At 34.4% G+C, this 230,686-nt stretch carries 177 protein-coding genes, 1 tRNA gene, 1 pseudogene and 1 riboswitch (2 of these 180 only partly in view); of the genes and pseudogenes, 40 read left to right on the top strand and 139 right to left on the bottom strand.

The features are described 5' to 3' along the window. The 3 genes from ACFVR2_RS09205 to ACFVR2_RS09195 all read right to left on the bottom strand — a co-directional run. Nucleotides 1-313 carry the beginning of a sodium:solute symporter family protein gene (locus tag ACFVR2_RS09205; protein ID WP_387360995.1) on the bottom strand. 1,178 nt of this gene lie to the left of the window's left edge, so 313 of the gene's 1,491 nt are visible here — the first part of the coding sequence; it begins with the start codon at nucleotides 311-313; its stop codon lies beyond the left edge, outside the window. After that, nucleotides 313-504: a DUF3311 domain-containing protein gene (locus ACFVR2_RS09200; protein ID WP_387360993.1), complete on the bottom strand. Its 192-nt coding sequence runs from the start codon at nucleotides 502-504 to the stop codon at nucleotides 313-315. Before ACFVR2_RS09200 ends, ACFVR2_RS09205 begins: the two co-directional genes overlap by 1 nt. 170 nt (nucleotides 505-674) lie before the next feature. Then, nucleotides 675-1,706 (bottom strand): aromatic ring-hydroxylating oxygenase subunit alpha, encoded by a 1,032-nt coding sequence (locus tag ACFVR2_RS09195; RefSeq protein WP_387360991.1) that lies wholly within the window; start codon nucleotides 1,704-1,706, stop codon nucleotides 675-677. Between the two features lie 231 nt (nucleotides 1,707-1,937). Here ACFVR2_RS09195 and ACFVR2_RS09190 point away from each other — a divergent pair, with 231 nt between their 5' ends. Further along, nucleotides 1,938-3,320, top strand: a complete 1,383-nt coding sequence (locus ACFVR2_RS09190; protein WP_387360989.1) for a sigma-54 interaction domain-containing protein — start codon at nucleotides 1,938-1,940, stop codon at nucleotides 3,318-3,320. A 529-nt stretch (nucleotides 3,321-3,849) separates the two neighbouring features. Here the strand turns inward: ACFVR2_RS09190 and ACFVR2_RS09185 are convergent. From ACFVR2_RS09185 to ACFVR2_RS09090, 20 genes are all read right to left on the bottom strand, one after another. Then, nucleotides 3,850-5,292 (bottom strand): aldehyde dehydrogenase family protein, encoded by a 1,443-nt coding sequence (locus ACFVR2_RS09185; RefSeq protein WP_387360987.1) that lies wholly within the window; start codon nucleotides 5,290-5,292, stop codon nucleotides 3,850-3,852. 48 nt (nucleotides 5,293-5,340) lie between these two features. Continuing rightward, nucleotides 5,341-6,999, bottom strand: coding sequence for a thiamine pyrophosphate-dependent enzyme (locus tag ACFVR2_RS09180; protein WP_387360985.1), 1,659 nt, complete (start codon nucleotides 6,997-6,999; stop codon nucleotides 5,341-5,343). Nucleotides 7,000-7,074: 75 nt separating this feature from the next. After that, entirely contained in the window at nucleotides 7,075-8,292 is a 1,218-nt protein-coding gene (locus ACFVR2_RS09175) for an acyl-CoA dehydrogenase family protein (protein WP_387360983.1), read from the bottom strand. Nucleotides 8,293-8,304: 12 nt separating this feature from the next. Beyond that, nucleotides 8,305-9,489, bottom strand: coding sequence for a CaiB/BaiF CoA transferase family protein (locus ACFVR2_RS09170; RefSeq protein ID WP_387360981.1), 1,185 nt, complete (start codon nucleotides 9,487-9,489; stop codon nucleotides 8,305-8,307). A 390-nt stretch (nucleotides 9,490-9,879) separates the two neighbouring features. After that, nucleotides 9,880-11,025: a Glu/Leu/Phe/Val family dehydrogenase gene (locus tag ACFVR2_RS09165; protein ID WP_387360979.1), complete on the bottom strand. Its 1,146-nt coding sequence runs from the start codon at nucleotides 11,023-11,025 to the stop codon at nucleotides 9,880-9,882. A gap of 76 nt (nucleotides 11,026-11,101) precedes the next feature. Beyond that, nucleotides 11,102-12,529, bottom strand: coding sequence for an amino acid permease (locus ACFVR2_RS09160; RefSeq protein WP_387360977.1), 1,428 nt, complete (start codon nucleotides 12,527-12,529; stop codon nucleotides 11,102-11,104). A 646-nt stretch (nucleotides 12,530-13,175) separates the two neighbouring features. Beyond that, nucleotides 13,176-13,883, bottom strand: a complete 708-nt coding sequence (locus ACFVR2_RS09155; RefSeq protein WP_387360975.1) for a hypothetical protein — start codon at nucleotides 13,881-13,883, stop codon at nucleotides 13,176-13,178. Nucleotides 13,884-14,217: 334 nt separating this feature from the next. Beyond that, on the bottom strand, nucleotides 14,218-14,499 hold the full coding sequence (locus ACFVR2_RS09150; protein ID WP_387360973.1) for a hypothetical protein: 282 nt from the start codon (nucleotides 14,497-14,499) through the stop codon (nucleotides 14,218-14,220). 367 nt (nucleotides 14,500-14,866) lie between these two features. Beyond that, nucleotides 14,867-15,142, bottom strand: coding sequence for a helix-turn-helix domain-containing protein (locus ACFVR2_RS09145; RefSeq protein ID WP_387360971.1), 276 nt, complete (start codon nucleotides 15,140-15,142; stop codon nucleotides 14,867-14,869). Beyond that, on the bottom strand, nucleotides 15,139-15,462 hold the full coding sequence (locus ACFVR2_RS09140) for an HTH domain-containing protein (protein ID WP_387360969.1): 324 nt from the start codon (nucleotides 15,460-15,462) through the stop codon (nucleotides 15,139-15,141). The genes ACFVR2_RS09145 and ACFVR2_RS09140 overlap by 4 nt, the downstream gene beginning before the upstream one ends. A gap of 428 nt (nucleotides 15,463-15,890) precedes the next feature. Beyond that, the gene (locus ACFVR2_RS09135) at nucleotides 15,891-16,880 is read right to left on the bottom strand and encodes an aldo/keto reductase (protein ID WP_387360967.1); all 990 of its coding nucleotides are present in this window, start codon (nucleotides 16,878-16,880) and stop codon (nucleotides 15,891-15,893) included. Nucleotides 16,881-16,928: 48 nt separating this feature from the next. Beyond that, the gene (locus tag ACFVR2_RS09130) at nucleotides 16,929-17,513 is read right to left on the bottom strand and encodes a histidine phosphatase family protein (RefSeq protein ID WP_387360965.1); all 585 of its coding nucleotides are present in this window, start codon (nucleotides 17,511-17,513) and stop codon (nucleotides 16,929-16,931) included. Between the two features lie 263 nt (nucleotides 17,514-17,776). After that, nucleotides 17,777-18,733, bottom strand: a complete 957-nt coding sequence (locus ACFVR2_RS09125) for an ATP-grasp domain-containing protein (RefSeq protein ID WP_387360963.1) — start codon at nucleotides 18,731-18,733, stop codon at nucleotides 17,777-17,779. A 15-nt stretch (nucleotides 18,734-18,748) separates the two neighbouring features. After that, a complete protein-coding gene (locus ACFVR2_RS09120) occupies nucleotides 18,749-19,798 on the bottom strand; it encodes an LLM class flavin-dependent oxidoreductase (RefSeq protein ID WP_387360961.1) in 1,050 nt (349 codons plus the stop codon). Nucleotides 19,799-19,973: 175 nt separating this feature from the next. After that, nucleotides 19,974-20,080: riboswitch (SAM riboswitch) on the bottom strand. 155 nt (nucleotides 20,081-20,235) lie between these two features. Next, a complete protein-coding gene (locus tag ACFVR2_RS09115) occupies nucleotides 20,236-21,327 on the bottom strand; it encodes a Ger(x)C family spore germination protein (RefSeq protein ID WP_387360959.1) in 1,092 nt (363 codons plus the stop codon). Beyond that, the gene (locus ACFVR2_RS09110) at nucleotides 21,324-22,415 is read right to left on the bottom strand and encodes a GerAB/ArcD/ProY family transporter (RefSeq protein ID WP_387360957.1); all 1,092 of its coding nucleotides are present in this window, start codon (nucleotides 22,413-22,415) and stop codon (nucleotides 21,324-21,326) included. The genes ACFVR2_RS09115 and ACFVR2_RS09110 overlap by 4 nt, the downstream gene beginning before the upstream one ends. Continuing rightward, nucleotides 22,416-23,780 (bottom strand): spore germination protein, encoded by a 1,365-nt coding sequence (locus tag ACFVR2_RS09105; RefSeq protein WP_387360955.1) that lies wholly within the window; start codon nucleotides 23,778-23,780, stop codon nucleotides 22,416-22,418. A gap of 182 nt (nucleotides 23,781-23,962) precedes the next feature. Then, entirely contained in the window at nucleotides 23,963-25,369 is a 1,407-nt protein-coding gene (locus tag ACFVR2_RS09100) for a flavin monoamine oxidase family protein (RefSeq protein WP_387361734.1), read from the bottom strand. Between the two features lie 338 nt (nucleotides 25,370-25,707). Then, nucleotides 25,708-26,475, bottom strand: coding sequence for an SDR family NAD(P)-dependent oxidoreductase (locus ACFVR2_RS09095; protein WP_387360953.1), 768 nt, complete (start codon nucleotides 26,473-26,475; stop codon nucleotides 25,708-25,710). Between the two features lie 51 nt (nucleotides 26,476-26,526). Continuing rightward, nucleotides 26,527-27,276 carry an SDR family NAD(P)-dependent oxidoreductase gene (locus ACFVR2_RS09090; RefSeq protein WP_387360951.1) on the bottom strand — a complete coding sequence of 250 codons (750 nt, stop codon included), beginning with the start codon at nucleotides 27,274-27,276 and terminating at the stop codon, nucleotides 26,527-26,529. Between the two features lie 111 nt (nucleotides 27,277-27,387). Here ACFVR2_RS09090 and ACFVR2_RS09085 point away from each other — a divergent pair, with 111 nt between their 5' ends. Next, nucleotides 27,388-28,296, top strand: a complete 909-nt coding sequence (locus ACFVR2_RS09085) for a LysR family transcriptional regulator (RefSeq protein ID WP_387360949.1) — start codon at nucleotides 27,388-27,390, stop codon at nucleotides 28,294-28,296. 197 nt (nucleotides 28,297-28,493) lie between these two features. Here the strand turns inward: ACFVR2_RS09085 and ACFVR2_RS09080 are convergent, their stop codons facing one another. The 5 genes from ACFVR2_RS09080 to ACFVR2_RS09060 form a co-directional block, all read right to left on the bottom strand. Further along, a complete protein-coding gene (locus ACFVR2_RS09080; protein WP_387360947.1) occupies nucleotides 28,494-29,090 on the bottom strand; it encodes a hypothetical protein in 597 nt (198 codons plus the stop codon). Between the two features lie 43 nt (nucleotides 29,091-29,133). After that, the gene (locus ACFVR2_RS09075) at nucleotides 29,134-29,493 is read right to left on the bottom strand and encodes an acetate--CoA ligase family protein (protein ID WP_387360945.1); all 360 of its coding nucleotides are present in this window, start codon (nucleotides 29,491-29,493) and stop codon (nucleotides 29,134-29,136) included. A 178-nt stretch (nucleotides 29,494-29,671) separates the two neighbouring features. Next, entirely contained in the window at nucleotides 29,672-30,811 is a 1,140-nt protein-coding gene (locus ACFVR2_RS09070) for an acyl-CoA dehydrogenase family protein (RefSeq protein ID WP_387361732.1), read from the bottom strand. An 8-nt stretch (nucleotides 30,812-30,819) separates the two neighbouring features. Beyond that, nucleotides 30,820-31,683 carry a 3-hydroxyacyl-CoA dehydrogenase family protein gene (locus ACFVR2_RS09065; RefSeq protein ID WP_387360943.1) on the bottom strand — a complete coding sequence of 288 codons (864 nt, stop codon included), beginning with the start codon at nucleotides 31,681-31,683 and terminating at the stop codon, nucleotides 30,820-30,822. Continuing rightward, entirely contained in the window at nucleotides 31,655-32,830 is a 1,176-nt protein-coding gene (locus tag ACFVR2_RS09060; protein WP_387360941.1) for a thiolase family protein, read from the bottom strand. Before ACFVR2_RS09060 ends, ACFVR2_RS09065 begins: the two co-directional genes overlap by 29 nt. Before the next feature lie 173 nt (nucleotides 32,831-33,003). On the opposite strand from ACFVR2_RS09060, the gene ACFVR2_RS09055 reads away from it, so the two are divergent. Then, nucleotides 33,004-33,789: an alpha/beta fold hydrolase gene (locus ACFVR2_RS09055; RefSeq protein WP_387360939.1), complete on the top strand. Its 786-nt coding sequence runs from the start codon at nucleotides 33,004-33,006 to the stop codon at nucleotides 33,787-33,789. A 47-nt stretch (nucleotides 33,790-33,836) separates the two neighbouring features. Here the strand turns inward: ACFVR2_RS09055 and ACFVR2_RS09050 are convergent, their stop codons facing one another. The 12 genes from ACFVR2_RS09050 to ACFVR2_RS08995 all read right to left on the bottom strand — a co-directional run bounded on the left by ACFVR2_RS09050 (nucleotide 33,837) and on the right by ACFVR2_RS08995 (nucleotide 46,788). Continuing rightward, nucleotides 33,837-34,895 (bottom strand): alpha/beta fold hydrolase, encoded by a 1,059-nt coding sequence (locus ACFVR2_RS09050; RefSeq protein ID WP_387360937.1) that lies wholly within the window; start codon nucleotides 34,893-34,895, stop codon nucleotides 33,837-33,839. A 23-nt stretch (nucleotides 34,896-34,918) separates the two neighbouring features. Next, nucleotides 34,919-35,497: a polyhydroxyalkanoate biosynthesis repressor PhaR gene (locus tag ACFVR2_RS09045; RefSeq protein ID WP_387360935.1), complete on the bottom strand. Its 579-nt coding sequence runs from the start codon at nucleotides 35,495-35,497 to the stop codon at nucleotides 34,919-34,921. Continuing rightward, on the bottom strand, nucleotides 35,494-36,087 hold the full coding sequence (locus ACFVR2_RS09040) for a hypothetical protein (RefSeq protein ID WP_387360933.1): 594 nt from the start codon (nucleotides 36,085-36,087) through the stop codon (nucleotides 35,494-35,496). Before ACFVR2_RS09040 ends, ACFVR2_RS09045 begins: the two co-directional genes overlap by 4 nt. Before the next feature lie 87 nt (nucleotides 36,088-36,174). Then, nucleotides 36,175-36,954 carry an SDR family oxidoreductase gene (locus ACFVR2_RS09035; RefSeq protein WP_387360931.1) on the bottom strand — a complete coding sequence of 260 codons (780 nt, stop codon included), beginning with the start codon at nucleotides 36,952-36,954 and terminating at the stop codon, nucleotides 36,175-36,177. Between the two features lie 95 nt (nucleotides 36,955-37,049). Continuing rightward, nucleotides 37,050-37,814, bottom strand: coding sequence for an SDR family NAD(P)-dependent oxidoreductase (locus ACFVR2_RS09030; protein ID WP_387360929.1), 765 nt, complete (start codon nucleotides 37,812-37,814; stop codon nucleotides 37,050-37,052). Nucleotides 37,815-37,884: 70 nt separating this feature from the next. Continuing rightward, complete coding sequence (locus tag ACFVR2_RS09025) at nucleotides 37,885-39,417, bottom strand: class I adenylate-forming enzyme family protein (RefSeq protein WP_387360927.1); 1,533 nt, start codon at nucleotides 39,415-39,417, stop codon at nucleotides 37,885-37,887. A gap of 182 nt (nucleotides 39,418-39,599) precedes the next feature. Beyond that, a complete protein-coding gene (locus tag ACFVR2_RS09020) occupies nucleotides 39,600-41,201 on the bottom strand; it encodes a long-chain-fatty-acid--CoA ligase (RefSeq protein ID WP_387360925.1) in 1,602 nt (533 codons plus the stop codon). A gap of 146 nt (nucleotides 41,202-41,347) precedes the next feature. After that, entirely contained in the window at nucleotides 41,348-42,136 is a 789-nt protein-coding gene (locus ACFVR2_RS09015; RefSeq protein ID WP_387360923.1) for an enoyl-CoA hydratase/isomerase family protein, read from the bottom strand. A gap of 53 nt (nucleotides 42,137-42,189) precedes the next feature. Next, nucleotides 42,190-43,386, bottom strand: coding sequence for an acyl-CoA dehydrogenase family protein (locus ACFVR2_RS09010; RefSeq protein WP_387360921.1), 1,197 nt, complete (start codon nucleotides 43,384-43,386; stop codon nucleotides 42,190-42,192). Nucleotides 43,387-43,495: 109 nt separating this feature from the next. Next, entirely contained in the window at nucleotides 43,496-44,674 is a 1,179-nt protein-coding gene (locus tag ACFVR2_RS09005; protein WP_387360919.1) for a lipid-transfer protein, read from the bottom strand. A gap of 89 nt (nucleotides 44,675-44,763) precedes the next feature. Continuing rightward, nucleotides 44,764-45,945, bottom strand: coding sequence for a CaiB/BaiF CoA transferase family protein (locus ACFVR2_RS09000; protein WP_387360917.1), 1,182 nt, complete (start codon nucleotides 45,943-45,945; stop codon nucleotides 44,764-44,766). A gap of 72 nt (nucleotides 45,946-46,017) precedes the next feature. Continuing rightward, complete coding sequence (locus ACFVR2_RS08995) at nucleotides 46,018-46,788, bottom strand: 3-hydroxyacyl-CoA dehydrogenase (protein WP_387360915.1); 771 nt, start codon at nucleotides 46,786-46,788, stop codon at nucleotides 46,018-46,020. A gap of 341 nt (nucleotides 46,789-47,129) precedes the next feature. Here ACFVR2_RS08995 and ACFVR2_RS08990 point away from each other — a divergent pair, with 341 nt between their 5' ends. After that, a complete protein-coding gene (locus ACFVR2_RS08990; RefSeq protein WP_387360913.1) occupies nucleotides 47,130-48,080 on the top strand; it encodes a LysR family transcriptional regulator in 951 nt (316 codons plus the stop codon). A 119-nt stretch (nucleotides 48,081-48,199) separates the two neighbouring features. After that, nucleotides 48,200-49,084 (top strand): spore germination protein, encoded by an 885-nt coding sequence (locus ACFVR2_RS08985; protein ID WP_387360911.1) that lies wholly within the window; start codon nucleotides 48,200-48,202, stop codon nucleotides 49,082-49,084. Between the two features lie 240 nt (nucleotides 49,085-49,324). Here ACFVR2_RS08985 and ACFVR2_RS08980 read toward each other — a convergent pair whose 3' ends face one another. From ACFVR2_RS08980 to ACFVR2_RS08960, 5 genes are all read right to left on the bottom strand, one after another. Then, nucleotides 49,325-50,089 (bottom strand): ABC transporter permease, encoded by a 765-nt coding sequence (locus ACFVR2_RS08980; protein ID WP_387360909.1) that lies wholly within the window; start codon nucleotides 50,087-50,089, stop codon nucleotides 49,325-49,327. Between the two features lie 2 nt (nucleotides 50,090-50,091). Further along, on the bottom strand, nucleotides 50,092-50,850 hold the full coding sequence (locus tag ACFVR2_RS08975; protein WP_387360907.1) for an ABC transporter ATP-binding protein: 759 nt from the start codon (nucleotides 50,848-50,850) through the stop codon (nucleotides 50,092-50,094). An 81-nt stretch (nucleotides 50,851-50,931) separates the two neighbouring features. Beyond that, nucleotides 50,932-51,276, bottom strand: coding sequence for a DUF1048 domain-containing protein (locus ACFVR2_RS08970; protein ID WP_387360905.1), 345 nt, complete (start codon nucleotides 51,274-51,276; stop codon nucleotides 50,932-50,934). A gap of 18 nt (nucleotides 51,277-51,294) precedes the next feature. Continuing rightward, nucleotides 51,295-51,672: a DUF1048 domain-containing protein gene (locus ACFVR2_RS08965; protein WP_387360903.1), complete on the bottom strand. Its 378-nt coding sequence runs from the start codon at nucleotides 51,670-51,672 to the stop codon at nucleotides 51,295-51,297. 1 nt (nucleotide 51,673) lies between these two features. Continuing rightward, nucleotides 51,674-51,997: a PadR family transcriptional regulator gene (locus ACFVR2_RS08960; protein ID WP_387360901.1), complete on the bottom strand. Its 324-nt coding sequence runs from the start codon at nucleotides 51,995-51,997 to the stop codon at nucleotides 51,674-51,676. Nucleotides 51,998-52,618: 621 nt separating this feature from the next. Between ACFVR2_RS08960 and ACFVR2_RS08955 the strand changes: the two genes are divergently transcribed. The 3 genes from ACFVR2_RS08955 (at nucleotide 52,619) to ACFVR2_RS08945 (ending at nucleotide 54,311) form a co-directional block, all read left to right on the top strand. Next, nucleotides 52,619-52,777: a hypothetical protein gene (locus tag ACFVR2_RS08955; protein ID WP_156339709.1), complete on the top strand. Its 159-nt coding sequence runs from the start codon at nucleotides 52,619-52,621 to the stop codon at nucleotides 52,775-52,777. Between the two features lie 295 nt (nucleotides 52,778-53,072). After that, a complete protein-coding gene (locus ACFVR2_RS08950) occupies nucleotides 53,073-53,336 on the top strand; it encodes an ArsR/SmtB family transcription factor (protein WP_335473489.1) in 264 nt (87 codons plus the stop codon). A 21-nt stretch (nucleotides 53,337-53,357) separates the two neighbouring features. Further along, a complete protein-coding gene (locus ACFVR2_RS08945) occupies nucleotides 53,358-54,311 on the top strand; it encodes a cation diffusion facilitator family transporter (protein WP_387360898.1) in 954 nt (317 codons plus the stop codon). 544 nt (nucleotides 54,312-54,855) lie between these two features. On the opposite strand, the gene ACFVR2_RS08940 is transcribed toward ACFVR2_RS08945, so the two are convergent. Beyond that, entirely contained in the window at nucleotides 54,856-55,692 is an 837-nt protein-coding gene (locus tag ACFVR2_RS08940) for an alpha/beta fold hydrolase (RefSeq protein WP_387360896.1), read from the bottom strand. 278 nt (nucleotides 55,693-55,970) lie between these two features. Here ACFVR2_RS08940 and ACFVR2_RS08935 point away from each other — a divergent pair, with 278 nt between their 5' ends. Both ACFVR2_RS08935 and ycaC read left to right on the top strand, forming a co-directional pair. Next, complete coding sequence (locus ACFVR2_RS08935; RefSeq protein WP_387360894.1) at nucleotides 55,971-56,528, top strand: NADPH-dependent FMN reductase; 558 nt, start codon at nucleotides 55,971-55,973, stop codon at nucleotides 56,526-56,528. Nucleotides 56,529-56,635: 107 nt separating this feature from the next. Further along, nucleotides 56,636-57,280: an isochorismate family cysteine hydrolase YcaC gene (gene ycaC / locus ACFVR2_RS08930; protein ID WP_387360892.1), complete on the top strand. Its 645-nt coding sequence runs from the start codon at nucleotides 56,636-56,638 to the stop codon at nucleotides 57,278-57,280. Between the two features lie 326 nt (nucleotides 57,281-57,606). Here ycaC and ACFVR2_RS08925 read toward each other — a convergent pair whose 3' ends face one another. The 12 genes from ACFVR2_RS08925 to ACFVR2_RS08870 all read right to left on the bottom strand — a co-directional run bounded on the left by ACFVR2_RS08925 (nucleotide 57,607) and on the right by ACFVR2_RS08870 (nucleotide 75,244). Beyond that, a complete protein-coding gene (locus tag ACFVR2_RS08925) occupies nucleotides 57,607-58,314 on the bottom strand; it encodes a response regulator (protein WP_387360890.1) in 708 nt (235 codons plus the stop codon). After that, nucleotides 58,311-59,912, bottom strand: a complete 1,602-nt coding sequence (gene dcuS, locus ACFVR2_RS08920; RefSeq protein WP_387360888.1) for a DcuS/MalK family sensor histidine kinase — start codon at nucleotides 59,910-59,912, stop codon at nucleotides 58,311-58,313. The genes ACFVR2_RS08925 and dcuS overlap by 4 nt, the downstream gene beginning before the upstream one ends. Before the next feature lie 276 nt (nucleotides 59,913-60,188). After that, nucleotides 60,189-61,886, bottom strand: coding sequence for an NAD-dependent malic enzyme (locus ACFVR2_RS08915; RefSeq protein WP_387360886.1), 1,698 nt, complete (start codon nucleotides 61,884-61,886; stop codon nucleotides 60,189-60,191). 221 nt (nucleotides 61,887-62,107) lie between these two features. Further along, on the bottom strand, nucleotides 62,108-63,076 hold the full coding sequence (locus ACFVR2_RS08910) for a 2-keto-3-deoxygluconate permease (RefSeq protein WP_387360884.1): 969 nt from the start codon (nucleotides 63,074-63,076) through the stop codon (nucleotides 62,108-62,110). Nucleotides 63,077-64,368: 1,292 nt separating this feature from the next. Next, nucleotides 64,369-65,529 carry a hypothetical protein gene (locus ACFVR2_RS08905; RefSeq protein ID WP_387360882.1) on the bottom strand — a complete coding sequence of 387 codons (1,161 nt, stop codon included), beginning with the start codon at nucleotides 65,527-65,529 and terminating at the stop codon, nucleotides 64,369-64,371. A 679-nt stretch (nucleotides 65,530-66,208) separates the two neighbouring features. After that, nucleotides 66,209-66,751 (bottom strand): helix-turn-helix domain-containing protein, encoded by a 543-nt coding sequence (locus ACFVR2_RS08900; RefSeq protein ID WP_387360880.1) that lies wholly within the window; start codon nucleotides 66,749-66,751, stop codon nucleotides 66,209-66,211. Nucleotides 66,752-66,966: 215 nt separating this feature from the next. Further along, nucleotides 66,967-68,322, bottom strand: a complete 1,356-nt coding sequence (locus ACFVR2_RS08895) for an MFS transporter (protein ID WP_387360878.1) — start codon at nucleotides 68,320-68,322, stop codon at nucleotides 66,967-66,969. Nucleotides 68,323-68,470: 148 nt separating this feature from the next. Then, nucleotides 68,471-69,247 carry an aspartate/glutamate racemase family protein gene (locus ACFVR2_RS08890; protein ID WP_387360876.1) on the bottom strand — a complete coding sequence of 259 codons (777 nt, stop codon included), beginning with the start codon at nucleotides 69,245-69,247 and terminating at the stop codon, nucleotides 68,471-68,473. Between the two features lie 44 nt (nucleotides 69,248-69,291). After that, nucleotides 69,292-69,612, bottom strand: coding sequence for a cupin domain-containing protein (locus ACFVR2_RS08885; protein WP_387360874.1), 321 nt, complete (start codon nucleotides 69,610-69,612; stop codon nucleotides 69,292-69,294). Continuing rightward, complete coding sequence (locus ACFVR2_RS08880) at nucleotides 69,612-71,375, bottom strand: hydantoinase B/oxoprolinase family protein (RefSeq protein WP_387360872.1); 1,764 nt, start codon at nucleotides 71,373-71,375, stop codon at nucleotides 69,612-69,614. Before ACFVR2_RS08880 ends, ACFVR2_RS08885 begins: the two co-directional genes overlap by 1 nt. Next, nucleotides 71,372-73,414, bottom strand: coding sequence for a hydantoinase/oxoprolinase family protein (locus tag ACFVR2_RS08875; protein WP_387360870.1), 2,043 nt, complete (start codon nucleotides 73,412-73,414; stop codon nucleotides 71,372-71,374). The genes ACFVR2_RS08880 and ACFVR2_RS08875 overlap by 4 nt, the downstream gene beginning before the upstream one ends. A gap of 264 nt (nucleotides 73,415-73,678) precedes the next feature. After that, nucleotides 73,679-75,244 carry a sigma-54 interaction domain-containing protein gene (locus ACFVR2_RS08870; protein ID WP_387360868.1) on the bottom strand — a complete coding sequence of 522 codons (1,566 nt, stop codon included), beginning with the start codon at nucleotides 75,242-75,244 and terminating at the stop codon, nucleotides 73,679-73,681. A 175-nt stretch (nucleotides 75,245-75,419) separates the two neighbouring features. On the opposite strand from ACFVR2_RS08870, the gene ACFVR2_RS08865 reads away from it, so the two are divergent. The 3 genes and pseudogenes from ACFVR2_RS08865 (at nucleotide 75,420) to ACFVR2_RS08855 (ending at nucleotide 76,943) form a co-directional block, all read left to right on the top strand. Next, nucleotides 75,420-75,737, top strand: a complete 318-nt coding sequence (locus ACFVR2_RS08865) for an aldehyde dehydrogenase family protein (protein WP_387360866.1) — start codon at nucleotides 75,420-75,422, stop codon at nucleotides 75,735-75,737. Then, a pseudogene (locus ACFVR2_RS08860) lies at nucleotides 75,713-75,982 on the top strand (aldehyde dehydrogenase family protein); the annotation flags it as partial. The gene ACFVR2_RS08865 and the pseudogene ACFVR2_RS08860, both read left to right, overlap by 25 nt. A gap of 46 nt (nucleotides 75,983-76,028) precedes the next feature. Beyond that, a complete protein-coding gene (locus ACFVR2_RS08855; protein WP_387360864.1) occupies nucleotides 76,029-76,943 on the top strand; it encodes a proline dehydrogenase family protein in 915 nt (304 codons plus the stop codon). 505 nt (nucleotides 76,944-77,448) lie between these two features. On the opposite strand, the gene ACFVR2_RS08850 is transcribed toward ACFVR2_RS08855, so the two are convergent. Both ACFVR2_RS08850 and ACFVR2_RS08845 read right to left on the bottom strand, forming a co-directional pair. Next, a complete protein-coding gene (locus ACFVR2_RS08850) occupies nucleotides 77,449-81,627 on the bottom strand; it encodes a S8 family serine peptidase (RefSeq protein ID WP_387360862.1) in 4,179 nt (1,392 codons plus the stop codon). Nucleotides 81,628-81,932: 305 nt separating this feature from the next. Beyond that, the gene (locus ACFVR2_RS08845; protein WP_387360860.1) at nucleotides 81,933-83,183 is read right to left on the bottom strand and encodes a helix-turn-helix domain-containing protein; all 1,251 of its coding nucleotides are present in this window, start codon (nucleotides 83,181-83,183) and stop codon (nucleotides 81,933-81,935) included. Between the two features lie 299 nt (nucleotides 83,184-83,482). On the opposite strand from ACFVR2_RS08845, the gene ACFVR2_RS08840 reads away from it, so the two are divergent. Beyond that, complete coding sequence (locus tag ACFVR2_RS08840) at nucleotides 83,483-84,382, top strand: LysR family transcriptional regulator (RefSeq protein WP_387360858.1); 900 nt, start codon at nucleotides 83,483-83,485, stop codon at nucleotides 84,380-84,382. Between the two features lie 407 nt (nucleotides 84,383-84,789). On the opposite strand, the gene ACFVR2_RS08835 is transcribed toward ACFVR2_RS08840, so the two are convergent. The 20 genes from ACFVR2_RS08835 to ACFVR2_RS08740 all read right to left on the bottom strand — a co-directional run bounded on the left by ACFVR2_RS08835 (nucleotide 84,790) and on the right by ACFVR2_RS08740 (nucleotide 113,868). Further along, a complete protein-coding gene (locus ACFVR2_RS08835; protein WP_387360856.1) occupies nucleotides 84,790-84,960 on the bottom strand; it encodes a Spo0E family sporulation regulatory protein-aspartic acid phosphatase in 171 nt (56 codons plus the stop codon). A gap of 823 nt (nucleotides 84,961-85,783) precedes the next feature. Beyond that, nucleotides 85,784-88,162, bottom strand: coding sequence for a YhgE/Pip family protein (locus ACFVR2_RS08830; protein WP_387360854.1), 2,379 nt, complete (start codon nucleotides 88,160-88,162; stop codon nucleotides 85,784-85,786). Between the two features lie 77 nt (nucleotides 88,163-88,239). Next, entirely contained in the window at nucleotides 88,240-88,812 is a 573-nt protein-coding gene (locus ACFVR2_RS08825) for a TetR/AcrR family transcriptional regulator (RefSeq protein WP_387360852.1), read from the bottom strand. Between the two features lie 572 nt (nucleotides 88,813-89,384). After that, nucleotides 89,385-90,431: an FUSC family protein gene (locus ACFVR2_RS08820; RefSeq protein WP_387360850.1), complete on the bottom strand. Its 1,047-nt coding sequence runs from the start codon at nucleotides 90,429-90,431 to the stop codon at nucleotides 89,385-89,387. A gap of 363 nt (nucleotides 90,432-90,794) precedes the next feature. Next, nucleotides 90,795-90,965 carry a hypothetical protein gene (locus ACFVR2_RS08815; protein WP_387360848.1) on the bottom strand — a complete coding sequence of 57 codons (171 nt, stop codon included), beginning with the start codon at nucleotides 90,963-90,965 and terminating at the stop codon, nucleotides 90,795-90,797. A gap of 269 nt (nucleotides 90,966-91,234) precedes the next feature. Then, nucleotides 91,235-92,029, bottom strand: coding sequence for an arsenite methyltransferase (locus ACFVR2_RS08810; protein WP_387360846.1), 795 nt, complete (start codon nucleotides 92,027-92,029; stop codon nucleotides 91,235-91,237). A gap of 85 nt (nucleotides 92,030-92,114) precedes the next feature. Continuing rightward, nucleotides 92,115-92,663, bottom strand: a complete 549-nt coding sequence (gene sigZ, locus ACFVR2_RS08805; protein WP_387360844.1) for an RNA polymerase sigma factor SigZ — start codon at nucleotides 92,661-92,663, stop codon at nucleotides 92,115-92,117. A 110-nt stretch (nucleotides 92,664-92,773) separates the two neighbouring features. Further along, nucleotides 92,774-93,199, bottom strand: coding sequence for a protein-tyrosine phosphatase family protein (locus tag ACFVR2_RS08800; RefSeq protein WP_387360842.1), 426 nt, complete (start codon nucleotides 93,197-93,199; stop codon nucleotides 92,774-92,776). A gap of 42 nt (nucleotides 93,200-93,241) precedes the next feature. Further along, entirely contained in the window at nucleotides 93,242-93,523 is a 282-nt protein-coding gene (locus ACFVR2_RS08795; protein ID WP_387360840.1) for an adhesin, read from the bottom strand. Nucleotides 93,524-93,544: 21 nt separating this feature from the next. Beyond that, nucleotides 93,545-95,311: an arsenical pump-driving ATPase gene (gene arsA, locus ACFVR2_RS08790; protein WP_387360838.1), complete on the bottom strand. Its 1,767-nt coding sequence runs from the start codon at nucleotides 95,309-95,311 to the stop codon at nucleotides 93,545-93,547. A 19-nt stretch (nucleotides 95,312-95,330) separates the two neighbouring features. Beyond that, entirely contained in the window at nucleotides 95,331-95,687 is a 357-nt protein-coding gene (gene arsD, locus ACFVR2_RS08785; protein ID WP_387360836.1) for an arsenite efflux transporter metallochaperone ArsD, read from the bottom strand. A 59-nt stretch (nucleotides 95,688-95,746) separates the two neighbouring features. Next, nucleotides 95,747-96,154, bottom strand: coding sequence for an arsenate reductase (thioredoxin) (gene arsC, locus ACFVR2_RS08780; RefSeq protein WP_387360834.1), 408 nt, complete (start codon nucleotides 96,152-96,154; stop codon nucleotides 95,747-95,749). A 24-nt stretch (nucleotides 96,155-96,178) separates the two neighbouring features. Further along, complete coding sequence (gene arsB, locus ACFVR2_RS08775; RefSeq protein WP_387360832.1) at nucleotides 96,179-97,237, bottom strand: ACR3 family arsenite efflux transporter; 1,059 nt, start codon at nucleotides 97,235-97,237, stop codon at nucleotides 96,179-96,181. A gap of 12 nt (nucleotides 97,238-97,249) precedes the next feature. Beyond that, nucleotides 97,250-97,600 (bottom strand): ArsR/SmtB family transcription factor, encoded by a 351-nt coding sequence (locus ACFVR2_RS08770; protein WP_387360830.1) that lies wholly within the window; start codon nucleotides 97,598-97,600, stop codon nucleotides 97,250-97,252. A gap of 249 nt (nucleotides 97,601-97,849) precedes the next feature. Further along, nucleotides 97,850-98,740, bottom strand: coding sequence for a LysR family transcriptional regulator (locus ACFVR2_RS08765; RefSeq protein WP_387360828.1), 891 nt, complete (start codon nucleotides 98,738-98,740; stop codon nucleotides 97,850-97,852). A 340-nt stretch (nucleotides 98,741-99,080) separates the two neighbouring features. Continuing rightward, nucleotides 99,081-103,235 carry a S8 family serine peptidase gene (locus ACFVR2_RS08760; RefSeq protein ID WP_387360826.1) on the bottom strand — a complete coding sequence of 1,385 codons (4,155 nt, stop codon included), beginning with the start codon at nucleotides 103,233-103,235 and terminating at the stop codon, nucleotides 99,081-99,083. A gap of 412 nt (nucleotides 103,236-103,647) precedes the next feature. After that, on the bottom strand, nucleotides 103,648-107,835 hold the full coding sequence (locus tag ACFVR2_RS08755; protein ID WP_387360824.1) for a S8 family serine peptidase: 4,188 nt from the start codon (nucleotides 107,833-107,835) through the stop codon (nucleotides 103,648-103,650). Nucleotides 107,836-108,739: 904 nt separating this feature from the next. Further along, nucleotides 108,740-108,958, bottom strand: coding sequence for a hypothetical protein (locus ACFVR2_RS08750; protein WP_387360822.1), 219 nt, complete (start codon nucleotides 108,956-108,958; stop codon nucleotides 108,740-108,742). A gap of 266 nt (nucleotides 108,959-109,224) precedes the next feature. Beyond that, a complete protein-coding gene (locus ACFVR2_RS08745) occupies nucleotides 109,225-109,491 on the bottom strand; it encodes a helix-turn-helix domain-containing protein (protein ID WP_387360820.1) in 267 nt (88 codons plus the stop codon). 150 nt (nucleotides 109,492-109,641) lie between these two features. Next, nucleotides 109,642-113,868, bottom strand: a complete 4,227-nt coding sequence (locus ACFVR2_RS08740) for a S8 family serine peptidase (protein ID WP_387360818.1) — start codon at nucleotides 113,866-113,868, stop codon at nucleotides 109,642-109,644. 209 nt (nucleotides 113,869-114,077) lie between these two features. Here ACFVR2_RS08740 and ACFVR2_RS08735 point away from each other — a divergent pair, with 209 nt between their 5' ends. After that, nucleotides 114,078-114,965 carry a LysR family transcriptional regulator gene (locus ACFVR2_RS08735; RefSeq protein ID WP_387360816.1) on the top strand — a complete coding sequence of 296 codons (888 nt, stop codon included), beginning with the start codon at nucleotides 114,078-114,080 and terminating at the stop codon, nucleotides 114,963-114,965. A 119-nt stretch (nucleotides 114,966-115,084) separates the two neighbouring features. On the opposite strand, the gene ACFVR2_RS08730 is transcribed toward ACFVR2_RS08735, so the two are convergent. The 9 genes from ACFVR2_RS08730 to ACFVR2_RS08690 all read right to left on the bottom strand — a co-directional run bounded on the left by ACFVR2_RS08730 (nucleotide 115,085) and on the right by ACFVR2_RS08690 (nucleotide 125,103). After that, nucleotides 115,085-115,864: an enoyl-CoA hydratase/isomerase family protein gene (locus ACFVR2_RS08730; protein ID WP_387360814.1), complete on the bottom strand. Its 780-nt coding sequence runs from the start codon at nucleotides 115,862-115,864 to the stop codon at nucleotides 115,085-115,087. Nucleotides 115,865-115,974: 110 nt separating this feature from the next. Continuing rightward, on the bottom strand, nucleotides 115,975-116,994 hold the full coding sequence (locus ACFVR2_RS08725) for a 2,3-butanediol dehydrogenase (RefSeq protein ID WP_387360812.1): 1,020 nt from the start codon (nucleotides 116,992-116,994) through the stop codon (nucleotides 115,975-115,977). Nucleotides 116,995-117,148: 154 nt separating this feature from the next. Then, complete coding sequence (locus tag ACFVR2_RS08720; protein WP_387360810.1) at nucleotides 117,149-118,333, bottom strand: thiolase family protein; 1,185 nt, start codon at nucleotides 118,331-118,333, stop codon at nucleotides 117,149-117,151. 13 nt (nucleotides 118,334-118,346) lie between these two features. Continuing rightward, nucleotides 118,347-119,498: an acyl-CoA dehydrogenase family protein gene (locus ACFVR2_RS08715; protein WP_387360808.1), complete on the bottom strand. Its 1,152-nt coding sequence runs from the start codon at nucleotides 119,496-119,498 to the stop codon at nucleotides 118,347-118,349. A 61-nt stretch (nucleotides 119,499-119,559) separates the two neighbouring features. Continuing rightward, on the bottom strand, nucleotides 119,560-120,414 hold the full coding sequence (locus ACFVR2_RS08710) for a 3-hydroxyacyl-CoA dehydrogenase family protein (protein ID WP_387360806.1): 855 nt from the start codon (nucleotides 120,412-120,414) through the stop codon (nucleotides 119,560-119,562). A gap of 30 nt (nucleotides 120,415-120,444) precedes the next feature. Next, nucleotides 120,445-121,311 (bottom strand): 3-hydroxyacyl-CoA dehydrogenase family protein, encoded by an 867-nt coding sequence (locus ACFVR2_RS08705; protein ID WP_387360804.1) that lies wholly within the window; start codon nucleotides 121,309-121,311, stop codon nucleotides 120,445-120,447. A gap of 6 nt (nucleotides 121,312-121,317) precedes the next feature. Further along, the gene (locus tag ACFVR2_RS08700; protein WP_387360802.1) at nucleotides 121,318-122,934 is read right to left on the bottom strand and encodes a long-chain-fatty-acid--CoA ligase; all 1,617 of its coding nucleotides are present in this window, start codon (nucleotides 122,932-122,934) and stop codon (nucleotides 121,318-121,320) included. A 95-nt stretch (nucleotides 122,935-123,029) separates the two neighbouring features. Continuing rightward, the gene (locus tag ACFVR2_RS08695; RefSeq protein WP_387360800.1) at nucleotides 123,030-124,178 is read right to left on the bottom strand and encodes an acyl-CoA dehydrogenase family protein; all 1,149 of its coding nucleotides are present in this window, start codon (nucleotides 124,176-124,178) and stop codon (nucleotides 123,030-123,032) included. Between the two features lie 169 nt (nucleotides 124,179-124,347). Beyond that, the gene (locus ACFVR2_RS08690) at nucleotides 124,348-125,103 is read right to left on the bottom strand and encodes an SDR family NAD(P)-dependent oxidoreductase (protein ID WP_387360798.1); all 756 of its coding nucleotides are present in this window, start codon (nucleotides 125,101-125,103) and stop codon (nucleotides 124,348-124,350) included. Between the two features lie 252 nt (nucleotides 125,104-125,355). Between ACFVR2_RS08690 and ACFVR2_RS08685 the strand changes: the two genes are divergently transcribed. The 4 genes from ACFVR2_RS08685 to ACFVR2_RS08670 all read left to right on the top strand — a co-directional run bounded on the left by ACFVR2_RS08685 (nucleotide 125,356) and on the right by ACFVR2_RS08670 (nucleotide 129,511). Then, nucleotides 125,356-126,264: a LysR family transcriptional regulator gene (locus ACFVR2_RS08685; protein ID WP_387360796.1), complete on the top strand. Its 909-nt coding sequence runs from the start codon at nucleotides 125,356-125,358 to the stop codon at nucleotides 126,262-126,264. Between the two features lie 218 nt (nucleotides 126,265-126,482). Next, nucleotides 126,483-126,950, top strand: a complete 468-nt coding sequence (locus ACFVR2_RS08680; RefSeq protein ID WP_387360794.1) for a 2,4'-dihydroxyacetophenone dioxygenase family protein — start codon at nucleotides 126,483-126,485, stop codon at nucleotides 126,948-126,950. 48 nt (nucleotides 126,951-126,998) lie between these two features. Beyond that, nucleotides 126,999-128,012: a TauD/TfdA family dioxygenase gene (locus tag ACFVR2_RS08675; protein WP_387360792.1), complete on the top strand. Its 1,014-nt coding sequence runs from the start codon at nucleotides 126,999-127,001 to the stop codon at nucleotides 128,010-128,012. A gap of 167 nt (nucleotides 128,013-128,179) precedes the next feature. After that, complete coding sequence (locus ACFVR2_RS08670) at nucleotides 128,180-129,511, top strand: MFS transporter (protein ID WP_387360790.1); 1,332 nt, start codon at nucleotides 128,180-128,182, stop codon at nucleotides 129,509-129,511. A gap of 229 nt (nucleotides 129,512-129,740) precedes the next feature. Here ACFVR2_RS08670 and ACFVR2_RS08665 read toward each other — a convergent pair whose 3' ends face one another. After that, nucleotides 129,741-133,874, bottom strand: coding sequence for a S8 family serine peptidase (locus tag ACFVR2_RS08665; RefSeq protein ID WP_387360788.1), 4,134 nt, complete (start codon nucleotides 133,872-133,874; stop codon nucleotides 129,741-129,743). A 509-nt stretch (nucleotides 133,875-134,383) separates the two neighbouring features. Between ACFVR2_RS08665 and ACFVR2_RS08660 the strand changes: the two genes are divergently transcribed. The 4 genes from ACFVR2_RS08660 (at nucleotide 134,384) to ACFVR2_RS08645 (ending at nucleotide 140,157) form a co-directional block, all read left to right on the top strand. After that, nucleotides 134,384-137,920, top strand: coding sequence for a S8 family serine peptidase (locus tag ACFVR2_RS08660; protein ID WP_387360786.1), 3,537 nt, complete (start codon nucleotides 134,384-134,386; stop codon nucleotides 137,918-137,920). Nucleotides 137,921-138,016: 96 nt separating this feature from the next. Next, nucleotides 138,017-138,559, top strand: a complete 543-nt coding sequence (locus ACFVR2_RS08655) for a signal peptidase I (RefSeq protein WP_387360784.1) — start codon at nucleotides 138,017-138,019, stop codon at nucleotides 138,557-138,559. Between the two features lie 71 nt (nucleotides 138,560-138,630). Further along, on the top strand, nucleotides 138,631-139,245 hold the full coding sequence (locus ACFVR2_RS08650; protein WP_387360782.1) for a hypothetical protein: 615 nt from the start codon (nucleotides 138,631-138,633) through the stop codon (nucleotides 139,243-139,245). Between the two features lie 240 nt (nucleotides 139,246-139,485). Continuing rightward, nucleotides 139,486-140,157, top strand: coding sequence for a response regulator transcription factor (locus tag ACFVR2_RS08645; RefSeq protein ID WP_387360780.1), 672 nt, complete (start codon nucleotides 139,486-139,488; stop codon nucleotides 140,155-140,157). 175 nt (nucleotides 140,158-140,332) lie between these two features. Here the strand turns inward: ACFVR2_RS08645 and ACFVR2_RS08640 are convergent, their stop codons facing one another. The 17 genes from ACFVR2_RS08640 to ACFVR2_RS08560 all read right to left on the bottom strand — a co-directional run bounded on the left by ACFVR2_RS08640 (nucleotide 140,333) and on the right by ACFVR2_RS08560 (nucleotide 166,364). Next, nucleotides 140,333-143,782: a S8 family peptidase gene (locus tag ACFVR2_RS08640; protein ID WP_387360778.1), complete on the bottom strand. Its 3,450-nt coding sequence runs from the start codon at nucleotides 143,780-143,782 to the stop codon at nucleotides 140,333-140,335. Nucleotides 143,783-144,143: 361 nt separating this feature from the next. Further along, nucleotides 144,144-144,425, bottom strand: a complete 282-nt coding sequence (locus ACFVR2_RS08635) for a hypothetical protein (protein WP_387360776.1) — start codon at nucleotides 144,423-144,425, stop codon at nucleotides 144,144-144,146. A gap of 363 nt (nucleotides 144,426-144,788) precedes the next feature. Then, the gene (locus ACFVR2_RS08630) at nucleotides 144,789-146,237 is read right to left on the bottom strand and encodes a spore germination protein (protein WP_387360774.1); all 1,449 of its coding nucleotides are present in this window, start codon (nucleotides 146,235-146,237) and stop codon (nucleotides 144,789-144,791) included. Between the two features lie 781 nt (nucleotides 146,238-147,018). Then, on the bottom strand, nucleotides 147,019-147,201 hold the full coding sequence (locus tag ACFVR2_RS08625; RefSeq protein ID WP_387360772.1) for a Spo0E family sporulation regulatory protein-aspartic acid phosphatase: 183 nt from the start codon (nucleotides 147,199-147,201) through the stop codon (nucleotides 147,019-147,021). Between the two features lie 401 nt (nucleotides 147,202-147,602). After that, the gene (galT, locus tag ACFVR2_RS08620; RefSeq protein WP_387360770.1) at nucleotides 147,603-149,090 is read right to left on the bottom strand and encodes a UDP-glucose--hexose-1-phosphate uridylyltransferase; all 1,488 of its coding nucleotides are present in this window, start codon (nucleotides 149,088-149,090) and stop codon (nucleotides 147,603-147,605) included. Further along, nucleotides 149,087-150,091 (bottom strand): UDP-glucose 4-epimerase GalE, encoded by a 1,005-nt coding sequence (gene galE / locus ACFVR2_RS08615; protein ID WP_387360768.1) that lies wholly within the window; start codon nucleotides 150,089-150,091, stop codon nucleotides 149,087-149,089. Before galE ends, galT begins: the two co-directional genes overlap by 4 nt. 427 nt (nucleotides 150,092-150,518) lie before the next feature. Next, nucleotides 150,519-154,907 carry an endo-alpha-N-acetylgalactosaminidase family protein gene (locus tag ACFVR2_RS08610; protein ID WP_387360766.1) on the bottom strand — a complete coding sequence of 1,463 codons (4,389 nt, stop codon included), beginning with the start codon at nucleotides 154,905-154,907 and terminating at the stop codon, nucleotides 150,519-150,521. 399 nt (nucleotides 154,908-155,306) lie between these two features. Next, entirely contained in the window at nucleotides 155,307-156,293 is a 987-nt protein-coding gene (lacD, locus tag ACFVR2_RS08605) for a tagatose-bisphosphate aldolase (RefSeq protein WP_387360764.1), read from the bottom strand. Between the two features lie 15 nt (nucleotides 156,294-156,308). Then, nucleotides 156,309-157,244: a tagatose-6-phosphate kinase gene (lacC, locus tag ACFVR2_RS08600; protein WP_387361729.1), complete on the bottom strand. Its 936-nt coding sequence runs from the start codon at nucleotides 157,242-157,244 to the stop codon at nucleotides 156,309-156,311. A gap of 26 nt (nucleotides 157,245-157,270) precedes the next feature. After that, complete coding sequence (nagA, locus tag ACFVR2_RS08595; protein WP_387360762.1) at nucleotides 157,271-158,419, bottom strand: N-acetylglucosamine-6-phosphate deacetylase; 1,149 nt, start codon at nucleotides 158,417-158,419, stop codon at nucleotides 157,271-157,273. Nucleotides 158,420-158,439: 20 nt separating this feature from the next. Next, complete coding sequence (locus ACFVR2_RS08590) at nucleotides 158,440-159,606, bottom strand: SIS domain-containing protein (protein WP_387360760.1); 1,167 nt, start codon at nucleotides 159,604-159,606, stop codon at nucleotides 158,440-158,442. A 29-nt stretch (nucleotides 159,607-159,635) separates the two neighbouring features. Then, on the bottom strand, nucleotides 159,636-160,556 hold the full coding sequence (locus ACFVR2_RS08585; RefSeq protein ID WP_387360758.1) for an ROK family protein: 921 nt from the start codon (nucleotides 160,554-160,556) through the stop codon (nucleotides 159,636-159,638). Nucleotides 160,557-160,654: 98 nt separating this feature from the next. Further along, on the bottom strand, nucleotides 160,655-160,822 hold the full coding sequence (locus tag ACFVR2_RS08580; protein ID WP_387360756.1) for a DUF6903 family protein: 168 nt from the start codon (nucleotides 160,820-160,822) through the stop codon (nucleotides 160,655-160,657). After that, nucleotides 160,812-162,983, bottom strand: a complete 2,172-nt coding sequence (gene gnpA, locus ACFVR2_RS08575) for a 1,3-beta-galactosyl-N-acetylhexosamine phosphorylase (protein WP_387360754.1) — start codon at nucleotides 162,981-162,983, stop codon at nucleotides 160,812-160,814. The genes ACFVR2_RS08580 and gnpA overlap by 11 nt, the downstream gene beginning before the upstream one ends. A 12-nt stretch (nucleotides 162,984-162,995) precedes the next feature. Then, on the bottom strand, nucleotides 162,996-164,039 hold the full coding sequence (locus ACFVR2_RS08570) for a carbohydrate ABC transporter permease (RefSeq protein WP_387360752.1): 1,044 nt from the start codon (nucleotides 164,037-164,039) through the stop codon (nucleotides 162,996-162,998). A 15-nt stretch (nucleotides 164,040-164,054) separates the two neighbouring features. After that, nucleotides 164,055-164,945 carry a carbohydrate ABC transporter permease gene (locus ACFVR2_RS08565; protein ID WP_387360750.1) on the bottom strand — a complete coding sequence of 297 codons (891 nt, stop codon included), beginning with the start codon at nucleotides 164,943-164,945 and terminating at the stop codon, nucleotides 164,055-164,057. Between the two features lie 72 nt (nucleotides 164,946-165,017). Beyond that, nucleotides 165,018-166,364, bottom strand: coding sequence for a carbohydrate ABC transporter substrate-binding protein (locus tag ACFVR2_RS08560; RefSeq protein ID WP_387360748.1), 1,347 nt, complete (start codon nucleotides 166,362-166,364; stop codon nucleotides 165,018-165,020). Nucleotides 166,365-166,531: 167 nt separating this feature from the next. Here ACFVR2_RS08560 and ACFVR2_RS08555 point away from each other — a divergent pair, with 167 nt between their 5' ends. Together ACFVR2_RS08555 and ACFVR2_RS08550 are read left to right on the top strand one after the other, a co-directional pair. Further along, nucleotides 166,532-167,413 carry a helix-turn-helix domain-containing protein gene (locus ACFVR2_RS08555; protein ID WP_387360746.1) on the top strand — a complete coding sequence of 294 codons (882 nt, stop codon included), beginning with the start codon at nucleotides 166,532-166,534 and terminating at the stop codon, nucleotides 167,411-167,413. 43 nt (nucleotides 167,414-167,456) lie between these two features. After that, nucleotides 167,457-167,603, top strand: a complete 147-nt coding sequence (locus ACFVR2_RS08550; protein ID WP_387360744.1) for a hypothetical protein — start codon at nucleotides 167,457-167,459, stop codon at nucleotides 167,601-167,603. Between the two features lie 825 nt (nucleotides 167,604-168,428). Here ACFVR2_RS08550 and ACFVR2_RS08545 read toward each other — a convergent pair. Beyond that, nucleotides 168,429-171,935 (bottom strand): endo-alpha-N-acetylgalactosaminidase family protein, encoded by a 3,507-nt coding sequence (locus tag ACFVR2_RS08545; RefSeq protein WP_387360742.1) that lies wholly within the window; start codon nucleotides 171,933-171,935, stop codon nucleotides 168,429-168,431. Nucleotides 171,936-172,440: 505 nt separating this feature from the next. Here ACFVR2_RS08545 and ACFVR2_RS08540 point away from each other — a divergent pair. Then, nucleotides 172,441-172,674 (top strand): site-specific integrase, encoded by a 234-nt coding sequence (locus ACFVR2_RS08540; RefSeq protein ID WP_387360740.1) that lies wholly within the window; start codon nucleotides 172,441-172,443, stop codon nucleotides 172,672-172,674. Between the two features lie 407 nt (nucleotides 172,675-173,081). On the opposite strand, the gene ACFVR2_RS08535 is transcribed toward ACFVR2_RS08540, so the two are convergent. The 4 genes from ACFVR2_RS08535 to ACFVR2_RS08520 all read right to left on the bottom strand — a co-directional run bounded on the left by ACFVR2_RS08535 (nucleotide 173,082) and on the right by ACFVR2_RS08520 (nucleotide 183,744). Beyond that, nucleotides 173,082-173,378 carry a LysR family transcriptional regulator gene (locus tag ACFVR2_RS08535; protein WP_387360738.1) on the bottom strand — a complete coding sequence of 99 codons (297 nt, stop codon included), beginning with the start codon at nucleotides 173,376-173,378 and terminating at the stop codon, nucleotides 173,082-173,084. Between the two features lie 124 nt (nucleotides 173,379-173,502). Next, nucleotides 173,503-177,651: a S8 family serine peptidase gene (locus ACFVR2_RS08530; RefSeq protein ID WP_387360736.1), complete on the bottom strand. Its 4,149-nt coding sequence runs from the start codon at nucleotides 177,649-177,651 to the stop codon at nucleotides 173,503-173,505. 145 nt (nucleotides 177,652-177,796) lie between these two features. After that, the gene (locus ACFVR2_RS08525) at nucleotides 177,797-181,954 is read right to left on the bottom strand and encodes a S8 family serine peptidase (RefSeq protein ID WP_387360734.1); all 4,158 of its coding nucleotides are present in this window, start codon (nucleotides 181,952-181,954) and stop codon (nucleotides 177,797-177,799) included. A gap of 527 nt (nucleotides 181,955-182,481) precedes the next feature. Then, the gene (locus tag ACFVR2_RS08520) at nucleotides 182,482-183,744 is read right to left on the bottom strand and encodes a helix-turn-helix domain-containing protein (protein WP_387360732.1); all 1,263 of its coding nucleotides are present in this window, start codon (nucleotides 183,742-183,744) and stop codon (nucleotides 182,482-182,484) included. A gap of 723 nt (nucleotides 183,745-184,467) precedes the next feature. Here ACFVR2_RS08520 and ACFVR2_RS08515 point away from each other — a divergent pair. Then, nucleotides 184,468-185,373, top strand: a complete 906-nt coding sequence (locus ACFVR2_RS08515) for a LysR family transcriptional regulator (protein WP_387360730.1) — start codon at nucleotides 184,468-184,470, stop codon at nucleotides 185,371-185,373. Nucleotides 185,374-185,585: 212 nt separating this feature from the next. Here the strand turns inward: ACFVR2_RS08515 and ACFVR2_RS08510 are convergent, their stop codons facing one another. The 11 genes from ACFVR2_RS08510 to ACFVR2_RS08460 all read right to left on the bottom strand — a co-directional run bounded on the left by ACFVR2_RS08510 (nucleotide 185,586) and on the right by ACFVR2_RS08460 (nucleotide 203,031). Then, on the bottom strand, nucleotides 185,586-185,813 hold the full coding sequence (locus ACFVR2_RS08510; protein WP_387360728.1) for a hypothetical protein: 228 nt from the start codon (nucleotides 185,811-185,813) through the stop codon (nucleotides 185,586-185,588). Between the two features lie 150 nt (nucleotides 185,814-185,963). Further along, complete coding sequence (locus ACFVR2_RS08505; RefSeq protein WP_387360726.1) at nucleotides 185,964-190,103, bottom strand: S8 family serine peptidase; 4,140 nt, start codon at nucleotides 190,101-190,103, stop codon at nucleotides 185,964-185,966. Between the two features lie 692 nt (nucleotides 190,104-190,795). Beyond that, the gene (locus ACFVR2_RS08500) at nucleotides 190,796-194,332 is read right to left on the bottom strand and encodes a S8 family serine peptidase (protein ID WP_387360724.1); all 3,537 of its coding nucleotides are present in this window, start codon (nucleotides 194,330-194,332) and stop codon (nucleotides 190,796-190,798) included. 761 nt (nucleotides 194,333-195,093) lie between these two features. Continuing rightward, nucleotides 195,094-197,175, bottom strand: a complete 2,082-nt coding sequence (locus ACFVR2_RS08495) for a transglycosylase domain-containing protein (RefSeq protein ID WP_387360722.1) — start codon at nucleotides 197,173-197,175, stop codon at nucleotides 195,094-195,096. A gap of 299 nt (nucleotides 197,176-197,474) precedes the next feature. After that, nucleotides 197,475-197,636, bottom strand: coding sequence for a hypothetical protein (locus ACFVR2_RS08490; protein ID WP_387360720.1), 162 nt, complete (start codon nucleotides 197,634-197,636; stop codon nucleotides 197,475-197,477). Nucleotides 197,637-198,008: 372 nt separating this feature from the next. Beyond that, nucleotides 198,009-198,081: transfer RNA gene (locus ACFVR2_RS08485), tRNA-Val, on the bottom strand. 134 nt (nucleotides 198,082-198,215) lie between these two features. After that, nucleotides 198,216-198,410: a hypothetical protein gene (locus ACFVR2_RS08480; protein ID WP_387360718.1), complete on the bottom strand. Its 195-nt coding sequence runs from the start codon at nucleotides 198,408-198,410 to the stop codon at nucleotides 198,216-198,218. A gap of 290 nt (nucleotides 198,411-198,700) precedes the next feature. Beyond that, entirely contained in the window at nucleotides 198,701-199,867 is a 1,167-nt protein-coding gene (locus tag ACFVR2_RS08475) for a DUF6944 family repetitive protein (RefSeq protein ID WP_387360716.1), read from the bottom strand. Between the two features lie 99 nt (nucleotides 199,868-199,966). Next, a complete protein-coding gene (locus ACFVR2_RS08470; RefSeq protein ID WP_387360714.1) occupies nucleotides 199,967-200,623 on the bottom strand; it encodes a potassium channel family protein in 657 nt (218 codons plus the stop codon). A 12-nt stretch (nucleotides 200,624-200,635) separates the two neighbouring features. Continuing rightward, a complete protein-coding gene (locus tag ACFVR2_RS08465) occupies nucleotides 200,636-201,952 on the bottom strand; it encodes a TrkH family potassium uptake protein (protein WP_387360712.1) in 1,317 nt (438 codons plus the stop codon). Between the two features lie 164 nt (nucleotides 201,953-202,116). Beyond that, complete coding sequence (locus ACFVR2_RS08460; protein ID WP_387360710.1) at nucleotides 202,117-203,031, bottom strand: DMT family transporter; 915 nt, start codon at nucleotides 203,029-203,031, stop codon at nucleotides 202,117-202,119. A gap of 116 nt (nucleotides 203,032-203,147) precedes the next feature. On the opposite strand from ACFVR2_RS08460, the gene ACFVR2_RS08455 reads away from it, so the two are divergent. From ACFVR2_RS08455 to ACFVR2_RS08440, 4 genes are all read left to right on the top strand, one after another. Continuing rightward, on the top strand, nucleotides 203,148-203,876 hold the full coding sequence (locus ACFVR2_RS08455; RefSeq protein WP_387360708.1) for an alpha/beta hydrolase: 729 nt from the start codon (nucleotides 203,148-203,150) through the stop codon (nucleotides 203,874-203,876). Between the two features lie 113 nt (nucleotides 203,877-203,989). Then, complete coding sequence (locus ACFVR2_RS08450; RefSeq protein WP_098859394.1) at nucleotides 203,990-204,505, top strand: YjcG family protein; 516 nt, start codon at nucleotides 203,990-203,992, stop codon at nucleotides 204,503-204,505. Beyond that, a complete protein-coding gene (locus ACFVR2_RS08445) occupies nucleotides 204,502-204,933 on the top strand; it encodes a GNAT family N-acetyltransferase (protein ID WP_387360706.1) in 432 nt (143 codons plus the stop codon). Before ACFVR2_RS08450 ends, ACFVR2_RS08445 begins: the two co-directional genes overlap by 4 nt. A gap of 211 nt (nucleotides 204,934-205,144) precedes the next feature. Next, nucleotides 205,145-207,439 (top strand): ATP-dependent helicase, encoded by a 2,295-nt coding sequence (locus tag ACFVR2_RS08440; protein WP_387360704.1) that lies wholly within the window; start codon nucleotides 205,145-205,147, stop codon nucleotides 207,437-207,439. A gap of 71 nt (nucleotides 207,440-207,510) precedes the next feature. On the opposite strand, the gene ACFVR2_RS08435 is transcribed toward ACFVR2_RS08440, so the two are convergent. Both ACFVR2_RS08435 and ACFVR2_RS08430 read right to left on the bottom strand, forming a co-directional pair. Next, on the bottom strand, nucleotides 207,511-207,708 hold the full coding sequence (locus tag ACFVR2_RS08435) for a hypothetical protein (protein WP_387360702.1): 198 nt from the start codon (nucleotides 207,706-207,708) through the stop codon (nucleotides 207,511-207,513). Nucleotides 207,709-207,776: 68 nt separating this feature from the next. Further along, nucleotides 207,777-208,127: a DUF1360 domain-containing protein gene (locus ACFVR2_RS08430; RefSeq protein ID WP_387360700.1), complete on the bottom strand. Its 351-nt coding sequence runs from the start codon at nucleotides 208,125-208,127 to the stop codon at nucleotides 207,777-207,779. 290 nt (nucleotides 208,128-208,417) lie between these two features. Between ACFVR2_RS08430 and ACFVR2_RS08425 the strand changes: the two genes are divergently transcribed. Then, on the top strand, nucleotides 208,418-208,957 hold the full coding sequence (locus tag ACFVR2_RS08425; protein ID WP_387360698.1) for a CotY/CotZ family spore coat protein: 540 nt from the start codon (nucleotides 208,418-208,420) through the stop codon (nucleotides 208,955-208,957). A 61-nt stretch (nucleotides 208,958-209,018) separates the two neighbouring features. Here the strand turns inward: ACFVR2_RS08425 and ACFVR2_RS08420 are convergent, their stop codons facing one another. Continuing rightward, nucleotides 209,019-209,549 (bottom strand): CotO family spore coat protein, encoded by a 531-nt coding sequence (locus ACFVR2_RS08420; protein WP_387360696.1) that lies wholly within the window; start codon nucleotides 209,547-209,549, stop codon nucleotides 209,019-209,021. 242 nt (nucleotides 209,550-209,791) lie between these two features. On the opposite strand from ACFVR2_RS08420, the gene ACFVR2_RS08415 reads away from it, so the two are divergent. Beyond that, entirely contained in the window at nucleotides 209,792-210,265 is a 474-nt protein-coding gene (locus ACFVR2_RS08415; RefSeq protein WP_387360694.1) for a spore coat protein, read from the top strand. Nucleotides 210,266-210,645: 380 nt separating this feature from the next. Then, the gene (locus ACFVR2_RS08410) at nucleotides 210,646-211,311 is read left to right on the top strand and encodes a DUF2642 domain-containing protein (RefSeq protein ID WP_387360692.1); all 666 of its coding nucleotides are present in this window, start codon (nucleotides 210,646-210,648) and stop codon (nucleotides 211,309-211,311) included. A 365-nt stretch (nucleotides 211,312-211,676) separates the two neighbouring features. On the opposite strand, the gene fabI is transcribed toward ACFVR2_RS08410, so the two are convergent. Further along, nucleotides 211,677-212,447 (bottom strand): enoyl-ACP reductase FabI, encoded by a 771-nt coding sequence (gene fabI, locus ACFVR2_RS08405; protein WP_387360690.1) that lies wholly within the window; start codon nucleotides 212,445-212,447, stop codon nucleotides 211,677-211,679. Nucleotides 212,448-212,827: 380 nt separating this feature from the next. Here fabI and ACFVR2_RS08400 point away from each other — a divergent pair, with 380 nt between their 5' ends. Both ACFVR2_RS08400 and prpE read left to right on the top strand, forming a co-directional pair. Then, a complete protein-coding gene (locus tag ACFVR2_RS08400; protein WP_387360688.1) occupies nucleotides 212,828-213,991 on the top strand; it encodes an FtsW/RodA/SpoVE family cell cycle protein in 1,164 nt (387 codons plus the stop codon). Between the two features lie 166 nt (nucleotides 213,992-214,157). Then, entirely contained in the window at nucleotides 214,158-214,916 is a 759-nt protein-coding gene (gene prpE / locus ACFVR2_RS08395; protein WP_387360686.1) for a bis(5'-nucleosyl)-tetraphosphatase PrpE, read from the top strand. 228 nt (nucleotides 214,917-215,144) lie between these two features. Here the strand turns inward: prpE and ACFVR2_RS08390 are convergent, their stop codons facing one another. Genes ACFVR2_RS08390 through ACFVR2_RS08375 form a run of 4 tightly spaced genes read right to left on the bottom strand, consistent with a single transcriptional unit; the run spans nucleotide 215,145 to nucleotide 217,873 of the window. Next, on the bottom strand, nucleotides 215,145-216,032 hold the full coding sequence (locus tag ACFVR2_RS08390) for an RluA family pseudouridine synthase (RefSeq protein ID WP_387360684.1): 888 nt from the start codon (nucleotides 216,030-216,032) through the stop codon (nucleotides 215,145-215,147). Between the two features lie 14 nt (nucleotides 216,033-216,046). Then, entirely contained in the window at nucleotides 216,047-216,838 is a 792-nt protein-coding gene (locus ACFVR2_RS08385; RefSeq protein ID WP_387360682.1) for an NAD kinase, read from the bottom strand. A gap of 15 nt (nucleotides 216,839-216,853) precedes the next feature. Further along, entirely contained in the window at nucleotides 216,854-217,477 is a 624-nt protein-coding gene (yjbM, locus tag ACFVR2_RS08380) for a GTP diphosphokinase (protein WP_387360680.1), read from the bottom strand. A 15-nt stretch (nucleotides 217,478-217,492) separates the two neighbouring features. Then, the gene (locus ACFVR2_RS08375; protein WP_387360678.1) at nucleotides 217,493-217,873 is read right to left on the bottom strand and encodes a UPF0738 family protein; all 381 of its coding nucleotides are present in this window, start codon (nucleotides 217,871-217,873) and stop codon (nucleotides 217,493-217,495) included. Nucleotides 217,874-218,009: 136 nt separating this feature from the next. Here ACFVR2_RS08375 and ACFVR2_RS08370 point away from each other — a divergent pair, with 136 nt between their 5' ends. Then, nucleotides 218,010-218,600, top strand: a complete 591-nt coding sequence (locus ACFVR2_RS08370) for a CYTH domain-containing protein (protein WP_387360676.1) — start codon at nucleotides 218,010-218,012, stop codon at nucleotides 218,598-218,600. Nucleotides 218,601-219,029: 429 nt separating this feature from the next. Next, nucleotides 219,030-219,902, top strand: coding sequence for a DsbA family protein (locus tag ACFVR2_RS08365; protein ID WP_387360674.1), 873 nt, complete (start codon nucleotides 219,030-219,032; stop codon nucleotides 219,900-219,902). A gap of 280 nt (nucleotides 219,903-220,182) precedes the next feature. Here the strand turns inward: ACFVR2_RS08365 and pepF are convergent, their stop codons facing one another. From pepF to mecA, 4 genes are all read right to left on the bottom strand, one after another. After that, the gene (pepF, locus tag ACFVR2_RS08360) at nucleotides 220,183-222,003 is read right to left on the bottom strand and encodes an oligoendopeptidase F (protein WP_387360672.1); all 1,821 of its coding nucleotides are present in this window, start codon (nucleotides 222,001-222,003) and stop codon (nucleotides 220,183-220,185) included. 53 nt (nucleotides 222,004-222,056) lie between these two features. Further along, nucleotides 222,057-223,262, bottom strand: a complete 1,206-nt coding sequence (locus tag ACFVR2_RS08355) for a competence protein CoiA (protein WP_387360670.1) — start codon at nucleotides 223,260-223,262, stop codon at nucleotides 222,057-222,059. Nucleotides 223,263-223,439: 177 nt separating this feature from the next. Beyond that, nucleotides 223,440-224,987 (bottom strand): cardiolipin synthase, encoded by a 1,548-nt coding sequence (gene cls / locus ACFVR2_RS08350; RefSeq protein WP_387360668.1) that lies wholly within the window; start codon nucleotides 224,985-224,987, stop codon nucleotides 223,440-223,442. Nucleotides 224,988-225,037: 50 nt separating this feature from the next. Next, entirely contained in the window at nucleotides 225,038-225,709 is a 672-nt protein-coding gene (mecA, locus tag ACFVR2_RS08345) for an adaptor protein MecA (protein ID WP_335407592.1), read from the bottom strand. 319 nt (nucleotides 225,710-226,028) lie between these two features. On the opposite strand from mecA, the gene ACFVR2_RS08340 reads away from it, so the two are divergent. Then, nucleotides 226,029-226,700 (top strand): TerC family protein, encoded by a 672-nt coding sequence (locus ACFVR2_RS08340; RefSeq protein WP_387361727.1) that lies wholly within the window; start codon nucleotides 226,029-226,031, stop codon nucleotides 226,698-226,700. A 135-nt stretch (nucleotides 226,701-226,835) separates the two neighbouring features. Here ACFVR2_RS08340 and spxA read toward each other — a convergent pair whose 3' ends face one another. Next, on the bottom strand, nucleotides 226,836-227,234 hold the full coding sequence (spxA, locus tag ACFVR2_RS08335; protein WP_056473638.1) for a transcriptional regulator SpxA: 399 nt from the start codon (nucleotides 227,232-227,234) through the stop codon (nucleotides 226,836-226,838). Between the two features lie 519 nt (nucleotides 227,235-227,753). Between spxA and ACFVR2_RS08330 the strand changes: the two genes are divergently transcribed. Continuing rightward, on the top strand, nucleotides 227,754-227,957 hold the full coding sequence (locus ACFVR2_RS08330; protein ID WP_069032985.1) for a hypothetical protein: 204 nt from the start codon (nucleotides 227,754-227,756) through the stop codon (nucleotides 227,955-227,957). A gap of 635 nt (nucleotides 227,958-228,592) precedes the next feature. Here ACFVR2_RS08330 and ACFVR2_RS08325 read toward each other — a convergent pair. The 3 genes in view from ACFVR2_RS08325 to opp3C are tightly spaced (at most 21 nt apart) and all read right to left on the bottom strand, a layout consistent with a single transcriptional unit that may run on beyond the window. Continuing rightward, on the bottom strand, nucleotides 228,593-229,528 hold the full coding sequence (locus tag ACFVR2_RS08325; protein ID WP_387360666.1) for an ABC transporter ATP-binding protein: 936 nt from the start codon (nucleotides 229,526-229,528) through the stop codon (nucleotides 228,593-228,595). Continuing rightward, nucleotides 229,518-230,567: an ABC transporter ATP-binding protein gene (locus ACFVR2_RS08320; protein WP_387360664.1), complete on the bottom strand. Its 1,050-nt coding sequence runs from the start codon at nucleotides 230,565-230,567 to the stop codon at nucleotides 229,518-229,520. Before ACFVR2_RS08320 ends, ACFVR2_RS08325 begins: the two co-directional genes overlap by 11 nt. Nucleotides 230,568-230,588: 21 nt before the next feature. Continuing rightward, nucleotides 230,589-230,686: the final stretch of an oligopeptide ABC transporter permease gene (gene opp3C / locus ACFVR2_RS08315; protein ID WP_387360662.1), read on the bottom strand. 922 nt of this gene lie beyond the right edge of the window; only the last 98 of its 1,020 coding nucleotides appear in the window; the start codon falls outside the window, past its right edge; the stop codon is at nucleotides 230,589-230,591.

The raw sequence follows: 230,686 nt of genomic DNA, 5'->3' as shown, positions 1-230,686 counted from the left end.
CCTGTGACACAACGTTATTTTCTTTTGCATACTTCCAAACAGGAGGTAACAACCAATAAGCTATAATAAAATAGAATGCATTAAATGCATATACTGCCGGCATTCCAAAAGAGTAGGCACTTCCCGATGCCCCCATAAAAGTAAATGTCGTAAACATTTCTCCTGCTAGCAATAGAAAAACAAAAAGAGAACCAAAACCTCGTCCACCAATTGCCCACTGCTCAAAAGTCATCTCTTTCCCTTTACGTGCTTGTAAGCCTAACCAAATTGATAAAGCTAGAAAGCCAAGAATTACGATTAAGGCTGAATTCACTATTGATCGCCCCCTTTATTAGCGGGATCAAGTTTATTCACAATTAATAAAAATATAGCTGTAAGAAAAACCCATAATATCGTCCAAAATAATACAAATGGCATTCCAAGTACAAATGGCTCAACCTTATTAATAACTGAGAGTGAACCAATAGCTGGGATCGCACTTAATCCATACAGTAATTTTTTCATTTGATTCCCTCCTTATTTTGTCCGACTAGATAAATCATAAAATTAAAACGTTTTCAAAATAGAAAATAAAAAAGAAAAGCTAAGTATTTACTATCTAATTTTTTGATTATGAATTCAAATACTTAGCTTATTAACTCATAGTCTTTTTCTACCATTCTCAATTAACTAGATTATAAGTCGATCACTTCCTTAATCATTTCGTGGAAGTGTTGCATTGCGTTCTCAGTTGGAGAAAAAATACCATTTTCAAATGCTTTTGAATGTAAACCAGATTGCAATAATTCCACTAAATCAAAATCCTCTTCTCGCACTTGATCAACAAATTTAATCATTTCCTCTTCTTCTTTCGAGATTTCTTCATTAAAAAAGAAATAACGATAGACTGCTAGTGTTTGGTTTGCATCAATCGGAATCAGTTGTGTTGTCGTCATATTTCCGCCCCCAGGAAATACACTCATCATCATATTTGGCCAAATCCAGTAGAAACGTGTTAAGCTATCATCTTGATTTTTAACATTTGAACACTGGTAAGAGAATTTATCACAAGGAACAATACTGTAATTCGATAAATCAAATGTTTTCGAGAATGATGGATGCGCAACTGGACAATGATCGCACTCTAAGAAATTATCAACTACAGCTTTCCAATTTGCTTTAATTAAACGACGGTTTTCTTTTACTAATTGTAATGAATCAAGGAAAGAATAACGGTTTAATTCGTTTAACAACTCCCCATATTCAACAGAAAAAGCCGTAGCTTCTCGATCCAAGTTTACAAAAATCATAGAGCGCTGTATTTCTAATTGGACCGACTTTAAGCAGTTATATTCTCCTAAATCAATATTTTTAAAGTTTGGTGCTCGATTTACATGTCCATCCAAATTAAAAGTCCAACCATGATAAATACATTGTAAGATTTTTTTATTTCCTGTTTCACTTTGCTCCACTTTTGTACCACGATGAGGGCAAATATTATAAAACGCGCGGATTTTACCATCATTAGCATGCGTAACTAAAATAGACTCACCAGCAACTTCAAAAGTGAAAAAGTCACCGACTTTTTTAACCTGACTAGTATGACCTACGAAAATCCAATTTTTACTAAAAATCTTTTTTCTTTCTGTATCGAATATCTCTTGGCTGACATATGTTTTATACGGCAATGAAGTTTGTAAAGGTTGTGCTGTTTCCTTTGTAGACATAATAATGATTCCTCCTTTTATTTGGATTTCATTTAAAACGAAATTCCATCCTTTATTTATTAACTTATGCAAGATTTATGCCAATTTTAGATTTCGCTTTACCGTAAGGAGATAACACTTTTTATCTATTTCCAAATCAAAGTAATTGTCTTATAATTTACTCAATTCAGTCAATTTTAACTCAACTTACTATTTTGCGAGATTAAAAATGTTTTAAGAGGAGGTTATGTTTTGCCAAATACAACAAATGACAAACTAAAACTTGAGTTCAGTAATGAAATCCTACAAAAAATATTGGACAATTCTCCTAATGAATTTTATGTACTTGATAAAGATGCCCGTATCGTGTATATAAACAAGGCTTGTGAAAGACATTATGGTATCAAACTCAAAGATGTCGTAGGAAAATTAAACGATGAATTAATTTCAAAAGAATATTGGAAGCCTCTTATTCTTCCACGTTTATTTAAAGAAAAGAAAACGGTCATCATGAAACAAGTAAGTTATGTTGGGAAGGAAATCATCACAACAGCCATTCCTTTATTAAATGATCAGCAGGAAATTGAGCTGATCATCACCACTTCACAAGATGCAAGCTATAAAGACTTATACATACCCGATGAGCAAGAAATAAATGAAGCGGATCAAGCTGCAATTTATAAAAATAATATCATTACAAATAACAAGGAAATGAGTAATATTGTTAAGATTTGTGAAAAGGTTGCTAAAGTAGATGCAACGGTATTAATTCAAGGAGAATCCGGCACAGGAAAAGGAGTAATTGCAAAATATATCCATCAGAAAAGCAGCCGAAATAAAGCTCCTTTTTTATCTTTAAACTGTGCAACGATTCCGGAAGAACTACTAGAATCAGAACTTTTCGGATACAAAGATGGAGCATTTACTGGAGCAACAAAAGGTGGCAAACAAGGACTTTTAGAGCTTGCAGACGGAGGAACGGTATTTTTAGATGAGATTGGAGATATATCACCTAAGGTTCAAGCAAAACTTCTAAAAGTTATTCAAGAATTTGAATTTATGCCTGTTGGAGGCAAACAACCAAAAAAAGTAAATATCCGTATCCTTTCCGCTACTAATCGAAACCTATATGAAATGGTACAGAATAAGGAATTTAGAGAAGACTTATATTACCGCCTACATGTAGTTAATTTAAAAATACCACCACTACGAGAAAGAAAAGAAGATATCATTCCACTAACCTACCATTTTCTTTCTGAGTTTAATAGAAAACACCAAATGAATACGATCATATCTGAAGAAGCTTTGAATACTTTTTATAACTATTCATGGCCTGGGAATATTCGACAGTTAGAAAATATGCTTGAAAGCCTCGTCGTAACAAGTGATGGCATAATAAAAATACAAGACTTGACTGATTTATTAATTGAAAATAAAAAAGAGAGTCCGATCAATGAAGAAATAAGTGATTGCTCGCTTCTAGCTTCACTTGAAGAAGTAGAGAAAAACATAGTAATAAATTCCTATACAAAATTTAGAAATACAAGAAAAGTAGCAGATGATTTAGAAATCAGCCAGTCAAAAGCGGCTAGACTAGTTCGTAAGTATTGTAGTGAATTAGACTTCTATAAGTAAACAATAAGAAGGGGGTTTCCACGAAGTCTAACTTTTAGGGGAATCCTCTTTTTTATAATGACAAATTAAGTCTGAGCTACAAATACGTCTTATAGAAACGCAATTAAGGAGGCCAACTGTGCAAATAAATGATGAAAAATCGCAATTGAACAGTATACTGCAAATAAAATTTGAAAATCGCAATTAAAATGGCCAAAACTGCAATTAAATTCCAAAGAATCGCAATTAAAATTAAAAATTACCCATACCAGTTAAGGTATTTCGACCTAAATTTTGTACAATAGTAGATCCTTTCAAATAGAAAACATGCGAATAGGCCCTAATTCTTACTAAAACGAATTAAATTTGATAAAAATTCGCTAATTTTTTATGGAAATAATTGATCATCTAATTGCTGTTGAGATCCCTCCAAATCAACTAATGCTCCTGAAGAATTCGTATATTATTTTTACAAAATACAAAAAAAGGCGCCCATACGTCAGTTACCCTGACATATAAGGCTGCCCCTTTTATTTTCAAACCGATAAGATTACATTTGATCCATATAAACTGTTTTAACTTGTGTATAAAAGTCTATTGCCGTCTTTCCTTGTTCGCGGGATCCAGTGCTTGAATTTTTGCAGCCGCCAAAAGGTACTTGTGGCTCTGATCCTGCTGTTTCATTGTTTACATGTACTAGACCAACTTCAATGTCTTCAACAAAACGCTGTGCGATTGTAAAATTGTTAGTACAAATTGCTGCACTTAACCCATATTCAGTATCATTAGCCATCGCTACTGCTTCCTCATAGTTTTTCACTTTAAAAAGCGCTATTACAGGTCCGAATATTTCTTCTCGCGCAATACGAGCATCCGGGGAGACATTTTCAAAGATTGTAGGTTGTACATAGAAACCATTTTTTAGTTCTTCATCGGCAGGAACTTCTCCACCGTATAATAGAGTTGCCTCGTCCTTTCCAGCTTCAATCATGGCAAGTACACCGTCGAGTTGTGATTGAGAAACAGCTGGACCAACAAATGTATCGTCATGAAGTGGATTTCCGACTTTTAGTGTTTTTGTCCGTTCTACGAGTCGGTCACGAAATGCTTCATAAATCGATTCTTCCACAATTACCCTACTCGTTGCTGTACACTTTTGACCAGTAGATCTGAAAGCACCGCTCACGGCAATTTCAATTGCTTTTTCTATATCTGCATCAGCAAGTACGATGAGTGGATTCTTCCCACCTAATTCCATTTGTACTTTCTTACCTTTTGCTGTCGCCTTCTGCTGAATCTGATTTCCAACCTGATTAGATCCTGTAAATGAAATAGCTTTAATATAAGGATGTTCCACTAATTCTGTTCCAACAACAGATCCTCTACCAAATACACAGTTTACAACCCCTGCTGGAATACCAGCCTCATCAAGCGCTTTTATAACATGATAAACACATTTTGGCGTCAGATCCGCTGGTTTAATCACTACCGTATTTCCGTAAACAAGTGCAGGAGCCAGTTTCCATACAGGAATTGCAATTGGAAAATTCCAAGGCGTAATTAATCCAATTGGCCCGATTGGCGTTCGAGTTGTATATAAGAATGTATTTGTATTACCAGAAGGAATTACTTCTCCAACTGGCTGTCTCGCCTCTCCAGCAAAATATTCAAGGATGCTAATCGCACGCTGTGTTTCTCCAATCCCCTCAGCAAGTGTTTTCCCTTCTTCTAGTGTTAAATCACGTCCTACTTCATGGACTTTTGCTTTTAATAAATCCGCTGCTTTTTGAAGGTATGAAGCTCGTTGTTGGTATGAAAGCTTCTTCCATGATAAAAAGGCCGTTTTCGCTGCAAGAATGGCTTGTCGTGCATCCTCTTCTGTACTTGAAGGAAATTCTCCTAATGACTCTCCATTATGTGGACTGTAATTTTCCCGATATTCACCTAATGTAGGTTGTTTCCATTGTCCATTAATATAATTTGCATAACGCATATCGTTTCCCCCAATTAGATTTTTTTCACTAATTAAATAAAGAGATTATTATTTGCTATAAAGTAAATTCATTTTAGACTTATCTTGACTAGCAGATAAAATACTCGGATTTGTTACAACTTCGATCACAGCAGGACGACCTGATGATAATGCTCTCTTAAGTGCCGGAGCAAAATCAGTATTTTTTTCGACCTTCTGACCGTATGCACCAAATAAGCTCGCTAGCTCAGCAAAGTTTGGATTAGACAGCTCCGTACCGATTACTCGATCTGGAAAATGCTTTTCTTGATGTGTTCGAATTGTTCCATACATATTGTTGTTTACTACAATTGAAATGATAGGAATGTTGTATCGTACGGCTGTTTCGATTTCCTGAAGTGTCATCATAAAGCCCCCATCACCTGAGAAGGAAACAACTGTTTTATGTGGCTGAGCGAGCCTTGCACCAATAGCAGCTGGCAGCCCATACCCCATCGCTCCAGATGTTGGTCCGACATATGTATTTTCATGCTCAAAGCGATAATATCGAGAAAGCCAGCCAAAGAAGTTCCCTGCATCATTCGTAATAATCGTATCTTTTGGTAGATGCGATACGATATCATACATAAAACCATCCATGTCTACAAATTCATCCGTGTAATCTTCCTTCACCTTTGAAAAGCTCATGTATTCGTTATGAAGTTTTTCTACACGTAGTTCATTTGAATTTAATGGTGTAGATAAAGCAATTGATAATGCTTCCGCTAAAAAGGATTTCACATCAGCTGTAACTGCCAAAGAAGGCGCATAAACTTTTCCGAATACTTCCTCTGAAATATCAATGTGAATTAGTTTACCTTTTCCTGAAAGCAATGAATAATCTTGCGTTCCTACTTGGGAAAATCTTGTACCTAGTGCGATCACTAAGTCTGCATTGTCTATCGCTTCAAGTAAATGCTTTGGTGTTCCAAAGCCAAGCCAGCCTGCATAACAAGGATGTGAATTTGGAAACGCATCGAAACGACGGAATGCAGTAACGACAGGTATTTGAACTGTTTCAGCAAATTTAACTAATAAAGGAACAGCTTGTGATCGAATGACTCCCCCACCAGCTATAAGAATCGGCCGTTTTGCATTTTGAATCATTTCTACTACTTGCTGAACGCTCTCTTTATGTGGACGAGCCGGCTGAGTCTGATAGACCGGGATGTCTACCATTTCGGCTGTATCTTCTAGCATGTCATGAGGTAATGCAACTAACACAGGACCAGGACGGCCTGATCGGGCAATATGAAATGCACGATGTAAAAGCTCTGGAATTCGTTCTACCCGGTCAATCTCCACTGTCCATTTGCACAAATGACTAAACATCCCAACAAGATTGACCTCTTGAAATGCTTCCTTTTCTTTAAAAGGACGCTCCACTTGTCCAATAAGTGCTACTAGTGGGGTGGAATCTTGGCTGGCAGTATGAATGCCAATCGCCAAGTTTGAAGCTCCAACACCACGAGTTGCCATACATACACCTACTTCACCCGATGCTTTTGCATACCCTTCCGCCATAAATGAAGCTCCACCTTCATGTCGGGCTGAAATCAAGCTAATTTCTGGATGTTCATATAACGCATCCATAACACCTAGATAACTCTCACCGGGTACACAAAAAACTTTATTTACCCCTTCTTTTGCCATAACATTAACTACTGCTTTTCCACCGCTAATTTTCATTACGAAACACTCCCTTCTCCTAAGCAATTACATCGAAACACTAACTAGCAATCTATTTTCTACCCAATTTTTTTATTAAGATTTAACAGTTTCTACGTTAACCTCTTCGAACGGCCAAGCTGGAAGCATTTTTCTTAAAACTTTATCTTCCCTATAACCTAGGTCATATTCAGCCTGCATAATTGTATGAACCTCTCTCGTTCCTTCATAAATGACTGGTGCTTTTGAGTTTCTTAAATAACGCTCTACTGGGAACTCATTTGAAAATCCATATGCACCATGAATTTGTACAGCATCATTAGCTGCCTCGTTTGCTGCATTACAAGAAATCCATTTTGCTAATGACGTTTCTCTAGTGTTACGTTTTCCACTATTTTTTAACCATCCAGCTTTATAGACTAGTAGACGGGAGATTTCAAGATTTGAAGACATTTTAGCGATCATTTGCTGTACTAATTGATGTTTTCCGATTTCTTTACCAAATGTTTTTCGCTCATGACAATATTTTACGCTTGCTTCAAGTGATGCCTGAATTAATCCACAAGCACCAGCTGCAACTGTAAATCGTCCATTATCAAGCGCAGACATCGCAATTTTAAAACCTTCACCTTCAAAGCCTAATAAGTTTTCTGCTGGTACTCTTACATCATCTAAAAATACTTCACCAGTGTTTCCAGCTCTAATTCCCATTTTTCCTTTAATTGCTTTTGTAGAAACTCCTTCAAAAGTACGATCTACGATAAAGCAAGAAATTCCGTGGTGTTTTAAGTCATGATTTGTTTTTGCAAAAATTAAGAAATGATCAGCGACATCACATAGAGAAATCCACGTTTTTGAACCGTTTAAGATATAACTATCACCATCTTTTACAGCTGTTGTCGCCATTGCAACTACATCAGATCCTGCATTAGGCTCAGTTAACCCGAATGCACCAATTTTCTTCCCTCGCGCTTGAGGAACAAGATACTTTTTCTTTTGTTCTTCAGTTCCCCATTGTAGTAATGTCATACTATTTAATCCCGTATGTACTGAAACAGCCGTACGGAAAGCTGTATCTCCGCGCTCTAGTTCCTCACACACGATTGCTAAAGTATTATAGTCCATTCCAACTCCACCATATTGTTCCGGAATACATACACCCATTAGTTCCAACTCAGAAAGTCGTTTTAGAATATTTACTTCAAAATGTCCTTTTTCATCCCATTCCTTAATAAATGGAATAATTTCACGATCTACAAATGATCTAACTACCTTTCTTACACTTTTTTGCTCTTCTGTTAATGAAAAATTCATTTTAATTCCTCCTCAAATTGTATTATTTCGTCTCATTTCTTCTATTTCTAATTGAGAATAACCAAGTTTGCTCATTACTTCCTCAGTATGTTCTCCATGTAATGGAGGATGTCTTACTACTTCAACTGGTGTTTTTGATAATTTTAATGGTGAACCAACTAACTTTAGATCATTTATAAATGGATGATTTACTTCTAGAACCATATCCCTTGATTTAGCTTGTTCAGACTGCAAGGCTTCACTTACGTTATAAATCGGTCCATTTGGAATACCAATTTTATCTAAGAGAACTTTCCACTCATTTTTACTTTTTGTTTTTATTTTATTTGAGATTATTTCCTCAATTTCTTTTCTATACTGCAATCGACCAGCATTTGTTCTATATAATTCATCTAATAAAATCGGTTCTTCAATAAGTAACGCAAATCGATTAAACTGATGATCATTACCAACGGCGATCACCATCTCACCATCACTAGCTGAAAAAACTTGATACGGAACAATATTAGGGTGATAATTTCCTAATCGCTCCGGAATAACACCACTACATAAATAATTGCTAGCCACATTTACTAAAGCAGCTAATTGAGAGTCAAATAGCGAGATGTCAATTTCTTGTCCTTCCCCTGTACGATTTCGATGCTGTAAGGAAGCAAGAATCCCAATACATGTAAATAACCCCGTTAATACGTCTGAAATAGCTACTCCCACTTTTGTTGGATCGCCATCTTTCTCTCCAGTAATGCTCATTAAACCAGACATCGCCTGAATGATATAATCATATCCAGGAAGTGAAGAGTTAGGTCCCTTGCTTCCAAATCCACTAATTGATGCAAGAATAATATCTTCTTTCATCGCTTTCATTTCTTCATAGGAAAAACCTAGTTTTGATAAAGTTCCAGGTTTAAAGTTTTGGACAACAACATCCGCTTCTGATATAAGTTTTTTTAAAATCTCTTTACCTTTATCATCCTTCAAATTCAAAGTAATCCCTTGCTTATTTCGATTAGCACATAAATAATATGCACTTTCTCCTTCTACAAAAGGAGGTCCCCAACCCCTTGTCTCATCCCCACCGCTAATACTTTCAATTTTGATTACCTCAGCCCCAAGATCCCCAAGGATCATCGTACAAAAGGGGCCGGCTAGCACTCTAGTTAAATCAATCATTTTGATACCATGTAATGCCCCTGGCAATTTGATCACCTCTTCATCTGCTTTTCTTTCGCTAATTTACTAGTTTCCATTAGGCAATTAAAATGGTTATCACTGTGCTTTTGCATGTATTTAGAAAACTCAAGGTATATTAACCTTCATTTCCGTTATACTCTTTATAATGCAAAACTCATGCCAACTTCGAAATTCCTATTATTATTAAATGTTTACTATATTTACGGATCTAATTAGTGAAAAATAAAATTAAAACCCACTCAAAACCGTCATTTTTAACTCATTAAAACATTTGCTACATGTGAATCTATTAATTTAGTTCATAAATAAAAAGGGCTATCGAAATAGCCTATAAATGTTAAAAACCCACAAAGAAATTTATTTTCTTTGTGGGTTTTAAGTATTATTTAACTTCTTTTAACACTCTATCAAATCTCTAACTGTGGGCTCAAACAGTTCACAAGCAATATCTCTTTGATAACGTTTTTGCTTTTTAGCTTCTGTAAATAAATTAAAGGTATTCTTTCTGCTTAATCTTTCAATATCATCTATAACTGCCTGAGGTTCAGGTTTCACTAATCCAAAAATAACTGCATCATAAAATCTAATTGCTCCTAAGTTCGCCACAAAATCATTTACCACATCAATCCCTCTTTGTTTAATGATCTCATCACCCTCCGCAGAGATTGGTATATTTGCAGCCTCTACAATTAAACTACCCTTTACTTGATTAGCGTTTGATACATTAATAACATCCTCTAAAGCTGCCGGAATCAAGATGTCACAATCTACATCAAGCCATTCAGTGTTGCTTCTTACCACATAGTTCGGTTCAAAAAACTCCCGATTCATTTCTCCATGTAAATTTTTGTGGTCAATTAATTTCTGAACATCTAACCCCTCTTCACACGTAACTAGTAGATTTGCATCCGAAATGCCAACGATTTTATAGCCTAACTGTGATAATTTCAACGCACAACTTGCTCCTACACAGCCAAATCCTTGGATAACTACTTTAGCTACTTTATTTTCACCTTTAAACTTCCATGCTTCATCTGCGCAAAATGCAACACCATAGCCTGTTACAGCATCATTTAGAAGGAAACAATCTATTTTTGTAGCTAGCAGATTATTAAAATCTTTTATTCCATTTTGAACACTTACATCTTCCTTCATCGATTTTGTTAAAGGTATTCCTACATTGAATTCATCAAATACTCTTAATACATCCTCATACTTCGTACCTAAATCACTTCCTAAAGATACTCCTGCTTCTACATATGGCATCATCGCAATCAAAAACCTTCTTAATACGTCATACGCATCTGGTGCTTTATAATCATAAGCAATACCAGCTTTACACCCACCTGTAGTGACACTTTCTGACGCCATATATTTATAAGCCATTGCCTCTGCCAAACGTTCAACTTCTTCCCTTGTCACTGTTGGATGCATTCTTGTCCCACCACCAGCATACCCTTTAACAAAGTTATGTACTACTAACCACCCTTTTGCATCTGTTTCACTATCATTCCACTCTACAACTAGGTACGGTTTTTTCATTCTTAATAGCCTCCTTTTTAGAACATCTCTTGTAATGGATTACTTATGTTAGAATCTAAAAGTTGTTTTTTACTGATCAAATACTCTGTTGAGTCGGTATTTCTCCGTGTTTTTTCTTCATGCCAATCTTACCTTTATTTTTTCCATGACGTAAAAAGTAATAAAGATAACATACACCCATAAATCCTAAACCACCAATTAGGGAAGAACGTTGTGTAGGATCAAAAGCCATAAATACAATGGAAATTCCACATAAAACTAGACAAAGAATAGGGATTAATGGGAATAGTGGAACTTTGTACTTTAATTCCTTAACATTTCCACCATTTTTAATAAATTGTCTTCTAAAGTTGTATTGCGACAAGGCAATTGCCATCCAACTGAATGTACCAGCTAGTCCAGTTACAGACAGCAGAACGACAAAAACTGTTTCTGCAGATATTACACTTGTAAATAATGATACTAATGCAAAAAGAAGACTAAACAATACTGCATTAAACGGGACACCTCGAGAATTAACTTTACCTAAAGCTTTAGGTGCCATTCCGCTATTGGAAAGTGACCAAAGCATGCGAGAACATACATATAATCCTGAATTACCTACAGATAGTAAAGCAGTTAAAATAACTAGATTCATAATATCAGCTGCATATGGAATACCTACACTATCAAAGACTGCAACAAATGGACTTTCTACTACTCCTGCATGTCTCCATGGAATCAAAGCCGCTAATACTAAAATGGCTAACACATAAAAAATCAGGACGCGAAAAATGATACTACGAATTGCTTTAGGAAGAGTCTTTTCTGGTGTTTCACTTTCACCAGCTGCAATTCCAACAACTTCTGCACCCTGAAATGCAAATACTACTGCCATCATAGTTGAAAATATAGCTGAAAATCCATGTGGGAAAAGCCCACCATCTTTTGTAAAATTAGTAAACAAAGGTGCTGAACTCCCTTTATGACCAAACCCAAATATGGTTGCTGCTCCAATCAATATAAAAGCTATAACTGCAAATACTTTAATTCCCGCAAACCAAAACTCTGCCTCTGCATAGCCTTTTACACTAAGAATGTTTAAACCTAACAAAAGAACTATAAACACAAGACACCAGATCCAAACAGGTACATGTGGAAACCATCTTTGCATCAATATTCCAGCCGCAGTGAATTCTAATCCAACTGTTGTTGCCCAACTAAGCCAATACATCCAGCCAATCGTAAATCCGGTACCTGGACCAATGTACTTCGTAGCATAAGTCTTAAATGAACCTGTAACTGGCATTGCAATTGATAGTTCACCTAAACAAACCATTACAAGGTACATTACCAATCCACCGAACAAATAGGCAACAACCGCTCCCCCTGGACCAGCTTGATTAATCGTAAGTCCTGAACCTAAAAATAAACCTGTACCGATTACTCCTCCGAGTGAAATCATAAACAAATGCCGACTTTTCATGGAACGTTGTAACTGACCTTTTTCATTAGTAGAATCCATAAATGCCCCACCCTTATTTTAGAATATTCAGAAAAAACAAAGCAAAATAATTGAAAAAATTGATCTACTAAAATAGCATAAACTTTTAAAAACAATTACAATTTCTGATAATCTCTAAAAAAACACTATAGAAACTTTGTGCCTACTCAACAGCACACTTTCTTAAAAAAACACCTCCTATTTCTGTCCATCTAAAATCGGAAATAACTACTTCCTCTTCTAACTATTCACTAAGCAAAATTCATGCCAACAAAAAAACATGAATAAACCAAGCTGTAAGCCATCCCTTAAATCTAAAAACAACTGATTTATTTTAAAATCTACTCAATTCATTTATTTTAGACTCAATTACTATTTTTAAAAAGAGGCTTTTTTCATTGAGATTATTTTATTTCCTTCCATTATGAATTCTAAATTTGTGCAGTTGTTTCAGTTTAATATTACTTTTTTGTTTCAAAGGAAATAAAACAGATATAAAATACTAAGACATTGGAATTTAATTACAAGATGTATCGACCAGCTATACGAATGAAAAAAGCCGATACATCATTACTCATGTATCGACCTTTAAGTACTTATTAATGTAAGCATTTTCAAAAGTTTTTAATTTTTAAAAGATTAGCATAAAAAGACTTTAATTGGCCCCTTATTTTCTAAATAATGAGAAAAGCCATCCCCATTTATCTTTAGGTTTTTGTATCACAATTTCTAAACGTTTATTAAAATCATCTTGTGAACGCCATTCTTTTTTCTGTTCTTCTCGAATGTTTTGTATTTCTTCTTGAAAAAAATCAATTTTATCTTTTTCTTGCTCCAATAATGTTTCGAATTGAATCTTTTGTTGTTCGGCTAATTTTTCAATTTTTATATAAGTCTTTTGGGATGAATTTCCGATATTTGCACTTATATCATGATGATCTTGTTGGAGTCTAGAAACTGCAGTTTTAAGTTCTGACATATCATTTTTTAGTTGAACATTCATTTCACGTGCAGCTGCGAGTTCACTGACTAAAAACCTTAAAAACTCTTTTAATTGATTTGGGTCATGTGGTAAATTTTCATATGTATCGGATATTGCAATCTGTGTTTGATCGAAACCCTCTAATCTTTCTTTTTGTTGAAATACGAGGTCTTTTGCAGTATCTTCCAGGGGCTTATCTGTATCGCGTAACGCTATAAGCACTCTAATGTCGGATTGAACAAATATACGCCGATCGCCATCTTTCAAGAACTCATATCCATTGCGCTCTAAGATTAGGCCATACTTTCGAACAGTAGTTGTTGCAATACCCAGTTCTTCTGCTACTTCCTTGGAAGAAAAAGCTCTTTCATTCTGTTGTATATCACTTCGCATAACGGACCTCCTTTTTAACAAATATGAAGGATTTTTCGGCATATTGCAACATATATCACTCTGCAATACAAAGAAACAAGTAAGTATTTCCGATTTTAATAGTTTTGAGTGTAGCGCTCTTTTCGAAGTATTTTCCAGTTAAAAAATTACGATTTGAACATTTGCTCCATGAATTGTTCTACAAGTAAATCTTAGAAAAAGCAATATGAACGACATATGAGCAACTCATTGCAGAATATAAAAATATTTACTTTTGTTCTGATTCTTTACAAAAGAATGACCCCTAACTTTAATAAGGTAGAGGCCTACTAATTTAGTATTAACATAACGCGATCTATATCGTTTTAAAAGCTTGTTTATAACCCTCAATTCCTCCATAATCTATTAGACCGATATTACCGCAATTTAAACATTTAAACGGGATCGTTCCTCCAAGTCCCATTGTTTGTGATAAATAAGGTTTATCTCTTACAGCTTCATATGATTTAATTTTATCCGCTAACTCGCCGACACCATTTGGATAATACTTACCATAAGACTGACTGGCTCCTTTATTTCCACAAACAAGACAAATTACATTCTCCTTGATCGTGTATAATTCAATAGACTTTTTCAAATCCAGTCTCTCCTTTTTGTATAAAGTGGTCTTTTTAATTTTAACTGAATAAAGTCTTTACCTACATAGATTATTAAATATATATACTAATTAATACTTAATAATCTAGAGCTAATAAATTGGTAGTGAAATTTTATAGCATAAAATACAAAAAAGCATCCTTTCTACTAGGGATGCCCATTAATCACTTTTGATAAAAATCAATAAAATAACCGATTCAAAATTTGCATGTCGTGCTTTCAGATCATCATGTGTTTTGTTAAACGCTGCGATCCATTCCAAAACAATCGCATCATACAATAGAAAACTAATCTGTTCAAATGTCGATCCCATTGGTTGAATGGAAGACTGATTTTGAATTTCTTTATTAGCAGCATTGATGAGCTCTCAGTAATTTATATTCCTGCTTATTTTCAATGGAAGAATCAACAATGATTTGATACCAACCACTCTTAGGTGTTACAAACGATAAGAAGTGAATTAACGCTCGTCTTATATCATTTTCATCACCCTTAATTTGATAACCTTGGTAACGTCCAGGCTCGATGCTTAGTTGAAGATCGCTTGCTTCATCTTTTAGTTTTTTTATATCTTCTAGGATTGTATTTCTACTTACCTGAAACAGCTCAATAAAATCATTCAAAAAAGTGGTCTCTCTTGAACTGCTATAAAGATAAAAATCCAAGCTCTTCTTTCATTAGGCGAATTTTCATAGTAAGGATAATCGCTTACAATTAATTGGGTTCTCAATTTCCCCTTTAAATTTTCATCAAGATAGAGTCCTTGTCCACGTACTTGACTCAACTTCGGATAACCACTCTCCTTTAACCAATCGTTAATCTTGGCTATATCATTGTAAATTTTACGATTTGAAACATTAAATGTTAGTGCAAGTTCTTGAACTGTTATATAAGAATCTCTTAGAACAAGCTGATTTAAAACCGCCAAACTTTTTCGATCCATTTTTTTGCCACCTCAAACATAAGTCTTAAAGCTAATTGATTATGTCTTACTTTAATTATAAGAAAACAGATTTAAAAAATAAGACCAAATGAGTCACTAAGTAATTTGCATAATTGTACTTTAGTAAATTAGTTACAAAAGTTCCTATCTATAATTTTGACTAGTGTAGAGTTTGTCATACTTTTTTTACTTTCTTCACTTAGGGAAAATGAAAGTTAAAACTACCAAAAACACTAGAATTACTGTAAATACAAAAAAGCCCAAACCTCTTTATACTTAGGTTTGAGCGTTCTCATCTTTACAATTCCATCTTACTTAGCTTAATAAAAGTTCACAAAGCTTAACATGAATACAATGTCTTTTTATCGTTTTTAATATATAAGTCTATTCAACGTCTATATTTACTAAAAATACACTTTTCACACTTATTAATTTGAACTTAAAGCACCAACTACCGAATGTGGAACATAAGGCTCTTCCAAATACGCAACTTCTTCAGCCGTTAAATTAACTGACAAAGCTCCAACAGAATCCTCAAGATGTGAAATTTTAGTAGCCCCAATAATTGGCGCTGATACTGGTTCTTTCTGCAGTAACCAAGCAAGTGCAATGTTTGATTTAGTTACTCCATGTTTTTCAGCAATCTCTGCAACACGTTCCACAACAAGTCGATCCGTATTTTCAGTTGCACCGTATTTAGATTTTTGAGTTTCATCCGTTTCAGATCTTAGCGTCGTATTTGACCAGTCACGTGTCAATCTTCCTGATGCAAGTGGGCTATATGGAATTACACCAATTTTTTCTTCTTTACATAGGGGTAACATCTCTCTTTCCTCTTCACGGTATATGAGGTTGAGATGATTTTGCATTGAGACAAATTTGGTCCAGCCATTTTTCTCTGCAACATGTAAAGCCTTTAAAAACTGCCATGCATACATAGCAGAAGCACCGATATATCTTACCTTTCCTGCCTTCACTAAATCATGAAGTGCCTCCATTGTTTCTTCGATTGGTGTGTTATAATCCCAGCGATGTATTTGGTATAAGTCCACATAATCTGTTCCAAGGCGTTTAAGACTTTTATCAATTTCGCTCATAATATGTTTTCGGGAAAGTCCTGAACCGTTGGGACCTTTATGCATAGGGAAATAAACCTTCGTAGCAAGAACAATTTCATCTCGATTGGCATAATCTTTTAAAGCTCTACCAACAAATTCTTCACTAGTACCATCTGAATAGACATTCGCCGTATCAAAAAAATTGATACCTAAGTCTAGTGCTTTTTTAATAATTGTACGGCTACTTTCCTCATCGATTACCCATGGATGGATCCAACGTTTTGCATCTCCAAATCCCATACAACCAAGGCAAAGTCTAGATATTTCTAATCCTGTATTCCCAAGCTTTGTGTATTCCATTTTACTTTCCTCACTTTCAATAATATGTAATCTATTAACCTAAAAAAACTATAGTTGGACTACTTCACTAAAATTATGGTTAATAATCTCAACTAATTTAAATTCCCTGTTCTCATATTCAAACTTCAAAATGCAACAATTTCCAATTCGATCTTGTTGTGTAACAGAGCTAGTATGTTCCCAGCACCTCATAAAATTTCTCAATGCAGCCCCATGAGAAACAGCTAATACTACTTCATTATCTTCATCCATTATTTTTTGACATGTAGTAGCAATTCGTTGTTGCAATTCTTTTTGGTCTTCTCCGCCAAACTTAACAAAGAAATCACCATACGGCAGTAGTGGATTTAAATCTTCACTTTCACCTTCAAACGTTCCAAAATTCCATTCTTTTAATCCTTTTAATCTTGTATACGGCAATTCTGTCACGATCTCCAACGTATCACTCGCTCTTTCTGATGTGGAACAATAGGCATGGTCAAAAATAATATTTTGTTCTTTAAAGTATTTCGCAGCAGCCTCTGCCTGTTTAATTCCTAATTCTGTTAGTGGTGAATCACACCACCCTTGAATCTTCCTTCTTTTATTAAATAATGTTTGCCCATGTCTCATTAAATAAAAAGTCTTTTTCATTTGTATCCCCCTTTTTGATCTTAAAAGTACATTTTAAAAATCAAGTAGTACGAATTCATTTGACCTTTTTTAGCCTCAAAATTTAATAACAACTTACAATCTAATATTATCAATATATTATTTTTAATCGTTAGCATATTCCTCTCAAATAATTGCCTATTACTCTTAGTTCAAGAAAAAATTTAACAAACTGAACAAAAAAAAACCCAAACCTTTGTTACGTGTAGGTCTGAGCTTTTTACCGTCATTCTAAATAGATTTTCTTAAGACGTTGCTGTTGTAGTGTATTTTTCTTCCAAAGTCTTCTTTAAAAATGAAGCTAATTCGAGCATTCCGAATTTTCCAGCTTTTTCTTCTGCATCTGAGTTATAGTTGGTATTTGTATTGATATCATAAGTAAAAATTGTACCATCAGCATTTCTGATAAATTCGATTCCGGCAACTTGAACATTATTTTTAGCTAGAACCTCTTTATATTTATTTATAATTTCGTCCTCAAAGCCTTCAATGATTTGGAATTTAGGCTTCTCTTCTACTTCTTCTCCAACTGGGCAGAACAAATCACCAATTTGGCACGCATCAGCTGGGCAAAGTTCAAAGCCTTCTGAAGTATCAACTTTAACTGCATAAACAAAGTTTCCACCTACAAATTCACAACGAGTGATGTAGCTTTCAGGTGATTGGATGTATTCTTGAATCAGTGTAATACCATCGACTGGTTCCTCAAAAGTCGGTCCTTCCACATAAGCTGTTAAAGCATCGATACTATGGAATAGTTGAACCCCTAAGCCTTTACCAGCACGATTATGCTTCGTAATAAATGATTGTCCAGCAAAGCTATTAGCTGCCTTAATAATGTTTTGCTTTCCAACTGCTGCGATCGTTTTAGGAGTCTTCACACCATACTTGTTTAGCTCTAAATATTGTAAAACTTTACTAACTTCTAGCTTTAAGGCATTTGTTCCATTTAACACTGTACGACCATGTGCTTCAAGCCAAGCTAATACTTGCCCCGTAAATTCAGCTGCAAAACGATGATCACGAGTATGAGACGAAGCACTCATTCGGCTATAAAAGATCCCTTCTGGTGGTGCTGTTGATAAATCTACCGTACCTTCGTCTAAATGCCATTCCTCATAAGGAACGCCAAGCTCCTCTAATCTTTTTGTTAAATGCACAGTCCACTCACTATTTTCATGAATTACGTATACTTTGCTCATCTTTAAATCCCCTTTCTAGTTCTTTATTAAACTACGTTTTTGTTCTACTAATGGCATAACTTGCTGTGAAAAGCGTTCCATTTCCTCAAGTTGAGGTGAAAATTGTAATAATAATAAGTCTAAGCCAGCTTCTTCATATTGTAAAATTCGGTCTGCAATTTGCTCTGGTGTTCCTACTAGATTTGGTCTAAGACCACGATTTGAAACTGAGTAATCTTGTAATTGGATTTGTTGCTCTAATTGTGATTTTGTAGTGAAGTCTTTAAAGCCTGCATAACCGCTTGAATCTTTCACAGTCGTAATTTTTTCTAGCTCAGCCAAAGCCTCTTCTTCTGTATCTCTACAAATAACATAAGCAGCCATACCAAAAGACCTTAATGGTGCATTGCCAGTTTGTTCACGGCGTACCTTCATATCTGTTACTTTCTGATTAATTTCTTCAACTGTTCCACCGTGCATAACATATGCATCGCACTTTTCTACAATGGTTTGCTTTCCTTTTTCACTTTCTCCACCTGCATAAAGAATCGGATTTGGTCTCTGAACAGGTTTTGGAGCAAGCTTCGTATCCTGTAAGTCGTAAAATTTACCTGAATAATTGAATGTTTCTTCTGTCCATAAGCCTTTAAGGACATCAATAAACTCCTCTGTACGAGCATAACGCTCATCATGTTCAGTAAAAATACCGCCATATTGACGAGCTTCTTCTGCCCACCATGCAGAAACGACGTTTAGCGTAAAACGACCGTTACTGATTTGATCAATATTCGCAGCCATTTTTGCTGTTACTGCAGGATTATGAAAACCTGGACGGATCGCAGTCATAATTTCGATTTTTTCCGTTACTGCAGCAAGCGCCGCTGCTGTTGACCAAGCTTCAAGTGAATCATGCTCCGGCCCTTTAATGTCGTTTAAATATAATTCAGCTATTAAAGTAGTCGAGTATCCCCATTTTTCAGCTGATTGAATGACCTCTTTAGCATATTCAAATGTTGGTGGCATGCTTTCGTCATCCACATTACGTAACCATCCTCCAAAAATCGGTAACCAAAAACCATATTTCATTTCTATTCTCCCCTTTATGATTAAAATTGTCTAGTTTTCGCATTGGTTAAGTTGGGTTTATTATTAATAAAATGCATCTCAAAACCAAAGTACTAAGGTTATGTTAACCTCCTATGTAAATAAATAAGAAAAAGCCTCTTTCATTCAGAAAGAGGCATCGGAAACAATTGTTTTCGACTTATCTATCAGAATGATTTCATTCTGCAGGAAGTGGCACCGTTCCTTCATAAGGAGGTTGCCGGACGTCATAGGGCCTGATCCCTCGGTCACTCTCGATAAGTTTGTGTTATGTAATTTCATTAACTGAATCATAAATCCTAGTAAACAGATTGTCAATAAAGGAATTTAAACATTTTTATCAAAAAAGCGCTTTTACCCTAGTATTTATTTGAAAAAATAAAATTTTAAAATTATTTATTTAACATAGATCTAAAAATTTAATACATGGTACCAGTACCCTTTAGATTAACTTCAGATTTTACTCGAAATTCAAGTTTCGGATAAATTTCTTTCCACTTATTTATTTCTTTTTTTGTCATTCCGTATTTTGCTTGAAAGTTTAACCCAAGTCCAAGTGGATCAACATTTAATTCCTGTAGACGCTCTAGAAATTTTTTTGTTCTTGAGCTCATAATGATTGATGCTTTTTTCTCATACTCTTTCAATTCTCTATCTTGATGTAGTGTCTTATTAGATTCCTCAATAAATCCTTTTACCTTTATATGAACGTCTAGATATGGCTTTTTATTTTTAGGCATAACAATTTTCATGTCAGTTTTCGTATTTTCAGCACTTATGTAAAATTGATTTTTTCCTTTTCCAACATTAATTAATGTTGTTACTTTGGGATTTAAGAGCACATTAAGCATCCTTGTTTCATCACGATTTAATACTGCTTTAAATTTTGTTCCTTTAAAAACTGCGGAAGTATTAATTTTAAAGGAACTATCGAACGGTTCAATAATAGGTAAATATGGATCTATACCGTTTTCTATCAATCGCATATAATAATCATTAAGTATCTCTGACATTACATATGGTGACCTATTTGATTCTTCATTAAAAGCTAACACAACAGCGTTACCCGCTAATCTCTCTGATTTAACCCTCCATGATAAAGCTTCTTTTGCAGAAGGTTCTCCTACAGCTACATAAGCAACACCTTGAATATCTGGCCGTTTAATAAACCACTTCATCAAATCAATTTGGTTTTCAACTAGTAGCTCTTTATCGATAACGATTACCCTACATTGAGCAAAATCTAATTTTTTATCTACTAAAGATTGGATTATTCTAATGGCCTCAGAAACTGAAGTTGATTTTTGAGAAATAATTTGAAAATTAGACTTTCCCGCTCCAATTTGTGCTGATGGGATGGCTAATTTCACTGACACAAGGTAGACGCCATTTTCATCTGTATGATCGATTCCTATCGCTACGACAAAAAAACGTTTATCAACATCGAGTAATTGGCAACCAGACATAAAACTTAATTCCATAATTAACAACAACGTTAAAATACGGTTCATGCTCTTTGCCTCCGTGATAAGAAAAAAATTGACACTACTAACATGCCTTCAGCAGGAAAACGGATATTTTGCCATATTTTAATCAGATCAAATAATTCTCTTTCGTTCGTAAATGTCTGCAGTGTCATCGTAACGGCTCCAAAAAATAGAAAGATCATATATCCATAAAATTTCCTTTTTTTAGCAGGTTTCAAATTATAATAAAAAAACATTCCTTCAAATAGTTTTAAACCAACATGCCATGTTAATATGCTAAATAATAGTGACAACAAAAGGAATATATAAAGCATCAAATATAGCACTCTTTCGATAAACCCATATTCCATTCTTAGAGAATCAGTTATGAAGACCCAAGGAAACACTACATCATTAATCCCTTTCACACCTAAAAAAGCAATTGGGACGAAAAATGTAAAACTAATTACAACGAATCCGATTAAAGGTAAAATCCACAGAAATTTAACAACCTTTTTCGTTTCAAGATAACGATTGATGATCGCTAGATTTATATAGCCTGTAAAAAAATAAGTAGCAGCTGAAATAGAACTATAGTTAGGCATTTGCCAAAAATAATGGAGTATTCTTTTAATATGGACGAAATAAAAATAATTGCTTGCCAAAGCTTTATAAACGATAAAAAAAACAACTGGAGTAGCTACAAGTACCATTATTTCAATAACGTTGAGGATTGATTTTGTATAACAATTTGCGCCATAAATAACAATAACTAGAAAAAAAGCTAAAACATATCCCATATTTAACTCAGTATTTAAATACAGTACAGTAATATATGTGAAAGAAATTAAAACAAATGCCCCTGCAGCCAACCACATTACGCCTAAAAATGCTAAGTAAATGTTTTTAACAAGTTTAGGTAGTCTATTGTTAAAAATTTCGGGCAATCCTTTATTAGGAAATTTACTTATTCCAATCGTAAACAAATAAATAAATATTCCACCAATCAAAACACTTAACACCATAGATATAATTGACCCATTAAAACGCTCGCCAATTAAAATCATTGGTACATTGATAATGATATTCAACATCATTGTTAGCAGTACAGTATAGTAAAAGTGACGGGTCAACTAGCTTTGCCCCCCCTTTGGGTTCTCAGTTATCGTTTCAATTTTATCGGAAGATCCCCATTCAATCGCTAAAAAAGGAGTCCCAAAGCTTCGCTTATTAGCAAAATAACAGATAAGTACAAGCATACCTCCAACTAATCCGACCAACCCAAATAGAGTTGCTAATATAATCAGTGGGTATCTAATACATCGAATTGAGAAACTCATTGCACTGATTGGGACCGTAAAATTAGAAATGGCAACAAATGCAGTAATAATAATCATGATGGAACTTACAAGTTGTGCTTGTTGTGCAGCTTGACCAAGTATAAGTCCACCAACAGTCGTAGCAGTTGGGCCAATTACTCGTGGTAGTCTAATACTAGCTTCAACTAACATTTCAACAGCTAACATCATAAAAAGCACTTCAAAAAATGATGGATAAGGAACTCCTGCCCTACTACCTGCAATCGTCAAAGTAAGTTGGGACCTTAATATTTCCGGGTTATACGAGGTAATTGCAATATAAAAAGCAGGTAACACCAATGTTATAATAAGGGCAATATATCTTATTGATTGCAAAAGTTTTTTTATCCAGAAAGAATGATATAAGTCATCCATTGAAGCTATAAAATCAAAAAATACAGTAGGCGTAATCAAAGTAAATGGCGTTCCATCCATAACAATAATAACCTTACCTTGGGCAAGATTTAAAACAGTTCGATCAGGTCTTTCTGTTATCATCATGGTAGGAAATAAATGAATCTTTTTATCAGAAAGTTTCCTTTCTAATTGACCAGCTGCTTGTATTACATCCACCTTTACCCTCTTAAGACGACTTTTTAATTCATCAATTACCTTTTTATCTGCATAATTAGAATCATAAAGTATTGCTATATTTGTTTTTGTGATTGTTCCAACTGTTTGATACTCAATGCTTAATTTATTGGAAGGATATCTTTTACGAATTATCGCTATATTTGTACTGAGGTCATGTGAAAAAGCTTTTTGTGGTCCTTGAACTGATGTTTCTACTGAAGCTTCTTCAGATTGAGTATTCATAGCACGAATTGCATTAAAAGAATAGATCCCATTCGATATGAAAATTAACACGTTACCAGAAATTATATATTCCCCTAAATACCTTTTGTTTTGAATCGACTCACAATTAGATAGGGAGAGTATGTGTAACAGAAATTTACTTTCTTTATCACAAAGCATAAGTGGTTGGATGATATCAGTTTTTATTTTATCCGCGTCACATAGATCTTGAAGATAGATCAAACAAATTTGTTGTTCATAATATTCAAATGAATGGACAATTAAATCTTTTGCTCCCTCAAATTCTTGCTTAAGCGCATTTATTACTGCAAGTTGACTTCTCATCTTATGCTTCCCTCCTTTTATTTCTTTTCATATTTTTTTAGTATGTCAAATTAATGTATATCCATTCTATTCAAATTCCTGTTTTTCCCTTTTCGAGATATCAGATTCATACTTTTTTACTTTTTCATGAACTCTACATAAACACTAAATAACCCAACGAGTCGTTGGGTTAGATAAAATCCTTATAAATTATTAATTTCATTAGCAGTCCGAACTCCTGCTTCAATTGCCCCTTGCATCCACCCAGGAGTAGATGATGCATGTGAACCCCCAAAATGAATTCTTCCTTCTGGTGAACTAATATAGGGACCGAGCTCTTTTTGTTGATTCGGTTTATACATAACAAATGCACCACCGGAAAATGAAAATTGTGTCCAACTCTGCGAATAACCTACTAAAAATTCTTTATAAACCACATCACCAAAAATGATTGAAAGATTAGCTAATGCTTTATCAATGCGAGTATTATTTTTCATATTATCCCAAATTGCTGCATCGTCCCCCCAAGTGTAACTGGCGATAATTACGCCTGTTTCTTTTCCAAAATCATGACTAGGGAAATAGGAAGACTTAATAGGTAAATCAGTAACTAATTTCCCCCAAAAGATACCAAGCTTTTCCCAAAACCTCGTTTTAAACTGTATAGCAATCTTGGTTGAATCCGCGTAATGTAGTTCTCTTATAACCTTCCATTTTTTATATGAAATAGACTCATAAGGAAGAATTTCTACAAAGTTTAATAAAGAATAAGGAATTGTTGAAATAACATAATCACATTCATGTTGACTTTGCCTATTAAGAACTTCATTTTCTGAATAAAGGATTACCTTTGTATCTTCTTGTATAATTTTACTTACTCTTTCATTAAGCATAATATTGTCCTTTAATTGAGGTAAAAATGCTCTTATAAGGAAGTCAGTTCCACCTGTAACTTCATATAATTTTAAGTTTGGTGTTATAAGTATAAGTACTTCTCTTAGTATTGCAGTAAATGATAGTTCTGGAAAACCTTCTATACCGATCATTGAATTAATCATATCAATTGCCCCTGAAGATAGAGAATTTCCGAAAGGATTAAATCTTAAAAAGTTTTCCATAGAGTAGTGATCAAACTTATCAATAACAATATCCCAATTTTTTGTTGGATCCTGTCTTATAAACTCTACCAAAGGACCAATTGCAGATTCGAGTAATTCTATAGCGCTTTTTCCTTTTTCATTTGGTGCGACAGGATAGTTTAATATATCCGGATCCATCTCGTAACTTTTTACATTTGTTAATATATTATTGACGTAAATTAAATCATTTGGCGTACTATTGATAAATTCATTTACTTTTAAATTAAATTTATTTATATATGCAAATGTTAAATGGTGAAATGATGGGATAGCACCAAGTTCAGTATACTGGTAGTCAAGAAAGGGTTCTCTTTTTGTATAAATCCGTCCACCAATTCTTTTATTTGCCTCGATAATCGTAACTTGGTGCCCTGCTTCTTTCAAAAGTGATGCACTAACTAAACCAGATATACCTCCACCAATAATGGTTACTCTCTTTGGTGAATTTGTTTTAGCTAATCCATTTTGGATTAGCTAAAGCATTTCCTCCATTGAAAGGACTTCTCGAACCAAAGGATACCATCTCATTTTGAAAAAAAGATTATCTTATAAACACTATTCGATTTCAAGTGAATGTAGAATTTAAACATGTATTTTGTGTAGATCTAAATAAAGCTAACCTTAGCTTCGTAATGAATGATTACTTGAAGAACTATAACGAGTATATAAAGAAAAAGATGTACTAGAATGATCCGTACATAACTAAAGAAAGTACACTTAAACACAACTGATCACAGTTATATCTAAAGTGTACTTTCAATTCGAATGGACATTTTTATAGATGGTCTAAATAATTAACTGAATATTAATTAGTATTCAGCATGTGCTTTAAAACCAGTAAGACCATCATCTAACATAACAGTACTTCCATTTACAACATTTGCTTCTTCCATTGCTAATAAACAAACCATCCCTGCTATATCATCTGGTTCAATAAACTCTTTTCTCATTTGGAAATTTTTATATAAATCTTCTACACCTTTTTCTTTTAATACATGAGTGATTGGTGTTCTAACAAAACCAGGAGCTACACAAACAACGCGGATTCCATATGGAGCAAGGTCAAGAGCTGAAGTTTTTGTCATCATCACAACCGCCCCTTTAGAAGCATTGTAAGCTAGTGCTCCTCTATTTGCTAGATAGCCATAAACTGAGCCATTATTAATGATGACACCTTTTACACCAAGCTCAATCATTTTTTTACTAGCAAATGCGATACCGTAAGCCACTCCATGTTGATTTACAGCAATAACTTTTTGGTAAGTTTCTTCATCAAATTCATTTATTAGATTCGTTGCACCAATACCAGCATTATTAAACATTACGTTGATTGTTCCATAAGTTTTAACTGTAAAATCTACTAAAGACTCTACTTCAGCAAATTTAGTAGTGTCTACCTTGAATGCAATAGCTTCTCCACCCAATACTTTAATTTGTTCTACTGTTTCAATTGCTCCAGCTTCGTTAAAGTCAGCTACGACAACCTTTGCACCTTCTTTTGCATATTTCAATGCAGTTGCTTTTCCAATTCCAGAAGCTCCACCTGTAATAACTGCAACTTTATCTTTTAATAACATATATTTCCCCCCCCCCATTTAACATAGTCTATATTTGTAAAATGAAATGCTTTAAGCTGTCATTCCACCGTCAGCGACCATTTCTGTTCCAGTAATAAAGCTAGACTCATCAGATGCAAGGAATAGTACTAAGTTTGCGATTTCCTCAGGAGTACCTAGTCGTTTTAAAGGAATTGTTTTTGCTAATTGTTCATTAGATGCGTTAAGACTAGATGCTAGATCTGATCCCATAGCTGTTTCAATTACACCTGGGTGAATCGAGTTTACACGAATTTGATCAGCAGCAACTTCTTTAGCCAAATCTTTTGTCATTATACGTACAGCGCCTTTACTTGCACCATATAAAGTTGCATTAGCAGTACCTTTTAATCCGGCAATTGAAGAAGTATTAATGATTGATCCACCTTTTTGTTCACGCATAAATGGTACAGTGTGCTTCATACCTAAGAAAACACCTGTTACATTTATACCAAGTAAGCGATTCCATTCTTCTGTTTCATATTCAGTAACAGGTTTTGAACTAAAAATACCTGCATTATTGAATAAAATATCAATTGAACCGAAATTTTTCTTTGTTTCATTTACAACATTAATCCAATCCGTTTCTAGCTGTACATTATGTTTAATGAAAACGACATAATCAGAAATCTTCTTCATTTCGTCTAATGTTCTATTACCTGCTTCTTCATTAATATCTGTAAATACAACTTTAGCGCCTTGTTCTAAAAACTTTTGAACAGTCGCTTTTCCAATCCCGTTAGCTCCACCTGTTACGATTGCTGTTTTATTCAATAATCTCAATCAAAACATCCCCTTTATATGATTTCGTTTTTATTTTAGCAGTATTTTTTGTTAAGATATATTTAAACATTTTTATATATCCATTAGCTGAACTAATGGAAAGGAGAAATAATGAATATAGATCAAATACAATATGTAGTAGAAGTAGCTAAAACGAAATCAATCACAACAGCTTCAAATAATCTACATGTTACTCAATCTGCAATTAGCCAATCGATTTCTAACTTAGAAACCGAATTAGGTATTAAATTATTTACAAGATCTAGAAACGGTGCCGTACCAACACCAGAAGGGAAAAATATAATTTTAAAAATGTTAGACGTCATTTCGTCACTAGAGGAAATTAAAGAAGAAGCCAACAATCAAAATGGAATCACTGTTGGAGAACTTAGAATCGCAGCAATCCCTATTGGAATGGAAATTTTAATTAATACAATCTCAAATTTTAAAAAGGATTATCCGAATGTTCAAATCCAAATTTCCGAAAAAGGATCCGGCGATATATTAAATGATCTTCATCAGAATAAGGTGGATATTGGATTGATTGGATTAAATGAAAATATGGATAAAAAAAATGCAGGACTAATCTTCACAAAAATTTGGGAGGGTCATATTGTCGTTTTTGTTGGTAAGAACTCTCCATTATCTTCATTTAAAAAGGTTCCTGCCAAGGAGTTGTTAAAGTATCCATTCGTACTATATAACGAGGAATATGTAAACGAATTTGTAGATCATTTCAATCAATCAATCGGTAAAATTGATGTATGGTTTAAAACCAATAATACTAGTGCATTAACAAGAGCATTAAAAGATAATTTAGCAATTTCAGCAGGCTATGACCTTTCATTCATAGGACTTCCCAATAATGAAAAGCATGAACTATCCCTTCTTGAAATTGAAGATTTTGTTCAAGATTCAAAATCTGTCGGTTGGATTCAAAAAGAAACGAAAAGCAATTCTCTTATTTCAAAAGAATTTATCAATCGGTATATTACTGAATTTCAGAAAAGAAATTTTTAGCTTCAATAAACGTTACTCTCACTTCTTTTTTGCTGTTAAAAACCATAAAAAAAGACCCAAACCTATATTGGTTTAGGTCTTCTCATTCTTGAAATCTAGTTTGTAAAATTAAAGAACAATTGACTAACATAACGGTTTAGTAGGGTTCCATTTATTAGCCTAACTCTCTTCAACTAAATTATAATCAATTTATCTGATCAAGAATTAGTTTGATTATTAATGCGATAAATATTATTTACTTGTGTGATTAACAAACGAACACGATCTTCCATACGATGATTGATCTTTTGATGACTAAATCTAAATTTGTTTAAATAATTATCTGTAACAACAGACCATTCATTACTTCTTTCAATTACATAATCAATGTACGATTCACTATTTTCTTTCAAATTCTTTTCTACTTTATCAATCAAATCAAATGATGAATTTAATGGAGTTAACATCATTTTTTCTAATTTACGATTTGTTCCATCAGCTGGTTGCTCGATCATTTCTGTATCAGATGATTCATTTGTTTTTTCAATCTTGTTTTTGAATCGTTTCACGATAGAACGATTATTCATATTACTGACATCAATTAAAAAAGCTTTTAATGTTTCACGATATTCTTCATTAAACTTTGTTGTTTTGTCTAATGTATCTACAATCCCTCTTAATCTTTGCTCACGACGTCTTCTTGAAATTGATAAAGAGTTTTCATATTGATCCCACAATGTTTCAAAAAATGGATCTAAAAAATATTGTTCCTCTGTTTTTTTGTTTTCCTTTGGTTTATTTACTTTTTGACTCATTTTTTCTCCTCCTTTATTCTTTGAACTGCCAGTGTAATTTTGATCATTTCGACAAGAAATTCTGCCTACTGTATAATTTTTTTATCAGTACTCCATCAATACTAACTTTAGGAAATCTTTCTATTACTTCTTTCATCATTTCACTATAATTTTTTCTAAGTTCGTTTTCATTTTGAATATTGGATTTTACGATTCCATCAGCTAAATCCAAATGAAATTCCTTTGTTAACATTTTCATCACCACAGGATATCCTATCTGTTTCGCTGCTTGACAGGCCTCATCTTCAAATTCGATTCGAAATTCATCATCAAACTGCCCATTACAAATCTGTAACTCCTTCTTCCTTTTCAAATTTATTTTTTCAAGGAAATTCTCATTATTTGGTCGTTCTATATTCTTCATGTTAGCTTTATTCTCCTACCTAATCTAATTTGGAATTATTTATTTGTTTTATTAAATAAATCCTAAAATTAATAAAACTTCATTAGGAATACAATTTACGGACTATAAGATTAACAACTTATCCGTTCACTGAGGAGTAAAACTTTAACAACCTCTAAAGGTATTACCAACTTTAATGTTAGTCCCGTAAAATGTGATTACCGATAATCATACGCTGTATTTGGTTTGTCCCCTCATAAATTTGGGTAATTTTTGCATCTCGCATCATTCTCTCTACTGGATAATCCTTTATATATCCATATCCTCCTAATAACTGAACGGCATCAGTAGTAACCTTCATTGCTACATCTGACGCGAAACATTTTGCCATTGAGGAATAAGGTGCTATATTGTTTTCATTTCGATCGATCATACTAGCAGCCTTATAAACAAGTAATCTGGCAGCTTCAATTTGCATTTTCATGTCTGCTAGCATCGATTGGACCATTTGAAAACTAGCGATCGATTTTCCAAATTGTTTTCGTTCTTTCACATAATTAACAGAGTAATCAAATGCACCTTTTGCAATCCCAACTGCTTGCGCTCCTACAACTGGTCTAGTTTCGTTAAACACATTCATAAGAATCTTAAATCCTTCACCTTCATGACCTAGTATGTTATGTCTTGAAACCTTTACATCCTCTAAAAATACTTCTCTTGTCGTAGATCCTCTAATGCCCATTTTGTCTTCTTTTTTCCCAAACCTTAAGCCAGGTGAATCTTTTTCTACAACAAATAAGGTAATTCCATTTGTTCGATCTTGTGATGTACGCGTGACAAACACATAAATTTCAGAGTCACCTGCGTTCGTAATAAAAACTTTTTGTCCATTTAAAATATACTCGTCTCCATATCTTTTAGCAGTTGTTGTAGCACTTGCTACATCAGAGCCTGCACCAGGTTCAGTAATACCAAAGGATCCGAGTATTTCACCTTTGGCAAGCGGAGTGACATATTGCTTCTTTTGTTCATTTGTCCCTGCAATTAAAAAAGGTGCAATCGTTAACGCCTGTGTAGATAAAGCAACGGATGTAGATGCGCAAGCAGCTGCTACCTCTTCAATCGTCGCAACATGACTTAGCATATCCCCTCCGGAACCACCAAACATTTCAGGTACATTTACACCAAATAATCCATTCTGTGCTAACATTCTGATGTTGTCCCATGGTGTTTCGCCTAAACGGTCTACTTCAGCAGCCTTTGGTTCAAAGTGAGTTTTCGCTATTTTTCGAGCTACTTCTTGTATCATTTGTTGCTCTACTCCAAGAATCAACCGGATCCCTCCCTTTAATATTTATAAAACCCTTTACCGCTTTTTTTACCTAAGTGTCCCGCCTCTACCATTCGTTTTAATAATGGACACGGTCTATATTTTGAATCATTAAAACCTTCATACAAACTTTCTAGTGTAAATAGTAAAACATCAATGCCTACATAGTCTGATAATCTTAATGGACCGACTGGATGATTAGCACCTAACAACATCCCCTTATCGATCTCTTCTACTTCATTTCCTTCCATGACTAAAAAAGCTGCTTCGTTTAACATTGGAACTAATACACGATTTACAGTAAATCCAGGATAATCGTTTGCAATGATGATCTGCTTCTGTAATCTTTCTCCAATTTCGCGAATTACTTGTAGCGTTTCATCACTTGTATTGACAGAACGAACAATCTCCACTAATTTCATTTTAGGAACTGGGCTAAAAAAGTGCATTCCTACAACTTTGTCAGGACGAGACGTAACAGATCCTATTGCAGCAATAGAAAGTGAAGAAGTATTACTTGCTAGAATGGCACTTTCTGGCATTAACCTATCTAATTCCTTAAAAATTTGTTGCTTTATTTCTAATTTTTCTGGGACTGCTTCGATAGCAAAATCGCAATATTTGGAATCTTTTAATTCTGTCGTTGTATAAATGTTTTCTAGCGTTCGTTTCATTTGTGATTCATTAATTTTCTCCGATTGAAATAACTTAAGGAGATTTGTTCGAATTTGATGCATTGCTCTCTCTAAATCTACTACAGTTCGATCAACTAACGTCACCTGGAAACCATTTTGTGCAGCAACTTGCGCAATGCCTGTACCCATTAAGCCACTTCCAACTACTACTACTCGATTAAACGGCTTCAATAATAATTGAGACACCTTGTCCCCCTCCTACACATAAGGATGCCAAACCGATTTGTTTCCTTTGACGTCTTAATTCGTGAACTAAGGTAACCAAAATACGTGCACCTGAGCAACCAACAGGATGTCCTAATGCAATCGCTCCACCGTTTACATTTATTTTTTCTTCAGATAATCCTAATTCTCTTTGCACAGCTAATACTTGCACAGCAAATGCTTCATTCAATTCTGCTAGATCAATATCATTTATTGTAAGACCTGCATTAATCAGTGCTTTCTTAGTTGCTGGTACTGGCCCAATCCCCATAATTTCTGGTGAAACAGCAGCACTTGCAACTGAACGAATTTTAGCAAGTGGTTTTAAGTTGAATTCCCTTACTGCTTGTTCGGAAGCAACAATCAGAGCAGCCGCACCATCATTTATACCTGAAGAATTACCTGCCGTTACTGTTCCGTTTTGTTTAAAAGCTGGTTTAAGATTTTGTAATTTTTGTAGAGTAGTATCCCTTATATATTCGTCCTCATTAAATAAAGATGTACCTTGCTTTCCTTTAAGTTCTATAGGGACAATCTCTTCCTGAAATTTACCTAGCGATCTAGCAAGTAACGCTTTTTTCTGACTTTCTAAAGCAAAAGCATCCTGCTCTTCACGAGAAATGTTATAGCGTTCTACTAAATTTTCTGCTGTAATTCCCATATGATATCCTTCTATTGCACAGTGTAGCCCATCATGAAAAAGTGCATCAATTGTATTAAAATTTCCCATCTTTTTACCCCACCTTGAATCAAATAACAAATGAGGCACATTGCTCATACTTTCTGTTCCACCTGCTATAACGATATTTGAGTCACCGGATACTATTTGATGGTATGCTAATGTAACAGCTCGAAGCCCTGAAGCACATTGTTTGTCAATTGTTATAGCTGGTAAAGACACTGGTAGACCCGCATTGATTGCAGCTTGCCTGGCTGGATTACCTTTAAGTCCCGCCTTGAAAACATTTCCAAGAACTACTTCATCTATGCATTCTGCAGGAAGATTAGAACGTTTCCAAGCCTCCTTTATCACAGCACTTGCGAGTTGTACTGCTCCTACATCTTTAAGTGAACCTCCAAAATTCCCAATTGGAGTTCTAACTGCTTCTACTAAGTATACAGTTCTCATTTACTTACCCCATTTCATCAAATAATTGTCATCCTAAGTACAATACTCATACTTGTAATTTACATATATGTGTCATATTTCAAAAAAAAAGGAAATAATTAATAATAGATAGAATTTATTAATCAAATATAGTTAATAGAATTACAAATAACTATAAATGGGTGGTGGTTTGCATGTATGAAGCCGTAGTTGATCAAAGTAAAATGCCATATTTACGAATGGGCAAAGGAGAACCTTTAGTTCTACTTCATGGATTATCTTCGTGTAAAGAAAGCTGGTTTAAACAATTTGAGTTAGCTAGTGAATATGACCTTATTATTCCGGATTTTAGAGGCCATGGTGATAACCAAACATTAGAAGGAATTACGATCGAAAACTTTGCGAAAGACGTTATTTGTTTGCTTAAGCAACTACAAATTGAAAACGCACACATTTGTGGCTTGTCAATGGGTGGTATTGTTGCTCAGGAAATCTATCGTCAGGCTCCTGAAATGTGTAAATCTTTAATTCTTACGTGTACTACTTATTCCGCCTTTAAGCCTTATAGCAGCCCACTTTTCAAGTACGTAAAAACTCGTTCGCAATATTTACCGACTAGTCTAAGAAAAAAGATTACAGCTAGGAGTTGTTTCTATTCTTGGAATAAGGAAAATATGGATGCAATTGATTATTTTTATAGACCAAGAGAAGGTGTCCCTTTTGCAATGGATTCCATAAAAAATATAGAATACCGTTCACTTTTACCAACGATTAATGTACCAACACTAATCATTGGAGCGCAATATGATACATTACTCCCCGTTTGGATCCAAATATGCATGCACGAATTGATTCCAAATTCCGAATTAGTTATCCTTAGAAATACAGGTCATGCTGCTAAAATAGAATCAGCAAAAGAATATAATGAATCGATAAAAGCTTTTTTAAGTAAACATCCACTTACTAATAAGGCGGGTTAGAAGTAGAGGGGAAAACACCCCTCTTATTTTTATTATTCCCTTTCCTCTTATGAACGTGTTTTTAACCATTGATCTGCTATCCCAGCAAGTTTACCTGTAAGCGCCAAATTTATGTGTCCAGCTTCTACTGTTTGAAAGGTCTTGTCTTCACTAGAAACTAAATCCATAATTGGTCGACTTTGTTCTTCCAGGACAAGATTGTCGTTTTTAGACGAGATTGCTAATAAATTGGACTTAATATTTTTTAAGTTTACCTTTTTACCTCTTACCGAAAATTCTCCTTTTATTACTTTATTTTCGATAATAATATCATTCATTATTTGTCGGAATGTTTCTCCTGCAAATGGAACCTGGTCTTTCATCCAATTGTTAATACGACTCCAGCTTTTAACAAACCGTTTATCATCCGCTCGGGCAATTAGATTAACGTATGGGCTATTGTTAATTGGAGAATTGAAAGCTTGAAACAATCCGTAAACTAGCCACGCTGGAAGTATACCGTAAACATCGATCCAGCGATCCATATTTAATGTCCCTTGTTTTAATCCTTCTAGCCATTTGTCTGGAAGAGTATTCACACTCCAATCAATAGGAACAGTAGCCACAATTAGATTTTTTATTGGCTCCTCTGCGATTGCAGCATAAATTGAAGCAAGTACACCACCTAAACAATAACCAAGTAACGTGATTTCATTTGCTGACGAATGTCGTAATGCACGTTGGACTCCTTTTTTAATAAAGTCGTCAATATAATCTTCTAGATTCATCTCTTTATCTTCGTAGCCTTGAATTCCCCAATCTAATAAATACACTTCATATCCAAGTTTTACTAAGCCTTCTACAACACTTGCACCTGGAGCAAAATCTAAAATATAAGGTCGATTAAGTAAAGAGAAAATTAAAAAGATCGGAACTTCATACTTTTTTTCATCAGGTGGATAATAATATAAGGTTGCCTTATTTTTTTTCCATACTTTTTGTTTAGGAGTAGGATAAATTTTTGGCTTAGGTTTATTAATAATATTCATAACCTCATTCCATCTATTTAACTCTTTTTCAAAATCAAGAGGTGGAATGTTAGTTTTATTTTCGGTAGTAGTTACCAAAATTGCTCCCCCTTTTTGTAAAATTATTTAGAATTTGAATATGTTAGTTCAAGCTCTTGTTCTAGAGGTTTCTCTTTATTTCTTTCATTCATAAACATTAATAGAATTGAAATTTCCTCCTTTAAGCCATAGAAATTAGATAATTCATTCTTAATGTCTTGTATTTCTGAACGTAATTCTTTTAACTCAATTAGTTCTTGCTTTGTTTTTATCAATTCAGTTTTATGTTGTTTCATCAGTTTGATCGTTTCATTCGTTACCTTTACTAAATTTTGAATATCTCTATTTGAAGAACTCACTGTATTTTGTAGTTCCCAAATTTGTTCTTCCAATGAATCTAGTTTTTCTTCAGATTGAATCGTTAATTTAGCTAAGTTTGCAATATCAACTTTAGTCGGTAAATTTAAATGATTTGCTAATAGCTCTTGCGTTTTATTTAACCTTTCTTGGTAACGTGTATTTGTATCTGAAGTTACTCCTGCTAACTTAACAAATTCTTTATTATTAGTGGAAAGACTAATAAGATCATTCACTTGCGTTTCCCATTGACCATATAATCTGCTAAACATACCGTATGGATTTATCGTTTTCTCACTTTTCATGTCTGATCCTCCTTGCATTTATACGAGTATGAGCGTTCCATATAACTATTAAATGGGAAAAGTAGATTTTTTAAATGTGTCGTTAATTGATGAATAAACGGATACTGGTTAGGTTGGAATATCGTTGATGTTTCCTTCAAATATTCCATAAATTGATTTCTATTATTCCGCTTAAATTCAATATATTTTTCTAGGTCGCAAATATATTTTTCTACTAATTTATCATTTGTAAGATGATCAATTGTCGTAAAAAAAGCCTCATAAGTTTGGTTTTTATATTTGTCAAATCGATTGTTAATTTCCTCAAACGATCTAAAAGGAAAAATTCTTTGTATGACAGCTGTCGACATTAATATTTCTTCTCTTGACGCTCTTTCTAATTCATACAGCTCATTCGAAATATGTTTTGAAAAATCATTTATATTAGTTTTTGACTGCTTCAAGTTGTCTGCTAAGAACCTTATCGTTTGAAGAAGAACAGATTCGCGATGTGTCTCTCCATTTGCCCACATATCAACGAATTGAAATGCTTGACGCCAAAGTAGTTCTAAACTTGAGCTATTTTTTTCAATTTCTATTGTTCCTGGCATGTCATTCCCTCCACTAAACTAACTGAACACATATTTTATAGATAAAATTAACATAATTTTCAAAAATTTAACCTTCTATTTTTATCTTTACAAGACTTGAGCAACTACCCCACCATCAACAACTAATATGTGCCCAAATACATAGTCAGATGCTTTAGAAGCCAAAAACAAAGCTGGCCCTTTCATATCATTGTTTGAACCAAAACGGTTAGCTGGAGTTCTTGCTAGAATTTTTTCGCCAATATTATCTAAATGTCCATTTGTCATTTTTGTCGGAAAAAAACCTGGCGCAATTGCGTTTACATGGATATTATATGGTGCAAGTTTCACTGCTAAATCCTTTGTAAAATTAATAACCGCGCCTTTACTTGTAGCATATCCAATACCATTCGTAACTTCAGGATCTTGTCCACCAAAACCAGTAATAGATGCAATATTAATAATTTTACCTGAACCTTGTTGAACCATTACCTTACCTACTGCTTGTGAAAATAGAAAAACAGCTTTTAAGTTAATGTCCATAATCCGATCCCATTTATCAGATTCCATATCTAAAGCTGGTGCAATCCACGTAGCTCCACTATTGTTAACCAATATATCGATTGTTCCAAACTCCTCAAGGGTTTTTTGAATAACATGATCGATATTTTCATGATTAACGACATCACATTGTAGGGCTAGTGAACGTACGCCTAATTTTTTTAATTTCTCACTTACTTCTTGACATGCGTCTACTTTTCGTGAGCAAACAACAACATTAGCTCCAGCTTCTGCTAATGAGATAGCTATTTGTTCCCCAAGCCCACGTCCTCCACCTGTAACAATGGCTGTTTTTCCCTTTAAATCAAATAATTCATTGACGTTCATTTTCTCTCTCCCCTTGTTTAACTAATGTTGATCGTTCACCTATTACCATGTCTAAAAGCGAAATATATTTCCACCTATACAGCAATCACTTTCTATTAAACTGTAGTTCTACCAGCTACATATAATATTTGGCCGGTAATATAAGATGCGTCATCTGAACTTAAAAATGCTGCAGCACTTGCAATATCTTCAGGCTGACCAACTCTTTTTATAGAAAGATCTTTTAGTAATAGATTCGTAAATTCTTCTAACGTCATGCCCATTCTTTCAGCAGTCGCCATTGTCATTTCAGTTTCAATAAATCCCGGTGCAATCGCATTTACATTTATTCCGAACGGTCCAAGCTCAATAGCCATCGTTCTTGTCATACCTTGCAAACCAGCTTTTGCAGATGAATAATTTACTTGACCTCGATTTCCAAGAGCAGATATTGAAGATATGTTAATGATATTCCCACTTTTTTGTGAAACCATATATTTTTGAGCTTCTCGTGAACATAAAAATGCTCCTTTTAAATGGACATCAATCACAGTATCCCAATCATCCTCAGACATTTTAAATAATAAATTGTCACGAATAACGCCTGCATTATTTACAAGGATATCTAGTTTTCCAAACTGTTCAATGACTTCATGGAAAGCTGATTCCACTTCAAGAGGATTTGAGACATCGCATTTTAAGGCAATGACGGATCCTTTAATCCGGTTGATTTGATTTGCTAATTCTTCAGCACCTGCTAGATTGACATCTAGAATAGCAACCTTCGCTCCTTCACTTACAAATCTTTTTACAATTGCTGCTCCGATTCCACGTGCTGCTCCTGTTACTATTGCTACTTTATTTTTAAATATTCCCATCATGTCTCCCCCTAGCCATACTGTGCTTTCTCGTTTTTGTTGAAAAAGAAATTTTTGATAGATATTAAAGCTATTAATCTCTTATCGTCGAAGTTTTAAGTTCGTCTCTTAGCTTATATTTCAACACTTTACCCGATGCATTTCTTGGTATTTCATTGTATTCAAAAATTAGTCGTGGAACTTTATATCCTGCTAGTTCATTACGACAAAATGCAATGATTTCATTATGATCTAGTTTTTGACCAGCCTTTGCAACTACAACAGCTGCGACTGTTTCTCCCCAAACTTCATCAGGTACCCCTACTACAGCCGCCTCAAGAATATTTGGATGTTTATATAGAATTTGCTCAACTTCTGATGAATAAATATTTTCGCCGCCACTAATAATCATGTCTTTCTTTCGGTCAACAAGATTGATATACCCATCTTCATCAATTGTTGCAAGATCACCTGTATATAACCAGCCATTACGAAGCACTTTATGTGTCTCTTCTGGCTTTTTATAATATTCTTTCATCACTGATTCACAACGAAGAATTAACTCTCCAATTTCACCTGGATTAATTTGTTCACCAAAATCATTCACAACTTTAGCTTCATCATTAAATTGAGCTTTTCCACAAGTTCCAAGCTTATCCTTATGTTCGGAAGGTAACAAAGCAATACCACCTGGACCACCTTCCGTTAAACCACATAAATTAATAAACTGGTCTGTTTCAAACATTTTCATTGATTTTTTTATAAGCTCTGTAGGCATAGGAGCTGCCCCATATGTACACCGTGTTACTGAAGATAAATCATATTTATCTCGATCCTTAACCTGAAGAAGGAAGTTATACATCGTAGGAACTCCAAAATAAAGAGTAATCTTATACTGATCGATTGCTTTGAGTACTTCTTCTGGATCGAACGTTTCATGAATCACTTGAGTACACCCTAAAAAATTACTAGTAATCATAAATACATTTAACTGTGCAGCATGAAAAAGAGGTGCAATGTGAAGGATTCGATCAGAGGAATCCATTTTTTGAATCATTGCATTCCTTAAAGATGCATGAAGAACACGATGATGATCTAATAGGACACCTTTAGGAAGCCCTGTTGTACCAGATGTATATAAAATTTGAGCATCATCCCATTCCTCAACTTGAATAATAGGATTGGAATCATTGTTGGTTATTACTTCGTCTAAAACCTTTTGCTCTGGTGCTGTACGAATACCTACTGAGATGACTAATTTTATTTTTTCGTTTCCCCCCGTTGATTTATAAATTGCTTCACAGTATTCATCATCAAAAAATACGATGGATGAATCAGAATCATTTAATATATAAGTGATTTCTCTTGTAGTAAGTCGGAAATTGACGGGAACGGCAACAGCGCCAACCTTCATAATGGCATAATAGACGAACATAAACATGTCTGAATTTTTCATCATTAGGGCAATCTTGTCACCTTTTCTCACACCTTCAGCTATCAAACCATTTGCTATTCGATTTACTTCTCGATTAAAACGATCATAGGAATAGCTTTTATTCCTAAAATAAATTGCAATCTTTTCAGGAATACTGCGTGCATGTCTTTCTATTGTCGATCCAACATTCATACTTGTATATTCCTCCTTAAAAATCACGTTACGATCAGGAAATTCCTTTAAAATTAATTAAAGAGTTAATAATTAAATGGAAGGAATTTTTGTAAAAATAGCTCGAAGTAAGTTTCACTCCGAACTATTTTGAATTTTCAGATTTAAAACGTTGTTACTTTACTAAAAGATGACTTAAATTATTAAAGACCCAACATTTCCTTCTTTTGAAGATCTTCATTCTTTAATTGTAGGCGCAATATTTTTCCTACAGGTGTTTTCGGAAGTGATTCTTTAAATTCAATAATTCGTGGGACTTTATAATTCGTTAACCTCTCTTTACACCACTCTCGAATTTCTTCTGATGTAAGTGTATATCCTTTTTTTAGAACGATCGCCAATTTGACTGTTTCGATTCGATAAGGATCAGGGATACCGTAAACACAAGCCTCCAATACTGCAGGATGTTTGTAAATGACCTCTTCCACTTCAGCTGGATACACATTAAAGCCACCAGTAATAATCATTTCCTTCTTTCTACCAACGATATAGAAATACCCTTCATTATCCATCGTTGCCATATCTCCTGTGCGTAGCCAGCCATCACGGAGAGCATGATCTGATTCGGCTTGATTCTTCCAATATCCTTTCATGACTTGTGGACCTTTTACAATTAACTCCCCCGGTTCACCAACTTGCATCTCCTTTGTACCCGTTGCGATATCAACAATTTTTACGTCCGTATTTGGCAATGGGATACCGATACTACCAACTTTTCTTTTTCCATTTACAGGATTACGAGTAACACCAATTGTTGCTTCTGATAAACCATACCCTTCAATAATTGGTACTCCTGTTTTTTCTTCAAATTTATTCAATATTTCAACTGGAACAGGAGCAGCACCGCAAACACATAATTTAAAGCATGATAAGTCATTTTCCAACAAATCAGGATGATTGAGCAATGCTATATACATCGTAGGAGAACCCATAAAAATCGTAGGTCGATATGTACGAATTAACGTTAATATATAGTCTAAGTCAAAGTTTTTAACCATTACAAAGCTTGCACTTATAAAAATCGATTGAACTAAAGTGAATAGCCCAAGCCCATGATATAATGGAGCAATACCCATTTGGCAATGTCCCTCTTCATTTAAAATAGGCTTGCTACATTCACTTCCTTGATAAAGCGCTGCTGCCATATTGGAATGTGTAATCATTACCCCCTTCGGAAAACCAGTCGTTCCACCTGTATATAGGATAATTGCTACATCATTTGGTTGCAGATCCATACTAGGTAGTTCAGTCGTCTCATTATCAATCCAAAGGTGTATATTATTCTCTTCTTTAACCACTTCATCTGCCGTAATAAACTTTACTTTGTCAAACATTCCAATTTTGTCCAGTTTTTCCTTTACTTCTCGAAAAGCAATCAATCCTACAGCTTCCGAATTATTTAATAGATGTTTCAATTCTTCTGGTTTAAAATATGGATTGATTTGAACAACCACACCACCTAAACGTTGTACCCCGAAAAATGCAATTGCATATTCAAGGCAATTTGGTAACATGATCGCAATCCGGTCTCCTTTGCGAAAACCGCTTTTATATAGACCGTACGCCACACGTTCACAAGCTTCTTTCAATTGTAAATAGGTGATTTTCCGATCACCATCAATAATGCCAATTTTAGAAGGGATTTTTTTCGCTGATTGATCAAGAACTTCTAATATTGTTAGTGATGGAATGTCAATTTTATAAGAAACTTCTTCAGGATAATTTGCTAGCCAAGGTTTATTCAAGTTCCCCTCTCCACTTCTTTGAATTTAATGATTCTTAGTTCTTTCAAAACTTTTACTAATCAATTTTCTATTCAATTTCTACCAAATCGGAGTTTTACAAGTGACTAACTGTATTAACTAGAATAATTTTTATATAGTTTAGGCTATTATTGGTTGCTAATTGATTTTGAAAAATTCGGTCGTCTTTTCTCTAAAAATGCTTGTACTCCTTCTTTTACATCATCTTTAAGGAAGAGTTCTTGAAACAATTCTGCCTCTCTTTCAAGTGCTAAATGAATAGATAATTCTAGCCCTTCATCTACTGCTTTTTTTATATTTCTTAATGCAGCAGGTGAGTTATTACATATTTTAGCTCCTAGTTTCATAGCTGCTTCCATACCTTCTCCAGATGGAACTACCTGATTAACTAAGCCAATTCGAAGCGCTTCCTCAGCAGAAATATGATCACCTGTAAATAATAGTTCCTTTGCCTTTGCCTCTCCTACAAGTCTTGGTAGCCTTTGTGTTCCACCAGCACCAGGTAATAACCCTAACTTAACTTCTGGAACACCAATGAGAGCATGTTCTTCGGCGATTCTAAGATCACAGGTTAATGCAAGTTCACACCCTCCACCAAGTGCAAACCCGTTAATAACAGCAATCGTTGGTTTAGGAGAAAAGTCAATACAATTAAAGAACTCATGATTATCCATAAATTCTGGCATTAGGCTTGGATTACCAATTTTATCTGGTAACTCTCTTATGTCTGCACCTGCCATAAAAGCCCTTTGGCCAGCGCCTGTTAAGATGATCGCCAACACATTGTCATCAGAATTAAGCTCATTGAATGTCTTACTTAATTCACCTTTTACTGCTGTACTAAATGTATTCATAGGCGGATTATCAATTGTAACAACAGCTATCTGTCCTTTTCTTTCAACTGTAACTAAACTCATTCATTTCACCTCATTAAACGATTATTTTTCAAAAATACCAATTTAATTGAATACTATAATCCTAGGTTTTTTGCGATAATATTTTTCATAATTTCATTTGTACCTGCATAAATCGGCATAACTGCAACATCTCTATATTGACGAGCTATATCATATTCTTCCATATATCCATAACCACCATGAAGCTGTAGACAACGAGCAGACATCTTTCTAGCTTTATCTGTCATCCACCATTTCGCCATTGAAGCTTGGGTTGTTATATCTTCTCCATTCATATGCCTTACTGCCAGGTCGTCAATGAATGCTCCTGCGATCGATAATTCCGTTGCCATTTCAGCAATTTCAAATTGTGTATTTTGAAAAGAGCTAATTGGTACACCAAACGCATGTCTTTCTTTAACATATCTAATCGTAGACTCTAACATTTCTTGTCCAAGTGCGAATGCAGAGCTAGCGCAAATAATTCTCTCTTGTTGCAATTTATCCATTAAAATATAGAAACCTTCTCCTTCCTTTCCAAGGAGATTAGAAACTGGAACTCGAGCATCCTCAAAAATTAGTTCAACTGTATCTTGTGAATGGCCGCCCATTTTTTTCAACTTACGTCCACAAATAAATCCAGGCGTATCTTTTTCAACCATAATGATACTAATACCCTTGCGTGCTGGAACTGCTTTAGGGTCTGTTTTCACAACTACGAAAATTAAATCTGCATTCAAACCATTTGTAATAAAAGTTTTTTGGCCGTTAATGACATAGTAATCTCCATCTCGTACAGCAGTTGTATTAACACTTGCTAAGTCTGAGCCCGTACCTGGTTCAGTCATTGCAACTGCTGTGAAAATATCTCCAGTCACACAGCCATTCAAATATTTTAGCTTTTGTTCTTCTGTAGCATATTTTTCGATATATGGTACTGTAATTGAACTATGAAGGCTTGCTCCACCGATGCCTCCACCAATGCGAGAAGTTTCTTCTGCAAGAACTAAATTAAATCCAAAATCTAATCCTAATCCGCCGTAAGCTGGATCCACTTGAGGACTAAGAAATCCATGCTCACCCATTTTTTTGTAAAGTTCCCTAGGCGTGTAACCATTTTCTTCCCATTCATGAAGATATGGTTTTACTTCTTTTTCAATGAATTTTTGTAATGATGTACGGTACATCTCATGTTCATCAGTAGAATATGCTCTTTTTGTAGAAAACAAATCAAAAGTAGGTGCTTTTGTTGTAGAACTTGTTTTAGACATCATTATTCCTCCAATTTTTAAATGGTTAATAAATTACGAAATTCATAGTTATATACTTTGTGAAAACCAAATTAAATGAAGCTAAGTGTCGATTCTAATCTTGTTTTTATTAGTTGATCTTATACATTGAAACGACAACAGCTCCACCTAGACCTAAGTTATGTTGTAATGCAATTCTTGCATTTTCAACTTGTCTTTTTTCTGCTTGACCGCGTAATTGCCAAACAAGTTCTGTGCATTGTGCTAATCCAGTAGCTCCAAGCGGATGACCTTTTGACATTAAACCACCTGAAGGGTTAACAACATATTTACCGCCATACGTATTATCGCCATTATTAATAAAAGTCTCTGCTTCTCCTTCACCGCATAAACCAAGTCCTTCGTATGTAATGACCTCGTTTGGTGTAAAGCAGTCATGTAATTCAACAACATCCACATCCTCAGGCCCAATCCCTGCTTTTTCGTATAATTCTTTTGCGGCTCTTTGAGTCATTTCAGCACCAACTACATTCAATACATTTTCATATGTTGCCTCTGTATCTGTCGCCAACACTTGTGAAACAATCTCTACCGCATTTTTAATTCCATGTTTTTTGGCAAATTCATCAGTGCAAACAATTGCAGCTGCAGCACCACATGACGGTGGGCATGCCATGAATCTCGTTAAATAAGGTGGACAAATAACTTGTGAGTTTAAAACTTCCTCTACAGTTAAAGGCTTATCGAAAATTGAATAAGGGTTATTAATTGCATGATTACGAGTTTTTACAGCAACTTTTGCAAAAATATCAGGATTTGCACCATATTTTTCAATATAAGCAGTAGCTGCCTCTCCAAAAAACTTAATTGCCCCATTTGGAACACTACTATTTGTTAGCTCATCTAAACGGTCATTAAATGTTTTCAGAGGAGAAGTACGATCATCCCATTTCTCTGATAAGGCACCTGGTTGCATCTCTTCAAAACCAAATGCAAGTGCACAGTCAATTGCACCTGATTCTACAGCTTGTCGAGCTAGATAGAGTGCAGTCGAACCAGACGAACAGTTATTGTTTACATTGATGACAGGAATTCCTGTCATTCCAACTTTATAAAGCGCTGCTTGGCCGCACGTACTGTCTCCATATACATAACCAGCAAATGCTTGTTTAATTTCTCTAAAATCAATACCAGCATCTTGAATCGCATTTCGGATTGCTTTAGAAGCCATCATTTCATAAGGTTCATTTTTTCCTGGCTTCATAAACTTAACCATTCCTACACCGATAATTTTCGCGTTTTTGCTCATGTTTACTTCATTCCCCTTTCATTTAAATGCCTTTTTCAAACTAGGAAACGCTTTCATTTATTTTTAATTGACTATTGAACAATTTTAATTTACCTAATTACTCTTTGATTTCTTAACTCTTCAATTTTCTCTGATGAATACCCATGTTCTGCTAAAATGCAATTTGTATGTTGGCCAGATTTTGGTGCAAGTTCACGAATAGTTCCAGGCGTTTCTGACATTTTAATAGGTGGCGAGATAAGCTTTACTTCACCTAACTCTGGATCATTGAATGTTTGAAACAATTCTCTTTCAATAATTTGCGGATCACTTTCTAAATCTTCAAATGAATTCAAGGGTGAAACGCAAGCTTCAACATTTGAAAACACTTCGACCCATTCTTTTTGAGTCTTGGTTGAGATAATTGCTTGAATCTCAACTTTCATTTGATCCTGAATTTGAATAGGAGCATACTGTTTTTGTATCAAATCTTCTCTTTCAATCACTCTACAAAATTCTTTCCAAAACTTAGGTTCAACCGCTCCAACGGAAAGAAAACGCCCATCTTTTGTTTCATATACTTCGTAAAATGCATTTTTACCAGATAACTGAAGCTCACCACGTTTTGATGGAATATTTGCGGTTAAATAATCTGGCAGATTAAGTTGTAACCATGAAAGAGCACCATCCATCATTGAGATGTCAATAAATTGGCCTTTTCCAGATCGTTCTCTCTCAAAAAGAGCCATTAATATCCCAACAGTAGCTAATAATGCGCCGCCTCCAAGATCAGCAATTGGAACGGGTGGAACAGTCGGTTTTCTATTTCGTTCACCAAAAAGCTCAAGTAATCCCGCGTAACTAATATAGTTCAAATCATGACCTGGCTGCTTAGCATATGGACCAGTTTGACCATACCCTGTTACTGCACAATAAATAAGTGATGGGTTAATTTTCTTTAATTCTTCATAACCAACCCCAAGCTTATCCATTACCCCTGGTCGAAATGATTCTACAACAACGTCTACTTTTTCAACCAATTTCAAAAATATAGCCTTACCTTGTTCACTTTTTAAATCTAAACAAATACTTTTTTTGTTACGATTAAGTGAATGAAAAAACGCGCTATCCTCACCTACTTTAGGTTCACCCGCTCTTGCATAATCACCTAAATTTGTATCTTCTATTTTTATTACTTCAGCCCCATAGTCAGCTAAAAGCATCGTGCAATATGGACCAGGCAATAAACGCGTTAAGTCTAATACTCGTAGAGAATTTAATGCTGAAGACATTTTATTTCCTCCGACTTTGCAAATTATTGAATCTACAACATGAGACCTTTATCTATCTAACTATTAAAAAATTTATTTAGGTTGCATACGGATAGCACCGTCTAGACGAATTACTTCACCATTTAACATAGGGTTTTCAATGATAGACTGAGTTAATTTTGCAAATTCGCTTGGTTGACCTAGTCGTTTGGGGAATGGAACCATTTCTCCGAGTGCAATTCTTACATGTTCAGGAGCTGTTTCAAGAAGTGGTGTATCAAACAATCCAGGAGCAATTGTCATCACACGAATTCCGTGATTAGCTAAATCTCTTGCAATTGGTAGAGTCATTCCAGCGATCGCGGCTTTAGAAGCACTATATGCTGCCTGGCCCATTTGACCTTCAAAAGCTGCAACCGAAGCTGTATTGATAATGACGCCTCTTTCTCCATCCTTATTCATTTCGTTTTGTGCCATTTTTTCAGCAGCTAAACGAATTACATTAAACGTACCAATTAAATTAACCTGAATAACCTTTGTAAAAGCTGCTAATGGAAACGGACCATATTTACTTATTGTTTTAATGGCATTACCTATTCCTGCGCAGTTTACCAAAGCGTTAACTTTACCAAATTGTTCAACAGATTTATTTAAAGCCTCTTGAACTTCTGACTCATCCGTTACATTTGTCTTAACAAAAAGTACATTTTCTTCTCCAAGTGATTGAACAAGCTTATTACCTAACTCATCATTAAGATCAATGATGACAGCTTTCCCACCATTTTCGATTACATTTTTTACAGTAGCCTCTCCAAGTCCAGATGCTCCACCGGTAACAACCACAACACTGTTCTTTAAATCCATTTTTCATCTCTCCTTCACTAATCAATGTAAAAATGTTTATAGGATAAAGCACTAATAAAAGTGTACTTACCTACTAATTAAATGGTAAATTTAAATATAGATACTATTCAAAAATCGTATTCTATTAAATAATAGTAAGTGATTGGTAGAATAAACGAATTCACTCAATCAGTCTCTCGAATAATTATCAGAATACTTTTAATTATCGTAACTTTAAGTTATTCTATAGTAAATTAATGGTTTTGAATGGTACTTTAAGCTAGAGTTAATTCACGAAAATATCCGGTATTTTTATAGCTGAAATGGACATTTCTACATAAATTTCTACTAGAGGTGAAACCATGCGGATCGAACAACTACAATATATTGTCGAAATAGCAAAAACTGGCTCAATCACAAATACTTCTGAACAACTACATCTATCAGCCCCAGGTATAAGTCAATCAATTAAAGGATTAGAAGAAGAACTTGGTGTAAAAGTATTTGATCGTTCCAGAACTGGATTACTTCCAACTGAAATAGGAAAAGAAATTATTACATTGGCACAAGAAGTATTAAACAAAATGGAGGAAATGAAAGAAGTTGCCAATCATCATATCTCCTCTATAGAAGGCAATCTTTCTATTGCAGTAATTAATACACTATGTAGAAGCATAGTTCCACAGACGCTTGCTAGTTTCAAAAATAAGTATCCTGGAATAAGTGTGAAAATAAATGAGTTTTCTGCGAACAGTCTCGCAAAGAAAAGCGTTTTAAATGGAGATGCAGATATTGCCTTACTAGCTCTTCCCCCAAAATTTAATGAAGAAAATAAACTATTAATTACCAATCATGTTCTAGATAGCCAGTTGCAAGTTTGTTTTAGTAAAAATTCCGAGCTTGCAAAACGAACAACCGTCAATATTAAAGACATTGTCCATTTACCAATCGCTGCATATAGTAATAATTCAGAAACAATTGATTACTTTAATTCATTTTCAAAGTTTGGAAAACTTAATATTTTGTTCCATTCAAATAGTCCTGAAACAAGAAATTATTTTATATCACAGGGCCTAGCAATTGGTTTTGATTGTGCATTAGCTACTAAATTTGATCATAGTGTTAAAAATGGTAATATTTTAGCAGTCCCTTTAGTTGGACTAGAGTCGAATGTATCAAAGCTTTCCTTTTTTTGTATTCACTTAAAAAGTCAACACCTCTCTTTTGCAGCAAAAGAGTTTTTAAAGGAAGTCCAAAATCAATCAAACAATCTTGAAGAAGATTCGATCAATAAAAGCCTAATCAAAAATTAATTTTTGATCAGGCTTTTATTTTATTTTTTGAGGTTTTCAATCCAATTAGTTTGTTTATTTTTATGTGGTTAGGTAATAACTGTTTTTATACTTTTTTATGGGGAATTAGGAGAGATTATATGGACCAACTTCAGTCATCAACTTTATCGATTAGCTTACATAAAAATATCAAGCTGATTAAAGATAGTTTTCATCAAACATCTGATCTAAAAATCCGTCCATTTACAATGAATGATGAAGTTTTAAGAAACGCTGCGATACTGTATATTGACGGATTTACAGACACGAAAAACTTGCAAGAATATATACTAACTCCACTGTTGAATATTCATCACATAGAAAGTATTGAAGCAGTCGTTACACGTAATATATCTATTATCGATGTAACCGTTGCGACTAACTGTGATGAAATCAAAGTGGGTCTATCAAAGGGTAAAGCTCTTGTTTTAATGGATGGCTTTTCGGAAGGAATTTTAGCGGATTCAGCCGATTGGAAAATGCGATCACTAACTGAACCCGATACTCAACGATCATCTCTTGGACCGTTAGTTGGATTTAACGAACAACTAACCGTAAATGTGAATCTTCTTCGGAATATCGTACAAACTCCTGATTTTACTGTAGAAACTTTTACAATTGGAAATAAGTCGAAAACGAATGTTTCAATTATGTATATAGATGAATTTGTTGATCAGAATGTTCTTGAAGAAACCCGAAAAAAAGTAACTTCTATTAATGTTACCTATCTACTAGAAGCCCGTGTAATAGAAGATGCGCTTGAAGAAAAGAAAGTTCTTTTTCCTCTTGTATTTACATCTGAGAGACCTGATAGTACAGTTTTTGCTTTTTTAAAGGCTGGTGATGTGATTGTTACCCACGATGGTGTGAAACACTGGCATGGTGCTGCAAAGGATAGTTGGTTTGAACATATTGCAATAACTGCAGGTACACCAGAGTGGTTGGAATCTGTTTCAGACGAGGAATATGAAACTTTAACTAAGTAAATTTTATAAACTAGCGCAAAAAATAACCTGTATTACAGAAGGATTTTTAAAAATAGTCTATCGTCTAAATACTTTTTCTTCAATTTTAATATATTGTAATATGCATTTATTTTTTTACCAAATTTTACCTTTTCGAAAGAGAAACTAAGGTTTCTCTTTTTTTTATTTAATCTCTTTGAAAAATAATAACCAAGAAAAAAGTACAGACTGAAAGATTTCCCCAACCTGTACTTCGTCAATTTATTTCATTCGTTTTTTATATACCTTCATCGAAATCACATAAAACAATATCCCAATTCCCACTAACCATAGCACTGCTGTTACAATCGCACCATAATCCGGCTGCCCAGCTAAAAGGGAACGCACACTTTCGGCGATTGGTGTCATTGGTTGGTTTTCTGCAAAAGCTCGAAGCTTGCTACCCATATTATTCGTAGGGACAAATGCAGAACTTACAAACATTAAGCCCATTAGCAGATAAGAGAACACGCTCGCACCTTCATACGATTTTGACATTAGTCCGCATGCTACTGCAATCCAAGTGAAAGAAAGTACGGTAAGCAGGATCATACCAGCTGCTAATAGCCACTCCACAAAATTAGCGTGAGGACGGAATCCCATGATAAAAGAAATGAGAATCACTGCAGCAACTGATAATAAATTTAATAGTAAAGTTGAGATGACATGCCCTCCCAATATCGAGGATTTGGCGATTGGCATGGAATGGAATCGATCAAAAATCCCTCTAGTCATGTCTGTGTTCACTCGAACGGCTGTATAGGAAATCCCCATTCCAATACACATAAGCAACACACCTGGAACGATAAAATTCACATAATCTACTTTATCCATTGTCATGGCACTACCAAAAATATAGACAAAAGCAAGCATAAGCATAATCGGCATGAGAATCGTTGTAATAATTGTGTCAATACTTCGTAGTGAATGCTTCATCACCCGACTGCTCATTGTAATGGTATCGCTGAAAAAATGGTTTCCACTCATTACTATTCTCCTTTCTTTCCCGTAACAGCGAGGAAAATTTCCTCAAGGTTCGGCTGTTTTTCCACGTATTCCACTTTTTTAGGTGGCAGAATTGCTTTTAATTCGGTCATTGTTCCTTGTACGAGAATTTTTCCTTCATGTAAAATCGCAATGCGATCAGCTAGTTGTTCGGCTTCTTCTAAATATTGGGTAGTGAGAAAAACGGTAATACCAGTTTTCGCCATATCACGAATCACTTCCCACAAAGCTAAGCGTGCTTCAGGGTCAAGTCCAACAGAAGGTTCATCAAGAAAAACCAGTTCCGGTGAACCAAGTACAGTCATTGCTAAATCCAATCGACGTTTCATACCGCCTGAATAAGTAGCAAGAGCTCGATCACCAGCTTCGACTAAATCAAAACGGCGTAGACTTTCTTCAACAGCTTCTTTCCGATTAGGCAAATGGCGAAGTTTTGCTACTAGATCGAGATTTTCACGCCCTGTCAAAATATCATCTACTGCAACGTTTTGTCCGGTTAGACTGATTTTCTCACGTACTTGTTGTGGGTTTGTTTGAAGGTTGACATTACAAACTTCAATTTCCCCCTTATCTGCTTGCAATAGTGTAGTCAAAATTTTAATAATAGTTGTTTTACCGGCACCATTTGACCCAAGTAAAGCGAAGACACTGCCTTTTTTAACTTCAAAATCTACACCTTTGAGAACTTCAATTTCTTTGAAGGATTTTTTCAGCCCTTTCACTGAAATTGCTGTATTGCTCATAATCATTTCCCTCCCATATATAAAGTTGAAGGCGCGTTTCACTGCGTCGTAGCGCCTGCAACTTTTTTGTATATATCACGCTTATTTTTTCTTACCCACACGATCTAAAATGCTTTTGTTCAAATTATTGCGTAACTTATCATCCCATCTTTTCGCTTGATCGGTAAGTCCATTAGCGAATGCTGTCAAGTCTTCACCTGTCACTTCCAATACGTCTTTGCCATCTGCCGCACCTTCTTCAAACAAATCAATGAGATCATATTGGATTCTCAGCATATCCATGCCACTTCCAGAGGCGAACCTCCACATATTGTTGCAGATTGTTTTGTAGGCCTCTGAGTAGTTTTTTGGCAAAGCTTCCACACGCGCCATCATTTCTTTGTATTCTTTTTTGTCATCAAGTATCTTTTTGATAAAATTTATCATGATATTTAGCCCCCTACGTTATTTTTTATTCGTCCATATTTTTACTTGCTGTTCAACTCTACTCTCAATGTCTTTTTTCAAATCTACTTGCCCTCCAAATATACTCGTTGATTCTCCATCTAGTTTTGAGAGAGCCATCAATTCGTCAGCAAATGCCGCCACGTCTTCACCAGTAACATCTAGCACATGCTTGCCTTCTGCTGAACTAGCTTCAAACAGTTCATATAAATTGATGATTTCTTCACCAAACCCATAACCGAAATTCCACATGTATTTTTGTATCTTTTTAAACACAAAAGCGTAATCGTTTGGTAGAGAATTTACTTTTTTCATAAATACTTTATATTCTTTCTTGCTTTCTAAATCGCCAATGATTAACTCTATAAATTTCTTCATATTACTTCTCCCCTTTTAGACTATTTATTTTTGATGAAACAAAATCCCATTTTTTCCAAAATTGCTGTAATTCCTCAAGTCCAGCTTCAGTTAATGAATAAAACTTTCGAGGTGGACCCATTTCAGATCGTTTTTTCTCAATATTTACTAATTCTTTCTTTTCGAGCCTTATCAAAATTGTGTAGACAGTACCTTCGACAACCTCTGTAAAACCTAGATCATTAAGGAGACGAGTAATCTCATAGCCGTAAGTATCACCTCGACTAATGATTTCTAGCACACAACCTTCTAACGAACCTTTGAGCATTTCTGTTAAATTTTCCATAACTTACACCTCCTCTATTCGTTGGTTAAATTAGTTATCGGTCTATATTGAATAGATAAAACCGTTTTTCAAGCTATTTAGTAATACATATATTCAGTATCACTTAGTACTGGTAAAAAAAATATCCAAATAGCCAATAGATCAAGGATTTCATATGATAATTTTTTCATGAACTCTTTTCAGCTATCTAGCGTGACTGATATTCAGTGTTACTTAGTAATAGTATATTGTATTACTAAGTAGAGAAAATGTGAACCGTTTTATAAAAAAAATTTTATAACATTTTCAACTATTTAGTATTACAGATATTCAGTATCACTTAGTACCATTACATAGTAACACTAAGTAGTGCTAATTATCAAGTTGTTAACAAAAAAATTAAAGTTGTTTTGTTTTACCAATTAAAGTGAATGGTAATGTAAACGAATCAACGAGGTATTTATTAACTAACTCCTTACATGGCGTATATCGAAATGTTTGCAACTTCTTACATATTATTGAAGATAGGGCTTTGCAAAAGTAATCCACCGTTTGAATACAGGCTCAATGAGAGGGCATTCTAACTATTGTTGAAATTTAAGTATTAAAATTTCAATAACACATAATAGGAGGAAAATACTTATGACACAACATCAGCATTCCCATAAAACAGGTGAACCAGTTATGGAAACAGGTCATTATATTGACGCAGATGGCGAACATATTGAATTAAAAGCAGGACAAACATTCCCAAATTGTCCTTCATCTGGGCATCCAACAAGTTGGAAACACGAGCAATAATATATTATAAAAAGATAGCATTAATTTGCTATCTTTTTTATCTGGACAGAAATAATCAACTGTACTTTTGATATAAAGGATTATTCTTCTTGGTATAAAATTTTGTGGAGATCACAAAAATAGAATTGGAAAAACAATTGACTTATATGAATATATGTTCATATAATAATGTTATATATATGAATAGATACTCATATATACATGTGTATAATTTGACAGAAAAATGGAGGAACTCTCTTTGACGAATGAAAATACTCAACCATGCGAACAACTTCTAGATGAAGAAACAGTGTTCATGGTATCTCAAACATTTAAAGCTTTAAGTGACCCAACTAGAATACGGATCTTAAATTTATTATGTACGAAAGAACATTCCGTAAATGAGATAGCAGACATTTTAGATTTGGGTCAATCAACAGTTTCACATCAATTGAGATTTTTAAAAAATTTACGATTAGTCAAGTTTAGACGTGAAGGTACTACACTCTTTTATTCACATGACGATGACCACATTATGAATTTATTAAAACAGTCAATTGAGCATGCTACACATACTTAATGTCATTTTTAAATAGGGGGAATGAAAGTGGGACATAATCATGATCATACTCACACCCATAGTACAAATAAAAAAGTATTACTAATTTCATTTATCATTATTACAGGGTATATGATTATTGAAGCAATTGGCGGTTATATAACGAATAGTCTTGCACTAATATCGGATGCTGGTCATATGTTAAGTGATTCAATCTCACTAGCAATCGCTTTAGTCGCATTTAAATTAGGTGAAAAAGCCGCAAGCAAAAGTAAAACATTTGGTTATAAGCGATTCGAAATACTTGCAGCTGTATTAAATGGTGTCACGTTAATTTTGATTGCACTCTATATTTTTTATGAGTCGATTAAGCGATTCACAAATCCACCTGAAATAGCGTCAACTGATATGCTAATAATCAGTGTAATTGGTTTATTAGTCAATATTCTGGTGGCTTGGATTATGATGCGTGGTGCAGACACCAAAAAAAATATAAATATGCGTGGTGCTTATTTACATGTCTTAAGTGATATGCTTGGTTCAGTTGGTGCGATTATTGCTGCACTACTAATGATTTTCTTTGGTTGGGGCTGGGCAGATCCGTTGGCGAGCGTGATTGTTGCTACTTTAGTATTGAGAAGTGGCTATTATGTCACAAAAGCTTCTATTCATGTGTTGATGGAAGGAACACCAAAAGAAGTCAATCTAAACGAAGTAATTCAACTAATAGAAAAAACAGATGGGATTGAAAGTGTACATGATTTACATCTTTGGACGATTACAAGTGGTTTAAATGCCCTTTCTTGTCACGCTGTGGTGGATGACCAATTAACAATTGAAGAAAGCGAAATTATTTTACGTAAAATTGAACATGACCTTGAACATAAAGGCATTATGCATGTCACAATTCAATTAGAAACTGCTGCTCATAAACACGATAATTCAATCCTTTGTCAAATAAAGAATGAACCATCTGCTCATCACCATCATCATTAATCCATTTTTGCATTAGGAGTCATCGTTCATGATAATACTTATATTAAATAGTCCATCGAATCATTTAGATTCTCTGGACTATTTTTATTATTAATCAGATAATGTTGTACAATAAAAAACATCTTGATTTAGGGGGTTAAATGTCGAGGACATAAAATCACCCGAATAATAGCCCCTTATTTTAAGTGTCTATTATTCGGGTAACATTTCACTATAGAGTAGACTTTTTTTAAGTGTCTATTCTATAGGGTACATTTTAAATTTTAACAGTCCTTTAACGATTTTATTGAACTAAAGCATGCGTTAACATGATAAAGAATTACTTATTTAAAGCACTATTCGTTTTTTATGTTTATGTATTTTTTACTATCCTATCAACCGTTTTTTCAACCTACCCATGGCCTGTATCATTATTTTGGTTGGGCACGCCAAGTTCATTCGTTCAAATCCATTGCCTTCTTTTCCAAATTCATAAACTTCGTCAAAGAATAATTCAGATTCAATCAAAAACCTGCTTGTTTTCGTTTATATAAAACTATTCCAATTAGTCTTTTAAAAATGTTAGTAACGCTTCATTAAATTCTTTTGGATGAGTTGCGTTTAATCCATGCGGACCACCCTTTATTAGAGCGAGCTTACTACCAGGAATGGAATTATATGTACGTTTTCCACTTAACTCAAAAGGTACGATTGCATCAGAGTCACCGTGAATAATAAGAGTAGGTATATTGAACTTTTCCAAGTCCTTTCTAAAATCAGTCTTACTAAAGGCCGTTATACAATCGAGCGTTCCCTTAGGTGAGGCACTAGCCGCAATATCCCGATTATATAAACGGAATGGCTCACTAACTAAGTCTGTTTGATTACCCGCCGCGAAAAATCCCTTCGTAAATTTGTCAAGAAATGTAAGACGGTCATTTATCACGCCACTTTTGAATTCTTCAATTGTTGAATCATCTAATGCTCCTTCAGGATGATCCTCTGATTTGTATAAATAAGGAGGAACTGCTCCAGCAAAAACAGCCTTTTCAACACGATTTGTTCCATACGTACTAATATATCGAGCTACCTCACCTCCACCCATAGAAAAACCTACAAGTGTAACATTTTGAAGATCTAAATGTTCTAACAGTTTATGTAAATCAGAAGCAAATGTATCATATTCATATCCTTTCCACGGCTGAGATGATTTTCCAAAGCCTCGACGATCATATGTTATGACTCTGTAACCTGCTTCAATAAGAGCTGGCACCTGATATTCCCAAGAGCGTCCACTTAAAGGCCAACCATGTATTAAGACGACAGGTTTCCCTGAACCATGGTCCTCATAATAAAGTTCAATTGGAGCATGATTTTCATTACCTACAGTAAATTTTGCCATATAAATTTCCTCCCATGAATTTTCATTATTAAACCTATATTCTTGCTGCCCTGATCAAAAAAACTCTTTACTCCGAAACATTTAAAATATTTTTTTGCAAAATGTTTATAGGAATATTATATTCTCTACTATTAAAATTGTAAAATTATTCCAAAACTTTAAATCAACTAATTTATTAGATTGCCATTTAAATAGTCTGAATATTAGGTATAAAGCCACTTTTTCCATTTTGGAATATTATGGTAAAATTGGGATAATTTTAATAAGGGAGGGTATATATGACTAAGACAATCGGTCTTATTTGTGGTAGTTTACGAAAAAACTCTTATAATCGAATCATTGCTCAATCATTAACAGAGATGGCTGATTCCCATCAATTTCGTTGGATCGAGATTAATGAGCTACCTTTATTCAATGAAGACTTAGAAACAAGTGTTCCAGAAGCAGTGACAGCATTTAAATCTGCTATCCAGGACGTTGACGGTATCATTATTGTAAGTCCAGAGTACAATTCTGGAATTCCAGGCGTACTAAAGAATGCATTGGACTGGGCATCAAGACCTCGGGAATCCGCTGTTCTTAGTAGAAAACCGGTTGGTTTAATTGGTGCAACTCCTGGGGGATTAGGTACTGTTTATGCTCAAATACAAATCAGAGAAATACTAGAGGCTATGCAAGCTCATGTTCTTCCATTTCAAAAAATGCTGATTTCACAAGTACATGAAAAGATTGATTCTGATCATAAAGTGCTTACTGACGAAAAAACAAAACGTTATCTTCATCGTTATTTACAACAATTTATAAATTGGATAGATAAAACGCCTGTTTTTGATTAATTAACCTTATTTCTTTCTGATTTTTGAGAAACTGATTGTAACAAACGAAGAAGTTTATAATAACATTCCAATTTCTTCGATTACTTAATTTTTAGGAGGAATACATAATGTCTGATCTCTATTCTCGTATTAATAAAGATGATGCTGTCGTTCTTTTAGTGGATCATCAAACTGGTCTTATGGCTGGACTAGTTCGTGATTATAGTGTTGATGAATTCAAAAACAATGTTTTGGCTCTTGCACACACGGCTAAGTTTTTTGATTTACCAGTTATTTTAACAACAAGCTTTGAAACCGGACCTAATGGACCATTAATGCAAGAATTAGTTGATCTTTTTCCTAATGCGCCAAAAATAGCTCGTCCTGGACAAATTAACGCATGGGATAATGATGATTTTGTAAAAGCAATCGAAGAAACTGGAAAAAAACAACTTATTATCGCGGGCGTAGTGACTGATGTTTGCGTTGCTTTCCCAGCACTTTCCGCTATAAAAGCTGGGTATGAAGTATTTGCTGTTACTGATGCTTCAGGAACTTTTAGCAAACAAGTTGCAGATGCCGCAAATACGCGTATGGCACATAGTGGCGTGCAACTGTTGAACTGGTTTAGCGTAGCGTGCGAATTACAACGCGATTGGCGCAACGATGTCGAAGGTTTTGGCAATTTGCTTGCTAGTAATCTTCCAGGCTATCAAAATATAATTGGAAGCTATATGGCAGCTCAGCGAAATCTGAGTAAACAAAACGCATGAATTTAGCGCTGATTTAATCAGCGCTCTTTTTAAATTAGAAGTAAAGCTCATCTGACGTTTGCATTCCAAAACAATGTATTGGAATCTATAAAAACCATCTTTAACGAAGAAAACTCCCTTCTAGTAAAAAGAGATTGTCCAAAAAGTAGGCTAGTTCACGGATGAGACAACTCTCTCGTAGCTAAAATCACGGTTAATCTGTAAAATGGTAGCGTAGGCATAAGCACCCACGCTACTATTTTCTATTTAATCTATTTGCTATTTCTTAAGCAATTTATTAATAAGTGAGAACCACCGGCTTCTAAACTCACTTTTGGTTAAACCACTTACAGAAAATTTTTTATTAAGTACTCTTTAATTTGGTTATATTCATGCTGGTAAACAGGTCTTCCGATGGTCCCATATATAACTTTGACATCAAGGATTCCTAAATCCTTTAAGAAGTTCAGATACTTTCTCGCTGAGACCCTTGAAATGCCCACAACATTTGCCACTTCTTCGGTGGAAAATGGCACCTCCTTCAATTCCTGAATTGCTTCCCATACTTGCTTTAAGGTATCTTTAGTCAACCCTTTTGGGAGCTCTTCAACTATTGCAGCTTCATCTCTGTGAAAAAGATAATTATCAAGTTCTTGTTGGCTGACTGCTTCCAGTTTATCGGTAAACCGTGTCTTTTGCTGGTAGCTGACAAGAGCAGCATTGAACCTTTCAAATTCAAAAGGCTTTATTAAATAATCCACAACGCCGTACCTTAATGCCTTTTTGATTCGCTCTAGATCCGATGCTGCCGAAATAATGATTACATCAACTTCAAGTTCATTTTTCCGGAGGTACGTCAATAGATCTAACCCCTGTTTGCCCGGCATAAAAATATCCAGAAGTATAAGCTGTATATCTTCCTTTCCAAGCAAAAGGATAGCATCATCAACTGAATTGGCTACTGTAGTCAAACGGAAACCACCAATCTTAGAAAGGTATCGTTTATTGATTTCCGCCACCATAGGGTCATCTTCAACAATCATTACATTGATCATGCCTTTTCATCCTCTGCTTTATAAGGTATATACACCGCAAAATTCGTTCCCTTTCCCGGCTTAGAAGAAATAATTAGGTCCCCTTCTAGTCTTTCAATACTCTGAGCTAAAAGATATAGTCCGACCCCGCGGTTATCTCCTTTCGTCGAGAAGCCTTTATCGAATATTTTATTTTGCATTGCATTCGTCATTCCCATACCTGTATCCTTCACTTCGATTGTTAAAATATCTTCTGCGTAATCAAGCTTTAAGTCAACTTTTTTGACAGGACTGTTCGCTATCGCTTCCATTGCATTATCGACGAGATTTCCAATAATCGTTATCAGTTCTTGGCTGATTTCCGGGTTCACAGGCTGGGGAATCTTATTGGAGCAATCAAATGATAGTGATGCACCTGATTCTCTTGCAAAGCTTAGCTTGCCAATCAAAAATCCAGCTAGAACCGGATCCTGGACATTCTTGGTTACAAAACCCATTTCCATTTCCCGGTGGTTAACCGTTTCACTCACATAGTTCGCAAGTGTATCGTATTGTTCGGTACGGACAAGGCCAAGAATAACATGCATCTTATTCATGAATTCATGGGCATGGGCACGGAGGGCATCCGCATAATTGCGCACACCTGTGAGCTGTTCGGCCAATAACTGAACTTCCGTTTTATCACGGAATGTAGCAATTGCTCCAACTGGTTGATTATCCACCACTACCGGTACCCTGTTTACCAAAATAGTAACCCCATGCAAATCCTGTTCCTGATCAACCTCAGTTTCTCCAGACTGCAAAATTCGGGTTAAGCGGGTCTCAGGCAAATAATCTTCTATTTTGAGTCCCTTTGGATTTCCTTCTAGGCCGGCTTTTTTAAAAAGCTTTTGGGCAGCCCTGTTTACAAGGGTAATTTTTCCTTCTTGGTCAATGGCTATAATTCCCTCACGCACCGACTGAAGCATGGAACTCCGCTCTTCAAGCAGCTTGGCAATAGCGAACGGCTCAAGGCCCAATAGGATTTTTTTGATAAACCTGGCCAAGCCCACCGCACCGGTTACCCCGATTAATATTCCGATTATTGTTCCAATCAGCATCCCCATCCGGCCTTTATGTACAGCCTTCGTTACGTTTTCCAAAGAAATCCCTACAGCAACAGCGCCGATTTGTTTTCCTTTTGAATTCTTTATTGGTGTAAAAGCCCGCATGGAAGGGCCGAGAATCCCCTTTGAGATAGATACATACTCTTTCCCTCGAAGGACTGGCCCTTCATCTCCTCCCCTGAATCTCTTTCCCACTTCACTTGGATCCGGATGGGAAAGCCGGATTCCTTTCATATCCATGACGACAACGAAGTTAACATGCGTTAAATCTTTTATTTGATTAGCAAAAACTTCTACTTCTGTCGAATTTGTCTTACCCTCAAGAGACCCAATTACTTGCGGGCTAAGAGAAACTATCTTTGCAATATTGAGTACCTTTTCTTTCTGTGTCTCTTCCACACTGGAGGTAATTCTCTTACTGATTAGCAAATCGGTTATACCTAGTGACAAAGCAACAACAAGGCATACAAAAATAATAATGATGGCTTGTAAACTAAATCTGCCCTTTTTCATAATCTCCTCCAGGTTATCTGCTTAATTATAGTATGAATAAGGTTTATCCATTACATACTAAGAGACCGCATAGCTCTCTTAAAAGAGCTTTGCAGTCTCTATATTGAATCAACTTATTAGTAAAATTTCACCTGCCACGATTTGGTTAAGCAAGGTATGGTAAAGAAATAAAGATGGAGTCAACATAAAACTATTGCTCCATCTTTATTTTTCATCCAATATTTAGGCTCTGTTTTATTATGAAGGACTAACTGTTATTAGCTTTCTCCGTGACTTCTATACTTCTAAAGCTACACTCTTAATTTCTTTATACTCAGGTTTCCACATAGCATCATCAATCGCATTTTCAACATCTTGAATATCTATTTTTGCAATTCCTTCGTGTATTGCAGCATAGGCTACTTCAATGGCTACGTATTTTGAGACTTCATGTAGCTTTTCAATGGATGGCAGAAGGGATGCCCCAGCTTTGCTGGTGTCAGTCATACTTGCAACAGCATAGGCAGCTGCTGCAAACATCCCTTTTGAGATCACTTCAGCTTTTGCAACAATCGCTCCCAATCCTAGGCCTGGGAAGACAAATGCGTTATTTGACTGTCCAATTTCATAGGAAACACCTTTGTATTCTACATTGGCAAACGGGCTGCCTGTTGCAATTAGAGCCCTGCCATCGGTCCACTTAATCAGATTTTCCGGCACTGCTTCAGTCAATACAGTAGGGTTGGACATAGGCAAAATGATGGGGCGCTCAACGTGCTTGGCCATTTCTTTAATAATTTCTTCAGTGAACGCGCCGGCTTGTCCAGAAGTACCAATCAGGATTGTTGGCTTCACCCTTTGAACTACTTCCATTAATGAAATGATCCCTTCCTCGTCCTTATCCCAGACCTTAACTTCATCAACCTTTCTCGCATAAGGCTTCTGGAAGTGCAGAACATCTAGTGTTTCATCTGTTAGTAGACCTCGATAGTCTACAGCCCAGAAACGATCAAAGGCTTCTTCTCTTGTTGATCCTTCTAGAACCATGGCATCTGCCATTTGGTCTGCGTTACCGATGCCGGCAGCCCCTGGTCCAAAGACAACAATGCGCTGGTCCTTCAGGGATTCTCCTTTTACTTTCAAAGCAGACATAATAGCAGCAAGAGTAACAGCACCTGTCCCCTGGATGTCATCATTGAAGGTAAGGATTTTGTCACCATATTTGTCCAAGATTTTTCGCGCATTTACGTTGCCAAGGTCCTCCCAGTGAATAAGAACCTCTGGAAAGAACTTTCTTGCAGTTTGAACGAATAAATCAATGAATTGATCATAACGATCACCTCGGACACGTGCGAATTTGTTGCCGATATACATAGGATCTGCAATCAAAGCCTGATTGTTCGTGCCAACATCCAACACGATTGGTAGAACACGGTTTGGATCAATACCAGCTGCAGCCGTGTACACGGCAAGTTTGCCAATCGCAATATTAATACCGCCTACCCCTTGGTCCCCAATACCAAGAATGCTTTCAGAGTCGGTCACGACGATTAAATCAATACCATTTTTTGGCTTTCCAAGATTATAAAATGCCTTTTCAATACCCTCAGGATTATCAATGGAAAGATATAAGCCATCTGGACGACGGTATCTATGGGAGTATGACTGGATTGCATCGCCGACAGTAGGAGTGTAGATGATTGGGAGCATTTCTGCCAGATGTTCTTTCAAAAGACGGTAAAACAAGACAACATTACGGTTATATAAATCATAAAGCAGCCCGTTTTTGAACAGATTGGTCGTCCGCATCGAATATTGTTCATAGACCCTATTAACTTGTTCAGCAAGGGTGATTACTTTTGGCGGTAACAGACCTTCAAGTCCAAGTTCTTCTCTTTCCTCTTTCGTAAAAGCTGTTCCTTTATTCAAAAAAGGATTGGAGAGAACTTCTTTTCCTTTTATTGTAGTTATAATAATATTCTCAGGTACATTCATGGTGTTTCCTTCCTTCTATCTTAAAATGGCTATTCCTACGGCAACCATGTTAATAAAATTTTCCTTATCCGACTATTTTTTTAACTTAATAACCCTTTTTTGTAACTAAAAAAAGCAGTAAGTGAAACCGCTGACTGCTTTATCTTTAATTCATTTTTCAAATTGGCTTCAAGGCTTCGGAAGCATGTTGGCCAGGATAACAGTAGATTTTTACTTTATTGTCAAGATGCCCTTGCAATTGATTTATTAGCTTTTTTCTTTTCGGACATTTTAAATACGTAATTAACAATAATAGGACAGACTATTGCAGATATTACACATGCTGCTGCAACTTGCGCAGTAGCTCCTGGTGCTATTGCAGCCAAGGTTGGATCTGCTGCTGCAACAACAGCTGGTGTAGCTACAGCATTCCCTGCAGTTGACCCTGTTGCTAAACCAACGATAGGATTTTCTTTAAATAACTTTAAAAGTACGTAAGCTCCTATTCCAGTGAATGCTGCTATTAATCCTAGTAATATGCCAGGACCTCCCGCTTTTATAATAGTTGAAAAATTCATTCCAGCACCTAATGGGAATGAGAAGAATGGGATTAATAATAATTTACTGCTTCCAAGGAACTTTCTCATATCAGAATCAATATTTCCTAAAATCATTCCTATTACGATTGGAATTAATACTCCTATAAGTGTTTGAAAAGGAATTGAGGCAAGGCCAGATGCACCTAATGCAACTAATGTGAAAAATGGACCATCTTTTAAAGAAAATAAAGCATATGCGCCTACATCGGTTTCGTCACCATATGATGAAGCAAGAGATGCATATAATCCACCATTTGCATTTAATAACGCTGCTAGGATCGCTAATGGTGATAATCCTAATATTCCGGCAGGTCCAAAAATCATTGCTACAGTTAAACCTATACCTGCACCCACTATAAATTTTCCTGTTAATAATATTGCACCTTTTTTTAATGCTTTTGGTGCTAATTTGAAATTAATTTGTGAACCAATTAAAAACATAAAACATGCCAAAATGGTAGATGATGCTTCTTTACTAAATAATGCTGTTGTAAAACTTCCAATTTGTAAAAATTGCGGGAAAAAGGTATTCGTTAATACTCCTAAAAAAAGTGGAACAACCATCATACCACCTGGAATTTTATCAAGCGTTTTCTTAATTGGAATTTGCATTTTTAACCCTCCTAAAATAGTTTTATAATCTTGAATGAATCTATTATTTTACCAATTGTTCAAACAATTGCAGAAAGCGGTTCCATTTTTCTTGCATGATGTTCTATGTTTTAATCTCCCTTTGTTTGTTACCTGTCTATCATATTCGGATGAAAACTGTTTTCATAGTTTATGAAAGTTTAATAATCCTTTTTGTAAATAAAAAAAGTAAGCAGTTTCGATAACTGCTTACAAAAAGTTTTTTATTAGGTGTTCATTGGACCATAAGAATAATTCCCCACACTTGGTATATAACCTCAACCAAATGAAGAAATGCAGAAATAAGCCTTATCGAATGATGAGAAATTTCTAGATTAATATGTATGAGAAGTTTCTGTGAAGTCTTTTTGTAAAGAGTATTATTCATTATAAAAAATGGAATAGATGAAAACAAAAAAGCCCAAACCCTGGTTAAACTTAGGTTTGAGACTTTTCATTCGTATGATCGCAACCGGAAGCCAACCAACCAACCGTAGCCTGTCAATTACAGAGTGCGGGTATTATATCGTGAAGGATGCACAAAAAATAGTTGGAATTATGCAAAATTATGAAACTATTAATTTACGATTTAATAAAAGGATTGAAAGATATCCAAAATATCATTAAAGAACGAGGATTAGGATCAAAAGAATTATTCATAACCTGCTGATTATTGTTGTTTCTTTCTACTCCTCGCTTGTGTTAAGAAGGTTTTTAAACTTATTATTTGTTACTTAATTTGCCATTTTTCCTAACAAAAGTTAAAGAGTTGGGTTTGGTGGTTATTATTATAAGTGTGAAATTAAAGTATAAATATTTCTTGGCGCTATCAGTATAAACATATGAAAAAGAGCCTAATCCCAGCGGGTAAGCTCTTTTTCAAGAAATTAATTAAACATAAGGTGTTTCCAGACTTTATAATTAAGATAACATAAATTAGTTTAGTTTGTGTCTCAAAACTAAACTAATGAAGAATAATTTAGAAACTATAAGTTACTGTATATTAAGTTATAATTAAAGTCATCATCTAGTAGAGAAAGTACTATATTTTTCATGGGATGGAGGCAATAGTATGAGGCTCTTTGTAAAATTTCTTTTAGGAATATTTTTTACTTTTTTTATATTTCAACAACAAAATATAAAACTATACATAATAAAAAATACTGAACTATTAACTTTTTTAATGTGGATAAACATGATAATGTTAACTATGTTTTTAACCCATTTAATTGATAAAAAAAAGAAAATTACTAAGAAATAGGTTTCTTTTTTTATTACCTTTTTGTACTCGTAGTTAATGCATTTTTGGAAACCATTTTTGTCATATTCTTATCTGTATATACATGAGTTACTACTTTGTAATAATTATTTGCATAATCTCTATCAGTATATAAAATTGATTTATAATAATAGAGCTTAGGGGTAGAATATAGCCCTATAAATGCTGCTAATCCACCAGCGAATGCCTGTTGCGGTTTAGTTGGTAGTAGTGCAGCTCCAAAACCAAGTAATATCTGCACAGTAGGTTTTAGTCTTTTTTCTAAATTAGTATTTGAATATTTAGTATTTACATAATCCCAAGAATACCCTCCAGTATTTATCACTGCTCTGGATGTTGGTTCATCCTCTTTGATTTCTGAAACAACTTCGATAGAATAATTTCCTTTCTCACTACCGTCCTCATTATAGAATACAGTTTCTGTTGAAACTAAATTTACACCATCTTCGAGTTCTACTGAATCGGTTAATAGTGTATTATTTTCCTGCAAACCATTTTCTAGATATATATTAATATCTGTTTGGAGGTCATCAAAAAATTTCGTTGCTTTTTCTGATTGAATTAATTCAATCGTTGTAGAATTCGAATATGAAATTGGATTAGCACCATCTTCATACACGGCAGTTACTCGAACGTAATATTCATTACTATTGGAATAGTTAAGTCCGCCATTTACTTCAAAAGCTTTACTATAAAGTTTAGATGGATCAGTAGCAAAGTCCGTTCCACTACCATTTCGAATAAAATTTACTTGTCCATTTTCTATTTGCTCATTTGTTGGAAACATACCTTTACCTTTAGTTGTCCACGTTGTTTGGTCTGCTGGAACATCCCAGTAACTATGAATAGATCCATTAAATAATATTACTTGATATTTTGTTACTCCATCGACTGGTTCCCAAGATACATTTAAATATCCTGTCCCATCTTCATTAGAGACACCTTCAACTAATGGTATAGACATTTGTGAATACTTAGTATTTACAGCTCTACCTTGAATAATAGGCGGTGCTGGTAAACTAGTTCTGTCTTGTTTGATAGTAGTTTCAGTAATGGAGGCAGAACTCACTTCTGCATGGGATTTAATAGGAATAATGGCACATAATATTGCTACAGCTATTGTTGTAACAGTTGCCTTTTTAATTAATTTAATCATAACACCCTCCTAGTAATATACTATTTTGGATAATTTATCCACCTAGAATATACCATGAAGTGTAATTTTTTAGAGTTCCTATTTTGCGCTATTTAATTTCTAATTAGATATGTATCTCTAATTATTTTATATGTACAATAGATACAAGATTTAGGATTGAATTTTGAATACTTCCATCCATTATTTGTAATTATTGAATCAAAAAAATACTAGATTTGTATTCATTGATTTAGGTTCCAGCCAATTTGGATAAATTCATCTTTTCTGCCCCAACCAAACTGTTTTAATTAGATTAGTCTACAGTTATAGAATAAAAAAGCCCTTGATTTCCAAGGACTTTGCGTATGATCCCAACTGGACTTGAACCAGCGACCCCTACCCTGTCAATTACAGGATGCGCGGATTATTCAGTATTACTGAATATTTTAGTTCAGTTAAGTCCAGTAAATCAAGCGGTCGATGAAATTTTATTCATTGTATTCTTTTATTTCTATTGTTTCTAAAAAGTCTGTGCAATTTTTGTGCAATCGAAAAAAGTAATAGTTTATTGTGAGGTAGGGTGCGCTTAGAAAAATTGATTTTTAAAAATAAATTCAGCTGTTTTAACATTAGGATTGAAAAAAAAGACTAACGTTTCTGCTAGTCTTTTTACGTTGTACAATGACATCCATAAAATTCATTAAAAAATAACAGGAGTCAGGACACTTAACAGTTTGGATGGTTGGTTAAGAGGATTGGACCAATAGTGTGGAAGTGTAGAAGGAAAATGAATTGATTCTCCGGATTTCACTAGATATTCCTCACCATCGATATTAAAAATGACAACACCTTCGAGTACATAGTAAAGCTCCTCACCTTGATGTGTATGAACTATATCCTTCTCAACATTTGGATCTATTGTAATGATTATGGATTCTAGCATGCGACCTGGAAACTCACCACTTATTCTTACATATTCACTATTTGAAGTCTCAATCCTAAATGATTTTTGCTCTTCAACCTTTACCCTATAATTATGCGAAACGGATTCTTCAAAAAAGGAAGTTATCGGTAATTCAAAAGCATCTGCAATCTTTTTTAATGAAGTAATGGCCAGCGAAGTTGCACCACGCTCAATTTGTGAAAGAAAGCTTACTGATAATCCTGTCTTTTCACTTAAATCCTTTAAAGTGTAATCCTTTTGCTTCCGAAGTTCTTTAATTCGTTTATAAATTTCATCCATTTTATATACACCCATTCATTCATTAATTAACATATTATGTTAATTACAGTATAACTCAAATAATTTTAACAATGCTATATTCGGTTTAAATTAACATTGGTTTTTCAAAATAATTACACAAACACTTCAACTTTTCAAAATTACCATAGAAATAAACAAAGGTAAGGAAATTCCTCCTCACCTTTGTTTCAAATAATGTTTTAAAATAAATTCTATTAGTTTAATGTTTGCCCCTCTGTTTCATGTAAAAACAAAGTTGCAATTGCTGTAATGACTAAGAAACTCGCAATAATACCGTTCGTTACGAAAAAGCTGGTTTTAAGTGCTAGTAATGCTCCAATTGCCGTTGGAGCAATCCAGTTAGCAACACGTTGTGCGCTAGCTCCTAAACTGTAGCTTATTCCACGAATATTTGTAGGATATAATTCACCCATCCATACATCCCAAACTCCCCACGAACCTAAGCTAAAGAAAGATAAAATGGCTAGATAAATAAGAAGCTCTGTAACAGTACTTGACAAGGCAAATCCAAAACCACCTATGGCTGCCAAAGTAACAAATACAGACATAACCTTTTTGCGTCCAAACTTCCCAGTTAAGTAAGATGCAGCGATATATCCCGGAAATTGTACGAGCGCAGAGACTAGCACAAAACCTAAACTAGATACAAATGAAAATCCTTTACTTTCAGCTAGCATATATGGCATCCAAGAAAACAACGCCCAATATCCCCACGAGAAACAAAAATTTATAACAACTTGAAGGACTGTCGTCTTCAATAGTTTCCCTTTAAAAATATCTAAAACGGATCCTCGAGTCACTTGTGAGATGATTATTTTTTTATCATTAATAAATGGCTCTAATTTGTTTTCTGATAGTTTTAGAATTACTTCCTTAGCGTCATCTGTTCTATTCTTTTCCGCCAACCAATATGGTGACTCTGGAACAAGCTTTTTTACTACAAGAAACCATAATCCTCCTAATGAACTTATCGCTAAGATCCAATGCCAACTTAAATGGTTAAACAGTAAAGTTATTCCTAATGCAATGAGTGTTCCAATCGGCCAACCAGAAGCTAAATACACCGCTACTGTTCCTCTTGATTTAGATGGTAGTAATTCTGAAAAGTATGGAAATGTAGCGACTAATACTCCCGAAAATACTGCTCCAGATAAAAATCGTGTTATATAAAGCATTTCAAAACTAGTAGAAAATGCACTAATTAAGGACAAAATACCATATAATATAAGACTTGTTATAATAGATTGTTTTCTACCATATTTATCAACTAACTTACCCCAAACTAAAGTCCCAGGAATCATTCCTAAAAATATACTTCCTATTATTTCTCCTGTTTCTACATTGTTTAAACCAAAGTCTGCCGCTATCATACTACTAATAAATACCATAATCATCATTTCCCATGCTTCAATAACAAATGTAAAAAATAGTGCAAAACCGGCTTTCCAGTGTTGAGAAGTTAACGGCATTCTTTCAAATACATGACCAATTTCAATTGAGGATAAATCTTGATCAGAACTGCTTAAACGGTAATCTTTCTGTGTTTCCAATGCAATACCTCCTTAAATTTATTTTTAATAATAAACGGTTATAATAGTCTAAATAGTCAGTTATTTCATTTTAAAAAAATGCCTCTAACATCGTTTAGTAGAGGCATTTTTTTAGAAGTAATTATAACTAAGTCAAAGGTTAAAGTTTTTATTTTATAAAAATCTCTTGGTCAAATATTCTACATTCATTGACTTCATCCTCAGGAGGAGATTGGTAACCCATAATTTTGCTATGCCTCCAATTAAACCTTTGATTTAATTCCACTAGAAATTCCGCATATTTAAATGGAGCAACACTAGCATCAATAACTGGTACCCCTAATTCCTCTTGAATTTTTTTATAAAAACCAAATTCTAGCGTACATCCTAAAACAATGACATCAGCATGATCTCTTGTGATTGCTTCTCTTGCTGCTTCTAAAATTCGATTGGCAGTTACATTGTGATCCTTTTGGAAATCATGAACACCTAATTCTACGGATTGAAATGAGGCTAGTTTATGCCCAAATCCGTACTTAAAAACATTTTCCTTCATTTCTGGAATCCATTTTTTTCTTCCAACTATAATAGAAATACTTTCGCCCAAAGTCGCTGCAATATGGAGACTAGCTTCTGCTGGAGCAGTTACTACCATTTTTTTTGCTACTTCACGTGCAGCCCTTAGAGCTGGATCATAGAAACAGCCAATTACAGCAGCATCGTATCCATCTTGTTCTGCTTTCATTACTGCATTAACAATATTTGGTATCATCATCGCTTCATAACAATTATATTCTAAATGCGTAGGACCATTTGGAGCCTCGAAAGATATGACATCTACAATGGTGTTTTTATCTTTTATACTTTCAAGTTCATCTTTAAATATCTGATCATAAATATTTGTAGCAACTGGATTTATCCATAAAATACGTTTTGTAATTGGCACTTTTAATCACCCTTATAAATATTTTTTACTCAGTAACTAACAAGTCATTTTACTAAAACATAAATAATTTCACATTCATCTGGACTGTCATTAATAGCCCAATGTTCTTCTCCAGAAGGAATATAAGTTGCCTGACCAGCTGTAACGCGATGTGATTTACCACCGCTCTCTACTAATACTGAACCTCTAATGATAAAAGAATACTCATGTTCCATATGATTGGATAAACCTTTTAGTGGTACTCGCTGATTAGGTGGAATAACCACTGTTCCCATTGTCACTTTTTCTGCTTTTCTGTTTTCTTCAAAAACTGTTTTTAATCCATTACAATCGACATCAATTTTCTCAATCGTTAATAGTTCCATTAACGCAACTCCTCTCTTTCTAATCTTTTAGCAGTTTTTCCTACTACAGTTAATGTTTCTTCATTAATAACTACACCAAAGATTTCTTCAGCTTGTGCAATGGTATAGTAACCATTCTTCACGTCAATGGCCACTTTTTCCGATGAACGATCAAGTGGGTTACCATATCCTCCACCTGTACCTGTCATTAATTTAACTACATCACCTTTATTTAATTGATATCTGGCATAGAATCCATAAGGTCCATCTACTTCCCCATTTGCTTTCTCTACATAGAATTCATTAGAAGATCCTTCAAGGCCACCATTAATTCCCCAAGGTTTAAATTTATTTCGTCCAAAAGTGACCGTTGCTGCTTGCCCATCAGTTAATGCTTTATACGATCTGATTACTCCTGAGCCACCAATAAATTCACCAGCACCTGCTCCATCGGTTCTTAAGTTATACTCATCAACTAGAATTCCATATCTTGTCTCTGCAACCTCAACAGGAATATTGTAAGTTTCACCATTCGCCATACAAAATTGTCCTCTTACACCGTCGTGCCCCATTGCACCACCCCATCCTCCTAGTGAAGGCTCCACAATAAGAAAAGGTTCTGATGTATCCGGATGTAACCCTGTTAATGTAACAGCACATACTGAAAGATAATGTCCCGCTGGTAACCTATTTGGAAGATGGGGTGCAAGAGCTTTCCAGATTAAATCTAAACTACCTAATAAAGTTTCAAAATAATTTGATACAGGAGCAGGTCTTTCTGCCGACATAATCGACTTTGGATCAACAATAATTTTTAACGGACGAAAAACACCATCATTTACATCTTGAGATGGGTTGGTGATACCAAGGAAAATGGCACGAACTGCCGAAGCAAGACCTGTAAATGAGCAGTTTACTGTACCTGGAACTTGTGGATGACTTCCTCTAAAATCACAAATGAATTCATCATCTGTAATTGTTACTTTTACTTTAATTTTGAAAGGTCCATTTCCAATTCCATCGGTGTCGATGTAGTCTTCTGCTTCAAATGTACCCTTTGGTAATTTTGCCAATTCCTTTCTAGATAGCTGCTCACCATGATCAAGTAAATAATCAATTGAAGACAAAATGACATCTTTTCCATATTTCTCGCAAATTTCTCTTAAACGCTTGTCACCTGTTTTTAAAGCAGCAACTTGTGCCCACATATCTCCCAATGAAAGATCTGGGAAACGAACATTCGATTCAATAATATCGACTAGAGCTTGATTTAATTTCCCTTCATCAAAAAGTTTCACACAAGGAAATTGTAAACCTTCTTGGAAAATTTCTGTTGCATCATTTGTAAATGAACCAGGATCTTTTCCGCCAACTTCTGTCCAATGTGCTTTATTGGCAGAAAAGGCAATCAATTCGTCTTTATAAAATATAGGCATCACCAATCCAACATCGGATAAATGAGATCCGCCACCTCCGTATGGATCATTAATAATAATGATGTCCCCAGGTTTTAAATCTCCTTTTTTCCCGTATTTTTCAATGGTATGCTTCACCATAAAACTTAACATTCCAATGAATCCTGTAACCCCATTCCCTTGAGTCAAAAGCTGTCCCTTTGCATCCGTTAACCCACTGGCATAATCAAGAACCTCATATACAATTGGACTCATAGAAGTTCTAGCAAGTGCATAAAACATCTCATCCCCTATAGCAAGTAAAGAATCCTTCACAATTTCTAGCGTAAATGGATTAATTTTAGAAGCTGTGTTTGACACCATAATCATTCAACCCCCGTATCAATAATAAGATTTCCGTATACATCAACATAAAGTGATTGTCCTTCATAAAGAACTGTAACAGCAGCCTTTTCTTCTATGATTGCCGGGCCTTGTACAATTTTATTGGTTGGAAGCTCGTTACGTGAATAAACATTAGAGCTAATCCAGCCTTTTTCTTCGAAGTAAACATTTCTTTCTTCGATTAATGCCTCATTCAATTCTCCTGACTTTTCCACTTTTTTCAATGTAGGCTTTTGTACTTTTCCGAAAGCGATAACATGTAGGTTAACGATTTCTGTGTTCGCATCCACTAATTTAAAAGTATAATTTTTCTCATGTAATTCATGGAATTTTTCGACAATTCCACTTACTAGTTGGTCGTTCCATGTATCAGTTGGTACGGGAACTTTTACAGTATGCTCTTGACCTAAATAACGCATATCTATATATCGAACAAATGATGTATCTTTTTGCTCAATACCTTCACTTGTATATTGTTCAGTAGCTTCCGTTTCAATCGAGCTCCATTGGTTGTTTATATCAATAAAATCAATTTCATTTATGCGTTTAATATAAGTTTTAATGAAATCATGTCTAAGATCTGTCATTAACATACCCCAAGCAGAGAAAACTGGCGAAGCTAAAGGCACAATTACTTTCTTAACGCCAAGTTCTTTTGCCAAGGCAGTTGCATGCATAGAACCACCACCGCCAAACGCGACTAAAGAAAAATCACGCGGGTTATGACCTTTTCTAATAGAAATTAACTTTAAAGCATTTAACATATTAGAATTTGCAATCCTAATGATCCCAAGCGCAGCTTCTTCAGTTGTTACATTAAAGTGTGTGGCAATCTTTTCTTGGACTGTTTCCCTAACATGAGTTAAATCTACGTTATAATCGAAATTTTCGGGAGATAATCTTCCAGTAACTAAATTTGCATCAGTTGTTGTTGGTTCAGTACCTCCTAAACCATATGCCACTGGACCAGGTAATGCACCTGCAGATTGAGGGCCAACTTTCAAAGAGCCAGCATCATCAATCCAAGCAATAGAACCTCCGCCATTACCTATTTCAACAATATCTACTACAGGTACCTTAATTGGATAACCTGAACTTCTCATACTTTTTTCAATACTGTAATCCGTTGAAACTTTTACTTCTCCGTCTTCAATAAGTGAACACTTTGCTGTAGTACCACCGATATCAAAAGCTATTATATTCTTTTCTCCAATTAATTCACCAAGTACAGCAGCCCCGTATATTCCTGCAACTGGACCAGATTCTACCATATTAATTGGGATTCTTTTAGCTTGCTCAAATGTGGTAGTTCCCCCATTAGATTGCATAATATAATTTTGACTAGTTGTTTCATTTGCATGTAGTTTCGTATTAAGGTTGTCGATATATGTTGAAGCAATAGGCTGAACATAAGCATTTAAAATCGTCGTATTTGTTCTTTCATACTCTCGCCATTCTTTTGTTACCTCATGGGATGCCGTAACTTCTACTTCAGGCCATATCTCGTTAATCATTTTTACCGTTTCAATTTCGTGTAACGGATTTGCATAAGAGTGTAAATATGACACCGCAATCGCTTCTACATTTTCATTTCTAAATGATTCAATTATACTTTTCAATTGTAGTTTGTTTAAAGGAACTAAAACCTCTCCTTTATAGTTCAATCTTTCTTCGACTTCATGACGTAAATATCGTTCGACAAATGGTTCTGGTTTCTCGTATTGTGCATTAAAAAGATCAGGACGATTTCCTCTAGCAATTTCTAAAACATCACGAAACCCCTTTGTTGTGATTAATCCTGTTTTCACGCCTTTTCTTTCCGTTAAAGCATTGATAATAACCGTTGTTCCATGAATAAACGTATTAATAGATTTTTGATCAATCTCGCTTTTTTCAATAACATTAATAACACCTTGTTCAAATTTCGGGGGTGTCGTAGAACTCTTTGCTATTCCAAAATTACCTGCATCATCAACATAAACTAGATCAGTAAATGTGCCACCAATATCCGTCGCTACACGCATGATTTAATTCCACCTCTTCTTTTAAAATAAAACCTTAATAGATTTTAGATAACGTTTTCATAATTTCAAGTTATTTTAGGTTAACCAAGTGCGCGCAATTACAATATATTGAAATTATTATAGTTTTTTTCCACTTATACTGTAATTAATTTTAATATTATCATATTTTTATTTAATTTCAATATTTTTTGAATATTTATTTTATTCGAACTTAAATATTTATTTGTGAATAAAAAAAATGCCAAAACGGCATCCAGTTAAGTTCTATATCCCATACTTTTTCATTTTGTTATATAGTGTAACACGTGATATACCTAGTAATTTTGCAGCAGCTGATTTATTTGTGTAAGTTTTTTGTAGTGCATCAACGATTTTCAACTTCTCATCTATTATAGCTTCTTCCTCCATATCTTTAACAAAATGGATATTAACACGTTGCCTGCGATTCAATAATTCATTTGGTACTTGTTCGATGCTAATAAAATTATCATCTGCTAAAATTGTCATTCTTTCCACTGTGTTTTTTAGCTGACGGATATTCCCATTCCAAGGGGAGTGCATGAAGGTTACCAGAACTTCTGGATCCAACTCAGGAATTGGCTTTTTATATTGAATGGAAAATTCTTTTAGAAACATTTGAACAAGCTCGGGCAGATCTTCCATTCTATTTCGCAAAGGCGGAATGGGAATCGACACAACATTCAAACGATAATAAAGGTCTTCACGAAATAACCCTTCTTCTATCATTTTCTCTAATTCACGGTTTGTTGCCGATATAATTCTAACGTCAATCGGAATAGGAGTGCTACTGCCAATGCGATAGTATTGTTTTTCCTGCAATACACGAAGTAGCTTTACCTGTAGTTCAAGTGGAAGTTCACCTATTTCATCTAAAAATAGCGTACCGTTTTTTGCTGCAGTAATTTTCCCACTTTTACCTTCTTTAATAGCCCCTGTAAATGCACCTTTTTCATAGCCAAATAATTCACTTTCGAACAAGGATGCTGGAATAGCTCCACAGTTAAGGCCGACAAATGGTCCATTCGCTCTGTCGCTCGCCTTATGAATTGCCTGAGCAAATAATTCTTTTCCAACTCCACTTTCCCCAGTAATCATAACGGTTGCATCGGTTTTTGAAACTTTTTTGGCTAATAGAATAGAAGAGTGTAACGCTTGACTTCTTCCTTTAATTTTATGAAAAGGATCATCATTATGTGGCAGGTGCATTTTACTTTCTAAATCCCGAATATAAGCAGAAGTGGTTGTTAGTTCGTCATTAAGTTTTACGATTTCAGTAATATCTCTTTCAACGGAGATCCCGCCCATGACTTTTCCGTCTATCACCACCGGTAATGTGTTTATAAGAACATGGACCCCCTGCTTAGGTTGATTGTACTTCCGTATCACACCTTTACCATCATTTAAGGTCGACATTAAGATTACTGATTCCTGTTGAAAGTAATCTGTAATTTGAGAACCGATGATATTTTCAGCTGAAGTATTGTACAATTCTTCAGCTTTTGGGTTCCAAGAAATCACTTTTCCATTACGATCAACTATAGTAATGGCATCATCTACAGCATGTAATAAAGTTGGATAAATTTTTGCATAACTTTTCCATTCGTGAAAAATAGCATTTATTAAGTTATTAAAAGGAATAATCCGTTTTGGATTTCCACTTTCGTCCAATAAGAGAATATCCTGTTGTGGTTTTAGATCAGTTACATCCGTAAGCATGCTATCTATGGTGTATGTCTTCATGTTTTCAAGTTTGGTTCCCTTATCAATCTCTTTGGAAAGGGAAAGTAAACTAAGCCTATCATTTAGCATATTAATCTCCTTTACTATTAATTGGTTTACAAAAGTGTTTAACATTTACAGTTAGTTTACACTTTTGTAAATGCAATTTACACCAAAACTTTAATAAATCTTTGATTTTTCAGAATTTTCATTTTGGCACAATACTTGCTTATTAATTGGTATCAAATAATGAGGAGGAAATAAATTGTTATCTTATAAACACGAACCTTTTACTGATTTTTCAAAAGAGGAAAATAAAAACGCCTTTAAACAAGCTTTAGACTTTGTTAATTCTCAACTTGAGCAAGAATTTCCAATAACGATTGGAAGTGAAAAGATTACAACTGATCAAAAAATTGTTTCCTATAATCCTGCAAAGAAGGAGGAAGTCGTTGGTATAGTTTCAAAAGCAAATAAAGAATTAGCGGAAAAAGCCATGCAAGAAGCACTAAAGGCCTTTAATTTTTGGAAGGAAATTACTCCATCAAACCGAGCTAAGCAGATGATTTTGAACATATGTTGAAAATCGCTAATAATACCGAGTACGGTCTAACAGGAGCTCTTATTTCTAACACCCGCGATCATATTGAAAGAGCAAGAAAAGAGTTCCATATAGGAAACTTATATATTAATAGAGGCTGTACTGGGGCAATAGTTGGTTATCAACCGTTTGGTGGATTTAATATGTCAGGTACAGATTCTAAGGCTGGTGGTCCTGATTACTTAACTCTACATATGCAGGCAAAGACAACATCTGAATTATTTTAATTAGTAAATAGCTTCTCATAAAATAAAAGGGATAGGGGTGCTACAAGTGATCGAAGTAATTTCAAAAAAATTCTTTCTTCGAATTTCACAAAGTAAAAAGCTGAATAAGGCAGCACGTAAATGGGGATTAAAATTTGGAGCGGGACAGGTTGTTGCAGGAGAAACAATAGACACTGCTATCGCTAAAGTGAAAGAATTAAATCTAAAAGGACTTTGCTGTACATTAGACCATCTTGGTGAATTTGTTTCAAGTAAAGATGAAGCGAAGGTGGCTACCGACTATTGCATTCAAACACTAAATGCGATTAAGAAGTCAAATGTAAACTGTAATCTTTCTTTAAAATTAACACAACTAGGGCTTGATATTGATTTTGATTTTTGCTTGGAAAATATGAAAATAATTGTATCTAAAGCTAAACAATACGATATCTTTGTCCGTATTGATATGGAGAACTCATCACGCAATCAAATTACACTTGATCTATTAAAAGAATTGCGAAAGGAATATGAGAATGTTGGCACTGTTATCCAAGCATACCTTTTCCGTTCAGAACAAGATGTCAAAGAACTGAGTGGGATTCCACTACGCCTTGTAAAAGGAGCTTACAAAGAACCTGTCCATTTAGCTATTCAAGATATATCGGAAATAGATGAAAATTACTTAAATATTATCAAAATACATTTACTAAGCGGAACCTATACTGCCATCGCCAGTCATGATCATGTAATCATTAATAAAATAAAGGAATTCATTAAACAAGAAAACATTCCAAAAAGTCAATTTGAATTTCAAATGCTTTATGGATTCCGTAATGAACTTCAACTTAGCTTAGTTAGTGAAGGTTATAAAGTGCGAGTATACGTACCTTACGGCGATGACTGGTTTGGTTACTTCATGCGGCGCCTTGCAGAAAGGCCACAAAATGTTTCCTTTGCTTTAAAAGGTTTCTTTTCAAAATAATATTTTATTAAATAGGATGGTGATTTATACCATCCTTTCGATTGTTGAAAAATTCTCACTGAGACAAAAAGAATCGTAATGAATAATAAACATTAAAAAATGAAACTAACAGAAAATAAAAAAGTTCAAACCCTAGATACACTTAGGTTTGAGCCTTCTAAATCATATGATCCCAAACTGGTTCTAACCGTTGACTTCTCCCCTGTCAATTACAGCATACGAGGAATATTCAGTATTACTGAATATTTTAGGTCAATAGAGTCTAGTAAATCAAGCGGTCAATGAAATTTTATGCACAGCATGTCTGTTATTTCTATTGTTACTATTAAGTTTGTGCAATATTGTTCGGGAGGTAGGGTGTTTAATTTCGGTTCAAAGAAATAATATGAAGATAAAAATAGAACAAATATGTGTACTCAATTAATATCAATATTTAAAATAAATATTTCCTCTTAATAATAAGGAGCAACTACTAATCCAGTAGTTGCTCCCCTTATTTGAAGTATTATAACCCTAATGCACTTTTGACACTTTCTAATGTTTGATTCTTGTATTTCTTTTTCGCTGTCGGCGCGTCTTTTACCGTTGGGTTTTGCATCAAGTAATGCTCTTCAACGAAAGCCAGATCCTTTGCATCAACATTTCCATCAAAGTTGATATCCGCTGCACGTTTATTTGTTCCCCAATACGTTTGAATGTAGATTGCATCTAATACATCAATCACATCATCTTTATTTACATCTCCTGCAATCGCTGGATTATTTCGTAAAAATAAATTTTGATTAATTACTTTTCCATCATCATGGAAACCAACTGTGAAGTTCTTGTGAACTGTAAAATGACCTGGTACATCATATTGTAGTTCATATACATCATCGTTTAATGGAATATTCGGAATTTTATAAGTTACAGTACTTGCTTGAGAATCAATTGTACCATTATAAACTTTTCCATCTGGGCCTATTGCTTTGACGTTAATTCCCATTTTTGAATAAGGGAAAGAACCATTTGGTTGTTGATTACTAGGATCCCCCAAATATAGTTCGAAGGCTTCAGCATCCAATCCTCCTCGTACTAGTGAATAGGTTGGATTCATGTACATTGATGGATTACTACTAAATACAGTTTTTGTTGAACTATTCATATCAATATACGTTACGTTTGTTAAGTAGTTCTGCCAGATAGCAGCTTGTGCTGTGTACGTATTACTAAATGTTGAAGCTACATCGACTAAAGATAGATTACCAGATAAAGGGGCAGATCCATCTTTTAAAGTAACAGTTACTGTTGCCTGATACGTATTCCCGCCAAGAAAAGCATCTTCAAGTTTTACATCAACTTTATCCGCAACACTAGGATGCGGTTTTACATTAAGCGTTGCAACATCATTTAAATGATAAAACTTAAACACAGCTTGCTTTACATTACTTACTTTATTTAAGCTTAAAGTCGAATGAACAGTTTCCCCCATATTCCCAATTCGTTTTTCAGGTTGTAAAAACGAATAAGCCACGTTATTTGGAACGAAGTAAATATCCCTTCCTTCTTTAAATGTTTTATTAGATGCCGCGTCAAGTGCATAAAATGATAGTAGCATTGGTCTTGTTGCATTAGTTGGTATATTAATTGAGAATGTACCATCTGCATTTAAAGGTATTTGTTTTGCAGCTCCTCCGAACTGATCTTGATAAAAGAGTCTAGTACTTGCTTGTGTGAAAGGAAGTCCAAGGTTTTTCATCACTTCTGTATCCTTATCAAAAACTGAACCCGTTACATTCACACTGCTTTGACCTGGAGTGTATTCAACAACATCAGGGCTATTAATCGTCATTTTAGGAGCAATATTATCAAAATAGAAAGGTGCTTCTTGAATAAATGTACTTCCAGCATCATTAGTAGCAACAAATTTCAGTTTATAATAACCTGGTTTTGCTAAATCTTTATCATAAGCAAATGGATGGTCTTCATCGCCTGTAGACGCATAATAAAATCCACTAAATACTTTAGAGACTGCTAGATTCACATTTTCATTCATTCGTAGACCATCTAAAGTTCCTACAAATCCCAATTCTTTATTTGTTATTCCATCTTCAAGAATGACATCGATTGTACGCATATGAGACTTTAAGCTAAATCTTGCTGTTGTATAAACTAATTGACCAGCATAAGAAGAATCGAATACTTGAGTGAATGCTTGTGGCGATAGTGTTACAGGATTCATACCTTCTTCGACTGTTTTAATGGCAAATGGTACTTGATATGTTTCATTTGGATTATCATGATTTGTATACGTGACAAATCCTTCATACGTTCCAAGTGCTGCTGATTTTGGAATGGTGATTGCAACAGTTGATTTCTTTTTCGAATTTGCTCCAACTTTAATTGATTTATCTGTAACAATCATTACGCCGTTTGCATCTGCATCTAATGAACCCTGACGACCTGTTTGGAACGAAACCGTCACATCAAATGTTTTTGCTTTTTTATCATTGTTATAGAGATTTAGTGAACGCTGATCACTTATATTCGTACCTGCTGGTGCTTGTACTCCAAATGCTAACGCACCTGTTAAATCTTTCACTGATTTTAGATTACCTTTTTTATCTAGCGTTCCTTCTGTTTCGTCAACAACTTCAATTCTTGATTGAGCATGAATCGCTTCATATGGATCAACTTGTCCAGCACCTGATTCAAATACACTGTAGTTTCCATTTAATGGGTCCGCAGTGTTCATTAATGTTTCTTTAATTTGGGCTGGCATAAGGTTTGGATTTGCTTGTAATAATAAAGCTGCAACCCCAGCTACGTTTGGAGTAGCCATTGATGTACCTGATAAATTATCATATGCATATTGATAGTTTCCAATTTGATCTGCCCCATGCATGTAAGAAGGAACTGTTGAGAATACTGCAACACCAGGTGCCGTTACTTCCGGTTTAATATCATATGTGATTCGAGCTGGACCACGAGAACTAAAGCTTGCCAATTTACTTCCTTGGTCAGTCACTTGTCCCACTTCGTCAAATGAGAATGTTGAAGTTCCTGTAGTATTTGATTGCATCACTGTCCCTTGTTCATTTGAAACGGAAAATGCTGGAATCATTCCATATCCATTTCCTAAATAAGTAGGAATAAAACCTTCTCCAACATTACTATTTATAATGATTACCGCTTTTGCACCATGTTGTGCACCTACTTTTATCTTATCAACAAGTGCCGTAGTACCTCGATTTACTAAAACGATTTTACCATTAACATCTTTACCATTATAGTTAGCGTCTGCACCTGTACCCGGAATAAATACCATTGGTAGGTTTAGTCCTTTTAGCGTATCGATCTTGTCACTGAAACCTTTACCTAATAATTTTAAATCAGCTGGAACTTCAGTTGTTCCATGCAAAGTTGCTTTAGAAGTAGCGATTTCAGTTTTTGTATCGTTTGCTCCAACTGTAATGGCTAATGCTGCTGCTCCTGGCTCACCTAAAGTATAATTCCCACCATCACCAGCATTACCGGCAGCGACAACAGCTGTTACTCCGGATAATACAGCATTATTCACGGCAATACTTTCAACATCAGTCGGATCATTGTAATTTGCACCTAGTGATAAGTTAATAACATCCATGCCATCTGCTACTGATTTATCGATTCCACCTAAAACATTTTCAGTCGTTCCAGAGCCATACTTTCCTAATACACGATACACATATAGATCAGCATCTGGTGCCACACCAGTTACTGCATAGTCTGTGTTATTTTTACCACGACCTGCAATGATGCCAGATACATGTGTTCCATGCTCTGTATAATAGGTTGAGCCACTTAATGAATCTACTTCTGCAAGACCTGATTTTTTCCAATCATCATATGTAGTCTCCATTGGATCAGCATCATTATCGACAAAATCCCAACCTTTCACCGAGCTCGGACTAATCGATTTTGGATCAACGCCCGTTTGTGCACGATATCCTTTATACGCATCTGTTAAATCTGGATGATTGTAGTCAATTCCTGTATCGATGACCCCAACTTTAATTCCTTTACCAGTAATACCTTCATCATGTAATTTATTGACACCTGGAAAGACTTCAGTCGCTATTTTTTTCGAATCGCTAGTTCCTTTTGTAATTGTTGATGGCTCAACCTTAATAACTTTATTTGGCCAAACAGCTTTAACCTCTTTTGATTGTAATAATGATTTTACTTTATTTGCTGGCAATTCAATTGAAACACCATTAAGTGAGCTTTTATACGTGCGTTTAATCTTGAATAATTTTTTATTCTCTTTTAAATCATCTTTGAATATTGTTTGTAAATCACTTTTAAATGTTTCTTGTGCTTCATTTGCTTGTTGCTCTGCATCTGATAATGATAAATCATTTCCGTTTATTGCTTCTTCTAAAACTGCTACTTTCGCTGGTTTTTCTTTTAATTCAACGATTACTGATAGATTTTTAGAACTCTCTAAATCTACCGAAGATGGTAACTGTAGACCTTCTTCGCTACTCGCTTGTAATTGATTTAGTGCCTGGCGTTGCTCAGGTGTAAGTTTTGCGAGCACCTGCTCAATAGAATCTGCTGAGGTTGCTTTTGCTACTTGGTTGTAATGATTAATTGGAAATGAACTTAATAGTACACCCGTACTTAGTGTGAAAATGGCAGTACCTTTAATTAATCGATTCATCTTTCTCCCCCTACTTTCTCTATTCTCTTTCAAATATTATTATAATGAGGGTTGCCATAATTCTACATTTTCTGAAATTCAGCATTTTCTAAACATTTTTTCGACATTTTACGACATTTATCAATACTATAAACCCATTATCTAACGTATCTACCCAGGAATTATGTCAAACGCCTTTTCTCTTGAACTAACTACTTTTCAATCTTCCTCTATATCTAAATTCCTTTTGTTTGCAATTTAAGTACATTAACCAACAAAAAAGGAACTTATTTTCAATAAGCTCCTAAGTAATTCAACTGATTTTGTTAATGATCGATTACGCTTAACAATTTAATATATCTTTGTTCGAGTTCAGGTGTCATATAATTTCTATATTTCCATATTGCAATAAGGCATTGTTTAAACTTTTCAAAAATACCTAAATTTTTTACACTCTCAGCCACATTAATTAGTTCGTTTAATCCATCTGTATATTCTTTGCTTTCACATTTATATAGAGAAAAAGCATAACAGTAATCTAAATATAAATGTTGTTTATTCAACTGTGAACTCAGTTTTAATTTAGTCATTTCATTTTCATAATGATAGATAATATCTGAAGCATCTTCCAATCGACCCAACTTTACATACGTTTCTAATATTCTTGGTATCCCTACGAATTGATCCGTACGATTTCTTAACCAACTACGGTATTCGTCAACATAGTTTAATTCTCCAAAATCAATCAAAGCAACAAAACGGTTTCCAATTGCAATATCCGAATAATATTCGTTTATGATTTCGTATTGATCAATCAGTGTCATTACCTCGTTTAATGATTCTCCTAATCTAGTTAATGCAAAACACTGATACATCAAAGCTCGCCCATAATGCTCCTCATTCTGTGCTATTTTTTCTAATTGTTTTGCATAATGAAAAACCTTATCCCATTGTTTAAGCGTGTAATAAGTAGCTGTAATCCATAAATATGTTAGTTCTTGAAACTCCATTGGCATATAGCTTATATACTCTAAAAGATGAACTAACGTAGCCTGTCCTTCCTCGGTCAATCGAATGATATAAAACTTTCTATAGTAACTAATTGCTTTTTCTTCAGAAGAATTGTCTGGCATAAGTTCAATGAAGAGTTCATATAAAGGTAAAGCTTCTTTTTCATTTCCTTCTAAAAAAAACTTTTCTGCAACTAGAAAGAGGATGTGATAATTTTTAATTCTTATTGTTTTTGAATTCTCTTCCAAAATTAAATTAATCATATAATTAAGTTCTTTTTGAAACCCATATAAAGCACACTTATATATGTAAGCCATACTTCTTCGTTTATCTAGATAACCATTTTGATTAAAACACAATTGTATATATTTGTCATAAAAGGACCCAACTGGCAATCCAAAAGCCTGAGTTATAGCTTCCAAACAATGGAAAGATAGCATTTTTTTATTGTTAAATATTCTAATGATATCGCTATAATTTATCCCCGATTTTGTTGCTAAATCCTTCTTAGTCCACTTGTTCTTATCCAATAAGGGGATAAACTCATAAAGAAGTTCTTGATTCATCCACTTCCACTTCCTCATCTTTACATTTAAATAAGTTTTTGTCCTTCTTTCAAATAAATAGGTTATTAACTTTTAGTTATTTTGAATGATCTTTTTTATTGGATTTAAAATTGGTATAATGCATGCTTATTAAGGAAATACAATCAATAATTATTAACTTTCTAATTCACATTGCTGCTTTTATCAGAAATAAAAAATCCAACAACTTAATTATAAAATTCAGTATTAATAATGTATAATACATGTTATACAATCAATTCATTCTTTCAAACCTATTAATAAAGAAAGGAATTGCCACATTGGAAATTCTTCAATTGAAATACTTTCAAAAAGTTGCAAAACTAGAACATATTACAAAAGCGGCTGAAGAGCTTAAAATTGCTCAACCTTCTTTGAGCAATACAATAGCAAGATTAGAAAATGATTTAGGTGTACCGTTGTTTGATCGTCAGGGACGACAAATAAAACTTAATCGATTTGGGAAAATATTTTTAGAACGGGTAAATAAATCGTTATTGGAATTGGAAGAAGGGCAAAGAGCTGTTCAAGATCTAGCTGGTTTAAGTAAGGGTAGTATTACATTCTCTTCATCAATTTCAAAAATATTGCCTGAATTAATTGGGGAGTTTTTAGCAAAATATCCTGATGTACAATTTCGCCAAGTAATCGAACCAATATCATCGATGAAGAAAAGTTTAGAAAGTGGAGAAATCGACTTATGTATGGCATCATTACCTTTTGAAGATAGCGAAATAGACTGGAAAACTCTTTTAACAGAAGAAATTTTTTTAATTGTTCCTAAAAATCATAAATTCGCAGGGCGCAAAACAGTTCAGTTATGTGAATTACATTCAGAGACATTCATCAATTTGAATGCAGGTTTTGGATACCGAAAAATTACGGATAAATTTTGCAGAGATGCTGGTTTTATTCAGAATGTATCCTTTGAGGTAGGCGAACCTTATGCTATTGTTCGATTAGTAGAGCAAGGTGTTGGTGTTGCTTTTATTCCTGCTTTAGATTGGCTAAATCCTACTGAAGAAATTACTCACCGTATCCAAATTGTTGAACCAACATGTCAATTGACGATTGGACTTGCTTGGTCAAAAAACAGATATTTATCTTTAGCTGCACTGGAGTTCAAGAAATTTATTATCGACTATTTCCAAAAGATTTCTTCTGACATAAAGAGTATTTGACTTGTTTATAACTAATTATTCCATGTGCCAGTTATTCCGTTTCATAATTTGCGCCACACTTATGTGACAATTTTAATGATAATGGGTGAGAATCAGAAAATTGTTATCAGAGATTAGGCCATTCAAGAGTTGAAACAACCCTTGATATTTACTAACATTCAAATGAAGAAATGCAGAAGAATACATCTAATCGATTTGATGAAAAGTTTGGTTTATATTAATATGCTCCTGAAGTTTATGTGCAGTATTTGTGCAATAAATAAAATTCATTACAAAAAATAAAAATAACTAAAAAACAAAGAAAAAGCTCAAATCCTTGGTATACTTTAGGTTTGAGCCTTTTCGCTTTTATGAGCCCAACTGGACTTGAACCAGCGACCCTTCCCCTCCTCTACTCAAACCCAAACTTACCTTGCTTTGAATAACTGAAATAATAACTCGTCTAACTCTTGGCTACATTGAATAGTTTTGGAATGAAGAAGCCCATACTGCCTATAGATATCATATAATTCATATCTCATTACCTCTATCTCAGTTGTTACTTGTTTAAAAAAAGTAGCTATTCTATAGCCCTCCATTTAAATAACTCTCCAAGAAGAATTTTATCTTTCTATGGCTGACAAAATTTGTTGCACCATTTGCACCTGTTACAGAATAATCAGCAACAAAGTAAACACCTTTGATTTTTTAATTAATTTTATTGATCAATTGAAAGTCGTGCCTCATTATGTCACTTCGCTTGATTAAGTCGGCACTCAAATCCAAAGTACTATGTACACTCACTTTTCTATCTTTATTCCTACAGAAATGAGATATAAAGAGCAAAAAAAAACGGCACCGTCATAATGAAGCGTCACCGATTCTTGGTTATCATGTAAATTATCTAGGAACAATTTATAATTTGCACAGTAAGAAGCTATAGCGTATGAGTTACTTTTCTTTTTATGTTTTTGGTTCTATACCAATCAAACGAAGTAAGTACTCTAGAATTTTTTCAATCTCTTACTGTTTGACCGTATTGTTCAGCTTTACTTTAGTAAACTATAACACTCTTTGTGTAACTCTACTGTCCTGTGTACCCATTATACTTTCGTCCAATCTTCAAGCGTCATCTGTTATGATCGTTACATTACTCGTATAAAGCACCATCGTCTTTTTGTTTAGCCTTAACAGATAGCTTAGCAGAGTACGTTACACCTTGATAAACATTATCTAGAAACAAAAATCTAAATAATATAATGAAAATAACTAAAACTGCATTTAGAAAAGGTAATTAGAACCTTTTACATTCAATTAAATAAAAATAAAGGCCGTTTTCGTAAACATTGTTGCCATAGAACAATGTTTACCTCAACTACGTAAAAAACGACACATAGCAAATGCTACATGTCGTTTGATTAATTACGCTTCTACAGTATGTTGATCCATTCCACTTCCGTATTGCTTTTTGAAAGCTACCGCAAAGTATGCTAAAGATAATACACTAAATAAGACAATAAAGCCTAATAAGATTATTACATTATGCCACATTAAGCTATAGTCTCCAGTGGAAATAACTACCTTAAATGCTTGAACAGTATATGTCATTGGTAAAATCGCATTAAAGTGTTGTAAGAATTTCGGTACTAGTTCTAATGGGAATGTACCAGCACTTGTTGTTAGCTGTAAAATTAACGCAATAATAGCAAGGAATCTTCCTGGTTCTCCAAAAACAGTTACTAAAAATTGAATTAACGCTAAAAACGCGAAACTCGAAACAAGACTAATTAATAAATAGTAGGGTAAAGATTTAACTTCTAGACCTAATATACTAATTAATGCCACACTTGCAATAACTGATTGGATGATTCCTACCACTATTAAAATACCTGTTTTTCCAGTAAACCAAGCAAAAGCATTTTTAGGACGTGATGCAGCAGCTCTCAATGGGTAAACAACCGACATCAATAGACCACCTACATATAATCCCATTGAAAGGAAGTATGGTGTAAAACCTGTTCCATAGTTAGGAACATTATTTATACTTTCTTTTTTCAATTTAACTGGATTTGAATACATATCTAATTGTTTATTATTTACACCAACATCTTTTGTTTGCTCTTTCGCATCACCTAATTTTGTTGATAACTCATGTGATCCATCCTTAATTTTACCTAATCCGCTGTTCAGTTGATTTGATCCATCTGCCAGTTGATTCACACCATTTTCTAACGCTGGTGTATTATCACTTATTTGACCTATTCCACCTGCAATTTGACTCATACCATCTACTAATTTTGGTGAATTACTACTTAATTTATTTGCTCCAGCATTTAGTTGATTAATACCAGACAGTAATACTGGTGAGCTTTCCGACAGTTTATTTGTTCCATTTGCTAAAGCTTGAGTTCCTGTAGCAAGCTGTTTTCCACCGTTATTTGCTTCTCCGAGTTTTTCACCAAATTGAGTTAATCCATTTGTCAATTTTGTTTGACCAGCAGCTAATTTACCTACACCTGCTTCAAGTTCATTACTTTTTTCATTTAAAGTAGTTGCTCCTGCTGCTATTTGCTTACCACCTTGGCCTAGTTGCCCTGATGCAGATGATAACTCACCTACGCCATTTGCAACTTGCTTACTACCTGAAACTAACGCTTCGATTTTTGCATTATAAGCATCTTGTTGTTCCTTAGGTAATGAAGATAATAATGGTGCTACTTCTTTCTGTAATTGAGATAGCCCGTCAGCTACTTGGCTAGCTCCTATTTTCGCTTCATTCGCCTTATTTTGCCATGTAGTTAAATTAGTTGATAATGAATTTGCACCATCTGCTAATTGCTGAGTACCGGCTTTTAGTTGAGGAAGATTTCCGTTTAATAAATTTAACCCGCCTAACACTTGTTTTGAGCCGTCAAGTAGTTCACCGTTTGCTGAATATAATTGATCTAGACCATTTGACAGAGAATTCATACCAGTATTTAACTTAGTCGCTCCAGCGTTTAAATCACTTACACCTTTTGAAAGAGGTCCTACACCATTATGAAGTTGGTTAATCCCTTTAGATAATTGTCCTACTCCATTTGTGTATGCTACTAATCCATTTTTCTCTTTTTGAGAACCGTCATTTAATTTACTAACACCTTCTTTTAATTCAACTGATTTACCTGCTAATAATTTAAGTCCATTTGCAAGCTTCTCTGAACCATCCTTAGCAGTTCCAACACCTTTATCTAATTTTGATGACCCATCACTAGCTTGAGCAATTCCACCAGTTAATTCGCCAATACTATCGTAAATCGTTTCTACATAATTTCGAGTTATTGTATTAGAAATTTTTTCTTTTACTTTTTCGGATGCAGAATTTCCAATTTGTGCTGATAGAAAATTGAATCCTTCATTTGGAATATATTCCATTGTTAAATGTTTTGGATTTTTTTCAGAAACAGAAGCAGCGTTTTTTGAAAAGTTTTCAGGAATACGAACTGCCATATAATATTCTTGATTTTTCAAACCTTTCATAGCCTTTTCATTACTAACAAACTTCCACTTGAAATTGTGATCTTTTTTAAGATTCTTAACAAAATCTTTTCCTATGTTTAAAGACTTTCCGTCAACTATTGTTCCTTCATCTAAATTTACAACTGCTACTGGTAATTTCTTTAAACTTCCGTACGGATTCCAAAAAGCCCATAAAAACATTCCACTATATAATAATGGCACTAACAATACTGCAATCACTGGAATTAAAAGCTTTTTGTTTCGTACAATATGACTTAATTCTTTTCCAAATTGTGAAAACACGTCTCTCTCTCCTTCTTCAATTGAACAATTGACCATATTGTTCAAATGGTCAATTTTATTTATTTAAAAATGGATTATCATTTTGACAATCCATTTAAAATATAGAAATTAAATAGTTCTGTAATACGTTGCTTATCTAGAGGCTCGTGATCTCTGCTCCATTCAATTGTTAGTGTTGTATACAACCTATATAAGACTACAGCAGTGATTTCTGCATCACATTGAACGATTTCATTTCGATTATTCGCTTCTTCAATCTTACGCTTAAGATATTGAATAATCACATTGTTAATTCTCTTAATTGCGTCATGGACCTCAATTGTTCCAATTTCGCGTTGTTCTTGAAGAAGTTTAATCGTTAAATTATGTTCTTTTTGAAATTCCGTAATTGTTTCGATTCCTTTATGAACTTGGGTAATAAAAGAATCAGAATCACAAATGGCATTTTCCGCTACACTTTTCATATCTAAAATTAGATTATCGATGATTTCATCAAATAATTCCTCTTTATTTTTGAAAAAAGTGTAGATCGTTCCTTTTCCAACATTTGCTTGCTTTGCAATTTGACTCATTGTTGTAGCTTTATAACCAAATGTTCCAAAAGATCTTGTCGCTGCCTCTAAGATACCTTTCTTTTTACTTGTACTCAACGTATTACGCTCCTTTTTGACTAACTGACCAAAAGTGTTTTTTGGTCAAACTGATGTTCTTAATTTAACATACCTTTTTCATCTTTTCAACTTTGATTTTAAAAAAATAGACTTTTTTTGTAATCTTTTTAGTTTTTTAAGAATGTGATTAGTTGATTACAGCTCCATGTTAATAATATTTGCACCATTTAACATGAGAATACGATACTCATGTGACAATAAGAACAAAGGAGTTGCTTCTGAAACAAGACTATTAGTAGTGAATGTATTAAATAACTCTGGATTAGGACAAGACTTTTGTATAATTGACAGTGTGGAATGGGCTACTATTTACTATTATTTTTAGGGTTATCCTTTCTAATCTAACTTGTTTAGAAAGGATAACTTTTTTTATTTAAAGGTATTACAATATCTTATACTGATGGGCATGTATAGTAACCTTTAAAAGGTACAAAATCTTCTTTTTGGAGGACGGCAAATTAATTGAATCATTGTATACCTTTTAGGGGGGATTTTTTTCAACTAGAAAAGATGTCCGAAATCTTAAGGCATCTTTGGCTAGATAACTACCTTTACACTGTTTTCGCCATTGATCTACTGAATATCAAGTTCACTACAATCACGAGGACTGCACCGATAATGGTTGCAAATACACGGTCGAACAGAATGATAAAATTGAACGGCTTGCCGGCTTCCATGATCAAAATAATGAGTGGAATCATGGATGCAGAGTATACCAGATAATTTCGAACCTTTAGAAGAGGTCGAACACCTGCAAATAGCCCGATACTTATAACTAACCCCCAAATGGGTAGCCTAGTTGCGAGAAGCAAGCTCGCAACGATCACGCCGATTACTGTACCAAGCACTCGTTGTGTTGTTTTGATTGGAAAGAGTTCGATTTTCCGCTGAGTAAGGATCACTACCGTAATTGCAATCCAATAGAAGTGGTGCTCGGGCCAAAGTATTCGCAATCCCTCAGCTATACCTAGACATAATGCTAGCCTGATTGGGAATTGCCAACCGGATAGGTGTTCAATAGAATTCCGCCATAGAATGATTTTTTTCGATGTTGACCCTTTCACAGCTCCATCTAGCGATGATTTAAAACAACGGTGTACCCAGATGCCTAGCACCAAGCTGATACTGACGGTCCAAATCGCCCCTGCTATGATTGAAAAAATTAGTTCCATCCGGTACTCCGTCTGGTCGACCATGTTGAGGATGATGATTAGGAATACTACAAAGCGTGTTGTTGCCGCCGCGAAGGCACGACTATATCCACCAATTAACGCAGCAAGGCTTACCTGCAGAATCAAGACTCCAAATGTCAGATAGCCATGTCCGAAAGAGAGAACAGCAGCAATCGCAGCGAGCACTACTGATATCAGCGCTGATGCCAACATTTTCCCGTGATTTATAAAACTCGAACCAACTTTCACGCTACTGACTGCCAAACTGCCGACCGATGCAGCAAAACCAAGGGCGGGATAGCCTAAAACTGTGGCGAATACAACAGGTCCGGCCATACCTAAGCCGGCGGAAATGAGTTCTACTATTTCTACCTTGTCCTCCTTAGACCAAGAAAACACTAGCGCCCTATATGTCTTTACATTCATCTATTGCACCTCTTCCGACCCAAAGAGTAGGGTACAGTTTAATAATAGGCTCTTTCTTTAATCCATGGACATTTGGTGATACCTATGTCCATCAGGCTAATATTTTAAAGTATCCCCAAAATGAAAATTTTATCTTTCCAGAGTTATTTATAATAATTCAACTCATTTTTTCGATATGGGGAAATGCAATTTCTTAAGTTGATATCAATGTGTCAGTTTCCATATTCAAATAACGTATGCGTCAGCCAACCAGGAATCCTCAGATTCACCACAGTGAATGGAAGTTTATATCGTACTTCCATAGTAGTTGAAAAGGTTTTATCATTTTTACATACATATAGATATTTTTATGGAACTATTTTATTACTTAAAAGTTGCCCCACTCACTTTACGAACAAATATCTCTTGTTTTAATACAATTGTCTTACCCCATAAGCCATCCATCGGTAATTTCACTTTCCCTTTATAAACACCTTTTGAGACTTCCTTTAATTTTCCATCTGCAGTGCAGTTTGGAATTATCTTTTCAAACACTACTAGTTATCAGAAATAAAATAAAAAGCCCAAACCCTCGTTACACTTAGGTTTGAGCCTTCTCATCTGTATGATCCCAACTAGACTTGAACCAGCGACTCCTACCCTGTCAAGGTAGAAAAGTAAATCTGATTATAACAATTTAAATATGAAAATCTTGATTAAACAGGGTAGAATTTTAGCTAATTAGGATAAATGCAGATAGGAATGGTGGCAATGTGATTTGTTTTGCCACCAGTTCAATGTCTTATAGTATATTTCATAATTTTTTATTTTATTGCTTCAATCACAGCTGAAACAATATATTCTTGAACATTATGACCTGGTGCCCAATCTCGAATAAACTCAATTGATTCATCTTTTGGAACAATGCTAATTTTATTAAATCCTGCCAATTGAAGGTACTGCTCTAAATCTTTAATATAAGAAGATCCTGAAATACACCCTGAATAGAAGCTCAAGTCATTTCGAATATCATCAGGTAAATCAGCTGTTAGAACAATATCAGAAATGGCTAAGCGTCCACCTTTTTTCAATACGCGATATGCTTCTTGAAAAACACGACTTTTATCTGGTGATAAATTAATTACACAGTTCGAAATAATAACATCAACCGTCTCATTAGCTACTGGCAGGTTTTCTATTTCACCTAAACGGAATTCAACATTTTCAAAAGAATTTCTCTCTGCATTTGATCTTGCTTTACTAATCATTTCAGGTGTCATATCAACTCCTATTACTCTTCCACTTTCACCAACTTTGCGTACGGCTAGAAAGCAATCAAATCCTCCACCGCTACCTAAATCAAGTACTGTTTCTCCAGGTTTAATGTTTGCAATAGCTTGTGGATTACCGCATCCTAACCCCATATTTGAGCCCTTAGGTACCGATTGTAGCTCTTCATTTGAGTATCCTAATTTATTTGTATAGTTACTTAACGTATTATCAGTGGAAGAGCAACAGCTAGTAGTTCCACAGCAGTCTTTTTCCACTACATTTAAAGCAACCTTTTTATAATTATCACGCACTGTTTGGCGGATACTATCTTTTTCTAATTCTTTCATAACGATTACCTTCTTCCATTTATAATGTCTTTCACTAAGTAAGACGAAACAAACAAAAAAAGGTCGCAGAAATTAACAACTTTTTTTAATTATCACAACAAATATTTTTTTGCTGATAATCCAGGATATTACCATATTTATCAATTTGAAACTTACAACATTCTTCAAGCAATAATTTAAGCTGATTTCTCCCACGTTGAACTCTGGATTTTGAAGCAGAAACTGATAGTTCTAATCTCTCAGCAATTTCTTTATGCTTCAACTCTTCAAACTCATAAAGTCGAATTGTTTCTCGATATTTTTCAGGTAGGAGATTAATAAAATCATCAATACAACAAGTAATCTCTCCATTAAAATTATCTTCGCCACTTTCAATTACTTTTTCTAACTCTTCTTTAAACTCTTCTGTTACCTTTGATGAACGATAATAATCTATGATTGAGTTTCTAGCGATTGAGAAGATCCATGATTTCAGATTTTTTTCTTCCTTTAACTCGCCTAAGTTTTGATGAATTTTCAAAAACACATTTTGAAGAATATCATCGGCATCTGCTTTATTACTAATTTTACCTTTAATAAAGAATAACAGTCGCTCATTAAATTCATTCCAAAGCGCTTCAGTCTGAATGGTCACGATTTATCCTCTCCTTAAAAAACTTACTATGTTTAAGATCATTTGAAAAAAGGTATTCATTAAAAATATGAATACCTTTTAGACCTTAAATTTAAATTCAACGATTTAGTTTATGCATTTGGAAATAATCTTTTTAAAGCTTCCTTCATTTCAGGTTTTACATTAATCTTAGGTCTTGCTGTTTTAGCAATTTGTTCTGCTTCTTCAATTGTAGATGCTTTACCTAACGTTAATAATGTACCTACTGCAACAGTTCCAGTTCGGTTACTACCGCCTTGGCAGTGGAAATATAAATTCTTCCCTTCGTTATATGCGCTAATTACATGATCAATTGACTTCTTAATGGATTCATCTTGATTCTCTGCATCATCAACAATTGGACTATGCACACGATTATATTTTGATTCTAATTCTGGAGCTTCTGCTCTTAAATCATAGACAACGTCAATTTCTTCATTCTTTAATAAATCTTCTACATCGTCTGCTCCACCAATATAAATGCGTTCTTTTAATAATTCGTGATAATTTTTAGACATAATTAATCCTCCAAATAAAATCTAACTCTAAATATTGCTTTCTTAGCAACAACTACTTCCACCTTGAATCACTAATCCTGCATCTTCACCCTCACCTTGTAAATCAAGGGTTACATTACTTACTGTTTCAATAATAGACGGTGCAATTGCAACATTTAGTCCATTAATATTTTGTACTACATCATCTGATTCAGCAGGCGCAAGTTCTACACCCCAACTTGGTCCGCAACAACCTTCTCCATTAGATGCAAAACGTAATGTATCTACATTATTCTGTTTCATAACATTTTCAATAAACATTTTTGCTTTATCTGTAATAATCATTATTTTCTCCCTCGTTTTCACTTATTTTATTGTTAATTTTTGAAGCTCTTCATACCCTTTGATTTCATGTTTTTGCCATGGGACAATCACACAATTATTAGTAGAATATTTTTGAACCTCTTTGATCCATTGGGCTTCTGAAGATGCTCTACCACTTAAGATTGGATCAATTGTTTTAGTTGCATATAGACTCTGATTGATTACCCACCATTTTGGTTGAATACCAGCACGTAATAAATCTTGTTTTAATCGATTCGCTTCAAAAACAGGGGTTGCTTCTGCTAATGTCACTATAACTACTGTTGTTTCTTTTGGATTTCTCAATCTAGGTAATAAATTTTTAACAGATTCAGGTACGTCTCCTTGAGATCTTTGGATTTCTTGATGGTAAGTTTGAGTAGCATCTAATAATAAAAGTGTATGTCCAGTCGGAGCTGTATCAATCACTATTATTTCATCATTAGCTTTTTCAACAATCTCTGCAAATTTTCGGAAGACTGCGATTTCCACAGTACACGGAGAACGTAAATCTTCTTCTAAATAAGCTAATCCTTCCTCGTCTAACATCTCCATAGAGGATGACAAAACTTCTTGTTTATAATTCTGAATTTCAAGTTTTGGATCAATTTTACTTACAGTAAGATTCGAATGTTGTTCATTTTCTTTCATGACATATTCTAAATGAGCTGCTGGATCTGTGGTTGTTAAATGGACTTTTTTTCCACGTTCTGCTAAAGCCACTGCAATGGCAGCTGCGATCGTTGTTTTTCCAACGCCACCTTTACCCATAGTAAACACAACACGTTGACCTTGTTGAATCAGATCATCAATTAATGTATTAAAAACTTCATAAGAAATGTCCATATCATCCACTGGTTTCACTAAAGTGAGTTGATTGTAATGGAACATTTTACGAAGATTCTCTATTCCAGTAACATTAAATGGCATTAATGGAATTTTATATAGAGGTAATTCTTTTAATTCATTCGGTATTTTTAGTAATGCTAATTGTTGTCGTTCATAAAAAGCGATTGAAATCTCGTCGTCTATAATTTTGTCAGATAGTAAACCATTTATCACTAGCAATTGATTTGAAATACCCAATTCGTTTAATTCTAATGAAGCTCTAGCTGCCTCATTAAGAGGTGATTCATCTGGTCTTGTAACAAGAATTAGTAGTGTTTGTTTTATATCAGATAAAGCTTGAACTGTTGCTTCATAAGATTTTTTCTTATCTGCAAGTCCAGCTAAAGGTCCTAAACACGACGCTCCATGAGTACTTTCTTCTAAAAATCCATTCCAAGCAGTTGGCAATTGAAGTAAACGAAGTGTATGACCTGTTGGTGCTGTATCAAAGATAATATGATCATATTGATCGATTAAATTTTTATTTGTTAGGAGCGAAGTGAATTCATCAAATGCAGCTATTTCAACTGTACATGCTCCTGAAAGCTGTTCTTCCATTTGATTTACTAAAGCTTCGGGTAGTTTATCACGATACGGTCCAATGATTTTCTCTTTGTATTCAAGAGCTGCCGTTTCGGGGTCTAAATTTGCTACAAAAAGATTACTTACAGAAGGTACTTGTTTCGGCTGATTTGTTAATGTTATCCCAAAAACATCTTGTAAATTGGATGCAGGGTCTGTACTAACAAGTAATATTTTTTCCCCTTGGTCAGCTAAAGTAATAGCAGTTGCACAAGCAGTTGACGTTTTTCCTACTCCGCCTTTTCCAGTAAAGAATAAAAATGGTGTTAAGTTTAGTTCAGCTAAATTAAACTGTTTCATTTCTGTCACTTCTTCCTAATTACTTTACGTTTAAATTTAAGCGTACTACTTTTTTCTTTCCTAAATCTTCTAGTGAAATGCCAGTCAGTTCAGCAAATTCTTCGTTACTTGGATAAACACTTTCTTTAAAAACTTTACCTTCAACAAGTACCAATGGTAATACATCTGCACCTTTTAATTGAAGTAATTCGTTTACCAGTTTATTTTCTGTAAACATCCCAGGCTCTGAAGCTAAGTTATAGCGTTTGATGTCCACTCCATTTTGTTGAAGGTTATGAACTGCCAAACTCATTCTAATTAAATCTGGATCGACACTTGGACCGCACACACCTGTTGAACAACACATTGCTGGGTCAAATATTTCTATTTTTTCCATTTAAGAAATCCTCCTATAAAAAATAGCCGAGTATATTCCTCGGCTATTTAGTTCAATAATTACTCACCAGTTTCAGCGAACTTTTTAATGCGATCACCAATTTGGTCCCGTACGTTTTGGAAAACTGCCCATTCTTGCCCTGCTGGGTCATCAAATCCCCAGTGCTCGCGTTTTACATGTGGAGGTGTTACTGGACATACATCGTTTGCATGACCGCAAAGTGTAACAACTAAATCTGCATTATTTAATATTTCGTTATCAATAACGTCTGAAGTTTGGTTACGAATATCAAGTCCTACTTCGTCCAGTGCTTTAATTGCATTCGGATTTACACCATGCGCTTCAATTCCTGCCGATAAAACATTCCATTCGTTTCCTAAATATTTTTTACCCCACGCTTCAGCCATTTGGCTACGGCAAGAGTTACCAGTACATAAAAAGTAGATTGTTTTTTTGTTATTTGACATGATTTATACCACCTTTAATGAAAGTTAAATTGAAGTTTCTTTTGTAAAATATTTTCTTCTCATCCATAATGCTGCGTTAACTAACGCAATCATTACTGGTACTTCAACTAATGGACCAATTACAGCTGCAAATGCTGCACCAGAATTTATTCCGAATACACCAACTGCTACTGCGATTGCTAATTCAAAATTATTACTTCCAGCCGTAAAAGCTAAAGTAGTTGATACACCATAACTTGCTCCAGATTTCTTTCCTAAGAAGAACGAAATGAAGAACATGATTAAAAAGTAAATTAATAATGGAATTGCGATACGAACTACATCTAATGGAAGTTCTACAATTACTTCACCTTTTAATGAGAACATCACAATAATCGTAAATAATAATGCGATTAACGTAATAGGACTAATTTTGGGTATAAATTCTTTTTCGTACCACTCTCTACCCTTTGCTTTCACAAGAATTAACCTTGTAAATAATCCAGCTAAGAATGGAATTCCTAAATAGATAAACACTGATTTTGCGACTTCTGGCATTGTAATATCGATTGACATACCTTCTAAACCAAATACCTTTGGTAATACAGTTACAAAGAAGTACGCGTATACAGAGAAAAAGATCATTTGGAAAATGGAGTTAAAGGCTACTAATCCGGCCGCATATTCACGATCACCATCGGCTAAATCATTCCATACAATTACCATTGCGATACATCTTGCTAATCCAATCATAATTAAACCAACCATGTATTCTGGATAATCTCTTAAAAAGATGATTGCTAATAAAAACATTAAAACTGGACCGATTAACCAGTTTTGAATTAGTGATAAAAATAATACTTTTACATCTTTAAATACTCTTCCGATTTCCTCGTAACGGACCTTTGCTAGTGGTGGATACATCATAAGGATCAATCCAATTGCTAAAGGAATTGAAGTAGTTCCAACTTGTAATTTGTTTAGACTATCTACTACACCAGGAGTTGAAACACCTAGTATAATACCAATCCCCATCGCAAGAAATATCCATAAAGTGAGATATCGATCTAGGAATCCTAAGCGTTTTTTCGAAGCTGTTGTCACGTAATTTCCCCCTTACTCACAACATTTTTGTCTAACAGGACTGTTTTTGATTAATTTTTCGATTAAATCCGTTTGTGCAGGTATATGTTCTAAAATATTATGAATCATTGGATAGAACTCTGATTCTTTGTTTAATGAATAGTAAACCCACTGACCTTTTTTTGTTTCATTTAGAATTCCACCAACTTTTAGTTTACGTAAATGCTGACTTATCGCTGGTTGACTCATCTCAAATGTTTCAGTAAATTCACATACACAGCATTCTTGTTGATCTAAAATAGCAACCATTGTTAAACGTGTTTTATCACTAAGTAATTTTAGTAAGTCTGATACATCTTCAATCGAAATTAATTTCGTTTCCAAATCTCTTCCTCCCAATATACATAAGTAAATGCTTATATAAGTATACACTTATATTAACTATAAAAAAAATTAATAGCAACCATTTCGTATTTAATTTACACAAAATTTACGTGTAGTATAAAATAGCTTTGTTCTACAACACCGCATGCTTTAGTTGCGTAAGAACAGTCAAAAATGTTAGTTGTTACAATATGCTTCACAAATAAAAAAAGCGGCTGAATTTTTTCAACCACAAAACTTCAAATAATATTAATTTTTCAATTCATTTTTTAACAACCTAATATACTCTTTTTTATTACTAGAAGTATGCTTTTTACTCGAAGTAATCCATACATATTCATTATTTAAACCATCATAATCACAAATATCAATTAATTTTACACTATCGTCAAAATGATAAGTACTTTTATGAAAAAATGGCACAAAGCTTACGCTTAAATTATCAGCGACTCCATTTTTAAGCGTATCAATATTTGTAGTAGCAAATATTACATTCATAATTCCAAAATCTTTAAAAAACTGGTCTTTGAACTCATTGATATATTGACCATTATATAAAATAAGTGATTCAGATAATATTTGTTGAGGTGTGACTGAATTTAATTGAGCTAAATGTGAATTCGCACTAACTAATAATTTCATTTTTAAATCAACAAGCTTTTTATAGATAATTCGATCATCGTGTTCCACAATTTGCTTAGGTACGATTCCGATATCTACTCTATTTTCTATTATATCTAAGACAGTATCATTTCCTGGTTTTTGAAATATTTCAATTGTAATATTAGGAAAACTTTCTTTAAATGTAGGTATTGGCTTTAACAAAAGTGAGGTAAATCCAGGTACTGTTGAAATCTTTAATTTTCCTGTTTTACTTTCACTGAATGAATTTGCTTTGTCTAGTAGTTCTTGGAACTTCATAAACATTTCATTTGCGATTGAAATAATTTGCAGTCCCTCATCAGTTGGAATCGCACTATTACCTCTAGAGCGTTCAAATAATTTGACGTCTAATTTTTTTTCCAAATTGACGATCGACTGACTAATGGCTGATTGACTAACAAATAAATTTTGAGATGCGATTGAAAATGAACCAGTTTTAGCTACTTCAACAAGATATTCTAGTTTTTCAATATTCACTTTGTTTTCTCCTTTCAGTAGCTTCTGATAAATTTATAAAATTCAAACAATTTATTATACAAAATAATTAAAGCATTATATTAACAGCGAAACTTTCTTAACTATGTACGATTCGTTCTATTATAAAAACTAATTATACGAAGCAAAGATCAAATTCCCTATTTTTAATCCTGTTAATATTTATTATACAATTTTTAATTTTCTATTATATCTCTATAACTATTTTACTAGAAAAACAGTCAATATGTAACTAAAATTAATCAAATCGAAAAAAAACCTGTTTCCTATCCAACTGAAAACAGGTTTTAATAAAATTTACTTATTAATAGGTGACTTTATTTTACAGACCTAATTCACTCTTAATCGTATCTAATGTTTCACCTTTATACTTTTTAGCTGGTTTTGGTGGTGCTGGTACCCAAGGATTTTGCATTAAGTAGTTTTTCTCTACGAATGCAAAGTCTTTTGCATCAACAGTTCCATCGAAGTTAATATCTGCGCTACGTTTATTTGTGCCCCAATATGTTTGGATTGCTAACGCATCTTGAATATCGATGACATTATCTTTATTTACGTCGCCTGCTGTTGCAGTATTTGCAGTTTCCCTTCCTACCCTATAATAGATACCGTAAGCTTTTCCTTCAAATTGGTAATATGCTTTAAACTTTTTATACGTAGTAAAATGACCAGGAATGTCTTGAATAAGCGTATAATCTCCATTAGAAGGTGCAATTCCTGAAATGTCGAATTGACCTGATTTATCTAAAGCAGAAGTTTTCACTTCTCTTCCTTCACTGTCCACAACCGTTAATGATGGTAATAACTTTGGATAATCTTTTGAATAATCAAACTGGCCTTTAGAATCCAATAATCCTTCAGCATGAATATAACCAACAAATTCAGATTGGTCTAGTAAAAGACCAATTGGTGCTAAATTCGTAAATGGTTTAGTTGAAACATTATCTACATTAGTAAATGTTGACGAAACTGAGCTAAAAGCATAAGCATTACTTGGTGATAGATTTTTTGGCACTTGGATCGTTAAATCAACCATTGGAATATCACCTGATACTCCTGTAGACCCATCAAAGCTAACTGTTACATCTGATGTTGTATTCGCTCCTGAAGGTGTTTGCTTAACATCTAGCGTTCCTCCAAGCTTTTTAGCCTCAGCGGTTAATGAAATATTTGTAATTTTAGTTCCTGTATCGTCAGTGAATTTGTAGTTTGCTTTCATAATTTTATTTACATTATTAGCAGTTAATGTGTACGTAAATGTGTCACCTGCTTTAGCCCATACACGATTATGTTTTGTTGGGACATTTGGTTGACCATATACATATGGTGTTTTTTCATTTACGAAATAATACTGACTTTGCATATAGCCGTTTGTCGCTTCATCCATCCCTTCAAACTTAACATTTAATACTTGTAAATCAGGCTTCATAGCAATTTCATCTACTGCATTACCATCTTTATCAAGTGTTAATTTTCCATTTGGGAAGAAATCATTATACGTATAATAGATTTCATTTTGTGTTTGATCCGCTTGGATACCTGCAGCACGTTTAACGTCCACATTATCATCTGAAATATGAGCAGTCATTCCAACTGTTTGTTGACCGTCTTTATATTCAATGATTTGCTTACCTGGTATTTCACCATCGATATGCATATCCCATCTAGGTTTTGTACCGTCTACAAATAAATCATCTGATACTGTATAAACTTTCCCATTATCATCTTGGCCAATTAACTTAATTTTGTATTGCCCTGCTTTTGGTACAACTGCGTTTTCAATATTAAAATCGATTGGATTGTCTGGATCATTTGTAAACGGAGCGTAGTATCCTTGATAGAACTGACCTACAGAATAATTAACTCCTTCGTCCATTACAATACCGTTAAAAGTACCGATATAGCCAAGATCTTTCCCTGTTTTCGAATCAGAAATGATTACATCAATCGTTTTTAAATGAGATTTTAAGCTTACAAATGCTCCGACCCATCGATCCCATTTTTGACTTGTTTGAGTTAATCCTTCTGGAGTAGAGTGCTTACTAAGTGTAAATGAATCAAAGCCTTGTTCTACAAAGTGTACACCAAATGGTACTTTATACGATTCTGATGGATTATCTTTATTCGTATAAATAACATATCCTTCATAAATGCCTTTTTCAGCTGTCTTTGGAATGTTTAATGTAATATTTGTTTTCTTTTGGCTAATTCCTTTTAATGTAACTGAAGATGGAGTTTGAACTGTTACACCATTTGCTGCTGCATCCTTTGAACCACGTAAGTTTGATTGGAAATTAACTTTCACATCAAATGTTTTCGTCTTTTCTCCCCTGTTCATCAAAGTGATTGTGCGGCTATCTGAATAGTCATTTCCATTAAAGGATACATTTCCGAAGCTAAGTGCTCCTGTTTCTTCATTAATTTGTTTTTCTCTTCCGTTAACGATCATTGGTGTTTTTTCTTGGACTTTAATTTCAATCGTTGAATGGATTGCATTATATGGATCAATACGACCTGCTCCTTGTTCAAATACACTGTATGGCTTACTTAAAGAATCTGCAGTATTCATTAAAATCGCTTTTATATCTTCTGGCTGTAAATTATGGTTAGCTTGTTTTAATAGTGCTGCAACTCCCGTTGTAAACGGTGTAGCCATTGATGTACCTGACATACGCTGATATGCATTTTTATAATCTGACGGATTATCTGGGTTGTTAATAAATCCTGGTACTGTTGATAATACACTAACACCTGGTGCAGTAATTTCTGGTTTAATATCATATGTTAATCTTGCAGGTCCTCTTGAACTGAAGTCTGCTAATGTATCTCCCTGAGTTTTCGCTTCACCTATATCAGTGAATGTAAAGTTAACAGAACCTGATTGTAGCTTTTGCTTCAAAGCAAGTCCATCTGCGTTAGATAATGAGAACGTTGGGATGAAATTTACACCATCTCCTAAGAAGGTTGGGATTTGTCCTTCAGTTGGATTGTCATTATACATAAGAACTGCTGCAGCGCCTTGTGATTTAGCAACCGCAATTTTAGAATCTAATGTATACGTTCCACGACTCATTAGAACAATTTTACCTTTTACATCTTTACCAGAATATGCTTCTCCTAGATTTACATCTACAACCGAATTCGTTACACCTTTTAATTTTGAAACATCGTCCCCAGCACCTTTTGCCATTAAAAGTAAAGATGCAGATACATTCTCGATCGATCCTTTTCCTCCAAGTGTCGTAATTGGAACACTGCTAGCACCTACTGTTAACGCTAATGCTGCCGTTCCTGGAGATCCTAATGTATACATCTTATTTCCTGCGTTTCCAGCAGCAACAACTGCAGTTACACCATTTAGGACCGCATTATTAATTGCAATACTTTCAGGAATTAATGGATCATTATAATTTGCACCTAATGAAAGATTCATAACGTCCATTCCATCTGCAACTGCTTGATCAATACCAGCGATGATATTATCAGTCGTACCACTTCCACCTGGTCCTAATACACGGTATACATATAGATCAGCATCTGGTGCAATACCAGTTGTTGCGTCTTCGCTTTCATTTTTTCCTTGCCCTACAATTGTGCCTGATACGTGAGTTCCATGCTCCGTAACATAATTTCCAGCTCCTGAAGTTCCACCTGGCTTACCAGCTTTTACCCAATCAGCATAAGTTGTTTCCATCGGATCGTTGTCATTATTTACGAAATCGTATCCACCCTTAAATGCTCCTTTAATATCAGGATGATTGTAATCTACACCTGTATCTAGAACAGCAACCTTAACTCCTTTACCTGTATAACCTTCTTGGTGTAATTTATCAATTTGTAGGTAAGAACGCTCATCTGCCATTCCTTTACCTGTTGTATTTGTAGTAGAATCCTTACCTTCGACTGGAAGATCTGATTTCACTGATACATCACTATAAATAGCTTGTACCGCACTTGACTTCACTAATTCATTTAGTTTATTTGCTGGTACTTCTATAGCAACACCGTTAAATGCATGTTTATATTCTCGTTTTATTTTATAAGTACCTTCAGATTTTGTTTTAAATAATGAACCTAAATCTGATTTAAACTTCGTATGATCCGCATAAGCATCGCTAGCTGCCTTTGAATCTGATAAAGCTTGTCCTTTTAAAGCAGCTTCTAATACAGCAATTTTCTGTGGCTTTTGTTTAAATGAGACAATTACTGAAACAGTTTCTGAACTATTTAAGTTCACGCTTGAATCCAGAAAAAGCCCTGATTGATCATTTAATTTAATTTGCGTTAACGCTTGTCTTTGTGCAGGTGTTAATTTAGCTAAAATATCTTCTGCTTTTGTTGGTGTAGCAGTAGCAGCTCTTACTTTTGATGGTAAGTTAAAATATGAAGCTGAAAAACTACTTGAAATTAAACCGACACCTAATGTTACAGCTGTCGCATTTTTAATAAATTTCTTTTTTGTTGACTTCTTACTCATTACCCCACTCCTCCGGCATACATTAATATAATTTTTGATAGATTCGGTTCCATTTACATTACGAGATCTTCTCTAAATGCTCATTCTTGAACTGTCTATCTTACTAGTAATAAACTAGTTAATTTACTGCTTTTCACCCCCACTACCTTGCTGAATTAATTATACGAAAGGGGGTTTTTTTCATAAAATTAGAAATCGTAATAACAAAATAAGAAGTTCTTATATAGAAATTCAAAAGGTGTTAGAATATACTTATTTTTCTGATACTTTATTAAAAAACAATTCATTTGTTCTATAGACACCAATCCATTTTGTCGAATTTTTAGTTAAATAGATAGAGAGTTTTTCAGAACATTAGTTTAATATAAATAAAAAAACTGCCTTCTCAAATGAGAAGACAGCTACTATAGGCTTAATTTAGACCTAATTCATTTTTAATACCTTCAATTGTTTTACCTTTGTATTTCTTAACAGGTTTTGGAGCAGCCGGAATATCAGGATTTTGCATTAAATAGTTCTTTTCAACAAATGCAAAGTCTTTCGCATCTACAGTTCCATCAAAGTTAATGTCAGCCTCACGTTTGTTTGTATTCCAATACGTTTGAATATAGATCGCATCGTTAATATCGATTACATTATCTTTATTCACATCCCCACCGATTGCACGATCATTAGTTTCTACTCCTAATCGGTTATTAACTCCGTATAGTTGACCGTCAAGTTCACCATATCGTCTAAATTTGCCATAAGTTTTAAAATGTCCTGGAATATCTTGAACGAATGTATAATCATCTTTTGATACATCCACGCCTTTAATATCAAATTGAGCATTTTTGTCTAAAGTCGTTGTTTTATACTCTTTCCCTTTGCTATCGATAATTGTATACGTACCACCAAATTTTGAATAATCTTTATAAATGTATTGATTATTCGCATCATAGAATCCCTGTGCTTGAGCATATCCGAAAAACTCAGATTTATCAGACAGACTTCCAATTGGCGCGATATACGTAAATGGATTTATTACACTTCCATCTACTGAAGTTAGTTTCGTACTCACACTATAAAAACTAGATGGTAAATTCGGAGCTACAGTATCTGCAATTTTTAAAGTAACATCAACCATAGGAATGTCACCAGTCACAACTTTACTTCCACCAAATGAAACATTAACATCAGATGTGAAGTTTGGAGCTGTACCTGTCGTATTCGCAGTAAGTGTTCCACCTAATTTTTGTGCTTCCGGATTTAATGATATATTTGTTACAATTGTATCGTTCGCATTTGTTCGGAAATTATAGTTTGCCTTCATTATATTGCTTACATTATTAGCCGTTAATGTTACTTTAAACGTATCACCAGGCTTTACGATCGCTCTGTTCAATTTCATCGGAACATTTGGTTGACCATATACATAAGGAGTTTTTTCATTCACGAATATATATTGTTTTTGTAAATATCCATTTGTTGCTTCATCAATTCCCTCAAATTTTACACCTAGAATATCTTGTGAAGGTAACATTGCAATCTGATCAACTGCATTGCCGTCTTTATCAACATGCAAGTAACCATTTACATACGGTCCATTATAAGAATAGTAAAGTTGGTTTTGTGATTGATCTGCATTAAGACCCGCTGCTTTTTCAACATCAACTAGATTATCAGATATATGTGCCGTCAAATTTAGTAAATTTTGGCCATCTTTGTATTCTACGAATGGATTGCCATCTTTTTCACCTTCAACATGCATGTCCCATTTCGGGCTTGTGCCATCAGCGAAGAAATCTTTTTTAATTGTATACATTTTTCCATCTTCATCTGTTCCAATTATTTTTAATTTATAATGTCCCTCTTTTGGAACTACAGTGTGTGCTGTATCAACCATATCGTTAACGATTGGGTAGTAAAATCCTCCATATCCAATACTAAGATCTACACCTTCATTTAATGTATAACCATCAGCATAACCAATATAACCGATATCATTTCCATCTGCATCTTCCACTACCAAATCTATATATTTCATATGTGATTTCAACTGGAACGTTCCAAACATTCTGCGATCCCATAATTGACTAGTTTGTATTGTAGATGCTGGTGTTGCATTTTTAGGCAGATTAAACGAAGCAAACCCTGGTTCTACATAATGCACTCCAAATGGAATACGGTAGTTTTCTGCTGGATTATCTTTATTTGTAATCACAACATAACCTTCATAAAGCCCTTTATCAGCAGCTTTTGGGATATTTAGCGTTACATTAACTTTCTTTTGACTAATACCTTTCATTGTTACTGTATCAACTGTATTAATCGTTACGCCATTCGCTGCTGCATCCCTTGAGCCACGTAGGTTTGGTTGGAATACAGTTTTGATTGTAAATGTTTTTGACTTCTCAGTTTTGTTTAGCAAAGTCACTTGACGTGTATTTGAAATATCACTACCATTACTTGCAATATTACCAAAGCTAATTGCTCCCGTATTATCTTTTATCATTTTCTCTTTATTGTTAATGACTGTAGGAGACTGTTCAGCTACTTTTGCTTCAAACGAAGAATGAATCGCATTATACGGATCAATTCGTCCTGCACCTACTTCAAAAACACTATATGATTTCGTAAGTGGATCAGCTGTATTCATTAGAATCGCTTTTACATCTTCAGGTTGTAAGTCTGGTTTAGCTTGTAATAAAAGTGCTGCAACACCTGCTGTAAATGGAGTTGCCATAGACGTACCTGAAAGACGCTCATAAGCATATTTAAAATCATTTGGGTTGTCATGATTATGAACAAATCCTGGAACTGTTGATAGTACACTTACACCAGGAGCAACAATTTCCGGTTTAATTCCGTAAGTGATACGTGATGGTCCACGTGAGCTAAAGTCAGCTAAATTGTCACCAGACATTGTTAATTTGCCCAAAGTACTAAAGCTAATCGTTGGATTTGTTGTTGCTTTAATCTTTGCAGCTAATGCTACGCCATCTGCATTTGTTAAAGAGAATGATGGTACAAAATCAGTTCCTTCCCCTAAGTTAAACGGAAGATGTCCTTCATCTGGGTTATTGTTATAAATTATAACAGCAACAGCTCCACGATTTTTCGCTTGAAGAATTTTATCGTTAATCGTGTTTGATCCACGTTGGATTAAAACAATTTTCCCATCTACTCGTGCATTGGCACCGAAATATTCAGCTGATTGTCCTGTACCAACGCTTACGATTGGCAATGGACTTTGCATTAAACTCGTAATGTCGTCTGAAAATCCTTTTGCCATTAAGCGTAAATCTACATTTGTACCATCAAGCGATCCTTTCATTGTCGCAACTTCACTCGGTACATCACTTGCACCAACTGTTAAAGCAAGTGGTGAATTTCCTGGTGTACCTAGTGTATACATACCATTTCCAGAATTACCTGCTGCAACAACAGCTGTTACACCGCTTAACACTGCATTATTAATTGCGATTGCAGTTGGATATAGTGGATTATTATAATTTGCACCAAGTGACAGGTTAATGACATCCATACCATCTGTTACTGATTTCTCGATTCCTGCGATAATGCCGTCCGATGAACCGCTACCACCAGGGCCAAGTACGCGATATACATAAAGGTCAGCGTCTGGAGCTACCCCATTTGTTGCATAAGGGCTATCGTTTTCACCTTGTCCAGCAATTGTTCCAGATACGTGAGTACCATGTTCCGTATAATATGCAGAAGGATCTGATACAGGTTTACCTGCTTTTACCCAATCCGCATACGTTGTTTCCATAGGATCTGCATCATTATCAACAAAATCCCAGCCTTTTACTGAACTTGGATTAATCGTTTTTGGGTCAACCCCAGCTTGTGCACGGTAGCCTTTGTATACATGCGTTAAATCTGGATGGTTGTAATCAATACCTGTATCGATTACCCCTACTTTAATCCCTTTACCAGTGAAACCTTCGTCGTGTAATTTATTAATATTTAAATAAGTATTTTCAGCAGCCATCCCTTGACCACTTGCTTCTTTTGAAGGAGCTGCTTCTGCTGCTGGTTCTTCGACTTTAACAGCTTCATTACTATAAATCGCTTTTACTGCTTTTGATTTTAATAGAGTTTGTATTTTATTAGCAGGTAATGTTAATGAAACCCCATTAAATGTATTTTTATATTCTCTGTTAATTTTGTATTGTTTTCCATCTTTATTTGAAAGATCCTTCAAATCCTGATCAAACGTATCATGATCTGAGTTTACTAGATTTTTAGCATCACTATCTGATAGATCCTTACCTTGTAAAGTTGCTTCTAAAACTGCAACTTTATGCGGTTTTTGATTAAATAGCACAATGATTGAAGTTTGCTCAGAACTATCTAAATTTACCTTTGAATCTACCAAAAGACCAGTTTGGTCATTTGTTTTTAGCTGTGTTAAAGCTTGTCTTTGTTCAGGCGTTAAACTAGCTAAAATTGACTCTGCCTTTGTTAAAGGCGCCGCATTTACTTTAGATGGTGAATTAAAATATGAAGCTGCATAGCTACTAGAAATTAAACCAACACCTAAAGAAAGAGCTGTAGCATTTTTAATAAACTTCCTTTTCGTGAACTTCTTGTTCATTTCCCCATTCCTCCAGCAATTATTAAATTAACATTACGAGATAAAGTCCTAAATACATTACGAGATCATTTCTCTAAAATGGAATTTAGAAAACTACTATCTTTTTCTCTCTAGATAATCTAGCAACCTTCACCCTGTGTGTTAATTGAGTTTAGTATACGAAACCTAAGATTCTCTATAAAATTAGAAATTGTAATTAAGAAATAAGTTTTTCTTATATCCTTTTCAATTTTTTGCCAATTTTGTCGTTTATTGTAGTGAATAATTAAGTAATGATAAAAAAAATATACGAAATTTCAATAAACTCTGAATTATTTTTAATATTTTTGTCGAAAACACTCGATAAGAATTTGTAGAATTTCAATTGATAATATCTAAATTTAGCAAAAAAATAGATTCTCCCTCGGGCTACAAGAAGAATCTAGCAAATGTTTATTTTATATGATTACACTATTCCAAGCTCTCTCTTAAGTTTCCAAAGTTTCACCTTTTATTCTTTCTTTCGTGTTAGTGCGTTTGTAACCGTAAGATTTTGCATTAAATAGTTCATTTCAACGAATTCCAAATCATTAAATTTTGAGCGAACAAATCTTGATATATTTTCTTAAAATATAAATTTCAGAATAAAAAAACAGAAAAATCTTCTTACAGATTTTTCTGTTTCTATTGTTGCCCCGTTAAATGATGCTCTTTATTCTTCATTATAGTTGGAATTTTGTTTAAATTTCCTACCCCAAAAAAGTACTAAAGAAGCAAGTATAGCAATGATCAATCATATTCTCCTTCCTGTGCATTTTAATCATCTGAATACTTAGCAAATCAACGATCTAGCTACTGAGACTAACTAACCTATAATTTTAAAATGGAAAAAACATTTACAAATTAAGTAATTGTTCTATCAAAATCAAATTATTGTTATATCATACATATAATTATAATAAATATTTGATAGCTGTTTTTCTTCACTAACTTCGTTTAAATTAATTTTCTTTAGGTCTTTTCTGTTTTTATGGTGCCTTTTTAAATCTCTATTTTTCAGATCACTATAAATGATTTCTGCCAACCTAATTGTAGACAGTTCATCATTTTCAAAGTTGCCGTCAGATTTATATTGTTTCACCATGCCTACCTCCTATATTCCCTTTAGTCTGCAAATCCACTCTATCCGTAAAGTTTAATTGAGTTTAGTATACAAAACTTGAGTTTCTCCATAAAATTAGAAATCGTAATTAATATATAAGTATTCCTTATATCTATTTCAATTTTGTAGGTGATAATCATGATGTCCTTCTTATGTCAAAAATTAGAGCAACTACAAATTAAGTAGTTGCTCTAGAAAAATTTTAATGTAATCTCACTCCATCAATATTATTGAAATCAAAATATGAATTATTTTTTTATTTCTTCAATTATTTCACCTAACTCTTCATATTCCAATACTACTTCCTTTACAAATGAAATAATCTTAGATCCTTCGAACGTAAGTATAACTTTAGAATCACTCAAACATTCAATTAATTTACATCCCATTTCATTTTCTAATTTAAAGATCGATTGTATAATGACAGATTCACTAACATGGTACTTTTGAGCAACACTCAAAAAAGATTCGCTAGTGACTACATCTATCAAATAGTTTAATTGTTTAATATTCATGAAGTCCTCCTAAACTAAAGACAAATACTTTTATGGAAGAATTACAATTACTTTTTTATATAATTGAAACTATATTTAATTAGTTCAGATATTGATAAACCTGTCTCCAATTTTGAAGACAGGTCCTTAATCAATTATTTAAATTTATTACTATTTAATACCTAATTCGTTTTTAATATCATCAATCGTTTTACCTTTATATTTCTTCAAAGGTTTTGGTGCATTTGAATTTTCATTTTGTAATAAATAATTCATTTCAACAAACTCAAAATCTTTTGCATCTACTGTTCCATCAAAATTAATATCTGCGCTACGTTTATTTGTTCCCCAATATGTTTGAATAGCGATTGCATCCATGATATCAATCACGTTATCTTGATTTACATCTCCACCGATTGCTGTATCAACTGTCTCAGTTCCTAATTGATCTCTTTTTCCATAAACCAAACCATTAGATAAGTCGTTAAATAAAGTAAACTTTCCTTTAGTTGTAAAATGACCTGGAATTTCTTGAATAATCGTAAATTCATCTTTCGTAACTGGTAGTCCAGTAATATAAAATACTCCGCTCTTATCTATTGCCGAATTAACTGTTTTTCCGTTAGCGTCGACAAATGTTACTGCTGGCGTTGAATATGTTTTTCCTTTAGAGTCGACAATCGTTACTTTTGTACCACTATTAATTAGATTAGCATTATCATAAGTAAGACCTTCAGCATGGAAGTATCCAAAAGCTTCTGAATGACTTGGTGCTATACCGATTGGAGTAATAATTGTTGTCGGTTTCGTTACGACATTATCGATACTTGTAAAAGTTGATGTGACTCTACTAAAACTTGACCCATAAACAAAACCCTTAGGTATATCTTGGATATTTACTGTCACGTCAACCATTGGGATATCACCAGATACTTCATGACTTCCATCGAATGTTACATCTACACTTGATTTCACAATTGTTGGACTTAAGTCTGTTTTTGTCCAAGTTAAAGTAGCGCCAAGCTCTTTAGCTTCCTTCGTTAATTCGACATTATTAACAATTGTATCAGTTTTAGTTGTATTAAAAGTATAGTTCACTTTTTGTACTTTGCTAGCATTATTCGCTGTAAGTGTAATTTTAACATCGTCGCCTGGTTTAGAAATAACATTGTTTAAGTAAGTTGGTGCATTCGCTTTTCCGAATACATACGGAGTTCCTTCTTTTGTAAAATAATACATCTTTTGACCACCGTTATTTGTCGCTTGGTCTACACCCTCAAACATAACCGTAAAGAAACTCGCACTAGGCATTGTTGCTATTGCATCTTTTTTGTTTCCATTTTCATCAATCGCATCACCATCTTTATCAAGTGTCAGTTTTCCATTTGAAAACGGAGAATTGTAGTACGTATAAATATTGTTCTGAGATTGATCTGCTTTTAGACCAGCTGCTTTTCTTACATCAACGTTTTTATCGAAAATATTACCTGTGAAACCAATAGTGCTTTGGTTAGGGTTATACTCAATAATCGGATTATTAGGTGTTTCTCCATCAACGTGAATATCAAATTTTGGCTTTTCATTTTCAATGAAAAAATCTTGAGTGACTGTAAATGATTTACCTGAATCAGTATGACCGATCAATTTCATTTTATATTGCCCTTCTTTTAGAGCAGTCGGTTTCAAAATGATTGAATCATTGATCGAATCATAAGGAAAATAGTATCCTGGATACATTACACTTTCTTCTACACCTTCATCATAATTTACCCCATCAGCTTGAGCGAAAATACCAATATCTTCACCTGTCTTTGCATCCGATATAATAAAATCAATCGATCTCATATGAGATTTAAGTGTGAAATAAAGAGCGTTTCTTGGATCGGAAAAATTTGCTACTTGTCTAACAGAGATACCGGATTGTCTTGCAAGTCTAAAGCTATCGAATCCTTCTTCTACATAGTGTACACCGAAAGGCACTCGATAAGTTTCTGAAGGATTATCTTTATTTGTGTACACAATATAGCCTTCGTAAATTCCTTTTTCTGCAGTTTTTGGTATATTTAATGTTACATTTGCTTTCTTTTGACTAATACCCTTAAGCGTTATAGATGAAACTGTATTAATCGTTACTCCATTAGCCACAGCATCTTTTGATCCTCTAAGGTTACTTTGGAATGTAGCGCTTACATTAAATGTTTTTGCTTTTTCACTTCTATTTAAAAAAGTTACTGCTCTTGTATCTGCTATATCTTTTCCACTATCTACTATGTTACCGTAGCTAATAGCACCAGTATTTTCTTTAATCATTTTCTCTTTATTATTTATAATTGTTGGAGTCGTTTCTTGTACTTTAATCTCCGTGCTAGAGTGAATTGCCTTATATGGATCTACTCGTCCAGCACCAACTTCAAATACACTGTACGGTTTACTTAATGGATCAGCCGTATTCATTAAGATAGATTTAATATCTTCTGGTTGTAAATCTGGTCGTGCCTGTTTTAATAAAGCTGCAACTCCAGTTGTAAATGGTGTCGCCATTGATGTACCCGACATTTGTTCATATGCATACTGATAATTATTTGGATTATTATGGTCATTAACAAATCCAGGAACAGTTGATAATACATTTACACCTGGTGCAGTTACTTCTGGTTTAATATCATATGTTACACGAGCAGGTCCACGAGAACTAAAATCCGCAAGGGTGTCACCTTGAGTTGTAATTTGACCTAGCTGATTAAAAGTAAATTGTTTATTCCCTTGTTTTACTAATTGTTGTAACGTAAGTCCTTCTGTATTCGTTAATGAAAACGTTGGAATAAAGCTAGTTCCTTCACCTAAGTAAAATGGTAAATGGCCTTCAGTTGGATTATTATTGAAAATAAGTACTGCTTTAGCACCCTTTAGTTTTGCTTGGAGTATTTTGTCATTAATCGTACTTGTCCCACGCTGAACTAGTACAACTTTATTTGTATATGATTGAGTTGATGAATAGTTGAATGATTGTCCAAGTCCTACGTCAACAATATCAAAAGACTGATTTTGCAAGTCTGTTAAACTATCACTAAATCCTTTTGCCATTAAATGTAAATCAGTTGTTACATTATCAGTTTTACCTTTCATCGTTGAAATCTGATTCGGTACATCGCTTGCTCCGACTGTTAGTGCTAATGCAGCACCTCCAGGTGAACCTAACGTATACATTCCATTACCCGCATTACCAGCAGCAATGACTGCAGTTACTCCACTTAATACAGCATTATTAATGGCAATACTTGTTGGAAACAACGGATCATTATAGTTAGCGCCTAATGATAAACTGATAATATCCATACCGTCATTAACAGCTTTTTCAATCCCTGCCATGATTCCATCCATTGAACCGCTACCACCAGGTCCTAAAACACGATAAACGTATAGGTCTGCATCCGGTGCTACACCGTTTGTTGCATATTCACTACCGTTCGTTCCTTGGCCAACAATCGTTCCTGAAACATGCGTCCCGTGCTCTGTATAATAGTCTGCTCCATCACTTGTTCCTGGTTTACCTGCTTTAACCCATTCAGCATAAGTAGTTTCCATCGGGTCTGCATCATTACCTACAAAATCCCAGCCTTTAACTGAGTTAATATTGATCGATTTTGGATCCACACCTGGTTGTGCACGATAACCTTTATAGGCTTTTGATAAGTCTGGATGATTATAATCGATTCCAGTATCAAGTACCCCAACTTTTACTCCTTTTCCTGTATATCCTTCATCATGTAATTTATTAATATTTAAATATTCATTTTCTGCTGCCATTCCTTTGCCGCGTGCTTCAGTTGAAGGTGAAGCTTCGTCTTTAACAGGATCCACACTTACTTTAACATCACTATAAATGGCCTTTACAGCTTTCGACTTTAAAAGTGTTTTAACCTGGTTTGCTGGAATTTCCATTGATAAGCCATTAAATGAATTTTTATACTCTCTCTTAATTTTATATTTTTCATTTTTTAATAGACTAGTAAGATCATCTTTAAAGGTTGAATGATCATCATCTACTAAAGTTTTGGCTTCACTATCAGAAAGATCCTTTCCATCCAATGCGGCTTCCATTACAGCCACTTTATGTGGTTTTTCATTAAATTCGACAATTACTGAAACATTTTCTGAACTGTCTAAATTAACATCTTTACTTAAAAATAACCCTGATTGATCGTTACTTGCATTTTTAGAGAGAGCCTCTCTTTGAACTGGTGTTAAATTTGCAAGTATTTCTTCTGTTTTTGAAAGTGAATCTGCCTTTGTTACATGGGTAACATGACCTAACGGCGAAAGGATAAAACTAGTAGTCATTGCACAAACAGCCATACTTCTTACAATTCTAGATGTGTTTTTTCTAGATTTTTTCACTAAACTTCCCCCTAAACCAATTTTTTATATACTAAACTAATAAAAAAGCACTACTATTTTCGAACCAACCCTCTATGTATCTAGTTCAAATTTACCTTTAGCGATTTATTTTTTTAGTATTATCACCATTTTAAATATTCTGAATTAAGTTGTACAATATTCATTAATTAACTATCGTTAAGTCAGACTTAACTCAAAGGTGGAACATTATGCATATTGAACAATTTGAATATATTGTCGAAATCGCAAAACAAAAATCAATCAAAAGAGCTGCTGAAAAACTTCACGTATCTTCACCGGCTTTAAGTCAATCGATCACAAATCTAGAAAAGGAAATGAATATAAAAATTTTCCACCGATCTAAATCTGGTATGGTTCCATCTAAAGAAGGAAAAGTTTTAATCAAAAAAGCTATTGAAATTATGAACAATATACAAGAATTTAAAGATTACTCTAAGATTTATAGAAAAGATGATACAGTCGTCTTAAAAATTTCTTATGCACCTGCTTTCGGACATGCCGTTTTGGATTCGTTAATGAAATTTCAAGAAGTATACCCTGATGTGCAAGTGGAAATACATGAAAAAGGGCCAACAGAAGTATTAAATGATGTTAGATTAGGGATTGTAGATATTGGTCTCTTACCTGAGTTTAAATCAACATTTGAAGACTTAGTTCAGATTGGTTATGAAGAAATTTGTAAAGGAAAACGAATTATTTGTGTCGGTAAAAAATCAAAGTTTAAAAAATATCAATTCGTAACCCCAGAAGATATATCAGAAGAATGTTTTGCCATTTACAGCGGAGAGTTTGTCAACAAATTTATTAATCTATTTTTCTCCCAAAATAAGCTATTATTTCGAACATCCAACGTGGAAATGATTAGAAATGTAGTCATTCGAGATCAAGCGATAACATTTGCATTTGATAAAACTTTGAAAAATGATGAAGATGTAAACAAAGGAAGAATCTTTCCTATTCCATTAGTAATTGATGGAAAAAACGAAATACCATTTTGGTATATTTATTCATTAGAAAGGCAATCTCCTAAAATCTCAAAAGAATTTATTAAATTTTTACACGAGTATTTGAACTAGTTTTTCTCTGCTTGAGGACATTATTAAACAAAAATAGAACAAAGGATAGTTACCAGAAACATAATTATCCTTGTTCTATTATTAAAATATTAATGAAAGATTAAACTATCATTTAATTGTTATTTACCAATAAATTGTGGTACTCTCTTTTCTAAAAAAGCTGTTGTACCTTCCAATTTATCTGCTGACTCAAATAATATAGCTTGTGAAAGCTTTTCAATTAACAGTCCCGTTTTCAAATCAGTATCTGCTCCTAAATTAACTGCCATTTTAGCTAATTTAACAGCTAGTGGACCTTTTGACAGGATCTGTTTAGCAATAGAAATTACGGATTGTTTTAAATTATCTTGCCCTACAACTTCTGACACGAGTCCAATTCGATAAGCTTCCTTGGCATCGATGATTTTCCCTATTAAAATCATTTCAAGTGCCTTTCCTTTTCCTATAATCCTTGTTAAACGCTGTGTACCTCCAGCGCCTGGAATAATTGATAGATTCAGTTCTGGTAGTCCGATTTTCGCATTTGAAGAGCAAATACGTAGATCACAAGCCAAAGCTAATTCACATCCACCTCCAAGTGCGTATCCATTAATCATAGCTATAGTAGGTTTCTCAAATTCTTCAATTAAATTATAGACTTGTTGCATTCCACCTGCTAATGCATCAAGCATTGTTCTATGTTTTAGTTGGCTTATATCCGCTCCAGCTGCGAAGGACTTATCACCTTTTCCTGTAAAGACGATACAGCCTATTGATTCATCATACCTCAGCTCAAATAAAGCCTTCGTAATTTCTTCCAATGTTTCTTTGTTTAATGCGTTTCTAAGTTCAGGTCGATTAATCGTAATGAAAGCTATCCTTTCATTTTTCAAAACTTCTATATATGTGAACTGACTCAATCTGATCACTCCCAAATAGAGGTAGGATGTTGGTCCTACCTCTTACTTTTTTATAACTGTGTTGTCAAAAATAATGTAAAAATTAATCTTTACAAAGAATTAATTATTGATTAAATATCCATTTCCACAAGTATTTTGCATTGATTATGGTCTTTCATTAACACTTCAAAGCCTTCTTCTACAATTCTATCAAGAGGAATAACACTCGTAATGATTGCATTCCCGTCGATTATGCCACATGCAAGTAAACGAATAACTTCAGGAAATAAATTACGATAAGCATAAGAACCACTCACACTTATTTCTGCTGTCACAATGGCATTAGGTTGGAAAGTAACTGGATTCTCCCATAAACTAACTATTTTATATTCTCCACCCGATTGGACAGTGGTAACTCCATTTAGGAATGTCTCTTGGACCCCCGCTACATCAAACGCAACATTTACACCACCGTTTGTTTTTGAATGTATAAATGTCTTAATATTACACTCTAAAGGATTGAGTACAAAAGTAGCTCCGAGCTCAAGTGCTTTTTGTCTCCGTTCTTCCGATACTTCCACAACAAAAATCATACTTGCTCCTGCTGCCTTAACCGATTGAAGTAGCAATAAACCAATAGGTCCAGCACCATATATAGCAGCAGTATCACCAAGTTTTAATTGACTCTCTCTTACAGCATGTACGGCTACAGCTGTCGGTTCAACTAATGCACCGAGCTCGAGACTCATCTCGTCCGGTAATTTGAATACATTTTCTTGTTTAACTACTGCATATTGAGCAAAGCCTCCAGATTCTGTATAGCCGTACCCTTGTCGTGCTTTACAAAGATTTACATAGCCTTTTTTACAATTTATACATTGGCCACATGCAATAATAGGTTCAACCGCAACTCGATCACCCGCTTTGACAGTTGTTACGCCTTCTCCAATTTCGGTAACTATTCCAGAAAATTCATGTCCCATTACGGAATGTGTACGAATTGAAAATGGACCTTCACTATATTCATGTAAATCACTTCCACAAATACCAGCGAATTCAACTTTAACAACTACCATACCTTTTGACAGTTCTGGTATAGCTACTTCTTCTACACGAATATCTCGTTTACCGTAAATTTTTGCTGCCTTCAAAATCTTTCACCCCTTTTTTTTTAGGCTTTAAATCAGATTCTAAAGGAATGATCAGGAACTTTCTTCTAGTCAAAGAGTCTTATAGATTCAATCTTTTAATCATTTTGTTTACTACTCTTTTTTCCATTAAGTCTTACCATTCCAAATGATACAATTAAAGTTTTTCCAGCATGATTGCCATACCTTGTCCCCCACCAACACAAAGTGTAGCAATTCCTAAATGAGTATCTCTGCGAATCAATTCATGTATTAACGTTGTAACGATTCTGGCTCCAGTTGCGCCAAGTGGATGTCCTAATGCAATCGCACCGCCATTTACGTTAACTTTATTAATGTCTAAATTTAGTTCACGTATTACCGCTAATGACTGAGAAGCAAATGCTTCGTTTAACTCAAAAAGGTTTATTTCTTCTACAGTTTTCCCTGTTTTTTCTAGCAGTTTCCTCACTGCAGTAATCGGGCCAACTCCCATAATTTCAGGCGAAATCCCTGTTGTAGCCCAGTCGACGATTCTTGCAAGAGGTTTAATATTTAAACTTTCTGCTTTACTTGCTTTCATTAAAACAAGTGCACAAGCTCCATCATTACGACCACAAGCATTCCCTGCTGTAACTGTTCCATTTTCCTTAAATGCTGGCTTTAGAGTTGAAAGTTTCTCGTTAGTTGTGTCAGGGCGTGGAAATTCATCTGTATCAAACAAAATTGTTTTTCTTTTGTCTTTAACTTCAATTGGAACGATTTCATCTTTAAATTTTCCTTCTGAAATCGCTTTTGCAGCTCTTCTTTGACTTTCTACCGCAAAAGCATCTTGATCAATTCTTGATATCTCAAATCTTTCCGCGACGTTTTCCGCAGTCATCCCCATCCCTAAATTTCTTCCAAATAGCTCTTGAGGTTGTTGTCCATTTTCTAAATTTGAATCAATTAATGATGTTCTATCTCCGCCAAATCGAGCACCTCTTAAATAAAGCGGCGCCCTACTCATATTTTCTGTTCCTCCAGCTACAACAATTTCTGCTTGATTAAAGGAAATTTGCTGGACAGCTGATGTAATGGCTTGCATTCCAGAGGCACAAAGACGGTTTACTGTAAATGCTGGTGCAGACTCCGTGATCCCTGCTCGTAATGAAGCGACCCTTGCTACATTAGAAGATTCGGTAGTTTGTCTAACTTCTCCTAAAATAACTTCATCAACCTGTTCTGCTGATAGATTTGCTCTTTTAACAGCTTCCTTAATTACGATACTAGCTAAATCCCCTGAACTAACGTCTTTTAATGCGCCTCCATACTTTCCAATTGCCGTTCTGACAGCACTTACAATCACAATTTCCTCATTCATACTACGAATCTCCTTATCTGCTATACTCTTTTATTAATTGACCAGAAATAATATTTTTTTGTATTTCAGATGTCCCTTCATAAATTCTTGTAATTCTAGCGTCACGATAAAAACGCTCGATCGGAAAATCAGAAATATAACCAATACCTCCATGTACTTGTAAAGCTTTATCTGCTACCCGGTTATATACTTCGGAACCAAATAACTTTAGCATTGCTGCTTCTTTGATTACATTCACTTTCTCATCTACCATCCATGCTACTCGATAGGTAAACGATCGAAGTGCTTCAATATCAAGTGCCATCTCGGCAATCATATGTGCAATTGCTTGATGTTCAATAATAGGTACCCCAAATTGAATACGCTCTTTTGCATAGGACATCGTAAGATCTAGAAGCTTTTGACAAGAGCCTAGATTTCTCGCAGCCAAACCAGCCCGACCATTTGCTAATATTTTTAAAGCATTTACGTAACCACTTCCTACTTCACCTAATACGTTTTGTATAGGGACTTCACAATCTTCCATAATTACTTCTGCTGAATGTGAGCCACGAAGTCCCATCTTCTTCTCAACTGCCCCAATCTGAAAACCTGGAAAGTCCTTTTCAATAATAAAGGAGGTAATTCCTTTTGCACCTTTACTTGGATCTGTCACAGCCATTACTGTAAATACATCTGCTTCAGTAGCATTTGTAATATAGTGTTTAGTTCCATTAAGTATGTACTTATCTCCTTTTTTTACAGCTGTTGATTTTAAATTTGTAGCATTCGATCCGGCACTCGGCTCAGTTAAAGCAAATGCGCCGATTTTTTCACCAGTTGCCATCGCAAGTAAATACTTTCTTTTTTGTTCTTCATTCCCCATTTCAACAATCCCAACTGTTCCGATTCCAGTGTGAGCACCGATTAAAGTTGTATAGCCATTATGAGTTGCTCCAATTTCTTCATAAAGTGCACATTTTCCAACCATCCCGATTCCTAGTCCGCCAAACTCTTCCGGAATACTTAATCCAAATAAGCCAAGCTCCTTTGACATATTGATGATGCGCTCTGGTATTTCATTCTCCTCTTCAATTTGCATCGCTACAGCTTCTACTTCTGTCTGAACAAAATCGCGCACATTTTCTTTTAAAAATTGAATATCTTCACTCAATCGAAAGTCCATTATAATCACCTATCCTATTTTCTAATTATTAAGATTTTATTTTTCAGAAATGTAAATCTGTTTAAATTTCATATGGATATTCATAAAAACCTTTTCCACTTTTCTTACCTAATCTTCCTGCTTTTACATACTTTGTAAGAATTGGACATGGTCGATATTTTTCACCAAGAGTTTGATAGAGATATTCCATATTGCGAAGTCTTGTATCTAGACCTACTAAATCGGCTAACTCTATAGGTCCCATTGGATGATTTAGTCCCAATTTAATTGCCTTATCAATGTCAGCTACTGTACCAACACCTTCCATTACCATGTTCATTGCTTCATTTCCAATTAAACAGTTCATCCGACTGACCGCAAAACCAGGGAATTCATTTATTTTTACGCATTCTTTTCCAATTCTTTTTCCGAAACTGAAACAAGCCTCAACTGTTTCCTCGGATGTTTCTAATCCACAAATTACTTCTATTAGTTTCATTTTCGGTACTGGATTAAAGAAATGTAATGCAATACATTTTTCCGGTCTATTAGTCTGTGCTCCAATTTCAGTTGGGCTCATCGTAGAGGTGTTTGTAGCTAAAATTGCATGTTTAGGAGCAAACTCATCCACCTGTTTGAATATTCTGATTTTCAAATCCATCATTTCTAATACAGCTTCAATTACAAGGTCTGCTTGTTTAACAGCATTTTCTAAGCTATTTGTATAAAGAATATTTTCTTTGTACTCACTAGCTTGTCTACGCGTTAATTGACCTTTTTCAACTGCTACATCAAACTGTCTTTCTACATATTTTTTACATGACTCTAGATTATTTATATCAATGTCTTGTACTGCGACTTTTAGTCCTGAAGCCGCACAATTATAAGCAATCCCACGTCCCATCGTTCCCGCACCAATGATACTTATTGTTTTCATGCTTTTAGCCCCTCCTTTGTAGAAATTTTTTTAGTTTATATACGAATAAAAGCCTTTACCAGTTTTTCTCCCAAGTTCCCCTTTTTCAACTTTTTCTTTAACAATATTTGAAGGTAAATCCGTACTTTCACCGCTTTCTTTATACCTTTGCATACGAACTAAATAATTCACATCTAAACCTGTTAAATCCATGATCGAAAAAGGTCCAATTGGATGATTTAAAGCTTTTTTACAAACAAGATCAATATCTTCATGGGATGCTATGCCTTCTTCTAGTAAATAAATTGCTTCATCAATGATTTTTCCTAAAATTCGATTCGCAATGAACCCAAAGATTTCTTTTTTCAATAAAACGGGAACTTTTCGAATTTGTTTAATGACATCAACTGCAATATCAGCTGTTTCTTCAGAAGTATGCGGTCCTCGAACGACCTCAACTAATTCCATTGAAAGTGCAGGATTAAAAAAGTGGATGTTACAAACTTTTTCTGGTCTATTCGTTACATCAGCAAGTTTTGAACTTACAATAGTGGAGCTATTAGTTGCCAATATTGCATGCTTCGGCGTTACTTCATCTAACTTTAAAAATAGCTCACGCTTTACATCAATATTTTCAATAATTGCTTCAATTACGAAATCTACATCTTCTAACTTTCCAAAGTCAGATGAAAACATAATGTTTGTAAACGCATTATTTACTTCATTTTGTGAATAGGTCCCTTTTTGAATTCTTCTTTCCATCTGAGCAACTAATTTTTCCTTTGCTGTTTCTAAATTCTCATCACTAATATCGTGCAAAACCACAGTATATCCACCTAATGCACAAACCATTGCTATTTGTGAACCCATTGCTCCAGAGCCTATCACTGCTATCTTCTTTACATCTTCAAATCTCATATTCTGCTAGATCTCCTTTTTCTTATCAATTTCCTCTTGAACTAGAATTCTTTTTAATAATTTTCCGACTGTATTTCGCGGTAACGAGTCTCTTATTTCAAATACTTTTGGTACTTTATAACGCGTCAATTTTGCATAACAATAATTTTTAATTTCCTCTATATTTATAAAGTCACTATCATTTGGAACAATATATGCTTTAACAAGTTCAGTGTCTTCATAATCAGGAATACCGATCACCGCTGCTTCTTTAATGTCTGGATGCTCATAAAGAATATTTTCTATTTCCTGAGGATAAATTTTAAATCCCCCAACGATAATCATTTCTTTCTTACGTCCAATGATAAAGAAATACCCCTCATCATCCATCATTGCTAAATCACCTGTATGTAGCCAACCGTCTTGTAAAGTACAGTTTGTTTCTTGTTCATTGTTCCAATACCCCTTCATTACTTGTGGACCTTTTATCAGCAGCTCACCAACTTGACCGATTTCCACTTCATTTTCCATTTCATCAACAATCATTGCATCGGTACCCGGTAGTGGGATTCCAATACTTCCAATCTTTCTTTCCCTAGTTGGAGGATTTCGATGAGTTGTAGGCGATGTTTCAGATAGTCCATACCCTTCGCCGATACTGACTCCGGTTAGTTTTTCAAAACGAGTAATGACATCAATTGGAAGTGGCGCAGATCCTGATGAACATATTTTCAAACAATTCAACCCAAATTCTTCTACCTCTGGAAAATTAACCAATGTGTTATACATTTTCGGAACACCTGGGAAAAATGTTGGCTTGTATTTTTTTATATGATCGAGTACATTTTCAACATTAAATTTTTTAAATAATAGAATTGTTGCTCCCAAATAGATGCCTAAATTCATCGCACTTGTCATTGCATAAACATGATAGAGTGGTGTAACAGTTAAAATAACTTCTTGTCCAGGAACCATATTCTTGCCATACATCGAACAACTTTGAATAACATTTGCGATTAAATTATAATGTGTCAACATGGCTCCTTTCATCTTCCCGGACGTTCCACCTGTATACTGAATTACCGCAACATCATCTTTAGCTGATATAGACTCATTATTTACGAACGAATTAGGGTATCTCTTTAAAACTTCTAAACTAACATGTTTTCGATCTTGACGGACTTTATTCTCTTGTAATGTAAAGATAATTTTAAAGTCGTAGTTCAATTCGACCTCATCAATTACACTTAAAGCGCTTTCATCTGTAACAATATAAGATACTTCTGAATCACTCACTATATGTAATAGTTCCCGTGAAGTATACATTGGATTAATTTGCACAATCGTCAAACCTATTGTAAGAGCAGCAAAATAAGAAATAATATAGTCTGGACTATTTCCGATCATCAATCCAATTCGTTCATTTTTTTTCAATCCTAATCTTTGCCATGCTGAGGCTAGACGATCAACTTGATCATTTAGCTCAAAATAGGTCATTTCTTTCTGTTCAAAAATAATGGCTGTTTTACTTCCATATTTTTTGGTCGTCTCTTTAAGAATGGAAGTCAAGGGAACTTCAGGAATCATAACCTCCATATCCTCACTATACAATTTACTCCACGGCCTATTCACTAACTGTTTCAAAGTAGTCCTCCTTTTAGGGGAATTCATCCCTACTTGGAATAGATGACTGGTATTAATTTATATAAGTAGCTGAACATAAAAATTAATCTACTTTTTTAACACTCATCCAATACCCTTCTAGCTATAATTAGTCGTTGAATTTCATTTGTTCCTTCATATATTTGTGTAATTCGGGCATCACGATAAAAACGCTCAATCGGGTAATCAGAAACGTACCCCATACCTCCATGAATTTGAACTGCCTTATCTGCTACACGATTATAAACATCTGAAGCAAATAGTTTTGCCATCGAAGCTTCCTTAATGACTACTTCTCCATGATCAATCATTTGTGCTACCTTCATCGTTAATGCTCTTGCAGCTTCAGTTTCAGTTGCCATATCAGCTAACATCCACTGAATGGCTTGGTTTTCAGCAATTGGCTTTTTAAATTGAATTCTTTCTTTCGCATAACTTCCAGATAATTCAATTAATTTATCACATGATCCAATTGCTCTAGCGGCTAACCCAACACGCCCTTCTGCTAAAATCTTTAGAGCATTCATATATCCTAATCCTATTTGACCAATAACATTTTCCTCAGGAACAATGCAGTCTTCAAATATGATTTGAGAAGTATATGAACCTCTTAATCCCATTTTCTTATCCTTTTTCCCAATAATTAATCCTGGAAAGTCTTTTTCAACTAAAAACGCAGTAATCCCGCCTTTAGCCCCTTTTTCTTTATCTGTTAAAGCAAACACCGTAAAGACATCTGCAATTGGACCATTCGTTATAAAATGCTTCGTTCCATTTAATACCCAGTGATTCCCTATTTTTTCTGCTCTAGTTGATATGTTAGTTGCATCCGATCCAGCTCCAGGTTCTGATAATGCAAATGCACCAATCTTTTTCCCTGATGCCATATCTGGTAAATATTTATTTTTTAAGTAATCGGATGCAAGCTTTACAATTCCTGTACTTCCAATCCCTGTGTGAGCACTTATTAGAGATACGAAACCGTTATGTGTTCTTCCTAATTGCTCTAAAACAATTGCTTTTTCTACTGTATTTAACCCGATACCACCGTATTGTTCAGGTATACTCATTCCGAAAAGGCCAAGTTCCTTCGACTGTTCAATTAAGTGTTGAGGAATTGCATCTTCTTCTTCAATTTGCTGAGCATATGGCTCTACTTCCTTATCAATAAAGTTTTTGATCATTCTTTTCATCTGTAGAATTTCTTCAGTTAACGTTACAGTCATATCATTTGGCTCCATTCATTAAATTTTTAAACTATGACACTACTAACATCAGTCTGGTGAGCAAATGGCCCTATTTCTTCCTTAATCAATTTTTATTTAAATTCTGGAATTGTAAAACTTCTTTAGCCATTTCCTTAGTCAAATTATTCAGCTCCATTTCGAGTTTTTATTAAGCTAAAGCTCCACCATCAATATAAATCGTTTGCCCAGTTATATAATTGGACGCTTTAGATGCTAGTAAAATAAGAGCCCCAGTTAAGTCCTCAATCTCACCTAAACGTTTTAAAGGTGTTTGCGAAAGAATATTGTTTAAAAACTGTTCATTTGAAAGTATTGCTTCATTTAAAGATGTTTTTATATAGCTTGGAGCAATTGAGTTGACATAAATATTATGTGAAGACCATTCTTTTGCAAGTGTTCGTGTTAGACTGATGACCCCTGCTTTGCTCGCACAATAAGAAGCAAGCATATTCTGACCGATCGTGCCAGCAACTGATGAAATATTGATAATTTTTCCGTAATTTTGTTCTTTCATTACTTTTGCTACTGCTTGAGAACAGAAAAACAAACCTTTTAAATTTGTATTTAAAACATGTTCCCAATCCTCTTCTGTAATAGATAAAGCAGGTTTAGCCGACCCAACACCAGCATTATTAACAAGAATATCAATACGTCCAAATTCTCTTTGTACAGTTTCAACCATTTGATTTATTGATTTAACATTTTGAACATCAACTGCAACTGCAATGGATTTACGACCCATTTCACGAATTTCTTTAGAAATCAATTCACCTTCAGAGGCATTACGACTTGCTACGACTATATCAGCTCCATATCGTGCTAATGCTAGGGCCATTCCTGCACCAAGTCCTTTACTTCCTCCAGTTACAATAGCTACGCGACCTGTTAAATTAAAATTTTCCAAGTAAGCATCCTCCTATTTTCAATTTTTAAATAATTTAAAAAAGTGTATGAAACTACCTTTTATTTGTTTTAGTATACAGATAGTTTTTGATAATATAAAATTATGAATTATTATTAGTACATAATTTTTTCTTATATGATAAAATTAAAATGGCTTAAGAGATTTTATCTTTAACTACTAAACTACTATTTTCTTAGAAAATACTTAAATTAAATACTAGTATCAACACTATAGTTAAGTGAGGCGTACATTATGAATATCGTACAATTAGAATATATTGTAGAAGTCGCAAAAACTGGATCTATTTCGATCGCAGCTCATAATCTAAATGTTACCCAACCTGGAGTCAGTCAAGCGATTACCAATATGGAAAAAGAATTAGGTTTCAAAATTTTTGATCGTCTTAGGGGACATGGTGCTGTACCAACTAACGAGGGGAAACAAATTATTAAACTTTCTAATGAAATTCTTTTTAAATTTCAAGAGTTAAAAGAACAGTCGCAGAAGTTTTCTTCACTTGATACTGGTAAATTAAAAATAGGTACCGTTTCTGGTTTTATGCCTAATATATTAAACGCACTTTCAACTTATAAAAATATTTTTCCAAAAGTTGAAGTTGAACTATTAGAAAAAGATGCTTCTGAAATTTTAGATTTAGTTCAGCAAAAAAAGTTAGATTTAGGTCTGGTTGCATTTCCCAGTAATTTAGTAAATTCAAGAGAAAATTTAAAAATTGATATATTACTCCAAAGTAAAATGAAAGTATACGTTAGCAAGAACTCTCCTCTTGCATTTAATAAAACTGTTTCTCCTGCAGAATTATTAAAACAAAATTTTGTCATTCATGATTCGTATTTTATGAGGGATTTTATTCAAAGTAATTTTCACCAATATGACCCAATTCACATTTTGTTTGCATCGAATAATACTGAAATCATTAATCAATCTGTAAGGCAAAATTTAGCAATCAGCTTTGCTCCTGAATTTTCTAGAAAAAATAATCCTCTAGTTTTAAATAAGGAAATTATTCCGATTGAGTTAATTAATTTTGGACCGATTGATGTTTCACTTGGTTGGGCAAGATTAGAGAATAAAGAAACTACCTTATTTGCTAAGAAATTTATAAACTTGGTTAATTTAGAGTTTCAGCAAAATTATTAACTAAATAAGATTTTTTTAGAGCCATTCCTTTTATAAAAGGTATTGGCTCTTTTTTATTAGCTCCCCCTATTCTCCTTCCACATAACAAATAGTTATGTGCATAGAAGAAATTATAATTTTATTTAATTTTATATCGTTTATATAATTGTGATAATTCAAATAATTTTTATGTTATTGAATCTGAAAGCGTTATCAAAAAAATAAATGGAGGTTCAAACATGAGTCAAATCACAAAAGTACTTGATGCCAATTATGTAAATACTGAACAATTACCCTGGATTCCGACAGGTTTAGGATCCATGGAAATGAAATTATGCAAAGTTAATTTAGTGACAGGTCAATATGTTTTATTAGTGAAAGATCCAATTGACTTTAAAGAAGTCCCTGCTCACCATCACCACGGTACAGTTATTGTTTATACAATTAAAGGACAGTGGAAATATGAAAACGATGATTGGATTGCTGGCCCTGGAGACGTTATATATGAACCAGCCGGATCTACTCATAAACCGATTCATGTTTCGAAGGATGAAGAAGTAATTACATGTACGATTATTGAAGGGTGTCTTGAAATTGTAGACGAAAAGGGCAATATAATTGCAATCTTAAATGCACACAAAACATTAGATATGTACTTGTATTACTGTAAAGAACATGGAATTGAACCAATCGATGTAACGATTTAATTCAATTTGCAAAACCTTCTATTCTAAATTTGAGAGGAGTATTTATTCATGAATTCAATTGTTAATGAAAAAATTAATCATCCAAGCGCTTGGAAAGGCATTGATATTCTTAAAGATGATACTTGGATCTATCGTTTAACAAATGACGAAATTGAAGAAATTGAAATGGCATTAAGACATGTTCAGATAAAAGGTTTCACTTTGACTGATACTACTTGTGATTTCACAAAGGAAGATTTCGTACTACCGAAGTTCTCTATTAAATTAAATGATTTTGTACAGGAAATTGCAGAAGGACGTGGCTTCGTTCTAATAAAAGGACTTCCAGTTCATAAATATACAGAAGTAGAATCTAGTATTATTTTCTATGCACTTGGTTTACATATGGGTACTACTGTATCACAAAATGCCGGGGGTCATCTACTTGGTCATGTTAAAAGCCAGGGACTTAGTTTAAAAGATACGAATGTTAGGGGATACCAAACTACTTCTCATTTACCTTTCCATACTGACAATGGTGATACAGTTGGTCTTTTATGTCTCAATAAAGCAAAATCAGGTGGTCATAGTACAATTGTTAGTGCACTAGCAATTTATAATGTGATGCTAGAAAAATATCCTACTTATCTTGGTCTCCTATGTCAGGATTTCTTTATTGATCGACGTGGTGAAGAGCTACCTGGAGAATCACCTTTATTCAGATACCCTATTTTCAGTAGTCAAGATGGTTTAGTAACTTGTAAGTATGTACGAGGATATATCGAAAGCGCTCAATTAAAGACGCAAGCTCGCTTACCACAAACAGTCATTGAAGCTTTGGATATTTTTGATTCACTTCAGCGCCGAGAAGATTTAAGAATTGATATGGACCTTGAACCTGGTGATATGCAATTCGTAAGTAATTACACTGTTTTACATTCTCGTACAGAGTACGAAGACTATGAAGATTCTCAAAAATGGCGTCACTTACTTAGATTATGGTTAAATCTCCCGATAGAGAGACCATTAACTGAGAGTGTAAAGGAACGCCGTTCAGGTATACCAACTAAGGCAGCAGTTTAATAACCTATTATTCATAAAAGGGGGCATTATTGCCCCCCTCTTTCTACCATTTATTCGGCTTCCTATCATATGAAACAATTAATCTTTACTAAATTCAAATTTTATTTCGCTTCCTCAAATATTAAAGGAATTACTTTCTAAAATTTAAAATACAGGAGGAATTTGGATTGAAAAAATCTCAATCACAATCATTTTCACCATTAAATAATCAAGAAATCGGTAATTCAAAGTATATTTGGATTATGCTACTCTTCTTGTTTACTAACGCACTAATAAATAACATAGATAAAGCAGTTATAGGATTTGCGTCTGTTCCTATTATGAAAGAGCTCCATTTAACTCCTACTCAATGGGGAATAGTAGGGAGCTCTTTTTATTGGTTATTTGCTATTTCTTCATTAGTAATAGGCGGGATGGCCGATCGAAAAAGTTCAAAGAAAATCATTTCATGGATGTCATTTGTGTGGGCTGGTGTTCAATTTGCAACACTTTTTGTTATTGGATTACCTTCATTAATTCTGACAAGGATTATTTTAGGCGTTGGTGAAGGACCTGGTTCTGCTGTAGGGGCAGTTGTAATCGGAAAATGGCTTCCTAAAAATAAATACGCACTAGGGTTTGCATGTATTTTTATTGGTACAGCCCTAGGTCCAGCAATTGGATCGCCTATCCTAATGTCTTTAATCGAATCACATGGCTGGAAAAGTGCCTTTCTTGCAACTGGAATCATTGGTGTTTTATGGACTGTATTATGGCTATTATTTGCAAAGGAAAGTCCACAGGATATAGGCTTACAGTCGCCAGATTCACATATTTCTAAATCAACTAAAGTTACCTCAACTTGGCGAGAATTTTTAAAAGAGGTATCTTTTAAAAACTTTTTATTTATCATCTTAGCTGGAATGGCAGCATATTGGCTACTTGCTTTAAAGCTTGTTTGGTTCCCAAACTATTTTCAAAATGTACGGCACCTTAGTGGTTCACAACTAAATCTAGCAGTCTCTTTACCTTTTATCTTCTCAGCAGTCGCTCAAGTAGTCGTTGCTTTACTTTCAGACCGTTTTTATCGTAAAACAGCAGATATTCGAAAGTCTCGAGTAATAATAGCTGGATCATTAATGGTATTATCATCATTCGGAATCTATTTAGCAACAGTTGTAAGTTCAAATTTACTTTCCATGTTATTATTTTCAATTGCTCCAGGATTGACAACAGTCTCTTTAATTCTTTTACCAGCTATCTTAATTGAAACAGCTTCACAAAAAAATATTGGTAAAGCCCAAGGAGTCTTTGCAGCTTTTTCAACTGTATCAAGTATGATCGCACCGATCGTTTTTGGTGCAATCATCGAACGCTCTAGTAATGAAAATATTGGTTTTAATCATGCTTTCCAAGTTTCTTCCTTTATTATTCTTGTTATCGGAATTTTATTTTGGATAGGTGTAAACCCTATGCGACAGAAGAAAATTGAAATTCAGGCGGAAGAAAAAACTGTTTAATTTAAGTTGTCATTTTAGGTTGGGGGTCATTATGATCCTCCTTTTTTTATGAAACAAGTTAATTACTAGTAAAATGCTTGTGCAAACTTTCATTTTAAATTTTAATTTTCAAACCCTCTGAATCTACTCAAATTGTTCAGATAAGTAGTTTTAATAACAATGCAATAATTTATTATATAAAAAATCGCCTTCTTCTCAACCGAAAAGAGGGCGATTTTTTTGAATGCTCTTATAATCCAAGGTCAGCTAATACATCTTCTAACGTCTTATTTTTATATTTCTTTTTAGGATCTGGACTATCTTGAATCGAAGGATTTTTCATCAAATAATTGTTTTTAACAAACGCCATATCCTTAGCATCTACAGTTCCATCCGCATTAATATCTGCTTCTCGCTTGTTCGTATTCCAATAAGTCTGGATATACAATGCGTCCATTATATCTATCACATTATCTCCATTTACATCTCCAGCTTTAGATACTGCAAATAAATCTTTTAGTTGCCCGTCGATCGTTTCCCCATCAATTGTTCCAACGTAAAAAGGCTTACGAACTTCAAAATGGCCTGGAACTTTTAAACTTAATGTGAAACGTTCTGAACTTAATGGTAATTTAGAAACTGAGAATTGTCCGTTTGGCAAAATTGTACCTGGATATTCTATATTTTTGCTATCAATTGCCTTAAGTTGTATACCAAGTTTGCTATAATCCCTGGCTGTATCAATTTTTCCATTTTTAAGAAGCCCTTCAATGTAAGAGTGTAAATTAACCTCAGAATATGGCTGTTTAATAATAAATGCCTTTCCTACTGAATTAGCTAAAGCTACTTTTTTACCATCAGCTTGAATATATGACGGGTAAACAAAATTCGGATAACTAAAGTTCACAAAACTAGACTTCGCTGTGAAATGATTATCTTTTATATTCGCTGTGATATTCACAAGTGGAACATCACCATTTAAGCCTTGAGCAATATTCCCGTCTACTTCTACATGGATCTTATACGCCATGTTAGTTGTGTTATTTGTTACCAAAGTTGATGTAATGTTTACATTTCCTAACGCTTTTAATGCCTCAGTAGGTTGTACATCTACCATTTCAACATTGTTCTTTTCAAAGTTTATCGTAAACTCTCCACCTTTTACATTCGATACATTTTTCCATATAACAGGGAAAGTTACCTTATCACCAGGTGTTACTTCTTTCGTTATTTCTTTCGTATTAGACATACTAATATAAGGCGTGCCTTTTTGGATTAAAATAAATGGCGATGCATTTGCTTTTTTATATTGCCCCATCGTTGAAAAACTTGTTGGATAAAAAGAGAAACTTTGAATTCCAACTGACTTGATTGGAAAATCGTATTCAAAATCTCCGTTTTCAGAAAGTGGAATTTTTTCCATTAAATTTCCGTAATTCGAGTAAAGTGAATTATCAGACTGCTTAACATCCAAACCTTTTGCTTGTAAAGTAGCAATGTCTTCATCATAAATATTCCCTCTTACCTTGAACGATGTTTCCCCTTTTTCATACTCATAAATACCTGGTTGAGTATTTAATGTGAGTTTTGGAGGCGTATTGTCAACAAAAACATTGGTTTCAGCTGTATATGTTTTATCTAAATCACTAGTAGCAATCATCTTAATCTTATAAAGCCCTTGCTTTACATCTTGTAAGTCATCACTGATTGGTCGATTTACGTCACCTGTAAATGGGAAATAGTATCCATCGAATAAACTTAATGATTGATCCACATTATCGCTTAATGTTAATCCATCTAATCCACCCAGATATCCAAGTTCTTTCCCTGACTCGTCAGCAAGCACAAAATCCACTGTTTTCATTGGTGACTTTAGATTATATAACATACTCAACGCAGTACGTTTTAAGGTTGAGTTTGTAGGTAAATCACTTGTATCAGTTCTAACTCCAAGATAGTCTGTTTTAAACGAAGCGATACCATCCTCAACAGTACGAACCCCAAAAGGAATATGATACACTTCTTTTGAATTCTCATGGTTTGTATAAGTTACATATCCTTCATATATTCCTTTTTCAGCGTTCTTAGGAATACTCAAGAAAACAGAGGTTGCTATTTTTTTATTTGCTCCTACTTTAATTGATGAATTTGTAAGAATTTTAACTCCGTTTGCTTCTGCATCCTTAGAACCTCGAACATTTGAATTATATGTTACATTTACGTCAAAAGTTTTTGCTTTACTACTATTATTACGAATTGTCACATTCTTTAGCCCTTGGAAATCTTTATCCTCCATTGCTTGTAGTCCAAAGCTTAATGAACCAGTATTTTCACGAATCAAGCGTTCTTTTCCTCTTTGAATCATAGTAGTTTTATCTTTTACTTCAAAACTAACGTCAGCATGCACTGCATCATATGGATTTACTCGCCCTGCCCCTACTTCATAAACACTGTACTGATTCTTTAACGAAACGGCCGTATTCATTAAAGCTTCTTTCACATCTGCAGGTGTATAATCAGGGTGTGCCTGCAGAATTAAAGCTGCAATACCGGCAACATGCGGAGTCGCCATTGAAGTACCTGAATAACGACTGTAAGCATAAGTGTAATCCGATTGGTTCTGTGGATTCGTCATATATGATGGTACTGTTGATAACACACTCACTCCTGGTGCCGTCACTTCTGGTTTTATATCAAATGTAATACGCGCTGGACCACGTGAGCTAAAGCTAGCCAATGTATCGCCTTGAAGTTCCGTTTTTCCTATAGTATTAAATGTAAACGTAGAACCCGAATAGTTATAATTTGTATTAGGTATTATAAGCTTTTGTGCCAATGATGCCCCTTGTGCATACGATAAAGAATAGGTTGGGATATAGTCTTGTGACTCACCAATATAAGCAGGAATTACTCCTCCTTGAGGGTCATTGTTATAAAGTAAAACTGCTTTTGCTCCTTTTTGTTTCGCCATTTTTATTTGATCTATAGGCGAAATGTTGTTACTAAGTCCGATTAGCACAACCTTGCCAGTTGCATCCAGTTTAGAATAATAATAGTCAGAATCTTTCCCATAAAAAGCATATGCAAATTGAGTGTTTTGGTTTAATAAATCTTCATCATGATCATTAAATCCTCTTGCTATTAATTGCCCACTAATCGGAATTTGTTCTCCCTGGACTGTTGCCTTCCCCTCTATAGTCGATACTGGTATCGGTGTAGTGCTTGCACCGACCGTTATCGCAAGTGCTGCTGCTCCAGGTGAACCCAACGTATACATCTGATTACCTGAATTACCTGCTGCAACAACTGGGACAACTCCTGCTAACGCTGCATTATCTAAAGCAATACTCGTTACTGCTATTGGACTATTATAATTTTCTCCTAATGATAGACTAATAATATCCATACCATCTTGCACAGCTTTATCTACTGCAGCAATTACATTTTCATCCGATCCGGATCCATATGGTCCTAACGCACGATACATATATAAATCGGCGTCCGGTGCAACTCCGGTAACCGAATATTCCGAGTTATTTTTAGCTTGTCCAACAATCGTGCCTGACACATGCGTTCCATGTGATGTATAATACGTAGATCCATTAGATTCTGGCTTACCAGACTTCTTCCAGTCAGCATAAGTCGTTTCCATCGGATCCGAATCATTATCTACAAAGTCATATCCACCTTTATAAGCATCTTTTAAATCTGGATGATTATAGTCAATACCTGTATCAATGACACCAACTTTAACACCTTTTCCAGTAAATCCTTCTGCATGTAATTTATCGATACCAAGAAATGGAATACTTTCCGGATTTAGTGGTTTTGCCTCATTTGTATTCTGATTTTCAACTTCTTCTGGTGGCAATGAAACAGTCTCATTGCTATATACTGCTTGTACAACGTTCGAAGATAATAATGATTTGACTTGATTTGCAGGAAGTGTAATTGCTACTCCATTTAATGCCTTCTTATACGTACGAACTACTTTAGCTTTAATATTCTTATCATTAATATCTTTTTGAAATTCGTCATGCGATTGTTCAACTTCTTCAGTAGCTTCCTTTTGTGAAACCGTCTTACCTTCCAACGCTTCTAATGCAACCTCTGTCTTAGCAGGCTTTTGTTTAAATTCTACAATTACAGAAACATTATCTTCACTGTTTAGATCAACTGATTTATCCAGAATTAATCCAGACTGCTCATCCGTTTTAAGTTTATGGAGCGCTTGACGTTGAGCATCTGTTAGTGAAGCGAGTACATTTTCTGCTGTTTGCGGAGTTTGTGCATTCGCTACAAAATATGGAACACCGACTGAACTAAGTAATAATCCCGTAGAAAATACTGTTACAGTCAATGCTTTTATATTTCTTCTTTTCATTCTTCTACCTTCTCTCTATATTTTTCGTCTCGAAATATCTTCTTCTCTTTTTCTATGAATCTAATATGTTTTACCCCCGCTAATAAATGCACCCCTCGTTTTTTTGATAAATTACAAATCGTTTAAGAGAATTAGTGAATCGATTCCATCACACTCCTTTCATATAAAAAATGTTGAATCTTGTAAAAATTTTAAATCTTATGACTTTAATTGTACAATTCGCATTAATTAACTTTTGTTAACTTCCAATTAATCTTTAAGCAATTTTCGACAAAGATAAAACTACTAATTTCTTTAAAATAATTAACATGGGCCTTGCTACGTAATGTTTTCTCACCAATTCAAACTTTTAGAAATAAGTCCAGCTTAACTTCTATTAATTATCATCTAATTTACTTTTAATTAATTTAATATTTAAAATTAATTGAATATTTAGTTCACCAGAATATCTAAAGTTTAATTTTTTGGTATTTAATTATTCATATTTTAAAAGAATGGGAGATTATAGAATGGCGAAACAAACAGGCTTTCCGTACAAAGTATTATCAGCCGTAGCATTATCAACCTTGTTGTTAAGTACAACAAATGCTTTTGCAGTAGAATCACAAAATGATTCTACTGCTACCCCAACTATTTCAGACATTATAAAAAAGGGCTTTCAGTCAGAACAAACAGCCACAACACAAGACAAGTTTCATTATGGTGATCAAAGCGCAAACGGATTAAATGAGATGTTTGATCCAAACGAAAAAGTAAGGGTAATTGTCGAAGTTGAAGAGCCTTCATCAACTTCAACTTCCACAAAAAAAGAGCAATTTACACAAAAGCAAGATCGAGTTATTTCTGAATTTAAGAAAAAGAAATTGGTCTCTCCTAAAATCAGACATCGCTATTATCAAGGCTTTAACGGATTTAGTATGGAAACCGAATATAAGAGTTTAAAAGACATTGAGTCTTTACCTGGTGTAACGAACGTACATATCGCAAGAACGTTCCAACCTTCAATGGCTACTAGTAAAGAACTTGTTCAAGCTCAAAAAGTATGGGAGTCATATGGATATCAAGGTGAAGGTTTAGTAGTTGGTGTCGTTGATTCTGGTATTGATTGGACTCACAAAGATCTAACAATTACTGAAAAAGGAAAACAACAAGAAAAATGGACAAACACGAGCATTCAAGGGAAATTAGCAGAAACAGCTGTAAACGATGTGTGGTATAGCGATAAAGTACCAACTGGATATGACTGGGCAGATAATGATACGGACGTAATTCCTCACGGCGCTAATGGAAATCCTCATGGTACACATGTATCCGGTACGATTGGAGCGAATGGTGATGAATCAAATGATGGTGTATTAGGTATTGCCCCAGGAGTTCAGTTGTTGGCAGAGAAAGTATTCTCTGATAACGGTGGTGGTGCGTATGAAGATGATATTATCGCAGGTATCAATCATGCTGTAGAGATGGGTGCTGATGTCATTAATATGAGCTTAGGCAGTGATGCGGGATGGGTCGGAGAAGATGATGATCCAGTTCAAAAAGCGATTCGTGAAGCAACAGAACATGGGACTTTAGTAGTTGTTGCTGGAGGGAACGCTGCGTATAGTACTGAAAATAATTTTATTCCAAGATCATTAAAACCATATGCTGAAAATCCAGATATCGGCACAGTAGGTCAACCGGGAACAAGCCCTTATGCTTTATCGGTAGCATCTTATGAAAATACGAAAATTCATATGAATTCTTTGAAAACTTCAGATGGATATACCCTTCCATATAAAGACCAAACACAATATAATTTAAAACTTTCGAACTCGTTAACGCCAGATCAGAGCTATGACCTTGTTTATGTAGGTGAAGGTAAAACTGCAGATTTCAACGGAAAAGATGTTAACGGAAAAATTGTTGTTGCAAAACCTATTCCAGCAAATGGATATGGTACGTATACGTATATACAAACAGAAGCAAAGAAACGCGGTGCAAAAGCAATTATTTTAGTACCACCTTCAGGTTTAGGTGATTATCCATACTTAACGGTTAGTCCGTATTATACACCAATCGCATCAACAGGTCAGGCAGTAGGTGCTGACTTAATTTCGAAGCTAACTAGTGGACAAAATGTAAAAATGCAACTGTCTAAAGGCGTCTTGGTAGACAATCCAGCTAAGGACACAATGTCATATTTCTCTTCATATGGTGCTCCTTATACTTTAGACTTTAAGCCAGAAATTTCAGCACCAGGTGGAAACATCTATTCGACAATACCTGGCAATCAATATGATGTGTATAGTGGAACTTCAATGGCTACTCCACATGTGGCTGGTGGTTCTGCGCTAGTATTGCAATCCTTATATAATAAAGGTTTTACACATTCTGAGGAAACAGCTTTAAAAACTAAAATTGCTTTAATGAATACATCCAAAATTGTAATGGACCCTAGAACAAATAACGAAGTACCTTATTCACCACGTATTCAAGGTTCCGGTTTAATGCAAATTCAAAATGCAATTAAAACCCCTGCAATCATAACTAACAAGAAAGCGCCATTAGAACAAGCTGGATCTGTAGCTTTAAAAGAAATTAAGAGCGACAGTGTTTCATTCAATTTGAATTTAGAAGCATTTGAGGGTAAAAATGCAAAGGATTTAGAGTATATCGCTTATGTTGATTTGTTAACCGATAATACTGAAAATAAATCATTTGATTATGACAATGATGGCAAAACAGATTTTTCAAAAGAATATTTAAGTTTAACAAGTAAGCGTGTTCAAGGTGCTGTCACATTTATAAATGGTAAACCGGTAAGTAACACAACTGGTGCGACAATTAAAATCAAACCTGGACAACAAAAAAATCTTGAAGTAACAATTCTTCTTCCAAAAAATTTAAAGAAAGAAATGTTCTTAGAAGGATTTGTTCGTCTTGTACCATCTGGTGAAAATAAAGACTCAGCTGTGCCATTAAATGTTCCTTACATGGGATTTTACGGTGATTGGGACAAACCTCAAAATATTGATCCAGCTGCATACAGTGACGATGCATTCTTAGGCTACACAACGCTTTGGGATGATATGACTGACTATCCAATCGGTTACAATCGACAAACAGGTGAAATTGAGACTGAACATATTGCTGTTTCGCCAAATTCTATTGTTCCTGGAATCTTCCCTTCATTCACTGCTTTCCGAAATTTAAAGAAGGTAGAAATGTATGTAGAAAATGAGAATGGTAAACTGGTTGATTACTTCGGGGATTTTAGTGAGTTTACAGGTGATGGAACACCAATGAAATTTAGAAAGAACAGCATGGGATCGGGTAACTATTTCTATAAATTTGATAATATAGCAGCATTTGGTCATTATTTCTTTGACGAAAGAGATGCAAATGGAAACCTACTACCAGACGGAACCTATAATTATGTCATAAAAACAACACTGGATTATAAAAATGCAAAGCCACAATCTATGAAGCTTCCGATTAAAGTTGACTCTGTAGCTCCAAAAGCTACTGATATTCAAGTCACACCAAAAGATGGAAAATATGAAATTTCATTTAAAGCATCAGATGGTATTAATGGAAGTGGATACAAAGGTGCAATTGTTTTTGTTAACGGAAATTATTATGAAACAGAAATCGGTGCTACTTCAATACTCGTTAAAGAACAACCAAAAAGCATTGTAGTTGTAGGTGTTGACTATGCATACAATCAAGGCTATACAGTTTGGGGAGATCCTTCTTATATTGACGAAAGTATGGTTGTTTCCTACTTCTCTGTTATGAATGCAACAGATGTTAATAAAGATAAGCCGGCTAAAATTACTGCTTTTGCTAATAACCGAGTGAATTGGACATTTAACTTAAAAGATGCGAATGGTAAAGTACTAGATTCTTTCAAAGTAAATAATGAACATTCATTATACGGAATCCAATGGATACCGGATGAAGACCTTCCAAACGGTACGTACTATATTTCAGCAGATGTAGTAACAAAAGACGGATTTAAAGTGACAACTACGCCTAAAAAGGTAACGGTATTACAAAAATAATGATGTAAAAATTCCATTAGTAGGATGAGATAAAATCGCCTACTAGTGGACCATATTACTGTTCTTTCGAAAGAATTATAGATTGGTAGTGAAAGCATGAAAAAATTATTGAAATTAATTACATCCTTACTAGTATTAATACTCACAGTAACAGCTGTAACTGTCATTTACTATGTCATTCAATCAAAAGGTAACATTGAAAAAATGCCAACTTTTTTCGGTTACAGACCATTAACCGTACTTTCAAACAGTATGAAACCAGAATTTAGTGCCGGCGACATCATATTTATAAACGAAAAGAGGGACCCAAAAATTCATGATGTGGTCACCTTTAAACGTCCTGACGAATTATTAGTAACACATAGAATCACGAAAATTATAAAGAAAAATGGAACCGAATTCTTCATTACGAAAGGTGATCTCAACAATACCGAAGACGAGGTCCCTATCGTAAAAGGAAGTATTTTAGGTGTAGAGGCTTTTCACATCCCAAGAGTTGGATATATTGCTAAGTTTCTAGTTGGGCCAACCGGTTTCTTCCTATTAATTGTCTTACCTCTCTTAGCAGTTGTGATTTTAGAGATATTCCAACGTCTTGGACTAATTGAGAATAAAAAGAAACTAGACATGCAGAGTTAAGTAACTCCCCATCAAAATGGATCGATGACTAATAAAAAAATTTAAAAATAAACGAAGGGTTGGTAAAAGAAATGAATATGTTAAAAAAAGGATTAATTGGAACAGCATTAGCAGGATCTTTAGTAGTAAGCGCTGGATATGGGACGTACTCATGGTTTACAGCACAAGTAGAGGCAAGTGGGACAATCCAAAATTCTACATTAGAATTAAATAATGGACAAACAGAAGCTGCTATCAAGTTTTCTCCGGAGAAGCTAGCTCCTTCTCGTATAACAACAATTGCTCCAATTATCATTGAAAATACTGGGGAAGAACCAATGTTTGTTCGTGGAAAAGTAAATTTCACGCTTGAAAATAACCCAAATAACATCAAACCTAATAAATTCTTAAGAGCATATGAAGTACAACCTACTGTTCTATATAATGGTCAAGAAATTGCTGATTTAGGCTGGTTGGATATTGCCGACTTACAACCATTACTAGACAAATGGCTACCAAGTAAAGACGGATCTGGAAGCACTCCGAACGATCCTGGTCAATTCAATGCAGGAGATAAAATTCAAATTAAATTACAATTAAGATTGAAAGAAAACGCTGGAAATGAATTCCAAGGAGCTAGTTTAAAAGTTGACTTCGCATTTGAAGGCAAGCAAATTGATGAGAATGCTGCATTTGCTAAGAACTGATTACTAGTTAATTTCAAGATTTTCTATACTTGAAAATCAAGATGATCCGGATCGTTAGTAAGGTGGATGGCATAAATAATTATTAATTGAAAAAAGCAACTACGATTGGTAGTTGCTCTTTTCATTTTTTAATAATCTTAATCTAAATAGTCTACACTGGTTGAAATCATATATAGAAAGTGGCAATTGACCATAATTCAATAGAATACACAATAGATTTTATTTACTGGGAGGGTATCAATGATTCAAGTTTTAGTTGTTGATGATAACCCAAATATTAGGGAATTACTCAGCTTTCATTTACAGCAAAATGGATTTTCTGTTCTTAAAGCTGGAGATGGTCTAGAAGCTTTACAGACACTTGAAAAGGAACAAGTTCATTTGGCCGTTATTGATATAATGATGCCTAACAAAGATGGCTACGAATTGTGCAGAGATATTCGAAGCTATTACGATATTCCAATTCTTATTCTTACAGCTAAAGCTCAACTAATCTATAAAGAAAAAGGATTTCTGTACGGCACTGACGATTACATGGTAAAGCCATTTGAACCTAAAGAATTAATATTCCGATTGAAAGCATTGCTTAGGCGCTTCAATAAGATCAATTTGGATTGCATTCAACTGAATCAAACTTTAATTAATCGGAGAAGTTATGAAATTCATAGTGATGGCAAAACCATGATCCTGCCATTAAAGGAGTTCGAACTTTTAGCTCAACTAGCAAGTTTTCCAAATCGTGTATTCACACGTGGTGACCTTATTCAATTAATTTGGGGTGTAGATTTTGATGGTGATATGCGAACAGTAGATGTTCATATTAAGCGATTGAGAGAAAGATTTTCTAATAGGAAAAATGATTTTATTATTAAAACGGTTCGCGGAATAGGATACAAATTGGAAGTTATGTAGTGACATCACCTTATGTTGATTTAATCTCGATAATTTTTTTTAGTGGGATTCCTACTTTTTTATTTTGTTTTAGCATGCTCTTATTCTTTTAAATAAGTAAAATAGCCTAAATCGGTTAGATTACCGGGATAGGCTATTTTACTAAATATTATTTTATTAATTAATAGTGGTTCAATTATTCCGCGAAACGATAAGCCCGAATGATCGTTTGAGAAACTTTGTTCCCTGATTTATCTTCTGCCTTCAGACGAAGCGAAACGAAACCGCTGCCTTTTGGATGATTCATTAACAAAATCCCTTTATCACTTGTGTAGTTTACAGGTTGCTCTTTCCAGGTAGCACCATCATCATACGAAATCTCAGCTGTAAGTTTGTTTAGCTTCACCTTACTCCCATCTTCATGGTCGACAGAAAGATTTAGTAAAAATAGTTTACCAGCTGGTGCAACCTGTGTGTAATCTTGGAAATTTCCATCCATGTGAATTAATAAAAGTGGTAACGTTACTGTTTCACCTTCTGCAGGACGTTTAGAATGAAATGTCCAACTCAACTCTGTTTTCGTACCTAAATCTGTCCAAGGAACTGAACGAGACGCAGTCGTAGTAACAGTATACTCTGAATCTTCAGCCGGGCCGATGAAAGTTACCCCGTTAGGATTATCCACTGTTCCTGATAACCCTCCAGTACGTGAAACTGTCGTTGTACCTTTAAACGTCGTCCCTCCTGCCCCTAAGTGACTTGTCAACTCATGCCCTTCTTCCCCGAATGAGAATGGTCTATGTTGGACGACAACTGTGTCACCTGTCCTTCTTGATAATGAAGGGTCCCCTAATTGCCAAACTTTGGATAAGTTAACTGGCGCTCGGTTCCATTCCACTTCATATTTGCCTTTTTTATTAAACTTAGTAGCACTAAAACCTACTCCCTGGCTAGTTTGGCTTCCAGTGCCCACGTCAAGTACAATTTGATCTAAATAAGTGATATCATCACCTGGAGTGTAATACTCAACACGGTCCATGACTGGTGCATTATCAACAAATTGCTGTTTATTACCAAGACCTCCACCTCTAAAAGCTAAAACACTTTGACTCGTGCGGAAGAATCTCCTCACTTTCCCTTGATCGTGGTACTTAGTGTGAACTTGGGCAAGATCTTTATCATGCACCTCATATTCAAGGTTTGCTGGAATACTGCCCTCATTGTGGAAAAGTAAATCATAAAAATAACCAGGTGCTGTTTGCGGACTTTTTCCAATAGCACTTTTCGCCACTAACGTTGGTCTGAATGCATATTGATAAAAATGGTGCTCGGGATCGGCTACTTTTGCAGTTGGTGTAGCGAACAATTCAGTATCAGCACCAGATGACACAACATATGCTTGACCAACAGCTGAAACTTGAGAGTTTGGATCTTTTATATCATTAAAGAGTGCAGATTTTTGGAATAATTCTGCGTGAACACGTGCTGCGTCTTCTTTATCCACAGTCACATTAATTGGCTTCGCTTTACGAGCATCTAGCGTTAGAATACGAGGACTATCCTTAGACACAATTACATCTGGCTGCGAAGCAAGTGTAGCTTGAGCATGCTTAGTCTTACTGTCAACTTGTTCTATATAGGTATCAATATCGTACCGACCAGGAGCCAAATGTTGAGTTGCTGTACCACCAGGAACAAAGCTCAGAGAAATGATTTCACCAGTCTCAGTATTGTATGCCATGCCGCGAACGGATGTTGGAGCATTCCCGTCACGTCCTATCGTTTGCACAGTCAGATCGTAACCTTCTGGCTCAAAATATGCTCCTATAGCTGTTGAAATTGAAATATCGCCCGAAATTGCAATTAGATGTCCAGAATATGCACCTTGTTTACGTTGTTTATCCAATTTTGCAGGATCAATTGTTACTTCCATCGATGCTGTTCCGTTTGCTGGTACTGTTAATTCATTCTTGCTAAAAGTGAATAGCCCTTCAGGCGGTGTATTTCCATCTGGACTGACAACAGTTGGCTTCAATGTTAGTGTCACATCAGTGCTACTATCGTTACGGTATGTTACAGTTCTCGTTACTTTTTGAGGTGAGTAAGGGAATGTGTAACCCGCACTTACGCTGCCGGTTGTTGAGTAGATCGTTGTTTTCGTAGCGTGAGCTAAATCTAGACGACCAGCCCCTTGTTCGTATACCGATAATCCAGTTAATGGCTTAGCACTACTCATCAATACTGATTTAAATTGACTTGCCGTCCAGTCAGGATGTTCTTGCGATAGAATCGCTACAGCACCTGCTACATGAGGTGCAGCCATCGAAGTACCATTTAAGCTTGTATAATTGCTGTCAATTGGGCTTCCTGCTGAAGTACCTGCAGCACGTGGAGCAATAATGGCACTTCCTGGTGCGATAATGTCCGGTTTAACTGCAAAATCTCCGACCCTTGGACCCCTACTTGAAAAACTGGACAATGCATCAGCTTTAGTAGAGCTGGCAACGGTCAAAGCAGCATCCGCATCACCAGGATTGGCAACAGTAAACGGTGCTCCTGAGTTACCTGCCGAAATAACGAACAGAGTTCCAGTCTCCTTCGTTAGTTTATTTACTACTTGCGATATCGGGCTTGTCCCATCGGTCGGAGATCCACCAAGACTCATATTGATTGCCGCAGGATGCTTACTTGCAGCCCATTCCATACCACCAACAATTGCACTTTCTTCACAGCCAGAAGGAGTACAAACTTTGCCGATTAACAAGTTTGTATCTGGTGCAACACCACGGTATTTACCGTCTGAAGCAGCACCGGTTCCTGCGATGATGCCAGCAACATGCGTACCGTGGCCAACGTCATCTTTTACTTCAGTTGAAGTCCCAGTGAAATCTTTCTTTTCAATGATTCGATCAGCTAAGTCAGGATGGTTTGAATCTATACCTGTGTCGAGAACTGCAATCGTAGCACCTTTACCAGTGTACCCTGCCTCCCAAGCGGCTGGTGCACCTATTGTATTATCGCTCTCTAGGTCCTGGACTTTCACCTTACCGTCCAGCCAGACCTTACTGATCCCGTCGTCAAGTGTTTTATCTCCTGGACCATCCGTGAGCTGTTTCCATAATTTTGCAGTATCATCATGGTCTACAGTTGCGGAAAAACCATGCAAGCTAGGTAGTTGCCGAGAAACATCCAGCTCATTTGGTGCATCCGCTTTAAGAGCCGAAGCTTCATCGTTGTAACTGACAATTAAAGGAAGAGTGTCGGACTTATCGTTACTATATCCACTCTTTAGGAGCAGATCGATATCAAATAACCTCTCATCAAGAACATTCGAATCTACTAAAGGAGCTGCATCCATTGGGAGTACAGTAGCATTTTCTTCTCCATCTTTACCTTCTGTAACAGATTCATAAAAACCGATCCCCTCACGACCTGGAGCAGGTTGAATATTGAGAGACATTTTGCCATCTGGAGCAGTAGAAACCTCTACTTTATCTCCAGTAATCAGCGATACAGTACGAATTGTACTACTTGTTTCAACCTTAGCAGGTCGAATATCACTAATGTCTGATTGCTGTGTTGTTTGAGCAAAAGCAATGGTAGGCAGTAGTGCTAATACGGATGTAAAAGCAATTGACTTTTTCATAAACCTTCTTCCTTTCTAAAATTTATTTTCAAAAGAAATGAACAATTAAAGGAATGGATTATAGAGAGTAATGGAATGATATATTTATGGATTAAAAGATTATTGCATCGATATGTATAGAAAAAATAAAATGACTTCTTTAAATTTTAATAATCACTTTTCCAATCACTACTATAAACGCTTCTCCCGTTTGTTCTACAAGTAAATCTTAGAAAAGCAATATGAACGGCATATGAACAACTCATTGCAGAAAATTTACAAAATTAAAAAATGCATACTTATGTTCTACCCTTTAAATAAAAATGGCCCCTGACTTTTATAAGAAAGGAGCCATTCTAATTCAGCGTTAACATCATGCAATCTATATCGTTTTAAAAGCTTGTTTATAACCCTCAATTCCACCGTAATCTATTAAACCTACATTTCCGCAATTTAAACATTTAAACGGGATCGTTCCACCAAGTCCTATTGTTTGTGATAAATAAGGTTTATCTCTTACAACTTCATATGATTTAATTTTATCCGCTAATTCACCGACACCATTTGGATAATACTTTCCATAAGACTGAACAGCGCCTTTATTACCACAATTAAGACAAATGACATTTTCCCGTACAGTGTATAACTCAATTGACTTTTTCAATCCTGTCTCTCCTTTTTTGTGTAAAATGGTTCTGAATGTTAATTTAAACTAAAAGCCTCTATACCTTACATAGACTATTAAAAATAGAAGCAAATTAATACAAAACTTTAATATTCAATTGAAATTAAGTTATTGTAATAGATTATGTATATACTAGACTATGCTTAATACATATATTTCCCCAATCTTTAAGGGCTTAATAGATTTCCTCCAAATTTAACAATTAATATTCCTTTTATCAGACACGAAAATATACATATCTAGAGTTTTTTTATAAAAAAACCATCAGTAATAACTCGGTACTGATGGTAGCAACATTATTTTTATTTATGAAACATATTCTGACCATTTTGTAATCTAAATTTACTCTTTCACTTTATGAGGATAAGTATGCTTACTATTAATCAAATTCTGCAAGTTCCCTCTATATAAACTATCTTTCATTTCTTTAAACCTGAATGGAAAAAAAGGTGCCAAATATGGTACACCAAGGGATTTTAAAGATGCCATATAGACAGTGACAATAATGAAGCCAATAATCATACCTGTTACACCAAAAAAATAACCAAGTAAAAGAAAAAAGATTCTCAGTGTTCTCATTGCTCCAAATAATCCACCAGACGCGATGTTTATGCTTGTCAAATAATTAATTCCAACCACTACTAAAGTCAAAGGGTGAATCAATTTGGTTTCAACAGAAGTTTGTCCAACCACAATCGCACCAATAAGAGATAGAAGAATAATCGTTGCCTTGGGAATCCGTAACGAAGCCTCTGTAAGTAATTCAAACAAAAATAACAAAAACATAATTTCCAAAAGTATTGGAAAAAGAGTATCGGATTGAGTTAACAATTTATCATCAAATGGGTGTCTTATCCAATGAGGATGAAATCGAACTAATGTAATATAGAATCCAAGGGAAAAAATCGAAACAAACCAACATACAAATCGTAATAATCTTTTTGAGAAACGACCTGATTTTGTATTATATTCATCAGGTTGATGAAAATAATGAAGAAAAAGCGTCGGAACAATGAGTGCATATGGAACACCATTTATTAAAATCACGACCCTACCTTCAAACAATGCAGAAACCGAGACATCAGCACGTTCACAAGTAAAAACTAGTGGAAATAATTTTGGTTTCTTTTCAATCGCATCTTCAATTACACGGGCCTCTAATAAATAAGTCACATCAATTTCACTTATTATTCTTCGAGTTTCTTCTAGTATAGATTGATCTACAAATTCATCAATATAAATAATTGCTACATCTGTTTTTGACTTACTACCTACCTTTCTAGTTTCCACTTTTAAATTTGGCATTTGAATCATGTTGCGTAAGAGATTAATATTTACATTCAATTGTTCATTAAATCCAATCATAGACCCTTTTGCACTTCTTTGTGTATCTGGTTCAGTGACAGCTCTCATTTGCCAATCAGTGGAATTAGCTAGAATTGCTTGATCAAATCCTTCAATTATTACTATTGTTTTCCCTTCTGATAATCCAGTTGAAATTTCATCATATGAAGTTACACTGCTCACATCCATTAAAGAAAGATGACAAGAAATAACGTCTTCTATATTATCGATTTTCCCAACCTTTAATAAAGGTGTAAGTAGATGTTCCTGTATATTTTTTGTATCGGTAATGGCATCAAAATAAAGGATTGCTCCATCCCGCACTATGTTATCTTTTATTTTAAACGATCGTACTTTTAAGTCAGATGATAAATGAAAAAGTTCTTGGATATAGACAAGATTTTTGTGTAAACTAACCGACAATTTTGAAGTCTCTGCTTTATTCATATCTCTCTCCTTGATCCTTTTTCTTAGTATGCCATTTTTTCTCATTTCCATTAATTGCTAGGATTAAAAAGTAAATATAAAGCACTATTAGTGAATGCTAAATACTTTTATCCATTCAGGTTGGATTGATTGGTTATCTGGTGTTTTGATTATCTATCGAGGCTTTGGCACTTGGAACCTTAACTAATTAGTTAATTTTATATTTTTTTGAAGTACTATATTTTGTTCCTGTTATTTCCTTATTCATTTAGAAAAGAAGAAGTAAAATGAAATTGAATTAAAATCCACTTATAAAATTTGAAAACAATAAAAAGCCCAAACCATAGATACACTTAGGTTTGAGCCTTCTCATTTGTATGATCCCAACTGGAAGCCAACCAGCGACCCCTACCCTGTCAATTACAGAGTACGAGTATTTATACAGTAATTATGAATATTTTAGTTCAATTAATTCCATTAAATCAAGCGGGTCGATAAATTTTTATGCATTGTAATTTTATTATTTCTATTGTTTCTAATAAGTCCGTGCAATTTTTGTGCAATGATTAAGTGACTAATTGATCAGGAGGTAGGGTGTTTCCTGATAAAATCAACTGATTTAAAATGTTTTATGTTTACTTTATTTAGAATGGATACACAACATAAATTCAATCTTTATAAAATTAATAGAAAAATAAATTTTTTTCATTTAAGAACATTTTATGATTTTTCCAAAATAATAAGCAATGGACCTAATTATATGAATTCAACTTAATAATATTTGTAATGCTAACATCAATTATTATTTGGCCGAAAATTTTAAAGAAAAGATTGAGCTAACAACCTGATTTAATAACTTGTCTAACTCTTGACTACATTGAATGGTTTTGTAATGAAGAAACCCATACCGTTTATAAATATCACTTAATTCATTTCTCTTTTCTTCTATTTCTAGTATTACTTGTTCTTGTAATATAGTAACCATTCATATGTCCCCCCATTCGAATAACTCTCCCGTAAGAATTCTATCTTGATGTGAATGCTAAAATTAGCTGCCCTGTTGCTATCTTTTGCACCTGTTTCGGTAAAAAGTGAACATTCTAGATTTTTAATGAAATTTTATTAAGTAATTGAATGACGCGCTTGATTTTGTCAACGCTCAAATCCAAAGCACCATCTACAACCTCTTTTCTTTATACTTACAGGATAGAGATATAAAGCTTAAAAAAACCGGTAACGTCATAATGAAGCGTCACCGATTCTTGTTATCAATTAAAACATCTAGGACCATTTATAATTTGCACATGTAATATCATTCCTACCAGTTGCTTTACCTGTTCCAGTTATGGTGCTGATTTCTCCATACTCCTATCCTTCTGTCCATTTCTAAGTTAAAGTCCGAATAAATCGTTTAAACGCACCTACTCCTTCTTCGTCCCGTTTAAAAACACCAGCATTTTCAAGCATTTGTAAAAATTTCTGTCCAACTTCTTCTCTTACAATATCCTGTACATTTTGTTTATTTACCCGATTGTCATACTGGGCTTTTAATTGTTTTGCCCACGGTATATGATATGTTCGTATATCACTTGGCATATTAAGCAAGAACTTTTCTACTTCCTGAAGCTCTGTTTTTAAACGAGCAGGTAGTACAGCTAATCCCATTACCTCTATCAATCCCATATTTTCCTTCTTAATATGATGTACATTCTCATGAGGGTGGAAAATACCCAATGGATGCTCTTCACTTGTACGATTATTTCGCAATACAAGATCCATTTCGAATACCCCATTCCGATGGCGTGCAATCGGCGTAATTGTATTGTGTGGGGTTCCATTTGTAAAAGCACATATATTAATAGAAGAATCACTATATCCCTTCCACTTCTCTAATATGTACTCAGCTGCATTTACTAATCTTTCTATGTTCCTACTTCTTAATCGAATAACTGACATTGGCCATTTAATAATAGAGCATTGGATTTTTGGAAAGTCAGTTAGTTCAATGATAAAGTCGTTTTGTGCTTTTGCCATAGCAAATTCAAAGTTTCCGCCTTGATAGTGGTCATGAGTTAAAATAGATCCTCCAACAATTGGCAAATCTGCATTGGAACCAAGGAAATAATGTGGAAATCTTTCTACAAATTTTAATAAACGCAAAAATGTTTGGCGGTCTATTTTCATATCTTGGTGTTCTGCGGATAATACAATACAGTGTTCATTGTAGTATATATACGGTGAATACTGTAGAAACCATTTTTCATCTGTAAGATTCAAATGGATCATACGGTGGTTCGAGCGAGCAGGATGTCCAATTCTACCTGCATATCCCTCATTTTCAATACAGAGTAGACATTTTGGATAATTCGTACTTTTCAACGCTTTTTCTCTCGCAATTTGTTTTGGGTCTTTTTCGGGCTTCGATAAGTTAATCGTTATATCGATGGCACCATATTCCGTATTTACTATATAATTTATGTTTTTGGTAATTTGCCTCATTTGGATATAGTTACTGTTCTTACTTAATTTATAGAAGTAATCTGTCGCATTCTTTGGATTTTGTTCGTATTTTTCATAAAATAACGCATTAACAGCGGAAGGCCTGATGATAAAGACATCCATAATTTTGCTTGCTAAAATCTCCTTTTCATCCAGTACATTCTCAATAACTCCATGTGTACAAGCATATTCAACTAATTCTTCCAATAATTCAGGAATTTCTTTCGTAAAAAGCTCTGACTCTTCCACTACAAAGTCATCTAAGCGAAGCAAAGAAAGAATTTTATTCCTTACATATACTACATCTTCTTGTTCAACCAATCGAGCTCCAATAGCACAATCAATTAACTGTTGGATAGATTGATAAATCGTCATCGTTTTCCTCCTCGGCCCTCATAGCCGTGTGGATTGTTGCGATGCCAGTTCCAGGCATCTTTTATAATTTTATGTATAGATGTACGGGTTGGCCGCCATCCTAATGTACGCTTTGCTTTCTCCGAAGAAGCTATTAACATGCTTGGGTCGCCTGCTCGTCTTTCACCAATCTTTACGGGAAGCGATTGATTGGTAACTTCCCTGGCCGTATCTACGATTTCTATTACCGAGAAGCCTTGGTTACTCCCGAGGTTGAAAATCTCACTGTTTCCCCCATCCATTAAAAAACGAAGTGCTAAAATATGCGCATCAATTAAATCTTCTACATGGATATAATCACGAATACAAGTGCCGTCTGGCGTATCGTAATCATCACCAAAAATCGTAATTTGTTCTCTATGCCCTAAGGCTGTTTGAAGTACTATCGGAATTAAATGTGTTTCAGGGGAATGATCCTCACCGATTTCGCCACTTTCTCTTGCCCCTGCAACGTTGAAGTAGCGGAGAGAGACAGATTTAATTCCATAAGCAACATCGCACCATTTCATCATTTTCTCCATTATCAATTTCGTTTCTCCGTACGTGCTAGTCACATTATTTTGCATATCTTCTGTTATCGGAACTTGACCCGGCTCACCATATGTAGCCGCAGTGGAAGAAAATACTATTTGCTTGACTTGAAATTCATTCATTATTTCTAATAAAACCTGAGTACCATACACGTTATTATCAAAGTATTCAATCGGCTTCGTCATAGATTCGCCTACCAAGGAATTTGCGGCAAAATGCAACACAGCATCAATATTCTCCGCTCGGAACACATCTCGCAAAAACCCTTTATTCCGAATATCACCTTTATAAAATTTTGCTTTTGGATGAACAGCTTGTTCGTGACCTGTTTGCAAATTATCCACAACTACTACATCATATTTCTTATCAATTAGTTGATAAACTGCGTGAGATCCGATGTAGCCGGCACCGCCTAACACTAAAATGCTCATTATACTACCTCCCCCGTAAATTCTCTTGCTCTATCCTCACTAAATTTAGCTGGTTCACTTTCTCTTCTGAATTCACTAATACATAGAATTGGATAGCTCTCTTCTTTTATTAGTGTTCGTAATAAAGATTTTATTGCCGTACACACCTAAGTTGGGCGTTCGTTTTTAAGTCTTTTGTTAAAGTATACGAATGTAAAAATACATCCACAATAAACATCTTGTCGTGTTTTTTAGATATCTTGCTTTTCACTTGTAAAAACTCACTAAAAAGCTACAAAGAGAAAGTGATTTTCTAGGAGAGATTTACGACGATTCAATAAACACAATAAAGCCTACCTCTATAGAGATAGGCCATAATTCATGTTATTGTTATGACTCTAAATACCAAACAATCTTCATTTTTAATGTAGTTCTACACTTCTAGCACTCAATGCGTCATTCCCCCTGGAGCCAACCTTTCAATACGTAGATTATCTAAAATAAACGTACCTGCTCCAGTGTCCTCATTTATACTAGTTCCATCACTGAAAATTCCAACGTAAGTTTGACCGTTCTCAGAACCTGTTACAGTAAACTTAGCTGTTTTTGTGTCGATAGATGAAGTAAGAGTTTTATTCACACTCAATCCCTTCGCATTAGCAATGTCTTCAACATCAATTTCTTGATTGCCTGAAATAAAACGATAGGAATTGACAGTAGTTTGATAGTCAAAGGATACTTTATAGGATACGCCTGGTTCAAAGTGAAAGTGTTGCGGAATAGTCCGATATACTAAGCCTTTGTCTCCAGTATTAACTTTAACGGACCAATTTCCTTTAATGACATCATCTACTAATTTTTTATCCGCCCATCCTTTTTGTGTATACGGAGCATGTAATTCAGATAAATGAATTCTATTGTCTTCTACACCTTCCGTATTACCTATTACAAATGGGTAAATTCCTTGTACAACCGATTCAAAATCTTGTTCAAATACATTTGATGATATTTCATTTTTTAAGGATTTTTGTACGACTCGGATATCATCAAACTTGGTAGTTCCTTTTCCGGCCTCACGACTAAGAATTAATTTAGCCTTTTTAGATGTAGCAGTAAAACTTACTTGCATTCTTTGCATTTTACTATCGTATCCATCATTAGAAGCATGTGAGTCTGCTTTTACATAGTTCCTTTGCAGGCTTCGTAGGGTGTAATTGCTTACATCTTTTACTCCGCCCGTTACTTTAATTCCGGCTTTTACATCACTATTGTTTTCCACATAGACCTCGGCTACATAATCTTTACCCGGTTCCAAATCAGTAAGTGTACGAGAAACTGTTGTTTCTTTTGACGGACTATCAATATTCAAGTAGTAATCTCCACTGCTTAAATTGCGGTCGCTTCCAGTTTGATTCGTTCTGACGACGCTTACAGCTTTGTTATCACCATGAACAGTTGTATGTGCATTTACTGTTCCTGAATTGAATCCAGTGTCATATACATGAGAACCCTTGCTCCAGTCATGGATTTGTAAAGCATTATCTTTTCTTGGTACAACAACATAAGGAGTTGCTGCATCTGCTTTCAAAGTTACTTTATTATTTACGACCTTGACTTCCTTCATATCTTTTCTACCGCTATCTGTCAATTTGTATACATAAACTCTAGATACACCATTATATTCATCTGGAAGTGTCCAAGTAGTTGTACCGCCTTCCAAATTCCAGTGGAACAGTTTTTCAGAATCCGGAGTTGGATTTTTAAAGTCTTGCTCAACCCAAGGAATTAAATAAGCATGTTCATCAAGGACGACATTTCCATTAAGCGTAATAATTCGTTCTCTTGAGTTGTTTTTTCTAGTTACAACGACAACATCGCCGTTGCTTGGATCTTTCAATTTAATTTCTTTTTCCAGGTTGGTCTTTTGCTTATCGCCATCTACATCTGTCCAATCGTTGACATAATACTTTTGTAAAAATTTAGTTGGTAGATTTGTATCAAATGTCATCCGGATAAAATGGTCAAAGTTCTTATCAGATTGCCATCCCTCAAAACCGGCTAATTCAAATCCGCCAAGTAATGGATGATCAGCCGTTCCGCCTCCTTCTGGCCAATTCAACACCCAAGAATCTTTTTGGTGATTGCTTATAAAGCGAAGTACTTCGGAGTTTATTCCCTTGTGGTCTGCTCCGCCGTAGTTCTTATCCGTCGCCCAGTGCTGCCAGGTTGAATAATTTGCAATGGATGTACCAAACTCTGTTGCTACCCTCCAGCCTCGATCATGAAATTGCTCTGCAATTCGATCAGATTCCCATTGGTCTTGAAACCATACATCTAAGTAAACGAAGTCAAGACCTGGTGCAGCTGCTTTTAATTCGTCCAGCCTTTTCGCACGTGTTCCCGAGTACAAATCCTTTAATTTATTGATCGTATAAGATTGATCTAACCAGCCCCAACCTCTTGAATTAGGACCGTCAATAAAATCTTCATTGAAAGCTTTAGCTTCAGGATATGTTTCCTGAGCATTGATGTGGACACCAAAATCAGAATTGTACTTATGCCCTTCACGAATAAGTGTTTTTAAATCGTCAGCACCGCCAATTCGTTCACCGACATTGCCATAATCCGGGTGCGCACTGTCATGACCTTCATTTCCATATCCTTTTAACAGGACAGACTGCCCCAATCCATCTGTAGCGAGAGCCACCTTCTTAACATTATCCAATGTTTTTAAGAATGGCTGTTGTGCTTGTGAGCCAAAATTCATGTCAATTCGTTGGCCTACCAGATTGTTTACATCGTTCGAACCCGGAATGTCCTGCATGATCTCACGGTAAGCAATCGCACCGTCCTGCCAGTCAATTTCATTATCCTGATTTAAATCATCCGCTATTGCAATTTTCACGGTAGGTTTTTTTGTTTGTGGTTTCGGCATAAATTCTCTTTGATAATAAAGCAAACTAGAACCGATACCGATAGCTTTCGTGCCATCTTTACTTTGATAACGATTTGCAACTAGATTACGGTAGCCATCGACTTCTGAACTGGACCATACACCTGCACTCAATTTGTCAGTTGACAGGAAAGCAGTATAATATTTTTCTGAAGTTCCAATGCCTCCTAAAGTTGAATCGACAGGAACATCGACATCCCCAGGTTTGGTCACATCACCGCTAAGGTTTGTTAATTTGGCTTTAGCATTTGTTTGAGCTGAATTAACTGAGATAAAGTTCAGATCGGCCAATTCAACCGTTTCAATTTTTGCACTGCCGGCATTGGTGATATCTTCAAAGGTATAGATCACTTTATTTTTTTTGACTTTTAAAGAAACTTTAAATACAGCATCAAGTTTTTCAAATTCATCTTTTACCTTTAAGGTATATAGTGCCTCACTTTCGCTTAGCTTTTCAAAGCTTACTTCAGGATAGTACAGAGTGCCATTCACTTTTAATCCGTAAACAGGAGTTTTTTGTCCATCCATTACCTTGTCTGCAACCCGGTATTCAATGACACGCGGGAAAACTTGGTCAATCACGACATCCATATAGTCTGAGGTTAGGTTATCCTCTACTGGCGGTGTATTTGGTGCTTTAGGAGGAACATTTTCTTTGATTTTGATGTTTGAAATCGTAATGTCAGCAGCACCACGGCTTTTTTCAAATCCAAGTAAGCCTGCTTGATCAACACCACCTGACAATGTAAAGGTATTCACCTTTTTATCATTAATATATAAAGTAGCTAAATCATCCGTAAATTTTATACGTAGATGATAGGTTTTATTTGCTTCTAATGGCATATCTGAGGTCATCGACGTCCAACTGTTAGCAGGGCCAAAGATCTCGCCAAAATAAAGATTGTTCTGATCTCCCGTTCCCACATACGTATAGGCAGATGGATTCTGAACACGATAGATGAGGCCAAAACGGTTCATGGCGCTAGTTCCTGGCGTAATATCAGCTTCAAAAATACCATTCTTAATTGGTTTCATTTTATTGTAGACAATTCGATTCTTTTGGGTAGATGTAACATGAAAAGTTGCTGAACCATCTTGATTATATGTAACTTTTCCGTCGCCTGAGATAATTTTAAAGTCGCCATCTTCTAGTTGGTTATCCGAAATGTCGACAAGTTCTTGATCTCCGGGCTCTGTTCCTCCGTTACCTGGATCTGTACCTCCATCCCCAGGAGCATCACCTAGTTCAATGAGTACTTGGCTGTTTTTGCCGCCAAATGCCCCTAGTTTAACCGCTTCCTTACCTGAAAGAAGATTATTCACTTCATTTGATAAAGTAACCGATCCAAATAAATCTTTTCCATCTAATGTAACCTTAAAAGTGATTCCGTTATAATCAATTTTAATGGAATGTGCGGTCCCTACCTCTGGAAGTGGTACATTAGGTCTACTTTTTAACCAGTCACCTTTTCCCTGATATTTGTATTCATAGAACCATCCGAGTGAGTCATAGCCTACAAAAACAAAGTTATTATAATCAATATAATGAGGATAGAAACCAAATCTAGTATCTTCTCCCTTTGTTTCTGGAATAAAGTTATATTCCATCACTCCGGATTCTTTAGCGACTTTATTTTGTTCTTGAAAAATTGCAGCACTTGCCCCATTATCGTTACCAGAACCTGCTCCAAGTCTTGCATAGGATTTCCCATTTTGTTCTACTAGTTCATTGATTTCGTTTCCTCCAGATGAAAATGTTACCCATGGATTAGACACATTTGCTCCTACACGTATTGTCGGAATCATGTTCACTAAAAATGTTGGTAAAATCAGCATAAGTGCAAGAATGGTATTAAAAGTTTTCTTGAAATGCTTACGTTCCAATTCGTTTCCCCCTTTGAAATCAAAATTTTGGATAAAGTCGATACCAACACCTCATATACAAAAACTTGAATGGCACCGTCTTCACTTAATGTTAAGGATATTTTTTTTGAAGCGCTTACACAATAAAGATATTGTTTCATTTTTTAGGTATATTGTCTTTTTTTAGAATTTTATAACAATTTAATAAATTCAATAAGTCAGGGCAATTATTACTTAACAATTCCTTCAGATATAAAATCACCATGCAAAGCTATAGTTACTGTAGATTTGCAAAATAAAGATTGATCAAAAACACCTTACAATTTCAAATTTTACGATAAATAAAAAGAATCCATTTTGGAAAAAGATTGATCAAAATGGATTCTTTTCTAGCAAATTTAAATTTATTAGTATTGATATTTATTCCACTTTAGCGAACCATGAGTTGGCAGTCTCTTTCAACACGAAGCTCAGTTCTTCAGTATTCCTTTTACCAGTTTCTTTTAACCAATCACGGCCTGCTTGTTCCCCGTTTATAGCAAAAGGTGCTACACCGTCTTTCCAGGTTGCCCGACCACATAACACTCCGTTAAAGGTAGAACCTGCGTCTTTTGCAAATTTTAATGTTTCTTGGAATAGTTTTGCGCTTACTCCCGCACTCAGGAAGATAAATGGAAGATGAGTTGCTTCACTTTGTTCTTTGAAAAAGAAAGCTGCTTCTTCTTTACTGTAAACGAATTCGCCTTCCGAATACCCATCCACAAAGTTCATATCTACCGGAACTTCTACTTTTAAAACATCTACTTTGTATTGGGGTTTCGAGAACTCCTTCATAGCCTCAATTACTTTGTGAGGTTTTATTTTTGCGTACGCTTTACTTTTCACATCAACATTTTCAACATCATATGTAACAATCTCCAAGAAAAATGGAAGGTCTTCAGCTGCACACTCGGATCCGACACGTTCCATATAGACATGTTTATAGCTATTAATTTTTTCATCTTCATCACAATCATAGTAGAGTAAGAATTTAATAGCATCGGCACCTGTTTCCTTTAATCGTTTCACTGACCATTCCGTTAATAAATCAGGTAAGCGACCTACTTCTGAAGCATCGTACCCGGTTTTTTCATACGCTACTATTAAACCGGAGTCTTTATCGCGGACCCTTGCTGCTGGTAGACCATATTCCGGGTCCAAAAGAATCGCTGTTGAATATGGTGTTAATTCCTCAGAAACCAATTCTTTGAAACGGATAATGCCCTCATCTCCAACATGACTAGTACCGCCAGACGCAATCATTTTTTTCAATGAACCTCGTTGATCAATGGCCAACGCGCCAATTATTCCATTTTCATCTGATAAACGTTTTAGAGCTTCCAATTTATTTTTTGTTAGTTCTAACATCATCAATCTCCTCTATCAATCTATTCTTTCAACTTTAACGAAATCGAAGTATTGTCTAAACTTATTCACATTAATATAACCCGTTCCAGCTTCCATTGTATTTAACATTCCTGTAGTCATCGCCGTTTTAAGGACATTCTCGACCGCCTGATTTTGATGTAGAGCCACAGCGAACCCTGCAACTGTCGCATCACCAGCCCCTACAGGATTGGCCACTTCTATTATGGGAATCGTAACTCTGTAATAGTCCTCACCATGCTTGACAAAGGCACCTTCTCCACCCATGGACACGATAATCCACTTGATCCCAGTAAATAATTCATGGTTTAATGCTTGCTTTAAATCCATGATTCCTGCTTCCATTTTAATGCCCAGCAACTGAGATAATTCCGTTATATTTGGTTTGATGGCAAATGGTTTTTCTTCATACAACAAAGCTTGTTTAAAAGATTCCCCTGAAGAATCCATAATTACCGGAATTCCATTTTTGTGACAGATTTCTAACATTTGATGATAAAAGTTAGTCGGTAATCCTTTTGGTAAACTGCCCGAAATTGTCACAAGTGTAGCTTTTGTAAGTAGACATTCAAATTTCTCTAAAAAAAATATCCCTTCTTCTTTGGATAATGTCGGCCCAGATTCTAAAATCTCTGTTTGCATCCCTTCATGAAGAACGGCAATACAATTTCTTGATTCCTTTTTGATTTTTAAAAAGTCATTAGGAATATTGCATTTATTTAATTCTTGAATTATGAATTCGCCAATCGTACCACCAAGCACGCCTGTCGCTAGGACAACTTCTTCCATTTGAGCGACCACACGCGCAACATTCAATCCTTTTCCACCAGCAGTTTTATGAACTGTTTCAACACGGTTAACAGCATCCAACTTTAATTCATGAATCGGATAGGAAATATCGACTGATGGATTCATGGTGACAGATAAAATCATTGGTAATCCCTCTTTCAAAAAATTGTTTAAACTTGAAAACGACATACACCGTCAAGAAAAGTTGCAGTTAAATCCATCGCAGGTGTCAGCACAATAAAGTCTGCGGCATAACCCTTGGCAATCTTCCCACATTCACGATCAAGCTGAATACTTTTAGCAGGTGCCGTACTCGCCATATAAATTGCTTCCTCAGGTGTGGCAATCCCCCACTTAACGACATTTTTGACAGCATCTTTTAACTGCAAAATACTCCCTGCTAAACTTCCGCTTTCTAAACGGGCCATCCCATCTTTTACTTTCACTGGAAATTCTCCTAGCTGATAAGTTCCTTCAGGCATACCTCCGGCCATCATACAATCGGACGCCATAACGATTTTTTCTCTACCACGGACTTGCATTAAAATATTTGCGGCAACGGGATGAACATGATGTCCATCACATATGATTTCAGCAAAAGCATCCTTTAGATTCATAGCCGCTCCGACCATCCCCGGTTCACGATGGTGCAGCGGACTCATTCCATTGAAAGTATGAACAAAAATCGAAGCCCCTTTCTCAATCGCTAGTTTTGCTTCTTCATAATTTGCGTTACTGTGGGCCAATGCCACTACTATATTTTCCCTCACAGCATATTCAATAAATTCCACTGCACCATTTCTTTCAGGTGCAATCGCAATTTTTTTAATAGAATCATTTGATAATTTCTGCCAAACTTTCAACATATCAACTGATGGGTCACAAAAATATTTCGTGTTTTGCGCCCCTTTATGTTTTTCAGTAAAAAATGGCCCCTCTAAAAAGATCCCTTTAATTTTTGCGCCTTGCACTTTCGAGTAATTGGTACCAATCATTTCAACAACGTTATTCAAAGATTTTGTTGAGGAGGTTAGGGTTGTAGGTAAAAAGGATGTAACTCCGCAAGAAAGGAGCCCTACCGAAATTTGATTCAGTCCTTCAAAATTACTTTCCATTATGTCGTGATTTCTAAATCCATGAATATGCGTATCTACTAGACCGGGACCAATCCAATGTCCTGCATAATCAATGATTTCTGATGCTTCCTCTGGCCTACTTTCTAAGAATTTACCGAATTTTCCGTCTTTTATTCCCAAAAAACCTGGCCCTGTAACCTTCCCCTCAAGAAAAAACTTATCTGCAAAAATAAAAATAGACATACATTTTTCCCCTACGCTAGTTACTCATATTCATAGATGGTAACACCTTTAACGACACGATTCACCGTTCCTGTCGGTGAAGGTGTATCCGGTGTATTGCCTACTTTCACGGAAGCTAACAGTGAGACTGTTTGCCCAATCATGACAAAAGGTAATGCTAAGTAAGCATCTGGTACGGATTGAGCCTCGCTGCCGAACACAAACCTGGTCCCAGTATAATTTGTTTCACCATCAACCTCGATGGCACAGATATAGCTGGCAATGTTGTCCTGCTGCATTTCTTTTAACATATCTAAATCATATTGACGTGTATAAGGATGATTGGAGACAAATACGAAAACTAATGATTTTTCGTTCACAAATGATTTTGGACCATGTCTGAATCCCAGCGGTGAATCAAATGATGTAACAACTTTTCCAGCTGTCAGCTCTAGTATTTTTAATTGTGCTTCTCTCGCTAAGCCTTCTAAACTACCAGATCCTATATAAATAATTCGGTCAAAATCAAAGTCGATCATCTCTTTGATGATGCCTTCCCTTTGAATGACACTTTCACCCATTTGACGTATAGTTTTCACTATCTTAGATTTTTCTTCAGTCGATAAAGAATCAAAAACGAGTAATGCCGTTAACGCCATGCAAGTATAACTTCCTGTCATTGCAAATCCTTGATCATTCGATTTTTCAGGCATCAATAGCAATAAATTAGTTTCATTCCCTACTGCCCTTTTGGCTAATTTTCCATCTTTAGCACAAGTAATCGTTATCTGATACAAATCGGTTACTATTTGCTCAGCTAATTGTACGGCAGCAATACTTTCCGGGCTGTTCCCGCTTCTAGCAAATGAAACAAATAAGGTTGGAAAATCCTTTTTTAAAAATTGGTAAGGATTTGAAACCAAAGTGGTTGTAGGAATACTCAGCATTTCCCACTGTTGTTCATCAACCTTTTCTTTTAGATATGGGGTGACTGTATCACCTACATATGCAGACGTTCCAGCTCCTGTAAAAATGACACGAACCCGGCTATGTTTTGTTAATAATTTTTGAAAAAACTTTTCAATTTCCTTACTTTTCTCCATATACAATTCAAAGGTTTCAGCCCATAAATCAGGCTGCTGTTTTATTTCCGCCGTTGTTATCGATGCACCTAACGAAAATAATTTTTCTTCATTTAATGTAAACATATAATCTCTCCTCTACCTATTTACAATCATTAATGAGCGTCGGCGATACCTTCATACATACCTTCAAATATCCGTAATCCAGCACCAACAACTCCATTATTCTGCGCCAATGTACTGATGCTCATCTCCTCTAAAAGATGTTGTTGCTCAGGAAGCTGATAGTTTTTTAGTTTTACTTTAATCAACTGCAGTAGAAAAGGATTTTTCACAATGACACTACCACCGAAAACTATTTTGTGCGGATCCAATAAGCAGGAAATCGTATAAATCCCTTGAGCTAAATAGTCGGTTATCTTGTTAATGATAGCCTGATATTCCTGTGCTCCGTTTATATAACCAGCAAATACATCCTCAGTTGAAATAGTATCTACCTGTAATTCTCTTTCGGCTATTCTCTGGATCCCTGGCCCGGCAGCGATTTTTTCCAATCGATCATTAGTCCCCTTCCAGCGTGCTGGAATCAGCCCCAGTTCCCCGGCAAATCCAGCCCCCCTGAAAAATGAACCTTTATGAATGATAGAACAGGAGATTCCCGTACTTATAGTCACGTAGACAAAGGTCTCATCTCTTTTCACCTGCGCTGCTTTGCATTCGGCAAAAGCTGCCATATAGACATCATTGTCAATGGTAATCCTTTCGATGCCAAATTGCTCCTGTAAACGGACTGTAATGGGAAACTGTTTCCATGGTAAATTGTTTTGAAAAACAGCGACACCCTTCTCATAATCAACTTTTCCTGGTACCCCAACACCAATACCCTCGATATCAGCGATTGTAGTCCATGATTTTCGAAGAACTTGTTCCACAGCTTCTACGACTCTATCAAACATTATTTCCCGATCTGATGGGTCACTTTTTACTTCAGTACGTTCAAGCAGTTCGCCCTTATCCGATATGATTCCCGCTGCAATCTTCGTACCTCCAATATCAATACCTATTGCCCTTTTCATGTGTTCGCACTCCTAAGTATGTATTTGAACCTTTGTGTCATTTTCTATGATTGTCAACATATCTGCGAAGCCTTTAATTAATCCTCTACCTGTTTGGTTTAAATGTATTTTCGATTGTAAAAATAAACTAGTCCTAATAGACCAACTAATCCGATTAACATCATACCCAGTTCGTGTTTACCTGCCGTTTTTTGGTAGATGATAATCAAAGACACGCATGTGATAAACATAACAAATTTAATAATGAATAAAGCATTAGCCTTCATTTAAAAAATCCTCCCATCGGATTTCACTAGGTGCCAACGTCACTTCTTTCCTATTGCCTTGTCCGTCGTAGAAAGTCGTCGTTTGTTCCATCATTGAATTGTTGACAATTGCCATTTTTTGAATGGATGGATACGCATGGACTTCACAATAAATGTTGCTAGCATGAAATTTTTGGAATTCTCCTTCTTTATGGGCAGCATAGTATAACGCGCGCATTAGCAGACGCGTATTTTCTTCGCTGTATGGCAGTCCCGCTATATAGACAGCTCTGCCTTCTCCAAACGGATGGCTGGAAAGGTGGACTTCTCCTTCTGAATATTCAATAATTTCAGTTTCCTCTGATAACGCATAAATATTTTTCATGCCTTCACCAAAATCGAATTGGGTGCTGTCTGCAGAAATAAAATGCTCTTGGACAGGAGTGACAAAATATTTATCTGTTGATAAGCTAAATCCTAGTTCTTTGTCAACACCTAAGACGTTCGCCAATTGAAAATAATGGCCTTCGTGCTGAAAAGCTGTCGGTTCGCCAATACCTACAAACCCTCCACCATTATATATCCATGCCCTAATTGTAGTGACTAACTTTTCATTGGTCCATAGATCCCCGCCTGAAAAAGCTGTACCCGCATCCCCGGCATTAATGATGACATCAACACCCTCAGGAATCCCATTGTTGATGATATCATCAAAACTTATGAACTGGACTTCCACCGCAGCTCCACTCAAGGATTCCAAAACACCTAAATAAGAATAAATTTGTTTATACCATAGGGCATGGGCAACCATATGTGTCTGCCAGGTTCTCAACTTACCCCAAGAATTCAAAATTGCAACTTTAAGACCGCAATATGGCTGAATACCGTTGATAGTTTCATATATTTCACGAAATTCCTCGGTGACTTTTTCAATATAGGAGACAAATTCCGGAAACTGATAGGCCAGGCTTAAATAACCACCATAACCAATTCGGTCAATGGGTTTTCGTAGTAATGCTCTTCTAGCCGTTAGCCAGTTTTCATTTGCTTCAATCACCGGGTTGTTACCTTCGTAAAATGTATCCGGGAAGAAATAAGGTAAGAATCGCCCTTCTGTATAACGAACATGAGGGATATCGGCAATCATTCGTAGCGTTGCTCCGCCTCCAACACTCCCTACCACTGCATCCAATCCGATATTTTCAAAGTATTTTCCATACGGTTCTGTACCAATCCAGTTATCTCCAAGGAACATCATCGCTTCTTTGCCACTTTCATGGACAATATCCACAAGTTTTTTTGCTTCATCGGTAACAAACTTATGTACAAAATCAATATAATCTAGATAGGCTGGAGTTGGGATTCGAAAGGACGTATTGTAATAGCCTTGATCAACGATGTCTTCCGGTCTTAAACGATATCCTTTTTCTTGTTCAAAAGCATCTAATGCAGCCACTGAAACACTTGCACCATAACCGAACCAATCGACAAATTTTTCTTTGCCAAGATTATTGAACACAAGGGTAAAATGATAGAAAAACGTTGTGAATCTGACCACATCTGTATCTGGATTTTTTGCCAGCCATTGTTTTAAATAGGTTCTCATAAATTCATTGGAGTGTGGCTGCCTAACATCAAAAGGAATGTCATGCGGTTTATCACCCCAATTGTTGGTAATATGATTGTACATTTGGGTTGGATCCCAAATTGCATATACTAGGAATGACACCGTGTATTCATGCCAAGGAATTGCCTTTGTAATCAAAACACGATTTTGCTCTTCATATACTTCCCAATCATTAACATCAACAACTTCTCCAGTTGTCCGGTCGATGACCTCCCAATATTTCTTAGGATTGTGAAGATAATCCGGCTTAAGTTGTTCCTCAAAATAACCTTTCATAAAATCAATTTCAAGTGTGTCAGTGATTGCAATATTAAACAAACTCATCAAATAAAGTTGCTGGCATTCTTCCATATGGTTCTCTGCGAACTCATTGTTACCTCTAGCAACAAAATAAGTAGTATAAATTTTTGCATCTAATTGTTTAATAACATCATCTAATTTTGTTCCATCACTATCGCGAATCGCATCTGCTCCCCAACGTTCCATCAATTCTTTTGTTTCCTTAAGAAAGTTTTCTTCACTTGGTAAAGTAACGCGGCCTTTTTTCTTTTCCATGTAGATCCTCCTTTAGTCCTTTAAACCGCCAAGGGTCATCCCTTGTGTTAATTTTTTTTGAACAATGATATATAAAATTAAGGTTGGTAGCATGACGAGTACCATTCCTGCATACATTTGACCGTAATTCGCAGCAGATTTTTGGGCTGCCATCAAGTTCATTAGCCCAACAGGTAACGTTTTATTTGATCCTGGCAATAATGTTAGGGCAATAATGTATTCGTTCCAAAAGGAAAGAAAATTAAATAAAATGACGGCAATGATACTTGGACGAGCCATCGGAATCATAATTAAAATCATTGTTTTGAAATATCCGGCACCATCGACCAACGCTGCTTCCTCATACGTGGATGGAAGAGATTGAAAAAAACTAGACAACAAGTAAACGGTAAATGGCAACGCAGTCGTCGCATACACCAAAGCTAAAATAAATAAATTGTCTAGTAGGAATCCCTCCCCAAATTGTCCCCTTAAAAAGTTATCCCCGTCCAATAACATTAAGAAAATTGGAACAACAATGTAGTTCACATTGATGAATAATCCAGCTTTAAAAAAAGCATTTATTAATTTACTTCCTCGAAAGGTGTATCTTGCCAGCACATAGGCTGCTGGCAAGGCCACAATCAATAATATAAGCAGAGCCAATGCAGTCACCATGACTGTATTCAACATATATGTACCCATGTTTGCCTTTTGGAAAGCATCGATAAAGTTTTGAAAATAGAAACTTTTTGGCATGGCCCAAGGGCTTCCATAAAATTCCGAGTTTTTCTTCACTGAAGCAAAGAAGACCCATGCGACAGGAATAATAATAGAGATTGCTAATGTAATTAGTGCTACGTACATAAAATAGCGATAAGCTGTTTCTGCAGTCATTCCTTTTTGAATTTTCATTTTTATTGGACCTCTATAAGATGTTTCCGCAGTCATTCCTTTTTGTGTTTCCAGCGTTTTTGGACCTCTATAAGCTGTTTCTGTAGTCATTCTTTTTTGTGTTTCCTTCGTTTTTGGACCTCTATAAGATGTTTCTGCAGTCATTCTTTTTTGTGTTTCCATCGTTTTTGGACCTCCTTAATACTCCAACACTTCCCTTTTGGTGACATAGCTAATAATTGCAGATAATGCAAATGAGAATAGGAAAACAACTACCCCAATAGCCATACCGTAACCATAAGATGAATTGGTGTAAGCCTGCTTATACATGTAGCTTAAAAACACCTCCGTCGATCCGTCAGGGCCACCACCAGTCATCGCTTGGACGAGAAGAAAACTTAAATTAATTGTACTGATAACGAAAAAAGTTAACGTTGTACGAATGTTATTCCAAATCAACGGTAGTGTAATACTGAAAAATTGTCTGACCCGTCCAGCACCTTCCAAAGAAGATGCTTCATAAAAGCTTTCTGGGATACTCGCCATCCCCGCCATATACATGACCATATAGTAACCAACGGCTTGCCAAATGAGCGCCCCTCCTATGCTATAGATGGCAATTTTTTGATCACCAAGCCACATCTTTTGAAGGTTCTCAAGGTTAAATAAAGCGAGTAGATTATTCAACAAACCTGTGGTTGGGTCATAAACTGCAGAAAATATCCCCGAGATGACCACAACGGATAAGATATTCGGGATATAGAAAATAATACGGAAAAAACTATTACCTTTCATCTTTTCTCTTGTTAACACAGAAGCAAACAAGATTGCCAGCACCATGGTAATAAGTGTGACGAGAATAATTAATACAATACTGTTTTGGAGAGAACGAAAGAAGTTCATATCATTCCATAAGATTTTGAAGTTATCGAGCCCAACAAATACTTTATTATTAGAAAATCCTCCCCACTTATATAAGGACATCCTGAATACTTCAATCGTAGGAAAAATCATAAAAATGGCTAACAAGATTAGTGCGGGTACCGTACTAACAAGGATAAAAATCCTTTTTTCTCTTTTCTTATTCATGTCATCACCTCATTTAATAAATCAAACGGTGAGAAAAGTCACCGTTAGATCTATTGAAAATTAAAAATTTATTTATTTTAATGCGGAGCGTAATTGGTCACTAACTTTCTCAACAGATTTTTGCCAATCTTTCACATTTTTATCACCAGACATAATACTGTCGATTGATCCAAATAATGTATCTGCCATGCTAACACCTTCCACGGCTTTCGTTGCGGCAAATCCTCCCATACCTGCTTTAACTCCATTATCATAAATACTATAGAATAATTTATTGTCACCTGTCAGTTTACTAGACATGCCTTGGATAGGCTGAATCGCACCGGATCCAGAAAAAATTTCAGCTGCTTTATCTGAATAAACAAACGTTAAGAAATCTTTAGCTGCCTGTTTATTTTTAGCTGCAGAAGGAATCCACATTTGTTCAAAGAAAGTAAACGCATAACGGTCTTTGCTAGCATCAGTGGCCGGTATAGCCGTCATGCCCCATTCAAAGCCTTTTGATCGAGGCGCATCTTTCATTTCACCAACAACCCACGTACCATTTGGCATGAACAATGCTTTGTTATCGAGAATCAATTGTTGATTTTTCTTGTAGTCTTTGCCATTAGCATTTGCAACGGTTGTTGGTGCTGTGTATTTAGCTAATTTTCGAATAATCCCAAATACTTTCGTTGCTTCAGGAGTTTCCCAAATACCTTTTTCATATTTCATCGCTTTATTGTAGAAATCCGGCCCACCTACCGATAATAGCAATGAATAGAAGAATGAATCAAAGTAACCAGTGGTAGGATAAGTAAATAAATAAATCCCTTCTGCCTTTGCTTTATCGCCCAAAGCCCACATCTCGTCCCAAGTCTTTGGTACTTCCCAACCTTTTTCCTTCAATAAGCTATCATTATAAAATAATCCGGTTGGACTATAAAACATCGGTGCCATATAAGTTTTGCCGTCATTATAAGGATTAGTTGCAAGTGTAGTAGTAAATCCTGGTACCAACTTATCTTTAACTTTCACATCTTCACCATAAACGTTCCTATCCAAAACATCTGTAATGTCTTCTAATGCTTTATCTTTAATTAATGTTTCTGTAAGTGCCAATTTTCTACCAGTTGCCAATAACACCACATCCGGATAGTTACCTGCTTTCATATTCGAACCGATAACATCCTCAAGATTTTTATCCACCGTTAATTCAACATCAACATTTGGATTAGCATCTTCGTATGCGCCAATCACATTAGTCCACATATCTTTTCCATATGCCGATTCAAGTGCAGCCACATGAATGGTTTGTTTTTTACTAGATTCTGTACCTCCGCCATTAGAGTTATCAACTTTTGTAGTATTACTCTGACAGGCTACTAAACTTAGAGATAATAAAACTGTCATTCCAGATACTAAAAACTTCTTTTTCATCTTACCCCTCCTCTTTATTTTTCTTTCTCTCTTGAGTAAAGAATACAAAACAGGTAGCGCTTTCACAATAAACATCTTGTCCAGTTTTTTATGTATCTTGCTTTTTGTTTAATATTTTGGTAAAAATTGTTATAATATGAAGAAAATTCTAAAAAGGAGTGATTCGTTTGTCCAATGAAGTGTATGAGGTATCGAAATCTCGACAAGGCCATCTTCCGGTAAAACTACTTTATGTAACAAAATCAAAATTCAATAAAAATTGGCATAGCACCCATCATGCCCATCACTTTACAGAGCTAATGTATATTACGGAGGGCAAAGGAACTTTTATCTTTTACAAAGAAGAAATCCCTGTCAAAGAGCATGATTTCATTATCATCAATCCGAATGTCGATCACACGGAAAAATCTGATATCGATCACCCGCTCGAATACATTGTACTTGGTATCCAAGGTCTTTCCTTTTCATCTACAGAATATCCAGGACAGGTCTCTCTTTACAATTGTAAAGAGGAACAAAAAACATATCTCTTTTACCTTGAGCAATTGATCAAGGAAGCAAAAAACCAGCAGGAAGATTCTGAGCTGATCATGCATAACATTTTAGAAATTTTGTTACTTAAAATGATGAGAAAAAAAACTTTCAACGTGGAGGAAAGCTCTACTAAAAAAATCAGTAAAGATATTGAATTTATTAAAAATTATATTAAGCAGCATTTTCGCGAAGATATCAGTTTGGATACCTTAGCAAAAGTTGGTCATATCAATAAATATTATCTAGCACATTCCTTCAGGAAATATCTCGGTGTCTCACCTATTGAATACTTAATTCAAACTCGTATTAGAGAAAGCAAAATATTATTGGAAACAACCAATTATCCGATTTCCAATATTTCAACCATTACGGGCTTTTCCTCCCAATCGTTCTTTGCACAATCATTTAAACGAGAGATGAATATATCTCCTTCAAAATACAGAATTGCTAAAAATACTAATAAAAATAAAACGAAAGTTAAAAGTAATAAAAGGAAAATAAAGTCATCCAACTAGATTAACTCCCAACCTACCACGCCACACTAATGCGGAAATTTTAATGCAAATGGATGAGAATCCAAAAATAATATGTGATCGTTTAGGTCATTCAAAAGTTGAAACTACGCTCGGTATTTACTCAAATTCAAATGAAGAAATGCAGAAGAATACAGCTAATCGACTTGATCAAAAATTTGATTTAAATTAATATGCTCGTGAAGTTTCTGTGCAGTCTTAGTGCAATTAATAATATTCATCCAAAGAATAATAGAAAACAAAGAAAAAGCCCAAACCCTTGATATACTTAGGTTTGAGCTTTCTCATTTGTATGATCCCAACTGGACTTGAACCAGCGAACCCCTACCCTCAATTTTTACGACCTTCATCAACTTTTACAATTTTTTGTTGTCATTACTTTCTTCTCGTTGATCGTTTCTATTCTCTTTTTATTGCTCACCTGTTATGCTTTCAGTCTAATCGTTTAGCCTCTACCTATGCGAATTGTTCTTTGCTCTAATGACTATGCTTAATAATGAAAAATGGGAATTGATAAAAACTAATCCGGTAAAGGAAGCTACACCTCCAAGAATTTCAAAGACTAGAAAACAAACTTGGACAGTTGATGAAGCAAAATTTTTTTTAGAGGTGTGCGAACGAGAAAATTATTTAATCCCATTTCAATTAGCTATTTTTACTGGAATGCGTCGAGGATGTTAGTAAGTTGTTAGCAGTCAATGATATGTAATTGACTTGATGACTCTTATAACAAAAGTGTTGCAATTCTATTTGCATCGCTTTTAGACAGTGGTTACACAATTCACATGTACGGAGTGTATGCGGCAACACTTGGGGTGCTGGTGAGTTAACAATTTTTTAAAAAATACCCCTCTTTACCATCCGATTGGTATTAGAAAGAGGGGTACTCTAGATTAACTCAAAATATTTGACATGTGTTTTCTCCGTATCATCCCACCCATAAAAAGGATATCCCAAATTAATTTTTCGGGATATCCTTTTTGTACATTCTTCATAATTATTTGTTTGGTAGAATTTCAATAACCAAGTTATCCAACATAATATCTTTGTAGCCGTTAAAGTTGGCTTGCGAGCCTGTCACACCCTTAGTATCGGCTTCTTTGTCAGTAGAGTATATGCCAAACCAGCTTTGTCCTGACTCATCCCCTTTCAAAGTAAAGGAATAGGTGCCAGCTTTTGCATTTTTGTCACTGCTTGCTGTTGATTTCAATTCATCCTTTGTCAACACTCCTTTTTCTTCAAATGGAGCATTGCCTGTTACTACCGCGTATGTTCCGTCACTTCCCACTTCATAATTAAACGAAATTTTATACGTTACCCCTGGTTTGAATTGAAAGTTTTGTGGGATGGTTTGGTACACAAGACTATCCCCTTCTGTCAAACCATTCGTTTTAAGTGACCATTTACCTGCAATCACGTCATTTACTAGTTTTTGATTCCAGCCCCTTTGCGTGTATGGAGCATGTAATTCGGCTAGGTGCGTACGATTATCTTCGACACCTTCGATATTACCAATGACAAACGGATAGATCCCTTGTGCAACATCTTCAAAGTCCTGTACGAATTTACTGCTGCTTACTTGGTTTTTAGCGTTGTTTTCCACGATGCGAATATCATCAAAATAACTTGCGCCAAGTCCAGCATCTCTAGATAATTCAAGGGTTACATCAGATGCATCGTTGCCCGTTTCAAAAAAGACGTACATATTTTGGAAATAGCTCGTTCCATCGACGGTTGAAGTCATTTGACCATCCGCTTTTGCCTGCTCTGAACCTAAAGTATTATGGGCAAAAGCTCTTACATAGTTTTTTGCAATCGATTTACCCGTACTGTTTGTGTACTTTTTACCATTAGACGTGATGGTTATACTTGCTTGTTCTTCACTTCTATTGTCTATTCCAACATACGCAGCGTACTTCGTATTTGGCTTTAATCCGGTTACTTTTTGGGAAACCGTTACTTTCTTTTGATTGTTGGAGATGGTTAACATGTTATTATTGCCTTCGCTTTTGGTAATCTGAACCACTTTAGAATCTCCGGTAACTTTCCAATTCTTCAATGAATTGCTGTTAAAGCCCGTATCAACCAGATGCATTCCTTCACTCCAGTTGACATCCTGATCCTTGTTCGATTGTTCTTTTTTATAAATGACATATGCAGTAGATTTTTTTGCATTTAACGTTATTTGACCATTTTTAATTGCCACATTTTCCACATTGGCTTTCCCTAATTCTGTTAGCTCATGTACCTTAACGTTGCCTTTCCAGCCGTCTGGGACGGACCACGTTGTTTTCCCGCCATTTGTATTCCAGTGGTATAATTTTTCATGTTCCTTGGATAATTTTTTGCCATCTTGATCCCAAGACCATGGAATTAAATACTTTTCATCCCCTGGTTGGCCCTCAAATACTTTTTTGCCATTAAAAACCATCGTTCTAGTTCGGTACCCATCTTTATCATTTGCAAAGTCATTCGACTTTCTATTGATTGTCAGTGTATTTTCACCTGAGTCGTCTTTTAATACGGCCTTCATGCCAGGAACCCAGTTGTAAGTTTGCTGTTTGTCATCTGTCATTTCAACGGCTTTTCCATCTTCCCATTGTGTAACTTTATAATGTTGTATGAACTTTGTTGGAATATTCACTGCAAATATATTATTCATATAGGCTTTATAATCGCTTCTGCCTTGCCATCCTTCAAAGTCCTTCATGCTGTAACCGCCTAATAATGGAGCATCAGCATCGCCACCATACTTAGGATAGTTGCCAATCCATGCATCCTTTTGATGGTTTTTAATGAATCGAGTGATTGTACTATTAATTCCTTTTAACGTATAGCCGCCATACGTTAAATCAGCTGCCCAGTGCTGGAAAGTAGAATCATATTCGTTTGCATATCCCCATTCACTGCCTAAACGCCAACCTAAACTGTTAATTTCCTTGCTTAGCTGACGGCTTGGCCAGGTGCTGTTATCACCTGACTGTCCATTTCCCCAAACATCTACATAAATAAAATCCAAATCATTATTTTTGCCGCCAAGTACATTATAAAGGTCTTTAAATCTTTGTGCTCTTCCATTTCTTAAATCATAGTCAGCATCAATGTTAATCCCTTGGTCAATCCAGTTCCATCCATACTTATAGGTACCATCTATGTTCTTTAATAATCGTTCTTCTTGGAAATATTTTGACTCTGGATAGGTTTCACTTGCATTTACATGAACCCCAAACGTCGCGCCGTACTTCTTCCCTTTCGCAAGCAGCGTCTTCATATCGCTTGCACCGCCGATTCGCGTTCCAATATCTGCATAATTTAAATGACCTGAATCATGCCCTTCACTGCCATATCCTTTTAATAAAATCGATTGACCGAGTCCATCGGTGTTTAAATGGAACTTTTTCACTCCATCTAACGTCATCAAGAAAGGATTTTGTGCCTGACTGCCGAAGTTCATACTGATTCGGTAACCAACTAAATCAGGAACTTTCTCCGCCCCTAATGGTTCATTCATAATTTCTCTGTAAGCAATGGCCCCATCTTGCCAGTTAACCTTTTGATCATCATTCGCATCAGCTGTAATAATGACCTTTGCAGACGGCATTTCCTTTACCTGGTTAACGGTTCCATCTTCCAGCTCTAGGGTGCCATCTTCCTTGCGATGGTTTTCAGACTTTTGGAAGGTCCAAAATGTACTGCTTAAACCCATTGTTTTTTCGCCTAAACTATTCGTTGTTGCTGTAGCTGTAATTCTCTGCGCATCTCTTTTCGCTTCAGTAGAATCAGGGGCTATTTTTTTTGCTAAATTATTCTCCGTATTAGACCATATGCTGGCACTTAAGTCATCATTAGAAAGAATGGCATACATATAACCTTTTTGCTTTTCCTCTGACACATTTAGATTTTTGTCCACCTTCACTTGTCTGTCGCCATTGATATGTGTGTTTGTAGACATCTGGACGCCATCAAGTACGGCATCTTTTTGACTGCTATTTACCGAAATTAAATAATGATTGGGAATCTCGATTGTTTTAACTATTTTATTGTCCACGATTTTGGTAATATTAAATTCTAATCTATTCTCCTTCACAACCATTTCCGCTGTAATCACCGCTGAGATATCGTTACGGTCATCGATTAAAGTCATTTCATATTCAATTTTATCTGGTGAAACTTTTGCTTTAACCTTTGGTTTAACTGCAACGTCATTAATGAGGATTGTATCTAATGTCTCTGTCTGTCCGTAAAAGGTTTTCCCCGCCCCCTTGCCTGATTTTAAATCATATTGAATGACCCTAGGGAAATTCACATCAACGAGAACATCCATTTGATTAGAGGAAATAACTTCCTGTGCGCTTCGCGGAATAACTTGACTTCCAACTTGTTTCACATCTACCTTTCCTTCAGCTTGGATCAAAGCTCCATTTACTAAAAAGGTAGAACCCACTAAACAGCCTGTTACAATTGTCGCAATTGTCTTCTTAATTTTCTTCCTTGATTTTTTCATATGAGCTCCTTTATATTTTTTATTTTGGTAGATTGTGAAACTAGTATTCTTGCTGGTAATACTTTCTTGCTGGTAACACTTTCTTACTGGAAACAGCAACCCTCTACTACCTATTCCTAGATTACTTTTAATAAAACGCTTACACAACAAAGATATTGTCTTGTTTTTTAGGTATATTGTTTTTAGACATTAGTGCAGGTTTATTATCCCACTAATTATTTTCATCAAAGAAAACTTGTAGCCCTAATCAAAAATTTAATTCATGTTCAACTAGCATTTTTAACAAGTTGTGACGCCGGAAATTGAAATAACAAGCGAATTTTTCCATTTTACACCAAAGTTTTAATTATATTAAGTTGATTTAATTTATATTCAGTTAGAAAATTCCATGTCGAGGTGAAATTTTAGCTCTTAGATGGCAAAACGGTGATTTAGTAAAAGGGGGCATTTATGTTGAAGAAAACTTAGTACGAACTTTAAAGATCTTGATTTAGTTGTTTGTGCAATGAACGGAAATTACTTAGAGCCTAGAAATTTAATTCGTAAATTTAAACAGCTCATTACAAAAGCTAATTTGCCTGTTATTCCATTTCATAATTTGCGCCACACTCATGCGACAATATTAATGAGAATGGGCCATTCAAGAGTTGATACAACACTTGGTATTTACTCAAAATCAAATGAAGAAATGCAGAAGAATACAGTTGATCGATTTGATCAAAAATTTGGTTTAAATTAATATGCTCGTGAAATATCTGTGCAGTATTTGTGCAATAAACAAAATTCAATACAAAAAATGAAAATAACCGAAAAACAAAAAAAAAGCCCAAACCCTCGATACACTTAGGTTTGAGCCTTCTCATTCGTATGATCCCAACTGGACTTGAACCAGCGACCCCTACCCTGTCAATTACAGAGTACGAGTATAATTCAGTATTAATGAATATTTTAGGTCAATAGAGTCCAGTAAATCAAGCGGCCGATGAAATTTTATTCACTGGTATTCTTTTATTTCTATTGTTTCTAATAAGTCTGTGCAATTTGTGTGCAATGAATTAGTATTTACTTTATCTGGAGGCAGGGTGTTTTATAAAAAAAGAGCAACTACACTAATCAGGTAGTTGCTCTAAACAAATTAAAGTACACTCATTTACGATAATTAAACTCACAAATAGAATTATTTTTTAAATCTTTAACTATTAATTCTAATTCTTGAAATTCCATTAATAATTTCTTGACTATCGATATAATCTGTAAACCTTCAATTGAATTAACAACATTAGAAATTCTGTTATTCTTAAATAGTTTAAACCCAAATTCATTTTCTAAACTAGTTATTGATTGTCTAATGTCAGATTCACTAATAAGATTCTTTTTGGCTGCAATCAAAAATGAACCACTACTTAATACATCAAGTAGATATTCTAATTGTTCTATTTTCATGAAAACCTCCTATCTTAAAACTTTTACTAATAGTGTTGCAAAACAGTTTATGTTTTGGGCTTGTTATTGCAATAGGATTTAAGTCAAGACGATTTCCTGCTAGGACTACTATTAAAATAGGAATTTATTTCATACCTAACTGAGCTAAAATACTATCTAATGTTGTACCTTTATAAATCTTTTTAGCATTCGGAGCATTTGGAACTGTATTATTTTTTAATCCAAAATTTTTGACGACATAATTCATGTCATTCGCATCAACTTTCTTATCAAAGTTAAAGTCAGCTGATGGATTATTTGTTCCCCAGTATGTTTGGACATATAATGCATCCAGTATATCGATGACATTATCTTTGTTTGTATCACCTGCTGCTGCTTGTTGGAATGTATCTTTATAGACTACATAATTAGCCCCAGTTTTTACTCCGCGAATCTCAACATATGGTTTCACAGATTGATTAACTGTAAAATGTCCAGGTACATCTACTTTCATCGTATAATCTTGAGCTTTTACACCATCCATTAAGTAATCGCCAGACTTACCAATAATCGGAATTTGCAAAACAGTTTTTCCATCATCCGATGTCATTGTCACTTTTGCACCAATCGTACGTTGGTCAATTTTTGAACTAGTTGTACCTGTAACAGGATCAACTGTTCCTTCTAGTTTTAAGTAGCCAGTTAAATATGAAATAGTCGGTTTGTAGTTAAAATACTCAACATAAATATTCGCATTTGAAGTTACCACATTTGACTGGTTCGTCGTTGTTGCAGTCGTTGTAACTGGATTTCCAGCTGCGAACCAAGATTTATCACCTACTTTTAGATCATAATTAAACAAGTCCATGTCTTCTGGCAACGTTTTGTCACCTGTATACGTAAATGTCACTGTATAAGTTGTAGAACTTGTGCCTCTTGGTGCCGTTTGAACAGTTACCGTTGCATCTCCATAAGCTTTTACAGCATCATTTACTTTTACATTTTCAATGACACCTTGACCGTTATTAACTGTCATCGTGATTTTTGATGTTTTTAAGTTTTTCGTATTGTTTGAACGAACCGTATAATTGACAGTATCACCTGTTGTTACTTCTTTTTTATTAGCTTTTGCATAATAATAAGGTGTCGTATTTTTGGTAAATACAACTCTAATTTGATCGCTTTGATTTTGCGCTGGATCCATTCCAAACAAAGAAAATGGCCAAAATGCATTTTTACTATCAATTAACAATTGCTCGTGCACATCACCATTTGGACCAACTGGCCTTGGGAATATTGGAGTTCTGAAAGCTAATCCACCCCAATAGTTTCGTGATTGATCAGCAGGAATGCCAAAGCGTTTTGCATCTTCAATTTCTGGATCATTTACATTCAAGCTAAAGTCATATAAGTATTTTCCAGTTGCATCGAGTTGGCTGTCACTATACTCTATAACTTTTTGATCAAGCGAATCGAAACTAGTTGTTACGTTAGGTGGTGCAAATTCATTCATAAAGTCTTTTGCTACAGCGAAATGCTTTCCACTTTCACTTGTTCCAAGAAGGCGCAGTTTATAATGTCCCTGTGGGAGATTTACCGGTAGACTACTAATCGGGTTTTTCGCATCTCCCGTAAATGGATAGTATCCGCCAGTGAGTACTTTTGATAATAAATATGTTGTATTTTCATTAAATGCCCTTGCATCCATTGTACCGACAAATCCAATGTCTTCTCCTGTAGCTGCATCTTGTAGTACTATGTCAAGCGTTTTCATATACGACTTTAAAGTCATATTTGCATCCATAATCGGGTAATTTTTCGATTGTGTAGAATAGATTGGATTTAATAGATTGAATGAATCGATTCCCTCAGTTACGACACGTACACCAAATGGAATTTGGTACTGTTCTGCTGGATCAGCAGCATTCGTAAACACGACATACCCTTCGTACGTTCCTTTTTCAGCGGTTTTTGGAATATTCAGTGCAAATTTCATCGACTTTTGGCTAATGCCATTTAATTTAATGCTAGATGATCCACTTAAAGTGACATTGTTTTTAGCTGCATCTTTTGAGTCACGGCGTCCCGTTTGGAATTTCACATTTACGTTAAATGTTTTCGCTTTTTCACTGCGGATTTTCAAGGTGACTGTACGACTGTCAGCGATGTCTTTGTCATCAAATCCAATCGAACCAAAACTCATTCCACCTGTTTCTTCATTAATATCTTTTTGTTTTCCATTTACGATCAATGGTGTTTTATCATTTACTGTTAATTGTACATTTGAGTGGATCGCTTCATACGCATCCACACGTCCACTTCCGACTTCAAATACACTATAGTCTTTTGATAATGGATCTGCTGTGTTCATTAAAATCGATTTCACATCTGTTGGCGAAAGGTCTTTATTCGATTGAAGTAATAAAGCCGCTACACCTGCAACATATGGTGTCGCCATTGACGTACCAGATAAACGTGCATAAGCAGTCTTATAATCAGCTGGATTTTTACCGTCTGCTGTTTTATTGTTTATATAAAATGGCACAGTTGACATGATCGATACACCTGGTGCTACTACTTCTGGTTTTATATCGTAATTTACACGTGATGGTCCTCTAGAACTGAATGTCGCTAACTCATCTGATGCAGTACTCACTTTTGAATAGTCACCAAGTGTAAAATCTGTTACGCCTGTTTTCATAGCCGCCGAAATTGCTAAGCCATCTGAATATGAAACAGAGAACGCTGGAACTGCATCCATTGATTCACCTAAAAAGGATTGAATTGCTCCTTCTGATTGGTTATCGATGTTATTTGCCATCAGGACTCCAATCGCTCCGGCTGCTTTCGCATTTTTAACTTTATCAGCTAGGCCAACTGTTCCTCGTTGAATATATGCAAATTTTCCAGTTAGATTCTTGTTTGTGAAATCAGTAGGACTAGCTAAACCAACGTCCACTAATTGGAACGTTTTTCCTTTTAAAGTCGTAAGGTCATCAGTGTAATTCTTGGTTAATTGACGAAGTATATACGGTTGATTATTTTGTGTAGCTTGATACTGCGTTATGTCAATCGCAACCGATGATGCACCTACTGTTATTGGAAGCGCTGCTGTACCTGGTGTACCAAGAGTAAACATCTTGTCACCACTATTGCCTGCTGCTATGACCATTGTTACCCCATTTAACACTGCATTATCTACTGCAATGGATTCAACATATAGTGGATCATTCAATGAACTTCCTAAAGACATATTAACGACATCCATACCATCTTTTACAGCTCGGTCAATTCCTCCAAGGATCGCATCAGTATTTCCGCTTCCATATGGACCAAGTACGCGATATGCGTAAAGATCTGCTTCAGGTGCTGCACCAACTTGTTTATACTCGCTATCTGCGACACCTCGTCCACCAATAATTCCGGCAACATGGGTTCCATGCTCTGTGTAATAAGGCTCACCACTGCTACTCAATTCTGCTTGACCTGATTTTTTCCAATCTGCATAAGTCGTTTCCATTGGGTCATTATCATTATCTACAAAATCATAACCGCCTTTATAAGCGTTTTTTAAGTCTGGGTGGTTATAGTCGATACCTGTATCTAAAATTCCTATTTTTATCCCTTTACCTGTATAGCCCTCTTTATGTAAACGGTCTAATCCATCGTATGGGGTATAATTCGCGACTGCTGCTTCATCCGCTTTTAATTGATCATTATCTTCTGATTTAGCTGGTGGGTCAATCGATACTGTTTCATTGCTCCAAACAGCTTTAACAGCTTTTGATTTTAATAGATTTTGTATTTGATTAGCAGGTAGACTGATTGAAACACCGTTAAATGCATTTTTATATGAACGTTGAATCGTATAATCCACTGCTTGATCCTTATCATCAGTTAATACTTCTGGAAGGTCTTGTTGAAAAGTAGTATGATCTTGATCTACTAAATTAGAAGCCTCTGTTGCAGATAAAGATTCACCTTCCACGCTTGCTTCGATTTGAGCAACTTTTGCTGGTTGATTAACAAATTCAACAATGACTGATTTTTGGTTAGTTGAATTTAAATCAAAATCCTCAGGTAGTTGAAGGCCTGTTTGATTATTTGATGTTAACTGTCTTAATGCTTGGCGTTGTTCAGACGTTAACTTCGAAAGAATATCTTCTGTATTCGTCGAAGTAGCTGCTTTTGATACAGTCGTAACATGTCCAAATGAAGCCAAAATAAAACTAGTCGATAAAGCGAATGTTGTCAAACCTGTTACAATCTTATTTTTCTGATTTTTACTCCCCATTTTCATCCTCCAAAGCCTGATTAATACAACAAGATGTCGTGTATTACTTTTTATTTAATTCGATATAAACCGACGCAAATCATCATTTTAAAAAGAGAAACCAAAATTGGTCTCTCTTCTTAAATTTGATTCAAAAGGTTCGTTTTTATTTCATTCCAAGCTGGGCTAAGATTCTATCCAAAGTTGCACCTTTATAAGATTTTTTCACTTTTGGCGGATTTGTTGCAGATGGATTTTGTAACCCAAAGTTATTCACTACATAATTCATATCTTTCGCATCAACTACATGGTCAAAGTTAAAATCGGCCGTTGCTTTATTTGTACCCCAGAATGCTTGTACATTTAATACGTCTAAAATATCGATCACGTCATCATTATTTGTGTCTCCTGCAGCTGCTATTGGTACAAGATATTGTGCCGCTTTTCCAACAAGCTCGCCTCGAAGGTTATCAGTTACATCAACTGTTCCTTTTGTCGTAAAATAACCTGGTGCTTCCACTTTTACTTCATAAGGATGCGTGTCAACAGGTAAGCCATCTGCAAGATAACTACCCGATTTCGTAGTAATCGGAGCGTTAACAACTGTATTTCCATCGTATGATGTCACTGTTACTTTAGCGCCAATTGTTCGTTGATCAATCGTTGGAATTGTTTTACCAGTTATAGGATCCAATGCTCCCTCTATTCCGATCCCACCTGCTAAACTAGAAAACTTATTTTGGTAAACAAAACGATCAATATAAATAAACATATTATTCGTTACGACGTTGAATTGATCAGTCGATGAAATCGTAAATGAGCCGACTGGTACAGTATTTAAGAACGTTTTAGATACTGAGTGTAAATCGAAATTAAATAATGATAAATCTTCAGGTAATGGTGTCGTACCATTATACGTAAACGTCATTGTATAATTTGTATTAGCTGTACCACTTGCTGTTTTGTCTAACGTGACAGTTGCATCTCCGTATTGTTTAACGGCATCATTCACCTTTACATTTTCAATCACACCATCTTTATTAGGTGCTGAAATTGTCAATTTTGTCGTTTTTAAGTTTTTAATATTATTCGCACGAACAGTATAATTCATAGAATCGCCTGTTTTTAGTACTTTTGTCGATGTTTTTAAATAATAATATGGAGTCGTATCTTTCACAAAGACTACAGACGTTGGATCTGTACCATTTAAAGCTGAGTCCATACCATAAAAACTAAAGTTCAAATATTTAATACTACTATCAACTACTACTTTATCAGTATAATCGCCATTTTTGTCTGTACGGATTGGATTAGATCCAAATGCTGAATTCCAGAATGTCACTACAGAATTATTTGACTTATCAACTGGAATATCATAACGTTGAGCGTCATCAGTTTCTGGATCATCTACATGAATTTTAAAGTTATATAAAAACTTTCCTGATGAATCTAATTGACTATCATTATATTCAATTACTTTTTGGTCTAGCGCATCAAAGTTTGATGTAACCGTTGGTGGTGCAATTTCATATAAAATATCTTGTGCAGCAGAGAATGTCTTCCCACTTTCACTAGTCCCTACTAATCTTAATTTATAATGACCTGGCTTTGCGGGAACTGCGTTCATGCTGATTGGATTTTTCGGATCATCTGTAAATGGATAATATGTACCAGTAAATAATTGATTTACAGTATACACTGTATTTTCATTCAGTGAATTTCCAATTGAGCCAAGGTATCCAATATCTTCACCAGTAGTCGGATCTTGTATGACCACATCTAACGATTGCATATAAGATTTAACTGCTATTTGACCATCAATAAATGGATGTGCCCATAGAGATGATGGTTTAACAAAACGAGTAGAGAAAGTTGGATTTAAAGCTTTAAACGTATCAATACCTTCATTTACAACACGTACTCCAAATGGAATTTGGTATTGTTCTGTCGGATCAGCGTTATTTGTAAAAACGACAAATCCTTCGTATGTTCCTTTTGCTGCTGTTTTTGGAATATTTAAGCTGAATTTAACAGACTTCGAGCTAATTCCATTCAATTTAATTGAAGTGGGTCCGGTTAATGTTACATTGTTTTGAGCTGCATCTAATGAACCTCTTAGTCCAGTTTGGTATTTAACATTTACACTAAATGTTTTTGCTTTTTCACTTCGATTTTTCAATGTAACACTTCTAGAATCTGAAATGTCTTTGTCATCGAAACCAAATGATCCAAAGCTCATACCACCAGTTAATTCGTTAATATTTTTTTCCTCACCATTGATGATTGTTGGCGTTTTATCGACCACTTGAAGTTCCACATTAGAGTGAATTGCTTCATATGCATCAACTCGTCCACTTCCTTCTTCAAATACACTATATGCTTTTGATAAAGGATCTGCAGTGTTCATCAAAATTGATTTAATGTCTGCTGGCTGTAAATCTTTATTTGTTTGAAGTAACAATGCTGATACACCTGCTACATATGGTGTAGCCATAGATGTTCCAGATAAACGTGCATAAGCATATTTATAATCATCCGGTTTTGAACCATCTAGTGTTTGATCATTAAAATAAGCTGGAACTGTTGAAAGAATTGATACACCAGGAGCCGTAACTTCAGGTTTAATATCGTAATTTAAACGAGATGGTCCTCTTGAACTAAATGCAGCTAATTCATCACCAGCAGTCTGTATTTTTGAAAAATCTCCAAATGTGAAGTCTGTTTGGCCTTGTTTCATCGCTGCAGAAATTGCTAAGCTATCTTCATTTGAAATCGAGAAAGCAGGAATCTGATCCATTGATTCACCTAAAAACGCCTGAATTGGGCCTTCTGCTTTATTTGCATCATTATTGTACATTAACACGCCTGCAGCACCAGCAGCTCTTGCGTTCTTAACTTTATCAACTAGTGCAATGTCACCGCGTTGAATAAAGGCGATTTTTCCAGAAACATTTTTTCCTGTATAATCAGCTGGATTACCGATTCCTACATCAACTAATGAAAGTGTTTTTCCTTTTAATGTTGATAAATCATCCGCATAATTTTTACCTAATTCTCTTAATGTATACTGCTTCCCATTTTGTGTACCTTTATATTGATAAATATCGATTGCAACCGATGATGCACCAACTGTTAAGGCAAGCGCTGCTGTTCCAGGTGAGCCGAGTGTGAACATTTGGTCACCAGAATTTCCTGCAGCAACAACCGCAGTTACTCCACTAAGTACTGTATTATTTACTGCAATCGATGTAGCATAAAGTGGGTCATTTAACGTATTTCCTAAAGACATGTTCACGACATCCATGCCATCTTTAACGGCACGATCAAGTGCAGCAATAATTCCATCACTTGCTCCACTACCACCTGGTCCAAGTACACGGTATGCATAAAGATCTGCATCTGGTGCAGCACCTAATGTTTTATACTCGCTATTTGCAACTCCACGTCCACCAATAATTCCGGCAACATGCGTACCATGCTCTGTATAATAGTCTGCTCCATTTAACTTTCCTGGTTTCCCAGCCTTTACCCAATCCGCATAAGTTGTTTCCATTGGATTATTATCATTATCTACAAAGTCATATCCGCCTTTGTACGCATCTTTTAAATCTGGATGGTTATAATCCATTCCTGTATCAAGTATTCCAATTTTGATGCCTTTACCTGTGATACCTTCCTTATGTAAACGATCTAATTGATCATAAGGAGTATAATTTGCAACATTGAATTCATCTGCTTTGGTTGGTTTATTTACATCAAGAGCAGGTGGTTCAATTGTAAATGTTTCATTGCTATAAACTGCTTTAACAGCTTTTGATTTTAATAGATTTTTGATTTGGTTAGCTGGTAAAGTGATTGAGACACCATTAAATGCCGTTTTAAATGAACGTTGTATTTTATAATCAACTGTATTTTTATTCTCGTCTGTTAACAAACCTGGAAGGTCTTCTTGGAAGGTTGTGTGATCTTGATCTACTAAGTCGGAAGCATCACTTTCAGTCAATTGTTGACCTTCTAAACTAGCTTTCAGTTCAGCTATTTTCGCCGGATCATTTTCAAATTCAACGATTACTGATGTTTTTTGATTCGAGTCTAAATCGGTTTCTGGTGATACTTGAAGTCCATTCGCTTCATTTGTTGAAAGTTGTTGCAAAGCTTGTCTTTGTGCTGGTGTTAATTTTGCCAAAAGATTGTCAACATTTGTCACAGTTGTTGCTTTTGTAACATCTGCAGCATGTCCTAGTGAAGCTAAAACAAAACTAGATGAAAGAGCAATTACCGAAAGGCTTTTTACAATTTTACTTTTCTTCTCTCTATTCCCCATTTTTTTCCTCCTCAAAACCCAAGTTGTACATCAAGCTGTCGATTAATATCTAAAATAATAGTCGAAAACTTTCTTGTCATCAAAATTATATTTTGCAATCGAAAGTCTGTTAATGGGGAAAATATCAAGAAAATTTTATGTTATTTTTTTGTAAATATTGAATTTTCAGATATATACACTCAATAAAACAGATAAATAAAGGGAAAATTACGTTTTTTTAGGTTGGGAAAATCTTTGCAAATTTCAATGGTTTTTACTTATCGAGTTAGACAGGTATAAAGAACCATTTTCACATTAACATAAGTACATTTATGTATTTAATCACACTTATTAAACAGGCACAAAGAACCTCATACCCCTGATTCCCTCTAAAACAATAGCTTTCGCTTCTCTACGTTATTAATCTAATTTCGAATAAATTTTTGGGAAAATTTTCATATAAAAGAGCTATTAAATTACGATTAAATCACAAAAAAGTAGTATCATAAAAAAGCAACTGCTATTTACAGTCGCTTCTTCATTTCAAATTATTCGAATTCTATGGTGTTTAATAGTAAATTTTTAAGCAGTTTGTTTGATTCATGAAGGTAAAAATTAGTTGAAGACAGGTCTCCAATTTCCTTATAATATGAAACGATCATGTCGGCATATTTAATGGCTACTAAGTAGTTTTTATTTTGCTCCATAGTTGGCAATCCGTGTTTGATCAAATATTTTGTAAGCTTTTTTTTATTTTTGTTAGATTGCAAATATAAGACCATCAATTCAATATATTTAGGAGATTTTTGATCTTGGAAATCACCTAGTTCTTGTTTTAACAGTTTTATAGCTTCTTCATTTTGCTCTAAATCAATCTTTATTTGAATAATTTCAATGATTGTAGAATAATATGAAACTGAAAATTTTTCTTTTAAATGTAAAGATTGCCAATAATATTCCGTTGCTAAGTCAAGTTCACCTTTTCGATAATATAAGAACCCCAAATTATGAAGTGTGATTGCCTTTGTTTCCCATTGTTGAAGCAAATCAACATCACTTAAGATCGGAATGAGAATTTTTTCTGCTTTTTCAAATTCATTAATATAGATTAAATTTAGTGCAAGCGTAATTTTCACATGTAATATCCGAAAAGTATTTCCTGTATTTTGGAATATACTAAGCGCTTTGTATGCAAAGTGAATTGACAAAGAATGATTCTTCAAGCTTCCATGCATGACAGAACGATAGTAATAATAATCTGTTATTTTTTCAGCCGATTGTTCCGCCATCTCTTCTAAAGGCTCTAGTATCTCTAACCCTTGTAAATATTCTTGTTTTTGACCAAGATACACGGCTTGGATGAAATCCCATAAATACCTTTCAAATGGTGAATATTTTGTAATATCCTTCTTCATAGCTACCGAAACTGTTTCAAAATCTGAAAAATTATTTAAAAATAACAAATAACGAAGCATATATAATTTATAAATATAGATCATCTCAGTACAGAAAATATATTCTTCATGTATGATTAATTCTTTATATAACGATTCAGCTCTTTCTCTGTGTAACCTCTCGATCGCATCATAAAATTGATCAAGCTGTTGTTTTAAAGAGAGAATTTTTTTGTTCTCATCTTCATTCGTTACTCCTAACCTCTCAAATAAAAGTTGCAGTGTTTTCGGATTACCTTCTTTTGAATTATTTTCAATTTTACTCAGATGAGTAATAGAGCATATATCTTTACAAAGTTCCTTCTGTGTTTTATTTTGATTTTTCCGATGATAGTATATGATTTTTCCGATATACATTGTTGCACTCACTCCATTGTTAACCTATTTTCACATTCTATTAAACTACTCTAAATGTGGAGAAAATTTTCTCACTGTTACATCTATTTAATAGGTATAACTATTTAGCCGAATTATAAAAAATAATGTTTTATTTATTTAAGAAAAATCCCTTGTTATTCCTGAATGAAAAAAGGCTCTTTGTGTTGAAAATAATAATTCAAATTGATTTTTATTATTTGAATTCTGAATCAGTACTCGTTCTACTTTCGACCGCTCTTTTCAAAAGAAATTTCTACCTTGTTAAAACTAGTAAACAATCTATAATCTTGTTGAATGAACAGTCCGATCGAAAATTAAATATTGTAAAATAATTCAAGCTCTTATTTATATCAAAAAACTCTCTTCTTCTCTGAAGGATTAACTACTACATCAAAGTATGTTACACCTTTTGTAGTCTTGATAAAGACTGCCGATCTCTTCATGCTTTATCAACCATCTTTATTTTCTGGTTAGTTTAAATATTATTAATAATATAAAATATTGTAAAATAGTTATTTGTTGTTAAAAAGTGCTAAATCATAACTTTTACTTATGTATAATTTCAATTTTAACGAAAATTTTTATATTGAATATAAATATATTCGTCGTTATAGGAAAGGATAAGTACTATCACTTGAACATTAAAATAGATTTGGGCATAATAATTTAATTAATAGGTTAAGAACACCGAAGGGAATTCCCATGAACATTCAACAACTAGAACATATTATTGAAGTAGTAAAATCTGGCTCAATTACAGAAGCCGCTTACAATTCGCATGTCACACAAGCTGCTCTTAGTAAATCCATCCACAATTTGGAACTGGAACTAGGTATTAAAATTTTTACACGATCTCGTGTCGGTACGATTCCTACAGAAGATGGAAAAAAAGTGATCAAGAAAGCATTTGAAATTATCCAAAAAGTGCAAGAATTAAAAGAAGAAGTAATGCTTGATTTTGATCAAAGTTATAGTATAAAAATATCATCTTCTCCTACCGTATTTCTTGCGACTAATCCATTATCTCTGTCAGCTTTTAAAGAAAAATATCCTAATGTTAAGCTAAGTATCCAAGACCGAACCATAGAGGGAATTTTCTCTGATATTAGAAGTGGTGAAAGAGATTTTGGTTTAATCATTTATATTCCAGCTGTAATGGAAGAGAGATTAAACGAAATGGAAGACTTAGTTTACGAACCGATCGTTGAAGGAAAACTTGTTGTCTGTGTTGGTAAAAATAACAAATTAGCTTTTAGCCAATATTTGACGATTGAAGAAGTTTTGGATGAACCTTTTGTTTTAATTGAAGATGCTGATTGGATCCAATTTTTAAACACTTGTATTGATAAAGAAGGTAAATTAGAGGTTGCTATTTCTTCTAATGATAACCTTATTGCAAAAAAAGCAATTTCTGAAGGAATCGGTATTAACCTTGGTTTTGATTTTAATCAAAAATACGATCCCTATATGACAAGCGGCAAAAATATTGTTATCCCTTTAATTAATTGTAATGATCACCATATATCATTTGGGTATGTTTATTCAAAAAAATATCCATTATCAAATACAGCATCAGAACTTTTAAATTTTATTAAAATGAAGTTATAAAATAGGCTGACTTTTCCCTATCTGTTTTGACTTAATATTAACTATGTAAAACTAAATAGTTGTTTTCTCTAGGACACGTTTACTTTTTGTGGTCGAACTGATATGAAAAGTTACTAGTGAACAAGAAATATAAAAACGAGAAACCATTAAAATAGTAAAAATGGCTTCTCTACAATATTACTGAATTACTGAATCATAGTGCTGCGTTATTTTTATTTAATGATGCGCATCGATTGATTCTTTTTCAATTCTTTTATTTCGTTTTCAAACTGTTCTAATTTTAAATTTTGTTCTTCTATTGTTTTCAATAAAAAAAGGTAATAGCCTAAAGTGTTAACAATACTTTGACCAGCTATCTTTTCGTTATTTTTATGTTCAAAGTATAAAACACTGTCAAAGTAATCACGGACTAACTCCATTTCAAGCTGTTTTTGATCCATTATTTTTCCGCCCCCTTTTTAGGACTATACTTAAGTCGATACCTCTTATTCAATTAAAAAATGGCTCCCATCCCCCTCTTAAATCAGAGATTTTAGAAGGGAAATGTGGAGCCTTAATTCTAGTCAACTATTTAAGGAAAAGTTGAATAATTAATTTAAGCTTAATTGAGTTAAAATACTATCCAAAGTTGCACCTTTATAAGTCTTTTTAGGTTTTGGAGCATCCTTCACAGTTGCATTTGTTAATCCAAAGTTGTTAACTACATAACTCATATCTTTTGCATCAACAACTTTATCAAAGTTAAAGTCTGCATTTGGATTATTTGTTCCCCAATAAGTTTGTACATACAATGCATCTAATACGTCGATGACATTATCTTTATTCGTATCTCCAGCTGCCGCTGTATTTTGTAAGAAATTAGTGTAACTACCATACATTTCTCCACGACGATCATCTGATAATACAATTGAATCATACATTGTAAAGTAACCTGGTACATCAACTTTTAGCTCGTAAGGTTTTGGATCTGCTTTAATTCCGTTCACATCAACTAAACCAGTCTTTGCAATTGGTGCTTGAATGACAGTTTTGCCATCATAAGATGTAATTGTCACTTTTGCACCGATTGCTGACTTATCTACCGAAGAAATTGGACTTCCTTTAGCATCTAAATTACCTTCTAAATACATTTGAGTCTTTAGTTCAGATACAGTTGATTGATAAGGAATATTTTCTACATAATTATATGCATTTCTTGTAAAGACATTTGATTGATCGGTCGTTGTGATTGTTGGATTAATACCAGTTTGAAAGTTAAAGTAGCTATTAAGTACTTTTACATCAAATTTAAATAATTGTAAGTCTTCTGGTAAGCTTTGAGTTCCTGAATACGTAAACGTGATTTTATATGCAGTAGCAGTATCTCCGTTTGGAGCAGTTGTCATAGTTACTGAAGCATCACCGTACTGTTTAATTGCATCATTTAATTTCACATTATTTAATGCATATGTGTCATTACCTAATACAAACGAGAATGTTGACGTTTTTAGGTTTTTGATATTATTTGAACTAACTGCATAATTAATAGTTTCACCAGATTTAACTAATTTTTTATCAGCTTTTAAGTAATAATATGGTGTCGTATTTTTTGCAAAAGCCACATTTGTATTCGTAGTCATGTTCATTGCTGCGTCCAATCCATAAAAGCCAAACTTCATGAATGGTGTGGCATTTGTAGCCACAGTTTCTTTAAAATCACCATTACTATCTGTCGCTACTGGATTAAATGGTTGTCCATTATACATCATAACAACAGCGTTTTTCGATTGATCCACTGGTATTCCATAACTTTTTGCTTTTTCAACTTCTGGATCATTTACATTTACATTGAAATCATAAAGAAATTCGCCATTTGAATTCAATTGACTGTCACTATATTCAATAACTTTTTTATCTAACGTATCAAAGTTCGATGTCATGTTTGGTGGTGCAACATCATACACAATATCTTGTGCAGCTGAGAAAGTTTTTCCACTTTCGCTAGTTGCAATCAATCTTAATTTGTAATGACCAGGTTTAGCTTTTACAAAATGTCGGTTAATTGGATTTTTTGAGTCGCCAGTAAATGGATAGTAGATACCTCTAAATCCATATTGGATGTAATATTGTGTATTTTCGGCCATATTACTTGGATCCATCGCTCCAACTACACCTAAATCTTCACCAGTATCTGGATCTTGTAATACTACTTCCATCATGTCTTTCATATATGACTTTAAGCTAAACGTAAAATCGACGAACGGATAAATATAAGCTCCCGTCTTTGTTGAATACATTGGTTGAATAGCTTTAAATGAATCAATTCCTTCGTCAACTACACGCGTTCCAAACGGAATTTGATATGTTTCAGTCGGATTTGCAGCATTTGTAAAGACGATATAGCCTTCATACGTGCCTCTTTCAGCTGTTTTTGGAATGTTTAGACCGAAATTAACTGATTTTTGGCTAATGCCATTTAACTTAACTGAAGTAGGACCTGTTAAAGTAACATTATTTAAAGCTGCATCTTTAGAGCCTCTTCTTCCAGTTTGGAAATTTACTTTTACATCAAATGTTTTTGACTTTTCACTACGGTTTTTTAACGTGATTTTTCGGCTGTCTGAAATATCACTACCATCGAATCCAAATGAACCAAAGCTAATTCCACCTGTTAATTCTGGAAGTGTTTTTTGTTTTCCATTAATAATTGTTGGTGTTTTATCATTTACTTGTAATTCAACATTTGAGTGGATTGCTTCATACGCATCAACGCGTCCAGCTCCTACTTCAAAAACGCTATAATCTTTTGATAAAGGATCAGCTGTATTCATTAATATTGATTTAATATCAGCTGGTTGTAAATCTTTATTTGATTGAAGTAATAATGCCGATACACCAGCAACATAAGGTGTCGCCATTGAAGTACCTGATAAACGTTCGTATGCAGTTGAATAGTCTACTGGTTTTGTTCCATTAACTGTTGGATTTGTAACAAAATATGGAACTGTTGACATAACTGCTACACCAGGTGCAGTTACTTCTGGTTTGATATCATAATTTAAACGAGATGGACCTCTTGAACTAAACGTTGCTAACTCATCAGCTCCCGTTTTAACTTTCGAGAAATCACCGAATGTGAAATCAGTTTTCCCTGCTTTAAGTGCTGCTGAAATAGCTAATCCATCTTCATATGTAACAGTGAAAGATGGTACTGCATCCAGTGATATACCTAAATAAGATTGAATAACGCCTTCTGACTTATTCACGTCATTATTCGCCATGATAACGCCTACAGCGCCAGCAGCTTTTGCATTTTTGATTTTATCTGCTAACGCAACCGTACCACGTTGAATAAATGCAATTTTACCTTTTACATCTTTCCCAGTAAAATCAGTTGTTGCTGCAAGACCTACATCTACAAGTTGGAATGATTTCCCTTTTAATCCTGGAATATCGTCAGTGTAGTTTCTCTCTAATTCAACCATAGAGTAGTTAGCTCCATTATTTACACCTGAATATTTATAAAGATCAATCGCAGTAGATGATGCTCCAACAGTTAAGGCAAAAGCAGACGCACCAGGAGCACCTAATGTATACATTCCATTTCCGTCATTACCTGCTGCAACGACTGCCGTAACACCACTAAGTACAGCATTGTTTACTGCAACTGATGTCGCATAAAGTGGGTTATTAATTTTAGCACCTAATGATAAGTTAATAACATCCATACCGTCACTTACAGATTTATCTAAAGCTGCAAGAATACCAGCAGTTTGTCCAGAACCACCAGGTCCAAGCACTCGGTAAGCGTAAAGATCAGCTTCTGGAGCCGCACCTACTGTTTTAAATTCACTATTCGATACACCTCGTCCACCAATAATACCAGCAACATGTGTTCCATGTTCAGTATAATAGTCTGCTCCATCCGCTGTACCAGGTTTACCAGCTTTTATCCAATCCGCATATGTTGTTTCCATCGGATCATTATCGTTATCGACAAAATCATATCCGCCTTTATATGCACCTTTTAAATCAGGATGGTTATAATCCATACCTGTATCAAGAATTCCAATTTTAATTCCTTTACCTGTTAAGCCTTCAGCATGTAATTTATCTAATCCATCATATGGACTATAATTTGCTACGTTTGATTCATCAGCTTTTAAAGCGTTATTATCATCAGCTACAGCAGGCGGTTCAACCGTAAATGTTTCATCGCTCCAAACCGTTTTAACAGCCTTTGATTTTAATAGATTTTTAACTTGATTAGCTGGTAGACTCATTGCCACACCATTAAATGCTGTTTTATAAGAACGATGAATCTGATAATCCGCAGCTTTATTATTTTCGTCTGTTAATACTTCTGGAAGATCACCTTCAAAAGTTGCGTGATCTTGATTAACTAAATCTGTTGCTTCTGCTGCTGATAAAGTTTGCCCATCTGCATTTGCTACAATTTGTGCAACTTTTGCAGGTCTATTTGCAAACTCAACAATGACATTTGTTTTCTTTGCAGAAGTTAAATCAACATCCTGTGAAACTTGAAGCCCTGTTTGTTCAGTAGTTGAAAGTTTTGTTAGAGCCTCTTTTTGTTCTGGCGTTAAGCTAGCAAGAATATCTTCAGCTTTTGAATAGCCAGCTGCCTTTGTTACATGAGAAACATGTCCAAGTGGTGATAAAATAAAACTTGTTGAAAGAGCGAATATAGCAGTACTCTTTAAAATCTTTTGTTGCAGTTGTTTATTTCTCATTTTCTTCCCCCCATTTTCTATTTATCACAAATTCTATTAAATGAATGACATCAGTTTAAAAGTGTGTTCACCAAAAACGGTAGATCCTCTATTAATCTAAAGCTTTATTTAAAAGTAATTTGCGTGTCTTACTTATGTTTTTAATTATATGGAGAGTGAATAAGTCTGTTAATGGGGAAAATTCGTCCTCTTTTTCATGTTTATTTTACAAATCCCCCTAATAATCTGTTAATAATTACAAAAAAAACGTATGTATACAAAGAAAAATGACGTTTTTGTAAGTTGGGAAAATCATCTGAAAATTCCATTATTATTTAAGATTTTTATCGTCATAAATTAAGTAAATATTGGAATAATAATGATTTACCAACAAGTTTAAACCATATATTCCCAAATAATACAAGTATATACAATTCACATTTAGGTCTATCGAACCATTTATCTCGTTCACTTATATAATTTCTAGATTATAATTTCATTAGTTTATTCATTCCCGTTACATGTTTGAACGATTTTGAAAGAGTTGTAAAAGAGACAAAAAAATTAACGTTATAGCTAAAGATTGCTATCCTATTTTAAATAAATATTCTTTTCGATGCATTCTCTATTCATTTTATGTCTACTGCTAAACTAGCCATTTAAATAAAAAAAACAAGTCAGCTTCGTAAGAAAGCTGTCTTGTTTTTCCTCTACTATCGTTTAACTGTAACTGCCTTTGATGGAGTTGTAATTTTAAATCCATCTTGTGTTGTAACATCTGCATAAATCGTATACGTACCATCTGGTACATCCGATTCAGGTGTCCATTTCACTCTTACAGTATGTTCATTATTTATTTCCATTGATTCAACAATTTTTCCATTTGCATCTTTAACATAAATTTTTGTATTTACTCGGTTATTTGCATAAACTGTAATTTGTGCTGGCTTTGTTTCATTAACAGGTGCTGAACTTACATTAAATGTACTAAGTACCATGCCATAATTATTATAAGATTGATCTCCCCATACAGCATAGCTTTGGTTATAAGCATAATCCGTACCCATTACAACAATCCCTTTCGGTTCATTCGGTACAATTACCGAAGTTTCGCCGACTTTCGTTGTATAATACTGACCATTTACCCATACAATCGCACCTTTATATCCAGTTCCAAACGGGTTGTCAGTAGCATTAAACGATACTTCATATTTTCCATCTTTTGGTTTAACTAGGATGTTCGAAATTTTCACGTGTCCTGAATCAACCTTAATTGGCAACTTCACATATTGTGGTTTAGCATTTTTATAGTCTATGACTGTCTTAATGACATAATTATAATTTCCATCTGGTACAAGTTGTCCATTTTCATTTGTCTCATCCCAAGTATATTGAGGAATACTTGTGCGTTCTAACTTATAGCTTGTACTTCCACCTGACATAACATTTTTAACTAATCTTAAAGGTAAACCATCTTCTGATAGTTCACTTAAATCTCCTAGCCATTTAATTCTTCGACCTTTTTGATTTTCAATATATAAATCTGTTTCTTTTAAATTTCTTAATGCAGTAAATGATGGGAAAATACCTGGTACAATCGAATTTGGTGATACAGCCATATGGTCTACTTCAAACTTACCGTTTGAAGTATTATATCCTACAGGAGTGTCCGTTAAATCATCCCAAAGTGCAGTATAAGCTAAGAATGAATCTTTACTCCATGGTGCAGGGTCAATATTGTTTGGTTCATCCCAATCACCATTATAGCCCATGTAAGGAACAGTTAATGGCACTGCTGAATCACTATTTACTCCAGTTGGCACAAGACGTACGAACCCTTCTATAAATGCACCTTTCTGTAAGCTATGAGGAAGGCGTATTTCTACGTTAAGATTTTTTTCTTGGCCGGATTTAATTTTTAATGCCGTTCCTTCTGTATCTGTCACTTTTTCTCCGTTCACATAAACAGAAGCTCCTTCTACACGTTTACTTGTTAATGTTAAATAGTCTTTAGAATCTAAGTTTCCATCAAAATCTAAATCAATTTGTTTCGTTTCCGTTCCGTCTGTTAACAAGTCAACATACACAGAATATTCTAGTTCTTGTTTTGGTTTTGCATTTTGAAGTGATTCCACATTCAAATTAAAGATTGCTCTGTCATTTTTAATCTCTTTTAATGCAACTGCTCCTGCTTGTTCTAAAGGAGTATCTTTCCTAGTAACAAGGACAGGTGTATTAATTGCGTTTTGAATTTGCATTAAGCCAGATCCTTGTATACGTGGAGAGTAAGGAATTGTATTGTTTGTTTTAGGATCCATTACAACTTTTGATGTATTCATTAAAGCAATTTTAGCTTTTAAAGCTGCATCTTCTGAATGTGTAAGTCCTTTATTGTATAGAGATTGTAATACAAGAGCAGATCCTGCTGCTACATGTGGTGTTGCCATAGACGTTCCACTGTAAACATCATATTTGTTTCCTGGTAAAGTAGAATAAATCATTCCACCTGGAGCAGAAATCTCTGGTTTGAAATCTAATGTGTACGGAGCACCGTATGATGTGAATGATGACATTTTATCTTTGTTTGGGTTATCTACATATGTACCGACACTTCCCAATTGCATACTAACTGATTGTCCGCTTTTTAATTTAGAAATTAAAGCATCTCCTTCAGCTTTTCCTGTTGTAGCAGCAATCAGTAAATTTGGTGAGAAATCTAATGCTGGATAGTCATTAACTCCCGAAGCTGGTACTTCAATAATCGCTACAGCACCTCTTCTCTTCGCTTCAGTTTGGAATGAACTATTACCAGAATAACCTGTTGCCGGGATTGGCTTTGTTACGACAATTTTACCCGTTACATCTTTTCCAGTATATTCAGTTGATCTACCTTCACCTATATAAACTAAATCATAATTTTTCCCAGGAGTTAAAACATCTGCTAAATATTTACCTGCTTGATTTTTATATGGTAAGGATTCTCCAGTAGTAGATGTTAATGTATTCATATGTATTTTTGTATTTTCATATGAAGCTACCGATAAAGCAAATGGACTTACCCCTGGTGAACCAACTGTTGAAAGATCTGGATTAGACGCATAAGGTTGTTTTGCTCTTGCCATAATTGCTGTCTTTGTACTATAGGCAGCATTACCACCAGCAACTACAACTAAAGTTCCTTCTTCAGTTGCTTGTCGAATTGCTTTTTGAACAGGATCGTTTTCTTCACCTTCCCAGCCTGAATCGCTTCCTAAACTCATATTAATAACATCTGCACCCATCGTTACAGCATGTTGAATTCCTGCTATAATGTCGTCCTCATACGCTCCGCCACCATTATCGGAAAATACTTTCTCTGCTAACAGCTGCACACCAGGTGTGATGCCTAATACACCATCATGCGCTTCATCACCATTTGCACCAATTGTTCCGGATACGTGTGTACCATGAGGATTTCCTGTCGTACCACGAGGAACAACATCAGTGTCATTATCTGCCCAGTCATATCCAGTTGGAACTTTATCGCTATACCATATGTCGTTCACATCTGTCTCTTCAAACTTCCCTTTAATATTTTCATTTGTCCATTTTTCTTGTTGTTTACCTTTATCAGTGATCGTCATATCTTTATGTGTCCAGTCGATACCTGAATCGACTACACCTACAACTAACCCTTCACCTTTGTAACCATATTGCTCCCATACTTTTTGAGCTTGTACTAATTCTTTACTTGCTGCCATCGATGGTTGGAAAACTCTTGCAATATGTACATTCTTCACACCTTGTTCATTTTGAATATCTTTTACATTTTTGTATTCTGTTTCCATACTGAAACCGTTTAAACCTTTAAAGAATCTATGTTTAACATGGGGCTTATCTTTCGTTTTATTCAGTTTATTAATGACTTGATCTTGTTTTTCTTTAAATTTTTTCTCTTTGGTTTCTTCCGAAGCTGTTGTTGATACATCAGGACTTTCAACCTCGACGATAATTCGTACTTTTTCATTTGGTTGAAACTGATTTGTTAATTGATTTTCTTTAGAATATACATTTGAATAGTCACCTGTATCTTGATTTTGTTCATCTGCAAAACCTTTTTTAAGTATATCTGCTATATTCGGTTGCGAAACATCACTTGTAGAATCTGTTCCATTGTCGTAACTTTCAGCAAAGACAGTAGTTGATAATAACATAGCTGATAAAAACACGGTTGAAATTACTTTGTACGGAAATACTTTTCTTTTTCTCAAATTCTTCCACACTCCCAATCTAGTAATTTGAAGAGAGTAGTCTTGACTTGAAATCATTTTAGAGTGATTAGTAGATATGAACTGCAAGATAACTTGAGTTTCTGTATGTTATAAGACCTAACCCTTTTTGGAAAATGGGTTATTTTCTCTTCATAAGCCCCCACGATTCATTACAATAATGTAATTCAATTTGATGAAAGACTTACTTGTAAACCTTATTATATTGAGAGATAAAAAGTCTGTTAATGGGGAAAAAATTCATAAATCTGAATATACTATATTATTTTTCTGAAATATCAGAAATAAAATTTCTAGTAATACATTATCAAATTCAATGGTAGCGTGCACTTTACTAGGTTGGGAAAATATACCTTAAATTCGATTCTTTTCATTTTTTACCCCACAGGGTATTAAGTACTGATTATCATTAGATACAAAGAGAATCAATCATCCTTTTTTAGATTGATAGATAAGTAATAAGACCCATTTTTTTACTACCAATGCAAAAAAATCCACTTAACGAATGAGTTAAGTGGATCAAATGAATAATTATTTAATGCCTAGTGATGTTTTAATATCTTGAAGTGTATAACCTTTATACTTTTTAACTGGAACTGGTGCATTTGTTACAGATGGGTTTTGCATTAGATAGTATTATATAATCCAGAAAGTAAACGTGACTTTTTTATTTAACGTAATTTATTTATTGCCTATAATATAGATTTACTAAACTCTACTTTTAATTTTGTCGGGTTGCTTCTTTAGTCCTTCCCTTTTTTACCTTTACCTTTATTCTTGCCTTTATGTTTACCTTTATTTTTATGCTCCTTCTTTTCATGCTTGTTTTCTTTCCAATTATCATCTTGCACTTTCTCTTCTTCTCTGTACTTTTCCTCTTGTTTCTTTTTCTTTTCTAATTGTTTTTTATAATTCTTTACAAGCAGTGATAGATCGAACTTATTGGGCGGAATTTCTTTTCCAGATTTCAATATAATTTCTTTAAATATTACTGTCGCGGTTTGACTACTTGATGATGTCAAATAATGATTTTTATCTGTTTTATCATAGCCTAACCAAACAGCCCCAACGATGTTTGGAGTATACCCTACAAACCAATGGTCTTTTGCCCCGTTCTCAGTGGAAAAAGGCAGCTGAGTAGTTCCTGTTTTACCTGCAATATCTCTGCCTGCTATTTGTGCTTTAACTCCTGTTCCCTCTTTGACAACACCCTTGAGCATAAATGTAATTTTTTGAGCGATGGATGCCTCGGTTACCCGAGTTTGTTTTTTATCCCATTTCCCAATCGTCTCACCATCTGCATTCTCAATTTTTTGAATCGCGTGTGCTTCTACCATAATTCCGTTATTTGGAAAGGTGGAAAATGCTTGAGCCATTTTTAAAGGCGATGTTCCTTCATTCATACCTCCAAGAGCTAGACCAAGAGTCTGATCTTTTTTATCTAATGGAATCCCAAAACGCTTTACTGCATTCACCCCATTTTCTAATCCTATTTTTTGCAATAACCAAACAGCAGGTACATTATAAGAATGGATAAGTGCGTCATACATCGTAACTTCTCCATGAAATTGATTGTCAGAGTTTTGAGGTTGATAGCCATTAATATTAATAGGGTGATCTTCTAAGGTATCAAAAATATCATATCCTTGTTCCAACGCTGGAGTATAAGTTGCCAATGGTTTCATTGTGGACCCAGGCTGACGTTTTAATTGAGTGGCACGGTTAAATTGCCTGAAAGTATGGTCACCGCGTCCGCCAACAAGAGCAGTAATACCTCCTGTTGAAGGGTTAATTAGAATGGCTCCGCTTTGAATGGTTTGATCAGACTGACTTTTAGGAAACAAATTGTTATTTTTATACACATCTTCAACAGCTCTTTGAATGGTAGGATTCAATTCCGTATAAATATGGAGTCCTCCTGAAAGTACCTCGTTTGGTGTCAGATGATATTTATTAATCGCCTCATCAATAATAGCATCTACATAATACGGATATTTCCCTTGGTAATCTTTGCTTTTCTTATCTGCTAATACAATTGTTTGTGCCTTAGCCTTCTCTGCTTCACTTTGACTAATATAGCCTTCATTTTCCATTAATGCCAACACAGTATTTCTACGATTAATTGCTTTATCGAAATTTTTAAATGGCGACAGGTTAGAAGGAGCCTTAATGATCCCCGCTAACATCGCTGACTCGCTTATTGTTAACTGATTCGCATCTTTTCCAAAATACACTTGGGCTGCACGCTGAATTCCCCAAGCCCCTTCTCCGAAATAGATCTGATCCAAATAACGCTCTAAAATTTCATCTTTTGAGTATACTCGTTCAATCTTTTTAGTCAGAATCAGTTCTTTTAGCTTTCTTGTATAGGTACGCTCTTGTGTTAAAAAAGCATTTTTGGCTAACTGTTGCGTGATTGTACTTCCTCCTGCTACAACCTTTCCGCTTATTAAGTTTTTAAGTAGCGCCTTTGCAATCCCGAAATAGTTAATACCATTATGCTTGTAAAAGCGTTGATCTTCAGTTGCAATAACGGCATGTATCATACTTTTAGGAATTTGCTTTATGCTGACTCCCTCGATGTTCGATACTGAAATCTTGCTCGCGGCTTTTCCTTTTTGATCATAAATGATTGTTGGCTGTGGCGCAGGTTCTTCCAATTTACTTACATCACTTGTCCAAATCAAGATATTCAGAATGAAAAAACAGCATACAGCTAATGCTGCAGCTGTCGATAATATTTTGAAAAGGAAGCCTTTGGAAGATAAACGGGTCCATAGTTTCTTTGATAATTTTCTTTGCTGTCTTCTCTCTATTCTCCCCATACTGTTTTCCCCTTTAAATTAATGTAGCTGTTTCTCATTTATCTGTAAAAAATGCTTATCATTTGCTAAATGGTACATCCAATAATCTTCTTTATCCTATCCATCTCTTTGCTTTGTTAATTCATAGAGTGATAACATAAACAAAGAAGAGCTATCAACAACATTTACCCTTTACTGAATAAAAGCTTGTATTAAATATGATTTACTTTCTTTGATTCCTTCTTCTCATCAACAATATGTACATACCTTACTAAAGAGGAATCGATCAAACTATACCCTTTATCATTTTTCAGAATAAATTAATCATACTTCAACAATATACTAATCACTTCAATCCGAATCTCTTCAATGGTAACTTCTAATCCTTTAGTTACATTTTCCCATTTTATATAGGATTCACAAGTGTAACAAACATAAAGTGTTTTCAAGTATATATTCCTTTCTTTCGCTCCAGTCTTCACAAAAAAAAATACCCTCCTTCATCGGGGTATTTCACAGTATACTGCTATCTTCGTTTACATAACTTTTATTTAACTTCACTCACTAGCTATGTTTTTATTGTCTGATTTATGACAATTATACAAGGTGTTGTTAGATATTTCACTAACTAATAAATGGAAAAAACTAGAAACTACACATATCGTATTTCTTCTCAATTTGATGAAATGATGGAATTTCAAGATTAAATTACAGATAAAGGTGGTTTTAAGAGATGTGCTCGTGAAGTTATGTACAGTCTTTGTGCAATGAATAATATTCATACAAAGAATAATAGAAAACAAAGAAAAAGCCCAAACCCTTGATACACTTAGGTTTGAGCCTTCTCATTCGTATGATCCCAACTGGACTTGAACCAGCGACCCCTACCCTGTCAAGGTAGTGCTCTCCCAGCTGAGCTATGGAATCGTAATATATGTGGAGAAATCATTCTCTCTAATTAAGTCTATTATACTGTTTTGTCTAAAACTCTTCAACCTATATTTAACAAAAAATTTCGAATATAAGTCCACTAGTTTGTAATGTTCAATCTTAAAAAAAGCTCATCTATTCGATTTTGCTTCTATTTCGCTTATTGTATGCATTAAATCTTTCCATCTCATATCTTTGTCTCTTGGTATATTGCTTAATAGAATACTACCAAACACAATTGTTAAGAACAATAATAAAACACCCACACCAAATACAAACGTCTGAACTTTATAGTTTTTAACGATTTTAATCATTCTACTTTTCATAGGCGATCTCTCCAATAGTTAAATATTAATATCCAATATTCCTTAACCAAACGTGGTGAAGGTATACTCTCTTTATTATTAATATTTTCCTGTTTGCCTATTATGTAATCAAAAATTTTTAAATCGTTTACTATTGAGTATTTTGTTTCCTCTGTAAATGTGCAGCCACTGCTAATTTATACCTTAAATTCTTACTATTTCTACAAGATTATTTTAAACAAATTTACGGAATGGCTTTATTCTATGATCTATGTATCTAGAACTAACATCCACACTATAGCATATTTTTGTTAGCTCTTTTTCTTTACCTCTGTATATTCCGAGGTCATGCTTTTCTTCTGATTTTGTTCTATATTATTCTCCGCTGATTTTTTCTGTCTTTTTTTTCTTTTAGAATTTTTCTTCTTTTCTAATGTCTTCTCCTCTTTGTCATCTTGATCATCTTGTTCAGAATTCTTTTTAAATAACTCTTTTTGTTCAGCAAATACAGATACGATTGAACCACCAGCTTGAATCCAACTTCCACTATATTTTAATAGTAATGCTAATTCTTCGTATTCTTTCACTAATGGGTTTGTTTCAGTTTCTGAATCATATTGTTGGAGCACATCAAAAATGACCCCATCAGACAGATCACTAGGCTCGCCTTGTTGGCTAGAAATTGATTCATCCTGTAATTCAATTGGTTCGTAATCTGGTAATCTACCAAAAAGATATTCAATTTCATTCAATTTTTCTTCATTAGAAGATTCACTTACAAGTTCTGATATTTTTTCATTATGATTTTCAGGCAATCTTCCAGTATATTCCTGTACCTCATCAAAAATAATTCCATCAGATAGTTCACTAGCTTCAGACACTGGCGCACTGCCATGATATTCTTGAAGTACGTCAAATATGACTCCATCTGATAAATCGCTAGGTTGTTCTACTTGCCCGGTTTCTTCTAAATAGTCTTTTAAATCTTCTATTTCTAGCTCTACCACACCAGCTAATACTTGTAATGTATTTCCGATTGCCTGTAAAAAGTTCCCCATAAAACCTGTTACATCAAATTCATCATCACTAAATTCCTCTAAAGCTGCTAGTAATCCTCCAAAAGCTTGTTGGGCATTCCCAGTCATATTTAATTTTATTGCTCGATCTGCATCTTTTTCTCCTTCTTCTTTTTCTTCCTCTGCTTCTGCAGCTAATAAACTAAATAATACAGTGACATTACCTGAAGCTTGGATAATTTCACCTGCATCTTCAATTACACTAGGTTCTCCTAAAAAAGCTTCTATTATATTTCCGATCGCTTGAAAGGCATTTCCGCCAAAATCTAGATGAAAACTTAGTTCTTCCCACCCTTTTCGGTCTTCTCCTTTTAATCCTCTCATGGGTGTACTACTAATTGCTGAACTGATTGTTCCAATCGCATTCACCCATGACCCAATAACCTCCATAAGTTGGCTCATTATAAAACACCAATCCTTGATTAGTCATTTAGGATTAGTATATTCAACTATAACGTTTAAACGTTCCAAATAGGTAAATATAATTAAGCCCTAATTGATTTATCCAACTTTCTTCTTAAACAATTCAATTTTTGATTTTTCTCCTACAATAAAAATTAAATCTCCACTTTGAAAAACAACGTCTCCAATTTGCGATACCATTGGCTCACCGTCGCGGATGATTAGGACAACTGTAATGCCATATTTCATTGAAAAACTCATTTCTCTTAATGTTTTACCAACCAATTTTTCAGGAATGACCGTCTCAACTCCTGCAACATTCTTTGTAATTTCGATGTATTCAATTATTCCACTCATCGCTTCCATACGTGCCGCTTTATGCCCAGCTTCCTCTTCAGGGTAAATAACTAAATCCGCTCCAATACTTTCTAAAATCCCACCAACTTCACGGTTATTTGCTTTACAAATAATTCTTTTTACTTTTCTCTCTTTCAATCTTCTCGTAATTAAGATAGAAGCTAAAGAATCCGTTCCAATTGCTACAAATACTGCATCAAATTGACTTACATTTAAATCCTCTAGAATAGACTCTTCACGCAAATCGCCAATTACTGCATATTCTGTGTACTCTTCTAATTGATCTAATGTCTTTTTATCTTTATCACAAACAACAACTTCGTGACCTAATCGATCAAATTCTTTTACAATTCCTCGCCCAAAACGTCCAGCACCTATTACCAAATATTGCTTTGGCATAAAATCTCCTCCTTACCCAACTGCTAAGTCTTTTTCCACATATTTTAATTTTTGATTATTTACTCGAAGTACGAAATAAATTAGCGTGAAGATCCCAATTCTTCCGATAAACATTAATAAAATTAAGACTATTTTTGACACGCTATGAATATTTGTTGTAATTCCTAATGATAATCCGGTATTTGTAATGGCCGAAATGACTTCTAGTAAAATTAAATCTAACTGAAACGGTTCAAAAATCGAAATAAAAATTGTTGCGGATGTGATTAATATGATAAAGCTCATCGCAATAACAAATGCACGGTCAACTACTTCTTTCTTTACGCTTGTTCTAAAAATAATTGTATCTTCCTGTGACTTAATAACGGAAAACATCTTTGCAGCTAATACCGAAACGGTTGTTAAACGAATCCCACCTGCTGCACTCGATGAAGCTCCACCTATATACATCAACACTAAAAGTATTAAGATCGCGGGCAATGTTAGTTCTGCAATATCAAGCGGTGCATATCCACCATTTCGACTTGTGACCGATAAAAAAAATGAGTTTGTTAATTGATCCAAAAAATTTAAATGTTTAAACGCATGGCCACTTTCTAAAAGCCAAAAAACAATTGTTCCAAGAATCATAAACGAAAAATGTAGACGCATATTAATCCTTGTAAATAAGGATTTCTTCTTGTTGTATTTATAGATGTACTCCATAATAGTCGGATATCCTAATCCACCTATAAAAATTAACGCTGCTGTTACAATTAGAACTAAATTATTTTTTTGAAACGAAATTAGACTATTTCCAAATAAATCAAAGCCTGTATTTGTGAAGCTTGCAATAGAATGGAATGCAGTAACTAGTAAAGTTTCTTTTACTGAGTTATATTTCTCCCTAAATTGACTGTAAAAAAATAACCCACCTATAAATTGAAAAAATAATGAGGTGTATAAAACTGACAAACTTAATCTTCTAATTGACTTAATACTACTTTGATTTTGGTCCTTAGAAACCACTAGTAAATTTGAAATCGTCATCCGTATACCGAGCATCATAAAACCGTAACTAATAAAAACAACAATTCCAATTGCACCAATTTCCATTTGAATCATTAATAATATTTTTCCCCACACATTAAATGTCTCAACTAAGTTTACTGTTGTTAGCCCAGTCACACTAATGGCACTAGTTGAAACAAATAAACTGTCTATATAACTTATATTCGAAATTCGCGTAAATGGGAGATAGTATAAGAAAGAAAATAAAAATGTAATGATTATATAAGAAAAAAATATGTAATGGAGAGGATTTTTGGCTTTTTTCTTCTTTTTTTTCATAAGTAGCTCTTTTCTCCTTTTATTTGCTGGATAAAAGTTTATGGAATATTTTTCTAATCGCTATTATCTATTCTACCTATTTTTAGTTAAAAAACAAAAAAACTTTCAAACCATATGAAAGATTTGAAAGCCTTATGAAATAATTTTTAATTTAATTGGTAGATCTAAGCTGATGAAGAATTATCTGTTTTGACTTGTATTGATGAAACTTCTTTTTGCTGTTGATATAGGTACAAGAATACACTCACAATGACGATCGTACCGCCGATTAACTGAAATGATGATAACATTTCGTGAAGAAGGAAAACCGCTAAAATAGATGCACCAACTGGTTCCCCGAGTATACTCATTGAGATTGTCGTAGCATTTACGTAATTTAATAAATAGTTATTTATAATATGTGCTAATGAAGGAATAATGGCAGATGCAATAAATATGGTCCAATCTTTTGATTGGTAATCAAAGAAATTATCCATCGTTACGATATTATAGATTGTTAAAAATGCAGCTGAAAATGCGAATACCCAAAAACTATACACCCAATGAGATGTATTTTTTACAGTTGTTTGTCCAACCATTAAATAGAGTACTGCAGCAATTACACTTAGAAATGAAAGAATATCACCTTTAAATGCTGACATACTTAAGCCGATATCACCGAATCCTATTAGACATACACCAATAATCGCGATCATCATACATATTTTAGATTGCATAGACGTGCGCTCTTTAAATACAAAGAATCCAAGAATCATTGCAACTAATGGCTGAAGAGCTAATATGATCGTTGAGCTCGCCACTGAAGTGAAAACTAATGAACCATACCATAAAATAAAATGGACAGCTAACATTAATCCACCTAAAGCGAATGATTTATAATGTGATTTTTTTAAAGCTTTTAATTCATTTTTTCGCTTCAATACAAATGGTAGCATCCATATACATGTAAACCAGAGGCGATACATGCTTAAAACAGATGGAGAAGCATTTGTCCATTTAGCTAATATAGCTGAAGTTGAAATCGCAACAATGGACAAAATTAATAATGACATCATTGCATTAGGTTGTTTTTTACTCATGTTTCACCTCTTTTAGACTTATTTTGTAAGCGTTTAATACGTTTTACTTTTCTAAATTTTTCGTATGAAGTAACATCTAATTATATCATCCTAGGGAAAAGAAGAGGAGACATTTTATGATTCAAACAAATGGTACTAGAGAAGAACATACATTATATAGTGAGCACATCAAAAAAGAAATTACATTTACAATATACTATTCAAGCATGTACACTCCGTTAATAAAACATCACTTATTAATTGCCCAAGATGGACAAGATTATTTTAATTTAGGAAAAGTTCATCGAGTAATTGAAAAATTAACAAAAGAAGGTTCAATTCAACCTACAATCATTGTAGGAATACCATATTCTTCACCAGATGAGCGCTTTAAACTATACCACCCTTCTCAGCCTGGTCAAAAAAACTATATTCGTTTTTTAGCTGAAGAATTACTTCCATATTTAGATGATCATTTACCTTTACTTGGATTAGCCCATAGCAGAACACTAATCGGCGATTCATTAGGTGGTACTGTTTCATTACAAGCTGCATTTACATACCCTAATACATTTGGACAAGTCATTATGCAATCACCATTTGTGAACGATGATGTAATAGCATTTTTAAAAAATACAAAATTAAATTCAATTCTTTCTATTGTTCAAACTGTTGGGAAACAAGAAGATAATGTTTTCACACCAAGTAAGCAATGGGTTAATTTTGTCAAAGGTGGTTTACAGTTAAAAGAATATTTAGCAAACTTCCCTGTAGAATTACATTATGCAGAATACGAAGGGGACCATACTTGGACAAACTGGGAAAAGCAACTTGACGATGTATTAAAAATTAGTTTAGCAAAATAATTCGTGAAACTTAGCGATTTTCAAAAAATTTGGTATAATTAAAATTAGTTATTTTTCTTTCGTTAATTTTTTCAAATTAAAATATAAAGTATCGCAAACAGGAGGTAATTTTTATGAAATGTGGCGTTGTTTTTTTTCCATCTAATTTCGTTCAAGAAAAGGCTAATGAGTATAGAAAACGTTTTGATCCAGCCTATACGTTAATCTCTCCTCATGTTACATTAAGAAGTGGATTCGAATTAAGTGAAGATCAACTTCCAAATATTATTTCACAATTAAATGAAATTGCGAGTCAAATTGAACCATTTGAATTGGAAATTAATAAAGTAAGTTCTTTTGCACCAGTTAATAATGTCATCTATTTAAAAGTTACACCTGTTGAAGCATTAAAAGAGCTTCATGAAAAAATGCACACTGGCGCTTTCCCAGAAATTAAAGATTATGCATTCGTACCGCATATTACAATCGGTCAGCAATTACAAGATGCTGAATTTGCTGATATTCTAGGCCAGTTACGTATGATTCAATTTAGTTACAATGAAGTAGTAGATAACTTTAAATTAGTTTACCAATTAGAAAACGGTGCTTGGGAAGTGTATGAAACATTTAAATTAGGAGCAAAAAAATGAGCATTCGCACAATAGTCGCAGCAACAGACGCAAGTATACAAGACGCTCTTAAAGTACGAGTAGAAGTTTTTGTAGAGGAACAGCAAATTTCAAGAGAATTAGAGTTTGATGGCCTTGACAAAGAATGTATACATTTTGTTTCATACGATGGAGAACAACCGATTGCTGCAGGTCGACTTAGATTAATCGAATCGACTGGAAAAGTTCAGCGAATTTGCGTTTTAAGTAACTATCGAGGTAAAAAAATTGGGAATGAAATTATGTACTTAATTCATAAAACTGCAAAGGAAAAAGGCTTAAATCAATTAGTCCTACACGCACAAGAATCTGCCATTCCTTTTTATGAAAAATTAGGATATGAAATCTCTTCCGAAATATTTTTTGAAGCTGGAATTCCACATGCCGAAATGAAACTAAAATTAAATTAAACATACTTAGAACTATGATTCAATTGAATCATAGTTTTTTTATGGGAATTTACAAAACTATACTCTAGGCTATATGTCAAACAACGGTCTTACTAATGTATTTAGTACTATACAGATGAAAAGATACTTTTTTCCCATTAAAATTCACTTTTCGTACACAAATCTTTTTGGTAACATAGATGAGTCTGCTTTAATTTTAAGGGGGAAAATAATGAAAATTGCAAACTATCAAAATCAATCAATCTATTTACCAGAATTCCCTCGATCAAGATATGAGGAAATATATCAAGCCAGTATTCGTGGGGAAGTTAAATGTGTTAATTGTCATCAAACATTAAGTTTCACTTTAACTATTTATGATATTCCTCATTTTTATCATATGAACAAAGAGCAAAATCTACCATGTATAAATCATACCGTGGAGTTGGAGCAAGAAATTATTGCTAGATTTGAAAATAATAATTCTACTACCGAAAATACTAACGAGCGTATTATTAAACTACCTACTAAGCGTTCAATCTCAAATACAGCTACAATCGAAAAAATAGATGAAAATCAATTTATTAATAGACTACCTTTTTACAATATTTCACCATATAAAAAAATTGAACAAAAAACGGATGAATTTGTGATCAATCAAATTTCATTAGATTCACAACAATGGAATGCTGTTACTCATATCGGTTCACCATTACTTGTACTTGCTGGAGCCGGAAGTGGTAAAACACGAGTTATTACAACACGAGCAATGCACTTAATGAATAGTGGTATACTCCCGCATGAAATGATGCTCGTAACATTCACCTCAAAAGCATCTGCAGAAATGAAAGAACGAATGAAAGGTCTAGGTTACCCTATTCAACAGATGGAAATTGGTACCTTTCATAGTATTTTCTATAAAATGCTTTTACGTTTTGATCGTGCTAAATGGGATTCAAGTCGATTAATTAAATCAGATTTTCAAAAGGAGATCATGTTAAAGCAAATTGGTCGACGACTTGAAATTGATGAAAAGTCATTTGCATACGATCAAGCGATTCAACAAATCGGCTTATGGAAGAACTCTTGTGTTTATCCACATGAGATTAGATCAAAGGATGCTTGGGAAGAACAGGTCGCTTCACTTTATGAAGGCTATGAATCATTAAAAAAGCAAAACGGGCAATTTGATTTTGACGATATGTTACTCGGTTGCTTTGAAATGTTAAATGAAAATAATGAATTACTTTTACATTATCAAAATCGATTTAAATGTTTATTAGTGGATGAGTTTCAAGATATTAATAAAATCCAATTCAATATTCTAAAAATCCTTTTTCAACATACAGAAAATATTACAGCTGTTGGTGATGATGACCAGTCAATTTATGCGTTTAGAGGAAGTGATCCAAAGTTTATCTTAGACTTTAAAGAGCATTTCCAAGGATCTAAAATTTATCATTTAAGTGAAAATTATCGTTCCACCCACGGGATTGTATCATTGGCAAACGAAGTCATTAAACCTAATAAAAACCGTTTTGTCAAATCAATGCATGCTCAATATGACTACGATCAAGTACCTTCTTTCTTCTTTCCATACGATGAAGAAGAAGAAGCAACGATGATTATTAATGATATGAAAGAAAAAATTAATAACGGTGCAAATCCAGGACAATTTGCAATTTTGTATCGCACTAATACTGCATCTAGGGCTGTTTTTGAGCGATTAATTGGAACAAGCTTACCATTTACTATCGATCAAGATGGTGACTCATTTTATGATCGACCGATTATTCGAAAAATGATCTCTTTCCTACTATTAATAGGAGATGAGGACCACCAAGCAGCATTGAAAGAAATATTACCTGTCTTTTTCCTAAAACAACAAGCATTTCAAGATGCAAAAATGAATAGTGTTATGCAAAATCTATCTTTCTTAGAAGCATTCACCACTATTAAAAGTGCAGCACCATTTCAAATTAAAAAAATTGAGAACCTGATAAAGATTTTACGTTATTTAAAAATCGCATCTCCACTAGAAGCAATTGAGCGAATTGAAGAAAGTCCAGCATTTATGGACTATATTAAAAAACGTGGAAATGAGTCTAATAAAATCGAAAGACCTTCTGATGATTTAAGAGATTTAAAGGTTGTAAGCAAAAATTTCAAATCAATTAGAGAGTTTGTTGAACACGCATTTCATATCTCAGCTAAATTTAAAGAATATAAGCAGAAAAAAAATCAGTCATCACAAGGTAATATTTCGCTTTTAACAGCTCATCGTTCAAAGGGATTAGAGTATGATTATGTCTATATTCTAGGTGTTGTAGACGGAGGATTCCCTCATGATTATGCTTTAGAATCTTTAAAAAATGGTAACTTAGATCAACTAGAAGAAGAACGTCGCCTTCTATATGTGGCATGTACAAGAGCTAGAAAGCTATTATACTTATCGATTCTTCAAAAAAGAAGAGGGAAAAAAGCTAATTCATCAAGATTAATTCGACGTTTTATTAATAAGAAATGAGATTGGCCAACGAACTTAAATAAGTACAAAAAATTAAGGTGAGCAAAAGTATGCTCACCTTTTTTTATGGATTATCGTCTAGTTGTTCTTCCGCTACAGCCACAACCTGATTTTTTCTCATAGCCGGCCGGAGCACCTTGGTAATATGGGTTATAGTTCGCTTGATTCATTTGTTGCTGCATTTGTTGTTGTTGCATTTGGTACTGCTGTTGTTGCTGGAGTTGTTGCCATTGAAAAGGAGTCATTTGACCTTGACCTTGATTATACATATCTTCCCTCCTATATAAGTCTATTCATAATAGTATATGAAAGGAATTTTCAATCGTTCTACATAAAATTACGAATTCAGTCTATTAACAATCGTTTCTATTACGCCTGCTGCTCCTGCAATTGCTAATAAAATGATGATGAATTCTCCCACATGTGGGAAGAACACATTTATTAATAGTAAAAACGCTGTACACCAAATTCCACTACACCAAGTACAACTTAATAACTCACCAAAAAAGTATTGGATTCCACTTCCTTTAATCTTTGTATAAGTAACTGGCATCCCATTTTCTTCAAGAGTTATTTCATCAATAAAAGGCCTTCTTAGAAAAGCTGTTATTTTATCGTGGACAACTAAACGAGTCAATCGAAAGCTTGCCAAAATTAAGATGAATAGCAACAACCAACTTATATCCATGTTTAGTACGGGGACAAGGGATATGGATGCAAGGGGTAAATAATCTCACTTCCTTACCCTACATTTATGCTCCTCTAATCCCTTCCAACCCTTCTCCTCCCCTTTTCTTTTTTACTCTCCCTATTCCCCTTTTACAGATTTAAGCTCTTCTTTGTCCTTCTAGCTTTAACTGTACTACTTTGCTCCTAAGCCCATTTATCTAAAAAAGCAAAAATCTTCAGTAACCGTTTTTCGCCTGCTTAATATCATAGTAATGTAATATCCATCTAAAGTGATAAGGAGTGAAAATAATGAGTTGCAAAGACAACCACGACAAAAAAAGAAACCATTGTGTATGTGACGTTGTAAAATTCATAAATGATCTACAAGATTGCGCAACACACACTTGCCCAACAGGTTGTGACGTTCCATTCTTAGGTGCTAACCCTAATGTACCACTTGCAAATACTCGCCCTTTCCTATTGTATTTAGCAAACGGTGAATTATTTAGAGTACCAGCATTTAATAATAATATGATGGCAGTTATGGCTCAACAAGCTAATAATCAAAATCAAGACGGCAACCAAAACAAAAACGCTCAAGTCAACAATTGCCAAGATACAGTTGTTTTCCGTGTTGAAAGTGTAGACGATGATTGCTGTGCAGTATTAAGAGCATTGGTTCCAGTTAATCAAAACCAACAAGGCGGCGGAAACAAAAACAACCAAAATACTTTCTGCGAATTAGTAGAAGCTGAAATGTTTGTAGCATCAAACACTTGTGTAACTGTTGACTTAGATTGCTTCTGTGCAATCCAATGCTTACGTGACGTACACGTTTCAAATCTGTAAGTTTAATGTAAACTAAAAAACTATGGGTGGTAGATCATGTATCTACCACCTTTTTAACGTCTTAAATACCTACCATTTGTATACTTACAATACTTTGAATATCTAATTCTATATCATTTATTTTTGAAGAAACCTTAATTGATACCTTTCCTTCGTTGTAAGCCATAATATAGCCAATATATAAATCTTTATCTGTTCGAATTCGGCACTCAACCTTTGGAATATAATGAGGCTTATTTATCATAAATAAAACCTTTTCTTCATTCGTCATAGCTTTAAATGGTTTTTTCATCCAAGTATTATCTGCTTCGACTTGTTCTTCTTGTTCTTCTTGTTCTTCTTGTTCTTCTTGTTGCTCTTCTTGTTCATCTAAATTCACAACATCTTCTAATTCCTCTAGTTCTTCTGAATCTTCTAGTTCTTCTACTTCTACGTATTTAGAAGCTACATATTCTTTATCCTTTTGTTTTTGATCCTGATTATTTACTTTGACCACATAAGAGTGTTGTACGTTCAACTTGGCTTCTTGAAAATCCGGCTGCGCAATATATAATAATGGCTTTACACCTTCTTTAGACTCTTTTCTTGCCATTGTTGTTCCTCCCTCGTAAGTGTGCTCTCATAAATTATATGAACGGACAATATTTATCATGTTACTTTTTTCTCAAACAAGTAACCTACAAATTTGATCGAAATAATAAATATTTGCCTATCAACACTTGACTAATTTTATACATATTCGTATAAATTGGACAAATATCCTAGTACAAACGATTGACAGGGCACATATAAATACATTGTAACCGCACAGAAAAAACAAGGAGCGATGAAAAAGTGAATAAAGAGTTATTCTCAGTATTCGTAGGTAAAGGAGTTAGAATTGGTCGAGGAGGTCATGAATCTAAAGAAGGTTTATTACTTGGTGCATATGGAACACATATTGCTCTTTTTACAGAGGCTGATGGTGTAATTTACTTCCCTTATACTCATATTAAAAGCGTAACTTCATTTGCAAAAGGTAGATTATCTTATGATGAAATGTTCAATACGATTGAATTATTACCAAACGAGAGTTTTGTAGACTTATTAAATTCTCAAGTTAGACAATGGGTAAAAATTAATCGCGGTGGCCACGACAAAGTTGAAGGCATTCTTCTAGATGCAAACCATGATTATGTAGAAATTTCTTTTAACGATGAACTAGTGTATATTGCTACTTATCATGTAAAAAGTGTAAGTTTTGGAGAAAAATTTGAAGTTTACGAAAGAAGTAATACGACAAGCCAAACATTAAGAAGAAGAAAATAATGTTTAGAAAGGTCGTTTTATGAAATAAAACGACCCTTTTTTTATAAAACTTTGACCCTCGATGCCATTCTAATTATGTAAAACCATAATAAAGTAATTTGAAACTATACTTAATTTTGAGTGGTAATCAATAGAGCATTGGAAGTATGCTATTATGAAATAACTGATCCAACTATAAAATTTTCAAACTTAATAATCTTTTTTCATTCATATAAGACAGGCACTACCTACCTTGCCAATCTTTAAATGAAATGATTGATTTTATTTAGACAAACTATCATCCTAATTGATATGTCCATATTAATAAAATTGAAAATCCTTTTTCAGAAATGAACATGTCTGAATAATAATGATTTATCTTTTTAAGAAAGGAGAAAATCATGGCAAGTTTCAAAAATTTTCTCAACAAACAAGTTACAATTGAAATATCTGGTAACAGTAATGTTGATGGAATCTTAATTGAAGTTGGAAATGATTTATTAGTTGTTTTCAATGGTGAAAATTTCCTTTATATTCCACTACTTCATATTCATAATCTTAGTGAAAGTATACTCGAAGAATCCTTTGGTGTTGTTCCTTCCCTACAAGAATTAGAACACGAAAAAGATGAGTTATCTTTACGTAAAGTATTAACTGCTGCCAAAGGGATTTTTGTAGAAATTAATCTATCAAATAATCATTCTTTTCATGGCTTTATTACAACCATCATGAATAATTACTTCGTATTCTATTCACCGATTTATAAAATCATGTATATATCCCTACAGCATTTAAAGTGGTTAACCCCGTATCTCACTGAAAAAACCCCTTATATGTTAAGTCATAATTTATTACCTGTTAATCCTTCTAATATCCCTTTAGCACGCACGTTAGACGTTCAATTAAATAAGTTGATTGGTGAATTAGTCGTAATGAACAGTGGAGAAAATTACGAATATATAGGTAAGTTGAGTTCCATTGACTCAAATTTCATAGAGTTGACTACATCTAGAGGAGAAAGCAAATTAGTAGGTCTTCGTCATTTAAAATCAATTTTTATTCCGTAAGAAATAATAAAATTTAAATGCCACATTTAAAATAGAAAAGTGCCTATTTATGATCATCATAAAAAGGCACCTTTTTTATTTGACTAATGTTAGGTTGATTTCCCTAACAGAATGTTTACCCATATAAGGAAGGACGCTTATTTCCACTGCAGCATGCACGCTTTTCATGGGGGCATGCGCTGAGCTTCCTCGTTGCAATTGATTCCCTCAACTAAAATATGAGTTGAGCAACATCCGTTCCAATCTGGCATGAGTATGTTATTTTCTTCCTCTGGCTGTTTTACTTACTCATGAACCCTTTATGAGTATTGTCAACCCGAAAAAAAGAATAGAAGTCATTTAGACTTCTATTCTTCCTGCTCTTCTTATCCCATTATATGGTATCCTGAATCAACATGAATGTTTTCTCCAGTAATACCTCTTGCTAAGTCACTAAATAAGAATAAAGCAGAATCTCCTACTTCTTCTTGTGTTACGTTTCTACGTAATGGAGCTTTTTCTTCGATCTCTTTTAAGATTGTATTAAAGTCGCCAACTCCTTTTGCAGAAAGCGTACGGATTGGTCCTGCAGAGATTGAGTTTACGCGAATATTGTCTTTCCCTAAATCGTTTGCTAAATAGCGTACAGAAGCTTCTAGAGCTGCTTTAGATACACCCATTAGGTTATAGTTTTGCATTACACGCTCTCCACCTAAGTAAGTTAGCGTAACAATGCTTCCACCTTCAACCATTAATGGTTTTGCTTCACGAGCTACACCTACTAAAGAGTAAGCACTAATGTTTTGTGATAATAAGTAACCATCACGGCTTGTGTCTACAAAATCACCTTTTAAATCCTCTTTATTAGCAAAAGCGATACAGTGTGCTACACCATGAATTGTGCCTACTTGCTCTTTAATTGATGCAAAGCATTTTGCTAAATCTTCATCACTAGTTACATCACATTGAACTAAAAGATTGTTAGGATTTTCTAGTGAGTCAGCTAATTCACGAACACCTTTTTCTAATCTTTCACTTGCGTATGTAAAAATTAAATTTGCTCCCGCGCTATGTAATGATTGTGCAATACCCCAAGCGATACTACGGAAGTTTGCAACACCCATAACAACAAAAGTTTTGCCTTGTAATGAAATCATATCATTCATCTCCTTTATTATTAGTTATTAGTACTAGATACTAAAATAGTAGCACAAATACGATGAATTGAAAATAGTAAAGTTAAATATAGCTTTATCCACATAAAGAAAACTCGTCGACTGACGAGCCTTTTTAAACGAAGTCAGAGGCGTAGTTGCACTTATACTTTATTCCTAGAATTGGCTACCACGTCGAGTACTATTCCTAGCTGCCAATTTATATTTTAAAGTGAAAAATATAAATATAATAGTTTATTTAAAAAGAGTTTATAGTTTTGAATTCCTTTAAAGACAAAAATAAATTATAATGATGATTGTCGTACATTAAAAGTGCCTATTTAAAAGCATACTAATAAAACTTATTATAGAGAGGTGAGGACATGAAGGAAGACCGTACATCTCCCTTTCAAATTGATTTCAAATTACTTTTTATTCTTTTTTGTATTGCCGCTGTAAGTTATCTTGCAATTACTAGTGCAATGCCAAGCCTTCCTGCAAATCTAAGAAACATCAATTTCGCTGGCCAACAAATTAAATGGTATATCATTGGACTTGTTGGTATTGCTTTAATTATGATTATTGATTTTGATCGATATAAAAATGTAATTTGGTATATGTATGGAATTGGACTACTCCTGCTACTTGGATTAGAACTGCATATCCCAGGTGCTAAAACTATCAAAGGTGCAACGGCATGGTACACTTTACCTGGTATTGGTAACTTCCAACCATCTGAATTAATGAAAATTTTTATGATCATTATTTTAGGAACGATTATTTCAAGACATAATGAAACGTACGCTGTTCGTGGAAAGAGAGAAGATATTTTACTTTTAGGTAAAATATTCGGTATTGCATTGCCTCCTTTACTACTAATTGCGAAAGAGCCTGACTTAGGAAATACAATGGTTATGTGTGCAATTATCGCAACAATGATTTTAATTTCTGGAATTCGTTGGCGCTATATTCTAGGACTAGTTGTATTAACGATTGGCCTTGGTGCTTTCATGGTTTATTTGTACTTTTATCATTTTGAATTTTTCACATCGCATGTGCTTGAGGAATACCAGTTAAATCGTTTTTACGGTTGGTTAGCACCGTATGAATACCCTTCTCAAGGTTATCAGCTTACTCAGGCATTAATGGCAGCTGGTTCTGGTTTACTTACGGGTAAAGGGTTCCATAACGGTGAAGCATACTTCCCTGAGCCACATACAGATTTTATTTTCACAGTAATCTGCGAACAATACGGTTTCATAGGTGCAAGTGTAGTAATTTCATTATTCTTCTTATTAATTTATCGAATGATTCATATTGCTTTAGAAAGTAACGACAAATTTGGTAGCTATCTTTGTGCTGGTGTAGTCGGAATGTTTACTTTCCAGATTTTCCAAAATATTGGTATGACGATCGGTCTACTACCGATTACAGGGATTACTCTACCATTCGTAAGTTACGGAGGAAGTTCTCTAGCAACTAATCTTCTTGCAATTGGATTCATCCTTAATGTAAGATCTAGAACAAATAAGTATATGTTTGACTGATAGAGTATAGATACAAAAAAGACTGGGGTAAAGATCTAATGAAGATCTTTACCCCTTCTTTTTTTATTATAGCAATACCGCTTCATGGAAAGTTCTTTGATGCTGCTTTTTTGGGGCATACTACGAATATTACTTGTTGAAATAACAGACTAAAAGGATTGATAGAATGAAATACGATATTATCGGTGATATTCATGGTTGCTATAATGAATTTGTTGAATTAACTAATAAACTTGGTTATTCGTGGGAGAATAATATTCCTGTTCACCCTGAAAATCGAAAGTTAGTTTTTGTGGGTGATTTAACGGATCGAGGACCTAATTCGCTTGCAGTTATTAAAGTAGTATATGAACTTGTGATGAAGCATAAGAAAGCACATTATTCACCAGGGAATCATTGTAATAAACTTTATCGTTATTTTCTAGGTCGCAATGTAAAAATTCAACATGGACTTGAAACAACAGTTGCTGAATTAGAGTCAGTTAGTGGTAAAGAAAGGAGCCATTATCAGGCATCGTTTAAAAAACTTTATGAAGGTTCCCCACTTTATAATGTTTTAGACAATGGAAAATTAGTTGTTAGTCATGCTGGTATACGTGAGGATATGATTGGTAAGCATTCAAATAATGTTAAAACATTCGTTTTATATGGAGATATTAACGGGGAAGTGCTTCCAAATGGGATGCCTGTAAGAAAAGATTGGGCTAAAGAGTATAAAGGTAAAGCATTAATTGTTTATGGTCATACTCCAATTAAGGAACAAAGGGAATTAAATAATACAATTAATATTGATACTGGCGCTGTCTTTGGTGGTAAACTAACAGCATTTTCGTATCCAGAACATAAATATACCCATGTACAATCTTCCATGCCATACATTGAAGAAAAATTTAGTTTTTACGAAGAAAAAGAAAGCAGTGTTTAGGAAAGTCATGATGATCCTGTAATAGAAAATTTTAGCTTAAATAGATACAAAAAAAGTAGGCTTCTAATCGGAACCTACTTTTTTGCTGATAATGTAAGCGCTCACTTATCAGCTTAATATATTAGTCTCTTCCATCCCCATGGAGAAACACTACATACTAAAAATAATCTATTATTCATATATTGTCAATAAATTATACAAAATTTAGACAAATTTATTACTTGACATTCACGACTCCAATAATCTCTTTAAATCAGCAGGTAAAGCGATTTCAAAGTTTTTTTCCGTATGATCAATCGGATGAAAAAATGACAATTGATAACTATGCAATGCCTGTCTTTTTAATAGATCCGTATTACCTCCATATAAGTCATCCCCGATTAATGGATGTCCAATCGAAGACATATGAACCCGGATTTGATGTGTTCGCCCTGTTTCCAATTCTAATTCAACAACTGAGTTGTCTCTATTTACGACAAGGACCTTATAATGTGTGATTGCTTCTTGTCCCTCTTCAGAAACAATACGCTCAATAATACTATCACTTTTCCTAGCAATCTTTACTCGTATTACCCCTTCTGTATCATTCATTTGTCCATGAACGATTGCTAAATATTTTCTTTGTACATTTTTTAATTCATTTTTCGAAAACAAATAATGAATATAACGATTTTTGGCAACCAACATTAATCCCGAAGTATCTTTGTCTAATCGAGTTACTATATGAATGGTCGATTGGAGCCCAATTGTTTGATAATAAAATAATAATCCATTTGCAAGGGAACCACTAGGATGCTCTCTAGAAGGTATACTTGGAATTCCAAAAGGTTTATTTATGACTAATACAGCATCATCTTCATAAACAATTTCAAAAGGAATATCTTCAGCTATAAGTTCCTCACTCGGTTTCTCGATTGGAAAATAAATCTGTACAAGATCTAATTCTTTTAAAATTGTACGGACAGTTTTTTCTTCATCGTTTACGGTAATTTTTCCACCTTGAAATTTTATATCTGTGAGAGCACGTTTAGAGAGCTCCTTTAATTTAAGAAACTCCCTAAGTAAAATTCCATTATGCTCTTTTTTTACTTCCCATGATAAACTAAATTGCTTCATATTCTTCACCATTTTTATTTAACAAAAGAATCAACGACACGCTTCCAAAACGGAAAAGGTCTAAAACGTGCAAAACGTACTTTTTCATGAGCAACTCGACATTGAATCGATTTAACATCTTGATGCACTATTGTTTTATGATCTAATGTAATTTGAAAATTTGCGTTTCTTACTGGTTTCAGTAAGCAAGTATGATGTTTCGGTAAAACAAGAGGTGAACCAATTGTACGAAAAACTCGATTATTAATTGATGCCATCTCAGCAATTTGAATCGCTTCAATTGATGGATGAATAATTGCTCCACCAAGTGCTTTATTATACGCTGTACTTCCTGAAGGGGTAGAAATACAAAGACCGTCACCTCTAAATGTCTCAAAATGCTGACCTTTTATTTCAACATCAATTACTAATGTACCTTCAAGACCTTTTATCGTACATTCATTTAAAGCTAATGTTTGCATTTCTTTTCTTCCATCCTTATAACGGATGATCACTTCCAATAAAGGATATTCAACTACTTGAAATGGAGTCTTCGCAATTGCAATAACAAGCTTTTCTACCTCACTTGGTACCCAATCAGCGTAAAACCCTAAATGCCCAGTATGAACCCCTACGAAAGATACTTTATCGAGAAGATGAGTGTAATGATGAAAAGCATGAAGTAAGGTCCCATCACCGCCTACAGATATGGCGATTTCAGGCTCTTCTTCATCAAATATAAAATTAAAACTCTCTAAATAATCTCTCATTCGTTTCGTCAGTTCATTGGACTCTTGATCGCCCTTAGACATAATTACGAATTTCATTTTCTCGTCCTTTCCTTATTGGTCGTTTTTTTTCGAAAACTCTGCTTGCGCCTCTTGAATCTCACCTCTAATAAGAGACATTTCTTCATCTAATAGAAACGCTGCTTCAGCCGCTCTTTGTAATCGTTCATGGATATTTTCAGGATATTTCCCTTTATACTTATAATTTAAAGAATGCTCTATTGTTGCCCAAAAATTCATCGCAAGTGTTCTTATTTGAATTTCAACTAAAACTTTTCGTTCACCTTCAATTGTTTGAACTGGATATTCAACAACTACATGATAAGAACGATATCCGCTATCCTTTTTATTTGTAATATAATCTCGCTCTTCTACAATTGTAAAATCTTTCCGTTTGCGAAGAAGCTCAACTACATTTTTAATATCTTCTACAAATTGGCACATCATTCTCAGACCGGCAATATCCTGTAATTCAGTTTCTAAATTCGCTAATGGAATACCTTTTCTAATTGTCTTATTAACAATGCTATGAATAGGCTTAACTCTCCCAGTTACAAACTCAATTGGGGAATGCTGATTAGTTTCTTCAAACTGTTTTCTAATCCCTTTTAACTTTATTTTCAATTCACTTACTGCTTGTTCATAAGGTGCTAAAAAACTTTCCCATTGACCATTCATCCAATCACCACCAACTTACTTCTCTTCTAAAAATGCGCTTTGAACTTGCTTAACAAATTCTTCTCCATAGTTAAAATTACCTTCAACATTTTGGATTAAATAAGTTAACTCATCATTCCAATTATTTAGTGAAAGACTCTTTTCACCAACCTTTAAAAATACGTTTAACTTTTGATCATTTGCTTTTTTCAATTCCGACCAATACTCATAAGGAACTGTAACATATACAAATTCTTCATTTTCTTCTAATATATACAATAGTGAACTTTGATCTGAGTCTGCAATCATTGTTCCTACTTCATGACACTGTTCTAAATTCATTTTTGTATCGTCGATTAATAGAAATAAACCATCTTCATTTATATTTATTCCATTTATTTCAAGCATTTTTCTCATCACTGAAACCTCAACCTTTTTAATGTATGTATTTTATATAATTTTGACCATTTCTATTGTAACATATCAAATAGAAAATAAACGACGACTAGCACATTCAATACCAAAAATAATACTAAAATAGAAGGAGTTAATTATGGCTAAAGAAATTGAAATTGAATTTAAGAACTTATTAACAAAAGAGGAATTTGAAAAGCTAAAATCCTATTTCCAAATTAACGAGTCGAGTTTCCAATCACAAACTAATTATTATTTTGAAACACCTGATTTTACAATTAAAGAACATGGTGGAGCGTTAAGAATCCGCAAAAAGTCCCTAACTTCATTTACTTTAACTTTAAAAATAAAACAAGCAGTCGGACATTTAGAATTTAATCAAAAAATTAGTGAAACTGAAGCATCGACTATGCTAAAAACATACGCTCTTCCAGAAGGAGAAGTAAAAGAATATATCCACGAAGTAAATTTAAACTTAAATTCCCTAGTATTAATTGGGGACCTAACAACAAACAGAGCAGAATTTTCATATGAAAATGGATTATTAGTTTTAGACCACAGTACATATTTAAATCACGAGGATTATGAGTTAGAATTCGAAGTTTCGGATGAAAACATTGGTAAACAACAGTTTATCAATCTGTTAGAGAATCTTCAAATTCCTCAACGTAAAACATTAAATAAAATTAGACGCTTTTTTAATGTAAAACAAGGAAATCAGGCTAACTGACATCTGGGCACCATTTTGCTGAAATAGCACAACGCAAATAGTTACTTTTAAACGCAAAAAAAACCTAAAGGGTATTAGACTGCATCCCTTAAAGTAGATGTTGAAAAAACCCTCCGTTGGGCAACATTGAATTTAAGGGGTGTTTTTTGCAGTTCTCTCATCCATATTTGCAGACCAGACTTTTTCCTCGTTTCCATTTCACAAATTGATTTTGCAATCCGCTCAGACTTCAGGACACCAACCTTTTTTTCACCTTACTCTAATGAATTAAGGAAATATTAATAGATTAATGAAAAATAGTGCATCATATTTGAAATATTAACTATCCGTTGCTACAATACCATTAGAGAACAAACGTGTTATATCTTACAAATTAATTTTCAAGTCTGTTATAGTACGGACGTATGAATTGCATTAAGGGTGAAATATATGAATGACAAACAATATAAAAATGAATCAATCAAGCTTCCCGAGCAGAATTGTACAAAAAAATCGATTGAATTGTATGTATTCATAGATCCACTTTGTAGAAATTGTTGGGATTTTAGTACAATTTTAAAAAAGTTCCACTTAGAATATGGCCAATATTTTTCATCTACTTATATTCCAGTTAATCGATATTACAGAACTAAAAAACTATTAGAAAAACGACCTTCTCAGCTTGCATTCGTATGGGAGAAGACGGCTAGCAGATCGGATATCCTTTGCGACGATCACTTATGGATTGATAATAAAGAACTTTACCCATACTACTCTGCAATTGCATTAAAAGCAGCTGAGCTTCAAGGTAGAGTTGCAGGCGTTAGCTACTTAAAGAAGTTACAAGAATATTATTTCTTAATGGATTTAGACATTACAGATCAAGAAGTTCTTATCGAATGTGCTAAAGATATAAATATTGATGTAAAAGAGTTTATGGAAGATTTAAACAGTACCCACCCTATTAAAGCTTTGCAATGTGATATTAAAGTTACGAAAGAAATGCATGTAACTGAAATTCCAAGCGTTGTATTTTTTAATGAAAATATTGAAGAAGAAGGTTTGAAAGTTTCTGGTTTTGAAAGCTATCAGACTTATGTAAAAATATTAGAACTAATGACTAATACAAAGTTAGAAAAACGAGAACTACCTGATTTAGCTGAATTTATTAAATTTCAACCATTTGTTACGATTAAAGAATTATGTATGATTTACGAACAATCTACTCAAAGTATGGAGTTAGAATTAAAAAAATTAATCCTACGTAGAAAAGTTAAGAAAATTGTCCAAAAAGATCAAATTTATTATCAGTATGTTGTTTAAGAAACAAAAAAAGACCTAGCTTTCGCTAGGTCATTTTTTTGATGTAATATTTTACATCAAGGGGATGGGAGAAATTTTCACGTTCAACAAAGGGGTATTTGTGTTTGTGAAGTAATTCACACCCTTATAATACAATTTATTTTAGAGTTTGGCAACCATTTGAGAAATATTTCACATTTTAGACACAAAATAGCAGGTATAAAGATACAGAAAAAATCTGGATAAAAAAAAAAAAACAAACACATATAGGTATGATGCTACATGTGTTTGTTTAAGTAAGTTATTTGTTAAATAAAAGTTCTTCCATTTCGTTTAACATTTCTTCAAATACTTTCAATGCTTCTACGATTGGTTGTGAAGAGGTCATATCAACACCAGCTTTTTTCAATACTTCAATTGGATAATCCGAGCTTCCTGCTTTTAAGAAGCCAAGGTATCTCTCAACTGCTGGTTCGCCTTCTTCTAGAATTTGTTTTGAAAGTGCTGTTGCTGCACTGAATCCTGTTGCATATTGATAAACATAGTAATTGTAATAGAAATGCGGAATTCTACTCCACTCTAAACCAATTAACTCATCGATTACGATCTCGTCACCAAAATATTTTTTGTTTAGCTCGTAATATGTTTTTGTTAATAAATCTGGCGTTAATGCCTCACCATTTTGAGCTAATACGTGAATCTGATGTTCAAACTCAGCAAACATCGTTTGACGGAATACAGTTCCTCTAAAAGTCTCTAAATAGTGGTTTAGTAAATAAAGTCTTTGCTTAGGATCTTCAGTATTTTTTAGTAAATAATCATTTAAAATCGCTTCATTACAAGTAGAAGCAACTTCAGCTACAAAGATTGAGTAATCTCCGTAAACATAAGGTTGATTTTTACGAGTATGATAACTATGCACTGAATGACCAAATTCATGTGCTAATGTAAATAAATTATTTACATTGTCCTGCCAGTTCATTAGGATATATGGGTTAGTACCATACGCACCAGAAGAGTACGCTCCGCTACGTTTTCCTTTATTTTCTACAACATCTACCCAACGGCTTTCATATGCCTCTTTTAGAATTTCAACATATTCTTCACCTAATGGTTTTAATGCCTTTAATAAAATTTCCTTTGCTTCTTCATACTTAACTTCCATTTTTACTTCTTCTACTAATGGAGTAAATAAATCATACATATGAATTTCATCAAGCTTTAATGCTTTTTTACGAATAGCAATATAACGATGTAATAAATTTAAATGCTCATTTACAGTAGAAACTAATTGATCGTAAACAATTTCAGGAATTTCGTTATTACTTAATGCTGCATGACGAGCATTATCATATTTTCTAACTTTTGCTTTGAAATTATCTTTCTTTACAGCACCACTTAAAGTACTTGCAAAAGTATTTTTATACGCATCATACGTATGATAAACCGCTTCAAAAGCATCTTTTCGAACGCGACGATCTGCACTTTCTAAATAGTGAATATAACGACCATGTGTGATTTCTACTTCTTCACCATTCTCGTCTTCAATCGTCGGAAATTTTAAATCCGCATTATTTAACATTCCAAACGTATTACTAGAAGATGATAACACTTCAGAAGCTTGTGCCATAATTTCCTCTTCAGTTGCAGAAAGAACATGTGGTTTTTGCTTTAAAATTTCTTCTAAAGAGTGCTCGTACAATTTCAGTTCATCATTTTCTTCAATAAATTTTTTCAATGTATCTTCTGAAATTGTTAATAATTCAGGCACGAAGTACGACATTGCACTTCCAGCCTTAGTGTATAGATTTTTCGCCCGATCATCTAAAGCTTGATATGTAGAATTTGTTGTATCTTGATCGTAACGCATATGAGAGTATGTATACAATTTACCTAATAAAAACGAAATTTCATCCTGTTTTTTCAAAGCATTTAAAAGTGTTTGAGATGACTCACCTAATTTACCTTTAAACTCTGAAAACGATGGGATTAATTCAAGTACTTTTTTATACTCTGCTTCCCATTTTGCATCCGTTTCATAAATATCTTCCAACTTCCAAGTTAATTCTTCTTGAACTTCACTTCTAGTTGGTAATTTTTTAACAGCTTTTTGTTCTAGCATGTCTGATCCCCCTAAAATTATTATTAGTATTAATAACATTCCAGTGTCTGATATTAATAATCATTTGAATCAGTTCTTGCATTAAACAACAAATCAAATGCTGTATTAGTGCTCAGACAGTCTTCATCCAATGCTTGTTGGAATGATGATGGAATAATAGCATTAGCTATCTTCATTATTTTACCATTTTTAATCCGTTTTACGATTCTAATTTTTACTAAAAAGTCAATATACTTTTCTACACATTTCTCCAAATTATCAATTTCATTATCTTGAAATTGATTAACTCTCCATTTACCATTCTGTACTTCCATTTTTACAGACTGATTTATTTTATCGATAAAGATCAGTTGTCCAATTTCTACTTCATGAAAAAATTTAAAATAGATTTGCCCCTGCCAAAAGATACAATGTTCTTTAATTATGCAGTTACTTTCTAAAGGAACTCCAATTACTGCCGGAAAATAATTCATATTTGCATTGTATAAATATTGTTTAAAAACCTTTAAATTACCTTTAGTATGCAAATGTTGATATAGTCTAAAATCCTTTTTTAACCGGTTCCATTTTGATACAAATACCTTTTTATCAACTCTATTTGGAGATAAAAATCCCTTAAAACTGAAATTATTTATTGGAAATACGTCCTTTTGACCAATATATTGGACTGGAGAAAATGCTATTAATGAGGAAAGCACTGTAAATGATTGTAATGTAGGATTATAGAAGAGAAGTGAAAAAACGTTAATTCTAACAAGTGAATAAATAGAAAGTGAATTAATGTAGAATGATGACCATCTTTTTTGATTTAATAGTTTGTCATTTAGAATCCACAAAACTTTCATACCACTTTGTTTAAATGAGTTAGTCCTCTTTATCATCTTTTCTAAAGGAATAACAGAACATTGATATTCAACACATATTTGAATAGTATTTAATCGAATAAATAAATCAGGTCTTTGATTTAATTTAGGTAAAAATTTCTCAACCTCAACATTTACATTAAATTTTTTAAAAAATTGATATAATGCAAACTTCCCCTTATAATGGTCAATACTCTCTTTTTTCTCATTTTCACATTCAGTCAAATCTATATGTGCAAAATGAGTTACCTTCTTTACTCCAATTTTGAGCCTCACTTGATTTTTACAAATCGGGCAAAAATATGGTCCGTTTTGCTTTAATCTTAACAATTCCTCTGTCGTTTTAACTTCAAATAAATTGATAGTATGCCTTTCTGTATTTAATGCTACGATCATGTTTACCCTACCTCCTTTCCAACATTTACTTCACTATCCATTTCGTATTTTCCTTCAAAAAAATTAAAAACGATTTTTCAAATAAAAAACCTACCAAATTAAATTTTCTATTTGGTAGGTGACTATATGAAATATTATAAAAATGTTCTATCAATGTTCTATCAATAAGATAGCTCATCACAAAAGTGGTGCCATTAATCTTGATAATGATTCAAATATCCTTTTGAATATAGGTCTCTTTTTAAAATCATTAAATATAATTGCTTCAGAATCACGGATATCATTATTAAAATCATTAACTAAATGATTAATACTTTCTTCTAAATATAAAAATGCAGTGACTTCGAAGTTTAAACGAAAACTTCTCATATCCATATTTGCTGTTCCAACAGATGCGATTTCATCATCCACAATCAATATTTTACTGTGTAAGAATCCTTGACTGTATTCATAGATTTCGACTCCAGATTCTAATAACTCTGGAAAATAGGAACGTGAGGCATAAAATACGATTTTCTTATCGGGACGATCAGGCATTAGAATTTTTACTTTTACCCCACCATTTGCTGCAACCTTAAGAGCAGTTAAAATATCTTCATCCGGAACAAAATATGGTGAAGCAATGTAGATACTTTTCCTTGCACTTGTAATCATCGCAAAAAATAACTCTTTTATCACTTCATGCTTTCGGTCTGGTCCACCAGAAACAAGTTGAATTGCTCCCTTGGAAGAATAACTACTAGCATTAATGTCAAAGTACTCTTTGTCATCAATTAATTCATTCGTCATATAATACCAGTCTTGCAAGAATATGAATTGTAGTGTTCGTACACCTTCTCCATTAAGGTATAGATGGGTGTCTCGCCACTTTCCAAAATATTGGTCTTTCCCTAAATATTCATCTCCAATATTTAATCCGCCAACGAATCCTACATTTGAATCTATGACGATAATTTTCCGATGGTTTCGGTAATTTATCGTATCGTTTAAAACTGGAATTTTAACTGGAGAAAATGGTAGTATTTCTACACCTGCTTTTCGTAAGTCTTTTACAAAATTTCTTGATAATTTCCAACTACCTACAGCATCATAGAGAAATCGAACCTTTACACCATTCTGTGCCTTTTCAATGAGAATATCTTTTAGTTGATTACCAATCTCATCATTTCTTACTATATAAAATTCGATATGAATATGGTGCTTTGCTTTTTTAAGTTCCTCAATTATTTTTGGAAAGGTTTCACTTCCGTTTGTAAGAACTTTTGTAAAAGTATTCATCGTGACTGGTGTATTACTCTGTTTAGCTGCGATATTTATTAGATACTCTAATCTTTGATTTTGTGCTATAAATTCTTTCACTTCTACATCTTCTGATCCACTAATTAAACCATTTGCATTTTGATCATTAATTGCCTTTTTTCGATAGACCATTTTCTTTTTGTAATTTTGTCCAAAAATTAAATAAAAAACAAAACCAAATAACGGGAAAATAGCTAAAAGAATGATCCATGTTAAAGTTCTAGCTGGATTTCTATTTTCAAGGAAAATAATAATCGATACACCTATAGCTGTTATCGAGAACATTATACTTATTAATCTAAAAATAGTAGATTTCTCGAAAAATGCAAAATTCATTAACCAAATGAATTTAATAGTTGGAGAAGCAAAATATAAAATGCATACTACAATTGATAAAAATATTAAAATCTTTAATCGAAATTGCATCAATATTCTCCTTTATAAAGAAAAGAAACCGATCCCTAAGGCATCGGCTATTACAATAATGGAAAAATTGATTTAAAATGAGGTAAAGCTGTCTTTTCATAAATCAATTTTCCGTATTCCTCTAAAACATGTATAGTTACTTTTGAACGATGACCATATTCAAGCAACATTGATGATAAGTAATCAACTTGAACTTCATCAAGCAATTCTTCTTCAAATTTAACATAAAGATAGTAATAATCTTGGAAGGAATAAAGTGTACTTTCAAATGATTCTTGATTAACAGCATGTGATAAAGAAATAATGTCTTCAAGATTTTTAAAGGAAAGAATAAGTTCAGTTTCCTCTTCATCCATCGATTCAAAAATATCGTCATCATCATCTTCATCTGAATCATCGTCATCATCTACAGAGATAAATGGTATTTCTAAATTCTTTTCTCCTTCACCTAAATTCACTTCTACTTTTTTGCCGTCTTTAGAAATCACAGCTTTTGTTACAACAACTTCTAAACCCTTGTCTAGTGCCTGTACCTGAATCCATAGGGGGCCACCAGCAATGAATTCCTCAGTCAAATGCGCTTCATCAATTAATTCCCAGAAAAGCTCTTCACTTCTTTCTCGATCTAACCATACTTCATCTTTAGAGAAACCTCTCTCCTCGATGTCTAAGTAGGATATGGAGAACTTAAACGTATTTTCATTAATTCTTTCTATTTCCATTTGTTTTCCCCCTCCTTTAATGAACAACAAGTAATTGCGTTAGACGAAATAGAATAAATAAAGTAAAAGAAATTTATGTTAAATATAAAATTCTGAAATAGTAAATTAGAAAAATACTCTTAAAAATTTAGCTTTTATAAGTAAATTTTTATCTATCTTACCATGAAAATTTATTAAATGCGAATAGTAACTACAATTATATTTTATGATACAATTTCAAATTTTGGAAATAAAATTCACCTATTTTTTAAAAATCATCATATACCTATTAATATTAGGACAATCATTTAAAGCTTTTAATAAGAGAGGTGAATTCATGATAGATCTTCATTATTTATGGTCCTTTTTAATGATTGTTATTATAGACATTGTTTTAGGCGGAGATAATGCGATTGTCATTGCATTAGCATGTAGAAAATTACCATATAAGCAACGTAACATAGCGATAATTTTCGGTAGTATTACCGCAATTGTTTTACGAATTATCCTAACAATATGTGCAATTTACGTCCTTAAGGTCCCATTCTTGCATTTAATTGGCGGAATATTACTTTTGTACATAGCTTGCAAATTAATTATTCAGGAGGATGACAACCCTTCAATAAAGGAGAACTACACAGTTTTCCATGCAATTCGTACAATTGTATTTGCTGATTTAGTTATGGGGATTGATAACGTATTAGCAATAGCTGGGGCATCAAACGGAAAACCATCATTAGTCATTTTAGGTCTTTCCATCTCAATTCCAATTATTATTTGGGGAAGTAAAATCGTTTTATGGTTTTTAGAAAGATATCCAATATTGAGTTTTGTAGGGGCTTCTGTTCTTTCAATAACTGCAAGCAAAATGTTAATAGACGAGCCATTTATCAGTCAATATATAAACGGGCGAAACGATATGGAATTAATTGTCGGTTCATCTTGTATAATCTTCACCATCGTTATAGGTTATTATTTTAATAATATTCGATATCGTAAGAGAACATCCTAATTGTTAAAAAAAAGCTGTAAAAAGTATGCATTTAACTTTTTACAGCTTTTTATATAATATGAATAAGTATTTGTTCAATATGATTGAGAATCTTAATCAAGAATTGTAATTTTTTTCACAATTCAAAACAAAGATTTACTCATTAACTAAACGTTGCGCTTCACGTAATTGATATGTGCGAACTGAACGCGGTAAAAATCTTCTAATTTCATCTTCATTATAACCAACTTGTAAACGTTTCTCATCAATAATAATCGGTCTTCTTAGTAAACCAGGGTATTTTTGAATGATTTCATATAAGTCTTGTAAAGGAAGACTTTCTAAGTCTACATTTAATTCTTGGAAAATTTTTGATCTTGTTGATATAATTTCATCAGTACCACTTTCAGTCATACGTAAAATTTGTTTAATCTCATTAATTGATAATGGTTCTGAAAAAATATTTCTTTCTTTATAAGGAATATTATTATCTTCTAGCCACATTTTCGCTTTTCGACAAGACGTACAACTTGGTGAATTATACAAAATTACCATTTTGCTCTCCCCCTAACTACTCTTTTTAAAAAAAGTAATATAGTTATGTGTATTAATTTATAAGAATTGGTTAATTATAATTAGTTTAATCTACCACTATATGTTCAAATTATACAGTATTGTGGAAAATAAATAAATACAAATTTGTAAAAAAATTTAAAAAAACCTATACAAAAGGTGTACAATTTTCAGTAAATTTAAAAGTAAAATATAGGCTAATTTCTTTGATCTATTTTACGTATGTGAAAGCTGATTTTCACATTATAAACCTCACTATCCGTGAGTTAATCCTTTTTCACCTTCTCTTGCAGTCACTAAACTCCCGACAACATTTTCTAAAGTAGTCAAGTACACCTTTCGTTTCACACAACTTTAGTCCAAAAGTTACAATACTAAAAGCCAGATTACTTTATAAAAAGCTCAAAAATAATTATTATGAAAAAGCTTATTTATTCTTTCTATTTCATCAAATTTTTAATACAATAATAGTAACGCTTACATTCCTAGGAGGCTAATCTAATGGCAGCTTACATAACTGATCTATTGATTGTTGCAGTGTTAGTAATTGGAATTACTGCACTTAATGGTGTGTTTACAAACGCGATCGGCGAAAAAATATTTGGTAGAAGTAAAAAAAGTCAATTTGTTGATATGTCTGACAGAATGTCTGCAAACTTCAAACAAGTTGGTGGCCAAGGCAAGTTCCGTAAAAAAACTTATTAAGAGCAGTATTATAAGAAATTTACGATTAAAAAAAGGGCAAAAGCCCTTTCTTTTTTTTGCCTTAATAAGGTTTAGTGTATAACCAATGTAGAATTGATTATGGTCAATAGTTCATCCTCAGGTACAGTACTTTGAAATATTAAATTCAGGGACTTTGAATTTAATATTTGGTTATCATTGTACAATCTGGTTTCATTTTCTTCTAAGCTTGTCCTACCATTATTATACCTAGCCTTATCTACACTAATCATCATAAAACCTCCACCTTAATTTTCCCTTAACTTGTACAAATGCTAAATGGTAGGATAATTTCGGATTCTTGGTTTTTACTAACTCTTGTCCCCTTTATGAGTAACCTTTTTTCTTCTTTTTGCTGTTTTACTTCCTCATGAACCTCTTATGAGTAACCTAATTCCACATTTTTCCTGTTTTACTTCCTCATGAACCTCTCATGAGGAACCTAACACCATCTTTTTGCTGTTTCATTTCCTCATGAACCTCTCATGAGGAACCTAATTCCACATTTTTACTTTCTTACTTACTCATGACCCTCACAGTAACCTAATCTCATCTTTTTGATTTTCTACTTAATCCAATAAAAAAATCCTAGCGATAACCTCACTAGGATTGATTTATTATTTATACATTTGTTGATAATTTTTAAATTCTGCTTCCGAGCAAAGTACGAAATGTCCAGGACGAACTTCACGTAATTTTGGCTCTTCGTTTGAATAATCGTGTTGTTTTGGATTATAAACGATACGTTTACGATTGCGCTCATAAACAGGATCTGGAAGCGGAATTGCTGATAATAATGATTTTGTGTAAGGATGCATAGGGTAATCATATAATTCATTACTATCTGCAAGCTCAACAATTTTACCGTGGTACATTACACCGATACGGTCACTAATGTATTTAACCATTGATAAATCATGGGCGATAAATAGATATGTTAAACCTTTTTCCTCTTGAAGCTTTCTCATTAAGTTTACAACCTGAGCTTGAATTGACACGTCAAGAGCTGAGATTGGCTCATCGGCGATAATAAAGTCTGGTTGTACAGCAAGTGCTCTTGCAATACCGATACGTTGACGTTGTCCACCTGAGAATTCATGTGGGAAACGGTTAGCGTGCTCTTTATTTAAACCTACTGTTTCAAGTAAGTCATAAACCATTTTCATGCGCTCTTCTTTGTTACGAGCTAAGCCATGAATATCAATACCTTCTGCAATGATATCGGCAACTTTCATACGCGGGTTTAATGAAGAGTATGGATCTTGGAAAATCATTTGCATACGGCGGTTAAATTGCTTTAACTCTTTACGACTTTTCTTACCATGTACATCTTCACCATCGAAAATTACTTGTCCATCAGTCGCATCATATAATCGAATGATTGAACGTCCAGTTGTAGATTTACCAGAACCTGATTCACCTACTAAACCGAAAGTTTCTCCACGGAAAATGTCAAATGTAACATCATCGATTGCTTTAACAGTTGTTTTACCTGTATTAAAGTATTGTTTTAAATTTTTAACTTCAACTAATTTTTCTGCTTTATTTGACATTTACTTCACCTTCCTTCATTCGTTGAATACGCTTGATAACGGCTTCAGGTGGTTCAACTTTTGGAGCATCCTCATGTAATAACCATGTTGCAGCGTAGTGTGTATCAGACACTTTAAACATAGGAGGTTCCATTTCATAGTCAATTTTTAAAGCATTTGGATTGCGTGGTGCAAACGCATCACCTTTTGGAGGATTTAATAGATCCGGTGGTGTACCAGGAATTGCTACTAATTCTGCTCCTTGTTCATTATCTAAGTCTGGCATTGAAGCTAAAAGTCCCCAAGTGTAAGGATGTTTAGGATTGTAGAAAATATCGTCTACTGTTCCCATTTCAACTACTCTACCTGCATACATAACTGCAACTTTATCTGCAACATTCGCAACTACACCTAAATCATGTGTAATAAAGATAATTGCTGAATCAGTTTTTCTTTGAATTTCTTTCATTAACTCAAGGATCTGAGCTTGAATTGTAACATCAAGAGCTGTTGTTGGCTCATCGGCGATTAATAATTTTGGATTACATGCTAACGCCATAGCAATAACAACACGTTGTCTCATACCGCCAGAGAATTGGTGTGGATATTGTTTAAAACGATCTTCAGCATTTGGAATACCTACAAGATTTATTAACTCTAAAGCAATTTTCTTTGCTTCAGTTTTGCTCATTTTTTGGTGCTTTATTAGACCTTCTGTAATTTGATATCCAATTGTTAATACTGGATTTAAAGAAGTCATAGGATCTTGGAAAATCATTGAAATTTCTTTCCCACGAATAGCTTGCATTTCTTTTTCACTTAATTTAGCTAAATCTTTTCCATCGAATAAGATTTCACCGCTCTTAATTTTACCTGGAGGGTTTGGAATTAACCCCATTAATGCTTTTGATGTTACTGATTTACCTGAACCAGATTCACCTACAATTGCTAATGTCTCACCTTTTTTAAGATCAAATGAAACTCCGCGTACCGCTTGAACTTCACCAGCATGAGTATAAAAGGAGACACATAAATCTTTTACTTCTAATAATTTACTCATAGTTCATTCTCCTCTCAAATATTACTTACTCTTTGGATCTAAAGCGTCGCGTAACCCGTCAGCAATTAAGTTGAAACTTAAGATTAATAAACTGATTACAACCGCCGGAATAATCATCA

This window comes from Gottfriedia sp. NPDC057991 (assembly GCF_042886615.1).
In the GTDB taxonomy this organism is placed as follows: Bacteria; Bacillota; Bacilli; order Bacillales; family Bacillaceae_G; genus Gottfriedia.
This window is presented reverse-complemented; position numbering and strand designations above follow the sequence as displayed.

Coding starts and splice junctions, on each gene's coding strand:
- ACFVR2_RS08410 (WP_387360692.1), top strand. CDS start 210,646: ATGGCAAGTTTCAAAAATTTTCTCAACAAACAAGTTACAATTGAAATA.
- ACFVR2_RS08735 (WP_387360816.1), top strand. CDS start 114,078: ATGCATATTGAACAATTTGAATATATTGTCGAAATCGCAAAACAAAAA.
- ycaC (WP_387360892.1), top strand. CDS start 56,636: ATGTCTGATCTCTATTCTCGTATTAATAAAGATGATGCTGTCGTTCTT.
- ACFVR2_RS08900 (WP_387360880.1), bottom strand. CDS start 66,751: ATGGATGAAATTTATAAACGAATTAAAGAACTTCGGAAGCAAAAGGAT.
- fabI (WP_387360690.1), bottom strand. CDS start 212,447: ATGATTTCATTACAAGGCAAAACTTTTGTTGTTATGGGTGTTGCAAAC.
- ACFVR2_RS08450 (WP_098859394.1), top strand. CDS start 203,990: ATGAAATGTGGCGTTGTTTTTTTTCCATCTAATTTCGTTCAAGAAAAG.
- ACFVR2_RS08940 (WP_387360896.1), bottom strand. CDS start 55,692: ATGGCAAAATTTACTGTAGGTAATGAAAATCATGCTCCAATTGAACTT.
- ACFVR2_RS09200 (WP_387360993.1), bottom strand. CDS start 504: ATGAAAAAATTACTGTATGGATTAAGTGCGATCCCAGCTATTGGTTCA.
- ACFVR2_RS08470 (WP_387360714.1), bottom strand. CDS start 200,623: ATGCCAAAGCAATATTTGGTAATAGGTGCTGGACGTTTTGGGCGAGGA.
- ACFVR2_RS08880 (WP_387360872.1), bottom strand. CDS start 71,375: ATGATTATGGTGTCAAACACAGCTTCTAAAATTAATCCATTTACGCTA.
- ACFVR2_RS08875 (WP_387360870.1), bottom strand. CDS start 73,414: ATGCGTGTAGCGACGGATATTGGTGGCACATTTACTGATCTAGTTTAT.
- ACFVR2_RS09115 (WP_387360959.1), bottom strand. CDS start 21,327: ATGAACCGTATTTTAACGTTGTTGTTAATTATGGAATTAAGTTTTATG.
- arsC (WP_387360834.1), bottom strand. CDS start 96,154: ATGTCAAATAACAAAAAAACAATCTACTTTTTATGTACTGGTAACTCT.
- ACFVR2_RS09015 (WP_387360923.1), bottom strand. CDS start 42,136: ATGAGTTTAGTTACAGTTGAAAGAAAAGGACAGATAGCTGTTGTTACA.
- ACFVR2_RS08435 (WP_387360702.1), bottom strand. CDS start 207,708: ATGTATAATCAAGGTCAAGGTCAAATGACTCCTTTTCAATGGCAACAA.
- ACFVR2_RS08325 (WP_387360666.1), bottom strand. CDS start 229,528: ATGTCAAATAAAGCAGAAAAATTAGTTGAAGTTAAAAATTTAAAACAA.
- gnpA (WP_387360754.1), bottom strand. CDS start 162,983: ATGGAAAAGAAAAAAGGCCGCGTTACTTTACCAAGTGAAGAAAACTTT.
- ACFVR2_RS09000 (WP_387360917.1), bottom strand. CDS start 45,945: ATGTCTTCAGCATTAAATTCTCTACGAGTATTAGACTTAACGCGTTTA.
- ACFVR2_RS09080 (WP_387360947.1), bottom strand. CDS start 29,090: ATGAGTCAAAAAGTAAATAAACCAAAGGAAAACAAAAAAACAGAGGAA.
- ACFVR2_RS08835 (WP_387360856.1), bottom strand. CDS start 84,960: ATGGAGGGCTATAGAATAGCTACTTTTTTTAAACAAGTAACAACTGAG.
- ACFVR2_RS08680 (WP_387360794.1), top strand. CDS start 126,483: ATGAGTCAAATCACAAAAGTACTTGATGCCAATTATGTAAATACTGAA.
- yjbM (WP_387360680.1), bottom strand. CDS start 217,477: ATGAATGGTCAATGGGAAAGTTTTTTAGCACCTTATGAACAAGCAGTA.
- ACFVR2_RS08465 (WP_387360712.1), bottom strand. CDS start 201,952: ATGAAAAAAAAGAAGAAAAAAGCCAAAAATCCTCTCCATTACATATTT.
- ACFVR2_RS08995 (WP_387360915.1), bottom strand. CDS start 46,788: ATGGATTTAAAGAACAGTGTTGTGGTTGTTACCGGTGGAGCATCTGGA.
- ACFVR2_RS08640 (WP_387360778.1), bottom strand. CDS start 143,782: ATGAAAAAGTCAATTGCTTTTACATCCGTATTAGCACTACTGCCTACC.
- lacC (WP_387361729.1), bottom strand. CDS start 157,244: ATGATTTTATCTGTCACCATGAATCCATCAGTCGATATTTCCTATCCG.
- ACFVR2_RS08520 (WP_387360732.1), bottom strand. CDS start 183,744: ATGTATATCGGAAAAATCATATACTATCATCGGAAAAATCAAAATAAA.
- ACFVR2_RS09105 (WP_387360955.1), bottom strand. CDS start 23,780: ATGAGAAGTCAACTTGCAGTAATAAATGCGCTTAAGCAAGAATTTGAG.
- ACFVR2_RS08935 (WP_387360894.1), top strand. CDS start 55,971: ATGACTAAGACAATCGGTCTTATTTGTGGTAGTTTACGAAAAAACTCT.
- ACFVR2_RS09120 (WP_387360961.1), bottom strand. CDS start 19,798: ATGAAATATGGTTTTTGGTTACCGATTTTTGGAGGATGGTTACGTAAT.
- ACFVR2_RS08905 (WP_387360882.1), bottom strand. CDS start 65,529: ATGATTAAATTAATTAAAAAGGCAACTGTTACAACAATAGCTGTAGCA.
- ACFVR2_RS08715 (WP_387360808.1), bottom strand. CDS start 119,498: ATGGACTTTCGATTGAGTGAAGATATTCAATTTTTAAAAGAAAATGTG.
- ACFVR2_RS08965 (WP_387360903.1), bottom strand. CDS start 51,672: ATGAAGAAATTTATAGAGTTAATCATTGGCGATTTAGAAAGCAAGAAA.
- spxA (WP_056473638.1), bottom strand. CDS start 227,234: ATGGTAATTTTGTATAATTCACCAAGTTGTACGTCTTGTCGAAAAGCG.
- ACFVR2_RS08440 (WP_387360704.1), top strand. CDS start 205,145: ATGAAAATTGCAAACTATCAAAATCAATCAATCTATTTACCAGAATTC.
- ACFVR2_RS08655 (WP_387360784.1), top strand. CDS start 138,017: ATGAAAAAATTATTGAAATTAATTACATCCTTACTAGTATTAATACTC.
- ACFVR2_RS08505 (WP_387360726.1), bottom strand. CDS start 190,103: ATGAGAAATAAACAACTGCAACAAAAGATTTTAAAGAGTACTGCTATA.
- ACFVR2_RS08660 (WP_387360786.1), top strand. CDS start 134,384: ATGGCGAAACAAACAGGCTTTCCGTACAAAGTATTATCAGCCGTAGCA.
- ACFVR2_RS08585 (WP_387360758.1), bottom strand. CDS start 160,556: ATGAAAAGGGCAATAGGTATTGATATTGGAGGTACGAAGATTGCAGCG.
- galE (WP_387360768.1), bottom strand. CDS start 150,091: ATGAGCATTTTAGTGTTAGGCGGTGCCGGCTACATCGGATCTCACGCA.
- ACFVR2_RS09085 (WP_387360949.1), top strand. CDS start 27,388: ATGAATATAGATCAAATACAATATGTAGTAGAAGTAGCTAAAACGAAA.
- ACFVR2_RS09055 (WP_387360939.1), top strand. CDS start 33,004: ATGTATGAAGCCGTAGTTGATCAAAGTAAAATGCCATATTTACGAATG.
- ACFVR2_RS08590 (WP_387360760.1), bottom strand. CDS start 159,606: ATGTTTACATTAAATGAAGAAAAATTATTTTCGTTAGGTGCATCGATA.
- ACFVR2_RS08515 (WP_387360730.1), top strand. CDS start 184,468: ATGAACATTCAACAACTAGAACATATTATTGAAGTAGTAAAATCTGGC.
- lacD (WP_387360764.1), bottom strand. CDS start 156,293: ATGTTAGAACTAACAAAAAATAAATTGGAAGCTCTAAAACGTTTATCA.
- ACFVR2_RS09140 (WP_387360969.1), bottom strand. CDS start 15,462: ATGGATCGAAAAAGTTTGGCGGTTTTAAATCAGCTTGTTCTAAGAGAT.
- ACFVR2_RS09160 (WP_387360977.1), bottom strand. CDS start 12,529: ATGGATTCTACTAATGAAAAAGGTCAGTTACAACGTTCCATGAAAAGT.
- ACFVR2_RS08565 (WP_387360750.1), bottom strand. CDS start 164,945: ATGAATAAGAAAAGAGAAAAAAGGATTTTTATCCTTGTTAGTACGGTA.
- ACFVR2_RS08650 (WP_387360782.1), top strand. CDS start 138,631: ATGAATATGTTAAAAAAAGGATTAATTGGAACAGCATTAGCAGGATCT.
- ACFVR2_RS08475 (WP_387360716.1), bottom strand. CDS start 199,867: ATGAGCCAACTTATGGAGGTTATTGGGTCATGGGTGAATGCGATTGGA.
- ACFVR2_RS08970 (WP_387360905.1), bottom strand. CDS start 51,276: ATGATAAATTTTATCAAAAAGATACTTGATGACAAAAAAGAATACAAA.
- ACFVR2_RS09075 (WP_387360945.1), bottom strand. CDS start 29,493: ATGAAGAATATAGAACGACCAAATAATGAGAATTTCCTTGAAAAAATA.
- ACFVR2_RS08425 (WP_387360698.1), top strand. CDS start 208,418: ATGAGTTGCAAAGACAACCACGACAAAAAAAGAAACCATTGTGTATGT.
- ACFVR2_RS08420 (WP_387360696.1), bottom strand. CDS start 209,549: ATGGCAAGAAAAGAGTCTAAAGAAGGTGTAAAGCCATTATTATATATT.
- ACFVR2_RS08625 (WP_387360772.1), bottom strand. CDS start 147,201: ATGGTTACTATATTACAAGAACAAGTAATACTAGAAATAGAAGAAAAG.
- ACFVR2_RS08645 (WP_387360780.1), top strand. CDS start 139,486: ATGATTCAAGTTTTAGTTGTTGATGATAACCCAAATATTAGGGAATTA.
- ACFVR2_RS09135 (WP_387360967.1), bottom strand. CDS start 16,880: ATGGAATACACAAAGCTTGGGAATACAGGATTAGAAATATCTAGACTT.
- ACFVR2_RS08950 (WP_335473489.1), top strand. CDS start 53,073: ATGGTATCTCAAACATTTAAAGCTTTAAGTGACCCAACTAGAATACGG.
- ACFVR2_RS08710 (WP_387360806.1), bottom strand. CDS start 120,414: ATGAAAACAATAAGTATCATTGGTGCGGGAACGATGGGACGTGGGATT.
- ACFVR2_RS08495 (WP_387360722.1), bottom strand. CDS start 197,175: ATGGGGAGAATAGAGAGAAGACAGCAAAGAAAATTATCAAAGAAACTA.
- ACFVR2_RS08570 (WP_387360752.1), bottom strand. CDS start 164,039: ATGGAAACACAAAAAAGAATGACTGCAGAAACATCTTATAGAGGTCCA.
- ACFVR2_RS09175 (WP_387360983.1), bottom strand. CDS start 8,292: ATGAATTTTTCATTAACAGAAGAGCAAAAAAGTGTAAGAAAGGTAGTT.
- dcuS (WP_387360888.1), bottom strand. CDS start 59,912: ATGAAAAAGGGCAGATTTAGTTTACAAGCCATCATTATTATTTTTGTA.
- ACFVR2_RS08510 (WP_387360728.1), bottom strand. CDS start 185,813: ATGGATCAAAAACAGCTTGAAATGGAGTTAGTCCGTGATTACTTTGAC.
- ACFVR2_RS08535 (WP_387360738.1), bottom strand. CDS start 173,378: ATGAAAATAGAACAATTAGAATATCTACTTGATGTATTAAGTAGTGGT.
- ACFVR2_RS08630 (WP_387360774.1), bottom strand. CDS start 146,237: ATGAATAAAGCAGAGACTTCAAAATTGTCGGTTAGTTTACACAAAAAT.
- ACFVR2_RS08675 (WP_387360792.1), top strand. CDS start 126,999: ATGAATTCAATTGTTAATGAAAAAATTAATCATCCAAGCGCTTGGAAA.
- ACFVR2_RS09035 (WP_387360931.1), bottom strand. CDS start 36,954: ATGAACGTCAATGAATTATTTGATTTAAAGGGAAAAACAGCCATTGTT.
- pepF (WP_387360672.1), bottom strand. CDS start 222,003: ATGCTAGAACAAAAAGCTGTTAAAAAATTACCAACTAGAAGTGAAGTT.
- ACFVR2_RS08705 (WP_387360804.1), bottom strand. CDS start 121,311: ATGAGATTTGAAGATGTAAAGAAGATAGCAGTGATAGGCTCTGGAGCA.
- galT (WP_387360770.1), bottom strand. CDS start 149,090: ATGACGATTTATCAATCTATCCAACAGTTAATTGATTGTGCTATTGGA.
- mecA (WP_335407592.1), bottom strand. CDS start 225,709: ATGGAAATAGAAAGAATTAATGAAAATACGTTTAAGTTCTCCATATCC.
- ACFVR2_RS08885 (WP_387360874.1), bottom strand. CDS start 69,612: ATGGAACTATTAACGATTGAGAAAATTGATGTCGATTGTAATGGATTA.
- ACFVR2_RS08985 (WP_387360911.1), top strand. CDS start 48,200: ATGGACCAACTTCAGTCATCAACTTTATCGATTAGCTTACATAAAAAT.
- ACFVR2_RS08460 (WP_387360710.1), bottom strand. CDS start 203,031: ATGAGTAAAAAACAACCTAATGCAATGATGTCATTATTAATTTTGTCC.
- arsA (WP_387360838.1), bottom strand. CDS start 95,311: ATGAAACAGTTTAATTTAGCTGAACTAAACTTAACACCATTTTTATTC.
- ACFVR2_RS08580 (WP_387360756.1), bottom strand. CDS start 160,822: ATGAAGGCTAATGCTTTATTCATTATTAAATTTGTTATGTTTATCACA.
- ACFVR2_RS09180 (WP_387360985.1), bottom strand. CDS start 6,999: ATGAAAATTAGCGGTGGAAAAGCAGTAGTTAATGTTATGGCAAAAGAA.
- ACFVR2_RS08760 (WP_387360826.1), bottom strand. CDS start 103,235: ATGAGTAAGAAGTCAACAAAAAAGAAATTTATTAAAAATGCGACAGCT.
- ACFVR2_RS08870 (WP_387360868.1), bottom strand. CDS start 75,244: ATGCTAAATGATAGGCTTAGTTTACTTTCCCTTTCCAAAGAGATTGAT.
- ACFVR2_RS08355 (WP_387360670.1), bottom strand. CDS start 223,262: ATGATCGTAGCATTAAATACAGAAAGGCATACTATCAATTTATTTGAA.
- ACFVR2_RS08820 (WP_387360850.1), bottom strand. CDS start 90,431: ATGAATGTAAAGACATATAGGGCGCTAGTGTTTTCTTGGTCTAAGGAG.
- ACFVR2_RS08925 (WP_387360890.1), bottom strand. CDS start 58,314: ATGATCAATGTAATGATTGTTGAAGATGACCCTATGGTGGCGGAAATC.
- ACFVR2_RS09005 (WP_387360919.1), bottom strand. CDS start 44,674: ATGAGCAAAAACGCGAAAATTATCGGTGTAGGAATGGTTAAGTTTATG.
- ACFVR2_RS09130 (WP_387360965.1), bottom strand. CDS start 17,513: ATGAAAAAGACTTTTTATTTAATGAGACATGGGCAAACATTATTTAAT.
- arsD (WP_387360836.1), bottom strand. CDS start 95,687: ATGGAAAAAATAGAAATATTTGACCCAGCAATGTGTTGTTCAACAGGT.
- ACFVR2_RS08720 (WP_387360810.1), bottom strand. CDS start 118,333: ATGAATGAGGAAATTGTGATTGTAAGTGCTGTCAGAACGGCAATTGGA.
- ACFVR2_RS09195 (WP_387360991.1), bottom strand. CDS start 1,706: ATGTCTACAAAGGAAACAGCACAACCTTTACAAACTTCATTGCCGTAT.
- ACFVR2_RS08945 (WP_387360898.1), top strand. CDS start 53,358: ATGAAAGTGGGACATAATCATGATCATACTCACACCCATAGTACAAAT.
- ACFVR2_RS08375 (WP_387360678.1), bottom strand. CDS start 217,873: ATGAGAAAAATGCTTGAAATAAATGGAATAAATATAAATGAAGATGGT.
- ACFVR2_RS08665 (WP_387360788.1), bottom strand. CDS start 133,874: ATGAAAAGAAGAAATATAAAAGCATTGACTGTAACAGTATTTTCTACG.
- ACFVR2_RS09010 (WP_387360921.1), bottom strand. CDS start 43,386: ATGTCTAAAACAAGTTCTACAACAAAAGCACCTACTTTTGATTTGTTT.
- ACFVR2_RS08910 (WP_387360884.1), bottom strand. CDS start 63,076: ATGCAAATTCCAATTAAGAAAACGCTTGATAAAATTCCAGGTGGTATG.
- ACFVR2_RS09165 (WP_387360979.1), bottom strand. CDS start 11,025: ATGAAAAAACCGTACCTAGTTGTAGAGTGGAATGATAGTGAAACAGAT.
- ACFVR2_RS08850 (WP_387360862.1), bottom strand. CDS start 81,627: ATGAATCGATTAATTAAAGGTACTGCCATTTTCACACTAAGTACGGGT.
- ACFVR2_RS08795 (WP_387360840.1), bottom strand. CDS start 93,523: ATGATTATTACAGATAAAGCAAAAATGTTTATTGAAAATGTTATGAAA.
- ACFVR2_RS08845 (WP_387360860.1), bottom strand. CDS start 83,183: ATGAATCAAGAACTTCTTTATGAGTTTATCCCCTTATTGGATAAGAAC.
- ACFVR2_RS09185 (WP_387360987.1), bottom strand. CDS start 5,292: ATGCGTTATGCAAATTATATTAATGGACAATGGAAACAACCTACATTA.
- ACFVR2_RS08960 (WP_387360901.1), bottom strand. CDS start 51,997: ATGGAAAATTTAACAGAAATGCTCAAAGGTTCGTTAGAAGGTTGTGTG.
- ACFVR2_RS09030 (WP_387360929.1), bottom strand. CDS start 37,814: ATGATGGGAATATTTAAAAATAAAGTAGCAATAGTAACAGGAGCAGCA.
- ACFVR2_RS08810 (WP_387360846.1), bottom strand. CDS start 92,029: ATGAAAGAATTAGAAAAAGATAGTATCCGCCAAACAGTGCGTGATAAT.
- ACFVR2_RS08330 (WP_069032985.1), top strand. CDS start 227,754: ATGGCAGCTTACATAACTGATCTATTGATTGTTGCAGTGTTAGTAATT.
- ACFVR2_RS08545 (WP_387360742.1), bottom strand. CDS start 171,935: ATGAAAAAATCAAGGAAGAAAATTAAGAAGACAATTGCGACAATTGTA.
- ACFVR2_RS09125 (WP_387360963.1), bottom strand. CDS start 18,733: ATGAGCAAAGTATACGTAATTCATGAAAATAGTGAGTGGACTGTGCAT.
- prpE (WP_387360686.1), top strand. CDS start 214,158: ATGAAATACGATATTATCGGTGATATTCATGGTTGCTATAATGAATTT.
- ACFVR2_RS08390 (WP_387360684.1), bottom strand. CDS start 216,032: ATGAAGCAATTTAGTTTATCATGGGAAGTAAAAAAAGAGCATAATGGA.
- ACFVR2_RS08455 (WP_387360708.1), top strand. CDS start 203,148: ATGATTCAAACAAATGGTACTAGAGAAGAACATACATTATATAGTGAG.
- ACFVR2_RS08685 (WP_387360796.1), top strand. CDS start 125,356: ATGAATATCGTACAATTAGAATATATTGTAGAAGTCGCAAAAACTGGA.
- ACFVR2_RS08365 (WP_387360674.1), top strand. CDS start 219,030: ATGAATGACAAACAATATAAAAATGAATCAATCAAGCTTCCCGAGCAG.
- ACFVR2_RS08445 (WP_387360706.1), top strand. CDS start 204,502: ATGAGCATTCGCACAATAGTCGCAGCAACAGACGCAAGTATACAAGAC.
- ACFVR2_RS08480 (WP_387360718.1), bottom strand. CDS start 198,410: ATGAAAAGTAGAATGATTAAAATCGTTAAAAACTATAAAGTTCAGACG.
- ACFVR2_RS08755 (WP_387360824.1), bottom strand. CDS start 107,835: ATGAACAAGAAGTTCACGAAAAGGAAGTTTATTAAAAATGCTACAGCT.
- ACFVR2_RS08560 (WP_387360748.1), bottom strand. CDS start 166,364: ATGAAAAAGAAGTTTTTAGTATCTGGAATGACAGTTTTATTATCTCTA.
- ACFVR2_RS08915 (WP_387360886.1), bottom strand. CDS start 61,886: ATGAATGTACCTGAGAATATTATTATAACTACAATAAAAGGAAAAGAA.
- ACFVR2_RS09060 (WP_387360941.1), bottom strand. CDS start 32,830: ATGAGAACTGTATACTTAGTAGAAGCAGTTAGAACTCCAATTGGGAAT.
- ACFVR2_RS08320 (WP_387360664.1), bottom strand. CDS start 230,567: ATGAGTAAATTATTAGAAGTAAAAGATTTATGTGTCTCCTTTTATACT.
- ACFVR2_RS08530 (WP_387360736.1), bottom strand. CDS start 177,651: ATGGGGAGTAAAAATCAGAAAAATAAGATTGTAACAGGTTTGACAACA.
- ACFVR2_RS08955 (WP_156339709.1), top strand. CDS start 52,619: ATGACACAACATCAGCATTCCCATAAAACAGGTGAACCAGTTATGGAA.
- ACFVR2_RS08800 (WP_387360842.1), bottom strand. CDS start 93,199: ATGTCTAAAAATTATCACGAATTATTAAAAGAACGCATTTATATTGGT.
- ACFVR2_RS08750 (WP_387360822.1), bottom strand. CDS start 108,958: ATGGTGAAACAATATAAATCTGACGGCAACTTTGAAAATGATGAACTG.
- ACFVR2_RS08975 (WP_387360907.1), bottom strand. CDS start 50,850: ATGAGCAATACAGCAATTTCAGTGAAAGGGCTGAAAAAATCCTTCAAA.
- ACFVR2_RS08550 (WP_387360744.1), top strand. CDS start 167,457: ATGCAAATGGATGAGAATCCAAAAATAATATGTGATCGTTTAGGTCAT.
- ACFVR2_RS09040 (WP_387360933.1), bottom strand. CDS start 36,087: ATGCCAGGAACAATAGAAATTGAAAAAAATAGCTCAAGTTTAGAACTA.
- nagA (WP_387360762.1), bottom strand. CDS start 158,419: ATGTCTATTTTTATTTTTGCAGATAAGTTTTTTCTTGAGGGGAAGGTT.
- ACFVR2_RS08695 (WP_387360800.1), bottom strand. CDS start 124,178: ATGACTGTAACGTTAACTGAAGAAATTCTACAGATGAAAAGAATGATC.
- cls (WP_387360668.1), bottom strand. CDS start 224,987: ATGCAATTTCGATTAAAGATTTTAATATTTTTATCAATTGTAGTATGC.
- ACFVR2_RS08400 (WP_387360688.1), top strand. CDS start 212,828: ATGAAGGAAGACCGTACATCTCCCTTTCAAATTGATTTCAAATTACTT.
- ACFVR2_RS08980 (WP_387360909.1), bottom strand. CDS start 50,089: ATGAGTGGAAACCATTTTTTCAGCGATACCATTACAATGAGCAGTCGG.
- ACFVR2_RS08990 (WP_387360913.1), top strand. CDS start 47,130: ATGCGGATCGAACAACTACAATATATTGTCGAAATAGCAAAAACTGGC.
- ACFVR2_RS09025 (WP_387360927.1), bottom strand. CDS start 39,417: ATGAATGTTGGATCGACAATAGAAAGACATGCACGCAGTATTCCTGAA.
- ACFVR2_RS08525 (WP_387360734.1), bottom strand. CDS start 181,954: ATGGGGAATAGAGAGAAGAAAAGTAAAATTGTAAAAAGCCTTTCGGTA.
- ACFVR2_RS09095 (WP_387360953.1), bottom strand. CDS start 26,475: ATGTTATTAAAAGATAAAGTTGCAGTTATTACAGGTGGAGCTTCTGGA.
- ACFVR2_RS08430 (WP_387360700.1), bottom strand. CDS start 208,127: ATGGATATAAGTTGGTTGTTGCTATTCATCTTAATTTTGGCAAGCTTT.
- ACFVR2_RS08540 (WP_387360740.1), top strand. CDS start 172,441: ATGAACGGAAATTACTTAGAGCCTAGAAATTTAATTCGTAAATTTAAA.
- ACFVR2_RS08370 (WP_387360676.1), top strand. CDS start 218,010: ATGGCTAAAGAAATTGAAATTGAATTTAAGAACTTATTAACAAAAGAG.
- ACFVR2_RS08745 (WP_387360820.1), bottom strand. CDS start 109,491: ATGAATATTAAACAATTAAACTATTTGATAGATGTAGTCACTAGCGAA.
- ACFVR2_RS08385 (WP_387360682.1), bottom strand. CDS start 216,838: ATGAAATTCGTAATTATGTCTAAGGGCGATCAAGAGTCCAATGAACTG.
- ACFVR2_RS09155 (WP_387360975.1), bottom strand. CDS start 13,883: ATGCGAAGTGATATACAACAGAATGAAAGAGCTTTTTCTTCCAAGGAA.
- ACFVR2_RS09045 (WP_387360935.1), bottom strand. CDS start 35,497: ATGAAAAGTGAGAAAACGATAAATCCATACGGTATGTTTAGCAGATTA.